General features: G+C 50.2%; 207 protein-coding genes, 4 tRNA genes and 2 pseudogenes (1 of these 213 cut by a window edge). 129 read left to right on the top strand and 84 right to left on the bottom strand.

Going from position 1 to position 230686, the window contains the following annotated elements:
- On the top strand, positions 1-373 hold the 3' portion of the coding sequence (locus CSR04_RS14585) for a patatin-like phospholipase family protein (RefSeq protein WP_102797033.1). Its footprint begins 1781 nt before the window's first position; only the last 373 of its 2154 coding nucleotides appear in the window; its start codon lies beyond the left edge, outside the window; its stop codon occupies positions 371-373.
- Here the strand turns inward: CSR04_RS14585 and CSR04_RS14580 are convergent.
- Positions 357-1157: an acyl-CoA thioesterase gene (locus tag CSR04_RS14580; protein WP_102797032.1), complete on the bottom strand. Its 801-nt coding sequence runs from the start codon at positions 1155-1157 to the stop codon at positions 357-359. The two genes, CSR04_RS14585 and CSR04_RS14580, sit on opposite strands and share 17 nt — an antisense overlap.
- A 230-nt stretch (positions 1158-1387) precedes the next feature.
- On the opposite strand from CSR04_RS14580, the gene CSR04_RS14575 reads away from it, so the two are divergent.
- Positions 1388-2383: a branched-chain amino acid aminotransferase gene (locus CSR04_RS14575; protein WP_102797031.1), complete on the top strand. Its 996-nt coding sequence runs from the start codon at positions 1388-1390 to the stop codon at positions 2381-2383.
- A gap of 45 nt (positions 2384-2428) precedes the next feature.
- Here the strand turns inward: CSR04_RS14575 and pyk are convergent, their stop codons facing one another.
- Complete coding sequence (pyk, locus tag CSR04_RS14570; protein WP_102797030.1) at positions 2429-3865, bottom strand: pyruvate kinase; 1437 nt, start codon at positions 3863-3865, stop codon at positions 2429-2431.
- A 264-nt stretch (positions 3866-4129) separates the two neighbouring features.
- Positions 4130-4984: a MurR/RpiR family transcriptional regulator gene (locus tag CSR04_RS14565; RefSeq protein WP_102797029.1), complete on the bottom strand. Its 855-nt coding sequence runs from the start codon at positions 4982-4984 to the stop codon at positions 4130-4132.
- 248 nt (positions 4985-5232) lie between these two features.
- Between CSR04_RS14565 and zwf the strand changes: the two genes are divergently transcribed.
- Genes zwf through CSR04_RS14540 form a run of 5 tightly spaced genes read left to right on the top strand, consistent with a single transcriptional unit; the run spans position 5233 to position 10870 of the window.
- Complete coding sequence (gene zwf, locus CSR04_RS14560; RefSeq protein WP_102797092.1) at positions 5233-6723, top strand: glucose-6-phosphate dehydrogenase; 1491 nt, start codon at positions 5233-5235, stop codon at positions 6721-6723.
- A gap of 3 nt (positions 6724-6726) precedes the next feature.
- Positions 6727-7413 carry a 6-phosphogluconolactonase gene (gene pgl / locus CSR04_RS14555; protein ID WP_102797028.1) on the top strand — a complete coding sequence of 229 codons (687 nt, stop codon included), beginning with the start codon at positions 6727-6729 and terminating at the stop codon, positions 7411-7413.
- 9 nt (positions 7414-7422) lie between these two features.
- A complete protein-coding gene (gene edd / locus CSR04_RS14550) occupies positions 7423-9252 on the top strand; it encodes a phosphogluconate dehydratase (RefSeq protein ID WP_102797027.1) in 1830 nt (609 codons plus the stop codon).
- Positions 9249-10202, top strand: coding sequence for a glucokinase (locus tag CSR04_RS14545; RefSeq protein WP_102797026.1), 954 nt, complete (start codon positions 9249-9251; stop codon positions 10200-10202). The genes edd and CSR04_RS14545 overlap by 4 nt, the downstream gene beginning before the upstream one ends.
- A gap of 5 nt (positions 10203-10207) precedes the next feature.
- Positions 10208-10870 carry a bifunctional 4-hydroxy-2-oxoglutarate aldolase/2-dehydro-3-deoxy-phosphogluconate aldolase gene (locus CSR04_RS14540; protein WP_102797025.1) on the top strand — a complete coding sequence of 221 codons (663 nt, stop codon included), beginning with the start codon at positions 10208-10210 and terminating at the stop codon, positions 10868-10870.
- Between the two features lie 51 nt (positions 10871-10921).
- Here CSR04_RS14540 and CSR04_RS14535 read toward each other — a convergent pair whose 3' ends face one another.
- Positions 10922-11761, bottom strand: coding sequence for a D-hexose-6-phosphate mutarotase (locus CSR04_RS14535; RefSeq protein WP_102797024.1), 840 nt, complete (start codon positions 11759-11761; stop codon positions 10922-10924).
- 107 nt (positions 11762-11868) lie between these two features.
- Positions 11869-12876: a type I glyceraldehyde-3-phosphate dehydrogenase gene (gap, locus tag CSR04_RS14530; protein WP_102797023.1), complete on the bottom strand. Its 1008-nt coding sequence runs from the start codon at positions 12874-12876 to the stop codon at positions 11869-11871.
- A 382-nt stretch (positions 12877-13258) separates the two neighbouring features.
- Here gap and malQ point away from each other — a divergent pair, with 382 nt between their 5' ends.
- From malQ to gndA, 4 genes are all read left to right on the top strand, one after another.
- On the top strand, positions 13259-15466 hold the full coding sequence (malQ, locus tag CSR04_RS14525) for a 4-alpha-glucanotransferase (RefSeq protein ID WP_102797022.1): 2208 nt from the start codon (positions 13259-13261) through the stop codon (positions 15464-15466).
- A gap of 22 nt (positions 15467-15488) precedes the next feature.
- Positions 15489-17678 (top strand): 1,4-alpha-glucan branching protein GlgB, encoded by a 2190-nt coding sequence (gene glgB / locus CSR04_RS14520; RefSeq protein WP_102797021.1) that lies wholly within the window; start codon positions 15489-15491, stop codon positions 17676-17678.
- On the top strand, positions 17662-19734 hold the full coding sequence (gene glgX / locus CSR04_RS14515) for a glycogen debranching protein GlgX (protein ID WP_102797020.1): 2073 nt from the start codon (positions 17662-17664) through the stop codon (positions 19732-19734). Before glgB ends, glgX begins: the two co-directional genes overlap by 17 nt.
- Before the next feature lie 103 nt (positions 19735-19837).
- Positions 19838-21370: an NADP-dependent phosphogluconate dehydrogenase gene (gene gndA, locus CSR04_RS14510; protein WP_102797019.1), complete on the top strand. Its 1533-nt coding sequence runs from the start codon at positions 19838-19840 to the stop codon at positions 21368-21370.
- A 91-nt stretch (positions 21371-21461) separates the two neighbouring features.
- Here the strand turns inward: gndA and CSR04_RS14505 are convergent, their stop codons facing one another.
- A complete protein-coding gene (locus tag CSR04_RS14505; protein ID WP_102797018.1) occupies positions 21462-22259 on the bottom strand; it encodes a DUF2989 domain-containing protein in 798 nt (265 codons plus the stop codon).
- A gap of 236 nt (positions 22260-22495) precedes the next feature.
- Here CSR04_RS14505 and CSR04_RS14500 point away from each other — a divergent pair, with 236 nt between their 5' ends.
- Positions 22496-23956, top strand: coding sequence for a glyceraldehyde-3-phosphate dehydrogenase (locus tag CSR04_RS14500; protein ID WP_102797017.1), 1461 nt, complete (start codon positions 22496-22498; stop codon positions 23954-23956).
- A gap of 427 nt (positions 23957-24383) precedes the next feature.
- Positions 24384-24788, top strand: coding sequence for an LIC_13387 family protein (locus CSR04_RS14490; RefSeq protein WP_102797015.1), 405 nt, complete (start codon positions 24384-24386; stop codon positions 24786-24788).
- Between the two features lie 39 nt (positions 24789-24827).
- Here CSR04_RS14490 and CSR04_RS14485 read toward each other — a convergent pair whose 3' ends face one another.
- The 3 genes from CSR04_RS14485 to CSR04_RS14470 all read right to left on the bottom strand — a co-directional run bounded on the left by CSR04_RS14485 (position 24828) and on the right by CSR04_RS14470 (position 27002).
- On the bottom strand, positions 24828-25277 hold the full coding sequence (locus tag CSR04_RS14485; protein WP_102797014.1) for a GNAT family N-acetyltransferase: 450 nt from the start codon (positions 25275-25277) through the stop codon (positions 24828-24830).
- A gap of 300 nt (positions 25278-25577) precedes the next feature.
- Positions 25578-26774 (bottom strand): retropepsin-like aspartic protease, encoded by a 1197-nt coding sequence (locus CSR04_RS14475; RefSeq protein WP_102797012.1) that lies wholly within the window; start codon positions 26772-26774, stop codon positions 25578-25580.
- Between the two features lie 27 nt (positions 26775-26801).
- Complete coding sequence (locus CSR04_RS14470) at positions 26802-27002, bottom strand: hypothetical protein (RefSeq protein WP_102797011.1); 201 nt, start codon at positions 27000-27002, stop codon at positions 26802-26804.
- 171 nt (positions 27003-27173) lie between these two features.
- Between CSR04_RS14470 and CSR04_RS14465 the strand changes: the two genes are divergently transcribed.
- The gene (locus CSR04_RS14465) at positions 27174-27557 is read left to right on the top strand and encodes a DUF6746 family protein (protein ID WP_102797010.1); all 384 of its coding nucleotides are present in this window, start codon (positions 27174-27176) and stop codon (positions 27555-27557) included.
- A gap of 60 nt (positions 27558-27617) precedes the next feature.
- Here the strand turns inward: CSR04_RS14465 and CSR04_RS14460 are convergent, their stop codons facing one another.
- Positions 27618-28019, bottom strand: a complete 402-nt coding sequence (locus CSR04_RS14460; RefSeq protein WP_342751396.1) for a VOC family protein — start codon at positions 28017-28019, stop codon at positions 27618-27620.
- 193 nt (positions 28020-28212) lie between these two features.
- Here CSR04_RS14460 and CSR04_RS14455 point away from each other — a divergent pair, with 193 nt between their 5' ends.
- Entirely contained in the window at positions 28213-29115 is a 903-nt protein-coding gene (locus CSR04_RS14455; RefSeq protein WP_102797008.1) for a hypothetical protein, read from the top strand.
- Positions 29116-29202: 87 nt separating this feature from the next.
- Here CSR04_RS14455 and CSR04_RS14450 read toward each other — a convergent pair whose 3' ends face one another.
- Positions 29203-29907 (bottom strand): PEP-CTERM sorting domain-containing protein, encoded by a 705-nt coding sequence (locus CSR04_RS14450; protein ID WP_102797007.1) that lies wholly within the window; start codon positions 29905-29907, stop codon positions 29203-29205.
- Positions 29908-30031: 124 nt separating this feature from the next.
- Positions 30032-30754, bottom strand: coding sequence for a hypothetical protein (locus tag CSR04_RS14445; protein WP_102797006.1), 723 nt, complete (start codon positions 30752-30754; stop codon positions 30032-30034).
- Positions 30755-30969: 215 nt separating this feature from the next.
- Here CSR04_RS14445 and CSR04_RS14440 point away from each other — a divergent pair, with 215 nt between their 5' ends.
- The gene (locus tag CSR04_RS14440) at positions 30970-32094 is read left to right on the top strand and encodes a beta-ketoacyl-ACP synthase III (protein ID WP_102797005.1); all 1125 of its coding nucleotides are present in this window, start codon (positions 30970-30972) and stop codon (positions 32092-32094) included.
- A 111-nt stretch (positions 32095-32205) separates the two neighbouring features.
- The gene (locus tag CSR04_RS14435; RefSeq protein WP_102797004.1) at positions 32206-35085 is read left to right on the top strand and encodes an ATP-binding protein; all 2880 of its coding nucleotides are present in this window, start codon (positions 32206-32208) and stop codon (positions 35083-35085) included.
- Between the two features lie 26 nt (positions 35086-35111).
- On the opposite strand, the gene CSR04_RS14430 is transcribed toward CSR04_RS14435, so the two are convergent.
- The 4 genes from CSR04_RS14430 to CSR04_RS14415 are packed head-to-tail and all read right to left on the bottom strand — an operon-like array spanning position 35112 to position 40047.
- Positions 35112-36335, bottom strand: a complete 1224-nt coding sequence (locus CSR04_RS14430; RefSeq protein WP_102797003.1) for a hypothetical protein — start codon at positions 36333-36335, stop codon at positions 35112-35114.
- A 1-nt stretch (position 36336) separates the two neighbouring features.
- Complete coding sequence (locus CSR04_RS14425; RefSeq protein ID WP_102797002.1) at positions 36337-37110, bottom strand: outer membrane lipoprotein-sorting protein; 774 nt, start codon at positions 37108-37110, stop codon at positions 36337-36339.
- A gap of 22 nt (positions 37111-37132) precedes the next feature.
- A complete protein-coding gene (locus CSR04_RS14420; RefSeq protein ID WP_102797001.1) occupies positions 37133-39451 on the bottom strand; it encodes an efflux RND transporter permease subunit in 2319 nt (772 codons plus the stop codon).
- Positions 39448-40047 carry a thioesterase family protein gene (locus CSR04_RS14415; protein WP_102797000.1) on the bottom strand — a complete coding sequence of 200 codons (600 nt, stop codon included), beginning with the start codon at positions 40045-40047 and terminating at the stop codon, positions 39448-39450. Before CSR04_RS14415 ends, CSR04_RS14420 begins: the two co-directional genes overlap by 4 nt.
- Positions 40048-40255: 208 nt before the next feature.
- Between CSR04_RS14415 and CSR04_RS14410 the strand changes: the two genes are divergently transcribed.
- The gene (locus CSR04_RS14410) at positions 40256-40837 is read left to right on the top strand and encodes a GNAT family N-acetyltransferase (protein ID WP_102796999.1); all 582 of its coding nucleotides are present in this window, start codon (positions 40256-40258) and stop codon (positions 40835-40837) included.
- Positions 40838-40853: 16 nt separating this feature from the next.
- A complete protein-coding gene (locus tag CSR04_RS14405; RefSeq protein ID WP_102796998.1) occupies positions 40854-41219 on the top strand; it encodes a cupin domain-containing protein in 366 nt (121 codons plus the stop codon).
- Between the two features lie 79 nt (positions 41220-41298).
- Here CSR04_RS14405 and CSR04_RS14400 read toward each other — a convergent pair whose 3' ends face one another.
- Positions 41299-41559 carry a hypothetical protein gene (locus CSR04_RS14400; protein WP_102796997.1) on the bottom strand — a complete coding sequence of 87 codons (261 nt, stop codon included), beginning with the start codon at positions 41557-41559 and terminating at the stop codon, positions 41299-41301.
- 261 nt (positions 41560-41820) lie between these two features.
- Between CSR04_RS14400 and CSR04_RS14395 the strand changes: the two genes are divergently transcribed.
- Entirely contained in the window at positions 41821-42798 is a 978-nt protein-coding gene (locus tag CSR04_RS14395) for a hypothetical protein (RefSeq protein WP_102796996.1), read from the top strand.
- Positions 42799-42849: 51 nt separating this feature from the next.
- On the opposite strand, the gene CSR04_RS14390 is transcribed toward CSR04_RS14395, so the two are convergent.
- Positions 42850-44616, bottom strand: a complete 1767-nt coding sequence (locus CSR04_RS14390; protein WP_172449365.1) for a serine hydrolase — start codon at positions 44614-44616, stop codon at positions 42850-42852.
- A 436-nt stretch (positions 44617-45052) separates the two neighbouring features.
- Between CSR04_RS14390 and CSR04_RS14385 the strand changes: the two genes are divergently transcribed.
- Positions 45053-45688 carry a YitT family protein gene (locus CSR04_RS14385; RefSeq protein ID WP_102796994.1) on the top strand — a complete coding sequence of 212 codons (636 nt, stop codon included), beginning with the start codon at positions 45053-45055 and terminating at the stop codon, positions 45686-45688.
- A 28-nt stretch (positions 45689-45716) separates the two neighbouring features.
- Here the strand turns inward: CSR04_RS14385 and CSR04_RS14380 are convergent, their stop codons facing one another.
- A complete protein-coding gene (locus CSR04_RS14380) occupies positions 45717-46265 on the bottom strand; it encodes a papain-like cysteine protease family protein (protein ID WP_172449364.1) in 549 nt (182 codons plus the stop codon).
- 210 nt (positions 46266-46475) lie between these two features.
- On the opposite strand from CSR04_RS14380, the gene gpmA reads away from it, so the two are divergent.
- The gene (gpmA, locus tag CSR04_RS14375) at positions 46476-47222 is read left to right on the top strand and encodes a 2,3-diphosphoglycerate-dependent phosphoglycerate mutase (protein ID WP_102796992.1); all 747 of its coding nucleotides are present in this window, start codon (positions 46476-46478) and stop codon (positions 47220-47222) included.
- A 73-nt stretch (positions 47223-47295) separates the two neighbouring features.
- Here gpmA and CSR04_RS14370 read toward each other — a convergent pair whose 3' ends face one another.
- The 10 genes from CSR04_RS14370 to CSR04_RS14320 all read right to left on the bottom strand — a co-directional run bounded on the left by CSR04_RS14370 (position 47296) and on the right by CSR04_RS14320 (position 56699).
- Positions 47296-48021, bottom strand: a complete 726-nt coding sequence (locus CSR04_RS14370) for a hypothetical protein (protein ID WP_102796991.1) — start codon at positions 48019-48021, stop codon at positions 47296-47298.
- Positions 48022-48537: 516 nt separating this feature from the next.
- Positions 48538-48951 (bottom strand): alternative ribosome rescue aminoacyl-tRNA hydrolase ArfB, encoded by a 414-nt coding sequence (gene arfB, locus CSR04_RS14360; protein ID WP_102797091.1) that lies wholly within the window; start codon positions 48949-48951, stop codon positions 48538-48540.
- A 72-nt stretch (positions 48952-49023) separates the two neighbouring features.
- Positions 49024-49323: a YciI family protein gene (locus tag CSR04_RS14355; protein ID WP_102796989.1), complete on the bottom strand. Its 300-nt coding sequence runs from the start codon at positions 49321-49323 to the stop codon at positions 49024-49026.
- 6 nt (positions 49324-49329) lie between these two features.
- Positions 49330-49896 carry a septation protein A gene (locus CSR04_RS14350; RefSeq protein WP_102796988.1) on the bottom strand — a complete coding sequence of 189 codons (567 nt, stop codon included), beginning with the start codon at positions 49894-49896 and terminating at the stop codon, positions 49330-49332.
- A gap of 239 nt (positions 49897-50135) precedes the next feature.
- Positions 50136-50942: a tryptophan synthase subunit alpha gene (gene trpA, locus CSR04_RS14345; RefSeq protein ID WP_102796987.1), complete on the bottom strand. Its 807-nt coding sequence runs from the start codon at positions 50940-50942 to the stop codon at positions 50136-50138.
- Entirely contained in the window at positions 50935-52128 is a 1194-nt protein-coding gene (gene trpB / locus CSR04_RS14340; protein ID WP_102796986.1) for a tryptophan synthase subunit beta, read from the bottom strand. Before trpB ends, trpA begins: the two co-directional genes overlap by 8 nt.
- The gene (gene trpCF / locus CSR04_RS14335; RefSeq protein ID WP_102796985.1) at positions 52128-53501 is read right to left on the bottom strand and encodes a bifunctional indole-3-glycerol-phosphate synthase TrpC/phosphoribosylanthranilate isomerase TrpF; all 1374 of its coding nucleotides are present in this window, start codon (positions 53499-53501) and stop codon (positions 52128-52130) included. The genes trpB and trpCF overlap by 1 nt, the downstream gene beginning before the upstream one ends.
- Before the next feature lie 3 nt (positions 53502-53504).
- Positions 53505-54512, bottom strand: coding sequence for an anthranilate phosphoribosyltransferase (trpD, locus tag CSR04_RS14330; protein ID WP_102796984.1), 1008 nt, complete (start codon positions 54510-54512; stop codon positions 53505-53507).
- A gap of 4 nt (positions 54513-54516) precedes the next feature.
- A complete protein-coding gene (locus CSR04_RS14325) occupies positions 54517-55113 on the bottom strand; it encodes an aminodeoxychorismate/anthranilate synthase component II (protein ID WP_102796983.1) in 597 nt (198 codons plus the stop codon).
- On the bottom strand, positions 55110-56699 hold the full coding sequence (locus tag CSR04_RS14320) for an anthranilate synthase component 1 (protein WP_102796982.1): 1590 nt from the start codon (positions 56697-56699) through the stop codon (positions 55110-55112). Before CSR04_RS14320 ends, CSR04_RS14325 begins: the two co-directional genes overlap by 4 nt.
- 247 nt (positions 56700-56946) lie before the next feature.
- Between CSR04_RS14320 and CSR04_RS14315 the strand changes: the two genes are divergently transcribed.
- From CSR04_RS14315 to CSR04_RS14280, 8 genes are all read left to right on the top strand, one after another.
- A complete protein-coding gene (locus tag CSR04_RS14315) occupies positions 56947-57789 on the top strand; it encodes a PHP domain-containing protein (RefSeq protein ID WP_102796981.1) in 843 nt (280 codons plus the stop codon).
- A gap of 88 nt (positions 57790-57877) precedes the next feature.
- On the top strand, positions 57878-58498 hold the full coding sequence (locus CSR04_RS14310; protein ID WP_102796980.1) for an L-threonylcarbamoyladenylate synthase: 621 nt from the start codon (positions 57878-57880) through the stop codon (positions 58496-58498).
- Positions 58491-59357: a segregation and condensation protein A gene (locus CSR04_RS14305; protein WP_245921625.1), complete on the top strand. Its 867-nt coding sequence runs from the start codon at positions 58491-58493 to the stop codon at positions 59355-59357. The genes CSR04_RS14310 and CSR04_RS14305 overlap by 8 nt, the downstream gene beginning before the upstream one ends.
- Complete coding sequence (gene scpB / locus CSR04_RS14300; protein ID WP_102796979.1) at positions 59338-59928, top strand: SMC-Scp complex subunit ScpB; 591 nt, start codon at positions 59338-59340, stop codon at positions 59926-59928. The genes CSR04_RS14305 and scpB overlap by 20 nt, the downstream gene beginning before the upstream one ends.
- 247 nt (positions 59929-60175) lie before the next feature.
- Positions 60176-61021 (top strand): 23S rRNA pseudouridine(2605) synthase RluB, encoded by an 846-nt coding sequence (rluB, locus tag CSR04_RS14295; RefSeq protein ID WP_102796978.1) that lies wholly within the window; start codon positions 60176-60178, stop codon positions 61019-61021.
- Positions 61022-61086: 65 nt separating this feature from the next.
- On the top strand, positions 61087-62016 hold the full coding sequence (locus CSR04_RS14290) for a DMT family transporter (protein WP_102796977.1): 930 nt from the start codon (positions 61087-61089) through the stop codon (positions 62014-62016).
- Positions 62016-62309: a DUF6122 family protein gene (locus CSR04_RS14285; RefSeq protein ID WP_102796976.1), complete on the top strand. Its 294-nt coding sequence runs from the start codon at positions 62016-62018 to the stop codon at positions 62307-62309. Before CSR04_RS14290 ends, CSR04_RS14285 begins: the two co-directional genes overlap by 1 nt.
- 17 nt (positions 62310-62326) lie before the next feature.
- A complete protein-coding gene (locus CSR04_RS14280) occupies positions 62327-62887 on the top strand; it encodes a VOC family protein (protein ID WP_245921623.1) in 561 nt (186 codons plus the stop codon).
- A gap of 94 nt (positions 62888-62981) precedes the next feature.
- On the opposite strand, the gene astB is transcribed toward CSR04_RS14280, so the two are convergent.
- Positions 62982-64319 (bottom strand): N-succinylarginine dihydrolase, encoded by a 1338-nt coding sequence (gene astB, locus CSR04_RS14275; RefSeq protein WP_102796974.1) that lies wholly within the window; start codon positions 64317-64319, stop codon positions 62982-62984.
- A gap of 559 nt (positions 64320-64878) precedes the next feature.
- Between astB and topA the strand changes: the two genes are divergently transcribed.
- Entirely contained in the window at positions 64879-67512 is a 2634-nt protein-coding gene (gene topA / locus CSR04_RS14265; protein WP_102797089.1) for a type I DNA topoisomerase, read from the top strand.
- Positions 67513-67800: 288 nt separating this feature from the next.
- The gene (locus CSR04_RS14260; protein ID WP_102796972.1) at positions 67801-68031 is read left to right on the top strand and encodes a hypothetical protein; all 231 of its coding nucleotides are present in this window, start codon (positions 67801-67803) and stop codon (positions 68029-68031) included.
- 44 nt (positions 68032-68075) lie between these two features.
- On the opposite strand, the gene CSR04_RS14255 is transcribed toward CSR04_RS14260, so the two are convergent.
- From CSR04_RS14255 to CSR04_RS14240, 4 genes are read right to left on the bottom strand one after another with little or no spacing between them, the layout of a single operon-like run.
- Positions 68076-68843, bottom strand: coding sequence for a 3-hydroxybutyrate dehydrogenase (locus CSR04_RS14255; protein WP_102796971.1), 768 nt, complete (start codon positions 68841-68843; stop codon positions 68076-68078).
- The gene (locus tag CSR04_RS14250; RefSeq protein ID WP_102796970.1) at positions 68843-69844 is read right to left on the bottom strand and encodes an extracellular catalytic domain type 2 short-chain-length polyhydroxyalkanoate depolymerase; all 1002 of its coding nucleotides are present in this window, start codon (positions 69842-69844) and stop codon (positions 68843-68845) included. Before CSR04_RS14250 ends, CSR04_RS14255 begins: the two co-directional genes overlap by 1 nt.
- Positions 69841-70992: an E22 family MetX-like putative esterase gene (locus CSR04_RS14245; RefSeq protein ID WP_245921641.1), complete on the bottom strand. Its 1152-nt coding sequence runs from the start codon at positions 70990-70992 to the stop codon at positions 69841-69843. Before CSR04_RS14245 ends, CSR04_RS14250 begins: the two co-directional genes overlap by 4 nt.
- Before the next feature lie 50 nt (positions 70993-71042).
- Positions 71043-72338: a GntP family permease gene (locus tag CSR04_RS14240; protein ID WP_102796968.1), complete on the bottom strand. Its 1296-nt coding sequence runs from the start codon at positions 72336-72338 to the stop codon at positions 71043-71045.
- Between the two features lie 250 nt (positions 72339-72588).
- Between CSR04_RS14240 and CSR04_RS14235 the strand changes: the two genes are divergently transcribed.
- The 6 genes from CSR04_RS14235 (at position 72589) to CSR04_RS14210 (ending at position 78610) form a co-directional block, all read left to right on the top strand.
- Complete coding sequence (locus tag CSR04_RS14235; protein ID WP_102796967.1) at positions 72589-74847, top strand: TonB-dependent receptor; 2259 nt, start codon at positions 72589-72591, stop codon at positions 74845-74847.
- Positions 74848-74943: 96 nt separating this feature from the next.
- Complete coding sequence (locus tag CSR04_RS14230) at positions 74944-75588, top strand: response regulator (protein WP_102797088.1); 645 nt, start codon at positions 74944-74946, stop codon at positions 75586-75588.
- Positions 75589-75613: 25 nt separating this feature from the next.
- Positions 75614-76132, top strand: coding sequence for a M23 family metallopeptidase (locus tag CSR04_RS14225; RefSeq protein ID WP_102796966.1), 519 nt, complete (start codon positions 75614-75616; stop codon positions 76130-76132).
- A 149-nt stretch (positions 76133-76281) separates the two neighbouring features.
- Positions 76282-76656: a DUF6713 family protein gene (locus tag CSR04_RS14220; protein WP_102796965.1), complete on the top strand. Its 375-nt coding sequence runs from the start codon at positions 76282-76284 to the stop codon at positions 76654-76656.
- Positions 76657-76668: 12 nt separating this feature from the next.
- A complete protein-coding gene (locus CSR04_RS14215) occupies positions 76669-77091 on the top strand; it encodes a MaoC family dehydratase (protein ID WP_172449363.1) in 423 nt (140 codons plus the stop codon).
- 103 nt (positions 77092-77194) lie between these two features.
- Positions 77195-78610 carry a GGDEF domain-containing protein gene (locus tag CSR04_RS14210; protein WP_102796963.1) on the top strand — a complete coding sequence of 472 codons (1416 nt, stop codon included), beginning with the start codon at positions 77195-77197 and terminating at the stop codon, positions 78608-78610.
- Positions 78611-78621: 11 nt separating this feature from the next.
- On the opposite strand, the gene CSR04_RS14205 is transcribed toward CSR04_RS14210, so the two are convergent.
- The 3 genes from CSR04_RS14205 to CSR04_RS14190 form a co-directional block, all read right to left on the bottom strand.
- Positions 78622-80829 carry a GGDEF domain-containing phosphodiesterase gene (locus CSR04_RS14205; RefSeq protein ID WP_102796962.1) on the bottom strand — a complete coding sequence of 736 codons (2208 nt, stop codon included), beginning with the start codon at positions 80827-80829 and terminating at the stop codon, positions 78622-78624.
- A 580-nt stretch (positions 80830-81409) separates the two neighbouring features.
- Positions 81410-82162, bottom strand: a complete 753-nt coding sequence (locus CSR04_RS14195) for a DUF3307 domain-containing protein (RefSeq protein ID WP_102796960.1) — start codon at positions 82160-82162, stop codon at positions 81410-81412.
- A complete protein-coding gene (locus tag CSR04_RS14190; protein ID WP_102796959.1) occupies positions 82155-82790 on the bottom strand; it encodes a hypothetical protein in 636 nt (211 codons plus the stop codon). The genes CSR04_RS14195 and CSR04_RS14190 overlap by 8 nt, the downstream gene beginning before the upstream one ends.
- Before the next feature lie 185 nt (positions 82791-82975).
- Here CSR04_RS14190 and glnS point away from each other — a divergent pair, with 185 nt between their 5' ends.
- Positions 82976-84640 (top strand): glutamine--tRNA ligase, encoded by a 1665-nt coding sequence (gene glnS / locus CSR04_RS14185; RefSeq protein ID WP_102796958.1) that lies wholly within the window; start codon positions 82976-82978, stop codon positions 84638-84640.
- Between the two features lie 295 nt (positions 84641-84935).
- Here the strand turns inward: glnS and CSR04_RS14180 are convergent, their stop codons facing one another.
- Entirely contained in the window at positions 84936-85682 is a 747-nt protein-coding gene (locus CSR04_RS14180; RefSeq protein WP_102797087.1) for a YciK family oxidoreductase, read from the bottom strand.
- 301 nt (positions 85683-85983) lie between these two features.
- Between CSR04_RS14180 and CSR04_RS14175 the strand changes: the two genes are divergently transcribed.
- Together CSR04_RS14175 and sohB are read left to right on the top strand one after the other, a co-directional pair.
- Positions 85984-88575: a VolA/Pla-1 family phospholipase gene (locus CSR04_RS14175; RefSeq protein WP_102796957.1), complete on the top strand. Its 2592-nt coding sequence runs from the start codon at positions 85984-85986 to the stop codon at positions 88573-88575.
- Positions 88576-88677: 102 nt separating this feature from the next.
- On the top strand, positions 88678-89706 hold the full coding sequence (sohB, locus tag CSR04_RS14170) for a protease SohB (protein ID WP_102797086.1): 1029 nt from the start codon (positions 88678-88680) through the stop codon (positions 89704-89706).
- A gap of 304 nt (positions 89707-90010) precedes the next feature.
- Here sohB and CSR04_RS14165 read toward each other — a convergent pair whose 3' ends face one another.
- Positions 90011-91357, bottom strand: coding sequence for a dicarboxylate/amino acid:cation symporter (locus tag CSR04_RS14165; protein WP_102796956.1), 1347 nt, complete (start codon positions 91355-91357; stop codon positions 90011-90013).
- 128 nt (positions 91358-91485) lie between these two features.
- Here CSR04_RS14165 and CSR04_RS14160 point away from each other — a divergent pair, with 128 nt between their 5' ends.
- Complete coding sequence (locus CSR04_RS14160; protein WP_102796955.1) at positions 91486-93714, top strand: Ig-like domain-containing protein; 2229 nt, start codon at positions 91486-91488, stop codon at positions 93712-93714.
- 56 nt (positions 93715-93770) lie between these two features.
- On the opposite strand, the gene CSR04_RS14155 is transcribed toward CSR04_RS14160, so the two are convergent.
- On the bottom strand, positions 93771-94325 hold the full coding sequence (locus tag CSR04_RS14155) for a M15 family metallopeptidase (protein ID WP_102796954.1): 555 nt from the start codon (positions 94323-94325) through the stop codon (positions 93771-93773).
- A 101-nt stretch (positions 94326-94426) separates the two neighbouring features.
- Here CSR04_RS14155 and CSR04_RS14150 point away from each other — a divergent pair, with 101 nt between their 5' ends.
- The 9 genes from CSR04_RS14150 to ybaK all read left to right on the top strand — a co-directional run bounded on the left by CSR04_RS14150 (position 94427) and on the right by ybaK (position 102907).
- A complete protein-coding gene (locus tag CSR04_RS14150; protein WP_102796953.1) occupies positions 94427-94771 on the top strand; it encodes a hypothetical protein in 345 nt (114 codons plus the stop codon).
- Positions 94772-94824: 53 nt separating this feature from the next.
- Positions 94825-95313: a TlpA family protein disulfide reductase gene (locus CSR04_RS14145; protein ID WP_102796952.1), complete on the top strand. Its 489-nt coding sequence runs from the start codon at positions 94825-94827 to the stop codon at positions 95311-95313.
- Positions 95314-95424: 111 nt separating this feature from the next.
- Positions 95425-96549 (top strand): M14 family metallopeptidase, encoded by a 1125-nt coding sequence (locus tag CSR04_RS14140; RefSeq protein ID WP_102796951.1) that lies wholly within the window; start codon positions 95425-95427, stop codon positions 96547-96549.
- 168 nt (positions 96550-96717) lie between these two features.
- Complete coding sequence (locus CSR04_RS14135) at positions 96718-98400, top strand: alanine/glycine:cation symporter family protein (RefSeq protein WP_102796950.1); 1683 nt, start codon at positions 96718-96720, stop codon at positions 98398-98400.
- A gap of 62 nt (positions 98401-98462) precedes the next feature.
- Complete coding sequence (locus tag CSR04_RS14130; RefSeq protein WP_102796949.1) at positions 98463-98855, top strand: zinc ribbon domain-containing protein; 393 nt, start codon at positions 98463-98465, stop codon at positions 98853-98855.
- Complete coding sequence (locus tag CSR04_RS14125; RefSeq protein ID WP_102796948.1) at positions 98855-99130, top strand: YeaC family protein; 276 nt, start codon at positions 98855-98857, stop codon at positions 99128-99130. Before CSR04_RS14130 ends, CSR04_RS14125 begins: the two co-directional genes overlap by 1 nt.
- Positions 99120-101897: a DUF349 domain-containing protein gene (locus CSR04_RS14120; protein ID WP_102796947.1), complete on the top strand. Its 2778-nt coding sequence runs from the start codon at positions 99120-99122 to the stop codon at positions 101895-101897. Before CSR04_RS14125 ends, CSR04_RS14120 begins: the two co-directional genes overlap by 11 nt.
- Positions 101898-101988: 91 nt before the next feature.
- Positions 101989-102402, top strand: a complete 414-nt coding sequence (rnk, locus tag CSR04_RS14115) for a nucleoside diphosphate kinase regulator (RefSeq protein WP_102796946.1) — start codon at positions 101989-101991, stop codon at positions 102400-102402.
- Positions 102403-102442: 40 nt separating this feature from the next.
- Positions 102443-102907: a Cys-tRNA(Pro) deacylase gene (ybaK, locus tag CSR04_RS14110; RefSeq protein WP_102796945.1), complete on the top strand. Its 465-nt coding sequence runs from the start codon at positions 102443-102445 to the stop codon at positions 102905-102907.
- 459 nt (positions 102908-103366) lie between these two features.
- On the opposite strand, the gene ansA is transcribed toward ybaK, so the two are convergent.
- The gene (ansA, locus tag CSR04_RS14100) at positions 103367-104374 is read right to left on the bottom strand and encodes an asparaginase (protein ID WP_102796943.1); all 1008 of its coding nucleotides are present in this window, start codon (positions 104372-104374) and stop codon (positions 103367-103369) included.
- A 170-nt stretch (positions 104375-104544) separates the two neighbouring features.
- Between ansA and CSR04_RS14095 the strand changes: the two genes are divergently transcribed.
- From CSR04_RS14095 to CSR04_RS14060, 8 genes are all read left to right on the top strand, one after another.
- Entirely contained in the window at positions 104545-106353 is a 1809-nt protein-coding gene (locus CSR04_RS14095) for a DUF885 domain-containing protein (protein WP_102796942.1), read from the top strand.
- 190 nt (positions 106354-106543) lie between these two features.
- Positions 106544-108808: a carbohydrate binding family 9 domain-containing protein gene (locus CSR04_RS14090; protein ID WP_172449362.1), complete on the top strand. Its 2265-nt coding sequence runs from the start codon at positions 106544-106546 to the stop codon at positions 108806-108808.
- Positions 108809-109270: 462 nt separating this feature from the next.
- Entirely contained in the window at positions 109271-109915 is a 645-nt protein-coding gene (gene uvrY / locus CSR04_RS14085) for a UvrY/SirA/GacA family response regulator transcription factor (RefSeq protein WP_102796940.1), read from the top strand.
- 88 nt (positions 109916-110003) lie between these two features.
- On the top strand, positions 110004-111824 hold the full coding sequence (uvrC, locus tag CSR04_RS14080; protein WP_102796939.1) for an excinuclease ABC subunit UvrC: 1821 nt from the start codon (positions 110004-110006) through the stop codon (positions 111822-111824).
- Between the two features lie 61 nt (positions 111825-111885).
- A complete protein-coding gene (gene pgsA, locus CSR04_RS14075) occupies positions 111886-112449 on the top strand; it encodes a CDP-diacylglycerol--glycerol-3-phosphate 3-phosphatidyltransferase (protein WP_102796938.1) in 564 nt (187 codons plus the stop codon).
- A gap of 153 nt (positions 112450-112602) precedes the next feature.
- Positions 112603-112678 (top strand) — tRNA-Gly (locus CSR04_RS14070).
- A 4-nt stretch (positions 112679-112682) separates the two neighbouring features.
- Positions 112683-112756: transfer RNA gene (locus tag CSR04_RS14065), tRNA-Cys, on the top strand.
- 213 nt (positions 112757-112969) lie between these two features.
- A tRNA-Leu gene (locus CSR04_RS14060) sits at positions 112970-113056 on the top strand.
- Positions 113057-113203: 147 nt separating this feature from the next.
- On the opposite strand, the gene CSR04_RS14055 is transcribed toward CSR04_RS14060, so the two are convergent.
- The 3 genes from CSR04_RS14055 to CSR04_RS24760 form a co-directional block, all read right to left on the bottom strand.
- Positions 113204-113515, bottom strand: coding sequence for a type II toxin-antitoxin system RelE/ParE family toxin (locus CSR04_RS14055; protein ID WP_102796937.1), 312 nt, complete (start codon positions 113513-113515; stop codon positions 113204-113206).
- Positions 113505-113759, bottom strand: a complete 255-nt coding sequence (locus tag CSR04_RS14050; RefSeq protein ID WP_102796936.1) for a type II toxin-antitoxin system ParD family antitoxin — start codon at positions 113757-113759, stop codon at positions 113505-113507. Before CSR04_RS14050 ends, CSR04_RS14055 begins: the two co-directional genes overlap by 11 nt.
- A gap of 420 nt (positions 113760-114179) precedes the next feature.
- A complete protein-coding gene (locus CSR04_RS24760) occupies positions 114180-114359 on the bottom strand; it encodes a hypothetical protein (RefSeq protein WP_146027178.1) in 180 nt (59 codons plus the stop codon).
- 162 nt (positions 114360-114521) lie between these two features.
- Here CSR04_RS24760 and CSR04_RS14045 point away from each other — a divergent pair, with 162 nt between their 5' ends.
- Positions 114522-116204 (top strand): AIPR family protein, encoded by a 1683-nt coding sequence (locus tag CSR04_RS14045; protein WP_102796935.1) that lies wholly within the window; start codon positions 114522-114524, stop codon positions 116202-116204.
- A gap of 555 nt (positions 116205-116759) precedes the next feature.
- Here CSR04_RS14045 and CSR04_RS14040 read toward each other — a convergent pair.
- A complete protein-coding gene (locus CSR04_RS14040; protein ID WP_102796934.1) occupies positions 116760-117923 on the bottom strand; it encodes a serine hydrolase domain-containing protein in 1164 nt (387 codons plus the stop codon).
- Positions 117924-118535: 612 nt separating this feature from the next.
- A complete protein-coding gene (locus CSR04_RS14035) occupies positions 118536-119849 on the bottom strand; it encodes an aminotransferase class V-fold PLP-dependent enzyme (RefSeq protein WP_102796933.1) in 1314 nt (437 codons plus the stop codon).
- A 294-nt stretch (positions 119850-120143) separates the two neighbouring features.
- On the opposite strand from CSR04_RS14035, the gene CSR04_RS25420 reads away from it, so the two are divergent.
- From CSR04_RS25420 to CSR04_RS14015, 4 genes are all read left to right on the top strand, one after another.
- Positions 120144-120278, top strand: a complete 135-nt coding sequence (locus CSR04_RS25420; protein ID WP_281259793.1) for a YciI family protein — start codon at positions 120144-120146, stop codon at positions 120276-120278.
- 48 nt (positions 120279-120326) lie between these two features.
- A complete protein-coding gene (locus CSR04_RS14025) occupies positions 120327-120878 on the top strand; it encodes a YdeI/OmpD-associated family protein (RefSeq protein WP_102796931.1) in 552 nt (183 codons plus the stop codon).
- Between the two features lie 61 nt (positions 120879-120939).
- Positions 120940-121497: a DUF4287 domain-containing protein gene (locus CSR04_RS14020; protein ID WP_102796930.1), complete on the top strand. Its 558-nt coding sequence runs from the start codon at positions 120940-120942 to the stop codon at positions 121495-121497.
- 59 nt (positions 121498-121556) lie between these two features.
- Positions 121557-121841 carry an Rdx family protein gene (locus CSR04_RS14015; RefSeq protein ID WP_102796929.1) on the top strand — a complete coding sequence of 95 codons (285 nt, stop codon included), beginning with the start codon at positions 121557-121559 and terminating at the stop codon, positions 121839-121841.
- A 25-nt stretch (positions 121842-121866) separates the two neighbouring features.
- On the opposite strand, the gene cmoB is transcribed toward CSR04_RS14015, so the two are convergent.
- Together cmoB and cmoA are read right to left on the bottom strand one after the other, a co-directional pair.
- Positions 121867-122835: a tRNA 5-methoxyuridine(34)/uridine 5-oxyacetic acid(34) synthase CmoB gene (gene cmoB, locus CSR04_RS14010; RefSeq protein ID WP_102796928.1), complete on the bottom strand. Its 969-nt coding sequence runs from the start codon at positions 122833-122835 to the stop codon at positions 121867-121869.
- 51 nt (positions 122836-122886) lie between these two features.
- The gene (gene cmoA, locus CSR04_RS14005) at positions 122887-123618 is read right to left on the bottom strand and encodes a carboxy-S-adenosyl-L-methionine synthase CmoA (RefSeq protein WP_102797085.1); all 732 of its coding nucleotides are present in this window, start codon (positions 123616-123618) and stop codon (positions 122887-122889) included.
- A 151-nt stretch (positions 123619-123769) separates the two neighbouring features.
- Here cmoA and CSR04_RS14000 point away from each other — a divergent pair, with 151 nt between their 5' ends.
- Positions 123770-124696, top strand: coding sequence for a M14 family metallopeptidase (locus CSR04_RS14000; RefSeq protein ID WP_102796927.1), 927 nt, complete (start codon positions 123770-123772; stop codon positions 124694-124696).
- A gap of 15 nt (positions 124697-124711) precedes the next feature.
- Here the strand turns inward: CSR04_RS14000 and CSR04_RS25525 are convergent.
- Positions 124712-125314: pseudogene (locus CSR04_RS25525) on the bottom strand (EAL and HDOD domain-containing protein); the annotation flags it as partial.
- A gap of 108 nt (positions 125315-125422) precedes the next feature.
- A pseudogene (locus CSR04_RS25520) lies at positions 125423-125935 on the bottom strand (EAL and HDOD domain-containing protein); the annotation flags it as partial.
- A 445-nt stretch (positions 125936-126380) separates the two neighbouring features.
- Between CSR04_RS25520 and pheS the strand changes: the two are divergent.
- The 6 genes from pheS to phrB all read left to right on the top strand — a co-directional run bounded on the left by pheS (position 126381) and on the right by phrB (position 132987).
- The gene (gene pheS, locus CSR04_RS13990) at positions 126381-127361 is read left to right on the top strand and encodes a phenylalanine--tRNA ligase subunit alpha (protein ID WP_102796925.1); all 981 of its coding nucleotides are present in this window, start codon (positions 126381-126383) and stop codon (positions 127359-127361) included.
- Between the two features lie 14 nt (positions 127362-127375).
- Positions 127376-129763, top strand: coding sequence for a phenylalanine--tRNA ligase subunit beta (gene pheT / locus CSR04_RS13985; RefSeq protein WP_102796924.1), 2388 nt, complete (start codon positions 127376-127378; stop codon positions 129761-129763).
- Positions 129764-129767: 4 nt separating this feature from the next.
- A complete protein-coding gene (locus tag CSR04_RS13980; protein WP_102796923.1) occupies positions 129768-130064 on the top strand; it encodes an integration host factor subunit alpha in 297 nt (98 codons plus the stop codon).
- Positions 130065-130314: 250 nt separating this feature from the next.
- Positions 130315-130548, top strand: coding sequence for a DUF3912 family protein (locus CSR04_RS13975; RefSeq protein WP_146027177.1), 234 nt, complete (start codon positions 130315-130317; stop codon positions 130546-130548).
- Between the two features lie 63 nt (positions 130549-130611).
- Complete coding sequence (locus tag CSR04_RS13970; RefSeq protein WP_102796921.1) at positions 130612-131544, top strand: YbgA family protein; 933 nt, start codon at positions 130612-130614, stop codon at positions 131542-131544.
- 3 nt (positions 131545-131547) lie between these two features.
- The gene (gene phrB, locus CSR04_RS13965; RefSeq protein WP_102796920.1) at positions 131548-132987 is read left to right on the top strand and encodes a deoxyribodipyrimidine photo-lyase; all 1440 of its coding nucleotides are present in this window, start codon (positions 131548-131550) and stop codon (positions 132985-132987) included.
- A 32-nt stretch (positions 132988-133019) separates the two neighbouring features.
- On the opposite strand, the gene CSR04_RS13960 is transcribed toward phrB, so the two are convergent.
- A complete protein-coding gene (locus CSR04_RS13960) occupies positions 133020-133361 on the bottom strand; it encodes a hypothetical protein (protein WP_102796919.1) in 342 nt (113 codons plus the stop codon).
- Positions 133362-133490: 129 nt separating this feature from the next.
- Between CSR04_RS13960 and CSR04_RS13955 the strand changes: the two genes are divergently transcribed.
- A complete protein-coding gene (locus CSR04_RS13955) occupies positions 133491-134249 on the top strand; it encodes a Nif3-like dinuclear metal center hexameric protein (RefSeq protein ID WP_102796918.1) in 759 nt (252 codons plus the stop codon).
- 10 nt (positions 134250-134259) lie between these two features.
- On the top strand, positions 134260-135024 hold the full coding sequence (locus tag CSR04_RS13950; protein WP_102796917.1) for a methyltransferase domain-containing protein: 765 nt from the start codon (positions 134260-134262) through the stop codon (positions 135022-135024).
- Here CSR04_RS13950 and CSR04_RS13945 read toward each other — a convergent pair.
- Positions 135008-135994, bottom strand: coding sequence for a 2-hydroxyacid dehydrogenase (locus tag CSR04_RS13945; RefSeq protein WP_102796916.1), 987 nt, complete (start codon positions 135992-135994; stop codon positions 135008-135010). The genes CSR04_RS13950 and CSR04_RS13945 overlap by 17 nt on opposite strands.
- Before the next feature lie 17 nt (positions 135995-136011).
- Positions 136012-136500, bottom strand: coding sequence for a glutathione peroxidase (locus tag CSR04_RS13940; protein ID WP_102796915.1), 489 nt, complete (start codon positions 136498-136500; stop codon positions 136012-136014).
- An 86-nt stretch (positions 136501-136586) separates the two neighbouring features.
- Between CSR04_RS13940 and CSR04_RS13935 the strand changes: the two genes are divergently transcribed.
- Positions 136587-137450: an NAD(P)-dependent oxidoreductase gene (locus tag CSR04_RS13935; RefSeq protein ID WP_245921619.1), complete on the top strand. Its 864-nt coding sequence runs from the start codon at positions 136587-136589 to the stop codon at positions 137448-137450.
- 3 nt (positions 137451-137453) lie between these two features.
- Here CSR04_RS13935 and CSR04_RS13930 read toward each other — a convergent pair whose 3' ends face one another.
- Together CSR04_RS13930 and sbcB are read right to left on the bottom strand one after the other, a co-directional pair.
- Positions 137454-139109, bottom strand: a complete 1656-nt coding sequence (locus CSR04_RS13930; RefSeq protein WP_102796913.1) for a flagellar assembly protein A — start codon at positions 139107-139109, stop codon at positions 137454-137456.
- Between the two features lie 89 nt (positions 139110-139198).
- Complete coding sequence (gene sbcB, locus CSR04_RS13925) at positions 139199-140629, bottom strand: exodeoxyribonuclease I (protein WP_102796912.1); 1431 nt, start codon at positions 140627-140629, stop codon at positions 139199-139201.
- Positions 140630-140955: 326 nt separating this feature from the next.
- Here sbcB and CSR04_RS13920 point away from each other — a divergent pair, with 326 nt between their 5' ends.
- The 4 genes from CSR04_RS13920 (at position 140956) to CSR04_RS13905 (ending at position 146940) form a co-directional block, all read left to right on the top strand.
- Positions 140956-141975, top strand: coding sequence for an isoaspartyl peptidase/L-asparaginase family protein (locus CSR04_RS13920; protein WP_102796911.1), 1020 nt, complete (start codon positions 140956-140958; stop codon positions 141973-141975).
- A gap of 228 nt (positions 141976-142203) precedes the next feature.
- The gene (locus CSR04_RS13915; protein WP_102796910.1) at positions 142204-142623 is read left to right on the top strand and encodes a CBS domain-containing protein; all 420 of its coding nucleotides are present in this window, start codon (positions 142204-142206) and stop codon (positions 142621-142623) included.
- Positions 142624-142701: 78 nt separating this feature from the next.
- Positions 142702-146562 (top strand): ATP-dependent RNA helicase HrpA, encoded by a 3861-nt coding sequence (gene hrpA, locus CSR04_RS13910; RefSeq protein ID WP_425427696.1) that lies wholly within the window; start codon positions 142702-142704, stop codon positions 146560-146562.
- Between the two features lie 78 nt (positions 146563-146640).
- Positions 146641-146940 (top strand): PilZ domain-containing protein, encoded by a 300-nt coding sequence (locus CSR04_RS13905; protein WP_102796908.1) that lies wholly within the window; start codon positions 146641-146643, stop codon positions 146938-146940.
- A gap of 29 nt (positions 146941-146969) precedes the next feature.
- Here the strand turns inward: CSR04_RS13905 and CSR04_RS13900 are convergent, their stop codons facing one another.
- A complete protein-coding gene (locus CSR04_RS13900) occupies positions 146970-148157 on the bottom strand; it encodes a class I SAM-dependent methyltransferase (RefSeq protein WP_102796907.1) in 1188 nt (395 codons plus the stop codon).
- Positions 148158-148199: 42 nt separating this feature from the next.
- Here CSR04_RS13900 and CSR04_RS13895 point away from each other — a divergent pair, with 42 nt between their 5' ends.
- Together CSR04_RS13895 and CSR04_RS13890 are read left to right on the top strand one after the other, a co-directional pair.
- On the top strand, positions 148200-148502 hold the full coding sequence (locus CSR04_RS13895; protein ID WP_342751384.1) for an acylphosphatase: 303 nt from the start codon (positions 148200-148202) through the stop codon (positions 148500-148502).
- Positions 148499-149473 (top strand): NAD(P)H-quinone oxidoreductase, encoded by a 975-nt coding sequence (locus CSR04_RS13890; protein WP_102796905.1) that lies wholly within the window; start codon positions 148499-148501, stop codon positions 149471-149473. Before CSR04_RS13895 ends, CSR04_RS13890 begins: the two co-directional genes overlap by 4 nt.
- Here CSR04_RS13890 and rnhA read toward each other — a convergent pair.
- Entirely contained in the window at positions 149461-149925 is a 465-nt protein-coding gene (rnhA, locus tag CSR04_RS13885; protein WP_102796904.1) for a ribonuclease HI, read from the bottom strand. The two genes, CSR04_RS13890 and rnhA, sit on opposite strands and share 13 nt — an antisense overlap.
- 113 nt (positions 149926-150038) lie before the next feature.
- Here rnhA and dnaQ point away from each other — a divergent pair, with 113 nt between their 5' ends.
- The 3 genes from dnaQ (at position 150039) to CSR04_RS13870 (ending at position 152383) form a co-directional block, all read left to right on the top strand.
- Positions 150039-150749, top strand: a complete 711-nt coding sequence (gene dnaQ, locus CSR04_RS13880; RefSeq protein WP_102796903.1) for a DNA polymerase III subunit epsilon — start codon at positions 150039-150041, stop codon at positions 150747-150749.
- A gap of 1 nt (position 150750) precedes the next feature.
- Entirely contained in the window at positions 150751-152115 is a 1365-nt protein-coding gene (locus CSR04_RS13875) for a TIGR03503 family protein (RefSeq protein WP_102796902.1), read from the top strand.
- Positions 152116-152306: 191 nt separating this feature from the next.
- Positions 152307-152383 (top strand) — tRNA-Asp (locus CSR04_RS13870).
- A gap of 247 nt (positions 152384-152630) precedes the next feature.
- Here the strand turns inward: CSR04_RS13870 and fadE are convergent.
- The 4 genes from fadE to purM form a co-directional block, all read right to left on the bottom strand.
- The gene (gene fadE / locus CSR04_RS13865) at positions 152631-155093 is read right to left on the bottom strand and encodes an acyl-CoA dehydrogenase FadE (protein ID WP_102796901.1); all 2463 of its coding nucleotides are present in this window, start codon (positions 155091-155093) and stop codon (positions 152631-152633) included.
- Between the two features lie 211 nt (positions 155094-155304).
- Complete coding sequence (locus tag CSR04_RS13860) at positions 155305-156015, bottom strand: DUF3108 domain-containing protein (protein ID WP_102796900.1); 711 nt, start codon at positions 156013-156015, stop codon at positions 155305-155307.
- On the bottom strand, positions 155975-156613 hold the full coding sequence (gene purN, locus CSR04_RS13855; RefSeq protein WP_102796899.1) for a phosphoribosylglycinamide formyltransferase: 639 nt from the start codon (positions 156611-156613) through the stop codon (positions 155975-155977). Before purN ends, CSR04_RS13860 begins: the two co-directional genes overlap by 41 nt.
- Positions 156614-156616: 3 nt before the next feature.
- Positions 156617-157654, bottom strand: a complete 1038-nt coding sequence (gene purM, locus CSR04_RS13850) for a phosphoribosylformylglycinamidine cyclo-ligase (RefSeq protein WP_102796898.1) — start codon at positions 157652-157654, stop codon at positions 156617-156619.
- A gap of 174 nt (positions 157655-157828) precedes the next feature.
- On the opposite strand from purM, the gene CSR04_RS13845 reads away from it, so the two are divergent.
- A complete protein-coding gene (locus CSR04_RS13845) occupies positions 157829-158932 on the top strand; it encodes a DUF2066 domain-containing protein (protein WP_172449361.1) in 1104 nt (367 codons plus the stop codon).
- Positions 158932-159633: a DnaA regulatory inactivator Hda gene (gene hda / locus CSR04_RS13840; protein WP_102796896.1), complete on the top strand. Its 702-nt coding sequence runs from the start codon at positions 158932-158934 to the stop codon at positions 159631-159633. Before CSR04_RS13845 ends, hda begins: the two co-directional genes overlap by 1 nt.
- Positions 159634-159647: 14 nt before the next feature.
- On the opposite strand, the gene CSR04_RS13835 is transcribed toward hda, so the two are convergent.
- From CSR04_RS13835 to arsC, 4 genes are read right to left on the bottom strand one after another with little or no spacing between them, the layout of a single operon-like run.
- Positions 159648-161498 carry a hypothetical protein gene (locus CSR04_RS13835; RefSeq protein ID WP_102796895.1) on the bottom strand — a complete coding sequence of 617 codons (1851 nt, stop codon included), beginning with the start codon at positions 161496-161498 and terminating at the stop codon, positions 159648-159650.
- A 2-nt stretch (positions 161499-161500) separates the two neighbouring features.
- On the bottom strand, positions 161501-161896 hold the full coding sequence (locus tag CSR04_RS13830; protein ID WP_102796894.1) for a DUF2069 domain-containing protein: 396 nt from the start codon (positions 161894-161896) through the stop codon (positions 161501-161503).
- Positions 161897-161898: 2 nt separating this feature from the next.
- Positions 161899-162495: an NAD(P)H:quinone oxidoreductase gene (gene wrbA, locus CSR04_RS13825; RefSeq protein WP_102796893.1), complete on the bottom strand. Its 597-nt coding sequence runs from the start codon at positions 162493-162495 to the stop codon at positions 161899-161901.
- Positions 162496-162499: 4 nt separating this feature from the next.
- Positions 162500-162853: an arsenate reductase (glutaredoxin) gene (gene arsC, locus CSR04_RS13820; RefSeq protein ID WP_102796892.1), complete on the bottom strand. Its 354-nt coding sequence runs from the start codon at positions 162851-162853 to the stop codon at positions 162500-162502.
- 66 nt (positions 162854-162919) lie between these two features.
- Between arsC and CSR04_RS13815 the strand changes: the two genes are divergently transcribed.
- The gene (locus CSR04_RS13815; protein ID WP_172449360.1) at positions 162920-163399 is read left to right on the top strand and encodes a TlpA family protein disulfide reductase; all 480 of its coding nucleotides are present in this window, start codon (positions 162920-162922) and stop codon (positions 163397-163399) included.
- Between the two features lie 40 nt (positions 163400-163439).
- Here CSR04_RS13815 and bepA read toward each other — a convergent pair whose 3' ends face one another.
- Positions 163440-164888: a beta-barrel assembly-enhancing protease gene (gene bepA / locus CSR04_RS13810; protein ID WP_102796891.1), complete on the bottom strand. Its 1449-nt coding sequence runs from the start codon at positions 164886-164888 to the stop codon at positions 163440-163442.
- A gap of 324 nt (positions 164889-165212) precedes the next feature.
- On the opposite strand from bepA, the gene CSR04_RS13805 reads away from it, so the two are divergent.
- Positions 165213-166292, top strand: coding sequence for an AI-2E family transporter (locus CSR04_RS13805; RefSeq protein WP_102796890.1), 1080 nt, complete (start codon positions 165213-165215; stop codon positions 166290-166292).
- An 82-nt stretch (positions 166293-166374) separates the two neighbouring features.
- Here the strand turns inward: CSR04_RS13805 and bcp are convergent, their stop codons facing one another.
- The gene (bcp, locus tag CSR04_RS13800; protein ID WP_102796889.1) at positions 166375-166836 is read right to left on the bottom strand and encodes a thioredoxin-dependent thiol peroxidase; all 462 of its coding nucleotides are present in this window, start codon (positions 166834-166836) and stop codon (positions 166375-166377) included.
- A 7-nt stretch (positions 166837-166843) separates the two neighbouring features.
- Positions 166844-167368 (bottom strand): glycine cleavage system transcriptional repressor, encoded by a 525-nt coding sequence (locus tag CSR04_RS13795; protein WP_102796888.1) that lies wholly within the window; start codon positions 167366-167368, stop codon positions 166844-166846.
- A gap of 154 nt (positions 167369-167522) precedes the next feature.
- On the opposite strand from CSR04_RS13795, the gene dapA reads away from it, so the two are divergent.
- Genes dapA through purC form a run of 3 tightly spaced genes read left to right on the top strand, consistent with a single transcriptional unit; the run spans position 167523 to position 170249 of the window.
- Positions 167523-168404, top strand: a complete 882-nt coding sequence (gene dapA / locus CSR04_RS13790) for a 4-hydroxy-tetrahydrodipicolinate synthase (RefSeq protein ID WP_102796887.1) — start codon at positions 167523-167525, stop codon at positions 168402-168404.
- Between the two features lie 9 nt (positions 168405-168413).
- The gene (gene bamC / locus CSR04_RS13785; RefSeq protein ID WP_102796886.1) at positions 168414-169520 is read left to right on the top strand and encodes an outer membrane protein assembly factor BamC; all 1107 of its coding nucleotides are present in this window, start codon (positions 168414-168416) and stop codon (positions 169518-169520) included.
- Between the two features lie 18 nt (positions 169521-169538).
- The gene (gene purC, locus CSR04_RS13780) at positions 169539-170249 is read left to right on the top strand and encodes a phosphoribosylaminoimidazolesuccinocarboxamide synthase (protein WP_102796885.1); all 711 of its coding nucleotides are present in this window, start codon (positions 169539-169541) and stop codon (positions 170247-170249) included.
- A gap of 97 nt (positions 170250-170346) precedes the next feature.
- Here the strand turns inward: purC and CSR04_RS25415 are convergent, their stop codons facing one another.
- Positions 170347-174126 carry a S8 family serine peptidase gene (locus tag CSR04_RS25415; RefSeq protein WP_172449359.1) on the bottom strand — a complete coding sequence of 1260 codons (3780 nt, stop codon included), beginning with the start codon at positions 174124-174126 and terminating at the stop codon, positions 170347-170349.
- Positions 174127-174494: 368 nt separating this feature from the next.
- Between CSR04_RS25415 and CSR04_RS13770 the strand changes: the two genes are divergently transcribed.
- The 3 genes from CSR04_RS13770 to CSR04_RS13760 are packed head-to-tail and all read left to right on the top strand — an operon-like array spanning position 174495 to position 178265.
- Positions 174495-175679: a thiamine pyrophosphate-dependent dehydrogenase E1 component subunit alpha gene (locus CSR04_RS13770; RefSeq protein WP_102796883.1), complete on the top strand. Its 1185-nt coding sequence runs from the start codon at positions 174495-174497 to the stop codon at positions 175677-175679.
- Positions 175680-175681: 2 nt separating this feature from the next.
- Positions 175682-176659: an alpha-ketoacid dehydrogenase subunit beta gene (locus CSR04_RS13765; RefSeq protein ID WP_102796882.1), complete on the top strand. Its 978-nt coding sequence runs from the start codon at positions 175682-175684 to the stop codon at positions 176657-176659.
- Positions 176660-176669: 10 nt separating this feature from the next.
- The gene (locus CSR04_RS13760; protein WP_102796881.1) at positions 176670-178265 is read left to right on the top strand and encodes a dihydrolipoyllysine-residue acetyltransferase; all 1596 of its coding nucleotides are present in this window, start codon (positions 176670-176672) and stop codon (positions 178263-178265) included.
- Positions 178266-178319: 54 nt separating this feature from the next.
- Here CSR04_RS13760 and CSR04_RS13755 read toward each other — a convergent pair whose 3' ends face one another.
- Positions 178320-179915 carry a putative bifunctional diguanylate cyclase/phosphodiesterase gene (locus tag CSR04_RS13755; RefSeq protein ID WP_102796880.1) on the bottom strand — a complete coding sequence of 532 codons (1596 nt, stop codon included), beginning with the start codon at positions 179913-179915 and terminating at the stop codon, positions 178320-178322.
- A 185-nt stretch (positions 179916-180100) separates the two neighbouring features.
- Between CSR04_RS13755 and CSR04_RS13750 the strand changes: the two genes are divergently transcribed.
- Complete coding sequence (locus CSR04_RS13750; RefSeq protein WP_102796879.1) at positions 180101-180571, top strand: hypothetical protein; 471 nt, start codon at positions 180101-180103, stop codon at positions 180569-180571.
- Between the two features lie 100 nt (positions 180572-180671).
- On the opposite strand, the gene CSR04_RS13745 is transcribed toward CSR04_RS13750, so the two are convergent.
- Complete coding sequence (locus CSR04_RS13745; protein WP_102796878.1) at positions 180672-181109, bottom strand: hypothetical protein; 438 nt, start codon at positions 181107-181109, stop codon at positions 180672-180674.
- 174 nt (positions 181110-181283) lie between these two features.
- Here CSR04_RS13745 and CSR04_RS13740 point away from each other — a divergent pair, with 174 nt between their 5' ends.
- The 4 genes from CSR04_RS13740 to CSR04_RS13725 are packed head-to-tail and all read left to right on the top strand — an operon-like array spanning position 181284 to position 185356.
- Positions 181284-182126: a 23S rRNA (adenine(2030)-N(6))-methyltransferase RlmJ gene (locus CSR04_RS13740; RefSeq protein WP_102796877.1), complete on the top strand. Its 843-nt coding sequence runs from the start codon at positions 181284-181286 to the stop codon at positions 182124-182126.
- Between the two features lie 9 nt (positions 182127-182135).
- Entirely contained in the window at positions 182136-183959 is a 1824-nt protein-coding gene (locus CSR04_RS13735) for a protein kinase domain-containing protein (RefSeq protein ID WP_425427695.1), read from the top strand.
- A gap of 10 nt (positions 183960-183969) precedes the next feature.
- Positions 183970-184830: an acyl-CoA thioesterase II gene (gene tesB / locus CSR04_RS13730; RefSeq protein WP_102796875.1), complete on the top strand. Its 861-nt coding sequence runs from the start codon at positions 183970-183972 to the stop codon at positions 184828-184830.
- A 1-nt stretch (position 184831) separates the two neighbouring features.
- Positions 184832-185356 carry a gamma carbonic anhydrase family protein gene (locus CSR04_RS13725; RefSeq protein ID WP_102796874.1) on the top strand — a complete coding sequence of 175 codons (525 nt, stop codon included), beginning with the start codon at positions 184832-184834 and terminating at the stop codon, positions 185354-185356.
- 314 nt (positions 185357-185670) lie between these two features.
- Here CSR04_RS13725 and rsmF read toward each other — a convergent pair whose 3' ends face one another.
- Positions 185671-187089, bottom strand: coding sequence for a 16S rRNA (cytosine(1407)-C(5))-methyltransferase RsmF (rsmF, locus tag CSR04_RS13720; RefSeq protein ID WP_102796873.1), 1419 nt, complete (start codon positions 187087-187089; stop codon positions 185671-185673).
- Positions 187090-187263: 174 nt separating this feature from the next.
- Here rsmF and add point away from each other — a divergent pair, with 174 nt between their 5' ends.
- Complete coding sequence (add, locus tag CSR04_RS13715) at positions 187264-188262, top strand: adenosine deaminase (protein ID WP_102797083.1); 999 nt, start codon at positions 187264-187266, stop codon at positions 188260-188262.
- Positions 188263-188275: 13 nt separating this feature from the next.
- On the opposite strand, the gene CSR04_RS13710 is transcribed toward add, so the two are convergent.
- Positions 188276-188470, bottom strand: coding sequence for a hypothetical protein (locus tag CSR04_RS13710; RefSeq protein WP_102796872.1), 195 nt, complete (start codon positions 188468-188470; stop codon positions 188276-188278).
- 60 nt (positions 188471-188530) lie between these two features.
- Here CSR04_RS13710 and CSR04_RS24965 point away from each other — a divergent pair, with 60 nt between their 5' ends.
- The 3 genes from CSR04_RS24965 to CSR04_RS13700 all read left to right on the top strand — a co-directional run bounded on the left by CSR04_RS24965 (position 188531) and on the right by CSR04_RS13700 (position 191629).
- Positions 188531-189019 carry a MarR family winged helix-turn-helix transcriptional regulator gene (locus CSR04_RS24965; RefSeq protein WP_172449358.1) on the top strand — a complete coding sequence of 163 codons (489 nt, stop codon included), beginning with the start codon at positions 188531-188533 and terminating at the stop codon, positions 189017-189019.
- Positions 189009-189491, top strand: coding sequence for a GNAT family N-acetyltransferase (locus CSR04_RS24960; protein ID WP_245921617.1), 483 nt, complete (start codon positions 189009-189011; stop codon positions 189489-189491). The genes CSR04_RS24965 and CSR04_RS24960 overlap by 11 nt, the downstream gene beginning before the upstream one ends.
- Positions 189492-190018: 527 nt before the next feature.
- Positions 190019-191629, top strand: a complete 1611-nt coding sequence (locus CSR04_RS13700; protein WP_102796871.1) for a methyl-accepting chemotaxis protein — start codon at positions 190019-190021, stop codon at positions 191627-191629.
- Between the two features lie 29 nt (positions 191630-191658).
- Here the strand turns inward: CSR04_RS13700 and CSR04_RS13695 are convergent, their stop codons facing one another.
- Positions 191659-193821 (bottom strand): S9 family peptidase, encoded by a 2163-nt coding sequence (locus CSR04_RS13695; RefSeq protein WP_102796870.1) that lies wholly within the window; start codon positions 193819-193821, stop codon positions 191659-191661.
- A 148-nt stretch (positions 193822-193969) separates the two neighbouring features.
- Here CSR04_RS13695 and CSR04_RS13690 point away from each other — a divergent pair, with 148 nt between their 5' ends.
- From CSR04_RS13690 to CSR04_RS13680, 3 genes are read left to right on the top strand one after another with little or no spacing between them, the layout of a single operon-like run.
- Positions 193970-194542: a DUF6151 family protein gene (locus CSR04_RS13690; protein ID WP_102796869.1), complete on the top strand. Its 573-nt coding sequence runs from the start codon at positions 193970-193972 to the stop codon at positions 194540-194542.
- Positions 194542-195042 carry an HAD family hydrolase gene (locus CSR04_RS13685; protein WP_102796868.1) on the top strand — a complete coding sequence of 167 codons (501 nt, stop codon included), beginning with the start codon at positions 194542-194544 and terminating at the stop codon, positions 195040-195042. The genes CSR04_RS13690 and CSR04_RS13685 overlap by 1 nt, the downstream gene beginning before the upstream one ends.
- Positions 195043-195074: 32 nt before the next feature.
- Entirely contained in the window at positions 195075-195941 is an 867-nt protein-coding gene (locus tag CSR04_RS13680; protein WP_102796867.1) for an alpha/beta hydrolase, read from the top strand.
- A gap of 6 nt (positions 195942-195947) precedes the next feature.
- Here CSR04_RS13680 and CSR04_RS13675 read toward each other — a convergent pair whose 3' ends face one another.
- Positions 195948-196841 (bottom strand): LysR family transcriptional regulator, encoded by an 894-nt coding sequence (locus CSR04_RS13675; RefSeq protein WP_102796866.1) that lies wholly within the window; start codon positions 196839-196841, stop codon positions 195948-195950.
- Between the two features lie 100 nt (positions 196842-196941).
- Here CSR04_RS13675 and CSR04_RS13670 point away from each other — a divergent pair, with 100 nt between their 5' ends.
- Positions 196942-197577: an NAD(P)-dependent oxidoreductase gene (locus tag CSR04_RS13670; protein WP_102796865.1), complete on the top strand. Its 636-nt coding sequence runs from the start codon at positions 196942-196944 to the stop codon at positions 197575-197577.
- Between the two features lie 44 nt (positions 197578-197621).
- On the opposite strand, the gene CSR04_RS13665 is transcribed toward CSR04_RS13670, so the two are convergent.
- Complete coding sequence (locus CSR04_RS13665; protein WP_102796864.1) at positions 197622-198845, bottom strand: MFS transporter; 1224 nt, start codon at positions 198843-198845, stop codon at positions 197622-197624.
- Between the two features lie 114 nt (positions 198846-198959).
- On the opposite strand from CSR04_RS13665, the gene CSR04_RS13660 reads away from it, so the two are divergent.
- The 5 genes from CSR04_RS13660 (at position 198960) to CSR04_RS13640 (ending at position 205445) form a co-directional block, all read left to right on the top strand.
- Positions 198960-199472, top strand: a complete 513-nt coding sequence (locus tag CSR04_RS13660; RefSeq protein WP_102796863.1) for a MarR family winged helix-turn-helix transcriptional regulator — start codon at positions 198960-198962, stop codon at positions 199470-199472.
- A gap of 99 nt (positions 199473-199571) precedes the next feature.
- Positions 199572-200123, top strand: a complete 552-nt coding sequence (locus CSR04_RS13655; protein WP_102796862.1) for an RNA polymerase sigma factor — start codon at positions 199572-199574, stop codon at positions 200121-200123.
- Positions 200120-201049, top strand: coding sequence for a FecR family protein (locus CSR04_RS13650; protein ID WP_102796861.1), 930 nt, complete (start codon positions 200120-200122; stop codon positions 201047-201049). Before CSR04_RS13655 ends, CSR04_RS13650 begins: the two co-directional genes overlap by 4 nt.
- 106 nt (positions 201050-201155) lie before the next feature.
- On the top strand, positions 201156-204419 hold the full coding sequence (locus tag CSR04_RS13645) for a TonB-dependent receptor (protein ID WP_102796860.1): 3264 nt from the start codon (positions 201156-201158) through the stop codon (positions 204417-204419).
- Between the two features lie 51 nt (positions 204420-204470).
- Complete coding sequence (locus CSR04_RS13640; protein WP_102796859.1) at positions 204471-205445, top strand: glycerophosphodiester phosphodiesterase family protein; 975 nt, start codon at positions 204471-204473, stop codon at positions 205443-205445.
- 31 nt (positions 205446-205476) lie between these two features.
- Here the strand turns inward: CSR04_RS13640 and CSR04_RS13635 are convergent, their stop codons facing one another.
- Positions 205477-205872 carry a hypothetical protein gene (locus tag CSR04_RS13635; RefSeq protein ID WP_102796858.1) on the bottom strand — a complete coding sequence of 132 codons (396 nt, stop codon included), beginning with the start codon at positions 205870-205872 and terminating at the stop codon, positions 205477-205479.
- A gap of 150 nt (positions 205873-206022) precedes the next feature.
- Here CSR04_RS13635 and CSR04_RS13630 point away from each other — a divergent pair, with 150 nt between their 5' ends.
- The 3 genes from CSR04_RS13630 (at position 206023) to CSR04_RS13620 (ending at position 207664) form a co-directional block, all read left to right on the top strand.
- Positions 206023-206580: a DUF2058 domain-containing protein gene (locus tag CSR04_RS13630; RefSeq protein WP_102796857.1), complete on the top strand. Its 558-nt coding sequence runs from the start codon at positions 206023-206025 to the stop codon at positions 206578-206580.
- Between the two features lie 150 nt (positions 206581-206730).
- On the top strand, positions 206731-207027 hold the full coding sequence (locus tag CSR04_RS13625) for a hypothetical protein (protein ID WP_146027175.1): 297 nt from the start codon (positions 206731-206733) through the stop codon (positions 207025-207027).
- 22 nt (positions 207028-207049) lie between these two features.
- Positions 207050-207664, top strand: a complete 615-nt coding sequence (locus CSR04_RS13620) for a LysE family translocator (RefSeq protein ID WP_102796855.1) — start codon at positions 207050-207052, stop codon at positions 207662-207664.
- A gap of 333 nt (positions 207665-207997) precedes the next feature.
- Here the strand turns inward: CSR04_RS13620 and sppA are convergent, their stop codons facing one another.
- Positions 207998-209857 (bottom strand): signal peptide peptidase SppA, encoded by a 1860-nt coding sequence (sppA, locus tag CSR04_RS13610; RefSeq protein WP_102796854.1) that lies wholly within the window; start codon positions 209855-209857, stop codon positions 207998-208000.
- 198 nt (positions 209858-210055) lie between these two features.
- Here sppA and CSR04_RS13605 point away from each other — a divergent pair, with 198 nt between their 5' ends.
- Positions 210056-212083 carry an NADPH-dependent 2,4-dienoyl-CoA reductase gene (locus CSR04_RS13605; RefSeq protein WP_102796853.1) on the top strand — a complete coding sequence of 676 codons (2028 nt, stop codon included), beginning with the start codon at positions 210056-210058 and terminating at the stop codon, positions 212081-212083.
- Between the two features lie 13 nt (positions 212084-212096).
- Here CSR04_RS13605 and CSR04_RS13600 read toward each other — a convergent pair whose 3' ends face one another.
- Positions 212097-212300 (bottom strand): hypothetical protein, encoded by a 204-nt coding sequence (locus tag CSR04_RS13600; RefSeq protein WP_102796852.1) that lies wholly within the window; start codon positions 212298-212300, stop codon positions 212097-212099.
- A 66-nt stretch (positions 212301-212366) separates the two neighbouring features.
- Between CSR04_RS13600 and CSR04_RS13595 the strand changes: the two genes are divergently transcribed.
- Entirely contained in the window at positions 212367-212921 is a 555-nt protein-coding gene (locus tag CSR04_RS13595) for an NAD(P)H nitroreductase (RefSeq protein WP_102796851.1), read from the top strand.
- A gap of 52 nt (positions 212922-212973) precedes the next feature.
- Here the strand turns inward: CSR04_RS13595 and asnS are convergent, their stop codons facing one another.
- Positions 212974-214371 carry an asparagine--tRNA ligase gene (gene asnS, locus CSR04_RS13590; protein WP_102796850.1) on the bottom strand — a complete coding sequence of 466 codons (1398 nt, stop codon included), beginning with the start codon at positions 214369-214371 and terminating at the stop codon, positions 212974-212976.
- A gap of 177 nt (positions 214372-214548) precedes the next feature.
- Between asnS and CSR04_RS13585 the strand changes: the two genes are divergently transcribed.
- Positions 214549-214935: a hypothetical protein gene (locus CSR04_RS13585; RefSeq protein WP_146027174.1), complete on the top strand. Its 387-nt coding sequence runs from the start codon at positions 214549-214551 to the stop codon at positions 214933-214935.
- Here CSR04_RS13585 and bioA read toward each other — a convergent pair.
- Positions 214932-216197: an adenosylmethionine--8-amino-7-oxononanoate transaminase gene (gene bioA / locus CSR04_RS13580; protein WP_102796848.1), complete on the bottom strand. Its 1266-nt coding sequence runs from the start codon at positions 216195-216197 to the stop codon at positions 214932-214934. The genes CSR04_RS13585 and bioA overlap by 4 nt on opposite strands.
- A 104-nt stretch (positions 216198-216301) precedes the next feature.
- Between bioA and bioB the strand changes: the two genes are divergently transcribed.
- The 5 genes from bioB to CSR04_RS13555 all read left to right on the top strand — a co-directional run bounded on the left by bioB (position 216302) and on the right by CSR04_RS13555 (position 220489).
- Entirely contained in the window at positions 216302-217351 is a 1050-nt protein-coding gene (gene bioB, locus CSR04_RS13575; RefSeq protein WP_102796847.1) for a biotin synthase BioB, read from the top strand.
- Between the two features lie 7 nt (positions 217352-217358).
- Positions 217359-218516, top strand: coding sequence for an aminotransferase class I/II-fold pyridoxal phosphate-dependent enzyme (locus tag CSR04_RS13570; protein ID WP_102796846.1), 1158 nt, complete (start codon positions 217359-217361; stop codon positions 218514-218516).
- A 1-nt stretch (position 218517) separates the two neighbouring features.
- Positions 218518-219276, top strand: a complete 759-nt coding sequence (locus CSR04_RS13565; protein WP_102796845.1) for a methyltransferase domain-containing protein — start codon at positions 218518-218520, stop codon at positions 219274-219276.
- Positions 219273-219944, top strand: a complete 672-nt coding sequence (gene bioD, locus CSR04_RS13560) for a dethiobiotin synthase (RefSeq protein ID WP_102796844.1) — start codon at positions 219273-219275, stop codon at positions 219942-219944. The genes CSR04_RS13565 and bioD overlap by 4 nt, the downstream gene beginning before the upstream one ends.
- Positions 219945-220012: 68 nt before the next feature.
- A complete protein-coding gene (locus tag CSR04_RS13555) occupies positions 220013-220489 on the top strand; it encodes a DUF4442 domain-containing protein (protein WP_102796843.1) in 477 nt (158 codons plus the stop codon).
- A gap of 23 nt (positions 220490-220512) precedes the next feature.
- Here CSR04_RS13555 and upp read toward each other — a convergent pair whose 3' ends face one another.
- Positions 220513-221139, bottom strand: a complete 627-nt coding sequence (upp, locus tag CSR04_RS13550) for a uracil phosphoribosyltransferase (protein WP_102796842.1) — start codon at positions 221137-221139, stop codon at positions 220513-220515.
- Positions 221136-221843 carry a dipeptidase PepE gene (pepE, locus tag CSR04_RS13545; RefSeq protein ID WP_102796841.1) on the bottom strand — a complete coding sequence of 236 codons (708 nt, stop codon included), beginning with the start codon at positions 221841-221843 and terminating at the stop codon, positions 221136-221138. The genes upp and pepE overlap by 4 nt, the downstream gene beginning before the upstream one ends.
- 154 nt (positions 221844-221997) lie before the next feature.
- Here pepE and htpX point away from each other — a divergent pair, with 154 nt between their 5' ends.
- The 5 genes from htpX to CSR04_RS13520 all read left to right on the top strand — a co-directional run bounded on the left by htpX (position 221998) and on the right by CSR04_RS13520 (position 226568).
- Entirely contained in the window at positions 221998-222870 is an 873-nt protein-coding gene (htpX, locus tag CSR04_RS13540; RefSeq protein WP_102796840.1) for a protease HtpX, read from the top strand.
- Positions 222871-222938: 68 nt separating this feature from the next.
- On the top strand, positions 222939-223406 hold the full coding sequence (locus CSR04_RS13535; RefSeq protein WP_102796839.1) for a low molecular weight protein-tyrosine-phosphatase: 468 nt from the start codon (positions 222939-222941) through the stop codon (positions 223404-223406).
- Between the two features lie 23 nt (positions 223407-223429).
- Entirely contained in the window at positions 223430-224368 is a 939-nt protein-coding gene (locus CSR04_RS13530) for a FecCD family ABC transporter permease (RefSeq protein WP_102796838.1), read from the top strand.
- Between the two features lies 1 nt (position 224369).
- Complete coding sequence (locus CSR04_RS13525; protein ID WP_102796837.1) at positions 224370-225107, top strand: ATP-binding cassette domain-containing protein; 738 nt, start codon at positions 224370-224372, stop codon at positions 225105-225107.
- Between the two features lie 114 nt (positions 225108-225221).
- Entirely contained in the window at positions 225222-226568 is a 1347-nt protein-coding gene (locus CSR04_RS13520) for a class II 3-deoxy-7-phosphoheptulonate synthase (RefSeq protein WP_102797082.1), read from the top strand.
- Between the two features lie 125 nt (positions 226569-226693).
- On the opposite strand, the gene ppsR is transcribed toward CSR04_RS13520, so the two are convergent.
- Positions 226694-227506: a posphoenolpyruvate synthetase regulatory kinase/phosphorylase PpsR gene (gene ppsR, locus CSR04_RS13515; protein WP_102796836.1), complete on the bottom strand. Its 813-nt coding sequence runs from the start codon at positions 227504-227506 to the stop codon at positions 226694-226696.
- Between the two features lie 160 nt (positions 227507-227666).
- Here ppsR and ppsA point away from each other — a divergent pair, with 160 nt between their 5' ends.
- On the top strand, positions 227667-230042 hold the full coding sequence (ppsA, locus tag CSR04_RS13510) for a phosphoenolpyruvate synthase (RefSeq protein WP_102797081.1): 2376 nt from the start codon (positions 227667-227669) through the stop codon (positions 230040-230042).
- Positions 230043-230330: 288 nt separating this feature from the next.
- On the top strand, positions 230331-230636 hold the full coding sequence (locus CSR04_RS13505) for a hypothetical protein (RefSeq protein ID WP_102796835.1): 306 nt from the start codon (positions 230331-230333) through the stop codon (positions 230634-230636).
- Positions 230637-230686: the final 50 nt, after the last annotated feature.

Genomic DNA, 230686 nt, shown 5'->3' with positions numbered 1-230686 from the left:
CTGTGACTTGATGCGTCAGCGCAACAGGGGGCCTGTCATTGCTATTGATGTCAGCCCGGATGAAGATTACCTGACCCAACTGGAGCAGGTCCCTTCGCCCTGGCAATTATTGGTGAACAAGGTCTTGGGGCGTGAGCAGCCCAAGGTGCCCTCTATTCTCTATACCTTGCTGCGTTCATCTATGTTAGCCAGTACCCATAAACAGCGGGCCAACCGGGAGATGGTGGATTTTTTCATTCAACCGAAAATCGATAATGTGGGGATGCTGGACTTTCGCCGCGCTGAGCAAATCATTGCAGTGGGATACCGGGAAGGTGTGGCTTATCTGCAAAAAGGCATGCTTGAGCAGATAGGCCCTAGTCAAACACGGTGATAATTTGCCGACTGATAGCCACCAGTTCGCCCTGGGTATCCCAGATACTGGCTTCGCTGTGACAGTATCCATCAGCTGCCTGACGGGTATCGGCCTGATAGGCAAACCAGTCTGTTGGGGCCACAGGCTGGTGTGGGTGCACAAACTCCAGATTCCAACTCATCGTACTGGCCGGTGCCGGCCAGCGCAGCATCTGCAATATGGTGGGGGGCCAGGCGTCAATCAGCGTAATCAGGTGGGCGTCGGTCATGTTCGCCGGAGGCTGACTAAAGCGCATCCAGCCGTAGGTATTGGATTGTTTTTTACCGGTAAATGGCATGCCACCGTCAATTAGTGCCAAATCAACATGCTGCAAGAATTTGGGGGTCACCTTGGGAATTTGCGGAATAAATTTGGGTTTGGTCGGCAGTGGCATATTGTGCTGCCTGGTATTCTCCACCTGAATCTTAGAGGCACGGGCGACGCCGAAGCAAACCTGACTAAACACTGCAACTTGCTGATTCTGAATGGCTTTAGCAATCACCTGCGTAACATTTTTGCCTTCTCTGAGTACCTCAGTTTCGATATAAAAGGGCGTATCTGGTAGCAGCGGGCCAATAAAATTAGTGGTCAGGGAGCGCAGAATACTGTCGCTGCGCACCTGTTGACGGGCAGCCGTATACAACAATGCCGCAGACAAGCCACCAAACAGCGTGCGTCCCTGTGTCCAGCTTTTGGCAACGGTGATGCTTGTGTTGTGCTGTTGTGAATCCTGGGCCTGTTGAATCAGTTCATCAATATGCATAGTCAGATTGGGTTATGAGCGCATGCAGGTAGCTTAACTGGTCGGATGACCATCGTAAAGCCTTTGAGCTTATCAGCAAGTAACCAACTCCTGGCTTTATTCCTGCCCCTGACGCTAGATGGGAGCGAAGGAGGGCTTATCACTGGACAGCTAAATTAACTGAAGTCAGACTGCTTCAATTTGGTACAATCCAATTTTTCAATCGACCCTTGCTAGGAGAATCAAGAAGTATGTCGGCATTTGGCACCGTCTTTAGCCCGGAGATGATTGTCTCCCGTTTCGAGAATAACCATTGGAGTACTCCACAATTTGTCGCCGCCGACAGCATCGTGATGCATCCTGGCGCTCATGTACTGCATTACTCAAGTACTTGTTTTGAGGGGCTGAAAGCCTTTCGGCATGCCGATGGCAGCATTCATGTATTTCGTATGGATAAGAACGTTGCCCGTATGGCACAAAGCAGTGAACTGCTGTCGCTGCCAAACGTTGATACCACCATGCTGGCGGCTATGATCACCAATATGGTGCGCCGTTTTGCCGCAGATGTACCCAATCCTCCGGGTTCAATGTATATCCGCCCAACCCATATCGGCACCGAAGCCTCCATTGGTAAAGCTGCCGCACCTAGTGTCAGTTCCATGTTGTATGTGCTGCTTTCACCGGTTGGCGATTATTTTGCCGGCGGTGCCAAACCCTTGCGCTTATTGCTGGAAGACAATGCCCGCTGTGCACCGCATATGGGCATGGTAAAAAGTGGCGGCAACTATGCCAGTGCTTTACAGCCGATTATGAAAGCCCGCGCAGCGGTACAGGCAGACCAGGTACTGTTTTGTCCAAATGGGGATGTGCAGGAAACCGGCGCAGCGAACTTTTTACTGATCGATGGCAATGAAATTATTACCAAGGCGTTGGATCCCAGTTTCCTGCATGGTGTCACCCGCGATTCCATTCTGACCCTGGCACGGGATCGTGGTATGAAAGTTTCTGAGCGCCAACTGACAGTGGACGAGCTGCTGGAGCGCGCAGCGAAACCTGATTGTGAAGCGGCACTTTCTGGTACAGCGGCAGTATTAACGCCGGTTGGTACCTTGATTCATGATGGTAAAGAGTATCAGGTAGGTACAGGTTTGGGCGGTAATACCACCAATGCCTTACGCCAGGCATTAAATGAGATTCAGTGGGGGCAGGCCAGTGACAGCCATGGCTGGCTAACCAAAGTCTGTTAAATCAAGCTGATAAAGGCAGGCAATCGCATTGCCTGCCTGCATGGCTCAGGGAACGACTACAATTTTGCAACCGTTGGTAGCCCCTTCGGTTTCCATTTCATCGCCGTAGGTCATAATAAACTGGTCGCCGGACTGCACCAGATTCAGCTCCTTAAGGCAATTGACAACGTCACTTTTTAGCTGACCAGGGACACTGCCGGTAGAGTCAAAAAACACGGGTTTAACGCCACGGTATAAGGCCATCACATTGAGCGATGCCTGATGGCGGGACAAACCATATATAGGCAGACTGCTGGTAATACGGGACATCAATCTGGCGGTACCGCCACTTTCTGTCAGTGCCACAATGGCTTTGATACTGGAAAGATGATTGGCCGCATAGACCGCAGATAACGCCGTTGTTTCGCTGATGGAACTGAAATGCTCATCAATACGGTGTTTGGAAATTTTAACGCTAGGGTGGGTTTCTGCTCCCTCGCATACCCTGGCCATGGCTTTAACGGTCTCAACCGGGAACTGGCCTGCAGCGGTTTCGGCTGAGAGCATAACGGCATCTGTACCGTCCAATACCGCATTGGCCACATCCATCACCTCGGCGCGAGTCGGCAGGGGGCTGGATATCATCGACTCCATCATTTGCGTGGCTGTGATCACCACTTTATTTAACTGACGGCTGCGCGAGATGAGTTTCTTCTGTACCCCCACCAGTTCGGCATCACCAATTTCCACCCCTAAATCGCCACGGGCTACCATGACTGCATCTGAGGCCAGGATCACATCATCGATGGCGTCGTCGGTGGCAACGGCTTCGGCACGCTCAACCTTGGCACAAATCTTCGCTTTACAGCCAGCTTGTTCTGCCAGTTGGCGGGCGTATCGCAGATCATCGCCATTTCTGGGGAAAGAGACCGCCAGATAATCCACTTCCATCAGGGCGGCAGTCTTAATGTCTTCCTTGTCTTTGTCGGTCAGGGCCTCTGCCGTTAATCCGCCTCCCTGGCGGTTAATACCTTTATTGTTGGACAGTTTGCCGCCTACGGTCACTTTGGTATGCACTTTGTTGCCGATGACTTCGGCAACCTGCAATTGAATTCGACCATCATCTAACAGCAGGATATCGCCTGCGCTGACATCCTGGGGCAGGGCTTTATAGTCAATGCCCACCTGCTGTTGATTACCTTCATCACGACCAAGATCGGCATCCAGAATAAAATCCGCACCTACGGCCAGTTCAACCGGACCATTGGCGAAACGGGACACACGAATTTTTGGCCCCTGCAGGTCGCCCAGAATGGCAACGTACTTACCCAAACGCTGGGCAGCGGCACGCACACGTTTGGCGCGGTTGATATGATCTTCTGCGGTACCATGAGAGAAATTCATTCTTACCACATTGGCACCGGCTGCCAGTACCGCCTCAATTCTTTCATCTGTGTCGGTGGCAGGGCCCAATGTCGCAACGATCTTGGTTCTTCTTAACATAGTTTGATTCGCTCGTATGGTGACAGGCCAGCAATGCTGGCCAGATTCGATTCTCAGATTCAGTCTACAGCATTTATTGCTGTAATTTTATTACAGAATTCTAGCTAAAAATACGTTACCTGTGAAACTTTTTAACGAATTAACTGGTAGGAACAGCGTAGCCAAATTAGCTTCATTACCTTTCCCGACAAGTTCTGATCGTATTATCAGGTCGTCAGCAGATAAAAATAAGGCCCACAAAGGGCCTCAACATCTATCCATCAGTCAGCCTTGCTGCTTTTTATCGTAACGGGATTCCCGCAGGGTATCCTTAACCCGTTTAAGATTTTCACGGAACTTCGTGCCGCGGCGCAGGGTAAAGCCAGTGGCCAGCACATCTATCAGGGTAAGCTGAGCAATGCGCGATGCCATGGGCATATACATATCGGTGTCTTCAGGTACATCCAGTGAAATAACCAGGCTGCATTCTTTAGCCAGCGGACTGTCTTTGGACGTAATACCAATAACGGTGGCATCATTGCCACGGGCTATTTGGGCTATTTCCACCAGGCTCTTGGTACGACCAGTGTGGGAAATTAACACCACCACATCTTCTTCGGAGCTGTTCATACAACTCATGCGCTGCATCAGAATATCGTCAAAGTAGACTACCGGCACGTTGAAACGAAAGAACTTGTTTAAAGCATCATGGGCGACAGATGCCGATGCACCCAAGCCAAAGAACGAGATTTTTTGCGCCTGGGTTAGCAAGTCCACCACCCGGTTTATAATATTGACGTCCAGGGATTGGCGGGCAACTTCCAGCGCTGCCATGGTAGACTCGAATATCTTCTTGGTATACTCATCAGGCCCATCCGATTCTTCCACATGGCGGTTCACATAAGGTGTACCATTTGCCAGACTTTGTGCCAGGTGCAGTTTGAAATCGGGGAAGCCTTTGGTGTCCAGACGGCGACAGAAGCGATTCACTGTCGGTTCGCTGACGTTGGACATTTTCGCCAGGGTGGCGATGCTGGAGTGAATGGCTGTTTGTGGATTAGCCATGATCACTTCGGCAACTTTGCGTTCAGACTTGCTGAACAGGGCGTGGCTTTGGCTGATTTTTTCAAGAATGTTCATAGGCGCTGCAGAATCTACTTATAATTGTATGGGTCTATTTTTGTAAGTTTTTAACAGATTTGCTAGCTTTTTCGCCGCATTTTGTCAGCGAAGCTGGGCGCTCTGGAGAAAAACTGACGAGTCAAGTTGTAATTTTACTACATTTGATGTTTACTAACGGGAAGTTTACCAAGTCATCCGAGCGTTATTTAGTAAATTTACCGCGTTTTGGTAATTTTTTTGATTTTATTCTATTCGGGTTGAAACTCATGGTGTTGGAAAATACTGTCGAACCTTGTGACTTTGTTATCTTTGGCAGCAAAGGTGACCTGGCACGTCGCAAACTCTTACCTTCGTTATATCAATTGGAGAAAGCCAATCTGGTTCACAGCGATACCAAAATAATTGGTGTTGCCCGTCACGAACACAGTGACGAAGAATTTGTGGCGCTGGTGAAGGAAAATATTGAGAAATTCAGCGGTGAAGCCTTATGTGCTGATACCTGGGCGCGTTTTTCCGCCAAGCTGGATTATGTTTGTCTGGATATGCAGGACAGCAGCAGTTACACCTCTTTTAAAGAGCATGTTGATGCGTCCCGTACTATGGTTTGCTATCTGGCCACGCCGCCATCCATTTACGGCGATATCTGCAAAGGGCTGCATGAAGCCGGTATTATCGACCCCAGTATGCGCGTAGTGCTGGAAAAACCTATCGGTCACGATCTGGCGTCATCCAAGATTATTAATAATCAGGTGGCCGAGTATTTTAATGAAAACCAGATTTATCGTATCGACCACTATCTGGGCAAAGAAACCGTTCTTAACCTGATAGCCCTGCGTTTTGCCAATAGCATCTTTGCTACCAACTGGGACCACAACTGTATCGATCATGTGCAGATTAGTGTCGCGGAATCCGTGGGCATTGAAGGCCGCTGGGGATATTTTGACGAAGCAGGTCAAATGCGCGATATGGTGCAAAACCATTTGCTGCAAATTCTCACGCTAATTGCCATGGAGCCCCCCACAACACTGGACGCTGACAGCATCCGTGATGAAAAGCTGAAGGTATTAAAGGCATTACGCCCTATTAACAGCTCCAATATTGCCGAGAAAACCGTACGTGGTCAGTACACTACGGGTTTTGTAAAAGGCAAAGAAGTACCTGGCTATCTGGAAGAGCCTGATGCCAACCAAAAGAGTGAAACCGAAACTTTCGTCGCTCTGAAAGTGGAAGTGGACAACTGGCGCTGGGCGGGCGTGCCTTTTTACCTGCGTACTGGTAAACGCATGCCGACTAAGGTTAGCGAAATTGCCATTTATTTTAAGCCGCAGCCGCATAACCTGTTTAAAGACAGCTTCGCCAAGCTGCCACCGAACAAACTGACCATTCGTCTGCAGCCTGACGAAGGCGTCGAAATCACGGTCATGAACAAAGTGCCAGGCTTAACCGGCTCCAGTTCGATGAACCTGCAAAAGTCCAAGCTTAATCTGAGTTTTTCTGAAACCTTTAAGGATGAGCGCATTGCTGATGCGTATGAAAAACTGTTGCTGGAAGTCATGATAGGTAATCAGGCACTGTTTGTACGGCGTGACGAAATTGAACAGGCCTGGACCTGGGTTGATAGCATCATCGGTGCATGGGAGAGCAGCAATGAGCCGGCAGAACCCTATCAGGCTGGTACCTGGGGACCCGTTGCCTCTATTGCGCTGATGGCTCGTGATGGCCGTGCCTGGTATGAAAGCAAACTGGGAAGGAAATAGTTGATGCGTACTAGCAACTTTGCTTCACCCCAGGAATTGAATCTGGCCTTTGCTGAACGAATTGCCCGGTTGCTGAGTGAAGGTATCGCCGCACGCGGTAAGGCGAGTCTGGTGGTGTCAGGTGGCCGTACCCCGCAAGGTATGTTCGCACAGCTTTCTCAGCAGGACCTGGACTGGTCCAAAGTCGTTGTCAGCCTGGCGGATGAACGCTGGGTGGATAGCTCGGATGAGTCCAGCAATGAAAAAATGGTCCGTGAGCATCTGCTGCAGAATAAGGCTCAGGCTGCTACCTTTATTGGTTTAAAGAACCCGGCACAGCAGGCTCAGGATGGTGTTGATGACTGCGTTGCGGCAATCGCACAGATGCCATTGCCTATTGATGTGCTGATCCTCGGCATGGGCGAAGACGGCCATACTGCATCATTGTTCCCTTGTTCGGCACAAATCAGTCAGGGCCTGGATCTAAACTATCCCAAACCTTATCTGGCGGTACAGCCAACAACCGCGCCGCATTGGCGTATGTCATTGTCTTTGGCTGCATTGCTGAATAGTCGTCATGTATTTTTACACCTGACCGGTGAAGGCAAAAAAGCCGTATTAGACAAGGCGCTGGCCGGTACCGATGAATTTGAGATGCCCATCCGTGCGGTACTGAACCGTGCCGACGTAGAATTAGTCTGGGCACCCTAGGAGAGATTTATGCATTCCACCATCCAGGAAGTTACCGAGCGCATTATTGAACGCAGTAAAGCAACACGCGCAGCGTATCTGGCTAAAATTGACAAAGCCAGAGGCCAGGGCCCGCATCGCGGCGTGTTGTCTTGCGGCAATCTGGCACATGGTTTTGCGGCGTGTAACCAGGACGACAAAGCCAGCCTGCGCAGCATGACCAAAGCTAATGTGGCGATTATTTCCTCGTACAACGATATGTTGTCTGCGCACCAGCCCTATGAAAGCTATCCGCAATTGATTAAACAGGCGGTGCATCAAGTGGGCAGTGTGGCCCAGTTTGCTGGCGGTGTACCCGCCATGTGTGACGGGGTGACACAGGGTAACCCTGGTATGGATCTCAGCTTGATGAGCCGCGATGTGATTGCTCAGTCGACGGCCGTAGCCTTGTCACACAATATGTTTGATGCGGCCCTGATGCTGGGGATTTGTGACAAAATTGTACCCGGATTGCTGATCGGCTCTCTGGCGTTTGGCCATTTGCCTACCGTATTTGTACCCGCCGGCCCCATGCCATCTGGTATTCCTAATAAGGAAAAGGCCCGTGTTCGACAGGCGTATGCCGAAGGCAAGGCTACCCGGGAAGAGCTGCTGGAAGCGGAGTCTAAGTCTTACCACAGTGCGGGTACTTGCACTTTCTATGGTACGGCCAACAGTAACCAGCTAGTGGTGGAAGTGATGGGTCTGCATTTGCCTGGCTCCTCGTTTGTTAATCCAGGTACACCACTGCGTGATGCCCTAACCCGTGCCGCCGCCGTACAGGCCACCAGACTGACTGATCTGGGTGACAACTATATGCCTATCGGCCATATCGTTGATGCGAAAAGCATTGTTAATGGTCTGGTCGCTCTGCTGGCAACAGGTGGGTCTACCAACCATACCATGCACTTGGTGGCGGTGGCCCGCGCTGCTGGTTATCTGATTAACTGGGATGACTTCTCGGATATTTCCAACGCAGTACCATTGTTGACCCGCATTTATCCTAACGGTTCGGCTGACATTAACCACTTTGTTGCCGCTGGCGGTATGGCACTGCTGTTCCGCGAGTTGCTGGATGCAGGCCTTCTGCACAACGACGTAAATACCATATGTGGTAAAGGGTTGGAACAATACACCAAAGAGCCGGTGCTGGAAAATGGTGAACTGGTGTGGAAAGACGGCCCTAAAACCTCGTTAGACACCTCGGTGTTTTCTTCGGTTAAAGCGCCCTTTAAACCCGATGGTGGCCTGGCGGTGCTAAACGGCAACCTGGGTCGTGGGGTGATTAAAACCTCGGCTCTGCGTGACGGTAAAACCCATATCAAGGCACCAGCCGTGGTATTTGAAGACCAGTTTGACCTGGACCGGGCGTTCAAGGCCGGAGAGCTGGATCGCGATTGTATTGTGGTGGTGCGCTTCCAGGGCCCTAAAGCCATTGGTATGCCGGAATTGCACCGTTTAACCCCACCACTTGGGGTACTGCAGGACAGAGGTTATCAGGTGGCGTTGGTTACTGACGGACGTATGTCGGGTGCCTCGGGCAAAGTGCCTGCTGCTATTCATGTTACACCGGAAGCTTATGACGGCGGTTTGCTGGCCAAAGTGCAAAACGGCGACATTATTGAGCTGAACGCCGAAAACGGCGAGCTGACATTGTTAGTGGATGAAGACGAACTGGCACGTCGTGAAAACAAGCTGGCTGATATCAATAATCACCTGCAGGGCATGGGGCGTGAGATGTTTGCTGGCATGCGGGCGACCCTGACTGGCGCTGAAGAGGGTGCCTGTTCTTTGTTTGCTACTCAGGTGCAGAATGTATGAAAGCCCAGTTTGTCGCTGATGTAGGCGGTACCAATATTCGTCTGGCCCAGGTGGTGGATGGGGGAATTAGCCAGGTACGCAAGTATCTGTGCAATGACTACCCCAGCATTGGCGATGCCATCCGCGCCTATACCCAGAGTTTTCCGCAGTTGCAGTTTAATGCCGGCTGCATTGCCATTGCTTGTCCGGTGGATAAAGACCTGATCAAGATGACTAACCATCATTGGCAGTTTTCAAAAGCAGCCTTAAAAGACGAGTTAGCCTTGGATTGTCTGGAGGTGATCAATGATTACACCGCAATCTCCATGTCGCTGCCGGTGTTAAGCGCTGAGCAAAAAGTGCAGATTGGCGGCGGGCAGGTGCAAGCTGGTCAGAATATTGCCGTGTTCGGCCCAGGCACAGGTCTGGGAGTGGGGCATCTCACGGCAGTTGATGATGGCTGGCAATGCCTGGACGGAGAGGGCGGCCATGTGGATTTCGCACCTATTGATGAACTGGATTTGGCCATATGGCGCTTTTTAAACAAAAAGCATGGCCATGCCTCTGCCGAGGAAGTCTTGTCTGGTCGCGGCCTGGTTCAAATCTATCAGGCCCTGGCTGAGCATTTCGACAAGTCAGCCGTACAGACTGAGCCTGCGGACATTACTGGTCTTGCTATACGTGGCGAATGTGAACTCTGCGAGGCAACGCTGCAGCAGTTTTGCCGGGTGATGGGGAGCTTTGGTGGCAACTTGGCCCTGAATCTGGCTACCTTTGGTGGGGTATACATTGCTGGCGGTATCGTACCGCGATTTGTTGAATTTTTGCAGCGCAGCGAATTCCGTCAGCGCTTTGAAGCTAAGGGACGTTTCCAACACTATGTGCAAGCGATCCCGACATTTGTAATTACCGAACCGGATCATGGCCTGATTGGCACAGCCGCGTATTTGACACAGCATTTTAAAGGTTAATCTCGATGACTAAAGATTGGATGATTTCTGCCGAGCAACTCTTCGCTCAAGGACCCGTGGTACCTGTGCTGGTGATTAAAGATGTGGCCCATGCCGTCCCTCTTGCCAAGGCATTAATTGAGGGCGGTATCCGGGTTCTGGAAGTCACGCTACGTACGCCTGCCGCACTCGATGTTATTCGCGAGATTGCTGACAAAGTACCTGATGCCATGATAGGTGCAGGCACGGTAACCAATGCGGCGCAGTTACAGCAAGTGGCTGAAGCCGGTGCTAAATTTGCCATCAGTCCGGGCCTGACGACTGAGTTGCTGGAAGCTGGTAACGCATCGAAAATTGCGTTGATACCAGGCATTTCGTCAATTTCAGAACTGATGAAAGGCCGTGATCTGGGTTATACCCACTTTAAGTTTTTCCCGGCGGAGGCCTCAGGGGGGATCAAAGCGCTGAAATCCATAGGTGGTCCATTCCCTGATGTGACCTTCTGTCCAACCGGTGGTATTGGGGCAAATAACTACCTGGATTATCTGGCATTGCCAAATGTGCGCTGTGTAGGTGGTTCCTGGCTGGCGCCTGATGACGTGGTTGCTGAAGGTAACTGGGCGAAAATTACTGAGCTGGCATCACAGGCTGTCAAAGGTGCCGCGGCAGTGGATAGCGCGACTGCCTGAGGGTGTAAAAGCGATTATAAAAGCCGACGTAAGTCGGCTTTTTTGTGGCCTTTAAGCGATAACCTGTTTGAGCGTATGGCTTTGTCCAGGCGCCAGCTCCAGGCCTTGTGTGATTGCGGCTTCAATGCAAAGCATCTGCTGATAGCCGTTGGCTGGCATATCTGCCATGTGCGCGGATTTTTCCTGCCAGGGATTCCATACCACCAGGCTGTCATGCCCTTGATTGTGGAGTTGGGTTGCACACTCAGCATCTACAATGCTGATATCCGCGCTCTGGGTTAGATGGATCCGGTCCGTTTCCGCTGCGATGCAGTAGGGGCTTGGCGAGGTGTCCATCAGGGTGTTCTGCACTTTATCCTGATAGGGGCCCTGTAAACCGGTGATTTTTACCTTGCCAATATCACTGACCCGGAAGTAGCTATGTAAGGCTCCGCCGAAGGTGAAAGCCTGCTGGCCGGTATTACGGGTAATCAGGCTGACACTAAGTTGATGGCCAATCAGCAGTTCCAGAGTCAGCTCGGCGCTGTGCACAAAGCCGGGGCCGCTGCATTGCTTGGGTTGCAGTTGCAGGCGGGTTTCATCCACATCATCATCTACCCTGATGACCTGCCACATCTGATTACGTACCAAGCCATGAGCGGGTAAATCGGCTTGTGAGGCCTGGCCGAACCAGGGCCAGCATAGGGGAATACCACCACGAATGGGTTTACTACCGTCCATTACGGCTTTGGGGCTTAGCCAAAGCCGTTGCCTGTTGTCACGTTTGGGCATAAAACTCAGCACATGGCCACCAAACAGCGACAACTCCAGACTGGCCACTGGATTATCGACACTGATGATTGGCATTCCCTGATCGGAAGTACGCTGAAATACATGGGTGGATAATTTCATGGCTATTCCCTTTAGCTAAACGGTATACCAACTATGCTGAAGAATGCTCCCGGCTGCGTCAATATAAAAAAAACGGCCTGTGCGGCCGTTTTCAGCAAATCTGACTGTTACAGACTTAGCCAGTATTGAGCGTTGTCCAGCATACGGTTGCTGAAGCCCCACTCATTGTCATACCAGGACATCACTTTTACCAGTTTGCCTTGTACTTTGGTTTGCGTGGCATCAAACACAGAGGAGTAAGGAATATGGTTAAAATCAACAGACACCAGGGGCTGTTCGTTAACATCCAGTACTTCACTCATGGGCGCGCTGGCTGCTGCTTTGGCGATAATCTCATTCACTTCCGCCACTGTGGTCTCACGACCGGCAACAAAACTTAAATCCACCAACGACACGTTGATAACAGGCACCCGCACTGACATACCGTCGAATTTGCCTTTCAGCTCTGGTACAACCAGGCCCACCGCAGCGGCGGCACCGGTTTTAGACGGGATCATAGACATAGCGGCGGCGCGGGCACGACGGACATCGGTGTGATATACATCACTTAAACGCTGATCATTGGTATAGGCATGAATGGTCGTCATCAGGCCGCTTTCGATACCGAGCGCGTCGTACAACGGCTTGGCAATAGGCGCAAGACAGTTAGTGGTACAGGATGCATTGGAAATAACTGTCATATCACCGGTCAGTACATCGTGGTTCACACCATAAACCACTGTCGCATCAACGTCAGTGCCTGGCGCGGAGATAATCACTTTGCGTGCACCGGCTTTGATGTGCGCTTCGGCATCGCTTTTTTTAGTGAACAGTCCGGTACATTCAAATACCACGTCAATACCCAGCTCGCCCCAGGGTAAATCCGCTGGGTTGCGCTCGGAATAAATATTGATCTTATCGTCGTTAACGTAAATGGCTTTGTCGTCGTGGCTGACTTTAGCGGCAAAACGGCCATGGGCTGTATCGTACTTGACCAGATGAGCATTGATGGAGGCATCGCCCAGATCATTGATAGCTACAATTTTCAGGTCATAGTGTTTTTCTGACTCGTACAGGGCGCGCAGTACGTTGCGACCTATACGTCCGAATCCATTAATGGCAACTTTGATGGTCATGACATTCCTCGACTTTTTGCACTTGTTGAAAATAAATTACAGAAATTATGGATCAAACTGCGAGCTAAGGCAAAGGCTCATCCCTGATTTGTTGTTTAATTACATAAAATATTTATGCAATCGTATTCTCATAGACTAGTCTGGCTTTCTTAACTAGCTTTTACCGATACCTGCAAGCATTGACACAACCATTGTGTAACAAGCAGGTAAGTACTGGTGTCTGCTGCAATACTGCTTTTTGACAGGGACAATAGGCAACAGTTCAGATAAACAGTTTGGCAATGCAACATCGGGGATGAGCAGTCTTTTAAATTGCAAATGCCTCTGTTAGCTTGGTCATCAACCGGATGGTTTCATCCACTTATATGGCGTTTTCATATCCATGAATCAATCCCTTATCGACAGACTGATAGAAGTCAGGGGCATAGAGTCCAATTACATCGACGCCTGGGGCAAACCAGCACAGATTGACCCGGCCAGTAAAAACAAGTTGCTGAAAGCCATGGGTTACCCGGTTGATGACGAACAAGGCCTGATGGAAAAGCTCGAACAGGAGCGTTTGCAGGCCTGGCTGAATCCACTGGATCCTGTGCAGGTAAACCGCCTTGGTGAACCCTTGATTGTTGCATTACGTTTGCCTATTGAATTAGTTAATGACCGTTATTCTTTGCGTCTGGTCAGCGAACAGGGACAGGTGACGGACCAGGCTGTGGTGCCAAGCGAAGGAGAGCTTATAAATGTCAGCCATATTCAGGATGTCGAATTTCAGGAGTATTTACTCGACATCCAGGCTGCGCCAGGGCTTGGATATCACCAATTAAAGCTGGTGGCCGAGGGTGAGGACGAACTGGCGGTCATGAAACTGATTATTGCGCCACAGGCTTGTTACACACCTGCCACAATTGAGCAGGGCGGAAAAATCTGGGGGTTAAGCGTACAACTGTATTGCCTGCGCAGTGAGCGAAATTGGGGAGTAGGAGACTTTACTGATTTGCGCTTGTTATTGGCCAAAGCTGCCGACAGTGGTGCTCATTTTGTCGGTTTAAACCCTATTCATGCGCTCTATCCTGCCAATCCTGACGCCTGCAGTCCGTATGGCCCTTCTTCCAGGCGCTGGCTGAATTTCATCTATCTGGATGTCAGTGCTATTGAAGGCTTTGACGAACAAGCCATTCAGACGCTTTATCAGGAGGCTAATTTTCAGCATGCACTGCAGCAGGTCAGGGACAATGAGCAGGTGGACTATCAGCAGGTTACCAGACTCAAACTGGCCATATTGAGTCCGCTGTTTGAACAATTTAATCAACGCTATCTTAAAGGCAATACCAGGCAAAACCGCGCATTTAAAGCTTTTGTCGCCCAAGGCGGGGAAAGCCTACAAATGCTGGCGACCTATGATGCCCTGCAAGAAACGCTTAAAGAGCAGGGCAAAGAATATTGGGGCTGGCCGGTGTTCCCCGCTGCGCTGGCAGAATTCCATCTGCCTGATGTGAAAGCCTTTCAAAAGAAATATGCACAGCGGATAAAATTCTATCAGTTTCTGCAATGGCAGGCGGCGTTACAGCTTGAGCAAGCCCATCAACTTGCCATAGAGAACAATATGGTCATCGGTATTTACCGCGATCTGGCCGTTGGAGTGAGTGAAGGCAGTGCCGAGATTTGGGGCAATAAATCCTTATATGCCATTAACGCCAGTGTGGGGGCGCCGCCAGATGTGCTTGGACCGCTTGGGCAGAACTGGGGCCTGCCGCCCATGGATCCACAAAAACTGTATCAACAAGCTTATCAGCCCATTATCGATTTGTTTAGCGCCAATATGCAGTCCTGTGGGGCGCTTCGAATTGACCATGTAATGGCTTTGTTAAGGCTGTGGTGGGTAGCCAGGGGCGATAGCGCCAAGCAAGGTGGTTATGTTTATTATCCGGTGGATGATCTGCTAGGAATTCTGGCTCTGGAAAGTCACCGTCACCAGGTTTTAGTTATAGGAGAGGACCTTGGCACCGTACCCGAAGAGATTCGTGACAAGCTGGCTGACAACGGCATTTATTCGTACCGGGTATTTTTCTTCGAACAGGCCGAAGATGGTGGTTTTTATTCGCCGGCCCATTACCCGGTGCAATCTATGTCCACTCTGACCACCCATGATATGCCAACCCTCAAGGGTTACTGGCATTGCCTGGATTTAGAACTGGGACAGCGTTTAGGTTTGTATCCAAGCGACGATATTGTCTCGTCTTTGTACCGCAGTCGACATGACAATAAACAACAGATCCTTAACTCTCTGCATGGTCATGGCAGTATTCCGGACTGGATAGATAGGCACGTGGACCAAGTTGGCATGACCTGGGAATTGAATCAGGGTATGCAAGTACATATGGCGGGTGGCTCCAGCGCATTGTTGAGCCTGCAATTGGAAGATTGGCTGCAAATGGACAAACCTGTTAACGTACCTGGTACCAGCCACGAATACCCCAACTGGCAGCGTAAGCTAAGCGTTAATCTGGAGCAGATCTTTGACGAACCGACATTGCAGTCGCTAAGCCGTCAATTAACCGAGGCAAGGAACCGGGCTACACAAGCCCAGGGTTAACAGAGTGATAAGCAGAGAATCCATGCAGTTAGATGTCCTACAAGCAGCGCGATGTGCAGAGCCTTTTAATTTACTCGGACCGGGGCAGGATCAGTCCGGAGGGTGGATAAGGGCCTGGTTACCTGGGGCCACAGATGTCAGTGTGCTCGAGCTGGCAAGTGGCAAACACCTTGGCCATATGCAGCAGCAAAGTGGTTCGGCGCTATTTGAACTTGTCTTACCTCAGTACCAGCAGGTTCCACTTTATGCGCTGGAGATCACTACGCTGGATGGCAAATTCGAACGTATTGATCCTTACCAGTTCAAAGAACAGGCCTACCATGCGGTACATTTTGTTGATCACGACCCGCAGAATGTTTACCAACAATTGGGGGCGCAACTGCTTGAACTGGATGTTGGCTTAGATAAGACGATTCGTGGCACCCGGTTTGCGGTGTATGCACCTAATGCCTTGGCGGTGTCTGTTATTGGTGATTTTAACTGGTGGAATGATACTGCCCATCCTATGCAGAAAACCAGCCTGGGGTACTGGGTCTTGTTTGTACCGGGAATCGCAGCCGGTACCCGCTATAAGTATGCGCTTAAGGACAGGCAAGGTAATTCGTTACCACATAAGGCTGACCCTGTTGGTTTTCAGGCTGAGCAGTATCCGTCCCATGCCTCTGTCGTGTATGAGCATGCAAAATACACATGGCAGGATGAGGCCTGGATGAGTCGCCAGGGCTGGGATCCGTACCATCAGCCTATGAGTATTTACGAGGTACACCTTGGCTCCTGGCGACGCAAGTTATCTGACAATGGCAGTGTGTTTTTAAGTTACCGGGAACTGGCCAGCGTTCTGCTGCCTTACGTTGTTGAAATGGGCTACACCCATCTGGAAATCCTACCTGTGTCGGAACACCCTTTTGATGGGTCCTGGGGTTATCAGCCGGTGGGATTGTTTGCCCCTACCAGTCGTTTTGGCAACCCGGATGATTTTAAATACTTTGTTGATCAATGCCATCAGCACGGTATTGGTGTCATTATCGACTGGGTGCCGGCCCATTTTCCCGAGGACGGTCACGGCTTAGCCAGATTCGACGGTACGCATGTGTATGAATACGAGGATCCGCGTAAGGGCTGGCATCCTGACTGGGACTCGTGCATTTATGATTTTGGTAAAAATGAGGTACGGCAGTTTCTGGTCGCCAGTGCCTTGTATTGGCTCGACAAGTTTCATATTGATGGCCTGCGCGTTGATGCGGTGGCCTCCATGTTGTATCTGGATTATTCCCGTAAGGACGGTGAGTGGATCCCCAATGTGGATGGCGGCAATCACAACTATGAGGCCATCAGCCTGTTACGTTGGATGAACGAAGAAGCCTACCGTCGTTTCCCTTTAGCCATGACCATTGCCGAGGAGTCCACTTCTTTTGCCAAAGTATCCCGGCCCGTGTTCGAAGGGGGCTTGGGGTTTGGCTTTAAGTGGAATATGGGCTGGATGCACGACTCTCTGCATTATATTGCCAAAGATCCGGCATATCGGCGTTATCACCATAATGAACTGACGTTTTCCATGGTGTATGCCTATGACGAAAGCTTCATTTTGCCGATATCCCATGACGAAGTCGTGCATGGTAAAGGTTCGCTGCTGCGAAAAATGCCGGGCGACGAGTGGCAGCAGGCAGCCAATCTGCGTTGTTACGCGGCCTTTATGTACGGGCATCCCGGCAAAAAACTGAATTTTATGGGCAATGAAATCGGCCAGAGCAGTGAATGGAATCATGACAGCTCGGTACAATGGCATTTGCTGGATTATGATAAACACCAGGGGATTCAGTTGTTGTATCAATCACTGAACCGATTGTACTGCCAGTATCCCGCGCTGCATCAGTGTGACCATGCCGCAACGGGTTTTGAGTGGGTTGATCATCAGAACAGTGAGCAAAGTATACTGGCCTTTGTACGCAAGAGTCTGGACAGCCGCCAGAAAATCTATGTGATATGTAATTTTACCCCGGTACCCCATCAGGGGTTTCGCATGGGTGTGACAGATGCAGGTCACTACAAGGTGTTATTAAACAGTGATGACGCCCAGTATTGGGGCAGTGGATACTCTGACAAGGTGGCCTATGTCAGCGAGCAACAAACCTGGCATGGCAAACCCCATTCTGTGCAAATTGATTTACCGCCTCTGGCAACACTCTACTTGATCTATGAGCAAATCGACTGAGATTTCTTCACAACTGGTAAGCTGCGGGCTGCCCAAACCTTTGGGCGCTGTGCCTACCGCAAGTGGCTGTAATTTTGCCGTACACGCGCCTAATGCCGAGCGTGTGGTACTTTGCCTGTTTCATGCTGATACCGAAGAGCCACTGCTGGAAATTGACCTGCCGGCTAAAACCGGCAAGATTTGGCATGGGCATATTGAAGGGATACAAGCCGGACAACTGTATGGCTACCGTGTGCATGGCCCATCCAGGGTCGACACCGGGCATTGCTTTACCCCCGAAAAACTCTTGATTGACCCTTATGCGCGTCGCCTCAATCGTCCGCTGGTATGGAATGCCCGGCAGTATCGGGATGACAGCCAGTTTATGATCCCCAAGGCCATTGTCTGTGATCCACTGCCGCCGTTAACTACCGACGAAAAGCCGGATTACAGCGATGCCGAAACCATTCTGTATGAGGTACATGTAAAAGGTCTGACGCAGCAACATCCGCAGGTGCCTAAGGCGAAACAGGGCAAGTTTCTGGGGGTGTGTGAACCCGTCATACTGGAACACCTTAATGCACTGGGCGTCACTGCCATCCAGTTGATGCCGGTCATGGCTTTTATGCCTGAGCCATTTATCACCAATAAGGGCCTGACCAACTACTGGGGCTATAACAGCATTAATTATTTTTGCCCGGACCCGCGTTACGCTATTGATGATCCTGTGCAAGAGTTTCGCACTATGGTGCATGAGCTGCACTGTGCCGGCATCGAAGTGATTCTGGATGTCGTATTTAACCACACCGCAGAAGGCGGCCTGGATGGCCCTATCTTGTCGTTTAAGGGCTTTGATAATCAGGCGTTTTATCTGTTTGAACACAACGAATTTGGCATTCCTGATTACCGGCGCTATCTGAATAATTCCGGCTGTGGCAATTCGGTCAATACTGCCCATCCTTTTGTCATGAAACTGGTGATGGATGCCCTACGTTACTGGGTGCAGGTGATGGGGGTGGACGGCTTTCGTTTTGACCTTGCTGCCAGTTTGGGACGGGATCCTTACGAGTTCAGTGGTCAGTCAGGATTTTTCCGCGCCTTACGTCAGGACCCGGTTTTGTCAAATGTGAAGCTGATTGCCGAGCCCTGGGATTTAGGTATTGGTGGTTATCGTCTGGGCCAGTTTCCGTCCCATTGGCATGAATGCAATGACAAGTACCGTGATCAGGTACGGGCGTTCTGGCGGGGTGATAAGGGCCTGACCAGCGATTTTGCCACCCGTTTGCTTGGCTCAAGGGACATTTTTCACAAAGACATCAGAGCGATTACCAGTTCGGTCAATATGCTTACCTACCATGACGGTTTTACCTTACAGGATCTGGTCAGCTACGCAGAACGGCACAATGACGCCAATCTGGAAAATAATCGCGATGGGCACGGCCATAACCTGTCTGCCAATTATGGCGTAGAAGGGCCCAGTCGTGACAAGCAGATTGTGGCCTTACGTGAGCGACAGAAGCGCAATTTATTTGCCACACTGATGCTGTCGCAGGGCATTCCACATATGTTGGGGGGCGATGAGCTAAGCCGCACCCAACAGGGCAACAACAATGCCTATTGCCAGGATAACGATATCAGTTGGTTTAACTGGGACCTGACCAGGCGTAAACAGGATTTTCTGGCGTTTTGTAAACATATGATAGCGGTGCGGAAAAACAGTGAATTGCTAAGTTATCTGAATTTGCACGATGACAATTACAGCTTGCAGTTCAATGTGGCTAAAGTGGGTTGGTACCGACCAGACGGTGCCCGTAAGGTGGAAGATGACTGGCATGACGCCAATAATCAGGCATTTGCCGTTGAGCTTAAAGGTGAAGGAGCTCAGGCGGAACACTGGCTGATTCTATTCAATGCCAGCGATCATGACATTACCTTTCAACTGCCGGGTTGCAAAGCCTGCTGGCGACTGCTGGTGGACACGCGTTATGACCATCCGGCACAGATGCCACCATTTAGTATGCTGAACAGCTTTGAGCTGGCGTATAAAAGTCTTTGTGTTTTATATGAGTGGCAATGACTATTCTTGCGGTGTGAAAGTTACAAGCTGAGCAGGACTGTGTATAATCGCCGCCAATTTTTCCGGGGCGCCAGCGCCCACCACTGACAACGGGACATGACACATGCAGCAAGACACCGCACTTTGCGACATTGGTTTTATCGGTTTGGGGGTGATGGGGAAAAACCTGACCCTGAATCTGGCCGACAATGACTACCGTATTGCCTGTTTCGACCTGGATCAGACCAAGATAGACGCTATTATCGCGCAAGACGAGAAAGAGCGTAATGGGCAAAGTCCCAGGGTCGTGGGCTGTCATTCTTACACCGAGCTGCTGGCCAAGTTAAAAAAGCCCTGTCTGATTGTTTTATCTGTTCCGGCCGGTGAACCCGTAGACCATGTTTGTCACCATTTAATCGACGCAGGTATTGGCGCCGATGATATTGTGGTGGATACTGGAAACAGTCTGTGGACAGACTCGGTCGAGCGGGAAAAGCACTATAAAGGCAAGTTTATTTTCTTTTCCACCGCCGTCTCCGGTGGCGAAGTCGGCGCCAGATTTGGGCCGTCATTGATGCCATCGGGCGATCCTTATGCCTGGACCAGAATCAAGCCGGTTTGGGAAGCCATTGCGGCTAAAGTCGATCCAGCGTCCGGCAAGCCCATTGAATCCCATATCCCCGGCCAGCCGGTCAAGCAAGGTGAACCGTGCGCGGCCTATATTGGGCCGGTAGGGGCCGGTCATTATGTGAAAATGGTGCATAACGGCATCGAATATGCCGATATGCAGCTTATCTGCGAAGCCTATCAGATTATGCGTGATGGACTGGGCATGCAGGCGGCAGAAATTGCCGATACCTTCCGTCAATGGAATGCCGGTTTGCTGAACAGTTATCTGATAGAAATCAGCGCCGAAGTACTGGACAAAGTCGACGAAGAAACCGGCCAGCCGCTGGTAGACATGATCCTCGACAAAGCCGGGCAAAAGGGCACGGGCTTATGGACAGCGGTCAGTGCCTTGCAAGTAGGCAGTCCGGCACAAACTATTACTCAGGCGGTGTTTGCCCGCAGTATCTCCAGCCTTAAAGGTGAGCGTACTAAAGCGGCAGAAGTGCTCAAAGGCCCTGCCCCTGTAACACTCAGTGCAGAGCAAAAGCAACGTGCTGTGCAAAACCTGCATGATGCGCTGTATTGTTCAAAGATTTGTGCCTATGCACAGGGCTTTCAGCTGATGGCGATGGCCAGCAAAGAGCAGAACTGGAAGCTGGATTTTGCCCAGATTGCCAAAATTTGGCGGGCCGGTTGCATCATTCGTGCGGTTTTCCTGCAATCTATTACCCAGGCCTACGAGCAGAACGACAATCTGGCCAATTTGTTGCTGGATCCGTTTTTTGCCAGCCAGATCCAGTCTTTCCAGGGCAATTGGCGTCAGGCTGTGGCGGACGCGACACTGATGGGGATCCCCTGTGCTGCCATGTCATCGGCATTAAACTATTATGATTCTTACCGTTGCGCGGTGTTACCAGCAAACCTGTTACAAGGGCAGCGTGATTACTTTGGTGCTCATACCTTTGAACGGGTAGATAAGCCGCAAGGTAAAAAATTCCATGTTGAATGGAGTATGCAAGGGCAACCTCAGGTGGCGATTAAGCGCTAATTTGGTAAAAAGTAGCAAAAAGCCAGCATCCGCTGGCTTTTTTTATGATTTTTTTCTGAAAGTGGCTTTCAGAAATCAGCGAGTTTTGCCGCTAAAGTGGTGCGACAAAGCGACCCTCTTCAATCATATCTACATAGGCATCGGCTTTTTCCCGAATCGGTTTGAGCTGTCTGGACTGCTTTTGTAACAGGGCCTCAAGACTGGTTAGGTCCAGGTCTTCAACGCCAAATTCGCGACCGGCATACCCCCACAAATATGCCCAGTCCAGTTGTTCTTCTTTCATAAACAGACTGGTGAGGCTGCGAAAAATTTCCGGGTCCACCTCATCGCCTTCTTTGTACAATTCCAGGGCATGGTAGAGCAACTGTATGGTTTTGGGACGATCAAACTTTATGTAATAGGTGGCCAGGGCAACCTGCATTTCGGGGTACTGCAGTTGGTTGGTTTTTTCGTATTCTAGGAAGTGTTTTAGCGCTTCATCGTTATGAAACCTCGACCAGTGGTAGTAAAGCAGGTGAGGGGACATAGAGTCGCGGGTATCTCTTGCCAAACGTTTTAACTCGCGTTCGGCGGTCAGTAGTCCTTTAACCCGCTCTGTTTTCTTTTCTTTGAGCTTGATGTGCTCGATTTGCGAGGCCTTGGCAATACACTTTTTGTAACGCTCAAAGTCCAGCAGCAAGTCGTAGTTTAACTTATCCGTTGGGCTGTGGCTTTGTTCAAAACGGTGTTTGATGATGTTGGCTTTTTCCGCCCGGCACCAACCGTCAGGATTTAAGTCGCTGCACATCTGCGGATGCTGGGCACAGATATCCTTTACGTTTATCTGATTGAACCTATCACAACCGGTCAATGCCAAGACGATCAGCAGCAAGGGCGTATATCTGCCCATATTCACTCCAGCAAAATGAAGAAAGTTTACCGATAATTTCCCAATAAATCAGCCGTTTTGCTTAAAGCTGAAACTTTAGCACAATTTGGCGACAGTCCTGTGTTTCTTTAAAATAGCGGCCGTTTTTGACATTGCCAAGTCGCAGGCCACCCAAGCCAATGGAATATTGAGCCGGAATACAAGAAGCCCTTGTCAAACACAACCCTACAACCCATTTAGTTGCAAAGGTCGAGTGCATGAATCACCAACATGAAGAAGCGTTACTCAATAGCTGGCAGGAACGGCAGGAATTCGCCGAGAAAATGCAGCCTTTACTGGGCAAACTGCATCGCGATAGCGCTGTTGAGATAACCCTGTATGGTCGCCCGCTGCTTGGCGCCAACAGCATTGATATCATAAAAGCCCATCGTAGCGTGCGTTTGCACACTGGTGAAAAGCTGCGTCTGCGTGAAAGCTGGCCACTGCTGGACGTTATGAGCCGGATGAAGCTGGCGCCAGCACAGATTGATTTAGGTAAACTGGCGTATAACTACCACTATGGTGATGCCGCTAAAGGCCGTGACGTGGAAACTTACCTGCGTGATGAGCTGGCTGACATACTCGACCGCGATGATGATCATGCTCCGCAGGATGTGGTGCTGTATGGTTTTGGCCGTATTGGTCGCTTGCTGGCCCGCCTGTTAATCGAGCGTCATGGCAAAAACAATAAACTACGCCTGCGTGCCATTGTTGTGCGCGGTGGCAAAGAGGGCGATTTGGAAAAACGTGCCAGCCTGTTACGCCGTGATTCCGTGCATGGGCCATTTAACGGCAGTATCACCATCGACCACGAGCGTAATGCGCTGAAAGCCAACGGTGCCTATATTCAGGTCATTTACGCCAACAGCCCGGCCGAAGTGGATTATCAACAGTACGGTATTAACAATGCCATTGTTATTGATAACACCGGTATGTGGCGTGATCGTGATGGTTTGTCTCAGCATCTGCAGTCCAAAGGGGCGAAAAAAGTGCTGCTGACGGCCCCAGGCAAAGGCGATATCAAAAATATTGTACATGGCGTAAACCATGCTGATATTGAAGCGACCGATTATATTTTGTCAGCGGCAAGCTGTACCACCAATGCTATTACCCCAGTGCTGAAAGCCCTGGATGAGCATTACGGCATTGAAAATGGTCATGTGGAAACCGTGCATTCCTATACCAATGACCAGAACCTGATCGATAACTTCCACAAGGCCGAACGCCGAGGTCGTGCTGCGCCACTGAATATGGTGATTACCGAAACCGGTGCGGCCAAAGCGGTCGCCAAGGCGTACCCTAAACTGGCAGGTAAACTCACGGGCAACGCCATTCGGGTACCCACGCCTAATGTTTCGCTGGCTATCTTGAATCTGAATCTGGGTAAGGGGACAGATCGGGACGAAATCAACGAGTTTCTGCGCAAAACGGCGCTGTTCTCCGATTTACAGCACCAGATTGACTACACCGCATCCACTGAGCTGGTGTCCAGCGATTTGGTCGGCTCGCGTTTTGCCTCTGTGGTGGACTCCCAAGCCACTATCGTTGCTGGCGACAGAGCGACCTTATACGTATGGTACGACAATGAATTTGGCTACAGTTGCCAGGTTATGCGTGTAGTGCAGGATATGGCCGGCCAGCCTGTACCGACTTTTCCTGCCAGCAAAAAGGTGGGCTAACTGCTTTTTTGCTGCCCGCAGTAGCGATAACAATAGGGTAAGTCCAGTGTGACTTGCCCTTTTTTGTTTGCAGACTCATTTTGATAACATTGTTTGGGAAATCAGTTTAGCTCATGGCGGTGTTACCGAGAATTTGAGAGGTCTGAGTTGACCCATTGTGCGGATGGTCGTGCTTATTTTTGAGACAACCAATAAGGAAAGCAAGCAGCGTGATTTCACATATAACGCTCGGCAGCAATGATATCCAGCAAGCTGAATCCTTCTATACAGCGATTCTGGCGTGTTGTGGCGCCAGTCTGATATATAAGTCTGAAATCGTCATTTTCTATGAGTTTTCGGACTCTCCAACAAAACTATCTATTACCAAACCCTTTAATGGTCTGGCTGCCAGTGTCAGGTAGATGTGTCGTATAAGGAAGCAAAACCAATGACTGTCGTTTTTATGTTGGCCAGCGCCAGCATCATGTTTTTACTAGGGGCCGTGCATTTGGCTTACACCTTTGTGGGGCCCAAACTGACTCCTCGTGACGATGAGTTGAAACACGCCATGGCCAGGGTTTCGCCGGTTATTACGCGGGAAACCACGATGTGGAATGCCTGGCTGGGTTTCAATGCAAGTCATAGCCTGGGCGCCATGCTATTTGGTCTGGTGTTTGGCTATCTTTCATTAAAGGGGCAACCCCTGTTGTTTCAGGCCGATTTTTTGCCCTGTGTTGGCCTGATTATGTTGTGTGGCTATGTTGTACTGGGCAAGCTGTATTGGTTCAGGATCCCTTTTATCGGTATTTTGTTAGCTCTGCTGTGTTTTATCGCCAGTATGTTGACCCGATAGCGGAAAAAGTGCTGTTGACTTCCTGATTGCAAATATGGCTTAAAGGGGCGCTCGCAACATCACTAAATCCAGGCAACGAATACCATTTTCATAAATAGGTTGCGGATAGGTCGAAAAGAAATCCTTTTTGATGCACTCCATACGAAATCCACATTTCTGGTAAAGGGCAAGCTGAGACAGACTGGAGTTACCTGTACCTACATGCAAGCTGCTATAGCCAAGTTGGCTGGCGGCTTGCTTTACCGTCACAATTAACTGCTTGGCCAAACCCTGACCACGGTGATGCTGGCAAACGGCAATATTTTTAAGTTCAGCCCTATCCTCGCTGGTTTGTAAAACGGCGATACCGACAGGCTCAGCCTGCTGAGATGCGACAAATACCCGGGCGTCTTTCAGATAGGCATCAACGGCCTTGCTATCAGGATCGGCTTCCAGCAGCAGTTTCATCAGCGTGCCAGTAATGGGATAAGAGTAAGGTTTAATCTGCATTTTTTTGTCGCAACCGATAATCAGGGATGAAGTGACGGGGCATTACGCAGCAGGCGTAAGCCTTTAACTAATATAAGCATTGTTTCTCTGGCTGAAGGTTTGGCAAAGGGCGGCCAACTGCTTTCCGCCGCCAGAAGGACTGTGGTCTTCGCATGGCCAAAGGGTGTGTTTAATAGCAGCCACGCCAACAGAATCACGCGCATAAAGTCCAACTGTGAGTACCTTTAATCAATCTAAACATAATAGCTTGAACCGCAGGACAAGACTTTGATTTACCTCAGACTTTGACTTCGAGAGTTATCACCGTGCTGCTTTTTGTAACTTTATCTCTTGCCGCTCCAGGGTCAATGTCAGTTGCTCGCTTTCTGACAGTAACTGCTGAGTTTGGCGCAGGTTGTCACAACTGCCATTTAATGCCATGCCATCTATAGCGCTAACCTTTTGCCCGACTTTCAAGCCGGCTTTAGCCGCAGGCGAGTCCTGCCAGACCAGCGAAATAGAAGGCTGGGGCGCATAGGATTGAGTATTCTGCGATAGCGATTCAAAGCTCAATGCAAAGCCGTATCCCTCTTTGCTGTAAGGACCTTGCTGATACTCTTTGAAATAGGCGGCTTGGTTTTTACTGTCCAGGGTAATGATAAAATGCCTGAGCAGCGCCGAGCCCAGTAAACTGGGCGCGTGTTCTCGCACGGGGGCCTGCAGGTTGTCGAGCACAAGTTCACCCAATTGCAAGGTTTTTACGCCGGCAAGACGCTGAGCATCAACCGCTGCTTGCCCGCCTAATGAGCCGCCCAAAGAACCATGGCCTGCCGTCACTTTGACGATGGCCTGATTGCGATTGGCCCCGTCGAAGTCCTGAGGGGAAAGGGTCAGGTATTCTGCCGAGCCGGTATCAAACATGGCTTTGCTGCTGGCATGCTTGCTAAACTGGATGTCCAGAATTGGCATATGCGGGTAACCAAAGTTATGCAGGGTTAGCTTCTGTGCCTTGTTAAGATGATTCAGGGTTTGAGGCTGACTGTGACAGCGTAGGGCCTTGCCTGGTGTATCGATTTGCCACAGGCAAAGTGGCAGCAATTCGGAGCCCAGTACGCCGTCAAACAAGCACTTTGCCGTATGGGGGAAGTCGGCGACATACACTGGCACTTTATTAAACGTTAGGTCCGCCAGTGTCAGGTCTGCCTGCATGATCTGGGTCTGCACCACTGTGCCGTGCGCATCTTTGCCCTGCCGTGTATCGACTACTGGTAGATTTAATTGCTCAGCCAGTTCACGACTTAGCATGGAAGGAGAGCCGGTATCAAATACAAAACGTTTATCCTGGCCGCCAATCTTTACGTTGACATAGAGCTTACCGGCAACCTCATCCAATGGCACTGAGATGGCAAAATTGTCACTGTCTACATAAGGGCCTTGTGTCAGCCACGCCGGTGGTGACGGATTGGCTAACGTTGATGCAGATAAGATAGAACTGATCAATAACAGTATGTTGCGCATAGGGCCGACTCCCTGGCAGTGTGGATGTTAAGGCTTTTCTAACGCTGCCTGGCGTTCTTGTTCGTATTGCTGGTAACTTTTGTCCATGCCTTCCATACATTTTTCATAGTCTGGTTGTGGCACCTTCAAGCAGGCATGGCGTTTATTGGTTTGCAGGTTTTCATAGACCGCTCTGTTACTGCAACCCGCCAGGCTCAGCAGTGCGAAAATAATTAGCAGGTATTTCATTTATCCCCCGATTGCGTTTAAGCCCCGAAACTTAGCCTAGGCAGTTGCTGAGTAGATTGCAGGTTAAATATTGTGGGTTTTTGTTACAGCTTGTAAGTCCCATAATTCAACTTGCAAATGATAATGGTTATTAATAGCATGGTTGGCCTTCAACTATAGAAAGGATTACCCATGCAATACAAAAGGTTAGCCGCTGGAATGGCGATGTTAATGTGTTCCACACTGGCAAGTGCAGAGACAAGACCTGATCATTATCACGGTCAAAGTGCCGAAAGTCTGGAACAGGCGCTGCAAAATCTTGATCTTTACAATGCCAAATTACAACAAGTGGTTAACAAGGCTGAGCTGACTATCGAGGATATGGTGTTGGTACATGAACTGACATACAGCCTGGAAAATGCCTTGCAGCGTCTGGATCTGGAGCTTGGCAACTTGGCTGAAACGCTGGAAGAAGTGCACGTTGGCTCAGAGCAGGCTAAAACGGAGTTGGTCAGAATCAAAGCCAGGGCATATTTGCAGCACTCTGCCAGATTGTTGCCAAAGAAGGCCGACTAAACAGAAGGATAGCCTTGCCATCCACCTTATCCGGTGGATGGCCAGTTTCGCTCAAGCTCGTTAACTCTGTGGCGGTATGGCCGCAGGATCCATCCATACAGCCTCCCACACATGGCCATCGAGGTCAGCCAGTGCCCGACTGTACATAAAGCCCAGTTCTTGTTTGGGATTAATATCGGCTGTACCGCCCTTTGTTGCTGCAACATGGTTCATGCTATCCACGGCGTCCTGGCTGTCACAGGACAGTGCCAGCATTACCTCACTTGAATCTTTGGATGGGATTGGCCGGGAGGTAAAATGCCGCCACTTATCATGTGTTAGCAGCATCACGTGAATAGATTCACTCCAGACCATGCAGGCTGCTGTTTCGTCAGTGAAATGCGGGTTATTGTCAAAGCCCAGCGCCTGATAGAAGGCCATGGATGCGTTAAGGTCGGAAACCGGCAGATTAACAAAGATCATTTTTGACACGAGACTCTCCATACATAAGGTTATTCAGACAACCAAAATGGCTGTTCTGCGAGCTAGTCGTTACAGGTATGTCCGATTCGACAGGGGCAAGAAATTTTTTTGTGTACGGCCTAAGGTGGTTTGGCTATACATGTCGGTGGTTTTTCAGCTAAGGTCATTGAATTGAAAGCGGTTGGAATTTGTGTTGCGTGGAGTACTGACCCTGGTGTTACTGGCCTGCACTGGCGTAACCTCTGTGCTGGCCGAGCCAAACACCCCACTTAACTGGTACAAGCTGGACTTCCCACCCTATACCATTGTTAACGGTCCCTTTAAAGGGCAGGGGCTGGGCGACGATATTCAACAGTTTATACAAGCGCGACTGTCTGGCTACCAGCACAAGTCTTTACTGGTCAATGCCGCACGTTTATATGCCGATCTTGAACAGGGCAAAGCCGTATGTACGGTAAATTCTGATTATGATGCACAGACTGACAGCCGTAACAGCATTAGTTTACCCACCAATATTTACTTCTCTTATAGTCTGGTCAGTGTCAGGTTGAGTAACCAAGTGGCACCGACAACCTTATCACTAGGCCAATTGTTAAGTGACCAACCCGGTGCATTGTTGCTTGCTGTCGGACGGCCTTATCAGCAGCTTGACAGAATATTGGCCAACTTTAAGCCTGGTGTGCACTACCAAACCCGGGCTGGGCAGTCCTTAAGTGAAGGTATATTGCATATGTTGGATAAAGGCCGGGCCGGCTACACCATTGAGCTTTGTTCCACGGTGCGTTATCTACAGCAAAATGGGCAATTTGAGCACGGCTTTGATTGTGCGCAAATTGAAGAACTGCCGTTTGCTATTGGTCGGGCTGCAGTTACCTGTGCAGATAATGCCTGGGGGCACAACGTGATTGCCCAGATCAACAACATATTGCTGGCGTCGCGCGACAGCCAGCCCTATCGGGCAATGATGCAGCGCTGGTATGTGCCAAAAGACCCCCAGCGCCGCAGCCGCTACTGGCAATACTATCAAGACTTTTTACTGGATGTGACCACCGACGATTATGTGCCGCTCAGGCCACTGATTGAATCTGAACATTGAATATGCTTCACGTTACCTGTTTGTCTGTATAGACGGATGTTCTCAACCGGTCCGGAGATTTCGTTCCGGACCGATAGCAAATCAGATTCAAGGTTTCTGTTTGTTTAGGCGAATGCGAGCTAAGCCCAACAGCCCCAGCCCGGCCAGCAATAAGGCGATTGGCGTGGGTTCAGGTACAGCCTGGCTGCGCGGTTCACCAAAATCGCCTTCAATACTGATACCGCTGATGCTGCCGGCAAATAGTTGGAATTTGAAACCCAATTGTGGCAGCGGTGGAATCAATTCACTCAGATAAACGCTAGTACGGGAGGCGATATCGACCACCGCCATACCGTTGCCCAATAAGGTTGGGTGGTACGAGGAATTGCCTACATGAAAGCCGTAAGGGTTTTCCCCATATTGGTGTTTAAAGCTGAAATCCATATCCTCTGAGCCAAAAATTCTTAGCCGGTAATTATTCATCTGCTCCATTACATCGCCCAATATATAGATTTCAGTAGGAATTGATGAATCACTCGATTGAATACCGGTATCGAATAACGGGTCGCTAAGATTGCTCTGAAATAAAGACGACGGACCACCACTTAAGTGCAGACCCAATTCATAAACAGAGCCATTCTCTGCCGTCAGACCATAACGACTTTGGTTAAAAGCAACGGCATTCCACATCTCAGCCGCACGGGTGGCTTCCTGGCCATTGGCGGTAAAATCAATATTAATAATGGCGGCGTGGGCGGCATTGGTAAGCAGTAAAGCACTCAGCCATCCTGCTTTATATAAGCGTTTAATCATCTTTGTCTCCTGAATGTGTGGTGTTAGGTAAAATGCAGCTAATGAAAAACGCCGACAAAGTAGCAACCCTTTCAACAGAAGGCTGACATACAACGGGCAATTTTTGTCAAGCGTGACTTACAAGTTAGCTCTCAGAGTATTTTGCTTTTCGCCTGGTTTTTGCTGTTGAAGCCATGGCCAGCAATGACAAAGCAAGCAGAGACCAGGTGGTAGGTTCATCAATCTGACCGATGACCATGGTACTGACTCTGAAATTGTCCAGTGCCGTAGTCGGGCGGCTATTGATATTCAGATTCACAAACTCGAAATAGCGGATATCGTTTTGTGCCCGTTGTATACCCAGAAATTCCCCGCCTGAGGGCATCAACGCATCAATACGGTAACTCTCCAGCAGGTTGGCATTTTGATCCAGAGCCCGAATTTCGAAAGCATTCACTTCGTCCCGTGCAGTAGTGATAAAATCCGCACCAACAAAGCTATGAAGGCCGCTAAGGGTAAAACGAGTTGCCTGGCTTTCGGGTCTTCGCATGGACTCATGACGAAACAAATAGCCCCCACGCTCAGGATCACTCCCATACCAGGTACCATTATTGCCAAAACCCATATTAGGCATACCGATACCAATAGTGCCTGTGCCTTTGGCACCTGCAGATGTTGGCATCAGGGCGATGTTCAACCAGTTGTTAAACTGCAGGCCCTCGTCTCTGATGGTTATGCTTGTATTTGGTGCTAAATCGAAGCTTTCTATTAAGCTATTGCCCTGCACCTGGGTGCTTGAATGAATAAGCGCTGCTTGAGTCAGGCTGCTAAAACTCAATAACAGGCATGTGCCGATCACTTTCCTCATCTGTCTCTCCTTTTGATTACTTCGACGGCAATATAAAACCTGTCTGCTGCTGTGTTCTTCTAGCTGACGGGCAAATCTTGTTGATTAACGCGCATATTGAGATGAGCGCTGATTCGCGCGTTGTAAAACACAGCACGCGCGATTGAAGGCATATCTCGTGCGAGCTCTGAGATAGCCTGACCCTCTTGATTTGAGCTGTGATATGCAGGGACAAGATGTATAAACACGTAACACTGCTAGGGTGGGGAAAGGCACTGCCCGCCAGTCGTCTGAGTAATGATGATTTGAGCCAGTTTCTGGATACCAATGATGAATGGATCTTTGCCCGGACCGGCATTAAAGAACGCCGAATATCGGCGTTTCCGGTGTCAGAGATGGCGGCGCTGGCCGCCAGTAATGCTTTAGCTTGCGCAGGTCTTGGGATTCATGAAGTGGATCTGTTGATACTTTGCACCACCACTCCGGATACTCTGGTTCCCAGTGCCGCCAGCCGTACGTTGGCCAAACTGGGGGGCGCGAATATCGCGTGCTTTGATCTTAATGCGGCGTGCGGCGGGTTCTTATATGCCATGCATCTGGCGGCCAGTCTGATTGAAAGTGGTGCACATAGAAGGATTCTGTTGGTGGGGGCAGAGCGACTAAGCTGGTTCCAGAATTGGTCGCAGCGTGCTACATCGATACTTTTTGGTGATGGTGCGGGGGCGCTGTTACTGTGTCGCGATGAACAAGCAGGGGGGGCGATTTGTACCCATATTGGCGGAGACTGTCGCGGCAACGAGGCCATTAAGGTGACAGACTATGGAGCCGGTCATAACCGTTATCTGAAAACCTCACCATCTCTGAACTTTTTATTTGATGGTAAAGATGTGTTCAAGCAAGCCGTAAGTTCAATGCTGCTTAGCGCTCGTCAGGTGATGGCGCAAGCCTGTGTGGATCAAACACAGCTGGCTCTTTATATTGGTCATCAGGCAAATGCGCGAATTTTACAAGCCGTGGCAGACAAGCTGGGGCTGGATGACGACAAAGTCTTCAGCAACATCCGCCATTATGGCAACACCTCTGCGGCCAGTATCCCTATTGCTGTTTGTGAAGCAATACAGCAGCAGCGGGTTAGGGCTGGGCAGCGCCTGCTGCTAACGGCTTTTGGTGCGGGTTATACCTTTGCAGCCGCCTACCTGAAATTACCCGAACGTTTACATGTAGTTGTGTCACCGCTATCGGAACAAATCCCGCAGATGCAATCAGGCTTAGAGCTGATTTGGCAGGCTGTCGAGCGTGACCAACGGCACGCCTGGTCCAGGCAACCGACGGTGCAGATGAATAAAGCCGTGTCAAACTAACCAGAGCGATAACTGATAAACAATGCGCGTTTGATGCAAAACTTAACGACACCGATCAGCTGCATTTAGTAGTATTCTGAACGGCTGTTTAGTTTGGGATTGTGCCGCAAAATGATTTGCAAACCTGCTTTGCCTGTTGCACTGCTTTTTATTATTCTGTTGTCAGGTTGCTATTCCTGTTTTGCCGCTCCTTCAACTGATAAACATGCACCTGGCTACGCGCTTGCCTCGCTGGGTGTCGATTCTGTGCAGCTCAGCCTGTTGGATATATTGGACAAGCCGCAGCAATATGCCTTTGCCGAACTTAAGTCCCATACTTCGTCGGGACGAAAGTTCGCCGCAACCTGGCTCAGATTTAAGCTGGCTGACACGGACTTTCAGGATCCTCTGGTTGTACAGTTTTATTACCCTGGCCTTTATCAGCTTTATTTCCAGGACAATCAGGGGGCCTGGCACACCAAGTCATTTGGCCGCGATATACCCGCCTGGCAATGGGATTATGCCGAGCTGCGCTCAGCTGCCTCCCTTGATCAGAATCTGGATGTCAGCCGCCCGTTTTACATCAAGATCTATCAACAAGGTATTCAACCCATTGGCCATCGGTTGTTACCTTTATGGCAGTTGCAACGTGTTAACCAACTTGAAAACTATTTCTGGGGCGCGGTACTGGGGCTGATGCTGTTGGCCACACTGATTGGTTTGTTGATCTTTGCCCTGGGGCGTGAGCCTGCCTATCTGTATTTTGCCGGCATTTGCCTGAGCTCTTTGGTCTGGAGTGTAATGTACCTGCAACTGGCTCATCTTATCGACAGTCGGCTGTATGCGCAGTCAACCCTGGATTTTGTATTCAACACGGTGATTGCTTCACTGGGCTTTTGTATCGTTCAGTTTATGCGTCACTTTGTGCAGTTCAGACGCTTCTCACTGCGCTTTGACCGCATCTTTGGCTGGGCTGCCAAGGGCTATGTGGCGAGCTATACACTGGTCATCTTTATGACCTATATGGCCCCCGGGCAGATATGGCCAATGCACATTTTTTCCCTGTTTATATTTATTTCCGGGGTGATGGCGATACTGGGGCTATTACTAGGACTGAAACGAAGAGATCGTACCGCTGCCATTATGGCGCTGGCCTGGATCCCGGGTAGCAGCGTGGCAACTGTCTCGGTCCCCACCTACTATGGGATCCTGCCTGGCACCTGGTTGACAGAAAATGTCGTAACGCTGGGGTTGGCGCTGGCAATTGTAATGTTTTCTGTGGCGATAGCCGATCAGGTGTTGCAATTGCGCCAGCAGCGCAACACGTTGTTAAAGAAGCGCAACGAAGAGCTGCAATTGCAAGTGGACAAGCAAACTGCACATCTGCGGCAAAAAAGTGACGAAATTGCGCATCAGCATCAGGTGCTGGCCACGACCCTCAGCTACAAAGAAGATCTGCTGGCCAACATAGCCCATGAACTGAAAACCCCGCTGACCTTGATGCTGGGGGTAATGCGCGGCAGCTATGGCGAAGGGGAACGACAGCAGAAGTTGCATCGTCTGATTTACCGCATCAGTCATTTGCTGGACAGCATGCTGGATTTATCGCAAGCCCGGGAGATGGGCAAGCGCGATAACGCCGCTCATTGTTACCGGGCCCATGAGTTTGTGGAGTTTTATCTGACCACCTACCGGGGTTTTGTGGCACAGGGCCGTCTGAATCTGGAGGATAATCCCCCGGCGGTGGTGTACTGCGCACCGGACACCCTGGATAAGGTCATCACCAACCTGGTAAATAACGCGATTAAGTATTCGCCGCCTGGCAGCGCCATCAGTATCCGGGCCTGGCTGGATGCCGAGCACTGGCAACTGGATGTGCAAAATGGCGGCGAAGGCATAGCCGAAGAGCAATTGCACAGTGTGTTTGAGCGCTACGTGCAGATAGGTGAAGGCAAGCAGTCCTATGGCCTGGGGCTGGGATTGCCGCTGGTGAAACAACTGGTTGAGGCGGCAGGTGGGGGTATCCAGATATGGTCACAACCGGGTGAATATACCCGGGTCAGTGTGCGTTTGCCGCTGGCCGCGGCCCATCAGCAGGCTCAGGAGCCGAGCCGGGGAGTGAGCCACGACGAGTTATCAGAAGAATATCGCCAGTGGCTGCATGCCGAATTAAGTGACATGCCGCCGCCGGTGTTTGCCTTACCGCAAGAAACGCAGGCGCCGGAAGAACAGGCCCTGGTGTATTGCATTGACGATAATCTGGAACTGCTGGGACAGTTACAGGAGCAGTTGGGCCAACGTTATCAGTTGCGCTGTTTTGATAATCCACAGACGGCACTGGCGGAGGCCAGCGCCAGTTTGCCGGATATTATTCTGAGCGATGTGATGATGCCGCAGATGAGTGGTTTTGAGGTAGTGAAACAGGTGCGCGAAGATGAGCTGTTGTCACATATTCCGGTGATACTGCTGACCGCCAGAGCGGATAAAGACAGTCGAAACAAAGGCCTGCTGGCGCTGGCCGATGATTATATTAACAAGCCGTATGAGCCGATGGGACTGGCCCTGAAGATAGATAACCTGCTGGCCATTCGGCGCTTGCTGAGAACCCGCTTTGCGGTGGAAGCCCCCTTGGACCAGGCATCCGACCCGCTCAAGGTGCTGTATCAGGACTGTGCGCCGGACCAGCGTAAGTTTATGGACAAAGTAATTGATTGCCTGAAAGGGCACTTGCAGGAGCCGGACTTTGGGATACGGGAGTTGTCGGAGGCCTTGTATCTGTCAGACTCGCAGGTCAGGCGTAAGGTGAAGGCCATCAGCGGTTATACCCCCCAGGAAGTGCTGCGGATAATTCGTCTGGAAGCGGCGGCGGCCATGATACGGGAAGGGGAGAGTCTCAAGGTGGTGGCCCATGAATGTGGTTTTTCCAGTCAGTCGCATATGGGCACGGCTTTTAAGGCTTATTTTGGTACCACGCCGAATCTGTATCGCCAGACTATGGACCAACAGCAATAAGGATGGCGGGGTCCCGCCATGTTTTTTTAAAAGTACCAATGGGCCTGCACATTGAGTTGATCCAACTCGCTGTATTGACCAAAGTAACCGTTGTTGGCACCGTAAAACCAATCAACCCCGGCTTTAAGTTCCAGATTATCACTGGCGATATACGTCAGTGCCAGGCGTATCAGACCATCACCGGCATTGCTGCCGTACCAGCGCATTTCTGACAGCCAGCGCTGGGCGGCAAAGTCACGGCGCAAGGTCAGTGACCAGATGCGATCCGTGGCGGGACGCACCAGGGTTTCTGCGGGCGACAGCACCTGATCCCACACTAGTTGCAAATTAACAAAGGTGTCCCACGGGCCATTGACATCGATGCCCAGTCCTGCCGCGAACTGATGATGTCGCGTGATACTAAGCTGGCCCTGTTCATGGGTATTAAAATAACGGGAAGGGCTGAGTAGCAGCTCGGCACGCAGCACCGCCTCGCCTAATTGACGACTGGCCGACGCGCCCACCGTGCCGCGCTTTTTGTAAAATGTATTCAACTGAGGTTGAGCATCGGGATTTTGTTGCCAACGGGCCAGTGGCTCAAAATCGTCGCCGTAGCGTGCCTGCACCGACCACTGCCATTCCTGGCTGTAACCTTCGTAACGCATGGCCACTAGGGGTGAACCCGCGGAGTTTGCCACTTTTGCTGTACTGGCGTTGGCCACATAAGGAAAGCCGAAACGCAACCTGGGCGCTTTAAACTCATACCTGTCACCCTGGTGGGGCAGCTTGTGAACCTGGGTTGTGGGTGCAACTAACCATTGCCATTGTCCCTGCTCGGTTGCTCTGGTGGCTGACAGCATCCACTGTCCCCTGGCACTGTCATCGAAGTTGCTCAGAATAAAACGGCTGAAATCCCGTGCAGTGACCTGCTCAAAGTTGACCAGATTATCCAGCTTACTCCAGCTATGTACTTGTTTACCCAATTGCCAGTCCAGACCTTGCCAGGTAAATGAGACAAAAGCTTCGCGTAAATAGGCCGCCTGATGTTCTCCGCTGAGATTAGCTTGACTGTCAGACCAAAGATAACCACTGAACCTCAGATCCAGACTGTCATCTAAGGAAATCACCGCTTTGCCGTCCCATTGCAACCGGCTTTCATACAAACTTCCGTCCGACATGCCGCTGTACAGGGATAAACGGTTATCGAACTGCACTGCTGATTCCTGAGCCTGCAATGCCAATGGCAGAAAACTGAGTAACAACAGGCGCATCTTATTGCCTCAAACTGGTGACATTGAAGCGCTTAGGATCCATGTCTTTGCGGTACTCAACAGTCAGATAGTCAAAGCGACTGGCATGGCCGCTTTGTACATTGCTGACTTCAATTTGCTTGGGAGTCCAGAATCCATCAATCAGTGCTCTGTCAGTGACTTTCACCGTTTTCAGCGGCCTGTCCTGACGATCCCAGAACTCGACTTGTATGGGCAACCAGCTCTGTTCGTCTACTTTGGCAACAAAGCGACTAAAGCCAAGGGAATCCGCCAGCTCAGGGCTGACCGGAATGCCCTGCAGCAACCAGTACCCCTGTTCTTGTCCCAGCAGGCTGAATTGGTAGTCATGCAGTGGAAACTTCAATTCACTTTTAACATCTTCGTAGCTGAATTCGCTGCCCATAAAGTGGTCACCGCGATCAGAGGCCGGAATGCGCCGCTCCCTGCGCAGCGCGGGTAAATACATCCATTGCTCGTCATCGTGATTTTCAAGTTGGTAGTCGAAGGTTAAAAATGCCGTGTCTTTTATTCTTTTGGGCCCGGTAAAGCGAATCAGGGTTTTACGAATCTGCTGATCCGTTGTTCGCCACACTTCCGCTTCGCGGCTCATCTTGTTGCCTGATGGGTCAATTAAGGTCATGCGCAGCTGGCGTTTTACGTGCTGGCCGTCCGGGCGCTGCATGATTTGCTTGGCAACCTCCTGTGCCGTCATAGTCTGTGCCTGAATCGAGCCGCTGATTGTCAGCAGTCCGAGCATAAAAATAGTCAGTTTCATAGGTGTTCCTGTGTTCTTGTTATTACCAATTGATGGATAAGCGGCGTGCGCGATTTGTCGAACGGCGCAGTCGCCATCGGTAGGCCAGGGGGATCATCACCAGAGCGGCAAAAAAGCTGGTCAGGCAGGCAAGGGTGATCATCAGGCCGAAGCGTTGCAGGGTAGGGAGTGATGACACAAACAAGGTAGCGAAACCGCAGGCCAGGGCAGCACCATTAAAGAAACAGGCTCTGGCAGCACTGGGAAACTTATGTTTGATGGCCTCGTCCAGCGACGGGGTGTGCTTGAGGGCGAGTTGCAAGCGTTCAATAAAGTGAATGGCAAAGTCAATTCCCACCCCAATAGCAATGGCGGCGAACATCGACGTAGCTGGTTCAAGGAAGATCCCCTGCCAGCCCATGACCCCATATACCACCAAAATGGCGAAGGCCACAGGCGCCACACAAATCAGTCCGTCAGACAGACTGCGGAACAGCAAACTGGAAAACACCAGAACCAGTAACATAGAAATGCCAATACTACGAAAGTGGCTATCGCCCAGGCGGGTCATCCAGTGGTAGTCGACGTTGACCCTGCCTGCCAGCTCTATGCTGACCCCTTGCTGAGTAAATAACCTTGGCAACTGGGCTTGCAGCGTTTCAACGATGCGTTTTTCTTCACTGAACAGATCGGTATTCAAGTAAGCCCGCACCAGCATCTGCTGATATTGGTTGTCTATCTTGTCAGCGTAATCAGTCGGCTTGGCTGAGGATTCAAACAGCAGCAGATATTGAGAAAAACTGTCTTCGTCGCCCTGAAAACGGGAGACCGATGCATTACCTTCCAGTTGTGCCTGCAGCACGCCCAGTGGATCTAAAATAGACTGGGTTTTGTTCACTCCTCGCATGCTTTGCAAATAGTCCTGAAGTGCTGCGACTTCTTCAAGTAGTGTGCTATTCACCAGTCCCTGCGCACTGTCTGTGCTGATCAGAATGTCCAGATACGCGCTTCCTGCATAGTAGTGGTTCAAGTGATCATGGGCGATGCGAATGGGTTCGCCGGCGGTAAAGTTCTCTACCTGGGCACGGTCAACACGCAGGTGCATGGCACCAGCAGCGGCAATGAGCATGATCAGCAGTAGTATCGTCATGCTGATGCCAGGAGATCGTACCGTCGCCAACGACAATCGGGTCAGTGCTTTGCCCACCAGGTTGGCCCGGTTATCCTGGCGTCTGGCGAAGATACTGGTTTCTGGCAATCTGAGCAGGATCAATAGTGCGGGCAGGACTAACATGGTGAACAGCCAGGCGATAAGCACGCCCAGGGCGGCAAACAAGCCAAAATACTTTACCGGAGGCATAATGGATGCCACAGACAGGCCAATAAACCCAGCCAGGGTGGTGAGGGTGGTCAGTGTGATAGGGCGGGCCATATCCAGCATGGCTGCACCCACCAGCCTGCGCTGTGACCAGTTACCATGTTGTGCTTTGAGCTCATAGTAGGCGGTGAGTACATGGATTGCATCGGCCACCGCAATGGCCGTGATAACCACTGGCAAGGCACTGGTAATGGCATAGTAAGGCACATTGAACCAGGCCATGGTACCTATGGCGCCAAGCGCGGAGGCCAGTATCACCACTAACGGACCGGTCAGAGCCTTAAATTGTCTGAAGGCCAGATACAGCAACAATAAGATGGTGCCGACCACGACCGGCTGCATACGCCGTGAATCCGTGTCAATGTACTTACTGAGATAGCCGCCAACCGCTCCCTGACCGGCCACATAAATATGCTGTGAAGTGGTTTCAAAAGGTGCGACCGTCTGCAATAGCAATTGATAGGTTTCATCGGCCTTGTCTTGCTCTGCCAGCTCAACCACCAAGGCCAGAGCACGTTGATCATAGGCAACCAGTGTGCCGATAAAAGGCGGCATCTGCATGGCCTTGCGGCCGATGTCCTCGGCTTGTCGAAGGGTGCTGATTTGCTCTGACAACAAAGGTGCAACCTGTAAACTGCTATCATCTGCCTGGATGTGTGCTTCACTGACCAGGCTTTTTACCTGTCTGACATTGGCAAGTGCAGCAAATTGATGATGCAGGTTTAACAGCAGATTCAGGCTTTGGGGGCTGAATATAGACCCATCTGCGCTGCTGATGGAGACCACCAGTGGGTCCTGCAGTCCGAACACTTGCCTGACTTTGTCGCGTGACAAAATAGATGGGTGATCGGCCGGAATAAAGGCGTCCACTGACGTGTTCTTGACCAATTTATGCAGACCCGCTGCGCAGATCAGGATAAACAACAACCCCAGCAATAAGCAGCGTTTGGGATGCTGGATGGCAACAGTTAAGAATCTGCTCATCTGGGTTGATTTCCGGTCAGATAGTCAAATGCTGCCGCCTGGCTATGACGCTCAGCCACATGACTGAAACTTTGCTGTCCTACCAATGTGTCATCAGCATTCAGCCAGGCAGACACTTTGGGACAGTGAGCGGGACTTTGTAAGCCTGGTACCACTTCATCAATTATCGGCTGCGTGCCAGCCCAGCCTTTTTTACTGCGCAGGGCGGCGCGTGTCAGGCAACATGCTACTTCTTTGCCACACATGGTTTCAAACCTGTGCTCAATAAAGAACCAGCGCTCATCCCAGGAGGTGACTCGGGTCACCACCCGGTATTTTTGCCATAGTTTCAGGGCACGGCTATAGCGTATTAAGCTGCCGCCAAGTAATGCTCCCCAGCGATTACGCAAAATGGCATTTAAGATCCTGGCCTGACTCATCCAGTCCATACGCGCTACATCAGAAATCTGCAGGTAGCGACCGTTATTCATATGGCCCAGCACATCGAGATCCCAGGGCATCACGCGGAAATAGCTGACGATGGGTTCAAGTGGGTGCTTTTGCTTGGTACGAAAACCTTTCAGCAGGGCCAGCAGCAGTCGTAAATACAGGTTCATTGGTTACTCCCTTGGTTCTACCCGCCTATGGTAATCAGGGTGGGAGCGGCCGGGATATCATTAATGGCGCATGATTTATCAGCCTGCTGACATTAATCAGATAAGTGAGCCTTTGGCTCTCTGACAATACATTTTGCGCGTATGTTGATAGGCCTGCTAATGCCATTTGATTAAGCTATTGATCAAAACAAACAGAGGAGCATCACTGATGCCAGACACTCCGCATTTGTATGGTGTGAAAGTGCGACTAAGGCCGATTGATGAGGCTGATGCAGATGCCATGTTTGCGTCATTGCACGATCCCTTGCTGCAAAAGCTAACCGGTACTGAACAAACCTTCAGTCTGCAGCAGGTCAGGGATTACTGCCGATGTGTGGCACAGGCCAGGGACAGATGGGACTTTATGATTGAATCCAGCGCACATCCGAATCAGTTGCTGGGTGAGGCCAGTCTCAATGAATATGACGCTGACGAGCAATCCGCCAATTTTCGTATTGCTTTATATGAATCCGGCCAATTTGGCCAGGGGCTGGGCGGCGAAGCGTCGCTGTTACTTATTCAGTTTGGTTTCACCCAACTGGGCCTGAAACGAATCAGCCTGGATGTATTGGCATTTAATCAGCGCGCCAGGCGCTTATATACAAAGTTGGGCTTTAAACAACGGGTAACAGCTTCACTACGCCCTGACGATGGCAAGGATTGGGTGGAGATGGACTTACTGGCAGAAGATTTTTTTGCTCAGGGAGCGCGTCATAGCGACCTTCCCTTATGGCGTTCAGTATTGGTTTAATCACAGGAACAATTGCATGTTGAATCAAGTCATCAATTTTGCTGAAAAACTGACCTTATTTAATGAACATTGGTCGCCCAAGGTGGTGACAGAGATGAATGACTATCAGTTTAAGCTGGTAAAAGTGCTGGGGGAATTTGTCTGGCATGAACACCCAGACACAGATGAAGTCTTTATTGTACTCAAAGGTTGTCTGGATATTGAACTGACAGACAGTCTGGTTCATTTGCAGCAAGGCGAGATGTTTGTGGTCAAACGCGGGGTGATGCACCGGCCAGTGGCCAGACAGGAATGTCATATCTTGTTGGTGGAGCCTAAAGGGGTAATAAATACCGGAGAGGCTGGCGGGCAACTGACGGCCGCCAATGATGTCTGGATCTGAGCTGTGTTGTCGCATCCGTCAAGCCGTTCCTGCTGACATTCCGGCTATGTCAGATATCCGGCTAATCTGCATACTATCTTCAGCAGTCATCAGGTCCGGTTGGTGGCCCGCCAGCCGGGCATACCCAGACCCACTCGGTTCGGCATGAACCTTCTACTACTTGCGTACGCTGCTCTGTGACGAAATATACCGACTGCGAAATCAGCGGTATTGCGCCATGAAATTGTACATATTCCCAGCGGCCTTCCTGGGTGCGTACTTTTTTGATTTTATGGGCTAAGGTTTGCAGCGGACAGACAGCTGGAGCAACCATGCTGGCAAATAAAATAACTTTGTGCATTTTTTGCTTCCTTCCATATGATTTTGCTTAGCGCTGGCCATCTGCCATCGCCTGGCTATTACAGCAAACTTGCGGGCATCTGTAGGCAAGAGGTAGGGAACATGCAGCTTAAGCGATACACTTTGCTCGATTGAGCATGGGGCCAGTCCGAATGCAGGGTGAGACTGATTGACGGATGACAAATATGTCCCGAAATTTGATAGAGAAGAGATAGGGACGCTGGGTAACATGGACCTTCAAACGCCTGCCGAAGGAAAAATAATGTACCGCCTAGGCCTACCCCCCATATTTTTGATCGCTTGTCTGATTTTCGAGGGCAGTGCAGATGCCGCAGATAAAAAACACGTCACCGATGCCGTGGTGGATCTGGACTACAAAGCCAGTTTTACAGCGCTTGCCTATGCCCATGATACTAAAGTGCTGATAGACAGGGTTCATCCAACCATATACCAAAATGAGGGTGATGAGCATGGTGCCCATGCTATGTTGGATATTTTGCTAAGAGATGGTTTTAGTTACGCCTATATAGACAAAGCCTTAGACGCTTCAGCCCTGATCGGAGATATTCTGATTATCCATGGGCTACCGGAAGTTAGTGAAACCTTGCCCAATGGCGCGACATTCTGGAAATCAGGACTGTCTGCTCAGGAACTACAGGATATCGTGCATTTTGTGGATGGCGGCGGCGGACTCTTTCTAGTGCTGAGCCATCACCCTGGAGGCAGTGGCGCTAAGGCACTGCTGGATGCGTTGGGGGTGGAGTTTCGGGATGGCTATCTGTTTACATCGCTATTTCCCAGCTTTGTTTCTGCAGATGACCGATGTTCGCATTTTTTCGGTATGTCCGAAAAGGATGGACTGCTGAATACCGCCCACCCGCTGTTAGCCATGGGAGAAACGGTGCGAAAAGTGGACTTTCTGTGTGGCGCAGCAGTGTTTCGCCAGCCCCAGGATGCAGTGCTGCGATTCCCGCCCGGCTCGGCCAATTTCAATCAGGACAATAGTTTTCATGAAAGCTCAGATTATTATGCTGGAATGCTGGCATTTGAATATGGCCGGGGCAGGGTGGTGATTACCACAGACCAGGGCATGTTCCGCAATTTTATTTTTACCTTTGATCACAAAGAAAAAGTCCATGTGACGATCAGCAGCCCGGATAATGATAACGCCAAGTTGTTTGTAAACACTATGCGTTGGCTGTCATCCAGGATTTCTGCTACTATGCAAGCAAGCCCTTAGCTCTGACCTGGTTCGCTGCTTTAATCAGCGTGGATGCACCAAGTAACAGGCTTATGGACATATGGCCTGCAGGTCATCCGCCAGTTTCAGCATTGACAGTTTGTCATTATTAAAACTGTCCTGATAGCGATACAGCACTATGTCGTTGCCGGGGAACATCACGTAGTTGTTCCCGTACCCCAGCATAAAAGGCACCATGGGGGCGCAAGTTGCAGATAACGGCATAGGCTGAGCCCAGAAACTATGATGATAACGGCGTCCCAGCGATGGCGTTGCATCGGCAGGCAAACCGGTATCCTGGTTAAAACTAAGGATCTCTTCTATCAGTGCAGATGACAGCAGTTGTTCGCCCTGCCAAATACCTTTTTGCTGTAACAATAAAGCCAGTTTGGCGGTGTCCTGCTCGGTGGGATAAATGCCGACGCCCATGATGGGTATCGCTGTCTGTGCATCCGCTTCTGTGGTGTGCATCATCGCAAAGTGTGACATGCCGAGCCTGGCATAGACATCCTCCTGCATCATTTGCCATAACGGCCGTGTGTCTCCCTGGCTGGCAAGATAGTGCTGCATCGCCACCGCCAGAACAAAAGTCACAGACGTGTTATAGCGCACTATTTCTCCCGGCCCCCAGGGATAATCGCCAAAGGCCAGGGCATGTCTAAGTTTGTCATTGCTGCTGCGAGCCAGACTGAACAATGTCATGCGGCTGTCGGGTTCGAAGTGTTCGTCTGCAAAAGTGGCAAGGATATCTGCATCTGGGTAGGCATCACCGGTGCCCGTAGCCATAGACAAGGCCTGAGAAAAGGTTACCTGCTGCCAACCATGGTGTAATCCCCCTTGTGGAATGTGCGCGATGATTTTTTCGTGCAACACTTCTGCGCCATATACCTGTGCGAGCCTGAACAAGGTGAGGGCGGCTGCCATGGACTTGGAAACGGAATAGACACCATGGCGCATGGCCTCAGGATAAGGAAACGGGCCGTATCGGGTATTTAGCGGCTTAGCGTAAAGCCGCCCCTGATAGATCAATCCGGTGGCAGACAGATTGTGCTCGGCAATGCTGCTTGTATACGCGGATAAAGACGCATCTGTGGCAATTTCTGCCAGTGATTGCCAGGCCCCCCGCGGCAAGTTCATTTGTTGTTCCCATTGCCAGTGTGTCTTGGCACTTTGCATATCCAACTCTGTCTTGTCGGTCAGCGCCAGCGGCACGGTGCCCCAGAAATCCTGTTTTAACCAGTCCACATTTTCCTGAAAAATCTGCAGCCAGCCCTGACTGATCTGGCCGTCTTTATACAAAAAGGTCAGCACGCCATTGTGCGCATTGGCGTAGTAAGGATTGACCAGGGTCACGACTAACTGGCCGCGGCTCATACCCTGATCATCACGTTGCTGCCAGATACGTCCAGGGGAAAAAATGAGTTGCCAGAACTGTGCATTCTGATGTGTTGCCAAAATACCGCGCTGCACCGGTATCAACATGTCGCCCTGGCTGAATATATCCAGTTCAAAAGGCGGCAGTGCGCGATAACTCAGCGAGCCGTTAAACATTTCAGCGCCATTGGTAGCCAGTACCGTGCCCGGTGACGACAGCCTGGCAATCAAGGGCTGGCCATCTGTGGCATCAGATGGGGCTGATAAAAGCCTGGTCTGTACTGGGGCGGCGGGTAGCATCTCTGTACGCATCAGGCCCGCAAAGGTCAGTTGCGTCGGGACCGAAGTGCCGGCAGTCGGTGCAGGCGTGTCACTTGCGCCTCCACAACCCACCAACAAACGAACGGTAATCAGAATACCGACAATCAAATGTACCTGGTGCACAACATTCTCCTTATGCAGGCTTGGCGGACAGGGAAAAGCCATTTTAGGTATGGGTGGCCTCAGTCCGTAGTGTGCAACAAAGTGTTTGTGGCGAGAACAAGGTTGGCTTGTTTGCAGCATCCTATGCATGAATTCTGTTAAATCATGCGCGCTTGATGCCAGGGGCATGATGGTTAAAATAAGTCACTTATTGCGTCACGCTGCGATAGCTCATTTATCTTCCTGCCAGGTAAAAATAAGCAGCAACCTACCTGCGTTTTTTCATTCTGGCTACACGCTGCTTACCAACAGTTAAAGAGTCGTAAAGTCCACCTTACTTTTTACACTTTGCCGGGCTGTATGATGTGTTTATTGATACTCATCAAAGCGAAGTTGGGCAGGTAAAATACAATGCCAGCTTGTTTTTGCTATTTGTTCTAAAAGCCAAGGAAATACCATGCCCCTGCCGTCACATAAAATCTATGAAGATGCCATTGCCCTGATGGTGGCGGCACTGTTTGTGGCGATTGGCTTACTTTTTTTTAAAACTGTAGGACTGGTAACAGGAGGCACATCAGGTCTGGCCCTGATCGGCGCATACCTGGGGCCTGTCGGTTTTGGTGTGTGTTTTTTCCTGTTGAATCTGCCGTTTTATTATCTGGCCTGGCGGCAACTGGGCTGGCGATTCACTTTTAATACCTTTTTAGCGGTGTCACTGGTTTCAGTTTTTACTGATTATCTGCACCTGGCCTTAAGTATTGAACAGGTGCATCCGGTCTTTGCGGCGGTGGCTGGTGGTGGGCTGATTGGTACAGGTTTGTTAATTCTGTTTCGTCATCAGGCCAGTTTAGGTGGATTGGGGATCCTGGCTTACTACCTGCAACAAAAATACAAGCTGCGGGCTGGTACATTTCAATTAGTGGTGGATTGCCTGATTCTTTCATTGGCGGCACTTTGCTTTGATCTTCAGGCGGTGATTTACTCGGTATTGGGTGCCGTGGTGGTCAATTTGCTGTTGACCATCAACCACAGACCTGGTCGCTACCAGGCCGTGGTAGAAATGGCGCAGCAGGCCAAGTTAAGTCAGGCTTAGTAAGGTTCGGCTGCCCAGCATGGATTGTTCACTGCCTGAATACTGTTAATACCACATTGCCTGTAACGCCCACTGCCGGGTGATATGAACCGTCGCTTTCGATAAAACGTACACCATAGCCCGGATCTGCGACGATAATCCGCCCTGAAGTGGCGTCACGGTCAACCCCGACCACCACATGTCCGCCGCCGCCAGCCCAGTAGACGCCGATAATCATTTCATTTTTAGGCCTTACTTCGGCCATTTTATCTTTTAGCGCCTGTGTGGTATTGGCTTCCCAGATATAGCTGGTATTTATCCCTGGCCTCAGACTTTTTAAGGCCTGAACCATAGGAGCTGGTGCCGTTGGTGTAGTAGTGAAATTATGCCCTGTCTGGGTCACGACGCCGCCGCCGCCCAGCGAACTGGTGCCACCTTCGGCCAATGACACATAGGCTCTGGTTGTACCTTCACCTGGGTCAACGCCATTGACATAAATACCCATCATTCTGATACAGGCCGGGGCACAGGAGTTACCCAACTGTTGGCGTAATATCTGATACCACTTACCTGTTACTGCCGATCTTTCGTTAGCCATATCCATTCTTCCTTATACTAGATAAACCTTACGTACCAATTGTTCGCGATAAAGCTTGGCAGACAGATGCCAGAATGGCAAAAATGCCAGGCCCTTTACTCTGGATTTTTAGGTCCGAATCAAAGAAGATAGCAGGCCTTGTTTGAGGCAGTGAGGCCTGCGGGTAAAGCTGACCTTTTCCATTAGTCACCAAGGGTTGAATCTATTCCTATGTATAAACTAGTTCTTATTCGTCATGGCGAGAGTCAGTGGAACCTGGAAAACCGCTTTACCGGCTGGCATGATGTGGACCTGACCGAAACCGGTGTGGCCCAAGCTGTCAATGCAGGTAAACTTCTGAAAGACGGCGGCTTTGAGTTTGATATTGCCTACACCTCTGTGTTACTGCGTGCTATTAAAACCCTGAATCTGGCACTGGAAGAAATGGGCCAGCACTATCTGGCGGTTGAGCGGCATTGGCGCTTAAATGAACGTCACTATGGTGCCCTGACTGGGCTGGATAAGGCCGAGACTGCCGCCAGACATGGTGAAGACCAGGTGAAAATCTGGCGTCGTAGTTTTGATGTTCCACCACCTGCGGTTGAGTTGGATAGTGAGCATTTTCCAGGTCATGATCGTCGTTACAGCCATGTGGATCCTGCTATCCTGCCGCGTGCTGAAAGCCTGAAGCTGACCATAGAGCGGGTATTACCCTACTGGCATGATGTGATTCGCCCCAGTATCCAAAGTGGTAAGCGAGTGATCATTGCTGCGCACGGCAATAGCCTGCGTGCCTTGGTTAAGTATCTGGACAATATGTCTGATGAAGCGGTGCTGGAACTGAATATTCCTACCGGTGTGCCGTTGGTATATGAACTGGATGCAGAGTTTAACCCTGTTTCCAAGCAGTACCTGGGCGATCCTGAAGCGATTAAAGCCATGATGGACGCCGTGGCCAAGCAAGGCAAAGCCAAATAACCAACACAACCTTTAATGCCCAGTCGCTAAGTAATGGCTGGGCATTAACAACTTTGTTGAGTGCCTCAACTGTTTAGTGCGGCTTAAATGCCGGCAATTTGCGGCGGATGGTGCTCTGCAAAGCAGGGAGTAGCTTGGCATGCTTGTTATGAATGACATGATGCATGCTCAGCTTTTTCACCTCAATCAGGTTAAACTCTGCCTTCAACTGCCTGACTTCTGCTTTCGTTGTTCCATACAGCAGAAAATCTACCCGGCCATTTCTCAACATGCTGAGTGAATCGGTCAGGCTGCTCTCAAAGAACAATTGTGACTTCACGCCCATTGTCTGAATCGTTGCTATATCACCAAGGTTGGTGAAAATGGCGTTATCTTGACTCTGTAGCACCGACAAATCACAAGTGTCTTTGCGTTTACAAAGCAGCACCAGGTCGGCCTCATAAATGGCGGGCTCAACAATGACGAGGTTCTTGTGGGCCATGGCATTCTCTTTTACTAGTAGTACCGCAGCGTCGGTTTCTCCTCGTTCCAGTAAGGTAAATTCATCAACACTGGGTACGGCTTGAGTAGTAACGTCAATGCCAAGATCCTGATACACGGTGGTAATAAAGTCGATAAAAGGCTGCTTCTGGGAATGCTGAATATGTGTCAGCAGCATTTTTTGTGACGCTGGCGTCAGCTCTGTAGCGATGGACATATAAGGGATCAGCAAAGCCAGGCCGATTATCCACTGCCAGCGGTTAAATGCTGAATGTAGCCCAGTGTGCCAAGACCAATCTTTGCGTTGTAACGCACTCATTTTTATCCATCCTGCCTTAGGGGCTGCTTATACTTTCAAGTATAGATTTTGTTCAAACCCAGCCCCTTCTGACCACGACGCCGGGCTGCTGGTCTAGTGGGCGCAAAGCGCAATGCATTGCTGACAGAAGGCATGGCGGATGCGCCTGTGCAGCAACGACTCTCCTGGTGGAGTGAATGCGTGGCAGGTTCATTGCCTCAAATATGAATGTCAATTTCAAAACGCGGATGTTTGGCTAGGTGCCAAAATTGGCGATAAGTATAAAGATAACTGGTCCGATCACAATGCTCTGCAGGGGCTGACTCTGGTCAAATCGCACAGATATACAGCCTGATACTTTTAGCATCTGAATCCATGCTTAGCTACTGGATTAACCGCCTGTTTTGTCGGCATTTATATGCTAAGAATTCAAAACAGGTATCAGACTGTTGCAGATTGCCCCAATATTGGGCATGAAATCCAATACGAATTTTCTGCCTATACAGCTGGCACTAATTAGTGGTAGAGGTATGCGGATTAGTAATCCACTTTCCCTCGTAAGCTTTTTTTCGCCCCAGCTTTCTTTTTGCCTTCCACGCGGCGTTTTTGCGAAGCCTTGGTTGGCTTGGTGGCGCGGCGTGCCTTTTGGGTTTTTCCAGCACTTTGAATAATCTCAGTCAGTCGATTCAGGGCGTCCTCACGATTTTGTTCCTGGGTACGATAATTCTGCGCCTTGAGAATGAGGATGCCGTCATTGCTGATACGGCTGTCAGACAGTGTCAGCAGGCGTTCCTTGTAGAAGTCGGGCAGCGAAGAGGCGCGGATATCAAAGCGTAAATGAATGGCGCTGGACACCTTATTGACATTCTGGCCACCGCTACCCTGAGCACGGATGGCGGTCAGTTCCACCTCGGCAGGATCTAATTGTACGTTTCGACTGATTTGTAGCATGTCATTGGTTTTCAACTGAAAGTGATCAGATGGCGTCATACGCTGACGACGGCCATCTGTAAACCGGCAGCTTTAAGGCAGTACCTTCTTATAAGGTTTAACGATAGTACGCTGATAGACACCGGCAGCCATATAAGGATCGGCATCCGCCCAGGCTTGGGCTTCCTGCAGGCTGGCAAACTCCGCAATCACCACTGAGCCACTGAAACCGGCTTCGCCAGGGTCCTCGCAATCAATGGCCGGACAGGGGCCCGCTACCAATAACCGCCCCAGGTCTTTAAGCGCCTGTAAACGGGCCAGATGATCTGGCCTGGCGGCTTTGCGCTTTTCCAGGCTGTTGGCCACATCTTCGGAGAAAAATACATACCACATGACCACTTATCCTTGCTTGTTATCGTCAATTTGCTCGTCTTGTTTTTGCTCTTCCGGCATATAACGGTAAGCATACATAATGGTCAGAATAGTGAACACCAAGGTTACACCGGTCATACCAAATACTTTAAAACTCACCCAGGTGTCCTGACTGAATTCATAGGCCACGTAAATATTCAGCACGGCACTGGCGACAAAAAATACCGCCCATCCGGTGTTGATACGCTTCCAGATCGTTTCGGGTAGTTCCATGGCGCTGCCGAGCAGCTCTTTTAGGGCGGGGCGCTTCATGATTTGGCTACCAATCAGAATGGCCGCAAAAATCAGATAAACAATGGTGGGTTTCCACATAATAAAATGTTCGTCATGCAGGGCGATGGTCAAGCCGCCAAACACCACAATCATGGCAAAAAACACCCACTGCTTTTTGGGGATTTCTTTGGTCCGTAGGTAGGTCACCAGCATTTGCACTGCAGTGGCGGCCATCAGCGCGCCTGTGGCCCAGAAAATATCGACAAACTTATAAACCAGGAAGAACACCAGCAGGGGCAGAAATTCCATCAGAAATTGCATAGTCGCGTATACCTCTTTATCGCAATGCTGGGATAGTACCGATTTTTACTGTGGCTGGACAGGGCTAGGTGGTGACTTTTGCCGTTGATTGCAACGTGCTTTGTTGGAAATGTGCCGCTCAGTCTTAGTTTACTGACTCGGAAACACGAAATTTTCACCGCAGAGGCGCAAAGAACACCGAGATTTTAATAGTTTAAACTGTATTCTCGGCGGCTCTGCGGTGAATCTATCTTCGGTTATTAGCGGTTGGTAGCGGCTTTCATGCCAGCCACAAATTCGGTTAAACGGGTGAGCATCATGGCTTTATTTTCCAGGTGCTGTTCAATAATTTTCACCGTGGCTGAACCGGCAATCGCACCTGCCGCGCCAGCTTCAATGGCGGCTTTAACCTGTTCCGGTTTGGAGATACCAAAGCCCAGAATCGGCCGGGCCGCACCTACCTCATGAAGCTTGCTTATCAGGTTGGATGCTGGCATATCGGCGGCTGTTTCTGTTCCGGTGACACCAGCACGGCCTAACAGATAGGTGTAACCGCTTGAAAGTTCACCAATTTGTTGCAGGGTCTGCTCTGATGCATTGGGGGGGGCGATCAGTATCTGGTGAATACCCTGTGCTTTGGCAGCGGCCATAAACGGCTCACCTTCACGAATGGGCACATCCGCGACCAAAATGGAATCCACCCCAGCTTCGGCACACTGACGATAAAACTCATCAATTCCAGGCGCCAGTACCAGATTGCTGTAGAGCAACAAGCCGATGGGGATCTCGCGGTGGCGCTCCCGAATGCGGCGGATAATGGCCAGGCAATCCTTGGGGCTGACACCTTTATCCAGAGCACGAATGGCGGATTTTTGAATTGTGGGGCCGTCGGCAATAGGGTCAGAAAAAGGGATACCCAGTTCCAGTGCATCGGCGCCACCTGCTATCAGGGCTTCAATCACCTCCAGACTGGTTTCCATATCCGGATCGCCCAGAGTCACGAAGGGCACAAATGCGCCTTGCTTGTCGTTGTCCAGGCGCTGGAACATCTGTGCATATCTATCCATTGTGGGAATCCCCTTTTAAAAACTGCTGTACATGGGCCAGGTCTTTATCACCGCGGCCTGACAGGTTAACGACAATTAAGGTTTCTTGTTCTGCCGCGTCGGCCATATTCAGCGCATGGGCCAGCGCATGGGACGATTCCAAAGCAGGAATAATGCCCTCTTTGCGGGCCAAGATCTGAAAGGCGTTCAGCGCTTCTTCGTCGGTGACTGACTCGTAGGTAGCGCGGCCAATATCATGCAAGTAAGCGTGTTGGGGGCCTACTGCCGGGTAATCCAAACCAGCAGAAACGGAGTAAGATTCTTCAATCTGCCCTTCCGGTGTTTGCATAATGTAGCTGTAGGCACCGTGCAATATCCCCTTGGTGCCTTTGGCAATCGCCGCACCATGTTCGTGGGTATGCAGGCCTTTGCCGGCAGGCTCAACACCGATTAACTGCACCTCTGGGGTGTCAATAAAATCCGCGAAGGCGCCAATGGCGTTGGAGCCGCCGCCAACACAAGCTACGACTGCATCGGGCAAGCGACCTTCTTTTTCCAGGATCTGGGCGCGGATTTCTTCGCTGATCATCTTGTGGAATTCCCGCACTATGGTGGGGAAGGGGTGCGGGCCGGCAGCCGTGCCAAGCAAATAGTGCGCATCCTGATAACTGGCAGACCAGTCGCGCAGGGCCTCGTTGACCGCGTCTTTCAATGTCCCGGAGCCGGCATTGACCGGAATAACCTCAGCGCCCATTAAGCGCATACGAAATACATTAGGTGCCTGGCGTTCAACATCTTTGGCGCCCATATAAATACGCGCCTTCAAGCCAAGCAATGCGCAGGCAAGGGCGGTGGCCACACCGTGCTGACCCGCACCGGTTTCGGCGATCACCTGGGTTTTACCCATGCGCTTGGTTAGCAGCGCCTGCCCCAGCACCTGGTTGGTTTTATGGGCGCCGCCGTGTAACAGATCTTCACGCTTCAGATACAGGGTGACCTTGGGATTGCTGACCAGATTGCGGGTTCTGGTCAATGGTGTGGGGCGGCCGGCATAGTCATTCAGCAGGCTTTTGAATTCCTGTTGAAACTCCGGGTCCTGCTGGGCGTCAATAAATGCCTGTTCCAACTGGTCGAGGGCCGGGATCAGCAGCTCTGGAACATACATGCCGCCATAGTCACCAAATTTGGTGGATAAATGTTTGCTCATTAGTAGTCTCTTAATTGTGCGAATAGTTGCTGTAATTTGTGTGGATCTTTTACCCCAGGGCGACTTTCTATACCGGAGTTCACATCCAGTAGCCCAACACCTGTGGCAGCGGCCTGACGGATATTGTCTGGGTTGAGCCCGCCAGCCAGGGCAATGTGGGACTTATCTTTAACGTCGCTTAGTATGGTCCAGTCAAACTGTTGACCTGTGCCACCAAAGTCATTGCCGACCTGACAGTCGAGCAGATATTTATCTACATTAGGGTTGTGCATGGCGGGCAGCATATCCGTTACGCCCAGTGCTTTCCATAATTGGCAAGCATGGGGCAAGATGCTTTTCAGGGCGGCAATATAGTCATCGCTTTCCTGACCATGCACTTGCACGGCGCTTAAGCTCAGACTGTCGGCAAGCCTTGCCACCTCCTCTAAGGGCGAGTTAACAAATACGCCGACATAATCAAGTGGCACCTGTTCCACCAACTGCCTGGCCTGGGTTTCGCTGATACGACGCTTAGATTGTTCGGCAAATATCAGCCCGCCGTAACTGGCGCCACTGCGTTTTACCGCCTGAGCGTCCTGGATATTGGTCAGGCCACAGATTTTTATGTTGCCAAACAGCAGTTGGTGCACTGCCAGGGGCAGATTCTGCTGCGCCATTAATGAGCTGCCCACCAAAAAGCCATCCGCCAAAGGGGCCAGGCGTAATACATCCTGGTGAGTATAAATGCCGGACTCAGAGATAATCAGGGCATCTGCAGGCAGTAGCGGGGCCAGTGCCTCGGTGGTCGCAAGGTCGGTGGTTAAATCACGCAGGTTGCGATTGTTAATGCCAATGATCTTGGCACCCAGATTGGTGGCGCGATGTGCCTCTTCCTGATTAGACACCTCGGTCAGCACATCCAACTGATAGTGGGCGGCGAGTTCCGCCAGTTCCAGATAACTGGCATCATCCAGTACCGACAACATCAGCAGAATCGCATCGGCATGATAATAGCGAGCCAGGTGTACCTGATAAGGGTCGATAAAGAAATCCTTATTCAGCACGGGCTGGCTGACCCGCTCGGTCACATAGCTTAGATAGTCGTAGCTACCCTGAAAGTATTTTTCATCCGTCAGCACTGAAATAGCGGCGGCATGGGGTTGGTAGGCGGTTAAGATCTCATCCAGGTCAAACACCGCTCTGATTAATCCCTTTGAAGGCGACGCCTTTTTACATTCGAAAATAAACCCTGCCTGCGGCTGGTTTAAAGCCTCATACAGGCTTTTGTCTGACGGGGTCAGGTTGTTGACAAAGCTTTCCAGTGGCAGGACCTGCTTGCGGGCAATCAGCTCCTGACGCTTATCTGCAACAATTTTTTCCAATACGTTGGCCATCTGTTACTCCTGGCTGATTGTTGCGCTGCGCTGAATCAGATCGAGCGCCTGGCGACCTTGCATCATATCCATGGCCATCTCTGCTCCCTGGGCAAAGCTATCCACTTTACCCATCAACATCAACAGCGCACCGGTATTGATAGCCACAGCCTGACAATGGGCGGGCTGCCCGTTGCCGCTCAGTAGCGCTTCAATCATGTTTTTATTTTCTTGTGGTTCACCGCCGGTAATGGCACTGATAGGCTGCTCGGGCAGGCCGAAATCGGCCGGAGTCAGCATTAATTCCTGGATCTCGCCATGTTCCAGCCTGGCAACCTGACTGGGTCCATGCAGGGCAAATTCATCCAGCCCGCTGCCATGCACCACCAGGGCCTTTTGATAACCCAGCAATTTTAAGGTTTCGGCAAAGGGGCGTACCAGCTCGGGCAGATACACACCAATTAGCATATGACTGGGCTTGGCCGGGTTGGCCAGCGGGCCAAGCAAATTGAACAGAGTGCGGGTTTTTAGCGCGGTTCTGACCGGCATGGCATGGCGAATGCCGGCATGATAGTTAGGTGCGAATAAAAAGCACAGACCCGATTCATCCAGGCAGCGACGCGCTGTATGCGCACTCATGGTCAGATTCAGACCAAACTCTCGAAACAGATCCGCTGAACCGGATTTACTCGACACACTGCGATTGCCGTGCTTGGCCACTTTAACACCACAGGCCGCTCCCACAATGGCACTGGAGGACGAGATGTTCAGGGTGTTAAAACCGTCGCCTCCGGTCCCTACAATATCGGCAAATGCATAGTCGGGACGGGGAAAATCCGCCGCATGACTGACCAGGGCTGACGCTGCTCCGGCTATTTCTGGTGGAGTTTCACCGCGCACTTTCAGCGCGGTCAGCACCGAAGACAAAACGATCGGGTCCATATTGCCCTGCATCACCTGGCTGAACAGGCCGAAGCTCTGTTCCTGGCTGAGTGGCTGCAATGCGTATAATTTTTCCAGCAGTTCCTGCATCTTGTTATCCTTTTGCTTGGCACAGATAGTCAATGCTCTGGGTCAGCAATTGGCTACCTTGCGAGGTGAGAATGGACTCAGGGTGAAACTGAAAACCCAGCATATTATCTTGTGCCTGATACACCGCCATAGGCACTTGGTTGTAGCTGGCCAGGACATCCAATCCATCTGCCAGTTGGGTGGCCATCAGTGAATGGTAACGGGCCACAGGTAACGGGTGGGGCAGATTGGCAAACATTTTGTCCCGGCAATGCTCGATGGCTGAGGATTTACCATGCATTACTTCTGCGGCCCGGCCCACCTTGCCACCATAATGTTCAACAATGGCCTGGTGACCCAGGCAGATGCCCAATACCGGAAAGCGCCCTTGTACCCGTTTTAGTAGCGCCGGCATACAGCCTGCCTCGGCCGGCGTTCCCGGGCCAGGCGATAACATCAGCAGCGCATCGCCAGCACAGGCCAGCATCTGCTCATACACAAAGTCGGCCTGCAAATGGTTGCGATAGACGGTCAGTTCAAAGCCTAGGCAACGCATTTCATCCACCAGGTTGTAGGTAAAGGAATCAAAGTTATCGAGCAAAAATACATGAGGCTTGTTCATGCCAGCTTCTCCTGATGGGCGTCCACAATCGCACGCAATACCGCCTGGGCTTTACTGCGGGTTTCATTTGCTTCACTTACAGGGTCTGAGTCGTACACCACTCCGGCACCAGCCTGCACATAGGCGGTGCCACCCCTGACAAAGGCAGAGCGAATGACAATACAAGTGTCCATATCGCCCTGACTGTTAACATACCCCACCGCGCCGCCATAACTGCCGCGCCGCTGCTTTTCAACCCTGCGGATCAGCCTGGCGGCCGACACTTTAGGCGCGCCCACTAAGGTACCCATATTCATACAGGCCTGATAGGCATGCAGGGCATCCAAATCGGGGCGTAACTGGCCTACCACCCGGGAAACCAGGTGCATCACCTGGGAGTAGCGGTCTACTTTCAGCAAGTCTTTAACAAAGCGGCTGCCGGGCACTGATACCCGGGCGATGTCGTTACGGGCCAGGTCGACCAGCATCAGGTGCTCGGCCTTCTCTTTTTCGTCTTCACGCAAGTTCAGCTCAATGCGGCTGTCCAGATCCCTATTAATCGTACCGTTGGGGTTAAAGCCCCTGGGACGGGTGCCTGCAATGGGGTAGACCTCGACCTGTTTGCTTTGGCTGCAATACTTCAGCGCTGATTCAGGGGAAGCACCAAAAATACAAAATGCCTCATCCTGCAGGAAGAACATATAAGGGCTGGGGTTTTGTTGTTTAAGCTTGGCGTAGGCAAGATGCGGGTCAGGGCAGGGCAGACTGAATGTTCTTGAGGGCACAACCTGAAAGATATCGCCAGCCAGAATATGTTCCTTCAGTGCCAGCACATCCTGTTGGTAGGCTTCATCACTCTTGTCTACCGCCAACTGCTCGCGGCTGACCCTGGGCACGGCCTGCTGCTGATACTGCTGGCCTTGTTGCAACTGCTGATGAAGGTGTTCCAGACGCTGGCTGACAGCAAAATAGTTTTGCGCCACGTTTTGACCAGAGAATACACTGCCAATGATCTCAGTGTTTTGCGTTTGATGGTCAATCAGGATCAGGGTTTCAGCCAGGTAGAACACAAAATCCGGACAGCTATTGGCCCCTTCAGGCACCTCTGGCAGATTTTCAAAACCGCCCAGCAAATCGTAGGCAAACGCGCCGCCTAAAAATACCGCATGAGGGTGCTGACGCAGCGGTTGTACCCGATTAAGCAGGGTACGTAAGCTGTCAAATACCGATTTGGCTTTCAGGCGGCTGTCTTCATCCAAGTGCTCATCGGCGGCTGCGAAAACCAGGGTCAGAACATTGTCACTGGATTGTTGCACCTTAGTGGCCTGACTGTGGCTGACCAGCAGCGGCAATAAGGCCTTGCCGTTATCGGTGAGGGCTTCGATAGTGACCGATTGCCCGTTACAGGTTAGTTTTAATGCGGCGTCTACCAGTAGCAGGCTTTTCAAATCGTCCTTACTGTCGATTTCAGCGGATTCCAGCAATAGGCTGTTAGCCTTGTTGTGGCACAGAATCTGATAAAGATTCAGTGGATCAGCCTGATATCGGCTCTGAACAATCAGGGTCTCGACTTTCCCTGGCTGGTCACTTAGTTGCGCTAAACTCATGTTGCCATTCCAATAGTATAAAAACAAAAAAGGCCCGCAGATGCGGGCCTTCAGAATGCTTTTCCAAGCACAAACGCACACAGCCCGCTAGTTCGGGTTGTGCCACCACCAAATGATGTTGATTGCGTTAATGTTCATGGAATCTTTGCCTGAATTAAGTACGCTGTGCGTACCAAATTGTTATAATCTCGATGCTTTATAGAAGAAAACAAAATAGATGTCCTGTCAATAGCTAATGCGGGAAAAGATGAAAATAGATTTGCACAGCCACACACACCATTCGGACGGTGCCTTGTCACCCAAAGAACTGGTGGACCGGGCGCACAATATGCAACTGGATGCGCTGGCCATTACCGACCATGATACGGTGGCGGCCATTGATGAAGCTCGCAGTTATCAGCAAAGTCAGAAACGGCCGTTGTGGATTATTGCCGGCGTAGAGATATCCACCCGTTGGCACGGCTTTGATATTCATGTGCTCGGCCTCAATCTGAATCACCAGGATACAGGCTTACTTGCCCGTCTTGCCGCACAAAGTCAGGCCAGGGAACAGCGGGCACAGGAAATGTCAGCTAAGTTGGCAAAAGCCGGTATTGAGGGCATTTATGCTGACGCAAAAGCCTTGGCTGGAGTGGGACAACTGACCCGCTCTCATTTTGCCAGGGCACTGGTTAAGCGTGGCGCGGTAAAAGACCATGAAGAGGCCTTTAAAAAATACTTAGGCAAAGATAAGCGGGCTTTTGTTAAACCGCAGTGGCCGGAAATTCCCGAGGCCATCAGTTGGATACGTCAAGCGGGCGGCAAGGCGGTGTTGGCTCACCCGGCCCGCTACGATCTGTCGGCCAAATGGCTGCGCCGGTTGCTGGTGTTTTTTGCTGAGTCCGGTGGCCAGGGGATGGAAGTAACCCATCCGCAGCTGGCCCCGGATTTAAAACGACAACTGGCCAGCTATGCTATGGAATACGGCCTTGAAGCCTCGGCAGGCTCGGATTTTCATTTCCCTGGCCGCTGGACGGAGCTGGGCCGTAATCTGCAATTTGACTCACAACTCACGCCGGTTTGGGACGACTGGCAATGTCCTGCGGCTTGAGCAAGTGGCTGTTTAAATGCGAAAAACCATTTGCCATGCCAGGCACTTATGCCACCATTAGGGAATAAAGTCCTTACTGAGCTGGTAAATGAGTCAGTTTTTCTATGTCCATCCGGATAACCCCCAACAGCGTCTGATGAAACAGGCTGCAGATATGGTTAAAAACGGCGCGGTGGTGGTGTATCCCACCGACTCTGGCTATGCCATAGGTTGTCACCTGGATGATAAGCAAGCCCTGGAGCGTATTATCCGCATTCGGGAGTTGGGTAAAGAGCATAATTTTACCCTGATGTGCCGGGATATGTCGGAGCTGTCAGTGTATGCCAGGGTCGACAATCAGGCATTCCGCCAGATTAAAAACAATACGCCGGGTGCCTATACTTTTATCCTAAAAGCCACCAAAGAAGTACCTAAGCGCCTGCATCATCCCAAACGTAAAACCATCGGTATTCGGGTGCCGGACAATCGCATTGCCCTTGCGCTCTTAGAAGAGCTGGGCGAACCCCTGATGTCCACGTCGTTGATTCTGCCAGGTAATCAGCTCGCAGAGTCCGATCCGGAAACGATCCGCGATATGCTGGAAAAACAGGTGGATTTGATCATCAATGGCGGCCATCTTGGCGAACATCCCACCACGGTCCTGGATCTTTCCGAAGGGGAATGCATTGTGATCCGTGAAGGTGAAGGGGACGTGTCAGCCTTTGTCTGAAGCTCTTGATAATCAGGCCGAGCCAATAGGAAAAACGCCGGTGCAGCAGCCGCTGCCACTGGCGTTTGTGCATGGCGAGGCGATGATTGAGCGCCCGGAAGATTTGTATATTCCCCCTGATGCGCTGGAAGTCATTCTGGAGAGCTTTGAAGGCCCGCTGGATTTATTGCTGTATCTGATCCGCAAGCAAAAATTTGATATTGCCAGTCTGCCCATATTGCAGATCACCCGCCAGTATATGGAATACGTGGATCTCATGACCGATCTCAAGCTGGAACTGGCCGGTGAATACTTGTTAATGGCGGCGATACTGGCCGAGATTAAATCCAGGGTGTTGCTGCCTAAACGCGAAGATGCAGCAGATGACGAACAAGACCCGCGTGCCGAGCTGATCCGCCGTTTACGCGAATATGAAGCCATCAAGCAGGCGGCTCAGGAACTGGATGGGTTACCCAGGCAGGAGCGGGATTTTTATCTGGCTGAGGCCAGGCCCAGTGATAACTGTCAGCCCATTCGAATTCTGCCTACGGTGACCTTGCAAGAACTGGTACTGAGCTTTCAGGATGTACTTAAGCGTGCCGCCGCCTTTGAACATCATCAGATTCAACGCGAGGCGTTGTCAACCCGTGAACGGATGAGTGCGATTCTGGCCAGGCTGGATGGTGAGCAGCAGTTTGTGCCCTTTCAGGCACTGTTTAGGCTGGAAGAAGGCCGTGCTGGCGTGGTGGTTACCTTTTTGGCGGTGCTGGAACTGGTTAAAGAGTCACTGATCGAATTGGTTCAGGCCGCTCCTTATGCACAGATTCATGTAAAAGGCAGGCCAATGCAGGAGGATGCCTATGGCGCGGATATCGGATGAGCAGTTAAAACAACTGGTGGAAGCGGCCATTTTTGTGGCCGACGAGCCACTGAGTCTCCAGCGCTTGCAGGAAACCGTACTGCTGGATATTAAGGTCAGCCAAAAGCGCCTCAAAGCCATTTTGGATGAACTGCAACTGGATTATCGTCCGCGCGGGGTACAACTGGTAAAAGTCGCCAGTGGCTACCGTTTTCAATCCATGGATAGTCTGGCCCCCTGGTTGTCTAAACTCTGGCAGGAGCAGGCGCCGCGCTATTCAAGGGCCTTGTTGGAGACCCTGGCGTTGATTGCTTATCGTCAGCCCATTACCCGCGGTGAGATTGAAGATGTGCGCGGGGTATCGGTCAGTACCCATATCGTTAAAACCTTGACCGAACGCGGCTGGATTAAAACCGTCGGCCACAAAGAAGTGCCGGGCAGGCCTGCCTTATATGCCACCACCAAAGCCTTTTTGGACTACTTTTCTCTGGGCGGGCTGGATGAATTGCCATCCGAGATAGATTTTGCCGCCCTGGCGCAACTGCCCATCGATGAGCTACCTTCGCCTGATGAGAGTGAGCAGCATGCATAAACAGCCAATACCATTATGTATAGAGATTTTTACCGCAGAGACGCCGAGAACCCAGAGGGAACAGGGTTCAATCTAATGAAATATCTGCGTTCTCAGCGTCTCTACGATGAATAATACAGTAGGTCTTTGCCATCGGGCGATATCAGGCTATAGCAAGTTTAACGCTGGTGCCAGAAACGGGACGCGAGTAGAATAGCGGCCTTTTTCAGACTAATGTTGAAACAGGCATAATAAGGGCAAAACGCACGTGAGCGAAAAACTGCAAAAGGTACTGGCCAACGCCGGTATCGGTTCCCGTCGGGAGATGGAAAAGTGGATCACTGAAGGACGGATTTCCGTCAACGGCCAACTGGCTACCCTGGGACAAAGGGTGAGTGCAGAGGACAAGGTTCGGGTGGACGGTAAGCTGGTGGATATCCAGACCGAAAAACCCATCTGTCGGGTGTTGATGTATAACAAGCCGGAAGGTGAGCTTTGCAGTCGTAGTGACCCTCAGGGGCGTGCTACCGTATTTGACCGTCTGCCAAGAATAAAACAGGGTCGCTGGATTGCCGTTGGCCGTCTGGATATCAACACCAGTGGCTTGTTGTTGTTTACCAATGACGGTGAACTGGCCAACCGGTTGATGCATCCCAGTCACGAAGTAGAACGCGAATACGCGGTAAGGGTGTTTGGCGAAGTGACCGACGATATTATCCGGCGCCTGAAAAACGGCATCAAGCTGGAAGATGGCGATGCCAAGTTTACCAGTATTCGTCGTCATCAGGGCGATGAGGAAAGCATGAACCAGTGGTTCAACGTAACCTTAAGTGAAGGACGCAACCGCGAAGTGCGGCGCATGTGGGAGTCTCAGGACGTTAAGGTCAGCCGCCTGATCAGGGTGCGCTATGGTGATATTGAGCTGGCCAAGCGTTTACCTCAGGGTGCCTGGGTGGAGCTGCAACTGAAAGATGTTAATGCGCTTCGTAAGCTGGCGAAGTTGCCCGCCGAAAAAGAGAGCCTGCTGGCGGTGGATGATAAAAAACGCCTGGATCATGTGCGGATTTCCCGCATGCGCCGCGCGGTACGCAAGCACCAGATTAATAAAAAATAATAAGCCACGGGCTTTATCCTTGAGGCCGCGCTTCAGCGGCCTGTCTAATCCCTGTTGGAGCTGTGATGCAAACAGTTGTTGTCAGACATTGGTATGGGTTTGGATTGTCCTTGCTGACCGCCGTGCTGTGGGGAATGCTGCCGGTGGCGTTAAAGCTGTGCCTGGAAGTGATGGATGCCATCAGTATTACCTGGTATCGCTTCAGTGCCGCCGCCCTGGTGGTCGGGCTGATGTTGTATAAAAGCAAAGCTTTGCCACCGCTGCGGGCCATCAGTCGCAGCAATAATCTGCTGATTGCGGCAGCAGCCATCGGCCTGATTGCCAACTATGTGTTGTATTTACAGGGCTTGGATTATCTGAACCCGGAAACCGCTCAGGTTGTGATCCAACTTGCACCATTTTTACTGATGGTGGGGGGGATCCTGCTATACAAAGAGCGCTTTAACCGTCTGGAAACCCTGGGTGCGTTGATTTTGCTATCCGGCTTGATGCTGTTTTTTAATGATCGTCTGCCGGTGCTGTTCAGTTCGCTTGGCCAGTATACTCTGGGGGTGATTCTGGTGGTGATTGCTGCTATCACCTGGGCCTGGTATGCCCTGTCGCAAAAAGTGCTGCTTAAAGCGGTCACAGCCAAACAACTGACCCTGATTTTATACTGTGCAGGCAGCCTGGTATTACTGCCTTTCGCTGATTTAAGCTCAGTAATGCAGCTGAACAGCTTGCAGGTCTTTGCATTACTGTTTTGCTGTGCCAATACCGTGGTGGCCTACGGGGCGTTTACCGAAGCATTGAATATCTGGCATGCCTCTAAGGTCAGTGCTGTTATTGCCCTGGCACCGCTATTTACCTTTACCAGCATGGAAATGGCGGTATGGGTATGGCCGGCGCATTTTTCCGCCAGTGATCTGGATAAATGGGCTTATATCGGCGCTGGTATGGTGATGCTTGGCTCGATGCTGGCCGCAGCCGGAAAAGCCAAGGCACAGCAAGCCTGATGCTGCATATTCTGCTGCATTTTGCCATTCCATTGGCGCTGGCATTGAGTCTGGCCGGTAAGGCCTGGCAACGTGCCTTTATATTGATGGCGTTGACGATGCTGGTGGACCTGGATCATCTGCTGGCCACGCCCATTTATGACCCGGATCGTTGCAGTATCGGCTTCCATCCCTTACATCAATGGCCCTGGTTTATTCTTTATGCGGCATTGCTGTGGTTGCCCAAGACTCGCTGGATTGGCGTTGGTCTGGCGGTGCATATGTTGCTGGATTGGCAGGACTGCTATTTCTAAAAAATCACTGTCTCATTATGTCGAAATGGTCGCTCTTCATTCGTTTAACAGATGACAAAGTTTACAAGCTGTTATCAACAGGAGAAAACATTATGACCATGACGGCCAGAAATACAGTATGCCTTTGGTATAACCACAATGCCGAGGAAGCAGCCCGATTTTATGCTGACACCTTTCCTGATTCATCGGTTGTCGCCGTGCATTACGCTCCAGGGGATTATCCATCAGGTCAGAAAGGGGAGGTCCTGACCGTAGAGTTCACCGTGCTGGGTATTCCCTGTTTAGGGTTAAATGGCGGTCCGGGAATGATTCACAACGAATCTTTTTCCTTCCAAATAGCTACCCAAGATCAGGCAGAAACGGACCGCTACTGGCAGGCGATTATCAGCAATGGTGGGCAGGAGAGTATGTGTGGCTGGTGTAAAGACAAGTGGGGAATTTCCTGGCAGATCACCCCTGTGGCGCTGACCAAGGCTTACACCAGTCCAGACCGCAAGGCCGCCAAGCGAGCGTTCGATGCCATGATGACCATGAAGAAAATTGATATTGCTACTATTGAGGCGGCTTTTCGCGGCTAACTAAGAAGCAGAAAAATTAATCGGTAATTGAGTGTTCGAATAACCGACGATGCAGTAAAACAAGGGGGCGTTTGGTGCCCCCTGGTCTATCTAACTAGCGCTGGAAGGGGTAAACCGAGCCCAGTTTCATAATTTGGGTGAGTTCGTCGAGCGCACTTCGGGATTCTGTCAATAGTTGCGGGTCACGCAAATCATCGAAGGTCAGCTCGTCCCGGTAATGCTTGTCTACCCATTGGTTGAGGCGGCTAAACAGGCTGTCATTCATCAGCGTATTGGGGTTAACTGCATCTACTTCCTGGTCAGTCAGGGCAACACGTAACCTTAAACAGGCCGGACCGCCGCCGTTACGCATGCTTTGTTTCACATCGAAGAAGTGCACTTGCTTAATTGGTGTGCCGAGGGTCAGCAACTTATCCAGATATCTGGATACCGCAGGGTTCTCCTGACACTCTGTCGGTGCGATGATAGCCATTTCATCATTTGGCAGGCTGATTATCTGTGTATTGAACAGGTAAGTTTTTACAGCATCTTCAACACTGACATCCTGAGTGTCTACCTGAATAAAATGCAGTTTCTCGTCACCATACTTGCGCTGAATCTCGTCAAGGGCCGACTGGGTATTGAAAAAGGCCTGCTCGTGATAAAACAGCACGTTGCGGTTGCCCACGGCAATCACATCATTGTGGAATACACCCTGGTCAATCACATGCGGATTTTGTTGCACATACACCACGCCTTCATCACTCAGGCCGTGCAGTCTGGCAATGGCCTGACAGGCCTCTAATGTCTGACGGGCCGGAAACCGTTTAGGGGCAGGTTTGCTGGCATCAAAGGCATAACGGCCAAATACAAACATTTCCACCCCCGCATGGCCATAATCGCTGCATAAACGCGTATGGTTAGCGGCACCTTCATCACCAAAATGTTCATTGTCCGGCAGGTGACTATGATGTTGAAAATAACGCTCATCCGCGAAAGTTGCCTTAAGAATGCGCCCTGTGACTTCGGGTTCTAGCGAGCGGTGGAACTTATTGGTTAAATTGGCCGGGGTGAAATGTACGCGGCCATCAGCAGTATCGGCACTGGGTGATACCGTTGCGGCATTGGCGGTCCACATGCTGGAGGCCGAACAACAGGCCAGGAAGATGGCCGGAGCCTGCTTAGCCGCTTTTTCCAATACCTGCGCGTCGGTACCAGTAAAACCCAACCTGCGCAGGGTCAGAATGTCAGGACGCTCCTGTGGCGCCAGAACACCTTGTTGCATGCCCATGTCGGCCAGCGCTTTCATTTTTTTCAGGCCTTGTTTGGCGGCTTGTTTGGGGCTGCTGTTGGACTTGGCATTGTTCAATGAGGCCACGTTACCGAAGGACAGGCCAGCGTAATTATGTGTAGGACCCACCAGTCCATCGAAGTTTACTTCAAACTGTTTCATGGTCTTTTCGATTCCAAAAGAGGGTTATGTTTTCCTGCTTTGATTTCGCTTCGGCAGAATGCTGGCAGGAGACCGGGGCCACTATACGGCTTTCTCCGGTGACTGCCAAATCAGCCAGGGCGCCAGTCTGCCGCGGCTGCCTTAAGAGTTGCATAAAGCCACTGTCATCGCGCATAACTAACATTGCATCTTCTGACTATTCAATAGTTTAGACCTTAGATGACGAATAACTCTGCAGAGTAAAAAAATTTAAAAATAATTCTGAAACCTGGTTATTTTGGGCAGAAATCAACAGGTGATTGGCAATTTCCTGTAACCAGCACTTGCGTTATGGTCCCGGGTTAACGAGAATCGCCCCCATTGATAAAACATGCCTGACGAATGCTAGCCCCTTGAATAACACTCAGTTGGCTACATAGTGACAAACGTGCGGAAAGGAACTAAATCTTGTTTTCCGCCAATATTGTGGATATATGTAAAAAACATTCCGCGTTGCGCAGGCGCACCCATTGCTTCCTTTGGATAGGAAGCCAGCATGAAAATAAAGAGCAAAGGTTATATGGCAAAGTCCCTGGTAATAGTCGAGTCCCCTGCAAAAGCCAAAACAATCAATAAGTACCTGGGTAATGATTTTATTGTTAAGTCCAGCGTCGGGCATATTCGAGATCTGCCCACCAAGGCGTTGGGTAAGGTGCCGGCTAAGAAATCCAGCAAAGAACTGAAGGCCATGTCCGATTCCAAGCGTGAGGCTTACTTGCGCCATCACGAGTACCTGAAGCTGGTGGACAGAATGGGAGTGGATCCGGAAAGTGACTGGGAAGCTCATTATGAGACGCTGGCGGGTAAGGAAAAAGTGGTCAGCGAATTGAAGAAGCTGGCAAAAAATGCCGACACTATCTATCTGGCAACAGACTTGGACAGAGAAGGAGAGGCCATCGCCTGGCATTTACGTGAGCTGATTGGCGAAAAAGACAAAACCTTTAAACGGGTGGTGTTTAACGAAATCACCAAAAATGCCATTAAAGATGCGTTTTCACATCCTGGTGAAGTGAATATGGACAGGGTTAATGCCCAGCAGGCTCGTCGTTTCCTCGACCGCGTGGTGGGTTTTATGGTATCGCCGCTGCTGTGGAAGAAAATTGCCCGGGGCTTGTCGGCGGGTCGCGTGCAATCGGTGGCCGTGCGTTTGGTGGTGGAACGCGAACGCGAAATTAAAGCCTTTGTGCCGGAAGAATACTGGGACGTGCATGCTGATTTGCACAGCACCGCTAAGCAGGCGCTGCGTATGCAAGTGGTTAAACAGGCTGGCAATGCCTTTAAACCGGTTAATAAAGCACAAACCGAAGCAGCGATTGGACTGCTGGAGAAAGCCCGCTACGAGGTCATCAGTCGCGAGTCCAAGCCGACGCAAAGCCGTCCGTCAGCCCCATTTATTACCTCGACGCTGCAGCAGGCCGCCAGCACGCGCCTGGGCTTTGGCGTGAAAAAGACCATGATGATGGCGCAGCGGCTGTATGAAGCTGGCCATATCACCTACATGCGTACCGACTCCACCAACCTAAGTGGTGAAGCGGTCAATGCCTGTCGGGATTATATAGAAGATAACTTTGGCAAGGCCTACTTACCCGATTCCGCCCTTCGTTATGGCAGCAAGGAAGGTGCCCAGGAAGCCCACGAAGCTATTCGTCCTTCCAATGTGCAGGTCAAGTCAGATTCCCTGTCAGATATGGAGCGTGATGCGCAGCGTTTGTACGAGCTGATTTGGCGCCAGTTTGTCGCCTGTCAGATGACACCGGCTAAATACGATGCCACCACCATTCGGGTACAGGCAGGCGAATTTGAACTTAATGCCAAAGGTCGGGTATTGAAATTTGACGGTTGGACACGCGTACAACCCCAGGTCAGGGGCAAGGGCGATGACGACCTGACTTTGCCAGATGTTAAAGAAGGCGAAGTTCTGGCATTGGATAAACTTGACCCAAGACAGCATTTTACCAAGCCACCAGCGCGCTTTAGCGAAGCTTCCCTGGTTAAAGAACTGGAGAAGCGTGGGATTGGCCGACCTTCCACCTACGCTAGCATTATTTCTACTATTCAGGATCGTGGCTATGTGCGTCAGGACAACAAGCGTTTCTATGCTGAGAAAATGGGGGAAATTGTTAATGACAGGCTACTGGAAAACTTCCAGGACCTGATCAGCTATGACTTCACTGCCAATATGGAACAGCATCTGGATGAAATTGCCGAAGGCAAGCTGTTCTGGAAACAAGTTCTGAATGAATTCTATGGGGATTTTTATCAGAAGCTGCTTCAAGCTGAAAAGCCCAGCGAAGAAGGCGGAATGCGCGCCAACGAAGCGGTACTGACCGATATTGCCTGTGCTAAATGTGGCCGGCCAATGACTATTCGTACCGCCAGCACAGGTGTGTTTCTTGGCTGTTCCGGCTATGCTTTGCCGCCCAAAGAACGCTGCACCCATACCATGAACCTGACCTCTGGTGATGAAGTGGTCAAGGTGGACGACGATGAAGAACTGGAAACCGAAGCGTTACGGGCCAAACGTCGTTGTGATCTGTGCGGTACCGCCATGGACAGCTATCTGATTGATGAAAGCCGCAAGCTGCATGTTTGTGGCAATACCCCATTATGTAAGGGCTTTGCCGTAGAGCAGGGTACTTTCAAGGTGAAAGGCTATGATGGCCCGCTGATTGAATGTGACCGCTGCGGTGCCAATATGGAACTGAAGAATGGCCGGTTCGGTAAATACTTCGGTTGTACCAACGAGGCCTGCAAAAATACCCGTAAACTGCTGCGTAATGGCGAAGTGGCACCGCCGAAAGAAGACCCAGTGGATTTACCGGAGCTGCCCTGTACTAAGTCGGATGCCCATTTTGTGCTACGTGACGGTGCGTCAGGAATTTTCCTGGCCGCGCATAATTTCCCTAAATCCCGCGAAACCCGGGCACCCTTGGTGGAAGAGTTGGCCAGATTCCGGGACAGACTGCCGGAGAAGTTTTTCTATCTGGCTGATGCACCTAAGCAAGATCCGGATGGCAATAAGGCGCTGGTGCGTTTTTCACGTAAAACCAAGCAGCAGTATGTGATGACAGAGACATCTGATGGCAAAGCCACCGGTTGGAGTGCCTGGTATAAAAATGGCATGTGGTCTGCTGAAGATAAGCGCAAGAAGTAATGTAAGTATAAACTGGTCAGCTGGCAGGCCCTTTACCGCCAGCTGACTATTGGTTTTTGTCGCTGTTTTCCCCTGATACCTTTATTCTCCCTTTAATTGTATCCGCCCCGTCTGTAAGTTGTTCAGTTATCACGCAATTGTGGTTTATCTGTGTATTTTTTATATAAGTCAAAATGATTGATGTATTAACTGAAGGTGGTTAGTATAATTTTTAGCCCAAAGAGGCTAAGTAACAGGCAAGAAACTGAACTTCCTGTTAATGTTTTACAATCGTTTTAGGGAACAAAAATGAAATTTAAATACTTTGGTAAATCATCTGTCATTGCTGCCTTAGTCATTTTCTCAGCAAGCTCTGGTGCAAAAGCAGCGGAAGGGTATTTTTGGTCAGGTTCTGCGTGGAACGAACTTGATGCCCAGTATAAAGCTATTCAAGCAGCCCCCCGTCCTTTGCAAAACGGGGTGTATTGTTGGCAGATGTTCACTAGTACATGGTATTGTGCTGGCACTTTTGCAGAATAAAAGTCTAAGCGAACCAGGACAGCGTTTTGCTGTACCTGGTTTAACTACCTGGCCGTCCAGCCGCCATCCAAAACCAGTGTTTGACCACAGATATTGCGCGCTGCATCAGACAGCAGAAATTCAGCGCAGCCAGCTAATTCACCAATGCCAATAAAGGCCTTTTTGGGCATGGGTTCAAGCATGATTTTATTTACCACATCGGCTTCGCTCATTTGGTTTTCCCTGGCCTGGGCAGCAATCTGTTGCTCCACCAGCGGCGTTTTGACATAAGAAGGGCAGAGGGTGTTAATGGTAATGTTCTGCTCCCCCAATTCCAGCGCCATGGTTTTGGCAAAACCAAGCAAGCCATGTTTGGCTGCCACATAAGCGGATTTAAAAGGCGAGGCCACCAAGGAGTGAATTGAGCCGACATTGATAATCCGGCCAAAGTTTTGCTCCCGCATGGCAGGCAGAAAGGCCTGGGTGAGTAGTGCCGGGCCCACTAGCATCACGTTGATCAACTGCTGCCATTTGGCGGCAGGAAAATCTTCCAGGCGCGATACATGCTGAATGCCGGCATTGTTGATAAGTACATCCACTTTTAACGGCGCAAGACGTGCCGTCAGCGCCGCAATCTGCCCGGCATCTGCTACATCCAGGGCAATGGCGCGGGCGCTGATACCTTGCTCTGCAAGCTGTTGACAGGCATGCTCAGCGGCCTGCAACTGTATATCGGCAATAATGAGCTGGTGCCCCATGGCACCCAAATGCTGGGCAATGCCCAGCCCTATGCCACTGGCTCCACCGGTAATAAAGATATTTCGTTGTTGCATTATTGTTCTCCGGCCAGTTGCTTCACCATCTGGGCGACGGCCTGAATTTGTTGGCCTGCTTTGGTGGCGTATTTGTCATCGGTGTAGCCCCACCAATCCCAGCAAGCTTGCGGATTTAATGGCATTAAGGTGGATTTTCTGGTTTGCGGGTAAAGCACAACAGTATGATGGGTGTCGGCCCATTGATTGATACCGGTGAGTCTGGCGTAGTCATTCCCCACCGCCTCAACGTTCTGATTACAGCCATGAAAACTGATATGCAGTTGGCATATTGCCCCTGCTGCACAACTTGATGGTACGTACAGGAAAGCTTGGTCTGCCAGACCTGAAGCTGCTTCACCACCTAACTGCTGCTGATTGATGGCCAGTAACTGACCCGGCTTTGCATCACCGCCCTCTCTGGTTTGTGCAGCGATGTAATTCAGCATCTCTGCTGCGGCGTTATAGCCACAATTACCAATAAAAGGCGATTCAGATTTGTCGCAGGCCGTGCCCTGTGCCTGGGTGGGGAAATGATGGGCAAAGGCTTTGTCCTGAACAATCTGCATATTTTGTTCACCTACCCAGTCCTGGTACTGTTTAGCCAATGCATCTGCAACGGGTTGGATGATTTTTTCGTCCAGCGTACCGCGTAGCAACCAGACTTTGTCACCTTCAAGCCCTTGCGCATCATCCACCAAGTTGTCGGCCCGCCAGCCATTCAGCGTTTTTTCGATCTCGGCCAGTGGAATATCGCCATCCTGTTTATTAACGCATTGGCCTAGAGCGGTGAGTATGCTGTTTCTTGCACAATAATAGGGCCCCGCCGCAATGATGCCGACGCCAGATACCCAGTTGCTGTGGGCGATATGAAACTGATTAGCCATATAGCCACCGCTGGAAAGCCCGGACAGCGTTAGTTGTGTGGTATCCAGGTTCAGCTTGGGCATGTCGGCCACTGCGTGGGTGCTGGCTAACAGCAACGTGGCCAGGCCCAGCGAATTAAGTAGGGTTTTGTTCATAATGCTTCCTGAGTTAAAAAGGCCTGAATGTCTTCAGCGGCCTGGCTGATATTGGTGACACCGTCCAGATGCCCCATTGGTCCGACAATCAATCCTAGGTTTGATGTCTTGCCCGCCTTAAGTAAGGCCTGATGCGCCTGTTTGGCAAGATAGGGCATCAGCAGCAGATCGTGGCTGGCAGGAATAAACAGGGTCTTTGCTTTTACCTGCTGCATGGCCTGGGCAAGAGGCTTATCCTGTCCGGCCAGAAACAACTGACTGGCGCGGATCAGATACAACATGTGGTTGGCATCGGTGACGGTGGCACGTGTGGCAGCCATATCCCGCAGCCAGTTCACCACCTGATGGGACTGACGGATATCGTTAAGCGGTGCTGCTTCTAATGGGTTGTGATCAGGGTTACTTTGATTGAAAAAATCAGGGTAGAGCGCCTGCTGGGTCAGCAGCATCAGCGCGGCAGTCAGTCCGGCCATGGGTGGTTCACCGGCGTAGTAATTGCCCTGTTGCCAGTTGGGATCGAGTTTAATCGGTTGTGCCCAATGCTCCAGAGCGGCAACTGTCCATGCATCTGACTGACCAGCGCCTATCACCGAGATCATTCTTGGTACCCAGTCTGGGTAGGCGGTTGCCCATTCCAGTGCTTGCATGGAGCCCATGGATGCCCCGGCTACGGCATACAGGGATTGAATTCCCAATGATTCCAGTAAGGCTTTTTGCACATTGACAAAATCCCTGATGGTGACTACCGGAAAGTCCAGTCCCCAGGGTTTTCCGGTGTCTGGATTTATGCTGGCAGGCCCGGTGGTAATCACCTTGGGATCATGCACATTGAAGTTCACCAGAGTATCTACACTTAAGACAAAAAATCGATGGGTATCGATAGCTTTGCCCGGCCCTATGATGGCGTCCCAGTAACCAACGGCTTCATCGGATGGCGCATATTTACCGGCGGCATGCGAACTGCCCGAGAAGAAATGGGTAATCAAAATGACATTAGATTTGTCGGCGTTAAGCTCTCCATAGCTTTCCCAGCCAACTTGCAGCTGTTTAATGGTTTTACCGCCAAAGGTGGTAAATTCCGGTATTTCAAATCGTTGCTTGTGGGTTATCAGGTCAGATGCCTGAACCTGCGGTATGATTAAAAACATCAGGGCTATCCAGTATTTTCCTTGGGGCAGTATGTTTTTCATGATGCGTCCTACAGCCAGTTAAATAGGGCCACAGCCATCGCCAGACCTATTAGTGGCACCACCACCGTAAGGGCACCTACCGCCCAGTAAGCGCGCTGATGGGTTTCATTACAAATGGCGCGGATGGTGGTAACGACATAACCGTTATGGGGCAGGGAGTCGAGTGCACCGGACGAAATCGACACAATGCGATGTAATTGTTCCGGGTTAACACCCTGATCAAGATAGTGCGGTGCTATCAGCGGCAGCGCGATGGCCTGTCCGCCGGAGGCCGAACCGGTCAGGCCAGCCACTACACTCACCGCCACGGCAGCACCGAACAGCTCATTACCTGGCAGACTGGTCATCACCTCAACCGCCGATTGAAATGCCTGGGTGGACTTGGCAATAGTGCCGAACCCCACGACGGCTGCGGTGTTGCCTATGGCCACCAATGCACCGGTTGTTCCCACACTGATGGCGGCGCCAAGATTATGAAAATGTTTGAAATTTATCGCCATCAGGCTTAACACGCCGCCACCAAGGGCCACAATCAGCGCCATCTGCTGCAGGCTTTCATGCAGGGTAAAAGACAGAACCAATACAACAACTAGCGGCACGACGCCTGTTAATGGATGGGGATAATCACGCTCAGCAATTTCAGGATCGCCCGCATGGCTTTCAAAATGTTCCCCGCGGCTGACGGCCTTGGCAATCATATGTTTTAGCCAGTAAAAGCCCATGGTGGCCATAAACAGGGCAACTATCAGACTGACTTCCCAGGCCGCAAAAGGGGAGGTACCCAGATATTTGATTGGGATCCAGTTTTGAATTTCCGGTGAACCTGCCGAGGTCATGGTGAAGGTCACAGAACCAAAGGCCAAAGCGGCGGGAATAAAACGCCGCGGTAAGTTAGCATCTTTAAACAGACTCAGTGCCATAGGGTAGACAGAAAAGGCCACCACAAAGACACTGACACCGCCATAGGTCAGAATGGCACAGGCCAGCACCACCGCGACCACCGCATGTTGCTTGCCCAATTTGTTGATTATCCAGCGTGCGACGGCATCGGCTGCGCCGGTATCTTCCATAAACTTGCCGAACAATGAACCCAGCAGGAACATAAAAAACCAGGCAGCAATAAAACCAGAAAAGCCATTCATATAGGTAACCACAAAATTACCCTCGCCGATAAACACCGGCAGGCCGCTGGTCAGCGCCACAATAAGGGCGCATAAGGGGGCGGCAATAAACAAATTCATCCCGCGAATGGTCAGGATAATCAGCAGCACTAAGCCGCCCACCAGACCTGTCAAACTCAACATAAGCTGTCCTTTAATGTACTCCGGGCCTTAGCCCGGTTTGTTAACGCTGGAGTGCGCCGGTTGACGCCAGACTCCTGTGACCTTTGTTAAGCAAATACAGGACCTCTGCATTGTGAGCCAGCAGAGCGGATGCGCCCATAGTACTATGGTACAGAATACCTTTTGGTCACTTTGTTCTAGAGTACCCATGACCTTGTTAACAAATGCAACAAAAAATAAACAACTCTGTATTGCTCAAGCACGAGAAGGTATGAATATGAAACGCCCGAATAAAACAGCCTGTACCCTGGCAGTGGCTGCTGCACTAGCCAATTTACCCACTTATGCGCAGGAACCGGACAAGGCGGCTAAAGGACTGGAACGCATTGAGGTAACGGCCCGTAAAACCGTTGAGAGTCTGCAGGAAGTGCCTGTTGCGGTCACCTCTATTGGTGCCACGGAGTTGGCGGAAAAAGGTATTTCAGTGCTGACTGAAGTGCAGCAGTTTTCTCCTAACACCACATTGCAAACCAGCCGCGGCACGAACTCAACCCTAACAGCCTTTATTCGTGGGGTGGGGCAGCAAGACCCTTTATGGGGGTACGAACCAGGTGTTGGCATTTATGTGGACGATGTGTATATGGCCCGTCCACAAGGCGCGGTACTGGACTTGTTAGATGTACAACGAATAGAGGTACTGCGGGGACCGCAAGGTACGCTGTATGGTAAAAACACCGTGGGCGGTGCGGTTAAGTATGTGACCAAAGAAATGTCCGGTGGTGCTGAATTCAATGCGCAGGCGACATTGGGCAGCTATAGCCAGCGAGACATCAAACTGACGGGCCAGATACCCCTGGTAGAAGACAAACTGTTTCTGGGTTTTGGCTATGGCAACCTGAATCGGGATGGTTATGGCAATTTTTTGGTGGCACCGAATGGCCAAGACCAGGAAAACTACAACAAAGACATCAAGGCAGCCCGGTTGACATTAGAGTTTCATCCTGCTGATAACTGGTTTATGCGTTTGAATTGGGACAAAACCACCGACGATTCCAACGCCAAAGGCGGTTATCGTTTGGTACCCAGCCTGTTGACCGACGCCCCCATTCCAGACAGCAAATATGATTCTTACACCAGCTTGCCGACCTGGAACAAGGTTGAACTGGAAGGCCTCAGCTTGACGGTAAACTGGGATGTCAGTGATGCGTTATCGGTTAAATACATCGGAGCCTCAAGAAAGAGTGACTCACCGACCAACATCGACTTTGACAATACTGGTATCAACCTATTTGATGTGCCAGCGGTGTATGATGATGAGAATACCAGTCACGAGTTGCAGGCAAATTATCAGGGAGAGAGCTTTACCCTGGTGAGTGGCTTGTATGCCTATGATAGTGAATCCTGTGGCTTGTTTGATGCGATTCTTGGCGGGTTAGGTGTCACCCTGGAAACATCGGGTTGCAATAACAGCGAAGCATATGCCGCTTACGTGCAAAGCAGTATTGATATGACCGACAAGCTGTCGTTGACACTGGGCGCCCGTTATACCCGTGAAGAGAAGCAAGCCACTGTGTTTTATGGCTTCCTACCCGGTGCCGCCTACCCTTACAGTGGTTGGGTCGATGGCTATACCAGAGCCGATGGTACTGGGGTACCCATGAGTCTGGGTGTGGATACCGATGGTGACGGCGTGTTAGATGCACCGAAAAAGGCCAGTTGGAATCGGTTTACCCCGCGCGTGGGGCTGGAATACCAACTGGACCGTGACACCATGTTTTACGCCAGCTACGCGCAGGGTTTTAAGTCCGGTACCTTTAACCCCAGAGCCAGCACCAACGAACGAGCCGCTGACCCGGAAATTGCCGATTCTATTGAGTTGGGTATGAAGAAAGACTGGAATCAGCAGTGGCGAACCAACATTACTCTGTTTTGGTTGGATCACAAAGACCGACAATACATAGTGGTGGAAGCAGACCCTAATGACCCTACCATATTGGGGCAGAACCTGGGCAATGCGGCAAAATCCAAAGTCCAGGGCCTGGAAGCAGAAGTCACCTATGTTGCCACTGATAATCTGACGTTTGACCTGGCGCTTGGTTATCTGGATGCCGACCTTGAACAGGATGAAAGCATAGGAACACCATTGGTTGGGCTGTCAAATACACCAGATTATACCCTTGCCTTGTCAGCTAAATACGTTATGGATACAGACTTTGGACCGGTTATGTTTAACGGTGGTTATTACTACCGCGATGAGTATATCCTGTTTGAAGACAATGCCATCCTCAAACAGGACGGGTACGGTATGGTTAACCTCAGTGTCAGTTGGGAAAGCCTGGAAGGCAATTGGTATGCAGGCTTGCATGCTAAAAATCTGACCGATGAGGAATACATGGTGGGTGGCTATTCTTTTGTTGGCGGCATAAATCCGGATGGTAGCTACTTACCCGGTTTTGGTGGCGATACCACATTGGCAGCATACTACGGTGATCCCAGAACGGTCAGCCTGACCGTTGGTTACCGATTCTAAACAGGCGCAGGATATCAGGGGCGGGGAACCGCCCCTTCTTGATCTGACTGACAACCTGAAAGATAGTAAAGGTCTATGGAGCCAGGTATTACCAATATGACCCAACCAATCAGAGCGGTTATTGCCGACGATCACCCGTTATTTCGCAGTGCCATGAAGCAGGCGTTATTAAATAGCCTGGGTGGTGACATTCTGGAAGCCGACAGTCTGGACAGCACCCTGACATTATTGGCCCGCTACCATGATGTAGAACTGGTGCTGTTGGATTTGAATATGCCTGGTAATCAGGGCTTAACAGGCCTAACCAGCTTGCGAAATGGTTACCCGGGAGTGCAGGTGCTGATTGTGTCCGCGGAAGAAAACCCGGACACCATTCGTCGCGCCCTGGATTTTGGTGCCAGTGGCTATCTGCCAAAGTCTGCGCCGCTTGAATGCATTGAGCAAGCGGTGGCATCGGTACTGGACGGTGAACAATGGGTGCCGGAAAACCTAAAAACTGTGCTGACCCAAAATTCAGCCAGTGCGGAGCGGGATTTTGCCGATCAACTTAGTCAACTTACCCCACATCAGTTTAAAGTACTGAAAATGGTGGCGGACGGTCTGTTAAATAAACAAATTGCCTGGGAGCTACAGGTTCAGGAAACCACTATTAAGCAGCATGTTTCTGCTATTTTGCGTAAGTTGAACGTAATTAATCGTACTCAGGCGGGGGTATTGTTTAAGCAGTTTATGCAGCAATAACACTATTCGGGAAGGGAATGTCAGGATGTTAAAGGTTAAAAAAAGTGTTTTGTTGCTGTTATTGCTTCTGGGGGCAGGCTTTTTTATACCTGAGCCGGTGAAAATTCCGGTCAAGGGCGCAAGCAAAGCAGACTGGCATCCACAGTCGTTCTGGTATGAGCCTTGGGGGTTATCCGGCGTACACAAAGGTATTGATATCTTTGCCGAAACTGGCCGTGCTGTAATCAGCAGCACAAATGGCATTGTGTTATACACAGGTACTGTCAGCCGGGGTGGCAACGTCGTGGTGGTATTGGGGCCCAAATGGCGTTTTCACTATTTTGCGCATTTAAGCAGTATAGAGACAGCGCCGTTGCGTTTTGTCGGTGTGGGTGACCTGATAGGCAAAGTGGGGGATAGCGGCAATGCTAAGGGTAAAGCGCCGCACCTGCATTATTCTATTTTGCGTCTGCTCCCAGTGCCCTGGGCCATTGACGGTGCAACTCAGGGATATAAAAAGGCGTTTTTTGTTGACCCGCATACTTATTTGTCCGGCGCTGACTAAGAGCGGCTGGTATCGTTGTTTATTCCGCTTATCTATGTTTCGGGGCTTGGAATGTTGAAACTGCGGTTGGCGTCGTGACTGTTTCTTACCAAAAGAGATATAGTTAAACGAATGATAAGAATGATAGAAACCAGCAACGGAAATGTGGGATGCGCTTAGATAATGTTTATTTAATGACCCTGAGCCTGCTAATTTTTCACCAAATAGATGCGGCTTATTGGCAGGAATGGCAGATGTTTCATCTCCCTGGCGGTATTCAGGGCTATCTGGTATTTAACATTGCGGTGTTACCCTTTTTGCTAATTGGGTATGCCAATGTTATCAAGGGACATAAATCAGGTTTTTTATGTTCTTATATCTGTGCTGGTCTTGGTGTGCTGACCGGGTTGATTCATGCCACTTTTGCCCTGTTTGAATCGCAAAGATTTAACCTGCCATTGTCTATGTTGATTATAATGCTGTGCCTGGTGTCGGGAATGATTCAACTGGCTGTGACCTGGCGTCATGCTGGTTCAAAAACATAGGATATGGCCATCATGGATACGGTACTTTACCCAGGTTATCGCTTTTTTAAGACGTTGACCTTAGCAGAAGAAGATATCCGCCAAGGGGCATTGGCCTGTGGAGATATGAACTATATTCACCATGATGCCGAGCGAGCTGCAAAAACGCGCTTTGGCGGGCTGATTGCCAGCGGTAGTGCGATATCTGCTTTGTTTTCAGCTATGCTCCCCAGCCATTTCTCTGTATTCAGCCCCATGCTGGGTTTAGAAATGAACTTTAAATTCTCCGCACCTATTCTTGCCGGTCAGACAATCACGATGGAATGGCAGATTGAGCAGATTAATCCAAAGGCAGGCGGCAAGAAAACGCTGACGTTAACAGGCAAGATCGTTGATATAGAAGGCAATGTTTTGGTTTTGGCCGGTGCTGTAATAATGTTGCTACCTGCGCTGTAATTAGCATGTTGCTCTCTCTCAAGTTTCTGTGAGTCAATAGAAATAGTCAGGATAACGACGTATGCTTATTCTATTATTTGCCGATGTTATATAGCATTTAAGAGTGATCTGGCCAAAATCACATACCCTACCTCATCGTGTTCAGGTACACGCTGCTTTATTTGTACTGGTTCTTTTAGGCTGTTTGCTGGGGATCTGGACCCGCCCGATAGGTTTGCTTGCCAGTATCTGGCCAGCCAATGCATTGATGCTTGGTTTTATGCTCAGGGTGCCCCAGTCGGCCTCAGTCAGTGGCTGGTTAACCGGCGCGGCGGCATTTTTGACCGCGGATTTACTTACCGGGTCTGGCCTGTTGCAGACCAGCATTCTTAGCAGTGCCAATTTAATCAGCATCTGGGCTGCTTATCTGATTTTGTCACGCGCATCTGACAATGTGCTGGGCTTGCGTCATCCCATCTCTATGTTGTATTTGCTTTTGGCATCGGCGATTGGTGGTGCGGCGGCGGGGCTGGTTGGTATGCTGGCTAATCCCTATTTGTTTGGCGGCAGTATGCTCCGTGGGTTTACCTTTTGGTGGATAACCGAAGTGGTTAATTATGTTGCGATATTACCTATCTTCCTGACGGCACCTGTGCAACGGGCTGAATCAACCGGACATAAGTGGCAGTTCAGAAAGCAAGACATTTTACCAACGCTAGCCGTGTTGCTGTCATGTCTGGCGATGCTGCTAATTGGTGGGCCAGGCGCGGTTGCGTTTCCGGTCCTGGCTTTGCTTTGGTGTGCGTTGGTTTATCCTGTTTTTCCAACCGCCATTCTAACGCTGTTGTGTAGCCTGCTGGCACTACTGACATTATCTGATAGTGGTTTTCATCATAATGTGACCGGTATTGACGATGCGGCGCTGTTTTCTATCCGACTGGGGGCGGCGGTGGTGGCCATTGCCCCCGTTATGTTGTCTATTGTGACCAACCACCGCAACGAACTGATGGCGCAGTTACGATATGTGAGTATGCATGATGCATTAACAGGTGCAGGTAATAGAGCTGCATTTTGCCAGGAAGCGGAGCGGATTCTACAACAAAAGCAACATCCTCATGCTGTTTTGATGATAGATCTGGATCATTTTAAGCAGGTGAATGACAAGTACGGTCATGCCGGTGGTGACAGGGTGCTTTGTGAGGTTGCCCGGCGTATTCAGTCTTGTTTGCGGCCTGATGATCAACTGGGCAGGATTGGCGGTGAAGAATTTGCTGTGGTGCTTTATGCTTGTCATCCTGACGATGCAAAAGACATTGCCGAGCGCATCCGTTTTGCTATTGCTGCGCAACCCGTCACGCTTAGTGATAATAAACTGATTACGGTAACCACCAGTATTGGCGTCAGCTTTGTTGAAAATGGTGCAAGCAAAAGCCTGGAATCCTTGCTGGCAGAGGCTGACGGCGCACTTTATCAAAGTAAAGAAAGTGGGCGAAACTGTGTGCGCTGGTGGTCCCTTGCTAATGTATCCACTCAGGGTTGAGGTGATTTCAATCAGGCCTGTTGTGTTTGTTCGGCCTGGGATGTCCAGTATGCCAATGGCATCGGCTTACCCAGCAGATAACCCTGAAACCTGTCACAGCCCATAGATATCAGTAAATCCAACTGTTCGTTTGTTTCTACTCCTTCGGCTATGGCTTGCAAATTAAGTTTTGTTGCAAGTTCCAGAGTGGCTTGGACTAATTTCAGGTGTCGCTGAGAATGAGGGATACCATTAATAAATTCACGATCTATTTTCAGCGTCGAAGCTGAAATATCAATGAGTTGCGACAACGAAGCATGACCAGTGCCAAAGTCATCGATAATCACACACACACCTAGCTGAGCCAGACACGTCAGGCGTTTGCGGGTTTCATCATGACTGGCCATGGCTGAGGTTTCGGTAATCTCCAGTTCCAGGCGCTGGCGTAGCATACTGCTTTCGGTATAGTAGCGAAGTAGCCTGGCATAAAAGTTGTCATCCAGAATTTCTGGTCCTGCCAGATTGATCGCCAAAGGAACGGTCTTTAACTGGGGTGGCCAGTGACTTAGCATTTCAATGGCTTTGCTCAGGACCTGACTGGAAAATTGTACATGCCAGTCATGTTGGTCAATCTGCGGCAGAAATTGCTGTGGGGTCAGTACCGTTTGATTCCCTTGCTGGCGGATCCTGGCCAACGCCTCATAACCAATGACCTCACGTTGTACGTTAAACTGCGGTTGTAACCAGAGCTCCAGGGCGCGTTCATCCAGATATTGTTTCACTTTGTCGCGAAGCAAACTGTTCTTATGAATAGAGCGGCTGTAGATCTGTTCGTATTCCACCACCGGATGCTTACTGTCTGTGCGACTCAGTGCGATAGCGCACTCTTCCATCAGCAGGTTTGCAGGGCTGCCCTGGCGGTGTTGACTGATACCGGCACGCCAGTCCAGTAGCAAGTCAAGGTAACCCTCGTTGATCGACAGGCTGATAAAGCCGGGTAATTGCTGGGTCAGCCAACTCGAAGGCGCAACATGGTGAAATAGTTCAGACGGCACCGCCAACATCAGTTTTGCGCCGGGGAAGCGGTAAAAATGGACTTGCTGGGGGAGTTTGCGGCGTAATTGCCGGGTGAGTTCAATCAGTAACTGATCGCCAATATCCAGGCCATGTTGAATATTGACTTCCCTGAGGTTTGTCAGTTTCAGCAAAAAGAGCGCTTTTGGCCGCTTTAAGCGTAAGAAGGCCCGTTCATACCAGAAGTTATGATTGCGCAGCCCAGTCAGGCTGTCGAGAAAGTACAAGCGTTTGAAGCTATCCTGCTGCGAGATGTTATGGCAGTGGATGAGTTGCTTCTTATGATGGACGAGACTGGCTGGTTGCAACTCATAATGATCATGGGGAGGCACCTTGAGTTTACCGCGGATTTTCTTGTTGGCACTTAAGGGCTCGTCAAACTGAAATAGTTGTTGCAGTGAGTTTCGCTGACCACCGGCTTGTTTAATCAGATCACGGGCCGCCTGATTAGCCTGTAGTATTGTGCCATGCTGATCGCAAAAAAAAGACGCCGTGCCACCATTGTCAAAAATCTCCTGATAGCGATTAACCACAGCGGCAAGCTTGCTGCTTTGTCGAGCCAGTACCTCGGATTGCTTATCCAGGGTGGTCAAAAAGCGCATCAACGCAAGAGGTAAGCAAAAATTGAAAAACAGAAACACCAGTGAGCTGAGATAGGTATGAGTTTGCGGCAGACTGATATCTATGTCGAATAGTTGTGGCAGTGGTGCGTTGCGTATTAGTAGGGCATAAGGGATCAGGTTCAGCATCATGGCGACAAGTGCCGCTTTGTTGCTGAAAAACAAACGCACGAATAACGGTAAAGTGAAAAGAAACAGTATTCCGAATTTTGCTGCTTCAAAGTCAGGGACAAACAACAAGATTGAGATACAAGCCAGCACCACCATCAACAGCAGACCCGCTGCGGCCAGATGGGTTAGTGATTTTCCCATGCATAGGATGGCAACGAGCAGCACGAAAAAAGTCGAGGTAATGGCCAGCACAAAGGGCATGTCCAGTGAGTAGGCTACGTAGGATGAATGGGTTAGTATCAGCAGGGTCAGTATCGTGCCGCTAAGCAAAATGACTCTGAGGGCACTGAGCTTCCATGTTCTGTTGTCGGAGTCGGTAAAATGTCCCTTTTCCAATAACAAATAGTGCTTTATTTGTTGATACAAGAAGTTCAAATTTGTAATTCCAACCTGTCATGACGACTAAACAGACAGAGCTGTAAACGATTACACAAGCAATGCATCTGTGCAACAGTTTAATAAGGTACTAGCCCGACTTTGGTTACTTTTCTGTTAGTCTTTTTTCGTAGGCTTTTCTTTGTTTTGTCTTACTTTTAATCTTCGCTAAATACAAAAGTAACTAAAAGTAACCTGAGAAGCTTAGGTGTGAGGTCAGGCGCTATAGTGCTGAGTGTATGTTGCCGGTTGTCTATGCTGAAAACCTTATCATTGGCAGTTGGCAGTTGGCAGTTGGCAGTTGGCAGTTGGCAGTTGGCAGTTGGCAGTTGGCAGTTGGCAGTTGGCAGTTTAGTCTGCCTCGCGCTCATGCTCTGTCAACGGATTTCTGCCATCTGACCACTTAATTCAGCTAACTGCCGACTGATTTACTGACCACTTCCCCCTGTCGGAATCAATTCCGACCCACTGTGGGTTGGGCTTCAGCCCAACAACAATAAAGCATGATTGCTCTTTTCTTATCACAAAGAAGGTGAAAATATCTATATATCAACAGGTTATTCTGATATCTTTTCGCACCTCACACCAAGCCTTTAACCAGGCGCAAAGTCAGTATACCCAGCAACAAACTGATAGTGACACTGAGTAAGGTGCCGAGCATCACATACTCAGTCAGGCGACGGTCTTTCTGGTGAGTCAGATCACCGAAACGGAAGACAGATTTGGCCGCCAGCAGAAAGCCGACGCCAGCAAATTGCTCTAACAGCGTAAAGGTCAGAATCAGTATGCGCTCAAGCAAACCTATGGCGTGTCCGGCTTTAGGCAGGCTGCCTTCGGTGACATCCAGTGTCCAGTTGCGTAATAACAGCGCAATAAGTACTGAACTGGGACGTAATATCAGCAGGTAGGCTATCAGCACGATCAGATGTGTTGGCGTGAGCAGCCAATCCCAGCAGCATTTAAGCCAATGCCAGCTTTGTGATAATTGCATGGCAATCAACAATATGATGGTCAGGTGTAAGCACTGATCCAGCAGGAAGTAACGGGTATGGACAGGACAATAGGATTTTGCTAAATCAATAACATAGTGACTACATCCGAGTAATAAGGCGAGCCACAGCGGCTGCCAGAAAGCCGGTCCCCAGCCAAAAGTCCATTCCCAGATAAACAACACCAGCCAGCTTAACAGGGTATGCACTAAGGCATGCCAGATAAGCTTAGATGAACGATAGTGGCGGTTTAGCCTGTCATTAATCCAACTGAGTGGATGCAAAAAGAAGTCACCAAGCAGGTGGGCGCTTAGCAGGCCGAGAAGGAGTAACAGTTCATCCATGAAAATACCTGTCTGTCAGTTGTTCACAGTAGCGGATCGCGTCTGTCAGTAGATCATAGTGTGCCTGGTTTAGCAACTTGGTGGCATTCACCCGGGAAGTATGCAGGCGCTTGGCAACGGCCAGGTGATTCTTGTCTTCCAGGGTCAGGTATTCAAACAGTGCCTGGGCTTGGCGGGCTGTCATTTGCTGAAGCAGGGCGTCTGTCAGCCTCAGATGAATTCCGGCATGCCAGTTAAATCGCTCATTTGTGCTGCCGATGCCTAACAGTTGCCCCTGTGGAAGACTATCCAGTTTGGTGCCAGAAAGGGTAAAGGCTTCACCTGTGGCACTTTTTATGTCGGGTCTGGGGTTACTGACAGAGCCAATACCTATACCTAAGCGACAATCCTGCTGGCGGCTTTTCATGGCGAGTCTTAGCAGCAACATTGCATTTGCCCAGTCTCTGGGTGTGTGCAACTGTAATTGGAAGGCATCCCCCCGATAGATGTTGTATTGGCCCGCGTATACTTCATTGAGATATCGCAGAGTCTGGTCGAGGTGGTAGAGCAGGGCATCGTATTGATCACTGGGTACCTGGCCTGAGGCGACCAAATCCCCGGTGAGTACGGCATTGGCTGATATTTTCATGTAACCCCCTGTGGTTACTTTTCTTTATGTAACCAAATTTAGTTACTTTTGGCTAAGTAATCAATAGGGGTTACATAGATGCCAGTTAGAATCCATCAACCTACTCAACACAAGGCTGCTGTAATCCCTCCATAAACTGGTATAATGCCAGCCTTTTAAATAAACCTATAACGACAGGGGTGGTAATGGCCGAGACAGACATTCGTCCGACCAATTTTATTCGTCAAATCATTGATAAGGATCTGGCAGAAGGTGTACATGATCATGTGCATACCCGTTTCCCACCAGAGCCTAATGGCTATCTGCATATTGGTCATGCCAAGTCCATTTGCCTCAATTTCGGTCTGGCTCAGGATTATCAGGGTCAGTGCAATCTGAGATTTGACGACACCAACCCCGAGAAAGAAAACATTGATTACGTTAACTCTATTCAAAGTGACGTTAAATGGTTGGGTTTTTCCTGGGACGGTGAGATTTGCTATTCCTCTGATTACTTTGAGCGCCTGCACGGTTACGCCGTGGAACTAATCGAAAAGGGGCTGGCGTATGTGGATTTTTCCAGTCAGGAAGCCATGCGTGAGCTGCGCGGCACCCTGAAAGAGCCTGGTAAAAACAGCCCTTATCGCGATACATCCGTGGCAGAAAATTTGGCCCACTTTGCCAAAATGACAGCAGGGGAATATGCCGAGGGGCATTGTGTACTGCGCGCCAAAATTGATATGGCCTCGCCCTTTATGTGTATGCGCGATCCGGTTATCTACCGGGTCAAGTTTGCCCATCACCATCAGACCGGTGACAAGTGGTGCGTATATCCAATGTACGACTTTACCCACTGTATCTCCGATGCTATCGAAGGGATTACCCATTCACTTTGCACCCTGGAATTTCAGGACAACCGCCGTTTATACGACTGGGTTCTGGACAATATCAGCATTGAGTGCCGGCCGCGTCAGTATGAGTTTTCCCGGTTAAACCTGGAATATACCGTATTATCTAAGCGTAAACTGATTCAGTTGGTCGACGAAAAGCATGTGGATGGCTGGGACGATCCGCGTATGCCGACTATTGCAGGCCTGCGTCGCCGTGGTTATACCCCGGCTTCCGTGCGGGAATTCTGTAAGCGTATTGGCGTGACCAAGATGGACAACATGGTGGAAATGGGCATGCTGGAAGCCTGTATCCGTGATGATCTGAACCAGAATGCTGCACGGGCCATGGCGGTGCTGGATCCCCTTAAAGTGGTGATCGAAAACTATCCGGCCGATCAGGTTGAAACTCTAAGTGCCCCTAATCATCCCTCTGATGAGAGTATGGGCAGCCGTGACATACCCTTTACCCGTGAGATTTACATTGAGCGTGAAGACTTCCGTGAGGAAGCCAATAAGAAGTTCAAGCGCTTGGTATTGGGCAAGGAAGTGCGTTTACGCAATGCTTATTTCCTTAAAGCTGAGCGGGTTGAAAAAGACGCAGAGGGTAATATTACCACCTTATACTGTACGTACGACCCGGATACCTTGGGTAAAGATCCTGCTGATGGACGTAAGGCCAAAGGGGTTATTCATTGGGTCTCTGCCAGTCATGGGGTACCGGCCGAAGTACGTTTGTATGACAGACTATTCAAAGTGCCAAACCCGGCCGGTGAAGAAAACTTTACCGACAGTATTAATGCTGAATCACTGACTGTGGTACAGGGGATATTGGAGCCGAGTCTGGTCAGCGCTGAGCCTGGTAAGGCCCTACAGTTTGAGCGTCTGGGCTACTTCTGTAAGGACAAGCAGGCCGATAAACTGGTATTTAACCGCACTGTTGGTCTGCGTGATACCTGGGCCAAAATAGAAGGTCAGGAATAAGGTTTAGCCTTTTAACAAGATTATTCTGCTGTATGGCGGAATAATCTTGTCTTGCCTGACAGATTGCTGGCTGGTCTTGATTACCTTTGTCGGACCCCGCGAGCTTAAGTTGTTGGACATCCAACCCACAGTGGGTCGGGATGTATTCCAACTGTAAAACACCGATAAACACTGTGGGTCGGACTTGAGTCCGACGGGGTTGATGTCGTCAGCTTTAAGTGAGCAGTCGGCAGATAGCAGAGGTTAGTTGTCAGAGCGCGAGTGCAAATCATCAAGCTGCCTCACACCTCACACATCACACCTTAGGCTGAGCGTCGATGGTCTGACCATTCATGTCTTTGCTGTTATCTGCCATCAGGTAAAGATACAAGGGCATAATATCTTCTGCTGTTTTCAGCGTTTCCGGATTTTCGCCAGGATAAGCTTTCGCTCGCATTTTTGTGCGTGTGGCGCCAGGATTAATGCAATTAAAACGGATAGGCGAATTGGCGTACTCGTCGGCTAATACCTGCATCATGCCTTCAGTGGCGAACTTAGAGACGGCATAGGCGCCCCAGTAAGCGCGACCGTTTCTTCCCACACCAGATGAGGTAAAAATCACCGATGCACTCGGTGCCAGCTTCAATACCGGCAGCAATGCCTGCGTTAACAGAAACTGACTGGTCAGATTGACCTGCAATATTTCCTGCCATTCCTTTTCTTCGATTTGCGCAAAAGGACGCAAATAACCCAGTAGGCTGGCATTGTGCAGTACGCCATCCAATTTACCGAATTGTTCACTAATGGTTTGGGCAAACTGCTGGTAATGACTGGACGTTGCGCCGTTCAGATCGAGTGGAACTATGGCGGGTTCAGGGCCACCAGCTTGCACAATCTGATCATAAACCGCTTCGAGCTTACTCACTGTGCGGCCCAGCAGGATAACCGTAGCGCCTGCCTTGGCATAATTCAGAGCGGCGGCCTGACCAATGCCATCGCCAGCCCCTGTCACCAGTATGACTTTGCCCGCCAGGGCATTTTCCGGAATTTGATATTGCTGCATGAATAACCATCCAAATGCATGAAAACCGGCGGATTTTAGCACTTAATTAGCATCCTGTGCGGGAAAAATACCGCCCAACAAGGCTGTCACAAACAGTTAACAAAACTTTGCAAATCACTAGCAAAGTCCATAATATTGCATTAACTTTAACTGGTCATACTTGTTGGGATATCCCAGTGAAATCCCTGCTTTGACTGGCTAAAACGCAAGCAAGATGGTGCGTTTTTACCCAGGTGCCGACAAGGAAAGGTCCAGTCGGGCTGGTGCAACAAGAACAAAAAACAGGTTTTGGGGAGACACAATGAGAAAATTAGTAATCAGCGCTGCAGTAGCTTCGGTATTGGGGCTGACTGGTTGCGGCGGCGGTGAGTCGTTAAGCGACATCCAGTCCGATGCAGACAACACACCGGCCAAACCTTATGCCAGAATCGTGTTCGATCCTGGTGCCAGTACACCAAGGCTGAATGTACCAAACGATTTGTTGATGGCGTCTAACCGCAGTCCGAACTTTTTTGACTTTACCATCAATACCGCCCTGGACTCAGGTTTTAATGCCGGGGATCCACAATCTGCGTTAACTGCACTGGACGGCTGGTCCACCCAGCATCCGTTTAAAATTGATATCGATGTGCCTAGTGGCGTGAGCCTGGATGGCGCTTCGGTCAGTGCCAGTTCCATTCGTTTGTTTGAGTCTACTCAGGCACTGGAAGGCCAGGAGCCCTTGTGCCAGGCCATTGCTGCTGAAGCGGGTGCTCCAGGATTGCCATGTGTTCTGGGGGATGAACTGCAATGGGGAGTCGATTATATTGCCCAATTGCCAACCGGCCAAAGTGGTGCGGTGCAATCCATTCAGGTTATTCCGCTTAAGCCTTTCAAACCCGCGCAGGGCTATATGCTGGTGGTGACCGATGACCTGAAAGATACCGATGGCAGACCGGTAAAAGGCTCAACCAGTTGGGAACTCGCCTCGCAGGACCCAGAAACGCATCCTTTAAGCTCTGCTGCGCAAAAGCAGTTACAGAATATACTGAACTTCTTTATGACCTTGCTCGGCGGTGAGGGGTTTGAACGGACCGATATCTCTTATGCGGCATATTTTTCAACCCAATCTGCAGGTAAGGTCCTTTCAACAGTAAAATCCATGCAGGTTGCTCAGTTTGCTCAGGCAGTCGGTGCAGGTATGGACCCGCAAACCGCAGCAGCTCAGTATTTGCCTGTTATTCAGATTGGTAGTGCGGCTGCCCCGGATGTGTATTCAGCCTTGGCCCCAAGGGCACTGGGCGAAACTATGTGGACACAAATATCCGCCCTTGGCCTGAATACCTGTGCTGGTTTGGTCTCAGGCTTACAAAGTGCCATTCCGCAAATTGCCGGTACGGCCACGCAAGTATTTAATCAGTTGGGTATGTACTGCGCAGCAGGCATGCGTCAGGGCAGTATGCAACTGGATTATTATCTGAGTAAAACCGCACCTACCAGTGATTGGTGGCGCGCCGCCTGTACTAACGGCGCCATGCTTAAAAGCATGGGCGCAGAAGCCATCGGGACTATTGTGGCAGCGGGCCTGACCGGCCCTTACAACGCGCAGTGTCAGGCCTTATCTGAAGGACAGTTGTTTGACTTGGATTTAAAAACGGCGGGTGTGATTGATTTTGACGACCCACGTCACCTGACCAAATTCAGCCCGATTCCTAAGAGCCGTGGAAAAGAATCCCTAACCGTTCAGATTACCGTGCCTGATCCTAATTACGCCAATATTATCAACGCGCAATTGGGGCAACCGGCCATCAGTAAACCTGCAGCAGGCTGGCCCGTGGTGATCATGCAACATGGTATTACCTCAAGGAAAGAGGACATGCTGGCCGCCACCGGGGTACTCTCGCTGGCAGGTTTTGCCACCGTGGCTATCGACCATCCTTTGCATGGTAGCCGTGGTTTTACCATTGACGGCAAAGTGGTTAACGCCACAAGCGGTACCGGTGGTGCGCCCACTGATTATCTGAATCTGAGCAGTCTGCTGACCGCCAGGGATAACCTGCGTCAGAGCATAGCCGATATTCTGGGTTTACGTTTGGGGCTAAATGCTGATGTAGACTTGTCTAATGGCAGCCCTGCCTTGCTGGATGGCACCAATGTGTCCTTCCTTGGGCATTCGCTGGGGGCCATTACCGGTACCAGTGCAGTTGCCTTAGCCAACACCAGTCTGGGGGGGCAGTTGGTTCCCTTTGATGGTATGTATAAAATGCAGGCTGCCACATTGGCCATGCCCGGTGGTGGTGTAGGGGGCTTCCTGCTTGAGTCACCTTCATTTGGTCCTTTAATCAAAGGCTCACTGATGGCGCAGGCTTCACCAGAGTTTCAGGCGGCGCTGCAGCAATATATGCAGGCCAATGGCATTCCTGCCGTGACGCCAGCATTACTTTCTGCCTTCTATCCACTGTTTGAAGCGCAGCTCAGCCCGCCTCAACTAGCCACTGCTAATGCCACCTTCTCTAGTTTTGCCTTTGCCGCGCAAACCCTGATTGATGCAGGCGATCCTACCAACTATGCCATGTCAGTTGGGGCCAGCACCCCGGTGCATATGATTGAAGTGGTGGGTGGCAATCAGGTTAATGGCGAAGTGAGTCTGCCTGACCAGGTCATTCCAAACAAAACCAGCCTGCCGCTGGCCGGAACTGAGCCGCTGGCTAAGCTGATGGGATTGTGGCCGCCTGTTGTGTCTGATACTCAGGGTAGTGGTCTGGTGCAATTTGCCGAAGGTACGCATAGCTCCATATTAGACCCTGGCCCAAGCGCCGCCGCGACAACAGAAATGCAGCGTCAGTTGGCTACCTTTATGGCGTCTAAAGGTATGCTGATTAAAATCAATAACACTGATGTGATTGCCCAGTAATCAACCAAAGTGTAGAAACATAAAGCCAGGTCCTTGACCTGGCTTTATTTTTTCTGCCATCGTCCCCACATTCAACAGCATGACCAATTTGGAGAATCAAGCTTGGAATTTCTATACGAATACGGACTATTTACGGCCAAGGCCGCCACCCTGGTTGTTGCCCTGCTATTAGCGGTGGGGGGCATTATTGGTTTGGCCAGCCGGCAGAAAGCCGACAAAGGTGAGCTGGAAATCCATTCTGTTTCTGAACGTCTTGATGAGCTGACTCAACATGCTAAGCAGATGATTCTGAGTAAGGATGAATGGAAACAGCAAGAAAAGGCACTGAAGAAACAAAAGAAGCAGGAGCAAAAAAAGAACAAATCTGACCCCGACGAGCCAAAACCTAACTTATTTGTGGTGGACTTTAAGGGCTCTATGGATGCCCACGAAGTGGACTCACTAAGAGAGGAAGTTACTGCGATTCTATGTATCGCCAAACCCCAGGACGAGGTTTTAGTACGTCTGGAGAGCGGTGGTGGTGTGGTACATGGTTATGGTCTGGCCGCGTCACAATTGCAGCGTTTACGCGACGCCGACATTAAGCTAACCGTTGCGGTGGACAAAGTGGCGGCCAGCGGTGGCTATATGATGGCTTGTGTGGCGGATACGGTTATTGCATCCAAGTTTGCCATTATTGGCTCCATAGGCGTGATTGCCCAGCTTCCCAACTTTAATAAGTTGCTGAAGAAGCACGATATTGATTGGGAGCAGCATACTGCCGGCGAGTTTAAACGTACCCTGACTGTATTTGGTGAAAACAACGAGGCGGGCCGTCAGAAGTTTCGTGAAGAGCTGGAAGAAGTGCATAAGCTGTTTAAAGGGTTTGTGCAGCAGCATCGCAGTGAACTGGAACTGGACAAAGTTGCCACTGGCGAGTACTGGTACGGAGTGCAGGCACTGGAACTAAAACTGGTGGATGCACTGCAGACCTCAGATGACTTTTTGCTTAAAGCCAATCAGGACAAAAAAATCTTCCAGGTTAAATACAGCCGTAAGAAAAACCTGATGGAAAAACTGGGCAAAGCAGCCAGTCTGGCCATCGAGTCCAGCATCGGCCGCTGGTGGCAGAAATCACAGCATCCGCTGTAAGAGCTGTGTCGGCGAACGTTCTTACAGCGCCGACCTGTGACCTTCTCTGGAAATTGTCGGTGAGTGTTCCATGCCACACCGGAATACGACCACCATGGACGGTGGAAGTGCAGAAAACGCAGGAGCGGCTTTTCTGTCCATCCATCCTTGGATATCGTCGGTGAGTGCTCCGTGCTACACCGACATACCATCCCTGGATATCGTCGGTGAATGCTCCATGCTACACCGACATACCATCCATCCCTGGATATAAAAAACCGCAATGACTTGCGGTTTTTTTGTGTTGCTAGAAGGGCGGTGAGCTTTATCGATTTTTCTCGAAGTGCTCGAAATCCACATTTTCCTCACGGGCACCGGCATTGGGGTTGTTGTAGGTGTCCAGGTCCAGTTCCCCTTCGCTTTTGGCCACAATACAGGCCACGGTGCAGTCTCCGGTGACATTGACGGCGGTGCGGGTCATATCCAGCAACCGATCAACCCCAATAATCAGGGCAATCCCTTCCACCGGTAAACCAACCTGCTGCAATACCATGGCCAGCATAATCAGGCCTACACCAGGTACACCCGCCGTGCCAATGGATGCCAGGGTTGCGGTCAGGATCACCATCAGATAGTCTGAAACCGACAAATCCACCCCATAAACCTGAGCAATAAATACCGTGGCTACGCCCTGCATAATGGCGGTGCCATCCATATTGATGGTGGCGCCCAAAGGTACGGTAAAAGAGGCCACGGTATTTTTAACGCCTAACTTATTGCGTGCGGTTTCCAGAGTAACCGGCAGGGTAGCGCTGCTGCTGGACGTACTAAAGGCAAACAGTGCCGCGTCGCGCATCTTTTTAATCAGTTGCACAGGATTGAGGCCGGACAACAGTTTAAGCAACAGCGGGTAAGATACAAAGGCGTGTACCAGCAGCACAAAGAGGACCAGGAAGAAGTACTTCAGTAAGCTGGTAAAGGTGTCAAAGCCAATGGTGGCAAACAGCTTGGCCATCAGGGCGAATACCCCATATGGTGCCAGGTTCATCAGAATCGTTACCAGGCGCATCACCACCTTGTTTAAATCTTCAAATAAGTCGCCCAAACGTTTGCCTGCACTGCCAGACATGGCCATCGCCACACCGAACAAAACTGAGAAAACAATAATCTGCAGCATGTTTCCTTCGGCCATGGCATTGATGGGATTGGTGGGGAACATATTAATGATCACCTCAGACAGGGAAGGGGCTTCCTTGGCACTGAAGGTGGTGTTGGTATCCAGGTTTATACCTTCACCCGGGGCGACCAGCAGCGCGAACGACACCGCCAAACTGATGGCCAGCGCAGTGGTAAATAAGTAGAGCAAAATTGACTTGCCTCCCAGACGCCCCAATTTACTTGGGTCTGACAGGTTACAGGTGCCACAGACCAGCGACACAAAAACCAGCGGCACCACCAACATTTGCAGGCTGGCGATAAAAATTTTACCTATGATATTAAATATACCTTCTACCAGAAGCGTATACGTAGAAACCTCCAGGCCTAATACCCGGAAGGCAAAATCTCCGCTATCATCAAACAGGGCTCGAAGAAGGGTTCCTAACAGAATGCCGGCCAGCATGCCGAAGAAAATTCTGGTGGTAAGACTGTACTTGGTTGCAGTGTGGGCCATAGATGTCCAGGTCGTTATAGTTATAAGCGGCTAAGACTAACAATTTTGCCGGATAAGCTGAAATTAAAAAATACCCAATTCAGACAAACGGCTTATCCATAAGACAATCAGAGGTTAGGGAGATAAGAATGAAGTCAACCTTTAAAGTCGTAGCTGTTTATTTATTGAGCCTGCTGCTCGTTGCCTGTGGCGGCGGTGGCTCACTTAGCACCGATGGTGGGGGTAATCCCACTACACCGGTTGAGGAAGTCACAATCGGCTTTACTGTTGTGGATGCCCAGGGTAACGAAGTGAATCCCAGCAATAGCACGCTGAGCGCTGCCACGCCGTGGCGTATCAGAGCCAAAACTCAGGTAAATGGTGCCAATGCTGCCAATAAACTCGTCACCTTTGTTATGCCTGCCGATGGCTATGCGACATTTGATCCTGCCAGCGGCACAGCCACGTCAAATTCTGATGGCATTGCTGAAATTGGCATTAAAGCTGGTGAAGTTGCAGGTGGCTTTAGTGTGGTTGCCCGCAGCGGTGAATCTGATGACTTTACCCTGAATCTCACGTCAGCCGGAGACGGTAATCAGACTTCAGTAGATATTGCCAAACTGAGCTTGTTTGCCAAAGGCCAGAATACTATTTTACCTTCATCAGGTGCTGACGGCATTGAGTTGATTGCCCTTGTGCAGAATTCATCTAATGCAGTGGTTGAAGATGTTGATGTGCGCTTTAGTGCCAGTTCAGGGCAGCTCACTAGCAGCCTGGTGACCTCCGATGCTGAAGGTTTGGCCAACAATGTACTGAGTACCCGCAATGAACCGGAAAACCGGGATATTACCGTTACTGCAACGGCTGGGAATCAGACAGCACAGCTTACTATTCGGGTGGTTGGAACCACAGTGAAAATAAATGGTCCGTCTTCTGTCATCATCAATGATGAGGCGGAATTTGCTATTACTGTAGCGGATTCTGACGGAAATGGTCTGGTTGAGCGGGCAGTGCAGCTCACCAGTCAAAGTGGTGAATTTCCAGATTTAAGCAGTGATACGGTATTAACCGGTGCCAATGGGCAGATTCTGGTGAAGTACCGGGCCACCAGCGCAGGGCAAGATGCTATTACCGCACGGGCACTTAATGCGCAGGCCAGCTTTACGGTTACCATTCAGCAGGATGACTTTAGTTTTCAGGGCTTACCTGCTTCCACAACTAAACAGATCCCAATTAATACCTCCAGTTCAATCAGTGTGCGCTGGTTTAAAAATGGTGTGGCTTACTCAGGTGGCACGGTGGCTTTTAATACCTCACGCGGGGAATTTGTTTCCTCCCATACCGCCACAACCAATGCCAGTGGTATAGCGGCAGTCAATATCCGCTCCAACAATGCCGGACTGGCCGCAATTTCTGCCGAAGGTACGGACGCTAATGGCAATATTGTCACTGCCCGCGCTCAGGTTGAGTTTGTGGCCACGCAGGCGGATCGCATTATTGTGGATGCCACGCCGGATACCGTCGGTCCTAATGGTCAAACTGCGACTATTACCGCATTGGTGTTGGATCCTGATGGTAACCTGGTTAAAAACAAACAGGTGGAATTTACCGTAGATGACACCAGCGCTGGCTCTATTTCTGCGCCAACCGCTATTACTGATAATCGCGGGGTTGCTACAGTGGTCTTTACGTCTAATGCCGTTACCGGTGCCGAATCTGTCAATATTAAGGCTGTGGTGGCAGACAATCGTAGCGTGGAAGGCTCAACATTGTTAACTGTGGCCAACCGTCCGTTTGATATTACGCTTGGCTCGGGCAACGTTGTTGTGGTACCCGAGGATAACACCACCTATATCAAAGAGTTTGCCGTTTTCGTTACCGGCTCCGATGGTGCGCCTATAGCGAACGAAGACTTACGTGCCGTGCTGGAGCCTCTGCCATACAGCCAAGGCGGCTATTACCGTAAAGGGACCTGGCAATGGGACAGTATTAGGGAAGTATGGGTACCGGTTGTCACCGCCACTTGTGTCAGCGAGGACGTCAATGATAACGGTTTACTGGATCAAAGCGCTACGGTTGACGAAGATACTAATGGTGACACCTTCCTGACGCCGGGTATTGTTGGCAGCCTCAGATTCAAAGACAGTGATTCGATCACCGATGAGAACGGACGGGTTACCTTACAGTACGAATATCCAAAAGACCGAGCGCCCTGGACCAGTGTGATTATTAAAGTGCTGGGTCGTTCTGAGCGTACAGAAGATGCAGAAGGCCAAGTCTATATTCTTGACTATGCTGGTGCTGATGCCGCAGACGAAAAGTCATCTCCACCCAATAGCTGGTATGGTACCGGGGCTAATTGTACTGATGTACTCTAATCGTCTTCTCTGAAGAGCAAAATACCGGGCTTGTCCCGGTATTTTGCATTTAGGGGTTAAACCAACATCCCCTCAGCAAGCAAACCATTACCGCGTAAAATGGCCAGCAGTTCATCTGGCTGTTGCGTTTTTAATGGGTTGCCACCCGGGCGCAACTGGGCGTGGGGGAATTCACGAAAGCTTTGCCAGTCCCCGGCCCAGTGCATACCGACTTCACGTACTCCCTGACCATAAATGTCCCAGTGTTCTTTGGCATCCACATAGCTCCATTCCGGTTTGCCACCCAGCAATGGTACCGCGTCCCAGGCCTCACCATAGTTATGCCAGGACTCGCCCGGCGCGGCATTAGTGACATGACGGCCATAACAAGGGCCAACCTGGTGAATAATATCAGCCAGAAAGCCAAAGCCACGTTGGCGAAACTTGTTTTGTTTGTCCTCTATTTCCGCTCTGGCCCTGGACTGCCGGTAAAGCCTGGCCTGCTCTTGCAATGGCCTTAACGTGCAGTAAATTAACAAGTCAAAGCCACCAACATCACGACAAAACTGTATTACTTGTTGCGCTTTGACTTTTACTTCAGGCACCAGGTCATTTAGGTCCCGTGACGCCATAGTGATTCTCCAGCAAAGGGGATAAAGTGACTCTAGTCGGTGAATAAAAATTCGCCAATTCGAACAAAAAAAGTAAACTCAGATTTTTAAGGAGAATAACGATGCAGATTCTGGGATTACGTTTTTGCCGCATTACTGACCATGCGGATGAGGTGATCGCGTTTTTTGACAAGTTGGGGTTACCTCGTCTTGATGGCTGTGATTTTGGTGACAGTGGCGCGATTTTCCCGGCCGGAAGCAGTTGGGTAGAAATCTGGCAGCAATCCGAGCATATGCCGGCCGGTTTTATGTTGCAGATCCTGGTGGACGATGCCGATGCCTTTGCGGCCCAGGCCAAAGAACAGGGATTGTCACCGCAGGGGCCCATGGATGAACATGGTGAACGTATCTACTTTTTACAGCCACCTGGCGGATTTGCCTTGTCTTTTCAGTCAAAGTTGCAATAAGTTTCGCCTTTTACGGTCTGTTTAAAGACTTTTTCAGGGTGAATACTTATTTAATGCGTAAAAGACTCTTATCCTCCCTGCAGTGGCTGCTGTTATTACTGGCTCTGGGGGCCATTTATCAGTGGCAGAAACGCCATTTGCTGGACACCGGCAGTGAGGTTTCAGTGACCGCCTTGCCACTGCTACAGGGCGGTACTGCTGAACTGGCAGAGCCAGGTAAGCCAACGCTGATTTACTTTTTTGCCCCCTGGTGCAATATCTGTGCAGTCAGCATAGGTAATTTGGACGGGCTGGATCACGAGCAGCTTAATATCAAACGCGTGGCGATGGATTATGCCTCGCTCAATGATGTGGCTGAATTTGTTGAGGATAACCAGGTGAAAGGCGATATTCTGCTGGGCCACGAAGGGCTAAAGCAGCACTTCCGGGTATTGGGATACCCCACCTATTATTTGCTTGACGCAGACAATCGCATCGTTGCCAGCGATATGGGCTATAGCTCAACTATCGGCCTGAAAGTGCGCCAGGCTCTGGCGCTTTAGGTTTCACGCGCTGATTGGGGGCTAAGCGGCTGGTTCGACCCTTTTAGCTTGTGAGAAATGATGCACTTTATGTTAGATTAGCGCGGTCATTCACCTAACGTCATATTTACAATGAGAATAAGCTGCAATTTTGATAGCGGTAATATTCAGGTGGTGCGGGCTGAGCGCCCCGACGATATCCATCTGACCATCAAAAAAGACAACCAATCTGACTTTTATCAATGGTTCCATTTCAGGCTGGAGAGTCAGCCTATGGTTAACCACAAACTACGTATTGGCGATTTAGCCAAATCAGCATACCCAGACGGCTGGCAGGGTTATCAGGCGGTTGCGTCTTATGACCGTCAGGAGTGGTTCCGGGTGGACTGCGAGTTTGACGGTGATACCCTGACGATCGACCACACCCCCGAATATGCCACCACCTATTACGCCTACTTTGCCCCGTATTCATATGAACGTCATTTGGATTTACTGGCCTGGGCGCAGACGTCTTTTGACTGCGAACTAAGTCATTTGGGCGAAACACTGGACGGTCGCGATATGTCATTACTGACCATCGGCCATGCTGAACCCGGCAAAAAGGCCGTGTGGATTGTCGCGCGTCAGCATCCGGGTGAAACCATGGCCGAGTGGTTGATCGAAGGCCTGCTGGAAAGGCTGCTGAATGAAGACGACGGTCTTTCCAGACAACTGCTGGAACAGGCGGTGTTCTATGTGGTGCCTAATATGAACCCAGACGGCTCGGTCCGCGGCCATTTACGCACCAATGCCAAAGGGGTGAACCTCAACCGTGAGTGGGCGCATCCCTCTTTGGAAAACAGCCCCGAGGTTTATCATGTGCGGCAAAAAATGCAGCAAACAGGCGTTGATATGTTCCTGGATGTGCATGGTGATGAAGCTTTACCCTACAACTTTGTCGCCGGTGGTGAAGGTACGCCCAATTACAACGATAAGCTCGCTCATCTGGAAAGTACCTTTAAGCAGGCATTAATGTTAGCCACGCCGGAATTTCAGGATACCTACGGTTATCCCAAAGATAAGCCAGGTGAAGCTAACCTGACCGTGGGCTCCAATGCCATTGGCAATGACTACCAATGTCTGGCTTATACCCTGGAAATGCCGTTTAAAGATAATGCTGAGTTGCCCTGTGCAGCCTATGGCTGGTCACCTCAGCGAAGCAGAAAACTGGGCGAGGATGTACTGGTTGCCATTCGCGCCGCACTCAGCCAGCTTTAATGACTCTATAGGGTAGGGAAGCCCGAATAAGCAAAAGGGAAAGTCTGACTTTCCCACTATAACAATAAGCGGTATTGCCGCAGTGCCTGGCACGCTGGACGCGCGCCGGGCAGATTTTAGCAACAGATGGTCATCTGAACCTGAATAACGATAACAAAGGGGAACGCGTTGGAATCCTTCAATCAGTTTTTACTCAGCCTGGACGGCATGTTGGGAAGTGCCGCCTGGTTTCCTTATGTGCTGCTGGGCGTTGGTTTGTTTTTTACTCTGTATCTGGGCTTTCCCCAGATCCGCTACTTTAAGCATGCCTGGCTGGTCGTCAGCGGCAAGCTGGATAAGAAAGGTGCCCCTGGTGATACCACACACTTTCAGGCCCTGACCACAGCCTTGTCCGGTACGGTAGGGACAGGCAATATTGGTGGTGTTGCCTTCGCCATTTTTCTGGGCGGGCCGGCTGCATTGTTCTGGATGTGGGCCACCGCCTTTTTGGGCATGACAACAAAGTTTGTAGAAGTCACACTTTCGCACAAATACCGGGTGAAAACCGAAGATGGCACCATGGCCGGTGGCCCCATGTACTATATGGATCGTCGACTGAATATGAAATGGCTGGCGGTCGCCTTTGCCATTGCTACGGTCATCAGTTCATTCGGTACCGGTAACCTGCCGCAAATCAACAATATCGCGCAGGGTATGCAGGCAACCTTTGGCCTGGAACCGATGCTGACCGGTGGTGTACTGGCGGTATTGCTTGGTCTGGTCATCCTGGGGGGGATTCACCGCATTGCTAAAGTTACGTCCAAAATTGTACCTTTTATGTCGGTGCTGTATGTCATTGGTGCGCTGGCCGTTATTTTGTACAACGTCGAGAACATAGGCCCGGCCTTTGCGTCCGTTATCTCTGACGCCTTTACCGGCTCAGCCGCGGCAGGCGGCTTTTTGGGCGCTACTATTGCATATGCCTTTAACCGTGGGGTAAACCGTGGTCTGTTCTCTAACGAAGCGGGACAAGGCTCTGCGCCTATTGCTCACGCTGCTGCCAAGGCCGACGAACCCGTATCAGAAGGTATGGTGTCCATCCTTGAGCCGTTTATCGATACCATTATTATCTGTACCCTGACAGGCTTGGTGATTTTGTCTTCTGGTGTCTGGAAAGAAAAATTCGACAACGAATTTGAACGCGCCGATATGATGATTCTGGCCGGACAGTACGAAGAGCAACGGGACGAAGACCGTCATCAGTTATTCCTCTACCTCAACAAAGAAGAGGGGCACAGTGTTGAAACATTCAACGGTAAAATTGAAGTGGTGGCAGGTAAAGCGGTAAGTCGCGGTTTCACTATTATCAATGCCCGCTCCATTGCCGAAGAGGTGGTATTTAGTGTTGATGCCAAAGAAGACCTTTACACCGGTACCCTGAATGTTGTGGACGGTCGCCTGCAAAAAGACAATATTCTGGTGTCGGGCAAATCGCTGGTGCATTCGGCGCAGCTTACTACGCTGGCCTTTACGCGCGGATTTTTTGGCGACTACGGTCAGTACATCGTATCTATCGGCTTGCTATTGTTTGCGTTCTCCACCGCCATTGCCTGGTCTTATTACGGTGACAGGGCCATGACCTATCTGCTTGGCCCCCGTTCGGTGATGCCATATCGGGTGTTTTACGTCGCGGGCTTCTTCTGGGCGTCTTTCTCTGATACCACCCTGGTATGGAACCTGGCGGCCGTGGCCATTGTAGTGATGACCCTGCCTAACCTGTTCGGTATTATGGTGCTGCATAAGGAAATGAAAGAAACGGTCAACGAGTACTGGCGTGATTTCAAGGACAAACAGGCTAAAGACAAAGCCTGATTGGAATAAAACAAGCGCGGCCCAGGCCGCGCTTATGTTATGTCATTAAAGAAGGGGGAACCATGGCCCTGACTAATTGCCCATCGTGCAATAAGAAGATTTCCGACAAGGCCAAGTCTTGCCCACATTGTGGTTTTGCTGCCGGGGCGGCAAGTGAAGACGATATTCTGCGTAAGCAGCGCTTTAATAAATTTAAAAAGGCCCAGTCCATTCAAACCCAGTCTATGGTTGCCATGCTGATGTTTATTGCTGGCTTTGCCATTTTGTATTGGGGAGACGGCCCGTCTACCGAGTTTGCCTGTAAGTTGTCATTTAATCTGGTGAATAACAGCAGTCCCATCTGCCTTTGGCATGGGCAGTTGCAGTACAATATTGCCATGAGTTGTTCGGTGATTGGCTTTGTCTGGTACGTGGTCAATCGCATTCGTTTGATTTTTATGAAGAAGTTCGATTAATGAGTATTCAGCAGATGGTCAATGCCATGACCCCGCAGGTTTACCAGCGCTTGCTACAAGCGGTGGAAACCGGCAAATGGCCTGATGGTTCTACCTTAAGTGAAGCACAGCGTGACAGCAGTATGCAGGCGGTGATGCTTTATCAGGCTCAGGTCCTGAAGTCCGATGAGCATATGACCATTGGTGCAGATGGCAGCATAGTGCATAAGTCTAAACAAGAATTGAAACAGCAGTTCCAACCCTCTATTGCCAGGTTTAAAGCGGATGATATTTAAAAGTTTGTTTCGTCCCAAGTATCAGCATCCTGATCCTAAGGTCAGGCAGGCGGCCATTGCGGACTTAGACCCAGCCCAGCCAGAGCACAAGACGCAGTTACATGAAATGGCGTTCAACGATGAAAATCTTAACGTCAGGCTGGCCGCCCTGGATCGGCTGGACAGTTTTGCCCTGTGGTGGAAACTGGCGCAGACCGAAAAGCAGGAACGCATTCATAAAAGGGCGCAGCAGCGGGTGGAAGCCACCTTACTGGAAGGTCAGGGGGAAAGTCTGAGCGATAAACAACGTCAGACCTTTGTGCAGGAATGCACCAATCATGGCTTGCTGGAAAAACTGTTACTGCAAAAATGGCAACATGACGAGCCAGCGCTCAGTCAGGCAATTCTGGCTAAGCTTAACAAGGCATCCCTGCGGCAACGGGTGATGTTTGAAAGCCACAACGCAGATCTGCCGCTGCGACTGGCTGAACTGGAACAGGACGAAGACTGCCTGCAACGTATGCTGCGCAAGCATAAAGATAGCCGCGTGGTAGCGCTGGCCAGACAAAAGCTTGAAAAGTTAAGCCAGGATAAAATCGACAAGCAACAACTGGAAAAAACCTTGCGCCTGATCCTGGCTAAGTTATTGGCCCTTAAAGATAACCAGGATTATCCGTTATTGTGCCAACAACTGGATGAGCTCAAAGCACAGTTTTCTGCTTATCAGCAGCAGTTGTCTGAGCTGCCACAGGCAATCAACGAGGAGATCAGTCAGAAGTATCAGGATTTGTGTCAGAAGGCCGAGCGGCGTGCCGAGTCTGTCAAACAGGCCTGGCAACAAGCTGAAGCTGAGCGTGAAGCGGCTGAACTCGAGCAACAGTTGATAGCAAAGACCCGCAGTTTGCTTGAGACATTGAGCAGTCAGGATACTGCGCTGCAAATGACTGACCCACAAAGGCTGGATTTCATCCAGCGTATTGGCCAATGCCGGGCTGAGCTGAGTCATATCAGCAACAGTCGCGACACAGAGTCATTGCAAAATCGTCTTAATCAGGCCGAAATGGATCTGCAAAAACTCCCGGCCCTGCAACAGGCAGTGCAAGGGGCGAAGGCACTGCTGAGCACCTTGCAGGATGTTGCCGTGCCAGCCAATTTGGCTGAATTGAATGAGGCGCAAAAAGCCTGGCAGGAAGCACGCGGTGCTTACCGTGCACTGAAACGTCAGTTTGATGCCTTATGGCCGCAGTCGGTGCAAAAAGACTGGCAGACGTTGGACAAGGCCTGGCAAAACGCTATTCATACCCTGAATCAGGAAGCCAAAGCACAACTGAATAAGGTCAGAGGCAGTCTGCGCAAAGTTCAGGAGTTGGTGCAAACCGGTAAGTTCCACGCTGCGATGTCCATGTATCAGCGAGTACAGAAATGGCATCAGGCCCTGCCTGAAACAGAGCAGGACAAAGTACAGCGCTTGTTCGAACAGGTCCGCGAACATATTGAAAACCTGAAAGAATGGCAGGCCTATATCGCCCAGCCGCGCAAACCTGCGCTGCTGGAAGAAATTCAGGCATTGGCTGATAAGCCGCTGGATGCTAAAGCGCAGGCAGACAAGGTTAAACAACTGCGCAGCCAATGGAATACCTTAGGCAAGCTCGACACCGAGGAAGATCTGCAATTGAATCAGGCCTTTGACTTGGCTTGTGAACTGGCGTTTGCGCCAGTCAGGGAACAATATGCGCTGGAACAACAACGCCGTGAAGCCAACTTGCTGGCCAAGCAGGGGCTGCTTGAACAGCTTCGGCAATTGCAGGCGCAGACAATGGACATGGACCAACTGGCCAAGTCTTTGCAAAGTCTGCAACAACAATGGCGTGATGTGGGCGACGTGGATTATCGCCAGTTACAAAATTTGAATCAGCAGTACCGAGAGCTATGTGCACCGGTTAAAGCCAAACTGCAAAGCTGGTATCAGGACAATGAAGCGCAAAAACAGCGCCTTATCGATAAAGTGCAGGAGTTGTTGGCACTGGATGATATCAATGAAGCCACCCATCAGGCCAAACAGTTACAGGAAAGCTGGAAGCAGGTTGGTCGTGTACGGGCTAAACAGGAAAGGTTGTTGTGGGACGCATTTCGTAGCGCCAATGACGCACTGTTTGCTAAGCGCAATCAGGAGTTTGACAACCGCCGTCAGGCCAATCAAACCCTGCTCAGCGAAGTACAAGACCTTCTTAAGCAAACTGAGTTGGCACTTGTTTCGCTGCAAAATCATGCAGAGTTGCTAACCTTGCAAGAGCAAACCAGTGAAAAGCTGCAAAGGCTTTTGGCACAACTGGATGATAAAGCTGCGCAGCAGGTGCAACGTGACTGGCAGAAAGTGCAGGACAAGTTTGCGGCTAAGGCTGATACCCTGCGCCAGCAGCAGCAACTGGCTAAGTATGAGCTGCTGTTCGATGTGTTGGGTGGTTGGTCACAAAATCCGCCGCCAGAGCAGATTGAACGTTTGCCTGGCAGTTGGCGTCAGGCATTTTTGCAACCTGGCGGCGAGCAGAGTCGCCTGCAGTTGCTGATTAAAATGGAATTACTACGTGGCCAGGCGTCAGCTACAGAAGACACTGAGCTTAGACGTGAAGTTCAGCTACAGATGATGACCGACAAACTTGAGCAGGGTGAAACACCGGATATGGACCAATTGTTATGTCAGTGGATTAATCAGGGGCCGTTAAGTGTTGAAGAACAGGAGCAATTGCCGCGCCTGACACGACTTTTTGCCCCCCCAGGTGGCATTTGACCCGCAAGCAATAACGCTGGCCCCGTCAAATGACGGGGCTTTTTTTTATGTACTGTCCATTTCCTGAATACGGAAGGACTAAAGAGGAAAAATGACAACGCAACCCAGAATACTCATTTCCAACCAGGACGCTGATCGGCTGGAAGCCATGCTGGATTCATTATCGGACAAAGCCTTTCCCGGTAAAACGGAATTGCTGAGGGAACTGGACCGGGCCGAGAATGTTGACAGCAGCGACATTCCGCCCGGCGTGGTTACCATGAATTCCACGGTGCGATTTAAGGTCGCGTCCAGCGGTGAATCATTCTGTAAAACCCTGGTGTTTCCCAAAGATATGGATGACACAGGCGACAAGATTTCTATATTGGCTCCGATTGGCAGCGCCCTGATCGGCCTCTCACAGGGGGATGATATGCAATGGCCGGCGCCGGGTGGTAAAACATTGACCGTGCATATTGATGAGGTACTCTACCAACCAGAGCACGCAGGCCAACTGCACCGATAACCAGACGCCCAGCAATGGGCGTCATCTATTCAGGATAAGCATGACACCGGCAATCAACAGTCTGCAAAAGGCCAGGGCCGAGTTTAGATTGCATCAGTATCAGCATGATGCGGGTCACCCCTCTTTTGGTCTGGAAGCGGCCGAAAAGCTGGCGGTGACACCAGAGCGCGTGTTTAAGACGTTGGTTGCTGAAACAGAAAAAGGGCAACTGGTGGTGGCCGTTGTGCCGGTAGATCAGCAGTTAAATCTTAAACAGCTGGCCAAAGCGGCTACATGCAAAAAGGCCGAAATGGCAAAACCTGACAAAGTGCAGCGCACTACCGGCTATGTTTTAGGTGGGGTCAGCCCGATTGGGCAGAAGAAAATGCTGGCTACCTTTGTACATGTGTCCGCCAGAGAATATACCAGTATCTTTGTTAGCGGTGGACGTCGGGGCCTGGAAATTGAACTAAACCCGGATACCTTACTGAGTGCCACTGGCGGCTGCTTTGCCGAGCTGGTTTAGGGCATATTTGCCACTAAAACCACTAAAACCACTAAAAGCCGAAAGTTATTCACCGCCGAGTCGCTGAGAGCGCTGAGAAAAGCAAGAGGTGCTTCAGTCGTAAGTTGGCAGTTAGCAGTAGTCAGTGAGCCGTAAACAGCATTGCGCTGACAGAATGATGGAAACCAGGGCAGCCATTGAATTTTGTTGGGCTTAAGCCCAACCTACAGTGGGTCGGAATTTATTCCGACAGCAAAGCTAATTCTAAGCGCCGTGGGTCGGACTTGAGTCCGACAGGGGGGAAGTAATCAGTCGGCAGTTAGCTGAATTAAGTGGTCAGATGGCAGAAATCCGTTGACAGAGCATGAGGGCGAGTCACAGATCAAACTGCAAACTGCAAACTGCAAACTGCAAACTGCAAACTGCAAACTGCAAACTGCAAACTGCAAACTGCAAACTGCCAACTGCAAACTGCCAACATCAAACGCTTAATTCACCACGCAGATTTTCCATCAGTAAACGGCGGGTGTCGTCTACCGGCAGCTTTTTGCTGAGCAGATAATGCAGCTTAGCCAGAGCGGCTTCCAGGGTCATATCGCCACCAGAGACAACGCCTACTTGTGCCAGCGCATTACCGGTGGCATAGCCTGCCATATTAACCTTGCCGCGCAGACACTGAGTACAGTTAAGCACGATAATGCCTTTTTGCCTGGCTTGCTCAAGTTGTTCCAGTAACGCCTGATTTTGCGGTGCATTACCTACGCCATAGCTTAGTAAGATCAGAGCATTTACCGGCTGTTGCAGGGTATTTCTGATCACTTCGCTGCTGATCCCCGGATACAGGGTTACCACCCCTATGGGCTGGGCGGTGACCGGGCTAACCTGCAGTGGCTGCTGCACCACAGGTTTGACTTGCCCTTCCAGTACCTGAATGTTGATGCCGGCTTCCATCAGTGCCGGAAAGTTCGGCGAAGCGAAGGCATTAAAACCATCAGCGTGGATCTTGCGACTGCGGTTACCGCGCAGTAATTGGTTGTTAAAAAATAAACATACCTCATGGACCGGATAATTGGCCGCCAGATACAGCGCATTGAGCAGATTAACCTGTCCGTCACTGCGGATCTCGGCCAGTGGAATTTGTGAGCCGGTGACGATCACAGGCTTGGTCAGGTTTTCCAGCATAAATGACAGTGCCGAGGCGGTGTAGGCCATAGTGTCGGTGCCATGCAGAATAATGAAACCGTCGTAGCTGTCGTAATTGGCCTGAATATCATCGGCGATATGTTGCCAGTCCAGCGACGACATATCTGAGGAGTCCATGAGCTGGTCATATTCATGAATAGTGAACTGCGGCATTTCATCCCGGTGAAACTCGGGCATCTTGCTTAAGGTTTTCGACAGGAAACCAGGTACACAGACATAGCCCTTGCTGGAAGGACGCATGCCGATAGTGCCGCCGGTATAGGCCACATAGATATGTTTTTTCATAGGGTAGGGCTATTGGTATTTTTGCAGTTATTCTAGCGGGTTGCGCTATTGGGCTCAAACCGCACAGCCACAATCTTTGGTCGTCTTTTGCTGCAAGTGGTGGAATTTCATAGTGCAAATACGCAAAGCTGTGCTTGAATACCGCAAAAATACAATCAAACAGGAACCCTATGCGTGTACATATTCTTGCCGCCAGCCTGGCACTGGTATTGGCCGGTTGTCAAAGCAACCCACCGATGACAGAGGTTCAAAGCGCCGTTAGCAGCCAACCGACAGAGAGCGAAGCGACTAAATTACGTGAACTGGTAGATAACTACTTTAATGAAAACCTGGCGATGAACCCGCTGTCCGCCACCATGGTGGGGGTGATGGATTACAACCACCTGTTTAGCGCGCCTATCAGTGCTGAAAGTCTGGCGAAAACAGCCGCCTTTGAACGTAAATATCTGGCTCTGGCCAAGCAGATCGATGCCAGTCAGTTGCAAGGACAGGATCGCCTAAGCCATGAGATTTTCCTGTATGCCCGCCAGCAGGCGGTGGACGGTCTGCGGTTTCCCAGCCATCTGATGCCCTTTAACCAGATGTGGGGAGTACAGAATTTTTACCCAATGCTGGGCTCTGGCAGCAGTGCCCAACCATTTAACAGCGAAGCCGATTACAACAACTTTATTCAGCGTAGCCAGGGCTTTGCGACTTATATGGACAGTGCCATTGCGGCCATGCGTGAAGGGATACAAAAGCAGGTTGTGTTACCTAAAAGCCTGATCGTCAAGGTGCTGCCGCAGTTGCAGGCGCATATTGTCAGCAACCCCCAGGACAGCGTGTTTTATGGCCCGGTTAAGATGCTGGACAGCAATGCCCAGCTCAGTCCGGCGCAAAAAGCCAGTATCAGTGAAGCTTACAATAAGATGATCATGCAGGTCATTGTGCCTGCTTATCAGCGTACTTATGATTTTATGTTGAACGAGTACCTGCCTGCGGGGCGTGAATCCGTTGGATTGTCAGCCCTGGCGGATGGAAAGGCCTGGTACGAACATATGATAGCGGTGAACACCACGTTACCATTAAGTGCGGATGAGATTCACCAATACGGCTTAAACGAAGTGGCCAGAATTCGCAGCGAAATGAATAAAGTGCGCCAACAGGTAGGCTTTAGTGGTGATTTGCAGGCATTTTTTACACACCTTAAAACCGACCCGCAATTTTTCTTTAGCAGTGAAGAACAGGTGATCCAGGCTTATGAGCAGGTCAAAGCCGATATCAATAGTCGTTTGCCAGCCCTGTTTGAGGTATTTCCCAAGGCCGACTACGAGGTGAAAGCGGTGGAAGCTTACCGGGCCGCGTCATCGGCTGGTGCCAGTTATCAGCAGCCCGCACCAGATGGCTCCAGACCGGGGATTTTTTATATTAATACCCATGATTTAAAGTCGCAGCCCAAATACCTGGTGGAGACCTTAAGTATTCACGAAGCGGCGCCGGGCCATCATTTCCAGATCGCCATACAGCAGGAAGTGGACGCGCTTCCGGATTTTCGTAAATACGAGTTTTATACCGTGTTTGCCGAAGGCTGGGCACTCTATGCGGAAAGTCTGGGTAAAGAGCTGGGCCTGTTTACTGATCCCTACATGTGGTACGGCAGGTTGTCAGATGAACAGCTACGCGCCATGCGCCTGGTGGTAGATACCGGCCTGCATGCCAAGGGCTGGACCCGTGAACAGGCCATCGACTTTATGCGCCAGAATTCTTCCATGGGCGAGGCAGATATCGAGGCCGAAGTGGAGCGCTATATCGCCATACCCGGTCAGGCCCTGTCCTACAAAATTGGTCAGCGTAAAATCCGCGAGTTGCGGGAACAACTGGCTGCCCAGCTTGGCGATACATTTGATGTGCGGAAGTTCCATACCCAGGTGCTGATTGACGGTGCCATGCCGATGCCGGTACTGGAAGCCAAACTCAAGCGTTGGGCCGCAGGGCTATAAGCTGAATATAGCCGACCTGCTGGTCGGCTTTTTTATACAGACTTGTTGTTTATGTACTGTCGTCGCGGCAGCAGAGACTTGCCTGGCATCACAAAATAGTTGAAGATCAGCGCCTTAATTTTCAGGGGAAGGGCACTCAGCCCAACGACGAGCCTGCCACAGAATGCATGGCCGTAAGGACAAATTCACAATGCAACAAGCCAGACTAACCGTCATGCTTGGGCTACTTAGCCTGAGTGTGCTGGCCGACGAGACCATTCCGCATCTAAATCAGCCCATTGAACTGGATGGCTGGTTTGACGAAGCCATCTGGCAACAGGCCAAAACTATTGCTATCTACCACATTACTGAGCCGTCCGATCAGGGCGAAGCAGAGGTGCAAACCAGCGTCAGGGTATTTGAAAATGGTGAGTATTTATATCTTGCCTTTGACGCCAAGGACCCAAACCCACAGCACATCAGAGCGGCCTATCGAAAGCGCGACAATATCTGGGGCGACGACATCGTCGGGGTGAAAATTGATACCTATGGTAACCACAGGCTGGCCTATCAGTTTTTTGCCAATGCTTTGGGCAGCCAGGCTGATGTGATTGAGAATGCTGTAACCGGCGATGAATCATCCGGTTGGGATGGCCACTGGCAGGCGGTCGGTCATATTACCGAGCAGGGTTATCAGGTGGAAGTGGCGATCCCCTTGCATATTATGAATTTCCCTAATATTCAGGGGCCGAAGCAATGGGCCATGGAATTTGTGCGGTTCTGGCCCAGAGATCAGGAACAACGTATTTCCAGCGTGGATATCAGCCATGCCAACGAATGCTGGGTATGCCAGATGCCTTTGTATACCGGCTTTGCCGATATTCGTTCAACGCAAAGCCTGGTGCTGGCCCCGGCCTTGGTCAGCAGCATTGAAGACAGCCGGGACCGCAGCACAAATTCAGCCTGGCAACGTCAACGGCAACAGCAGTTAGGGCTGGACCTGAAATGGAGTATCAGCGAAGACGTGACGCTGAACGCTACCCTGAATCCCGACTTTTCGCAGGTTGAGGCGGATTCGGCACAATTGGCGGTAAACGAGTCATTTAACTTATTTTTCGACGAGAAACGCCCATTTTTTACCGAAAATGCTGACTATTTCACATCCCCCTGGGATTTAGTCCACACCCGTAACCTGTTAGCTCCTTCGTTGGGGGTAAAAGTAACCGGGCGGGTGGCAGAGCATACCTTTGGCTTGTTTGTCGCCGATGATGACAGCACGTCATTTATTGTGCCCGGCAACCTGGGCTCTGCGTCTGCCACGTTAGCCGAAAAAAGTAAAAACCTGGCAGCCCGCTATGCGCACAATCTGACCAAACAGCTAACACTGGGCGCAATGACCACTTATCGTCAGGCCGATGACTATGCGAATCGTCTGGGGGCACTGGATCTGAACTATCGTTTCACCGAACAGGACACGCTGACCTTGCTAGTGGCGCATTCAGAAACGGATAACCCGGCACAGTTATCGTCCTTACTCTGGGATGAAACCGTCGTTCGCGCCAGTCAACCGGCCCAGTCAGACCATGCCTGGTATTTGCATTACGAGCATAGTTTCCAAAATGGCAATGTGTTTATTGAACATGAAAATATTGGCGAGGATTTTCGCGCTGATTTGGGCTTTATGCCTCAAGCTGACTGGAAACGCAGCGTGGTAGGGGGCGGGCATAGCCTGTATCCGCAGCAGCCAAGTTGGTGGAGTGCACTGCACTTCTATCTGGATTGGGACATTACCCATAATCAGGCCAATGAACTGCTGGAGCGGGAATGGGAAGGTAGTATCGGCCTGGACAGTCTGTGGGACAGCGCGATTGAATTGGGCTTCTTCCGCCGTGAGCGAGCCGGACCGCGTACCAATCACAACCTGTTGACGATAACGGGTAATGCCGGGCGATTCGACGAAAAAGGCCTTACATTTTTTATCGAAGCCAGCCCGTTATCCAGTACTTACCTGAGTGTGTATGTGGAGAAGGGCGACGAACTGGACCTGTACAACAACAGGTTGTCTGATTTGTTGTATATGGAGTCTGAGGCCAAAGTCGCCTTTAACCGCAACCTGCAATTGCAGGTACGCAATGAATACACGCGGCTGAAAGACCAGGGCAATGACGTGTTGGACGCCAATCTTACCGACTTGCGCCTGACTTACCAGTTTTCCAGCCATTCGGCGTTGCGCCTGACCATGATATTGGATGACACCCATCTGGGCCTGGCGCATTTTAACCCGGTAGCCAGAGAAGGTTTGTACCGCCGTGAACAAGGGTTGTCCTCGCAGTTGCTGTACTCATATGAGGTGAATCCACAAACGGTGTTTTTCCTCGGCTATTCAGAATATGCCAGTCAGAACGACGAGCTGCTCAGCCTGCGTGCAGATCGACGAACCGCTTTTATGAAGATGTCCTACGCCTGGTTTATTTAGCATATCGGTTTGGCTGGCAAATATGGTAAAACAAAGCCACACAGTTAAAACACAGGGGGCAGGGTGGATATACGGGCGCAGAAGTGTCGATGCGGCGGTCAACCAGGCCCTTTAGTTGCCGTACCTGGCTGTAAAGATCGCTGGACGATTGCATGCCAGATTAAGGTTTGCCAGGCACGTAATACCGGGCAGGGCCGCGTGCATGTGATACAAGGCTGGAACCGTCTTGCCAGCCATTTCTATCGGTAGCGGACAAATGCTGAGCAGCGATGGCTTCAGCCGCTAACAGCCCTTTTGCTAAGGCGCTATTTTACTGATGTGTATAGCCAATGATTGGAGTATGATAGCTGGCACTAGATGGTAAAAAAAAACGACACTCGAAGCGGAACTCGAAGTGCGAGGATTTCAGGTAACGGAACACTTTAAGCTCACAACAACAAAAAAACGCCTGGAGCTATTCCTTTGATTAAGATTTTTCTGGTTGACGACCATGATCTGGTACGAACCGGTATCAGGTTGATTTTGGACTCCGAGAAGTCCTTTGAAGTAATTGGTGAAGCCGACAGCGGTGAGGAAGCGGTAAAGTTTTGCCGTACCCAGCACCCTGATATCGTGATGATGGATATGAACATGCCAGGCATCGGCGGCCTGGAAGCAACCAAAAAAATTCTGCGCCATAACCCTCAGGTTAAGGTGATATTTCTCTCTATGCACAAAGAAAACCCTATTCCGGCCAAAGTGATGCAGGTGGGTGCCTGGGGTTTTGTCACTAAAGACGCTGAGCCGCGGGAGATGATCCGGGCGATTTTCCAGGTTTGTTCCGGGCAGAAATATATAGCTCCGGATGTGGCCCAACAGATTGCCCTGGGTAAAATTGATGGTAACCAGACCGATCCGTTCAGGGAGCTGTCTGAACGTGAACTGCAAATTATGATTATGCTCACTAAAGGTGAGAAAGTGCCGGATATCGCCACCCGTTTAAGTATCAGCGCTAAAACCGTCAACACCTACCGTTATCGTATGTTTGAAAAGCTTGGCGTTACCGGGGATGTGGAACTGACGCATCTGGCCTTACGCCACAAGTTAATCAGCCCGGAACAAATCTGAGGTATTGCCAACCTGCCGGTAGTTTTGCCAGAGTGTAAAGCTGCCGCAATGCGATTGATTCATATAAACAGAGACCCACTGCCAACGCATGACCAGCGCCTTTGATCACAAAGCCTTTTTGAAAAACCTGACGGGACAACCCGGGGTTTATCGTATGTACAATCAAAAAGACGAGGTGATCTATGTCGGTAAGGCTAAGAATTTAAAAAAGCGTGTATCCAGTTATTTTCGCAGCAATCTGGACAGTGTAAAAACCCAGTCTCTGGTCCGGCAAATCCAGCATATGGATGTGACGGTTACCCATACCGAAACCGAAGCCTTTATTCTTGAAAACAACTACATAAAAAAGTACCGACCACGCTACAACGTGCTGCTGCGGGATGACAAAAGCTACCCTTTTATTTTGCTAACCGACCATCAGCATCCACGTCTGACGCTGCATCGGGGCGGCAGAAAGCCCAAAGGCGAGTATTTTGGCCCTTACCCCAGTGCCTGGGCTGTGCGGGAAAGCCTGCGCACCATGCAAAAGCTATTTCCGGTGCGCCAATGCGAAGACAGTTACTACAAAGCGCGCACCCGCCCTTGTCTGCAATACCAGCTTAAACGCTGTGCCGGCCCTTGTGTTGAAGGGCTGGTTAGCGACCAGGAATACGACCAGCAGGTGCAACTGGCACGGCTGTTCCTCAAAGGCAAGAATGCCGAAGTGATCGATGCACTGGTTAAAAAGATGGAGCAGGCCAGTATCGACCTGAAGTTTGAAGCGGCCGCCCGCTACCGGGATCAGATCTCGGCGCTCAGAAAAGTACAGGAACAGCAGTGGGTCAGTGGCGACCAGCCGGAAATGGATGTGTTTGGTTTTGCCTACCGTAACGGCATTGCCAGTATTCAGGGCTTCTTTATTCGCGATAACAAACTACTGGGCAGCAAGAGTTATTTCCCCAAGGTACCGGCTGATATCGGCCCGCAGGAAGTGTTTCAGTCGTTTCTGCTGCAATATTATCTGGCGGGTAATAAATCGGTGCCCCGGCAAATTGTTGTGCCGATGGTGCTGGAAGACAGTCAGGCCATTGAGGAGCTGTTGAGTCGTCAGGCCGGACATAAAGTGCAGTTTTTCCAGGGGGCCAGAGACGAAAAGCGCCGCTATTTAAAACTGGCCAATACCAATGCCGAAGCCGCGCTGGAGGCTCAGCAGAGCAGCCAGAAATCGGTGTTTGCCCGCTATCTTGAACTGGAACAGGTGTTGGAGCTGGACAGCCCGGTGCAACGTATGGAATGTTTTGATATCAGCCATACATCCGGGCAGCAGACGGTGGCATCCTGCGTGGTGTTTAATCGTGAAGGGCCATTTAAAAGTGATTACCGGCGCTACAACATTGAAGGGATTACTCCAGGGGATGATTATGCGGCGATGGATCAGGCCTTGCGCCGCCGTTACAGCAAAATAACCGATGAAAACAAGATACCGGATATTCTGTTTATCGACGGGGGCAAAGGGCAACTGGCGCAGGCCGAAGCCTGCTTTGAAAACTGGCCACATAGCAAGATGCCGATGCTGATTGGTGTCGCTAAAGGCACCAGTCGTAAACCCGGCCTGGAAACCCTGATTCTGGCTGGTAGCCATGCCACTATTCCGATGCAGGCCGATTCTGCGGCGCTGCATCTGATTCAGCATATCCGCGACGAAGCGCACCGTTTTGCTATTACCGGCCATCGGGCCAGACGACAAAAAGTCAAAACCCAGTCCAAACTGGAAAACATTCCCGGCGTGGGGGCCAAACGTCGGCAAAGCCTGCTTAAATATATGGGGGGCATGCAGGAAGTGTTAAGTGCCAGTGCTGAAGAAATAGCCAAAGTGCCAGGGATTAGTGAAGAACTGGCATTGATTATCCATGAACACCTGCATTTATAAGGGCAAATTGGTGTAAGATGACGCGCAGAAAAACAGAACCGGTATGAATGTGACAAGCAGTATGTGGACCATCCCCAATATCCTCACCTCCCTTCGAGTGTTGTTAATTCCGGTTTTTGTGATTGTGTATTTTCTTGATTGGCAGTGGGCGCACCAAACGGCGGCCTTTATCTTCTGGTTTGCCGCGATTACCGATTGGTTCGACGGCTATCTGGCCCGCAAACTGGGGCAATCTACCGCCTTTGGCGCCTTTCTCGACCCGGTGGCCGACAAGCTGATAGTGGGGGCTGCGCTGATTATGATTGCGCATAGCTACGACAGTGCCTGGATCACCATCTCGGCGGTGCTGTTAATGTCACGGGAAATCTTTGTCTCAGCGCTGCGGGAATGGATGGCCGAGTCAGGCAAGCGCGATACCGTGCAGGTGTCTTTTATTGGTAAAGCCAAAACTATGGCACAAATGCTGGCATTGATCGGCCTGTTATCGGAACTGGAATACTTTATGGGCTTTCCCATTTATTGGGTGACGCTGGGCAAAATCCTGCTGATTATCGCCACTGTGTTGTCGGTATGGTCAATGTGTATTTATCTGAAGGCGGCCTGGAAGCATCTGACAGCGGCCTGACTGTTGGAAAATAGGGCGTTTGAGTCAAAATTTCGGCAGTCGACACGAAAATGACACTTTTGTGGTTGACAGCCAAGGCGGTGACGGTAGAATTCAGCCCACGTTTAGGGAGGCAGCCCAGTAAGGCAAGACTTTCCTAACCGATAGAAAAATGCGGGAATAGCTCAGTTGGTAGAGCACAACCTTGCCAAGGTTGGGGTCGCGAGTTCGAGTCTCGTTTCCCGCTCCAAATTGGCGGAATGGCAGAATGGCTATGCAGCGGATTGCAAATCCGTGTATCTCGGTTCGACTCCGGGTTCCGCCTCCATCTCTCAACGCAATGCGTTGATTTCTCGAAAGCAAGTCGCTTAATAATCTGACGGCTGAGAGAAACCCCGATGCCCGGGTGGTGAAACAGGTAGACGATGTGCAGGAAGTACAAGTGTCGCGAGAGGCGGGAAGCCGGTAGCGACCACAAGGAAACTGCCCAAAGGCAGTTAAGAATGCTGGTAGCAGCAATAACAGCTACATATCCCCCGATGCCCGGGTGGTGAAATTGGTAGACACAAGGGATTTAAAATCCCTCGGCGGTAACGCCGTGCCGGTTCAAGTCCGGCCCCGGGCACCATTTAAAATCTTGCACTTAGCTGCATCTCTTAATCTGAATTCTGTCTTCAGTTATCCTCATTTGACTGCATTTTGGCTACACTCAAAAAAATTATGCTGTTTGCCAAGGTGAGGCTGCAACGAAAGACAATTTAGCCTGATAGTTATCCTATAACCCTAATGGCCTATCAAAGTAATGTTCTATATCCATTGATTGATGCGGTACGCCGATAATGGCGATATCGGTTTGCAGAATCTGATAAAACACCAGATGCTGGCCTTGAGCGAAACAATAGTATCCTTTCGCAATATCTGTTCTGTGTCGACCTGCCGAAGGTTGTTCAGCCAGCCAGGCAAAGCGTGAGAATAAGGCTTGTATATAAGTATCGGCCTGATGCTCCCCCCAGGTTTCAAGGGTATAAAGCCAGGCATCGTATAAATCACCTTTTGCTCTGGGGGTAATTTGAAAGCTATTTGCCATTGCGCTGTGCTTTAAACTCGCTAAGCATCTCCTGTTCAGATTGATTAACAAACTCGCCACGTTGTGCCTGTACAGCGCCTTCATCCAAATGAACTCGCAGCGCAGCAAGCTTAATTTTCTTCTCTTCCAGGGTACGCAAAGCGTCGCGCACTACTTCGCTGGCGGTACCATAACGGCCACTGGTTATTTCTGCTTTGATAAAGCCTTCCCAGTGTTCACCAAGAGTCAGGCTGGTATTGGCCATAGTCACCTCTGCTGTATTCAAATTGGCTATTAAAGAATATAGCATCGACGTACTGAATGACCAATTGAAAAGCGCAGCGACGCCGGATGCCAAGCAGATATCCATAGCGGTCAATCTGGTGGTTTAGTGTTATGCATATTTGACCAGCGGAAGCATCAGGGACATTAAGGCCACTGCGGCACCGCTGAGCCAAACAGATAACCTAACGGTCTGAAGTAATAGGGAAATTTAGGTATCAATCAGCCAAACCATCTGCTAGATTTTTGTAAAGATGTGAGCGGCAAGTTCACCTGGCGACCTGGTCAGATTAAACATGCGCACAGATAAGCGGAATTAACAATATAAGTGTCAGGAAAGCCCTTGATCAGACACTTTATACCCAGACGCATTTTCAGATTCGAGAATTAGAAGGGCAGGGCGCTAAGTTGGACGCAGAGAAGCAACAGAAAGGTTCGGCGTAATGGCCGTCAGGCGTTTTCGCATTTCCCGTTCCCACACATCCAAAGCGCATAGCTGCTGATAACCCCTTAGGTTATCTTTGATATGGAAGTATCGAATCAAGTCACTGTTGGTAAAGCAAAAGGTTCTGTTTTGATACATCGTTGCTCCTTGCAAATTCATGACAGCGAGCATATATAAATTACATTTAAACTGGATTAGGTAGAGTTCAAGTTAAATATAACTATATGTATCAAAGCAAGATGTAATCAGTTTTATGTAGATGTTGATATTTTATTTGCAATTTCATGTTGAGTGAATGGGATGAATATTAGGCAGCAAATAGTTCAGAGTAATATTGAGAAAACTGCAATTCATTTGGAAATTGAGGAGGATGCTGCTTTTACAAGACTGGCTCATTCTCTGGTAACAGACCAAAGTCTTCATTCATTTGAAGAGCGAGAATTGGTTGATGGTGGTCAAGATAAACAAATAGATGTAATTTCAATTTTTGATGAAAACGATGAAGCTTACGTTTATATCTTACAAGTTAAAAATACACAATCATTTTCTTCAAATATACTTGTTCAGCTAAGAAATGGGTTGCAATGGGTTTTTAATAAATCTAGAGCGGATATTTCTGCATTATCAAATACAAATCTTAAAGATCAAATATTGAGTTATAGAGCTTTGCAGTCTTCAATAGGTCCATCAAATATCCATGTTAAAGTGGCCTATATAACAAATGCACCAAGAAAAGTCATTTCCAATGAATGTATTGAAGAAGAAAAAAGCATAACGGATGAATATGATAATGAAGTCTTTGCTTCATTTAAATTTGAGTATTGGAGTGCAGAGGAAATAGTCGATCGCATTAACGCACTTGAAAAAAAGAATAAGAAAATTAGCGCTGATATTAAGATGAGATACGATGCTAACGCACCATCATTGATAAAATATCAAACGCAAGGTTTGACAGGTATTGTATGTTCTGTTCCGGCTACCGAAATTTCTAGGATAGTTAATGAAGATGTAAATGGCTATGTATTTGATCTAAATATAAGAAAATATCTAGGCAATAGAGGTAGCGTTAATCCAGAAATATTGTCTACATGTTCAAATGCGGAAACTAGCTATCTTTTTTGGTTTTTAAACAATGGAATTACGATAGTTTGTGATAAAGTCGACCCAGTTACTGACCCCGATGATCCCCATGTGAAACTTACAAATATGCAAATTGTGAATGGCTGTCAGACAGCATCTTCTTTGGCTAGAGCAGGTACCAATGGAGAGCTACAGAAAGATGCAAGGGTTATTGTAAGGATATATCAGACAGAAGACATTGATCTTGTTGATCGCATAGTTTTAACTACAAATAATCAAAATAAAATATCAGGCCGAAATCTAAGGTCAAATGATTTGGTTCAAGTTGACATTGAAAGAGGCTTTGAATTCTATAATTTGTACTATGAAAGAAAGCCAAGGCAGTATGATAGTATTGAAGGCATTCAAAAGGCAAGCGTGATATCAAATGACATAGCCGCGACTTCATACCTAGCAGTTGTACTTAAAAGATGCAGTGATGCAAGAAGCCGCAAGTATAAAGTCTGGAGTGAGTTCTATGATAAAATATTCACTGGTGATATTGTACAGCCGTTTGTACTGTCTTCGTTGATTTATTCCAATGTGAAAGATTCACTGAAGCATGAATCGTACGTAAAGGATTCAAATGAAAAGCGCCGTTACATTGCTAAAAATGCCTCATTTCATATATCTAGAATAGCCTCATTTTTATTTAGAGGATCTGATTCATGGATAGATACTAATAAAATGGACAGTGAAATTTCAAAGATACAAGATGGAATGGTTAACTTTGACGACTTTACTAGAAAATCATTTGATATTCTGCTAAACGTTGTCAGTGATGAGAAAGACTTGAATGCGGAGTTAAAATCATCCCATTTGGACTCTAAAATTAGTAAAGAGCTAAATATTAAATTCAGATAGAAAGTACGTCTAATAATCACATGTAAATAAGTGGAATAGATAGCCACATTGTAACCACGCTAATATAGCTGGTGGTCTTATGTTCGTTAAACTTCTTTATGAGACAGTAAGTTACTGTTTTTATTGTTACTTTGGCAGGATTTAAAATCCCTCGGCGGTAACGCCGTGCCGGTTCAAGTCTGACCCAGGTAACCATTTAAAATCAAATTCTTAGCTATAAATTATTGCCCATCCTGTAGTTTTACTATCTACCATTGGAACCTATGCTGAATTGCTCAGGTCAAAATGTAGTCAGTTGAGTGAAGTGTTATCTATACAGGAGAATGCCCGTGAAACTCGATTTGCAATATAAAAGCTTTAGATTAAGAGTTTCTTTAGCTTAGGCCTGGGTCACGGCCGTGGCCGTGACCCAGCGAGCACCAGAAGCCGCGGCTGCGGCTTTATTATTGTTAAGACGGCAAAATCGTTTAACCAACAAATACCCCATTACTGCGTACTTGTTCTTTCTTCTCTTCTTTTCCGTGTTCTCTGTGCCTCTGTGGTGAATCCAAGCTTTTAGTCCAAAGTCTCAGCAAACTTAACCAACCGCTCACCAATCATAGCGGTACGCAAAAAATAGCCTGAATTACTCAGCACAACCACCACGGTGTTATGCTGTAAGTCGCGCCAGTAAAAATTATTAAACGCCTGCCACACCCCATAACTACTAACCCGCGGAAAATCCTGAACATTCCAGCCAAGTCCCGGCACAATAACTTGACCTGCGACTTTTTCCTCCACCCATAAACCATTGTCTAGCCGGGTAGGTTGATAGGCCTGCTGATAAATCTCTTTGGGCAACAGAGTACCGTCCCGCAGGGCCTGATCCCAGATAACCAAGTCGTGCGCACTAGCATAAATATTGCCGTCACCGGCCACGCCATCGAAATGATTTAGATCCTGTTCCACGGCGAGACCAAAGTAGAAAAACTGTTTGCTAAAACCATAGGCCCGGTCTTTTAACTTGTCTGTATTAACGCATTTATTGACCACCGCGGTGCTATTCATACCCAGCGGCGCAAAAATGTCAGACTGTAAATAATCAGAAAAAGACTGACCCGTAACCCGGCTGATAACTTCGGCCAACAATACATAGTTGCTGTTGGAGTAGTCGTCCTGTTGCCCTGGTGTGAATTTAAGCTTTTGTGCCGGCGCGGCCAGCCAGCTAATCAGGTGCTGCGGGGTGAACACTGTTCTTTGCTTCTTTAATAACGCTGCTAAGGTGCGGCTGCGGGCATAGTCTGGTATGCCAGATATATTTTTCAGCAGATGATCTAAGGAGACATGCTGATAGTGGCTAAGCTCCGCAATATGTTGGCTAACAAGATCCTGGCGTGACAGCCGTCCTTGATGTTCGAGCATTAAAACGGCAAAGGCGGTGATATGCTTGGATACCGAGGCGAGATTAAAGGCCGTAGTGTCACTGATAGGCTGCCCATGAATATTGGTGTTGCCGATATTGCGCTGAAACAGAATATTGCCGTTTTGCGCAATTACTATACTGCCATTGAATTTGCGCTGATGGGCCAGGGCATCTAACCACTGTGACAAGGCCTGGTGCTTTGTGTTTGGCGTGGCTTGTTCCACCGCACTAAAATCGGGCAGGCTTAGTACCCGGTATTCAAAAAAGATAAACAGACCCACTACCAGCGCGACGACTGCCCCGGCAATTAGCAGCATAAAACCCTTCCCTGTATCTGATGTTTAAGCAGACAGTCTACTATTTAGGCAATTGCGATGATGTAAGTCTTTGTGCAGATGTATGTTGTTGGCGAGCTTGGAAATATTGCCCAGGTGGTAATTAAAAAGGCTTCTCGCAAAGACGCGGAGGCGCCAAGAACAGCACGCTGAGGGTTAACACTTCAAACTCCGTGTTCTCTGTGCCTCTGTGGTGAAACATGATTATCCAGTTGCAATAAAGCAACAAAGGGCAGAAGCAGGATATTTGTCACCGCAGAGTCGCCGAGTTCACAGAGAAAATCAGGAGTGAAATCAAATGATTTTTTAAAAATTCTGCGCTCTCTGCGCCTCGGCGGTAATCAAAAAGTCTTCTCGCATAAACGAGGAGGTGTGAAAACCGCTCGCTAAGGGGTAACACTTCAAACTCCGTGTTCTCTGTGCCTCTGTGGTGAAATATGATCATCCAGATGCAATAAAACAACTAACGGCAGAAGCAGGATATTTGTCACCGCAGAGTCGCCGAGTTCACAGAGAAAATCAGGAGTGAATTCAAATGATTTTTTAAAAACTCTGCGCTCTCTGCGCCTCGGCGGTGAACAAGCCATTAACACCTCAAGCCAGTGCAGCAATTGCAGCCAAAGCCCGCTCTATTTCCTGTTCATTATTAATCAGACTGGGAGCAAAGCGCGCATAAGATTGTCGGTAAGGGGTTGCGCTCATAATAATCCCCTTACTGTGCAAGGCCTTTACTACATCATCTGCTGACATACCTTTTACATCAAAACAAACCAGGCCGCTGGAAAGCCCGGGATCCATCGGGGTATAAAGTGTCACATGCGGCATCTTGGCCAGACCCTGTTTGGTCTGACTATTAAGTTGATGAATGCGTTTTTGCACATTGGCCTTGCCCAGTTGCAGATGCAAAGCAAAGGCCTGGGGTAAGGCCCAGCGATGCTCAAACGAATGAAAACCACCAGGTGACATATGTTCACCAATCGGCACCTGGTCCTGGCTGCTGTTGCCCAACCACACATCGTATGACTGACTAAAGCTGGGGATAACCGCATTACTGCTTTGCCAGGCCCGTCCGTTGCCCCAAATCACGCCGGTGCCACGAGGGCCAAAGATCCATTTATGGGTACCAGCAATAAAAAAGTCACAGCCCAGTTGGCTGATATCCTGATCTTCAATACCAAAACCATGTACGCCGTCCACTAAAAACAGAATCTGTTGTGATTCACTGCGTTTGGCATTGATTTTTGCTATGGCATCGGCCATGGCACGAACAGGTAATTTAACTCCGGTAGAGGAGTGTACCCAGGTGACTGCCACGACACGGGTCCTGTCTGAAATACCGGCTTTTAAATTTGCCAGCACTTCTGGTTCGCTAACCGCTGCGGGGTGTTTATACAGTGCAATACGTTTGACCTTGGCACCGGTGCGGTCGGCGCGCAGTTGCAACGACAAATCGGTAGAGTAATGGTCATGTACGCTTTGCAGAATTTCGTCATCGGCGGCCAGTTTCAGGCCGCTGTATACCAGTGCCAGCCCCATAGTGGTGCTGTCGGTCAGGGCGATTTGTTCAGCCCGAACCCCCATATAGCCGGCGGCACTTGCACATATTTGCCCGTCTATAGTCATAAAATGAGCGTGCCAGTAATCTGCCGGGTTACTGTCAAAGGCACGCCGGTGTGCCTCAATGGCATCGGCCACGGGTTTGGGGTGTGACGCCAGTAGAAAAGTGGCCAGATGAATATAGTCATAGGTGAGCGGAAACAGCTTTCTCAGCCCCTGCCAATCTGCCGGGGCAATAGGGGGAGTCACACCGCTCTGCGGTGGCTGCGTATTGTCTGCCAGGGTCAGCTGACTCAGGCTGGTGGCGGCAACGGCCAGGCCTGCTCCAGTCAGAAAAGTGCGGCGATGCATCATAGGCTCCAACAGGAATAACCTATCCAGTATAGGAGAACCAGGCGAACATGATGTGTTTTAAGGCGTGGCACTGGTTTGTACAAAGGATGGGCCCAAGATACAGTTAACGGCATAGTCTGCGCAGCGGTTTGTATAGCGTCGCAGCTATTGCACTTCTCAACCGGAGCCTGAACATGAACAGGGTTTATCTGTTGCTGATAATATTGTTAAGCTGGCCGGCCCTGGCGGGTGAACAACCGCCATCGCCGTTATTTGTGGTGCATATTGAAACCGGCCCAGCCTGGCGCAGTTATGTGCCGCCTGGTATTTCGTGTGGCCTCAGAGCAAGAAGCGAAAGCGATCATGGATGCCGATCCTGGGGTGAGTGGCGGAATTTTTAACTATCGTGTCGCGCCACTTAGTGTTTTCTACCCCTGGCAACAGTGAGTTAATATGGGCTGTGCAACAAGAGGGTGAACAAGAATGGAGGTAAAGATGGAACAACAAAATAGCCTGGCAAAATTTCAGGCCAAATTGCGACAAGCCAATACGTCAGATAACGAGCCCTGGGCTTTTGTGGTATTGCCGATGGCGGTGAGTGACATTCTGCCCAGGCGGGGCCGTACCAGCATAGAAGGCACAGTGAATAACGCGCCTTTTACCGCACTATTGGAGCCGGATGGTAAGAAAAGCCACTGGCTGCGTATTGATCAAAAACTGATGCAGGCTGCCGGTGTCACCATGGGCGATGAAGCTGAGTTTAAAGTCAAACCCGTGGAGATTGAACCAGAACCAGAACTTCCAGCTGACTTACAGGCCGCGCTGATATCGGCGCCCGAGGCGATGGCCACCTGGCAGGCCACCACCACATTGGCTCGCGTGGATTGGATCCACTGGATCACCACGGCTAAACAGGCCAAAACCCGTGCAAAGCGCATCAGTGATGCCTGCGATATGCTGGCCAGTGGTAAAAAACGTGTCTGCTGTTTTGATCCTTCCGGGTTTTACAGTAAAGCCTTGTCTGCACCCGAGGCCATCCCGGACTGATAAACCATAACAACAATGGCGAGCTCTTTTCTATACTGCATATAAACAACAGGAGCGAATAATGGCCGATATGCAAAAGGCGCTGGCAACCCAGCTTAACAATATTGAAGAACTTACAGGAAAGTCGCTGGATGAACTTAAGGCCATTATTAAACAGAGCAACCTGACCAAGCATACCGAGATTGTTAAAATGCTAAAGGATGTGTTCGCTCTGGGCCATGGACACGCCAATACCCTGGCGCATTTTGCCAAGGAAAGTACGACAACAGCCGCAAGTGAATCCAACCCACTGGATGCCTTGTACACCGGACCTAAGGCGGCCCTGCGTGATATTCACGACAGCCTTTTGCAGCATATGAATCAGTTTGGCCCGTTTGACACGGCAGCAAAACAAAAATATGTCAGCTATCGTCGCAACAAGCAATTTGCCATGATTGGACCTGCCACCAATACCCGGGTAGAACTGGGGTTGAATATAAAGGCCTTGCCAGAATCCCCACGTCTTGAAAAGCTACCTGCCGGGCAGATGTGCCAGTATCGGGTTAAGCTTAGCCATCCAGAACAAGTGGACGATGAAGTGATTGCCTGGATAAAAGCTGCATACGACAATGCGGGCTAAGAGTGCGGTCCGCATCCCGGCTATTGAATACGCCAGATCACCGTCCATAAAGAGAAAATATGGCAAAAGTTGAAATCAAATATTGTACCCAGTGCCGCTGGTTGCTGCGTTCTGCCTGGATGGCGCAGGAACTGTTAAGCACGTTCGAACAGGAAATCACCGAGCTGTCACTGCTTCCTGCCAGCGGCGGTATTTTTGAGGTAAGCGCCAATGGGCAATTGGTATGGAGCCGAAAACAGCAGGGCAGATTTCCGGAGATTACCGAACTAAAGCAGGCCGTGCGTGACGCCATTGCACCGGATAAGTCACTGGGCCATGCCGATAAAAAGCCGTCAGCTGTATAGAAATTAGTCAAGCAGCAATGAGTGTCTAGGCTGTGGCAATAGTGACAGCGCGCACCGGTGCGGGGTAGCCTTCAATGGTCTTGCTGGGATCTTCAGGGTCGAGAAAGTCTTTGAGTGAATGGGTGGTCATCCACTGGGTACTGCGCTGTTCATCGACGCTGGTGGTGGACACATCCACGGTGCGAATATGTTTAAAACCCAGGCGTTGCAACCAGCTTTCCAGCGCCTTTACGCTGGGAATAAACCAGACATTACGCATTTGCGCATAGCGCTCGCCGGGCAGAAAAACCTGGTGCTCGTCACCCTCTACTACCAGGGTTTCCAGCACCAGCTCACCGCCTTTTCTGAGCAGACTCTTAAGCTGCTGCAAAAAATCCAGCGGGCTTTTACGGTGATAAAGTACGCCCATGGAAAAAACCGTATCAAAACTGTTAAGGGCCGGTAAGGCTTCGATACCCAGGGGTAACTGGAAGACCTGCTGATCCTGAATAAAGTGCTGCATGATCAGAAACTGCATCAGAAACAACGGGTAGGGGTCCACCCCCACCACCAACTCAGCACCCTGACCGCGCATACGCCACAGGTGATAGCCACTGCCACAGCCCACATCCAGCACACTTCGACCGGCAAGGGGGCTTAGATGCGGTAACACGCGATCCCATTTCCAGTCAGAGCGCCACTCGGTATCCAGGTGAATACCATGCAGGTGAAAGGGGCCTTTGCGCCAGGGTTTGAATTGCTGCAACAAGCCAATTATCTGTTTCTGGGTGTAGTCATTGATATCCGCCGCACTGCCAATACGTACCTGACTGAGCAAGTCTACGTCTGCAGGGGAGGTGGCAGGGAGTTTTGCCAGCAGTTTTTGCCATTTGTCCAGGTCGGCTTTGTTTTGCCCTTGCCAGTCTGCCAGTTGGGCGGGCAGCACTTCCAGCCAGTGACTGTGTGATGTACCGGCAATGCGGCGGTAAAACTCCTGAAACTGTTGCATGCTCAACCTTCTGACTTACTGCTGTTGATACGACTTAGAAACCAAGCTGTTGCACCATTATTTAATGGCCACCAGTGACGCAAAATTAAAGCACTTAAACCACAGCAGCACATCACTGAAACCTGCCTGCTTAAGGCGTTGTTCGTGCTGGCTGAAACTGTCGGTGAGCATCACATTTTCCAGCGCTGTACGCTTCTGGCTGATTTCCAGTTCGCTGTAACCATTGCGGCGCTTAAACTCGTGATGCAGCTCAATCAGAAGCTCATTGCCAGCTTCGCTGGGGTGACGGATCTTTTCCGACAAGACCAGAATGCCACCAGGATTCAGCCCCTGATAAATACCTTGCAAGATATCCAGGCGCTGTGGTGGTGCAATAAACTGCAGGGTGAAATTCATCACTACCATAGCGGCATTGGTAATGCGGATATTCTGTAAATCATCACATACCAGTTGAATCGGCACGTCGGACTTAAACGCCTGAATATGTCGCTGGCAACGTTCGATCATGGCCTGGGAGTTATCCACGCCGATAATCTGACATCCCGGGGCCTGAATATAGCGACTGGCGGCCAGACTCACCGCGCCAAGGGAACAACCTAAATCATAAAGTTGTGCGCCGGCCTGCATATATTTGCCAGCCATCTGACCAATCGCATCCACTATGGTGCTGTAACCCGGTACCGAACGCTGGATCATATCCGGGAACACCTCGGCCACATTTTCGTCAAAGCGAAAATCAGAAACTTGTGCCAGCGGGCTGGAATAGATGGCGTCTTTACCTGATGAGATCATGCTGTAAGGGGCTGATTTAAAAAGGGCGCTTATTCTAGCCTAAGGCGTGTGTAATAGCCATGTTATGACAGGGCGGAGGATGACACTGTGTGCGTATTTGCTACCATAGGCGACCATAAATATATGGCTAACTTGGTAATCAATAAAAATGAATGCAGCAGCACACCCTTACCCTATAGGTACACCAGGCACGCCCTGGAATAACAGTGACAAACAGCAATGGCTGGCGCTCCAGTCGGTAAAGCGCAGTTACCAGACTGATGTTGTTCAGCCGCTAGAGACCATGCAGTCGAGGTTAGCACTGCTGCAATATGGACAATTGCAATACGGTGCTGCGACCTACCCGCTATTTGCGCTCAAGTCCGCTCAGTGGCAAAGCAACAAGCCGGTGGCGCTGATTACCGGTGGTGTACATGGCTATGAAACCAGCGGTGTACATGGTGCTCTGCGTTTTGCACAAGCGCATGCCGATGACTATGCCGGACAAATGAATCTGCTGATTGTGCCTTGCATCAGCCCCTGGGGATACGAAACCATTAACCGCTGGAACCCATCAGCTATTGACCCTAACCGCTCTTTTTATGCCGAGAGCCCGGCGGGAGAGTCGGCTGCGCTAATCAAACTGCTGGGCACGATCGCTGAGCCGATCCTGTTGCATATTGATTTGCACGAAACCACCGATACCGATAATTCTGAATTCAGACCGGCATTGGCGGCTCGTGACGGCACTTGCCATGACAACTGGAATATTCCGGATGGCTTTTATCTGGTAGGAGACAGCCACAAAGCGGAAGCGGATTTCCAGCGCGCCGTGCTGGATGCGGTTGAAAAGGTTACCCATATTGCCGATGCAGATGAAAACAATCGGTTGATTGGCTCACCACTGGTGCAGCATGGGGTGGTGAATTATGACACCAAAAAGCTCGGGCTGTGCGCCGGTGTCACCGATGCCAGATGGGTAACCACGACTGAAGTTTATCCTGACAGCGACAACGCCACCCCTGAGCAATGTATTGTGGCACAGGTGGCGGCAATACAGGGGGCGCTGGGATATATGCTTAGGCAGATGGCGTAACGCTGTGCGACAGGGTCAGACGGTATTGGTTTCAAAATCCTCTGACCATTTTATCGCTCTGGTGTAGAGGTCGGGTAACGGCTCTTCTTTGATATTCAGAGCCGAACAGCCTTTTTGTGTCCAGAACCAACTGCCGCTTTCGTACGCTTTTACCAGTTCAAGAATGGAACCAAGCATACCAGGCTCTGCCAACAGGGCCTGTTTAACGTCTGCTTCCAACGGCAGTCTTTCCAGCACTTTGTCCATTGGCGAGCCGAGCAGGGCGTCCACCAAAGAAAACAGGCCGGTTAGAAATGCCATACCAGATAAGCCTGGTGCGGTTTTTTCACAGACCAGCTCACAGAATCGGGCGCGTAGAATGGACATTCGGATCAGTTCCAGTGGCTTGTTATTGCCACCCAGATGCGCCGTGGCAATTAAGCAGATAAACTTTCTGGCTTGCTCTTCACCCAAATAAATCAACGCCTGCTTAATCGAACTAATTGGCTCGCGTACGTCAAACAGCCCTGAATTAATAAAACGCAATAACTTGTATGACAGAGACAAATCGCGTTCAAAATACATGGCCAGCTTGCTGTAACTGAAATTGGGTTTAAGTACTTCCAGATAAATCGCCAGGATCATATGGTGCTGAGCTTCGATGTCCTGATGCTCCAGCATTTCCGGTACGCAAAAAAAGTAGCCCTGGAAAAAGTCAAAGCCGAGATCCTTGGCTTGTTCAAACTCTTCGTGGCTTTCAATTTTTTCCGCCAGGAAACGCACGCCTTTGCGACGGCGCAGGGTTGGCAAAATATTAGCGATTTCAGCAAAGCTGGTGCGACGAATATCGAATTTGATCAGCTTGGCGAAATTAAGAAAACGCTCCCAGTCCGGATGATAAACAAAATCATCCAGTGCAAACCGGTAACCCGCATGGAAGAGGTTCCGGCAGGCCTGGTAGATCTCATCACTGGGTTCCACATCCTCCAGTACCTCAATCACAATATCACCCGGGGGTAACAGTGCCGGCGTCTGATCCAGCAGGCTTTGCTGGGAAAAGTTAATTAAGGCCTTTTTATTGCGGCTTAATGTCTTAAAGCCCAGATTCAGGTGCTGATTCAAAACCAGCCGACTGGTGGCGACGTCAGGTTTGACATGGCGGGGAAAGACATTTTCAATGCCGTCGCGGAAAAACAACTCATAGGCCACGGTTTGTTGCCGTCGGTTAAGAATTGCCTGCCGTGCTGTGTAGACTTTCATACTGATAACTGATCTTCCTGTTACCGGGACTCATACCGCAAGAATGGAAGGCTTCCTGCAGGCAACAAACTACCCGGTTTAGCGCCCATGAGGCGCTTATTGCGAACAACACAGAACAAACCTAAGGGTGCTCTGATCACAAACGGGCCGGATTGTACATGAATATACCTGGCTATCAGGTCCGTCCTGGTTAAAAAACCTCCAGCCTGGTTGAAGCTCTCGCTAAACCTATCATAGCCGCTATATTTGCCTATCTGTGCCTGTTTACATTCTAAATGAATCGACTCAAGCTTTGATTCAGAGCTTAACCTACTTATTTTTAGCCCTTTTTAGGGCATTTACCTAGCAGTAAAAATACACTTTCGTGTAGAATTCGGGGTTTTATTCTCTTGTACACAGCACATTGCTGTGGTGCAAAGCCAGATGCATTGAAATTGAGGAAAACATGGATCTTGAAGCCATAAGCAAAGAGGCTGCAGCATTGGTGGCAAATGCCACCGATATGGTCGAGCTGGATAAGGTCAGGGTCGAATTCCTGGGTAAGAAAGGCAAATTGACCGAGCTGCTGAAAGGCCTGGGTAAATTGTCTGCCGAGGAACGTCCTGCTGCCGGTGAACAAATCAACAAAGCCAAACAACAGATTCAGCAGATGATCCATGCGCGTTCTGAATTACTGCGCCGTCAGGAATTGGATGCGAAATTGGCTCAGGAGCGTGTGGATGTGACCCTGCCTGGTCGCGGCAAGGCCAGCGGTGGATTGCATCCGGTCAGCCGCACCATCGAACGTATCGAGAGCTTTTTTACTGAGTTGGGTTTCTCGGTTAAGTCCGGTCCGGAAATTGAAGATGGCTTTCATAATTTTGATGCCCTGAATATTCCTGCGGATCATCCGGCCAGGGCTAATCATGACACTTTTTACTTCAATCCTGATTTGATGCTGCGTACTCAGACGTCCGGCGTGCAAATACGCACCATGGAAGCGCAAAAGCCACCACTTAGGATCATTTCGCCAGGACGGGTCTATCGTAATGACTACGACCAAACCCATACCCCGATGTTCCATCAGGTTGAAGGGCTGATGGTGGATAAAAATGTCAGTTTTGCCGACTTAAAAGGCATCCTCAGTGATTTTGTGCGTAACTTCTTCGAAGCCGATCTGGAAGTCCGTTTCCGTCCGTCTTATTTTCCCTTTACTGAGCCGTCGGCTGAAATGGACGTGAGAACCAGCAGTGGCAAATGGCTGGAAGTTCTCGGCTGCGGTATGGTGCATCCTAATGTACTGCGCGCTGTCAATATTGACCCTGAAGAATATACAGGTTTTGCCTTTGGTATGGGGATTGAGCGCCTGACTATGCGTCGCTATGAGGTCAATGACCTGCGCGCTTTCTTCGAAAACGACCTGCGTTTCTTGAAACAGTTTAACTAGGAATAAATAGCAGCATGAAATTCAGTGAAAAGTGGTTAAGAGAATGGGTTAACCCTGCTATTTCCACCGAGGCGTTGTCTGAGCAGTTATCCATGGCCGGCCTGGAAGTCGATGGTGTGGAAGCCGTAGCACCAGACTTCAGTGGTGTACTGGTGGGGGAAGTGGTGGAATGTGGCCAGCATCCTGATGCCGACAAGTTACGCGTAACTAAAGTTAGCGTAGGTGGTGATGAATTATTAGACATCGTTTGCGGTGCCCCCAACTGCCGTCTTGGCTTAAAGGTAGCGGTAGCTGTGGTTGGTGCAGTACTGCCGGGCGATTTTAAGATTAAGAAAGCCAAACTGCGTGGTCAACCGTCTCATGGCATGCTGTGTTCTGCGTCAGAGCTGGGTTTATCAGAAGACCACGATGGCATTATTGAGCTGCCACTCGATGCACCAATCGGCCAGGATATTCGTGATTATCTGCAGCTTGACGATGTCACTGTCGAAGTGGATTTAACCCCGAATCGTGCCGACTGCCTGGGCATCAAAGGCCTGGCCCGTGAAGTGGGGGTGTTAAACCAACTGGCGGTAAACAGCCTCGCCATCAACCCGGTTGAAGCAACGACTGATGTTAGTCGCAATATCGTGCTGGACGCACCGCAGGCCTGTCCTCGCTATCTTGGCCGGGTGATTGAAAACGTCAACATGCAGGCCAAAACCCCAACCTGGATGAAAGAGCGTTTACGCCGTAGCGGTGTGCGCAGCATTGACCCGGTGGTGGATGTGACCAACTATGTATTGTTGGAACTGGGCCACCCAATGCACGCTTTTGACAATGATGTTCTGCAAGGTGACGTGCATGTCAGGCTGGCCGACGATAAAGAAAAGCTGGTATTACTGGATGGCGAAGAAGTTGAACTGGCGTCAAACACATTATTGATTGCCGATGAACAAAAAGCCCTGGCCATGGGCGGTATTTTTGGTGGTAAAGCCTCTGGCGTTACCGCTTCGACCAAGCATATCTTTTTGGAAAGTGCGTTTTTTACCCCGGAAGCCATCAAAGGGCGGGCTCGCCAGTATGGTCTGCACACTGATGCGTCGCACCGTTATGAGCGTGGGGTGGATTATAAGTTGCAGCGTGATGCGATGGAGCGGGCCACGGCACTCCTTTTGTCTATCGTCGGCGGTCAACCTGGCCCCGTGGTCGAAGCGGTCAGTCAGGCAGACTTGCCCACCGATAAGCGCGTTGAACTGCATCGGAACCGATTGGATCGCTTGATTGGTATTCATATCGATAGCGATAAAGTCACAGATATTTTCCAGCGACTGGGTCTTGATGTCACTTATGCTAACGATACCTGGACAGTGGATGTGCCCAGCTACCGCTTTGATATCGCTATTGCCGAGGATTTAATTGAAGAAGTGGCCAGGGTTTATGGCTATCACAATATTCCTTCGGCGTCGCCCATCGGGCGGTTGGAAATGTCCAGTCATCGTGAACAATCCACGCCACTGATGTTGATGAAGCAGCGTTTGGTCAGCCTGGGTTTCCAGGAAGCCATTACTTATTCGTTTGTTGACCCGAAGGTACAAAAAAGTCTGTTCCCTGACTTTGATGCCTTGGAACTGCCGCATCCCATCTCGGTTGAGATGTCATCCATGCGGCTAAGCCTGTGGCCAGGCTTGCTGCAGGCGGTTTCTTATAACCAGAAACGTCAGCAAAGCCAGATTGCGCTGTTTGAAACCGGTTTGCGTTTTTTGCCTGATGCCAGCGAAGCGGCTGGTGTGTCACAACAGCCGGTAATAGGTGGTGTACTGGCAGGCCAGCGACAGGCAGAACATTGGGATATGGAGACTACCGCGGTTGACTTCTTCGATGCCAAGGCCGCAGTGGAAGCCTTGATCGCCACCACTGCAGCGCCACAGGAATTTAGCTTCCAGGCTATTGAACACAGCGCTTTGCACCCTGGTCAGGCTGCAGCCGTTTTGCGCAATGGCAAGCAAGTGGGACTGCTTGGGGCGGTGCATCCACAGTTTGAAAAAGAGCTTAAACTGAATGGCCGTACCTATGTGTTTGAGCTTGAATTAGACGCGCTGAGTGAGCGTCGTTTACCCCAGGCCAGGGAGATTTCCCGCTATCCTGCCAATCGCAGGGATATTGCATTGCTGGTGAAGGACAGCCATACTGTCGCTGACATACTTGCTTGCATAGAAAAATTTGGTGGAAATCAGCTAGTTGGCCTAAACTTGTTTGACCTCTACAGAGGAAAGGGCATTGCGGATGGGTATAAGAGCCTGGCGATTTCCTTAATACTGCAGGACCCAGCGAGAACCCTTGAAGAGCACGAGATTCAAGCTGTGGTAGAGAAAATTCTGGCCGCGTTGTCAGAGCAATTTGAGGCATCTCTGAGGGATTGAGTTTATGGCGCTGACCAAAGCCGATATGGCTGAACATTTGTTCGAAAAGCTGGGCATCAATAAACGCGACGCAAAAGATATGGTGGAAGCCTTCTTCGAAGAGGTCAGGGAAGCTCTCGAATCAGGTGAACAGGTGAAGTTGTCCGGTTTCGGCAACTTTGATCTGCGCCAGAAAAATGAGCGTCCCGGGCGAAACCCCAAGACTGGTGAAGATATTCCGATCAAAGCCAGGCGTGTAGTGACTTTCAGACCCGGGCAGAAGCTTAAAAGTCGGGTTGAGCATTCCAAACCGCTGGACTGATGACAGGAAGAACGCAGGGTAACTCCTGCGTTTTTTTATGCCGTCATAGGTATGGATTGATATATCAGGATATGTGAATGCATATCCAATTGGCCTGTGGTTTTTGTCGGTTTAGATTAAAATTAATCGCAGTGCAGCCACTCCTTTTTGTCTGGTCCCAGACAAATGCGAATTGCAATTTGAACTGGATGTTGTTGAACCTGAGTTGTCAGGGGCGGCATCCGAATAGTGATTTTTGTATGAGGTTCGCATGCCACTACCTAAAGCTCAGGTCGATTTACCCAGCCCGCCAGCCAGTTTACTTGGACGCTGTGTGTATATTAAACGCGGCCCCTATCAGGGACGCAAAGCCAAAGTATTGCGCCAGATTAACCCTGACAGTTATCAGATTGGGGGAGAAGATCTGGGGGAACATCTGATTATGGTTAACCGGGATCAAATCATTGCCGGGCGGCGCAGTAACAGGAAAAAACGCGCTAAATAGCCATTGATCCCAAACCGCTAATCTAGCGTAGTACTAGGGGTATGTAATCAACGAGGTTAAACCATGCCCCGAATTGGCGTAAGCGCATGTGTGATGGGTGACAAAGTGAGGTATGACGGTGGTCATAAGCAAAGTACCTTTGTAACCCGTCAGCTACATGCTCATGTCATCTTTCAACCAATTTGCCCCGAAGTCGGCATTGGTCTGCCAGTACCAAGGCCGACTATACATTTGCGCGAGATGGCGGATGGCCTGCATCTTACCGATTCCCGCAATGGCATGCTTGATCATACCGAGGCACTGCAATCTTTCTTTATTCAGCAATTACCTAAGCTGGAAAAATTGGATGGCTATATTCTGGCGGCCAAAAGCCCCAGTTGTGGTATGGAACGCATTAAAGTCTACGATGAGAACGGCCAGTTATTGCACCGCCAGGGGCAGGGATTGTTCGTGCAGCTACTGCACAAGCATTTTCCGCATCTGCCCATGGAAGAGGATGGGCGACTGAATGATGCAGGTTTAAGGGAAAGTTTCATCACCCGGGTCTTTGTGTATCAGGAATTTCGCGATAAGGTGATGAACAATCCCAGTGTGCATGGACTGGTGACCTTTCACAGTCGGCATAAACTATTGGTGATGGCCTATAATCCGCAGCTTTATCAAGCATTAGGCAGATTAGTGGCCAAGGCAAAAGGCGCTGAGCATACAACGGCAGAAGCCTACCTGGCGCTGATTATGAAAGCCTTGTCCAAACCAACCAACCGGCGCAAACATACCAATGTACTGATGCATATGCAGGGGTACTTTAAACGTCATCTCAAACCGGCTGACAAGCGGGAACTCACCGAGCAAATTGAACACTTCAGGTTAGGCCAACTGCCGTTGATGGCCCCCATTACCTTGCTTAAGCATCATTTACGTCACTTTCCTAACGACTATTTAGCGCAGCAATCGTATTTTTCTCCCTATCCGCAGGAATTGGGATTGAGGGCCTGATTTTTGAGTGCATTAGTATGGTTTCGCAGTGATCTACGCGGCGTCTGGCATAGTCCTTTAACTTACGCAGTGGCTAATCACCAGACAGTGACGGCGGTATTTTTTATCACGCCACAGCAGTGGCAACACTACGGTTTGGCACCGATAAAGCTTGACTTGTTAGTACGTAGGCTGTTGCAGCTAAAGCAGGAACTGGCCGATAAAGGTGTGTGTCTTAATATCATGCAGGTCGCTGATTTTGCAGCGATTCCTGAAAAATTAAAGGCTATATGCACCGAGCAGCGTATAACACATCTGTATCTCAATGCTGAATATGAACTGGATGAACGGCGCCGTGACCAGAAAGTTAAAGCCTTACTGGCTGAGCAGGGGATTGTTACCGGCATTTTTCATGACACCTGCATGGTGCGGCCCGATCAACTGTTGAATAAAGAAGGTAAACCCTACAAGGTTTTTACCCCTTATTTTAATCAATGGCTGGCACACCTAAGAGACGGTCTGCCGCACAGCCAGCCCTGGCAAGCTGTGCAGCTTACCCTCTCGTTGCCCGATGCACTTCTTGACTCAGACAACAGTATCCAGCGCTATATGCAAAATGCGGATGAGTCGGGATGGCCCGCTGCATCAAGTGCACTTGATGAAAAAATAGATGATTTTCTGACCGACGCTGTCAGCAGTTATGCGCAAAGCCGGGATTTCCCCGCACAGCATGGCACTAGTGGCTTGTCGCCCTATTTAAGTATCGGGGCGGTGGCACCAAGACAACTGGCGCACAGCATGCTGATTCGGTTTGGCGAGACCATGCTGGATGGTTCGGGGGGCGCACATGTATGGTTGCGTGAACTGGCCTGGCGTGATTTTTACCGCTATGTGATGTTTCATTTTCCACATCTGTGCATGCATCGCTGCTTTATCGAAAAGTATGATGCCTTCAATTGGTGTGATGACCGGAATTTATTTGACGCCTGGTGTCAGGGGCAAACCGGTTACCCCATAGTGGATGCGGCCATGCGCTGTTTAAATACCACAGGCTGGATGCACAACAGGTTACGTATGATTGTGGCAAGCTTTCTATGTAAACATCTGCTGCTGCCATGGCGCTGGGGTGAGGAGTATTTTATGTCGAGGTTAATCGACGGAGATTTTGCCTCAAATAACGGTGGGTGGCAGTGGAGTGCTTCAGTGGGCACTGATGCAGCCCCTTATTTCAGGATCTTTAATCCCACCACCCAGGGACAACGCTATGATCCGGACGGCGAGTTTCTGCTGCAGTGGTTGCCAGAACTCAAGACGGTACCTAAGAGATATCTGCATGAGCCACAGAAATGGCAAGCTGCATCGTCTCTCAACTATCCACCCCCCATAGTGGAGCATAAACAAGCGGTAAGCAGCACTAAGGAAAGGTTCGGACAATTTTTAGATATGCACAAAAAAGCGACCTGATGGTCGCTTTTTTAAACCTTGGCTTTGGCCAATTAACGTGGTTCGCGGCACAAATGGTCTTTGGCCGCCAGTTGCTCTGCCCAATAGGCCTTAACGTTAAAAGAGGATTGTTTGGCCTTGGCTTTGGTCGCTGCAGGCTTTTTGGCGGCAGGCTTGGCTGTGGAAGTGGCCTTTTTCTCGGTCTTGGCTGCGGGGGCTGCCTTGGCACCACCTAATTCGCCGATCATTTCTTCCAGTTGTGCCAGGCGCAGGTTCTTACCACCATCAACGGAGTACCACCCACCTTTGGCCTCAATTACCGGAGCCTTGCCATGGGCGGCCTGGTAGGCTTCAGTGAATTTGGCGATAATCTCGTCTTTATCCAACTTACTCATACTCGGGGACTCTCCCAATACATTAAACTTAGTGCTTTTGGGCACTTAAAACAGCAGAATGCATTGTTATACCTTCTTTGCTATTTAATGTCTAATTTTCAACCCTTTTGTTACAAAAACAGGCGATTCATGACTATCAGCAGACAACAGCTCATCGATTATCTTGACCAATTGCTCAGCCCGGCGCGAATTAAGGATTACTGCCCGAATGGATTGCAGGTTGAGGGTTGCGAACAGATAACCCGGGTGGTCACTGGTGTGACGGCCAGTCAGGCCCTGCTGGATGCCGCCGTTGAAGAGAATGCCGATGCGATTATTGTGCATCATGGCTATTTCTGGCGCGGTGAAGATGCCACCATTCGTGGCATGCGAAGGCAGCGTCTGGCAACCTTACTAAAAGCCGATATCAACCTGCTTGCCTATCATCTGCCATTGGATATTCATCCTGAACTGGGCAACAACGCGCAGCTTGCACAATTGCTGGAGATTCAGGTGGAAGGTGCTTTAGAGATAAATAATCCTCAGTCTGTTGCGATGCGGGGCCGTTTTGCGCAAGCGTTGGATGCACAAACATTAGCCAGCCGGATTGAAGAGAGGCTGGGCCGAAAACCCCTGGTAGAAGCCAGCAACAAGCCCATTAACACCGTGGCCTGGTGTACTGGTGGCGGACAGAGCTTTATTGATATGGCAGCAGAGCAGGGCATCGACGCATTTATCACCGGTGAGGTGTCTGAGCAGACCATTCACGTGGCACGGGAGTGTGGAATCGCCTTTTTTGCTGCCGGTCACCACGCCACGGAACGATATGGTGCCAAAGCGCTGGGAGAGCATCTGGCGGCTGAACTGGGTTTGCAGGTGCGCTTTATTGATATAGCCAATCCGGCCTGAGGTAAGACGGATGCATAAACAGTACAGCCAGGATCAAAGTTTTGATCGCATCGCCGAAAAGTTTGAGAAAAATATCTATGGCACCACCAAAGGTCGGTTGCGCCATGAATTGCTAGAGCATTATCTGCACCAACATTTGCCAAAAACACCGGTGCGGGTGCTGGATGCCGGTGGCGGTACCGGGGTCATGACCCAGACTCTGGCTGAGCTAGGCCATCAGGTAACACTGAATGACGTCTCAGAAGATGCCCTGGCTATTGCCAGGCAAAAGCTGGCCAATTACCCGCAGGTTTCCTACCACTGCGGGCCGTTGCAGGCACTAACAGAACTGGGCGAGTTTGAGTTAGTGCTTTGTCATGCGGTTCTGGAATGGCTGAGTCGTCCTTTGGATGCATTGGATTCGCTGCTGCAAAATCTGGCTCCGGGCGGCCAATTGTCTCTGAGCTTTTTTAATCGCGACGCGCACGTATTCAGTAATCTGATTTATGGCAACTTTGACTATATTGATAAGGATTTTGTTGTACCTAACCGTGTGCGCCTGAATCCCAATAATGCGGTGTGCCCCAGCCAGGTGCTGGACTTCCTGCAAGCCAGCGGCTTGCAGGTGGTGCACAAAGCCGGGATTCGTTGTTTCCACGACTATGTGCGGGATAAAAGCATTCAAACCAGTCACTATGAGCAGATTAAAGCCAAAGAACTGGAATACGGCACCCGTCATCCGTATTTATGGCTTGGTCGTTACTTCCATTTGATAGCCATCAAGCCAGGCGGGTAAGATCGTCACTTTTACCTTGCCCGGCCAGGCGCAAATTGTTCAGTGTCACCGCGGCAATCTGACACAAGGCTTCCTGGGTAAAAAAGCCCTGATGACCAGTGATCAGCACATTGGGAAAGGTGCACAAGCGCTGGAAGACGTCATCCTGAATAATCTGATTAGACAGATCTTCAAAGAACAAATCCCCCTCCATTTCATACACGTCCAGGCCCAGAAAACCAATTTTCTGGCTTTTCAGCGCCTGGATCACCGCCTGCGTGTCCACTAAGGCGCCTCTGGATGTGTTGATCAGCATCACACCGTTTTTCATTTTGGCCAGCCGCTTGGCATCTATCAGGTGACGGGTATCCGGGGTCAGCGGACAATGCAGGCTGATAATATCTGCTCGCTCACATAATTCATCCATAGCAACATATTGCCCGCCAAGCTGTATAACTTCCGCACTGGGGTAAGGGTCGTGGCATAGCAACTGGCAGCCAAACCCATGAAACAGTCTGGCAGTAGCGATACCTATACGCCCTGTGCCGATCAGGCCAATCGTTTTGCCATGCAGATTAAAGCCCAATAGGCCGTCCAAAGAGAAATTGCCTTCTTTGATACGGTTATAGGCCTTGTGTAACTTACGGTTAAGGGTAAGGACCAGGGCCAGGGTATGTTCTGCTACTGCTTCCGGGGAGTAGGCCGGAACTCTGGAAACCCCAATTCCCAGCGCCTTAGCACTGTCTAAATCGACATTATTAAAACCAGCACAGCGCAGGGCAATATGCCGTACACCTTGTGAATGCAGGGCGCTCAGAACCTCTTTATCCAACTGATCATTAACAAACACACAGACCGCGTCAAAGCCCTTTGCCAGACTGACGGTTTGCTTATTCAACCGGGATTCGATAAAGGTTAGTGATATGTCGCCTCTGGCCTGGTTTAAGTACTGTTCGTCATAGGCCTTGGCACTAAACACGGCAACTTGCATAAAATCTCCTTATTTATTCACTTTGATAGCAGCGCTTGAATATCAGCCCGCATGGCGTCTGGTTTAGTGGTACTGGCGTAGCGTTTTACTACCTTGCCCTGCTTATCCACCAGAAACTTAGTGAAATTCCACTTAATACTTTTACTACCTAAGATCCCCGGAGCCTGGTCTTTTAAATATTGATACAGCGGAGCGGCATGCTGACCATTGACCTCCACTTTAGCAAACAGGGGAAAACTGACATTAAACTTCAGGTCACAGAATTGTTGAATATCCGTATTAGAGCCTGGCTCCTGCTGTCCAAACTGGTTGCATGGAAACGCCAGGATCTCAAAACCCTCAGGTCCAAGTTGCTGGTAAAGGTGTTGTAATCCGGCATACTGCGGGGTGAATCCACATTGGCTGGCAGTATTAACGATAAGTAGCACCTTACCGCGATAATCGGACAGCTTTTGCGTTTGGCCGTTGCTTAGTTGCATGTCAAAATCATGCACTGACGTTGTCATGAGTTCTCCTGAGGATAATCTGCCATGGGCCTGAGCTATGTCAGCATAAAATGTTAGTTTCGCCAAGCAACAAAAGGGCTGTTTTCATGAAGGTGAGTTTTATCGGATTGGGGGTGATGGGCTATCCCATGGCCGGACATTTGCAAAAGGCAGGTTTCGATGTCTGTGTATACAACCGAACCCGGCAAAAAGCCGGGGAATGGGTAAAGCAATATCAGGGCACCCTGGCCGACACCCCTAAACAAGCTGCTTCTGATGCGCAACTGGTGTTTGTTTGTGTGGGGAATGATGATGATCTGCGCAGCGTGGTGCTGGGTGAACATGGTGCGTTGGCTGGCATGCAGGCTAATACAGTATTGGTAGATCACACCACCGCATCAGCCAGCGTGGCGCGCGAACTGGAAGCTCTATGTGCCGAAAAGCAGGTGGGCTTTTTAGATGCACCAGTATCTGGCGGGCAGGCCGGTGCTGAAAATGGTCAGTTAACTATTATGGTCGGGGGCAAGCAAGCGGCCTACCAAAAAGCCGAGCCGGTGATGCAAAGCTATGCGCGTTTTTGTCGGTTGCTGGGCGATTGCGGAACCGGACAACTGGCGAAAATGATGAACCAAATCTGTATCGCTGGTGTGGTCCAAGGACTGGCAGAAGCCATGAATTTTGGGCAGCAGGCCGGACTGGATTGTGAGGCCGTGGTTGAGGTGATCAGCAAAGGTGCCGCGCAGTCCTGGCAAATGGAAAACCGCCATAAGACCATGCTGGCAGGTGAATACGATTTTGGTTTTGCTGTGGATTGGATGCGTAAGGACTTAGGCATTGCCCTGCAACAAGGCCGGGAGCTTGGCGTGACCTTGCCGGTTACCGCGCTGGTTGATCAGTTCTATGCCGACGTGCAGGCCATGGGCGGTAATCGCTGGGATACATCCAGTTTATTGGCCAGGTTAAAACGCTAATCGTTATTTGGGCTCAAAATGCCATTGGTGCTCAAAATAATGCACCCGACCGCGTGAATAATCGCGGTCGGCCTTCCAGGTGCGGTTATTCAGTTTGACGATAACCCCTGCGTGCAGCTTTTTGCTGGCGGACATACCAATAATATTTTGATATTGCTCTTTTGCCTTGCGCAATTCTTCCACTTTCTTGGTGACCCAAGCCAGTAACTGCTCTTCACTTTTATACAGTTTTACCGCCATATTGACTTTCCTGGCGAGATCACTGGGCAAGCGCTTCTTTTTTATTATCTCCATCCGGCCTTTATGACGATAGTAATTGTCTTGTATCTGTTTAAGCATCTCATCCATTACATCGATGCGTTCAACCAGAAAATTAAAACCCTCGCTGTAATCCACAAACAGATTAGAGCCGGAGACCGCGCCAATAGTACCTGCCTGGATTGGTCCCTGACACTGGATTTCGCAGCCAAACAGATTGCCGTTGGGATTATCAATAGGGCCTACCGTAACACTGCCCCGACAGACGATCAGGCTGTGGGCCAACTGTTTACCCACCGTCACATTGCCGTTACAGGTAATATCTAAACCCTGGCCGTGTTGCACATGAATACTGCCTTGCGCAGAGAGCTTGGTGCTGTATTCATTTCTGCCATTTTCACTCTGCTTGCCCATCGCACCTTGTGTGATAATGATATCGCCGCCAGCCTGGATAATGGCGGACTCAACAAAGCCGTTAATGGTGACATCACCGGCAGCGGTAATGATCATCTTTTCGGTAACATCCCCGTTGACGATGACTGCGCCGTCATAATTGACATTACCAGTGCCGACGTTTACACCCTTGCACACAAAGGTTTCATCTACCCACATATCACCCTGGTTAAACTTGGGCATGCCAGCGATTTCAGCCAGCAACAGATTTTCATCGTCCGGGCTGACCATAGTGCCGCTGCCAGGCTTTAGGGGTTGCCATTCACCTGGCGTCGGCTGCAAACTCTCGCCCCTGACCGTAAAGCCAGTGCGGCCCTGGCTTGGCGGAGTGCGGCGCAACAACGGCGTACCGGCTTTTACACAGATAACATCGCCCAAATCGCGCATATCCACTCTGGATACACTGATTTCCTGTGGACGTAAAATGCGTTCAAGGGCATTCGGAACCAGGGGTAACATTCTGGAATTGCGGCCAGGTCGCATGGGTAAACCTTTGGCGACCACTTCTTTTATTTGTGTGCCAGGGGGCTCTGTGGCGGCTAACTGCAAGGCTATTTTCAGGCGTTTTCTCGACAGGCCGCGTTTAATATCGGCGTTACGGGCCATCTTCAATAACTGCGGGTAATTAGGGTTGGCACCGCCGCAGGCGCTGGTCAGGCTGAGCTCAGCCAGCATATCAGAATCAAGGAGTTTGAATTTTACTTCGGCATCGCGACGCTCGGCCACTCGCTCATTGATTTCCCGGTGGCTGTTGTTTTCTTTAGCTTTGTGGATATCCTGCTGAATCTTAACCAGGGTATCTTCCAGTACAAACAACTTGCCATGCTCACTGTCTTTAATCAGTTGAATCAACTGCTTGGCGTCGGGACTACTGTCCACTTGTTCGGTGTGAACATTCAGCCTGAGAAATTTGCCACTGTCTTCCAGGACTAGGGTTATACCCTTCATACTTCCACCCTGTTAATGCCATTGCCTTGTTATCGACAACAATAAATTAACATTTACCATATCTTACTGGCGCTGTCTGCTACTGGATGCTAAATGCTCTGCGCATATTGATACAGGGCGCGTAAAATTGCCAGCTTGTTACTGTCCTGTTGATATTGTTGCCCTAATTTTTCCAGCTCCTGCAGGTATTCTTCCATATGGATACTGGCTTGTGCTGCGTTATCCAGTAATTTTGTGCGGCGATGCTCCTGCCATTTTTGTACTTCATCGGCACTCAGACTGGCCGGAAAGTTTCTTGCCCGGTAGCGAAACAGCAATGTTTTAAGCCTTGGGTCATCAAACTGCCAGTCCAGCGCGGCCAACTGATCGGCGTTGGCTTGCCTGACCTGATCGCAACGGGCGCGATCTGCATCTGATAAAAAGCCCCCGCTATACAGCGCGTAATCTGGATCCTGTGCATCCTGTGGGCTTGAAGTGTCAAACAATTCCTGGAGTTTTTGTACCAGGTTGGGAATAGCGCGAATACGCTCCAGGTTTTGCAGGCACGCGTCACGGTCAATACCCAGGCGTTCGGCGTTTTCCGGGCTCAGGGTTTTAGCCGGTGCCACCACCGGGCACTTGTTTAGGTGAATCAGCTTTATCGGCAGGCGCTGTTCGCCTTCTTCCAGCATACTCGAGCTTTGATAAAGTTTTTCACGCAGTTGCTCACTGTTCAGCTCGGCCAGAGGGGTTGGGTCGAGTGCCAGATTCAATACCACCACTGCATTGCGATTAACCGGATGCTGACAAACTGGTGCCACCCAAGTGCAGCAACCCTGATGCGCCGGGAGCTTGGAAGAGATATGCACTACCGGGGTCATACGATAGCAGTCTAGGTGTGCCTGGACTTTCTTCTTGTTACGCAAATCAAACAGATAATTATAAAGTTTGGGCTGCTTTTCTTTTACCAGTTTTGCCAGCGCAATAGTCGCATATACATCGGACATGGCATCGTGGGCGGATTCATGGCTGATACCGTTTGCCTGGGTCAGATCCTCGAGCCGGAAACTTGGCGTGCCATCCTCTTTTTCCGGCCAATTGATACCATCCGGGCGCAGGGCGTAGCAGGCCCGAACCATATCGATAATGTCCCAGCGACTATTACCCTGTTGCCATTCTCGCGCATAGGGATCGTAAAAATTACGGTACAGGCTGTAACGGGTGACTTCGTCGTCAAAGCGAATGCTGTTATAGCCTGCCACACAAGTGTTCGGCTGACTGAATTCCTGATGGATCCGGGCCATAAACTGGGATTCCGGTAAACCATCGCGCAGTGTGAGCTGCGGTGTAATCCCGGTAATCAGGCAGGCCTGTGGATGGGGCAGGTAATCACTGGGGATCTGACAGTACAGTTTGACTGGCTTGCCTATGGGGTTTAACTCCAGATCCGTGCGTATTCCGGCAAACTGAGCGGGATGATCTTTCTGTGGGTTGGCACCCCAGGTCTCGTAGTCGTGCCAAAAAATAGTCGAACCGGACAAACAATAACCTTCCAATAGCCAGTTGAGTAGATGGCATGAATCTCAGCAGATTATTAGCCGAAACTCAACTGATTAGCCGTTTATACTGGATAGATATCGGCGTACTGATACTAATGAAGGAACGGCTATCCACAACCATTTATTGACTATAAATGGGTGCCTGAAAATTTGAGAGCTTACAAGGTTTAAGTTATTGCCCCTGGCATGGCATTCGTTAAAGACTGCTATTGTAGGGACGGCCGACAAGCCTATCGGAAAAAATTCTGTTAGGCTCGCTGCTCCAACAAACTGTTTGGTCAATATACAATAACGACAGGACACCCTATATGAAGCGCAATCTCGCCATCTTGCTGAGTTTAACCGCCATGACATTATCTACCCAGGCCCAGGACCATTCTCCCATAGCTATTGCCATTCATGGTGGTGCAGGCACCATCAGTAAAGCCCAATTAACCCCAGAACGTGAACAACAGTATCGGGCGAAGCTGGAAGAGGCGGTGACGGCTGGTTATGCACTCTTGCAAAATGGCGCGTCCAGCCTGGATGCCGTGGTGGCATCTGTGCAGATACTGGAAGACTCACCGCTATTTAATGCCGGCCGGGGATCGGTGTATACCTATAACGGTGAGCACGAACTGGATGCCTCGATTATGGAAGGGAAAACCCGTGCTGCTGGTGCAGTGGCTGGGGTGAAAACCGTTAAGAGCCCTATTGCTCTGGCTCGGGCGGTGATGGAAAAATCCCATCATGTCATTTTAAGTGGCCAGGGAGCAGAAGATTTCGCTGACACCCAGGGATTGGAGAAAGTGGAAAATAGCTATTTCGACTCCGATGCCAGGCGCCAGCAACTGGACAAAGCCAAAGAAACCCTGAAACAGGATAAGACTGCTTTTTCCCGCCCGGATATGCTGGATTACAAGTTTGGTACGGTGGGTGCGGTGGCATTGGATAAACAAGGCAACCTGGCGGCAGCCACGTCCACCGGCGGCATGACCGCGAAACGCTGGGGAAGAATTGGAGATTCTCCTATTATTGGGGCCGGAACCTTTGCTGACAATCAAAGCTGCGCCGTATCCTCCACCGGTCATGGCGAATATTTTATCCGTTACAATGTGGCTGCAGATATTTGTGCCAGAAGCCAGTATTTGAATATTCCCGCCAAAGTGGCGGCGCAGTCTGTTATCCACAATGTGCTGAAAAATGCCGGCGGCAGCGGTGGCGTTATCCTGGTGGATAATCAGGGCGAAATCAGTATGCCGTTTAACACGCAGGGAATGTACCGGGCCAGTGTGGATGTAAATGGTAAGGTACAAGTCGCTATTTTTGCTGATGAGTCAGCACAGTAACTACTCTTTCGTTTGGCGTTACCGACAGGCTGAATAACGGCGACCTGTCGGTTTCATCAATTTTTTAGCCCGCCACTGTGAATAACCTGATTTGTGGGTCTACTCTTAACTTATACCAACTTATTTCAGCGACTTAGCTGGGTTGGCTTTGCTGCGTGATAGTCGTTCAGTTGGCGGCTACTCTACCAGTTGCTAGGCACTGTGCTTCAAAACAAAAGGGGAGGCTTTATGGAGTCCTTGCAAGTCAGTGATTATATGAATCGTCGGCCAGTGACCTTTGCCCCGCATATGACGGTGGCAGAGGCGGTGGAAAGGTTGTTGCACAGTCGCCAAACAGGTGGCCCCGTGGTGGATGCAGAGCGCCGGCTGGTGGGTTTTCTGTCTGAGCAGGATTGTCTGGCCAGAATGCTTGAATCGAGTTTTTATCGTGAACAAGTAGCCAGAGTGTCAGACATTATGCGCCAAGAAGTATTGTCTATTAAGCCCTATATGTCGATTATCGAACTTGCACAAAAAATGCTGGGTGAAAAGCCCAAGGTTTACCCGGTGGTGGATGATGATGGGCTTCTGATGGGAGCCATTACCCGCGCCGATGTGTTGCATGCCATAGATATACAACTGCAGGCCGGTTATAAACGGGCGGTGTAGCAGGAATTACACGACTGACCTGCATAAGGTCTGGAAATCTATGCGTCCTTCTTCTAGGATCTGCGCCCACTGTTGCACGTGCGGATCCCTTTACCTTTGTCTATTGCCAATCTAAAAGCGCTAATTAATCAATCCATGCAAGTGGACAGGCACCGATTCTGGCGACGCCTGCAGAAACTGTCTTCTGAATCTCAGGTGTTAGCGGCATTCACCGATGAGGTGTTGCAATCGGTACAACGCAGTCAGCTACGCAAAGACGGTGTGCCGAAGATTGATTATCCTGATCTGCCGGTCAGTGAGCACCGGGATGAAATTGCTAAAGCCATTGCCGAACATCAGGTGGTTATTGTGGCCGGTGAAACCGGCTCTGGGAAAACCACTCAATTACCAAAAATTTGTCTGGAACTGGGCCGGGGTGTGCGCGGCCTGATCGGACATACCCAGCCCAGGCGGCTGGCCGCTCGTAGTGTGGCGAACCGTATTGCAGAGGAACTGCAAAGCCAAATGGGGCAGGCGGTAGGCTATAAAGTGCGGTTTACCGATCAGGTGAGTGAGCAAACCTACGTTAAACTGATGACCGACGGTATTTTGCTGGCCGAGATGCAGCAGGACAGGTTTTTAAATCAGTATGACACCATTATTATTGACGAGGCCCACGAGCGAAGCCTGAATATTGATTTTATTCTGGGCTATCTGAAACAACTGTTGCCGCGGCGCCCCGATCTTAAACTGATTATTACCAGTGCCACTATCGATCCGGAACGTTTTTCCCGTCACTTTAATCATGCCCCGGTAATACAGGTCAGCGGTCGCACCTACCCGGTAGAAGTGCGCTACCGGCCGCTGGATGAGGGTGAGGAAGACCGCGATCAAATTCAGGGTATATTGGATGCCGTGAACGAATTGGGCCGGGAAAGCAGCGGCGATATATTGGTATTTTTAAGTGGTGAACGGGAAATTCGCGATACCGCAGACGCATTGCAAAAAGCCCAGTTACGCGCCACTGAAATCTTGCCGTTGTATGCCAGATTGTCGGCGGCTGAGCAGAATCGTATTTTTGCGCCCCATGGCGGCAGACGTATTGTGCTGGCCACCAATGTGGCAGAAACCTCACTGACGGTGCCAGGAATTAAGTATGTCATTGACCCTGGCTTTGCCCGTTTGTCACGTTACAGTGCCCGCAGTAAAGTGCAGCGGCTGCCCATTGAAGCCATATCTCAGGCTTCAGCGAACCAGCGTGCCGGGCGCTGTGGCCGGGTCAGTGAAGGGATTTGCATTCGACTATACAGCGAGCAGGACTATCTGGGCCGTCCTGAATTTACCGATCCTGAGATTCTGCGCACCAACCTGGCTTCAGTAATCCTGCAAATGTTGGCGTTGGGCCTTGGCAATATCGACGCCTTTCCCTTTGTTCAGGCGCCGGATTCACGCAATGTGAATGACGGTTTCAGGCTGTTACAGGAACTGGGAGCCATTCAGGATGCCAAGGGTGAGCAACGGGCCAGACTGACGGAATTGGGGCGACAGATAGCCAGGCTGCCGGTGGATCCCCGTTACGCCCGCATGTTGGTGGAGGCGGCAAGCTTAGGGGCGTTACAGGAAGTGATGGTGATTGCCGCCGCCCTGAGCATTCAGGATCCCAGGGAACGCCCTCAGGATAAACGTCAAGCTGCCGATCAGGCGCACAGCGTGTTTCACAACAAAGAGTCGGATTTTCTCTCTTATTACCAATTGTGGCAGGCATTTCGCCAGCAGCAAAAAGCGCTAACCAACAATCAGTTGCGCAAATGGTGTCGCGAACACTTTCTGAATTATCTGCGCATGCGGGAATGGCAGGATATTGTCAGTCAGCTTAAGCAGGCGATTGTCGACCTGGGCTTTCGCCTTAACAGTCAGGCGGCTGAATATGAACCTATCCATCAGGCTATCGCCAGTGGACTGCTTTCGCATATCGGCTTTAAAGATAAGGAGCGGGAATATCTGGGGGCCAGAAGCAGCCGTTTTATGATTTTTCCTGGCTCTGGTGTGGCTAAGGCGGCGCCTAAGTGGGTAATGGCTGCCGAGCTGGTTGAAACGTCACGTTTGTTTGCCCGCGATGTGGCTAAAATTGATCCTGCCTGGCTGGAGTCACTGTCCGGTCATTTGGCCAAATCCCATTATAGTGAACCTTACTGGTCGAAGAAGCAGGGCGCGGTGATGGCGTCATTGCGTATCAGTTTATTTGGCCTGGATATTGTGCGTGACAGGCGGGTAAATTACAGCAAGATTGACCCTGCTGCCTGCCGCGAGCTTTTTATTCGCGAAGCTCTGGTTAATCTGGATACCAAACTGGATTACGCCTTTCTTAAGCATAATCAGGCGCTGGTGGAACAAATCGAAGAATTGGAAGCCAAGTCCCGTCGCCGCGACATATTGGTGGATGAAGAAGATCTAGTCGCTTTTTATCAGCGTTTACTGCCAGCGACTATCTGCACCGAAGCACAGTTACGTAAATGGTGGGGCAAACAGCAGGATAAAACACTGCTGAATTTTGATATTGAGCAGTTAATGCGCCAGGACGCCAGCCATGTCAGCGAGCTGGATTACCCGGCTAATTGGCATCAGGGTAACCTTAGCCTGGCCCTTGATTACCACTTTGAGCCAAAAGATATTGATGATGGTGTCAGCGTGCTAATCCCTCTGCCGTTATTGAATCAAGTCCAACCAACAGGGTTTGACTGGTTGGTACCTGGTCTTCGTGAAGAGCTGGTGGTGAGCCTGATCAAATCCTTGCCTAAGCGCCTGAGACGCAATTTTGTGCCGGCCCCTGATTATGCCAGGGCTTGTGTGGCCGATTTAAGCCAGAATGAGCAGCCTTTTCTGCAGGCCTTATCAAACAAGCTACGCAAGATGACCGGGGTCGAGGTGGATGAAGAAGAATGGCAACTGCAGGAACTGCCGAATCACCTTCGCATCAATTTTAAGGTACTGGACCCAGATGGAAAGTTGATTGCACAAGGGCGGGATTTGCCGGAATTGCAGGCAAAACTGCAGGGTAAGCTGAGCAAAACATTGCAAAAAGCGGCCACCCCTGAAGTGGAACAGCAGGACCTGACCAACTGGTCCTTTGGCAAATTAAGTGAAGTGTTTGTCAATAAGCAAGCCAGTTTTCAGGTTAAGGCTTACCCGGCGCTGGTGGACAATAAACAAAGTGTGGCGATTAAACTCTTTGATCAGCCGCATGTGGCGAATGACGCGCACAGAAGCGGATTAAGGCGGTTGTTGCTATTAAACTTACCATCGCCGATCAAGTACCTGCAGGATAAGTTACCCAACAAGGCCAAACTGGGTTTGTATTTTAACCCATTCGGGCAGATTAAGGCGCTGATTGACGACTGCATCAGTGCTGCCATTGACCAGTTGATGGGGAATAACCCTGAGCAAATCCGGGAGCCGCAGCAATTTGAGCAGTTGCATGAAATTATACGCGGGGAACTGAACGACACTGTGCTGGCCATTGCCATCAAAGTGGAGAAAGGCCTGACTCTGGCGCATGAAATACATAAGAAGCTCAAGGGCAATGTGCCCCTGAATATGATCAACGCCGTGGGGGATATCAAAGCGAATCTGGATGCATTGGTGTATGCTGGCTTTGTTACCGACATAGGCACTGCCAGGCTGGATGACTGGAACCGTTATTTGCAAGCGATTGCTAAACGTCTGGAGAAATTGCCGGTAGATCCCAGTCGTGACCGACAGCAGCAGCTTATCGTGAGCAGGGTGGAGGAGCAATGGCAGGCTAAGTTGAACAAGCTTCCCAAGGGGCAACCAGCGAGCCAGGGGCTGCTTGAGGTGAAATGGATGATCCAGGAATTGCGGGTATCACTGTTTGCTCAACAATTGGGTACTGCGTATCCAATATCGGAAAAACGCATCCTCAATCATTTGGATCAGCTATAGTTTTGTCAGCCGAGATTGACAAGGCTCAAACGGCACAATATAAAGAATTGAGTTAATTTATAACCTGAGGGGATGGTGATGCTGGGCTACGACGATAAGCGCGATTTCTTTCGTATGATGGTCAATACCGCCTGCGAATTAAAACTGACGGACGATGAGTCCAGTCGTTCTTTATCTGCGATTTGCAAGGATCTCAGTGCAACAGGTATGTCGTTCGAGGTGGAAGAGTCCATTGAGCCCGGCACTATGGTGCAGGCGTTACTGGAATCAAGTAACAGCCAGATCCCCTCCCTGAATGCCAAAGCCAGAGTGGTGCGCTGTACCGCCAGTTCTGACAGCAGCTATATGGTGGGTGTAGAGATTATTGAGATGAGCTGATAAGGGGCGGTTTAAACACCCCTTCGCGGTCAGATAACCCGGCAAACCAGGCCTTTTAGGTAGAATCCTTCGGGATAGGTGCTGGCAACCGGGTGGTCGGCGGCCTGTCCCAGCCTCTCCAGAAATTGTACCTGTCTGCCCGCGTCCAGCGCGGCATCTGCCACCACCTTATGGAACAAGTCCGTAGGCATCAGGCCTGAACAGGAAAATGTGCAAAGGATACCGCCCGGTCGGATAATCTGCATAGCATGCATATTGATGTCCTTGTAGCCACGACAGGCCCGATTCAGGCTGGCTTTGCTGTCAACAAACTTGGGGGGATCCAGAATAATCTGGTCAAACTGCTTTCCCTGTTGTACGTAGTCCCGCAGCGCCTGAAATACATCGACCTGAATAAAGTCGCATTTGGCTAGATCCAGGTCGTTGATTTGGACATTGCGCCGGGCCAGGGCCAGGGCCGGTTCAGAGACATCCAGATTGGTGACATGTCTGGCTCCGGCGGCTAGCGCATAGCTGCCGAAAGTTCCGGTATAACTAAAGCAGTTCAGTACGTCCTTATCTTTGGCATAGCGTCCTGCAATGGCGCGGTTGTCACGTTGATCCAGATAAAAACCGGTTTTGTGTCCGGTAAAGGGATTGACCAGAATCTTGACGCCATTTTCTTCAATCACGACTTCCTCTGGTACCTCACCGGACAGCACCTGAACCAGCGGCTCCAGTCCTTCTTTGTTTCTGACCGCCACATCAGAGCGCTCCAAGATGGCGCATTCGGGAAAACACTTCTGTAATGCCCAGACAATCTTGTCCCGATGTTTATCAGCACCTGCGCTAAGGAGTTGGCAAACCAGCACATGGTCGTACTTATCTATGGTAACGCCGGGCAGACCGTCTGACTCGGCGGCAATCAGACGAAATCCGCTGAGTCCCTGACGGCCGATCAGTTCCTGACGCCCCTGCAGGGCAGTTTGAATGCGGCGCAGAAAAAATGCGTTATCAATAACTTCATGCTGGTCAAAAGTCCAGACCCTGGCCTGGATCTGAGATTGTGGTGACCAGGCAGCGCGGGCCAGCCACTTGCCATCATGGTTGAGCACATCAACGGTATCGCCTGGACGCATGCGACCTCTTTGTGACTTGATAGCACTGGCGAAAATCCAGGGGTGGCGTCTGAGCAGGGATTTGTCCCGCTCCGGATGCAAAATTAAAGTGGATGACATAGCATAATCCATAAATTCAACGGCGGCGGGTTACCGCCAATTTTGCCGGCATTGTACAGAAGGAATCCGCACTTGGCGAAGCTATGCATAAGAATACAAGTTGAGGGCAAAGTTCAGGGGGTATTTTTTCGTAAAAATACCCAGAAGCGGGCGCTTGAACTGGGACTGACGGGTTTTGCCAGGAATCTACCCGACGGTTCTGTGGAAGTGCTGGCTTGTGGCGAGCCTAAAGCCGTTATGTCTCTATGTGATTTTGTGCAAGGTGGGCCTCCCGGCAGTGAGGTAACCCACACAAATCAAACTGAGGTGGCGTGCCAATCTCTGACAGGATTTGAGGTTCTATGATGCTGCAGATTACGCACGAGACTCCGGATCACACCTTGTGTATTGAATCGGCTGAGTTTCCACAGATAGCCCCCCATCAGGTGCTGGTTAAAGTGCATGCCTTTGGCCTTAACCGGGCCGATACCCTGCAGCGACAAGGCAAATATCCACCTCCCAAGGGAGAAAGCCTGGTATTAGGCCTGGAAATCTCAGGCGAGGTGGTTAAATCGGGCGGTGCGACAAGTAGATGGCAACCTGGTGATAAGGTCTTTGGTTTGGTGGCAGGTGGTGGCTATGCCCAATATGTGGCAGTGCATGCCGAACATTTGATGGCTGTGCCAGCGACAATGGATATGTATCAGGCTGCCGGCTGTGCTGAGGTGTTTTTGACAGCCTACCAGGCTCTGTTCACATTAGGCCGATTAAAGGCCGGAGAAAAGGTACTGATTCATGCCGGCGCCAGTGGCGTGGGCAGTGCCGCCATTCAGCTTGCCAGCCATTCAGGCGCAAGAGTGGCTGTCACTGCATCCGATGAAAAAAAGCTTAGTTTTTGCCAGGGACTGGGCGCGGAGCTGTTAGTCAATTACCGCACTGAAGTGTTTACTGATACTGTAAAGGCAAGCTGGCAAGGCGTGGATCTGATTGTCGATGTCGTGGCTGGCGATTACCTGAATGCCAATGTTAGGTGTCTGAATATGGATGGGCGTATCGTGCAGCTTGCCCTGCTGGGGGGACGCTACACGGAAAAGTTCGATATGGCGATGATGCTGGCGAAACGAGCGAGTTTGATGGCATCAACGCTGCGCAATCGCAGCGATGCTTATAAGTCTGAGTTAATCCAGAGCTTCTGGAACGCGTTTTCAGATGCTTTGGCAACAGGGCAACTTAAGGTCTGCGTAGACACTGTGTATGCCGCTCCTGAGCTCAATACTGCCCACCAACGACTGGAGCAGAATCTGAATATGGGAAAACTCATCGGCTACTGGGACTGAAACCCCTTGTCTTCCTGCAGCTTTTTGCCTTGCGCGGCATGACGGGCCAGTTCATCACAGCGTTCATTTTCCGGGTGACCGGCATGGCCTTTAACCCAATGCCATTGGATCTTGTGCTTGCTGGCCTGTTCATCCAGCGCCTGCCACAGGTCGACATTTTTGACCGGCTTCTTGTCAGCGGTACGCCAGCCGTTTTTTTTCCAGTTTTTTATCCATTGCGTGATGCCCTGACGCAGATATTGGCTATCTGTGGTCAGCTCTACCTCACAACGCTCCTTAAGAATACGCAGGGCAGCAACCGCGGCCAGCATTTCCATTCTGTTGTTGGTCGTGAGCTGGTAACCGGCACTGAGCTCTTTTAAATGGCTGCCATAGCGCATAACCGCGCCATAGCCGCCCGGGCCTGGGTTACCCAGGCATGAACCGTCGGTAAAAATCTGTACTTTCTTCATGTTCGTCCATCCGCCCATGGGAAGATGTCTTCAGCAAGATTTGCCGAGACAGGGCAAAAGGGAGCAGTATAATAAGCCCAATCTGTAATGCATAGTGTTAACGGCCATCGCCCATGAGACAAATAGTACTGGATACGGAAACTACCGGCATCGATCCCAAGCAGGGACATCGAATCATTGAAATTGGCTGTGTAGAAGTGATCAATAGACGCCTGACCGGCAATCACTTCCATGTGTATATCAATCCGCAGCGTGAAGTGGAGCAGGAAGCCATTGAGGTCCACGGCATTACCAATGAAATGCTGGCAGACAAGCCGCTGTACCGGGACATTGCTCAGGAATTTGAAGACTTTATTCGTGGTGCTCAGTTGGTGATTCACAATGCCGCGTTTGACGTAGGCTTTATGGATCACGAATATGCCATGCTGGGCAAACCCGCTGGTTTTACCCACAGCATCTGCTCAGTGCTGGATACGCTGCAACTGGCCAGGCAATTACACCCCGGGCAGAAAAACAACCTGGACGCCCTGTGCCGCCGCTACGGCATAGACAACTCCCATCGAACCCTGCACGGCGCTTTGTTGGATGCGGAGATTCTGGCCGACGTCTATTTGCTAATGACAGGTGGGCAAACAAATTTAAATCTTAGTGGTAATAGCGGAGGCAGTGACAACCAGGGAGAAGTGATGCGCTTGTTAAGTGCAGATAGAAAGCCGCTAAAGGTTCTGCGCGCTTCGGCCGATGAACTGGAAGAACACGAGCGCCGTTTGGATCTGATTGAAGCCAAGGGCGGCGCTTGCTTGTGGCGTCAACCTGCGGACTAATATGCTAAAAAACAGTATTCTGCTGCTCTGTCTGGCCTGTGCACCTGTATGGGCCCAACAATCCCCGGCTATTGAGCCCGCTAAACCTTCCCCGCTGACGATGTTGGGGAATGAGTATCTTAATAGTATCCAGTTGCTGCAAAACCGCTTTCGCATTGACTATCAGGTGGATGAAATCACCATGATCTTCTTCCGCGAATACGGTACTGCACCTATCGTGCTGGTCAGGCCGGATGGCAGCAAAATATTCCAGGGTGATGAACATCCCGACAGTATTGAGTGGTATGACGATGCCACCTATGACATGGTCAGGATCAAGCAGCCGATGCCCGGCCCCTGGCAGGCCGTTGGACAGATGTTGCCAGACAGTCGCGTAATGGTTGTCAGTGATATTCAGCTTCAGGCAGATCCTTTACCCAGCCTGTTGTTTTCCGGCGAAATCATCAAACTCAAAGCGCATCTAACCAATGGCGGTAAGCCCATTGAGTACAAAGAGTTTCGTGATGTGGTGGAATTAACAGTGGAGTTTATTAGTACCAATAACCCCAATTTCACCAACTTTGGTGCCGACGCCCAGTTGGTGGCCCGCTACGAAGATAATGGCATGGGCATGGATGAATACCCTATGGATGGCATATTCACGGGGCAATTTAATCTGAATATTACCGAAGGGCAGTGGAAGCCCATTTATCGGGTCAGCACGCCAATGTTTACCCGCGAAGAGGTCAAAGAGCCACTGGTTTTGCATCCTAATCCTGTCAGGATGGCAGTGGAGAAAGATCAAGGGGATGGGCGACACCGACTGTCAATTGACGTTGACCGGGAATTGGTGGACATCCGAAGTTTGCTGGTGGATGGTAAGATTCGTTATCCAAATGGTGACGTGCAGAGTTTTTCTATTACTGATAGCTCTGAACAGGCCAGAATGCATGAAATTCTGAATATCGAATATGGTGTATTCAGGGTCAAAATTACAGCCTACGGTAATACCACCGATGGGCGCGACTTTATTCTGGATGTACCTGAGTTCAGTTTCTTGTCTGAAGAACCCGAATTAGCTGCCCTGGATACGAGTGTTGTGCCGGGAGAGGGGGCGGCAGAGTTACAACCTGTGCCGGCTGACGAACAACCTATTACAAATACACCCATTGATGATCTGGGTGTCGACCAACAAAGTCAAAGTAATATATGGGCAACCATCATCGTGGCTAATGTGCTGTTGCTGATAGTTGGTGGTCTGGCAATTTGGCTGACTCTGGGGCGAAAAAAAGGCGGTTCTAAATCGCCGGTAAAGTTTAAGCTCAGAATGCCGTCGGTAAAGCTTCCAAAACGCAAACCCAAAGCGGAAACGCCACCTAAAGCCTGAAATCTGCACGCTGCTGTTGGCTATTTATGCAGTTTGCTTAAATAAGCTGCAAACGGCATGGGGAAAGGCTTTTTTGTCATAAAAAGTGCGAAAAAGCGGTTGACTCACCCAAGGGGAACCCGTAATATCTGCGCCCAGTTGAGCACGGGAGCAAACGCCAGTGTTTAACTGATTGATTTTAAAAAGGAAGTGGAGCGGTAGTTCAGTTGGTTAGAATACCGGCCTGTCACGCCGGGGGTCGCGGGTTCGAGTCCCGTCCGCTCCGCCACTTTCCTGTTATTCCTCTCAAACTAAATTCTTAAGTACTGGTAGTTATACAGCCGGGTTCGTGGTCATAATCTGATTGCTGCGTCATGCAGATGGCGTGTGTAAACAGACGAGCTGTCGTGAATGGTCTGTACGGCCATTTGACTTATCGCGCTTGTCACAGAATGCAGCGCGCTTTGCATCTTATTCTTATAGCGATTGCAAAAAAAGCCCCGCATCAAAGCGGGGCCTGGCAATGCTTGTGCAGTTTACGCTGCTCTGGACGATTTCTTTTTGTCGGTTTGCAGCAGACTTTTATCTGCCATTAGTTCAACACTGTCAAAATCATCTACATTGATAGTGCGCAGACGCTCTGCTTCAGCACGTTTTAACAGCTCAGCTTCCTGCTCGGTCAATACACCCAGTTCCAGACCTCGTTCAGCCACTTTATCTAGCTGCATAAAGGGCAGACGCTCCTTGGCCGCTTTACACACTTTATCGTAAAGCGGTTCAGACGCCAGGATGTCATCCAGGGCTTGCTCCAGCAGGCCCGCAGGGTTTCCTTCCTCGCGACTCAAGAACTGGCCTTTGCCTAACCGGTCACGGCTGTCACAGGGGGTTTGCAGGATCTGGGCAATCTGATGATCCAGCTTGTCAGATGGTCTGGCGTATTTCTTACCAAATGGCATCACCACCAGTCGCAGAGCCTTGCCTAGCCATTTGGACGGGAAGTTATCCAGTAATTCATCAATGGCCACTTCGGTCTGATACAGACTGTCCTGCATCGCCCAATGTACCAGTGGCAAATCCGCCTTCTGACGGCCCTCATCGTCGTAACGTTTGAGTACCGCGGTGGCCAGATATAAGTAGCTGAGTATATCGCCTAAGCGCGCTGACAGGCGCTCACGGCGTTTTAACTCACCACCCAAGACTCCCATGGCAACATCTGACAAAAACGCCAGGTTAGTGGCATAACGTTCAATGGATTGGTAGTAACCCTTGGTTTCATCGCTGAAAGGTGCACTGGCCAATCTGGCCCCCGTCAGAGCAAACCAAAAGCTGCGCACTTTGTTGCTGATGGTAAAGCCGATATGACCGAACAGAGCTTCGTCAAACTCTTCCAAAGCCTGTTGTTGATCATCATTGGCAGCAGCGTACAATTCCTTCAGCACGTAAGGATGACAGCGCATTGCGCCCTGACCAAAGATCATCATGTTGCGGGTCAGGATATTGGCACCTTCTACCGTAATAGCAATGGGAGCACCCTGATAACCGCGACCAATATAGTTGTTGGGGCCAAGAATAATGCCTTTGCCACCATGTACGTCCATAGCGTCGTTCACTACCTGACGCATTTTCTCGGTCAGGTGATACTTACAGATAGCGGAGATAACCGAAGGTTTCTCACCCATATCCAATGCTTTTGTGGTCATGCTGGTGACGGCATCCATCAGATAGGCATTACCACCAATGCGACCAAGCATTTCTTCAACGCCTTCCATTTTACCCACCGGCAGTTTGAACTGACGGCGAATGCGCGCATAGGCTCCGGTGGCCAGTGCCACAGATTTGGTGCCGCCTGCCGAGTTTGAGGGCAGGGTGATACAACGACCAACCGACAAGCATTCCACCAGCATGCGCCAGCCCTGGCCAGCCATTTTTGGCCCACCGATTATGAAATCCAGTGGCACAAACAAGTCTTTGCCGCGCACCGGTCCGTTCTGAAACGGAATATTCAATGGGAAATGACGACGACCAATATCCAAGCCTTCCAGATCCGAAGGGATCAGCGCACAGGTGATACCCAAATCTTTTTCTTTACCCAGTAAACCTTCAGGGTCCTGCAGTTTGAATGCCAGGCCGACAATAGTCGCAACAGGTGCCAGGGTGATATAGCGCTTATTGAAGGTGAGCTTCATGCCCAGTACTTCTTCACCTTCCCATATACCTTTACAAACGATACCCACATCTGGAATAGCACCTGCGTCAGAGCCGGCTTCCGGGCTGGTCAGGGCAAAGCAGGGAATGTCCTCACCTTTGGCCAGGCGAGGCAGATAGTGGTCTTTCTGTTCCTGTGTACCATAGTGTTGCAGCAGTTCACCCGGGCCTAAAGAATTAGGCACGCCTACTGTTGAGGCCAATACGATGCCGGAACCAGACAGTTTCTGCAGTACCCTGGACTGGGCATAGGCTGAAAATTGCAGACCACCGTATTCCTTTTTGATGATCATGGCGAAAAACTTATTGTCTTTCAGGAACTGCCAGAGCTCCGGCGGCAGGTCGGCTCGTTTATGGTTAATTTCCCACTCATCGGCCATTCGGCAGGCTTCTTCCACCGGACCATCCAAAAAGGCCTGTTCCTCGGCTGACAATCTGGCGGCCGGAATGGCATGTAGTTTTTGCCAGTCAGGTTTGCCACTGAATATTTCACCATCCCACCATACCGTACCAGCATCAATGGCCTCCTGCTCAGTACGTGACATCTCAGGCATAATCTTACGGTAGATCTTTAAAAATGGGGCGCTGATATATTGCTTACGTACGGTACTGATATTCAATGGCAGGGCGATCAGTAAAAACAGGATCCAGCTAAGCTGACCAACCTGGCCGGCGATACTGCCTGCCGCCAGCACAGCCGCCACCAATAAGGTGGCAATATTGAGTTTTAATCGCCAGTAGCTGGCTGCGCCCAGGGCCGCAATCACCAGCACCAGCCAGAATAGACTTTGCATGATAACTCCAAATGTAAGAGGTCTGACCAGATGTAACGAGAAAATAGGCTCAATAGCGCAAAAAATCAAGTGGGATTAGGCTGATTTTAGAACATGCCGATCTTTTGAGTCTGATTTTTCAACAGTTTGTCGGCCCTTTATACAGGGCTGAGGGAAGGTTTGTGCAAAGTCCGAATTGAGCGGGGAAGGGCTGACAAATCTACACCACTGGCTAACGGCTGAATTTCGTCAACTGTATATCAGCTTGTTCATCGCCCTCTTTAAATTGCTGCAGACGTACCATCTGGTAATCGAGACTGGGAGCGAACCAAATAAAGGTTTCCCTGGGACTGTCTTCGCGGACTTTTTCCAGCTTGATACAAGCCAGTTCACCATAGGGCAACTTTAACGTTTCTTTACCAACCACCCGGAATTTCTGTTGACGCAGCTCGCCCCGATCATTGATGGTCTGGTAGGCAAATTCTTGTTCGCCTTTGGCCAGTCCGCTGCGCACATCCAACTGATATAGCTGGTTATCTATTTCACCTTGCCAGGGTAAAGTGTTGTCAGCATTGACCTGAATCTGCTGACGACGTGCATCAAATACCAGACTGATGGCTTTATCTTTACCTGTGCCGGAGCGACTGAAATGGTACTTGTAGGGCACCAGTTTGCCATCCACCAGGCTAAATAAGCTTTCTTCTGTACGCTTATCACTTAAAAACAGAAAAGAGGCTTCGGAATGATAAGCAAATTTATACTGATTACGTCCCAGATGGGTAAGGGTTTGACTGGCTTTACCCAGGTTCATGCCACTGCGGCTTGCCTGGTAATGCGCCTCAAAAGGGGTTAGCTCGAGCGCCAACAGGGACTGCGGAATCAGCAGTCCCAACAGTAAAACATTAATCCGCAGCGTAGCCTTCGGCAGGTACAGGTTTATCATCGAGCAGAACTTGACCATCATTCATCCTTAATCTGTCCTGACAGAACCACTTTACGACCAGTGGATAGAGCTGGAGTTCCTGTTCCCGCACCCGAAGTGACAGCTCTTCCTCACTATCTGTGGCAAAAACCGGCACTTTGGACTGAATAATCACCGGGCCACCATCCAGTTCAGGCGTCACAAAATGCACTGTGGCACCATGCTCAGTATCGTTGGCTTCAATAGCGCGCCTATGTGTATGTAAGCCTTTGTATTTAGGCAGCAAAGAGGGGTGTATGTTTAGCATGCGGCCCAGATAATGCTGCACAAAGTGTTCACTGAGAATGCGCATAAAGCCAGCTAATACCACCAGATCAGGTTGATACTGGTCAATCTGGGCCATCAGAGCCTGATCATAGCTTTCTCTGTCTGCGTAATCTTTATGGCTCAACACTAAAGCCGGTACATCTGCCTGACGAGCACGCTCCAGTCCATAAGCGTCTGCCTGGTTGGAAATGACCGCTGTGACGCGGCCGTGAATACGGCCGGCCTCTATGTTGTCCAAAATAGCTTGCAGGTTAGTACCGCTGCCGGAAATCAATACAACAATGGATTTCATGGCTTAGCGGATCTCAACCTGATTGGCATCCTGAGTGTTTTCTACCTTACCCAGTAACCAGGCATTTTCACCCTCTGCGTTTAACAGCGAGACCGCTTCTGCGGCTTTGTCAGCAGGTACCGCGATGACCAGACCTACGCCGCAGTTGAAGGTACGGTACATCTCATGCTGGGTGACATTGCCTTGCTCTTGCAGCCAACTAAAAATAACCGGCCATTGCCAGCTGCTGCCGTCAATAACCGCTTTGGTGTTTTCTGGCAATACGCGCGGAATGTTCTCCCAGAAACCACCACCAGTGATATGTGAAATAGCATGCACAGGAAGTGCGTCAATCAGTTTCAGCACAGGCTTGACATAAATGCGGGTTGGCTCAAGCAAATGATCTATAATGGCTTTGCCTTGCAGATCATCTGCAGGATTAGCCTGGCTGACTTCCAGGATTTTCCGTACCAGGGAGAACCCATTGGAATGCGGGCCAGATGATGCGACGGCAATCAGGGCATCGCCTGCCTGCACTTTGCTGCCATCAATCAGGTTTTCTTCCTCAACCACGCCAACACAGAATCCGGCGATATCATAGTCATCGCCATGGTACATACCCGGCATTTCTGCGGTTTCACCACCAATCAGCGCACAACCAGACAGCTCGCAGCCCTTACCAATGCCCGTGACCACGTCTGCGGCGGTATCGACATTGAGTTTGCCTGTTGCATAGTAGTCAAGGAAAAACAGGGGTTCAGCACCTTGTACTATCAGGTCGTTGACGCACATGGCGACCAGGTCAATTCCCACTCCGTCATGACGGTTATGGTCCATGGCCAGACGCAGCTTAGTGCCGACACCGTCAGTACCTGATACCAGCAGGGGCTTTTTGTATTTTTGCGGAATTGCGCAAAGTGCGCCGAATCCACCTAGTCCACCGCGCACTTCAGGACGCTGGGTTTTCTTGGTAACGCTTTTGATGCGTTCTACCAATTGGTTACCAGCATCAATATCTACACCAGCGTCTTTATAACTCAGGGAGGGTTTGGACTCGCTCACAATGGACCTCAAAATAGTTGGCGGGAAAAATTTGCAGCGGATTTTAGCAGTTTAGCAACGCTTTGGGTATCGGCTTTGTGGTATGAACAGCCAGCACAGCTATGGCAAAGAAAAGATGAAATTTGTTGCTTTTTCAATGACAATAGCGCCTTTATGGAATGGAGACATCAAGGCATGAAGAAGGTTTGGTTGCTTTGCATTGGTTGTTTGTACTGGGTGGCGTTGACGGTCCAGGCGGCCATGGTGCCAAATCTGTATGATGCCAGGGTGCCAATAGCTCAACAATCCCCCAAAGCCCAGCAACAGGCCAGTCGTGATGCGATGCGGCAGGTGCTGGTTAAAGTGCGCGGCAATCGCGATATTCTTGACAGTCAAATCATCCGCAACAAAGTGGATGATGCGCAGAGTTTTATCCGTCAATATCGTTTTGATAACCGTGAAGGGCAAAGTTACTTCGTGGCAACCTTTGATAACGAACGTATCGATGAACTCGTGCGTTCTGCTGGATTTCCGGTATGGGGCAGTCGCCGCCCCTCCAGTTTGCTGTGGCTGGCGGTGGAAAATCCTCAGAATGGGGAGCGCAGTTTGTTGTCTGAACAATCCAGCTCTGACCATCGTAAGCAAATTCTTGATACAGTGCAGATGCGCGGCATTGCGGTTCACTTACCTATTCTTGACCTTGACGATCTTTCAAAGATTGGTGTGTACGATGTCTGGGGGCGATTTATAGACTCAGTGGTAGATGCCAGCAGCAGATATCAGGTTGAAGCTGTTTTGTTGGCCCGTTTGTATGTCAACAGGGGCAATCCTGAGGCCGAGAATGCGCAAGTGGACTCTGTAGTGAATAGCGGACAGACAATGACCTGGCAACTGGATTGGAATTTTGCGCTTGGTCAGGACAGGGATGCAGGGAGCTTAACCGCTGATAATCCGGAGCAACTGTTGACTGCGTTAATGGACTTGCATGCAGATAAGCTTGCTTTGCGTTATGCCATTAACAACGAGGGAGCCGTGCAAGGCAATGTCGTCCTTCTGCAGTTTAACAACATTAACGATCTGAGCTTGTACGTTGAGGTCAGCAAATTGTTATCCAGTTTATCTGTGGTATCGCAGGTTAATCTGGTTAAGCAGCAAGATGCTATCAGCACATTTGCCGTGCGGTTACTTGGCAGTGAACAGGATTTGCTTAACGCCATTAGTCTGGAACGGCACTTCCAGCGGCAAACCGACCAATTCGGTCAACCCGTTGATACTTTGCAATATAATTGGGTTCCCTGATGAACAAGCAGTTGTTTCTGCCATTGCAGTTACCCGATGATGAAACCTTGGATAGTTTTATTGCCGGTGATAATCAACAGGTGGTGAGTCACCTGCAACAATGGTTAGAGCAACCGCAGCCCACTCCTTTTATCACTTATATCAGCGGTGACTCAGGTACAGGTAAAAGCCACCTGCATTACAGTGTTTGCAGTATTGCCGCAAGTAACAACCTGTCTTGTGCCTACATTGGTTTTAAAAATCTGGCTGAGCTGCACCCGGATTTACTGGCCGATTTGGAAAATGTGGCGCTGATTTGTCTGGATGATATTCACCTGCTTAACGCACAATCCGCCTGGCAAGCGGCGGTATTTGACCTGATCAATAGGGTACGGGAGCGGGGCGACGGGCGCATTCTGGTAAGTGGCCTGCAAGGGCCCACCCACTTGCCTCTGGCACTGGCTGATTTGCGTTCTCGTTTAAGTTGGGGACTGAGTTTTCATTTGCGCCCGCTTGATGATGAATCGCGAATGGAGGCACTGCGCAGCCGGGCGCATCGGCGTGGCATGACGATGCCCAAAGAGGTGGCACGATTTCTGTTAACGCATTGTCATCGTGATATGCCGGCATTGTTAGCGGTATTGGACAAGTTAGATGCCACCAGCCTGCAGGAAAAACACAGACTGACCATACCTTTTGTAAAAAAAGTACTGGGACTGTAACGCTCCCTGACCACCTAATGTTGATAAGGGACGGGGCGGTCGGCTGGTGTCCTGACAGTTTTCTTGATATGCCCATTTAGCCCAGATACGTTCTCGGCGCTGCCATCCAGATCAACCGTCTCTCTCCAGGCTACGCCCTCTGGCAGCAGTCTTGCCGCTGGCATATTTTGCCGTGCCTGGGCGATATTCAGCTGTGGCAGAATGTTTTGCACGGAAAAATCGACTCTGGGCTGAATGGCGGGAAGATTCTGACGATTACGCTGACCCCAGCTAACCAGATCCTGTGGATTATCCTTTGTACCTACCACCCCGGTATCTGCTTGTACGCCCAAGCGATAAGACATCATAAACATCTCAAATGCATTGGCGAAATCTTCCCGTTCTGTGGAGTAGCTGTAGTAGGCAACCGCCCGATCCGGGGCGAAGAAACTGGCCACATCGTCTGGTAAATAAGCCCTTTGGGTGGCATTGGCTGTCTGCCCAGCAAAACTGACTTGTGCCAATCCTTTCATCTGTGCCGACAGCAGGGGATAGCGTTGGCTGAAGGTTGCGGAGGAGGGGCCGTGTTCATTGCTATAGGCAAGAGGACTCTCACCCGCTGCCAGGGCACTCCAGCTATGATAAGGGAAAAAGTCATTGGCATGGGCCAATTCATGGTAAAGCAACCAGGTTAGGCTGGCCTGCATATCGGCAAAGCGCCGATGCTGGCGTGGTGATTTGGCATAACTGCTCAGATAATACTGATTGTCCTTAACGTAGCGCCACGGCATATAGAAGCGCAGATCATTGCCAAAATCACTGCGATAATCAGGCTGATCGTTGAGGCTGTCGCGTTGTTCTGGGCTAAGCCATAAATTGGCTGCATCCAGATAAATCGCCCCCGTTGCCGTCCAATAGAAGGAGGGGCGGATATCATAACCTATGACCACGGCGGTGGTGGCGCGCAGCAGTTTAAGCATATCTGCTGTGACTTCAGGATCCGACTCTTCCAGGTAGTGCTTAAAGTTATCCCCCATCCAGTCATGGGTGACCACAAGACGTTCAAGCACCTGCTGAATCGCTGGAGCCTGATGTTCTGTGCCCAGCATGGGCAGGCGTGAAAATTGGCATGAACTGGCAATCTGGTTGTTATAAGTACAATCCACCAAATGGTCTGCGTAGGGCGAATCAGGCAGGTAGGCATGGGCTTCGCTACTGACGGTATTTCTGTAGTTTGGGAAGAACCCTTGGGAATTGGCGTTAACGTTTTTAACCATTACCCAGGCATCATCCGTATCAGTGCTACCATCGACTAATGTGACGGTAGCCTGCCAGTGCATCAGTGTATCCTGGTTAACTTGTGGCGCAGAATAGAACAGGTACTGACCATTCGTACTCAGCTCTGTTGTTACATTGGGACCGGACAACAGCTGCCAGGTAACCGATTTTACCTCCTGACTGGCGTCAGCATGCAGAGATACATTGGCGCCTTCTGCGGCCAGATGATCCAATCTTACATTGGTTTTAACCTCATCAGAGGGAGCGGCACTGAATTGCCAGTCAAGAGAGCGGCGGCCCTGATTGGTATCAAAACTGACCGTGAATGCAAAATCGCCCGCTTCAGGCACGTCAAAAGCCAGCACCTGACTCTGACCTGAGACAAGGGACACATCCGGACCGGCCGTTTGCTGCCAACTAACTCGGCCCGGCATCCCCTCGGCTAATAACAGAAGGGCCACCGACTCACCCGCGCGGGCGCTTTGTGGTCCATTAATACTGGCGCTGTTATTGTCAACTGGCGGCGGAGCAGGCGGTGCCGAGTTATTACTGCCACCACCGCAAGCCGTCAATATCCCTATGCAAGACAAACACAGCCTGTATTTCATCCTCATTCCTTACTGTTGTTTTCCTTTAGCTTTTTCAAGCCAAGGCCAAGCTCCCGTCCCCGTAATCTGGCAAAGAAGCTACAGCCAATAAATGCCAGTGATGCCAATAAGACTTCGATGGCGGCGTACCAATACTCCTGCTGCAAAGCATATATGCCCGTCAGGCCATGCAGAAGATAAAACATCAAAATAAAGTTAGCCCAGGCATGAGTATAAGGTTTGCCTTGCAAAATACCACGCAGTGGCAAAAGCAAGGGAAGTACCCACATTAAAAACAAAAATAGCAGGGAATATTGTCCTTCAGTGGTAAGAACAAAATGCCACAATATGCTAAATAGCAATAAACTTATGTAAGAACTCAGGGCAAGAATACGGAAAAAGCGGGTTTTCGGGTTCAATCTTAATCTCTCAATTTCAGTGCCAGTGCAGCCAGACGATTGCCCTGGGCTACGCAAATAGCCTGTTCTTGGGGCGTTAAATCAATGCTGTTATTTAAACCTGCATAATGACTGGGTCCGTAAGGTGTTCCGCCACTTTGGGTGCTGTTTAATTCTGACACGGAGTAGGGCGTGCCCATTATAAACATACCGTGATGCAGCAGTGGTAACATCATCGTCAGTAAGGTGGACTCCTGTCCGCCATGCAGGCTGCCACTGGAGGTAAATACACAGGCAGGTTTATCAGCCAGCTCAGCACTCAGCCATAAGCTGGATGTGCTGTCCCAAAAATACTTCATGGCGCTGGCCATATTGCCAAACCGGGTGGGGCTGCCTAGCGCCAAAGCGCTGCATTGGCGTAAATCCTCAATACTGACATAGGGGTCGCCGCTGCTGGGTACGCTGTCTCTTTTTTCCAGACCGTTACTTACCGGGGCCACCGTGCGAAGCCGTGCCTCCAGTCCCATCTGTTCTATGCCCTGGGCAATTTTATACGCCAGATTTCTGGTACTGCCGCCAACACTGTAATAAAGCACTAACGCGTAATGATCGTCGGCCATTGGCTTATATTAATTCCAGTACGAGTTCAGGTGGACGACCAATACGCGCCTGATTACCCAAAATGGCGATAGGGCGCTCCAGTAATATTGGATGCTCAGCAATAGCGGCGTGCAATTGCTCACTGGTCATGGCTGAATCGTTTAAACCCAGTTCCTTATATATATCTTCTTTGCTGCGCATCATGTCCCTGACATCCTGCAGCCCAAGCTTTTTTTGTAATTCGGCTAGTTGTGCTAGAGACAAAGGGGTCTTCAGGTATTCAACGACGTCGACCTGCAGATTGTTATCCTGGAGTAGTTGCAGTGCCTGGCGGCTTTTAGAGCATCTTGGGTTATGTAATAGTGTAATTTTTGACATCTGACTTGACGGATTAGCAATGAATATCGGACATTCTACCCAGACAACTTCGAGGAGGACAGCCGTTTGCCGCAAAAAGCCCTGATCCTGGTCCTGGCAGTGCTTGCCATGCTGACAGGCTTCTCCAGCTATATCTGGTTAAAGCCGGATTTTTATACTCTGGATGGTGAGGCACATCAATGGCGGGAGCTTCGTGGACAATATGTTGTAATCAACTATTTTGCCGAATGGTGCGCACCTTGCTTAAGAGAAATGCCTGAGCTGAACCGCTTCAATGAGTTGGTCAACAACCAGCAAATCCAGTTGTTTGGGGTAAGTTTTGATCAATTAGAGCAAAGTGAGCTTGCCAGCCTTAAAGACAAATACGCCATAGCCTTCCCTCTGATACAAACAGAGCCGACTCCCTCACTGCCACTTCAGCGCCCACAAAGTTTGCCTGCCACTTATATTATCGGGCCTGACGGCAAACTGATAAAGCAGTTAATGGGGGAGCAACATGCAGATACCCTATTGGCGTTAATCCAGGCTCTGCAATCCCGCAGCTAATATCCACTGTGCAACTGGGGGTAAGCCGGTTGATATGTGATTACAAATTGCGCAGTCGGGTGTCGGCATCGCGCATCTGCTCAATTCTGGCTCGGATGCGCTGCTTCTCCAGCGTTGAGTCCGCGGTAAAGTTGTACGCAGTTTGCAACTCGTCAATGGCCCTGGGGTAGGCCGCAATTAATGCATAGACCTCGGCTTTGGCCTGATGCATCTCCAGCATCTGTCGGTTTTCACCATAGGCCTCACTGAGGAGCTGATAGGAAAGCAGATGTTCAGGGTTAACCAGTAGATAATCTTTGATGATTCTTACCGCTTCTTTGTTCTGTCCACTTTTGATCATGGCATTGGCCAGATTCAAAGCCAGTACGCGGTTTCTGGGTTGTTTGCGGCTATGCTCTGACAGCAGTGCGACAGCGTCTTGTGGGCGCTTTTGTGCCAGGGCAATGTCGGTATAAGTGTCCAGATAAAACAGATTCTCGGGGTCATCTTTGAGCAAGTCTGAAATAATCGGCTCTGCTTTGTCTGCTTCATCGTTGTCAAGCAAGGTCAGGGCCAAACCGTAGCGTGCGGCTTTTTTCAGTACAGGGTGGTTGGTGTTATCCAGCATGGCCTGAAAGTAACTGGCGTCATAAGTGCGGATGCCGGTATATCTTGCCTGAATCCTGGCTTTAATCAGATGAAAGTGCAGGCTAGGTGGCAAATTGATATCAGGGTAGGCAGCTTGTCTGGCTCTGGCATCTGCAATACGGCTTTCGGGTAATGGGTGAGTAAGTAAAAATGCCGGAGGCTTGGATTGATGACGGTATTTGGCGGCCAGCTTGCCGAAAAAAGCGGCGGCGGCCCCGGCATCATAACCGGCGCGGGAAAGCACCTCGATGCCCACCCTGTCTGCTTCTTTTTCGTTACTACGGGTGTAGTTAATCGAGGCTTGCGCACCCGCAGCCTGGCTGGCGCTAATGGCGGCAATCCCCGCTTCGGGATCGGCCATCGCTAAAAGCACGCCTCCCAGCATCGACACTAACTGCAAAGGCGAGGTTTTCTGTCTGGCTTCGATGCTACGGGCCAAATGACGTTGTGTCACGTGTGCAATCTCGTGGGCCATTACAGAGGCGAGTTCACTTTCACTGTCTGCTTCAACAATCAGCCCGGTATGAATACCAATGTGCCCGCCATAAAAGGCAAAGGCGTTAATGTCATTGTTACCAATAGGGAAAAACTTAAACGGGAATTTTGCATTGTCTGCTTGGGCCACCAGACGGTTACCCAGATCTTGCACGTATTCTTCCAGTAAAGGATCATTGATGATGGGCGCACGGCCACGTAGCTGACGCATCAATGCCTCACCCACCAACAGCTCTTTGTCGATACTGATGGCGTTGGAGGCTACCACACCTATTTCGGGCAACTCATTCTTGTCGTTGTTGAGTCGGACCTGGGCAGACAACAAAACAGGTAACAGACTCAGACACAGAACGATACTTCTTCGCATAGTTTCCAATACTCTCAGGAACCGGGATGGATTCGATTAGGGATACCTTACTTTAGTTCCCCACCTCGGGCGTCATTGCCCAATACCTAACTATAACCGTATTCTTAAGTATCTGACCATGGATATCGGTTGATGTTACATAAACAAGGGATAAAGATTGGTCCATGGTCGCATGGCCGCCAACGTGATAACAGGTTAGCATCAAACGCTGATTAACAGATAAATACCGGGTTAGCCCATTGATCCTTTCACCCTATGCAGAGGATAATTGGCCGGGTATACACCAATCTCATTTCCAGCGTCATTTCCCTGCAAGGATTTTGCATGTTAGAGCAGTTAAACCTCTGGTATAAAAGAAAATTCTCTGACCCGGCCAGCGCCACGTTGTTGGTGATGGTTGTGCTGGCCTTTGCCGTACTGATTTTTTGGGGGGCTATGCTGGCCCCGGTACTGGTTGCTGTGGTGGTTGCCTATTTGCTTGAGTGGCCGGTAAACAAGCTGGATAAACTAGGCATGGGCAGGACATGGGCGGTAAGTTTGGTACTGACATTGTTTATCAGCCTGAGCGTGCTGTTCATGGTGGCCCTGGTGCCAGTAATTTGGCAACAGGGGGTAAATTTATTAACGGAAATGCCATTGTTCTGGTCTAAAACCCAGACATGGTTGCTGACACTGCCCGATGCCTACCCTGGCTTGTTGTCCAAGCAGGATATAGATATGGCACTGGTAGGGGTGAATGAGAGGGTTGTGAGCCTGGGCAAGGATATTCTTTCTGCTTCTTTAAGCTCTATTGTCAGCCTGGTGGCACTGATGATCTACTTTATTCTGGTGCCTTTGATGGTGTTTTTTATCCTTAAAGATCGGGGTGAGTTACTCAACAATCTTGCCGGTATTATGCCCAAAGACCGACGTTTGCTGAAGCAAGTGGGGCGGGAGATGAATACACAGATCGTCAACTATATTCGTGGCAAAGTCATCGAAATTCTGATTGTGGGCACAGTATCGGCCATCACTTTTGCCCTGATGGACTTGCGTTACTCCCTGCTGCTTGGTGTGTTGGTCGGTTTTTCAGTGCTGATTCCCTATATTGGCGCAGCGGTGGTCACTTTTCCGGTGGCCATTGTAGCCTTGTTCCAATGGGGATTAACCGCCGATTTTTGGTATCTGATGATTGCATACGGGATTATTCAGGCGTTGGACGGCAACCTGTTGGTGCCGTTGCTGTTCTCTGAAGCAGTCAGCCTGCACCCGGTTTATATTATTATCGCTGTCCTGTTTTTTGGTGGGTTATGGGGATTCTGGGGTGTGTTCTTCGCCATCCCCTTAGCTACCTTAGTCAAAGCCGTGTTTAACGCCTGGTCGGAAAACAGTTTACCGCGACAATCGGAAGGGCAGGTCACTTAGCTCAGATTTAATAAGTCTATATTCAAGCGATAAACAGCACAGATAGCAAAGGCCGCTTCAGCGGCCTTTGTTAGGTTTCAGTTCAAGCAAGATAATCCATTACCACCTGATGGTGGTCTTTGGTTTTAAACTTATCAAAAACTTTCTCAATTTTGCCTTGTTCATCAATCAGAAAGCTGATTCTGTGAATACCATCAAACTCTCGGCCCATAAACTTTTTCGGGCCCCATACCCCAAAGGCGTCTGCAACCGCATGATCTTCATCAGACAACAGGGTGAAATTCAGCCCTTCTTTTTCAATAAATTTAGGTAAACGTTTAACCGGATCCGGGCTGATGCCTAGTACCACAACATTGTGTTTATCCAACTCAGCTTTGCTGTCCCGCAGACATTGTGCCTGAACGGTGCAACCTGGGGTCATGGCTTTAGGGTAGAAATACACCAGCACTTTACGGCCACTAAAATCAGCCAGATTGACCAATTCGTTGTTTTGATCAGGTAAAGTGAATCGGGGCGCGCTCTGGCCTTCGGTCATCCTGTTCATAAGCTCCTCAGTGTTTTTTGATGGTTCCCTGCAGATTTAACTCATCCAGTTTAGTGTTAAACGCAGCTTGCACGTCATCCAGTTTGGTTTCATTGGGCATGCTTACCACCATCTTACATTGCACCATTTCCACACCACTTTCTGCATCTGTATAGGTATGCTGACGAAAGGCGGTAACGGTAATATCAAAGTTGGCAAAGAATGCGGTGATTTCGCGAATCACGCCAAGAAAGTCCACACCAGACACCTCCACATCGGCCAGATACGCCAGATCCTGCCGATTATGCTGCTTAGTACGTTTCATCATGGACAGTAGATCATGCTGCTGACAAACCTGGGGAATTTGCAGCTCCGCCTTTATTATCGCGCTCTGTACACCTTCGAGGATCATAGTAAGGGAAAAGTCTTGACCATAAACCGCCTGGCGGCTGTCCAGAATGTTACAGTTGCAGGCGCCCACAGTGGCAGCCAGAGTACTCAGTATGCCTATCTTGTCCGTTCCCAGAATGGTCACGATAAGTTGCTGTTTCATATGAGTCGTTACAGGGTTTAAAGGCCCGGAAGTCTACCACAAACCCCTAAGGATTAAATATCCAATCTGACAGGGCTTGAATGGTATGAAATGGCGCTTGTGTTTGCCTGGCTACCTCTTTACCATTAGGCGCTTAATTTTCCGGGGAGCAAGAATGTTCACAGGCAGTATTGTAGCGCTGGTCACGCCGATGACCGAGACGGGCGAAATCCATTATCCCTCCTTACAGCAACTGGTCGAATTCCATATCAAAGCTGGCACTGCCGGCATCGTTGCTGTGGGCACCACGGGAGAGTCAGCCACACTGCCAATAGATGAACATATTCATGTGGTTAAGAAAATAGTGGAGTACGCTGCGGGTCGCATTCCGGTTATTTCAGGTAGCGGAGCCAACTCCACAGACGAAGCCATCGAGTTAAGTCAGGCTTCTGCTGAAGTGGGTGCCGATGGGCTATTAAGCGTTGTCCCTTATTATAATAAACCACAACAGCGCGGACTTATTGCCCACTTTGAAAAGGTCGCAGACGCCTGTGGACTGCCGTTGCTGCTGTATAATGTGCCAGGACGCACCGTTACCGATATGCAAGCGGAGACTGTAGCTGTATTGGCTAAGCATCCACGTATTGTCGGTCTTAAAGATGCGACCGGCGACCTGAATCGGTTGCGTGAAATGCAGGCTTTACTGCCAACTGATTTCGTATTGCTTAGCGGCGATGATGCCACCGGCTGTGAATTTATGCTGGCGGGTGGCCATGGCGTGATTTCTGTTACCGCCAACCTTGCCCCTGAGGCGATGGCCAGACTTTGTGCTGCTGCGACAAGCGGCCAAGCCGAGTTGGCAAGAGAGATTGATGCGGGGCTCGCTGCACTGCATGAAGGGCTGTTTATAGAGCCCAACCCTGTTATTCCTAAATGGGCCCTGTACCGCATGGGGTTGATTCCAAGCCCGGCCTTGAGATTACCTATGGTGGAAGCGGAACTCATCCATCAAAAAGCTATCGAACAAGTCATGCACAATGCTGGCCTGTTATCCTAAGGAGTGCCGATGATTCGATATTCTCTGCTGACGATTGTTCTTGCAGCAAGTTTGGGCGGTTGTACCTCGTCCCAGGAAAGGCGTGTCGCCAATGGTAATTTTGACTATCTGCAGGAACAGCAGAGAGTGGATCTTAAGATTCCCGAAGGGTTGAACCAGCCCAATCGCGGCAGAGATTATGAGATCCCAAAACTGGGTGAGCAGGCGCCACGTAACCTGGTTGGCAATAAGCTGGACGTATTATCCCCGTCATTGGTGCTACCACTGGTAACCGGGTCGCACGTTGAGGAAGGGCAGCGCAATGCCACTGTCTATTTTGATCAGATAGATGACTCTGAAGCACTGGACACCTCTATTTGGAACAGTCTGATAAGCTTCCTTGAAGAACAGGGAATCGCCGTCGACTATTTCAATAAAGAAGAGGGACGCCTTGATACTGACTGGATGTTGATGAACGAGGAAATGGACACCGGTTGGTTTGACTGGACCAGCACTGAGCGTAGCGTGGGTCGTCGATTTGAATTTACATTGGATGTAAAACCCCATGGCCGTACGGCTGCGCTGAATGTCGCTCTGAAAGACTACATGGAGACAATTGGTGACAATGTTCGCTCTGCAGCGGATTTAGATGCTGAGGCGAAGCGTCGTAATGAAGTGGATGTGCTGAACCGGGTTATCAATCACTACGAAACGCAATTGAAAGTGGCCGATGTCAGACGTATTCGTCAGATCCGTCAGGGCATGGAAATGGAGCTTGGCTTTAATGCCGATGGTGAGCCGGCCTTTGTGGTGGATGGCGACTATGATATGACATGGACCCGTCTGCAACTGGTGCTGCGTAAACTCGGCTTTGACGTTAAGGATTTGGACAAATCCAATGGCTTGTTATTTGTGTCTTACCAGGGGCCTGAAGAAGGTTGGTGGGACAGGCTGTGGAGCAGTGACGATGGGTTGCCTCTGGATCGTGAGGACTATCGTTTCAAGGTGGCGCAAATGGGTGGTAAAACCTCCATTACCCTGATGGATGATCAAAGCAAAGCACTAAGCGCCGATTTGCTTACAAATATCTATGCCTCTTTCTCACAAACCATGTCTGCCAGTAATCTGGATATTTAACTTAAGAGATTTAAAACGATGGAAAAGCGCGCTGAACTATATCGCGGTAAAGCCAAAACAGTATATGCCACTAACGATGCAGATCGTTTGGTTCTGCATTTTCGTAACGACACTTCGGCATTCGATGGTGAGAAGATTGAACAACTTGATCGCAAAGGCATGATCAATAACAAGTTCAACCATTTTATTATGTCTAAGCTGGAAGCGGCTGGTGTGCCTACTCAGGTTGAAGCGTTGCTGTCTGATACCGAGTCTCTGGTTAAGAAACTGGATATGGTGCCAGTGGAATGCGTAGTACGTAACCTGGCCGCCGGCTCGCTGTGCCGCCGTCTGGGGATTGAAGAAGGTAAGGAGTTAAATCCGCCTACTTTTGAATTCTTCCTGAAAAACGATTCATTGCATGACCCCATGGTTAATGAATCCCATATCCGCACCTTTGGTTGGGCTGACGATGCCACCGTAGCGCGCATGAAAGAGCTGACCTTTAAAGTAAACGATGTGCTCAAAGCCTTGTTCGATGAAGCAGGTCTGCTGTTGGTGGATTACAAATTGGAATTTGGTTTGTTCAATGGCGACGTGGTACTAGGGGACGAAATTACCCCGGATGGCTGCCGCTTGTGGGATAAAGAAACCCGTAAAAAACTGGATAAAGACCGCTTCCGTCAGGGATTGGGCGGAGTTGTGGAAGCCTATGAAGAAGTTGCCCAGCGTTTGGGTATGCAGCTTTAAGCAATGCAGTAAAGAAAAACCTGCCAGCTGGCAGGTTTTTTTATGGAATGTTTTTAATCAATCTATTGAATATCCGTTGGCGACTTAGCCTTACTTGTCAGCGCAGGGGGCGCCTACGGACTCCCAATGCCAACAATAACAGCCACCACCAGGATAAGCTGCCGCCACCGCCGCCACCATTATTCACCGGCGTACTGGTCGTTTGATTCAAAACGGTTACGGTCACCGTGGCACTATCGCTGAGGTCGGCGGTGTCGGTGGCGGTTAGTCGGAATGACAAGTCAGTATCTGCGGTGACTGAGGGCAGAGTAATGCTGGGTCTGGCACTTTGTGTATCACTGAGACTGACGGTAGGGCCTGCGGTTTGTTGCCACACCAATTGCAAGTTGTCGTTATTTGGATCACTGACTTCGCCGGGCAAAGTTAATCGGCTGCCCTCGGTGCCTGATAAGGTGGCTTGCTTGCTACCATTTATAAAGACCTCTGGTGCGCCTTCTACCTGTAAGTCAGTTTGCAACTGCGATACTTCTTCCCCGGTAAACGGATTATCGGTGATACTGGACGAAAGCGTCACCTGCAGAGGCCCGGCTGACAAACTCTCATCTGCCACAGCACTAAGGGTAAATTGTGCGTTGCTGCTGTCGTTGGCACGTTGTAACAGGCTCCACTTAATTTGTTGTCCATCGACAATCGAACCTGGGCTGGCACTATCTGCCACCAGTGATAATCCCTGCGGCAGGGTCACAACCAATTCATATTGCCTGTTCTGGTGGCTGTTGTTTGCATCGACATTAACGAAAAAGCGAGCTTGCTCTCCGGCCGCTATCCGACCGGTTTTGTCACTACTTAGCCTGACATCATTTTCAACCCGGACTAAATCTACTTTAATCTGACCGAAACGGCTTTGATTGTCTGTCAGTTCAAGCACGGCATAGCGTACGTCTCCAAAACTCAGGGCCTGATCCCAATGCATCAACACATCAAATGGTTGGTGGTGGCTGACCTGACTTGGGCCTTGTGCAGCCATGTTTTGGCTGCGACTGTTTACTAAGGTTCTGGCCAGGGTGTAGCTGTCTGAACCACTGTTGCCTGCCTGCCAGTTTTGAACCAGCAGCCAGTAGCTGCCAGCTTGCGGTGCCAACAGGTCTATTTTCTCAAACGCAGTGGATTCGGCGCTACTGGCCAATAACTCATTTTCCTGGGCTATGCCATCACCATTACTGTCACGGCCCAGCCAGATATCCAGATCGGTGGAAGTGGTCTCGGTTATCTCGGTAATCAGTCGTTTGCTGCCAGCCGGTACAGTGAATAAATGGGTAGCGACGCCATCGTTCAGATCGTCAAATACATCGTCGCCACTACTGTCTTCGGCCAGTTCACCTGTTTCGTTTATCGACGCACCTAAGCCAAACACCTCAAGTTCAAGGTTATCGGTAGATAGGGTCTGCAAACCTTGAATCTGGTAACTGTCTGCGTTGCGCTTGGCCTCAATAACAACTTGTTGTGGCAGTTTGCCGCCAGTTGGAATAACGGCCACAGGCATATTCAATGTTTGTGAGGCACCGCTAAGGCGTATATTGGCAAAATGCCATTGATCCGGCGTTGCATTATTGGTATCCAGACTGATGGTGACAGTTTGTTGCTGGCCGACAGACAGATTAAAGCTACTGGGGCTGATATTGAAATCCAGCCCTGAGTCATTTTGAGCACTAAGTTGCCAGTTGCCGCTTTGAGTGGCCTTGAAGGTGCGGGTCCAACGGCAAGTCCCAAAACACTGACTTTGCGCAATAGAAGGCATATTCAGTGCACTGGGGTCGCCACCCGTGGCGGGGTTGGCGGCGCGATACTGTGCCATACTGATGTTCATCACCAGGCCACTTTGCACCGCCTTACCCACGTCCACCATTCCTGATCCCATGTCAAAGTAGTCGGATGCAGTACTGCCATCTTCCTTAAAAGTTTGTTGATTGGCAGTGAGCATCAGGGCTGATTGTATCTCTGCTATTGTCCAGTTTGGTCTGGCCTGTTTTAGCAGCGCTGCCGCACCAGCGACATGGGGAGATGCCATGGATGTACCGTCCAAAAAGGCAAAGTCGGCCGGGTCAGACACTTCCTTAAAGCCCTCTGGCTGGTCATCGGCGTAGGCTGCCCAAATCTCCACACCTGGTGCGGCGATACTTGGGGAAATAACATCCAGTAAATCAAAGTTAGGGCCGCGGGAACTGAAACCCGCCGTAATATTGGCCAGCTCAGGATTGGACTGGACCTGACTGGCGCTGATCGTGGCGCGGTGGTCGCTGCCGCTGGCAAGCCAGCTCTTAAGGGCATTTCCATCCTGGGCACTGATTTGAATGGCGGGCAATACATGGTTGTCAGCCACCAGATTACTGTCACCGCCGGATATATTGGTCAGCACAAAACCACCGGCGCCGCCTGCTTTAACATGTCGACCTTTGTCTACTCTGGCAATATCGCCACGGTCACACACCACAATCTGACCATTGAAGGTACCGGCCGGAAAAGGTTGGATACACTGGCCGCTGTCGCCTGTTGGGTCATTGGGGTTGGCAAAATCTCCGGCGTAAACGATATCCGCCGTAATGGCGCCGGTTTTTGACTCGCCGGTGATGGTCTGAGGTGGATTCACACCGCCGCTGAAACTACCAATTGTTTTACTGCTGTAACTGCGATCATGGCTGTAAGCGGCCACCGTCATTACCCAGGGCGCAGCCGCATTAGACGACAAGGTGCCCGCATCCGGACCATCATTACCAGCAGAATTGGCAACCATAATGCCGGCTTCCCTTGCGCTTAAAAATGCCACCCCCTTAGCGCCTGTCCAGGGCGATTCACTGCCGGCACCGATGCTGTGATTAATCACATCCACCTGGTCCTGAATAGCCTGGTCAATGGCACGGATGACCAGGTCTGTGGGGCAACCGGAAAAGCCTACTGCATCATCCTCACCCGGGTAGCACACCTGATAACTGATGATATTGGCATGCGGGGCCACCCCTGACATGTGGGGGAAAACAAAGCCCGGCGTTGGATTACCTTCTACATCCAGAAGTGGGGTGTTGTTCAATACATTGCCCGCAGCCGTTGCTGCCACATGAGAACCGTGCCCGTTATGGTCTTCGCCATCGCGCGGTGTACCGGGGGCATAGTCGTCATATTGTCCGGTAATAGCCGGGTAACTATAGACGCCAACTAGTTTGTCATTACAAAGGCCTGGCTTGGTGCGACAGTCGCCTTTATAAACACCACTGCCATATGGATTGATATGGTTGTAACCGTCTGCGCCTATATCGGCAAAGGATGGATGATCAGTGTTAATCCCGGTATCCAAAATACCTATGACTATGCCTTCACCTTGATAAGGAGATTCTCCCAACGGCCCATTCCAGAGTGTTTCGGCACCTATCCATCTGGGGCCTGAGTCGGTGTGCAGAGGGTCCAGTGTGACCTGTTCAATTGACTTAATACCAGGCTCTTTGCCCAAGGCGGCAAGCTGTTTGGCATTTAATGTCAGCACCAGGGCGTTGATAGCATGCTGGAACTGTGCATGTGGTTCGTCGACGCCTAAAGACGCTGCTTTTTGCTGAATCTGTGCCTGGCGCTGCTTCAAATAGCCCTGGTATTTCTTTACTGCCTCACTGCCCATATCCTGCCGCTTGAGTGCCTTGGCGGAAGTGGCTGGAAAACCGGACAGTGCCCCCTGATACAAGGCAACCGGCGCATCTTGTAATTGCACTATATAGCGATTCAGGCCTTTTTTATGAGCGGTGTTATGCTTTGGGGTTTGTGCAGCCATGAGTGACGCACTGGCCAGCAGGGCGGTAAGCAGTGTGGCTATTTGGGTCATTTTAAAAGGCATATGACGCTCCAATCTTCCATTGATGTGACATGACATAAAAGCCTGACTATCGGCGTAAGCGTTAAATCATGCAACTGCAAATTTAATATTATGCGAGTTGATACGTGGAATGGTTGAAAATCGTTCAATAGTATTTGGGGTGATAGAGCAAGTTTTGTATTCAGCATGTACCATATGTGTAGATGCTTTGTAAAAATTAGATAGTTTATCCTCCTCTATCTGGTAGGTTTGGGATGTTTGTTCCGGTCTTTCGTTTAGCGCTTAGTGAAAAAGCAACGCCTTGCTGCTGATCCTCTACTAGTATATTGCCAACTTTATAATAAAACCGGGTACTTACCCCGGCTAACGACAGAACCCTAAGGCAGATTATGAAAGACAGAAATCATCTTTCTGATGTCGGTTTCACCCATCAGGTCCGTATTATTGATAAGGGCTTGGTAGACATCCCCATGCTGCAAATTTTGCAGCCTGATGGTACCCCACACAAAGACGCAGAACTTCCTGAACTGGATAAAGACGCGGTAGTTAAAATTTACCGGACTATGCGTTTTACCCGCGTTTTAGACGAGCGTATGGTGGCCGCGCAGCGTCAAGGCCGTATCAGCTTTTACCTGGCCAGCACAGGTGAGGAAGCAGCCAGTGTGGCCAGTGCGGCTGCCTTAGAGCCGCAAGACATGATTATGTCTCAGTATCGCGAGCAGGGCGCATTGGCCTATCGTGGCTATAGCACCGAAGCCTTTATGAACCAAATGTTCAGCAATGAAAAAGAGCCAAACAAAGGCCGCCAGATGCCGATTCATTATGGGGCCAAAGAGCTGAACTTTATGACCATTTCTTCGCCGCTGGGCACTCAAATCCCACAGGCATCAGGTTATGCCTATGGTCAGAAAATGGCTGGTGAGTCGGCCGTGACCATCTGTTACTTTGGTGAAGGTGCGGCATCAGAAGGGGACTTCCACGCAGGTTTGAATATGGCGGCGGTGCTGCATTGTCCGGCTATCTTTTTCTGTCGCAACAATGGCTATGCCATTTCTACCCCGGCAGAAGAACAGTTCGCTGGTGACGGTATCGCCTCCCGAGGGCTGGGCTACGGTATTAAAACCATACGTGTAGATGGTAACGATGCCTTTGCTGTTTATGCTGCCACCAAGCAAGCGAGGGAAATCGCCCTGGCAGAGAACTGCCCGATATTGATCGAAGCCATGTCTTATCGCCTGGCCGCTCATTCCACCTCGGATGATCCTACCGGCTATCGGTCCAAGGATGAAGAGGCCCGCTGGCAGGCTAAAGATCCAATTGTGCGTCTTGGCAATTGGCTGAAGGCTAAAGGTTGGCTGGACGAAGAACAAGACAACAAAGATGTGGAAAAAATGCGGCAGGAAGTGCTGGAAGAATTAAAGCGGGTGGAAAAAGTACCCATTTGCCGCATCGATGAAATTATTGAGGATGTTTACGATACGCCCCCCTGGCATCTGCAAGAGCAGCTTGAAGCGCTAAAACAACATATCAGTAAATACCCGGATGCCTATCCGAAGACGTCAGGGAGGCTATAAACATGGCTAAAATGAATTTATTGCAAGCTATCAATAATGCTCTGATCCTGGCCATGACCGAAAACGAAAAAGTCATGGTGTTCGGTGAAGATGTCGGCCATTTCGGTGGTGTTTTCCGCGCGACCAGCAATTTGCAGGAAAAGTTCGGTAGGGCCCGCTGTTTCAATACGCCATTGACAGAACAGGGAATCATTGGCTTTGCCAATGGCCTGGCTTCGCAAGGGTCGGTACCGGTGGCGGAAATTCAGTTCGGAGATTACATCTTCCCGGCCTTTGACCAGATCGTCAATGAAACCGCCAAGTGGCGTTATCGTTCCGGTGGGCAATTCAGCTGCGGTACCCTGACAATTCGTACCCCTTATGGCGGTGGCATAGCCGGTGGTCATTATCATTCCCAATCACCTGAAGCCTATTTTGCCCATACCCCAGGGCTTAAAATCGTTATGCCACGTAACCCCTACCAGGCGAAAGGCCTGCTGTTGGCATCCATTCGGGACGATAATCCGGTGTTATTTATGGAGCCTAAGCGTTTATACAGAGCGTCGGTAGGCGAAGTTCCTGAAGAAGATTACGAACTGCCGCTTGGTAAGGCTGACCTGGTTCGCCAAGGCAATGACATCAGTTTGCTGGCCTGGGGGGCCCAGATTGAAGTGATGGAAAAAGCGGCAGATATGGCAGAAAAGGACGGCATCAGTTGTGAAATTATCGATCTTCGCAGTATTTTGCCTTGGGATGTGGATGCGGTGTGCCAGTCAGTGGTTAAAACCGGGCGACTATTAATTTCCCATGAAGCACCGCTGACCGGTGGGTTTGCCAGTGAGGTGGCGGCGACAATTCAGGAGCGTTGTTTCCTTAATCTGGAATCCCCTATTGCCAGGGTATGCGGTCTGGATACGCCTTATCCTCTGGCCCATGAAAAAGAATATATGCCGGATCACCTTAAGGTGTACGAAGCCATTAAACGCACAGTGAACTACTAAGGGGTAGCGTATGAAAGATTTTATTCTGCCCGATATTGGTGAGGGCATTGTTGAATGTGAATTGGTGGAATGGCTGGTGGCAGAAGGGGATCGTATTGAAGAAGACCAGGCAGTGGCCGATGTGATGACAGACAAAGCCCTGGTGCAGATCCCTGCTATGCACAGTGGCGTGGTGAAAAAGCTGTATTACCAAAAAGGCGAAATCGCCAAGGTACATTCGCCGCTCTTTGCGATGGAAGTGGATGGCGAAGCGTCACAAACGGCGCAAGCTGAAGCGCAACAAGCTGCAGCCACAAGCCAGCAACTTGAAATCGCCACTGGCGGTGCAGTTGAAGACTTTATTCTACCGGATATTGGTGAAGGCATTGTGGAATGTGAACTGGTGGAATGGCTGGTATCGGAAGGTGATGATATCAGTGAAGACCAGCCGGTTGCGGATGTGATGACAGACAAGGCGTTAGTACAGATCCCCTCTAAGTTCAGCGGCAAAGTGGTGAAGCTGTATTATCAAAAAGGTGAGATTGCTAAGGTACATACGCCACTTTTTGCCATTCAGTTGGCAGAAGGTGAAGCCGCCGCACCGGCAGTATCAGGTTCTGCGCCCGCCAAGGCGGAGGTGATACAACCTGGGGCTGCACAAACCACCGTAGCCGCGAATACCAGTGGCAAATTTAGTGGCGGCGAATTCGAGCCACAATGGGTGAATCCGGCCAAGGCGCTGGCCAGCCCGGCGGTAAGGCGGCTAGCCCGTGAAATGGAGATTAATCTCAATCAGGTTCAGGGCAGCGGCAAAAAGGGCAGGGTGATGAAGCAGGATGTGTTGTCCATGGGGCAAACTGCTTCTCAGGCAGTCAGCCAGTCTGATATGACAGGTAAAAAGGCCGCCCAGTCTGTTGGCGGCGGCACCCGTACTGAGCCTATCCGCGGTATCAAGGCGGCGATGGCCAAACAGATGAGTGCATCGGTATTCAGTATTCCGCACTTCTCTGTGAGTGACGAGATTGAGATGGATGCCCTGATGGCTGCCAGATCCGCATTAAAGCCTGAGTTCGAAAAACAGGGCGTCAAACTGAGCTTTATGCCTTTTATCATCAAGGCTATGTCGCTGGCCCTTAAGCAGTTCCCTATTATAAACAGTCAAGTCAATGACGAATGCACGGAGCTGACCTATTTTGATGACCACAATATCGGTATGGCAGTGGACTCGAAAATTGGCCTGCTGGTACCGAATATTAAAGGCGTGCAGAACCTGTCGCTGTTTGAGGTGGCAAAAGAAGCAAACCGTCTGGTTGATCTGGCTCGCGAAGGTAAGTTGGGTAGCAGCGACCTTAAGGGTGGCACTATCAGCATCTCTAATGTTGGCGTGATTGGTGGCACCACTGCAACGCCGGTCATTAATAAACCCGAGTCTGCCATTGTGGCACTGGGTAAAATTCAGCGTTTGCCACGCTTTGATGAACAGGACAATGTCAAAGCCGTAAATATTATGCATATCAGTTGGTCCGGCGATCACCGGATTATTGATGGTGCGACTATGGTACGTTTCTCCAACTTGTGGAAGTCCTACCTGGAAAACCCGCTGAGTATGTTGTCTGAGATGAAATAGCGTTAAGCCCGCCTGCAGGCGGGTTTTCTTTTAAATCGTCCGGATTAAAATCGGCTAGCTTCTGGCTGCTGATTTTGTTACCGAAACATCAGTGTAATACCTGGTTTTTAAAGCATTTAATTTAGCTGCGGGTACAGGGCGACTGAAGAAGTAACCCTGTATCAAGTTGCATCCTAATGTTCTTAGCAGGTCAGATTGTTCCGCTGTTTCAACCCCTTCAGCAATAACATCCATGCCAAGATTGTCGGCAAGGGCAATCATGGCCTTAACCATGTTCTGGTCGATATCGCTTTCACAAAGGGTATTGATAAACAGTCTGTCTATTTTAATACGCGTGACCGCCAGGTAGCGTAACCGTCCCAGGGAGGAGTAGCCGGTACCAAAGTCATCGATGGCAACCTGGACACCGAGTTTTCGCAGTTCCATGAGTCTGGCCATGGCCTGGCTTTCATCCTGGACAAGGGCTGATTCAGTGATTTCCAACTCAAGCATGTCTGGCGGAAAATCACTTTGTGTCAGTCGTTTCAGTATATTGTTAACAAAACCCGGTTGGCTAAATTGGCAAGGCGAGACGTTGATAGCCAAAATTTGCCCTTCCTCAACAAAGGTCTTTGCTTCTTCCAATGCTTGGGTAAAAATCCAATCACCAATACTTTGGATCAGACCTGTTTCCTCTGCAACCTGAATAAACGACAGCGGGGGAATCGTGATGCCATTGCGCCGCCACCTTACCAGTGCTTCGTAGCCTGTAATCCTTTGACTTTCGGTGCAAAGCTGGGGTTGATATTCCAGAAACAATTCCTGGTTGTGGCAGGCTGTTTTTAATCCGGCTTCCAGCTCGTAACGCTCCATCAATTTTTCACCCATGCTTTGAGTATAAAATTGCAGTTGTCCTTTGCCCGCTTGTTTGGCTTTGTACATGGCGATATCAGAAGCTTTCAGTAACTCTGAGGGGTTATTGCCATCTTTAGGATAAACGGCAATACCGACACTAAATGCAATATTGAGTTCATGGGAGTCTAGTTTAATGGCTTCGGTTTGCAGCGTTTGAATTCGATTTATCGCCTTCAGTAGCTCTTGCTCATCAAGATATTCGACTACCAGTACAAATTCGTCTCCCCCTAACCGGCCCACTGTGTCACCTTTACGCAGAATCGTCCGCAGACGCTGGCCGACTACCCGAATCAGGTTGTCGCCTTCTATATGCCCATAGGTGTCATTAATAAACTTAAAATTGTCAAAATCCAGGAACATGACGGCGACCTGACTTTGCATACGCTCCGCTCTGGCGAGTATTTGCGAGAGTCGCTCCAGCGCCAAAATCCGATTTGGCAGATGGGTAACAGGATCGATAAATGCAAGTGACGCAATTTCCTGATTAAGATGCCAAATATCCTGCATTCTACGGATGGCATAGATGCAGCCAGCCATCCCGGACCACAGAATAAACATAAAAATCTCATCAAGTTCCCAGTCCTCGTGGGCCAGGGTAAAGGTGGCTATGTTGCCCAGCAGTTCAAAATCCAACACGATCCCTGTCAGGGTAAGCACAATGACCATGGCACTGAGACAAAGTAGTTCAAGCCTGGCACGTTTTTTAAGCTTCAGGGATAAGCTGGACTGAACAAGTTCCTGGTCGATAAATTCCATAGATAAAGGCTCTGCACTGTTGCTGTATTTTTGCAAGACACTGATATGGCAGTTGTTATCAATGGTAGCTCACATTGGGGTAGTTGCATCCCAAGCAGGCTTGTTCTGGTCAAGGCTGTATTTGCAAGGAAGTGACTTAACGCCTATATGTTGTTGGGCTTGAAAGAGAATTTAAGGGAACCAGTATGTTTAAGCGGAGCAGAGTTTTTCAGTTAATCCTACCCATTTTGGCCTGTCAGCTTGGCAGCTCTTTGCAGGCTGCTGAGGCAAAACATTACCCAGGGATCTTTATTGGTGTCCTGAATGCAGCCGGAGAAACAGACTTATCCTTAGGCTTGGAGTATGAATTTCGGTTTAGCAAACAATGGGGAGCGGGTCTGGTTTATGAGAAGGCCAGCGATACCCATCATGGTGATGGGGTCTCTGCAACTATTGCTGCGCTTTACTACCATCCCTATGCGGGGTGGCGTGTGGGGGCGGGAGTCGGCAGGGAAAAAATACATGGTCATCATGGGCACAGTGAAGACCTGTATCGCTTAAATCTGGCTTACGACTTTCATTTTGGCGGTTTTGGCGTGGCACCGACGTTCAGCATCGACAGGGTCGATGGACATCATAGCCGGGTTTACGGGATAAGTATCACGAAGGCCTTTTAAGTAAAAAGTGAGCATCGAACTTAGCCGTAACAGGTGCACTTGTCAGTGACACAAGCACATCATCCTGTCAGTCCTGTTGCAAAGCCGTGCTGACATGGTTTTAAGGCTTTCTGCTGTTTGCTAACGCCTGCAATACATCAATGGCGCCTTGATAATGCTTTTGTGCCTCGGCTGGCATGCCATTGCTAAAGCGGCTCAGGCTTTGTTGCATTTCACCGAGAAAATTATGCCGTGGATTCGCATCAGCGTTCATCGACCTTGGCGCCCCAAGTACCAGAAGTTCACCCCGGCCAATGAAACCGCCCTGATACAGCGCGTCAGACAGGGCGTGCATTTCACGTTGCGAAATATTGGTAACGTCATAGTTGTCGGCAAGAGATTGCCAGTTTTCCTGCAACTGCTTGCCCTGCTGGCTGAGACTCACCTTATCTTCGCTAGCAGAGGCATTAGTCTGCGCCGAGGCATAGTGTGTGTTTCTTCCTGCAGTTTCATGCGTTGCGGTAATGTAGTGGGAATACCCAGTCTGACTAACCTGCATACCCATCTCCTTATCTTTGTCTGCGTGGCACTAAGACGTGCACATGGTTTGCGTTCATCGCATTTCTGTTCACTTGCAGAACCTTATGTAAGCAAGTGGCTTGCCAGATTACTTTGCCGCTTGCCCCTCAAATCCCTTACACTTATGTCAGTCTGTTTTTTCAGGAAAATTCCGTTGTTCAGTTACCGCCACGGCTATCACGCCGGAAATCATGCCGATGTGCTTAAACACCTTTGTCAGATGTTGCTGTTAAACAAACTGGCCGAGAAGGACAAAGCCTTTGTTTATCTCGACACCCATAGCGGGGCAGGAATCTATGATTTAACCAGTGCTCAGGCGCAAAAAACCGGTGAATACAAGGATGGCATTGACCGCTTGCTGGATGCGGACTGCCAGGATCCGAATATCCGAACCTATCTGAAATTGGTGGAAGACTATCGCAAATTCAACCGTTATCCCGGTTCGCCTGAACTGGCCAGAACACTGACCCGCAGTCAGGACAGCCTGCAACTGATGGAATGGCACAATAATGAAGTGCAAAACCTGCGCGGTAATTTCAAAGGTGTGGACAACGCACACATCCACCATCGTAATGGCTTTGAAGGACTGGTGGCCATGAGCCCGCCTAAGCCGGCGAGGGGACTGGTATTAATCGACCCCTCTTATGAAGTAGAGTCCGACTATCAGGATGTAGTGACATCGGTTACCCAAGCGCATAAGCGTTGGAAAACCGGTGTTTTTGCCATTTGGTACCCGTTATTGGCTAAACGTCGCGATCGCAGTGAGCGGATGTTGAAGGCGCTGAGCAGTATCAGCGCGACAGACGTGGTGGATATTCAACTTAAGCTGCTTCCACAGGACCAGGAAGTGGGGATGTATGGTTCCGGTATGGTGGTGATTAATCCGCCCTGGCAGTTTGACCAACAGCTTAATGCGTTACTGCCGGAACTGGTCACCGCCCTTAAAGACTGGCCCGGCGCCAGTCACAGCCTGACTTGGCTGGCAAGAAGCGAGTAAGCCGTGTCATTGCTGGACTCGAAGCTTAAACATTTCTATATCCCGGATGAACAGTCTATTTATTTACTGTCTCATCAGGATGCACAAAAGCTGAAGGACTGGATAGCGCTGTGCACAGAACAACTTGAGCTGTTGGGTTACCGGAATATTGAGCTAATCGGCAAAGGCGCCTTTGGCTTTGCGTTTGCTGGTGTGAATGAACAACACCAGCAGCTGGTGTTTAAATTCTCCCGTATTAACTTACCCCAACATGTGCAGGATCGTCTCGAAGAAGAAGCTTTTATGCTAAGCCAGGTGGAACATCCCAGCGTGCCGCAACTGGAAGAGTTCCAGCGCATTAAAAAACAGGCCATTCTGGTTATGGAAAGGGCGAAGGGGTTGGATCTGGAACAGGTGTCACTTAAACAGGGGCCCTTATCTCCCCGCCTGGTAACGCGTATTGCGGCGCAACTGGCTGAGATCCTGCTGGCGCTGCGCAATCATGGTAATCCGCAGCAGCCCAGACCTATAGTGCATGGCGACATCAAACCGTCCAACCTGGTGTTTGATGCTGATTCAGAAAACGTGGCGCTGATTGACTGGGGATCGTCGGTTTTTGCTCAGTTGGATGCAACAGGCAACTTTGTTGGCAACAATGTGATGGATCTGATGTCCAGCGACTTACAGCAAACTAATGCCAGATTGGGGGATGTGTATTTTATTGGCGATGAACAACTGGACGGAGCCCTGTCCAGCCCCAGATTCGATGAACAAGGGGTGGCCAGCACACTGTATGCCTTGGCGTCGGGCCAATCCAGTCGCTTTGGCCGTAAGGTTATTTCACCCAACTCACTGGGGTTACCGCGCGAGCTGGCGCAGACTCTGACCGCGATGATGAGTGATGATGCAACTGAGAGACGCCATGGCGGCGACTATTTTTTAAAGAATATGCGTCATATGCGTCATCTGGTGTTCAGTGCAGACGACGACATGGAATATCAGCCGGTCATTCCCTGCTGGACGCATAAGCGCAGTAAAGCGATTGATACGGTGGTGTACAGTTCAAGAAAATCTTTTCTGCGCGCTGAGTCGATTGAGGATGAGCTGCGATACCTCAACGATGAGCAATTTGAACGTTATTATAAAAACTATATGCAGGGAATGGGGGAAACGGAAAAAGCCTTTATTGCTGCAGTCAGCCGTTTGGGGCGCTATCCCGTAGTGGGCGGGCTGGCGGTGCGCTGGCATCCGGAAGGGATTTACATTGATTCAAGTCTGAATCTGTATGACCCATCGATGAAACGTTCCTTTGAAATATCTGTGAATAATGTGGTTACCCTGGCGCGGGCTATCCACCGGGTAGGAGTATTTAAAAGTTGTATGTTTAATGCCAGGGACACCTTGCACCTTGAGCGCACCAGCGAAAATGAGCCATTTCAGCCCATCGCGGGCATGCAGATACCCTTTGAAACCAGCAAAATTTCAGTGACCGAAGCACAAAGTCGTATGCATTCTTATTTTGAGGATGGCGAAGACCCGGATGAGCTGCTTAAACTACCGGCCAGTATCCGTGCCATTATTGAAAAACTTAACGACATCCATCATACCGGTTGTATTATTTTTGAAGCCCTGCCCACACATCTGAAGATTCACAGTTACTACACCTTGCTGGACCATGATAAAGAAGCGGAATTTAAGGAATTGCTGGCCAGGCTATTGGTGCATATTCCCGAGATAGAAGGACTGGGTATCTCCGGGTTTATGAAGCTACCCTATAAAGATACGCGATTTTTTGATCATATTGTCGCGGCGCCAGATAAGTTTTACCCTCGTAACCCCTTGCTGAAGAATTGAAGTAACAGGCATGAATGATATTAAACTGACGGAATTACTGACCCTGGAAAAGCTAGAAGAAGGCCTTTATCGGGGGGTAAGTTGGGATCTGGGCTTTCGCGCATTATTTGGAGGCCAGGTGATGGGCCAGGCACTGGCTGCAGCGCAGCAGACTGTTGAGCCAGAGCGAGTGGCGCATTCTTATCATTGCTATTTTTTGCTGCCTGGCGATGCCCATAAGCCAGTGGTCTATGACGTGGAAAATATGCGCGACGGGCGCAGTTTCTGTACCCGCAGGGTCAAGGCGATTCAGGGCGGGAGAACCATCTTTTTTATGACGGTGTCGTTCCAGTCACCGGAGGATGGTCTGACCCATCAGCATGGCGATATGCCTGATGTGCCAGCGCCGGAAAGCTTGCAGCCGGACATTCGTTATTATGAAAATGTACTGGATAAACTGCCGGCGGTAATGGTGGAAAAGCTCGCTTATCACCGGCCTATAGATATGCGCACGGTACAGGCGATTAATCCGATGGCCCCCAAGGTGATGGAGCCAATGCGCTATGTTTGGATGAAAACCAGCAGTGTACTGGCCGATGATTTAAACCAGCACCAAACCACGCTGGCGTATGCGTCTGACTATTATTTTCTGGTGACCGCATTGCAGCCCCATGGTATGTCGATTATGAATCGCAGCGTTCGAATGGCCACTATTGATCACGCCATGTGGTTCCACAGACCATTTCGTTTTGACGATTGGCTGCTTTACTGTATGGAGAGTCCGTTTTCAGGCAATGCCAGAGGGCTGGTCAGGGGACAAATATTTAACCGGGCAGGCCAATTGGTGGCATCCACCATGCAGGAAGGCCTGATGCGAAAGATCGGGGATTGATATGAGATATAGAATTGGCGGTAAAGCACCCAGGATCGGGCGCGATGTGTTTATTGCACCAGATGCGCAAATTATTGGTGATGTCGCGCTCGAAGAGCAGGCATCGGTTTGGTTTAACGTGGTGATGCGGGGCGATAATGAACTGATTCAGGTTGGGGCCGATACCAATGTTCAGGATGGCAGTGTTTTGCACACCGATATAGGCTATCCGTTGACTCTGGGTAAAGGCGTGACAGTGGGCCATAAGGTAACGCTACATGGCTGTGATGTCGGTGATTACAGCCTGATTGGCATTAATGCTGTGGTACTAAATGGCGCTAAAATTGGCCGCTACTGCCTGATAGGGGCTAACACCTTAATTACCGAAAATATGCAGATACCGGATCGCAGTCTGGTGCTGGGCAGTCCTGGCAAAGTGGTACGTAGCCTGACCGATGAACAATGTAACATGCTGGAGGCATCAGCCGCTCACTACGTGCAAAACGGCAAACGCTATTTGATGGAACTGGCAGCGCTGGAAGAATAATAAAAAAGACCCAGAGACCCGGGGAGGGCTCTGGGCTTAGGGGAATGGCTCTATTCAGAGCCGTGCGCTAACTCAAAGCTTGGAAAATGGAGAAGTGTCATACAAAATTTTTCAAGCCGGACGATAATTGTAGAACAGCCTTGCTGAATTTATAAACAATTTTTTCCATCATTTATTTTGTCTATTTAAATCAAAATTTTAGATAATATTTATGGCAACGTTGTCATCAGCTTGATAACAGGTTGTGCAGGGCTTATCCACAGTATTTCCAGCGTGCTATGACGGCCGTTTTTTGACTTTGAATAGCATGCTTTTTACAAACTGAGCCCGTCTCTGACCAGGTCGCGGGGCAGCGAATTTTTCAGCTTTTGACCAATCCCCTTTCCTAAGCCGACCACAAAGCCGTCAAGGCAAACCAGTAGTTCTCCCTGTGGTATTTGTTCGAGGAAAAGATCTCTGCCCTGATAAAACTCAGACAGTTGCGCCAGGTTCAGATTTACCCTGGGGCTGTTATCTGTGAGAGTCAGGGCCAAAGCCGCTTCATGGCTCAGGCGAAAACCCTGCTTATGGGCTGTCGCCAGTTTTACACCGATGCGATCAAAACGAAAACGGCCAATAAGCTCTGTAAAGGCGTCAGGGAACAGCCAATAGTCCTTGTCCCTGACATACAGGCGGAAACCATCTGGTAGAGTAACGGCAAATTGTTGGTACAGATAGTCGCAAAGTAACGCTTGTTGTTTAGCGGATACTGGCTGGTATGGAAAATTTCCGGCTTTCTTGTGGTTTATGCTTTCGCCTGCAGAATGATTTTTTCTCAGCCGCGCCACAAAAAAACCTTCGCTGTCAAAACGTTGCGGCCAGACGTGCAGGTAACCTTCAGCGGTTACTACCTGTTCTGCGCCAGCAAACAAATCAGCCAGCGATTCTACACTGACGGCATCGCCGTATTGTTCCAGTAGCCACTGTACCACCTGCTGATTTTCCTCAGGACTCAGAGTACAAGTGGAATACACCAGGGTGCCACCGGGTTTGAGCGCTTGGAATGCACTGTCAATCAGTCGCTTTTGTATGGCTGAGATGTCCTGCAATGCTTGCTCTGACCAATTTTGCATGGCCTGCGGATCTTTACGTACGGTACCTTCACCGCCACAAGGTGCATCCAACAAAATGGCATCAAAGGTGTCAGGCAGCCACTGACCAAATACTTCACCATCAAAATGGCTCATGGCGATATTGGCCGCACCCAATCGCTGGATTGTGGCAGACAGCACTTTCAGGCGACTGGAGGACAGTTCATTGGCCACCAGTATGCCTTGATTATTCATCAACGCACTGATTTGTGTGGTTTTGGAGCCTGGCGCAGCGGCCATATCCAAAACCCTTTCGGGAGCATCCAACTGAGCAAACAGGGCCACTGGTGGCAACATTGAACTGGCTTCCTGTATATAAAATAGTCCGGCCAGATGCTCGGCCGTATTGCCAAGCGGTGTGTTTTCCTGTTCAGGTGGGCGACTCAGCCAAAAGCCTGCGTCACACCAGGGAATGGGGGTGAGTTGCCAACCTTGCGCCTGCATTCTGTCGCAAAAGGCGCTGACGCTGATCTTGAGCTGATTGACCCGAATACTCTTACGCAGACTCTGATGGCAAATGCTGACAAACGCATGCAATTCTTGTTCAGATGGCAGCAGTTTGGCCACTTTGTCTATAAAAGCTTGAGGAAGCAATGTGTTCATGGTTAACGCCAGCAGGGTTCGAAGGCGGCATTATACGGATTTATGCGGTCGCTGCGCAGTCTAAGTATTGAGCGTTTAGTTAAAGTGTATTCGGTTATCCTGCTCATTGGCGTTTATACTCAACAGGTCAACACGCTCTAGTGCCACAGTAAATGCTAAAGGGAAGCAAAGATGATAATAAACCCCCACCTGCCTCTGGTTGATTTACACCGCCATCTGGATGGTAATATCCGTCCCCGTACTATCTGGGAACTGGCCCAGCAACATCAGATAAAGTTGCCGGTCAACAGCTTTGACGCTTTGCTACCCCTGACCCAAGTCCAGGATCAAACCAGTGATTTGCTCGCCTTTCTGGAAAAACTGGATTACGGCGTATCGGTTTTAGCCAACTTAGATGCTTGCTACCGGGTAGCCATGGAAAACATGGAAGACGCCCATGAGTCAGGGCTGGACTATGTTGAGTTGCGATTTTCCCCTTACTATATGGCGATGAATCACAATCTGCCTATGCCTGACGTAGTGGAAGCAGTCATCGATGGGGTCAGGGCTGGCAGCGAAAAATTCGGCATTAAAGCCAATCTAATCGGTATCTTAAGTCGCACATTTGGTGCGCAAACCTGTATGGGCGAGCTGCAGGCACTTCTGGCCCATAAAGATAAAATTTGTGCCTTGGATTTAGCCGGTGACGAGCTGGGTTTTCCTGCCAGCTTGTTTCTGGAGCATTTTCATCTGGGTCGCGATGCCGGCTGGCAGATCACCGTGCATGCAGGAGAAGCAGACGGGCCACAAAGTATCTGGAATGCCATAGAACAGTTAGGCGCAACTCGCATTGGTCATGGTGTGGCGGCAACACAGGATGAGCGTTTGATGGATTATATGGCTGAAAACGCTATTGCGGTGGAATCGTGTCCCACCTCCAACTATCAAACGGCCACCATTAAGGCCATTAAAGACTCGCCTATGCCGACGTTTTTGCACAAAGGGATTTGCGTTACTTTAAATACTGATGATCCGGCTGTTTCCAATATCAATCTCGAAAACGAATACAGGGTGGCTAGCGAGATTATTGGTTTAAGCCCGGAGCAACTGGAGCAGGTACAGCGCAATGGGGTGCAGGCGGCGTTTTTATCTGATGCAGATAAACGAGCCTTGTTTGCCAGTAAGGCCAGTTAGTTTGGCCTTTTGGTTAAAAGGCCAGGGTAGGCAGCAGTAACTGCTCTTTGATAAATTTCCCCGGTGCATACTGATTGTGTGTTGACGCAGGTATTGATACTGGGGTGCCGTTTTTCAGCCAATGCAGAATGGGTTGCCAAAGATCCTGCAGAAATTTCTTAAATCTTAGTTTGGCCAGATAACGACGTCCCGGTTGATCATCTGGCAAATTTTTCTTGCCAATAACTATAAGTAATTATATAAATAGTTATGGATATTGGGAGGATACATGCAGCAAGACTTCTTAGATGAGCTGGCAGAATTGGCGCTAGGCAGTCGCTTAAAGCGCTTGAGTGAGCGTATGCTCGCCGATGCGTCGGCCGTATACAAAGCTTATGGTGTGGAAGCGCAGCCCCGTTGGTTTACTCTGTTGGCGCTAATTTATCACCAGGGACCAACGAGTGTAGTGGATGCGGCCAACGCCCTTGGACTAAGCCAGCCGGCGATCAGCCAGTTTTGCCGACAGCTCACCGCACAAGGTTATGTTGCACTGACCAGTTGCGAGCAGGATTCCAGACGTAAGGTCATCGGTCTTACCGAGGAGGGACTTGCGCAGGTTGAGTACATGCAGCCAATGTGGCGAGATGTGGATGCTGCGGCGAAATCTCTTTGTACCGATTTTGAGAATAACTTCTATCAGGCCTTGCAAACGCTGGAGCAGGCCATGCAGAGCAAATCTTTATATCAACGGGTAATGGAGCGAAAAGATGCCAACTGAAATCGACTTTCTACCTTATAGCGATGAATTGGCTAAGTATTTTCTGAGTATTAACCAGCAATGGATTGAGGACATGTTCAGTATGGAAGCAGCCGATACCGCTATGCTGACTGACCCATATCATTATGTGATTGAGCCCGGTGGGAAAATCTGGTTTGCCCGTCATCCTGAACTGGGCATAGTGGGTACCTGCGCTTTACTTAACAAGGGGGACGGCATATTTGAGCTAACCAAGATGGGGGTGATTGCCAAAGCGCGCGGCATAAAAGTAGGGGAACCCTTGCTGCAATATGTCATCCGCCAGGCACAGGTAATGCCTGTTTCCTGTTTGTTTTTGCTGACCAATAAAAAGTGCGAGGCAGCCATCCACTTGTATGAGAAGAACGGCTTTGTGCATAGCGATGAAATCATGCGGCGTTTTGGTGCAGCTTATGCGCGCTGTGATGTGGCCATGCAATATATGGGGGTTTGACGTTTACGGTGTGCCAAGTGCGAGCCAAAATCAGACCGTGACGGGTCTGTTGTCATGCACTCTTTTTTACATTGAAACAGGCTCGCAGCATATTAGCTCTGTCAGCCTGTATCATATTTTCTGTATAGACCATAACCCGGCTTCAGAGTGGTAAGAACGAATAGCTTTTGCTCTGACCTTTGAGTCAGGTAAAAGTAAAAGGTTGTCCTCAACATTGCTAAGTCCACCCAGGGTTTTAATGGTGGATGACAGTCCATCGAACTCAATTCAATTTGTGCCGCCATTTAATATATCCCTTGGGCAGCGTCTGACCTGCCAGTCACCAGCCATAAAGTCAAAGTCTCTAGGGGCAGTAGGTTCTGAATCTAATAGCATGTTTAGTTCCTGTTTTTTAATCAGATTTAAATCAAACTAACATAGATGCTGTGTGTATATACAGTTTTCGTGTTGATAAATGCTATCGCTGGTTTACTAACTTAGATGCTGAGGGCTAGGATAGTTTGATTACGGATAAATGGAGTTGGGTAATGACCTTAAAAAAACAGTTGTTGAGTGCGTTCACTATTATTCTGGTGTTGATGGTAACGTCCAGTCTGGTGCTATGGGGAGCTGTAAACAGGCAAACTCAGATTGCCGAAGAAGTGGCTGGAGATGATGTGCCTGGCGCCATGTTGTACTTAACCATGATAGATGAAATGCGCGATATGCATGCTGCTGCATTAACATTTCTGCACGGTGAGAGCGGACAAAAGGACATCTTCAACAGCAACTATCGACAATTTATGGATGCACACCAGCAACTTGTGCCTCTTGAGTCGCGTTCAAGTCAGGATCGAGAGAAAATGTCCCGTTTGGCGGATTGGATGAAAGCCTATCACCAGGGGGTCAATAGCCAGATTTTCGCCGTTTTTGATACCAATCGGCACCGTGAATTTTTGCAATTGCACAGGAAATTTGAAGATCAATATCTGGAACCATTGGAAGACATTTTGGAGACCTCCGCCAGCGAAGAAGAATCTGACGCAAGAGCTGCATTAAATACTTTGGTTGCTGACCTGAAAATGAGCCTGACCATTCTGCTGGTTTGTACGTTGATTGCTATTGTGATTGGCGTGTTTGTGGCGTTGTATTTGTCTAACCGGATTACCAGTAAAGTGCAAAAAGTGCTGAGTGCCGCCGAGAAAATTGCCCAGGGCGATCTCAGCCAGGGCCGTGTGCCGCATAACGGACAAGATGAGCTGGACAGCTTGGCGGCTGCCAGTAATCAGATGTCAGATGCGCTCACCAGTCTGCTGCGGCACATTCGTGAGCTGTCACATAGTGTGCAAGATGGTTCTTCGCAGATCGACGCTATTAGCGGCAGCATAGCAACGCAGTCCAAAGCGAGTTCCTCGCAGTCTGCACAGGTGGCGACTGCCATTGAGGAGATGAGTGCAACCATAGGGGAAGTTGCCCAGCAAAGTCAGATCGCAGCATCCAGCTCCGATGAAGCGAAGAATATGGCGCTGACCGGTGGAAAGGTGGTCAGTGAAACCGTCTCGCAAATTAAATCGGCCTCAACAATGGTACAAACCTCTGCCGAAGATGTGGCTGAGCTGGGCAGGCTAAGTACTCAGATTGAGAACATTATCGGTGTGATAGGCTCCATTGCTGAACAAACTAACTTGCTCGCCCTAAATGCGGCGATTGAGTCAGCCCGCGCAGGTGAACAGGGGCGCGGTTTTGCCGTCGTTGCAGACGAAGTCAGAACCCTGGCTGCCAGAACCACACAGGCAACCGAAGAAGTGGCGCAAAGTATTCGTGCCATTCAGGGCCGAACGCAACAGGCTGTGGGTTCAATGAATCAGTGTGTACAGCAGGTCAATCGCAGTGTAGAGCTGGCCGAAGAGGCTGGTCGCTCGCTGGAAGGCATTGTTCTTGGTGCGGAACAAATTGCTGCCATGGTTCAGTCCATTGCCACTGCAACCGAAGAGCAATCTGCGGTGGCCCAGGAAATGGCCAGGGACATTGCAAAGATTGATGATTACAGTAAACAGTCTTTGCAGGATACCCAAGGGGCAGCGCAATCTGCCAAAGATCTGATGGGTAAGAGTCAAAATCTGACAGAGTCCATTGCCAGATTTAAGCTACCAGCATAAAAAAGCGGCCTGAGCCGCTTTTTTCATTGTTATTTACTCAACCTGTCCAGGAAAAAGGCATATTCCAGCGCTGTGTCGTGCAGGCGCTTAAAGCGTCCTGACGCACCGCCGTGGCCAGCTTCCATATCGGTTTTAAACACCAGCATATTGCTGTCGGTTTTCATTTCGCGCAGCTTGGCCACCCATTTGGCGGGTTCAAAGTACTGCACCTGTGAGTCGTGCAAGCCAGTGGTAACCAGCAGGTGAGGATAGGCCTGGGCCTTGACCTGGTCGTAGGGGGAGTAGGACAGCATGTAATCGTAATAGGTCTTGTCGTTGGGGTTACCCCATTCATCATACTCATTGGTGGTGAGTGGAATACTTTCGTCCAACATGGTGGTGACCACATCCACAAAGGGCACATGAGCCGCGACCGCTAAGTAATGCTCGGGCGCCTGATTGATCACCGCACCCATTAATAAACCGCCAGCACTGCCGCCAGCAGCCACCACTTTATCTTTATGGCCGTAGCCTTGCGCTACCAGGGCTTTGGTCACGTCGATAAAATCGTTAAAGGTATTTTTCTTGGTCAGCTTCTTACCATCTTCATACCAGGGGCGGCCAAGCATTTCAGAACCGCGGATATGGGCAATGGCGTAGACGATACCGCGATCCAACAGACTCAGTCGGTTGCTGGAAAAACCTGGATCCATGGTGGCACCATAAGAACCATAGCCATATTGGTAAAGCGGGTTAGTGCCGTCTTTTTTGAATTTGTCTTTGCGGTAAACCAGGGTAACAGGTACCTTCGCGCCGTCACGGGCCTCGACAAATAATCGCTCAGAGGCGTAATTGGCGCTGTCAAAATCGCCAAGTACAGGTTGTTGTTTTAGCTGATTTAAGGCGAAACTATTCAGATCCACATCATAATGGGTACCAGGAGTGGTCATACTGGTGTAGTAAACCCGTAGTGCCGGATTATCCAGTTCATTATTGCCATACAAGTGCACCATATAGGCATTGTCGTTGAAGCTTAGCTTGTGTGCCGGGCCCCCAGACAACTTTTGTACAAACAGCTCTGACTGACCGTTATGTCGCTGTTGATACACCAGGTGCTGGTTAAATAGTTCGAAGCCCTGTAGTTGCACATCCGGGCGGTGGGCAATGACTTCCTGCCAGTGACTTTTATCCCCTAATTTATCCGCCGCGACTTTCATCAGGCGAAAGTTTTGTGCATCCAGGTTGGTCAGCACATAAAAGGTGTCGCCAAGCTTGGCCACTTCGTATTCCAGACCGGTTTCACGGGGGACAAAGGCCTGCGGCTGAGCATTGGGATTGTTAGCATCGATCAGAGACACACCGGAGGTTTCGGTGGACGAGTGGTGTATATAGATAAGGCTGTCATCTTTGCTTTTACTGATACCGGTGTAGAAGGTATTGTCGGATTCTTCATACACTAATTCATCCTGTTCCTGAGGGGTTCCCAGGGTATGGCGGAACACCTGATAACCCAGCAAGGTTTGTGGGTCTTTTTTAATGTAATACACCGTTTTATTGTCATTAGCCCATAGGGTCGTGCCGGAGGTACCCTGCAGCTCATCGCCGAGTAATTCGCCACTTTGCAGATCTTTAAACTTTATGTTGTATATGCGACGACTTAGTGTGTCTTCAGCGTATGCCAGCAGCTTATCGTCGGGGCTGGCGCTTAGACCACCGAGGTTATAGTACTCATGCCCTTCTGCCAGCTTATTGGCATCCAATAACACCTGTTTGTCGGTACCGGCAAAATCGCTGCTGCGCACATATACCGGGTACTCATTGTCGCCGCGCATTTCCGAAGAGTAGTAAAAACTGCCGGAACGGGTGGGAACGGAGTCATCATCTTTTTTTATGCGGCTCTTCATTTCTTCAAAAAGCTCGGTCTGCAGGGGTTTTGTACCAGCCAGCATGGCATCTGCGTAGTGGTTCTCCGCTTCCAGGTGGGCCAAAACTTTTGGGTCTTCACGCTTGTCGTCACGCATCCAATAATAGTTATCTATCCGAGTGTCGCCGTGCATCACCATTTCATAGGGGATTTTCTCAGCCAGCGGGGCACTGGCCACAACGCTGACAGCTTCATTGTTGTTAGCTTGTTTTGTGGGTGTAGCCGGACTACAGGCAACCAATAAAGTGGCAGCGACTATTGAAAGACAGAAGGGCAGGTTTTTTTTCATTTTCGTTCCCTGACGCAGGTAAAAGGTTGGTTAATATACCTTTGTGATTGCATTAATGCGATATTGTTATGATGGATTGTCCAATAAGCTATTCTGCGCTGTGGACTTGTCCGAACACTTGAGTGAAAGCCCTGATAAGGAGAACAGCATGCATATTTTAGGATTAAGTTGTGATTGCGGTCAGCTACAAGGCCGGGCACTGAACGTTGGGGCCAGGACGGGGACCCGTTTGGTCTGCTATTGCGACGATTGTCAGGCGTTTGTCCGGGAATTGGGGCGCGCCGATGTGCTGGATAGTTTTGGTGGTACGGAAATCTATCAGCTGTCGCCGGCGCAATTGCAATTCAGTCAGGGCCAGCAACAATTGCGCTGTCTGAAGCTCAGTGAAAAAGGCCTGTTACGCTGGTATGCGGGTTGCTGTAATACCCCTATTGGAAATACCGTGTCGGCGTCTATGCCGCTGGTCGGTTTAATTCATAGCGTTATTCAGGAGGGGCAGGACAAAGAAGCGTTACTGGGGCCGGTGCAAGGCTATGTGCATGGCAAATTTGCCACAGCTAAGCCGCCGGCAGAAAAAAACAGTAAAGGTACACCCTGGCGCTTGCTCTTGCGCATAGTGCGCCGTTTGCTGGCAGATAAACTCTCAGGGCGAGGCAAGCCTCATCCTTTATTTGATGTGGCAGGAAAACCCGTCAGTGAACCCAGAGTACTGGATAAATAATGGTGTCTTCAGGGTATCGACATTTGTTGTTCGACTGGGGCGACACGCTGATGCGGGATATACCCGGCCAAAGCGGCCCAATGGTGAATTGGCCTGTTGTACAGGCCATGCCCGGGGCTGCAGCGGCGCTGCAACTTTTGTCCCAACGTTTTACCTGTCACCTTGCGACCAACGCCAGAGACTCCGATGAAGCTGAGATACGACAGGCACTGGTGAGGGGGGGACTGGATCAATATCTGACGCGTATCTTTTGCTTTGAACAATTAAAAGCAGAAAAACCCGCAAAGGCCTATTATCAACAAATTTGTGTGCAGTTAGACTGCCCCGGAGCGCAGATCCTAATGATAGGAGATAACCTGCATAACGATGTGCTGGGCGCACTGGATGCTGGTTTAAATGCCTGTTGGCTAAATCTACACCACGGAGAAAATACCCATGGAGTTCAGCAAGTTGAGAACTTCGACATGCTGACTTCCTGGTTGTTATCTGGTCTAGAATAAACACAAAAGATAAGAATAGGGAATGGGCGTTAATGAACAACAATAAAACCCCGGTATGGTTGATAGCCGTTTTAACCCTGTTAACCTGCTTTCGGCTGCAAGGGGGGGAATATCGTATTGCCAGCACTGAGGTACAGACCCTTGATGATAGGGGGCGCTATTACGATATCGTCGTCAAGCTTCCAGCCAGCTACTATCAGCCAAAACAGTTTACTCACCGTTACCCGGTTATTTATATGATGGACGCTGCCTATAGCTTTCCCTTGATAGCCGGTGCAACACAGTTTCCGATGAATAGTAAGTCGATGGAAGAAGCCATTTTGGTAGGTATCGACTGGCAACAAGGCCTGTCAGGAAATACCAGTCGGGTTCGGGATTTCACTCCCAGCAAAGCAGCCGACTGGCGGTTGGAAACCGGCGGTGCCCAGCGCCATCTGCACTTTCTGGCTGAGCGGGTTATACCATTTGTCGAGTCAAGATACAGAACAACCCAAGCGCAGCGTACATTTGTGGGAAATTCGCTGGGTGGTTTGTTTGGTTTGTATGCACTGCTCAACAGACCCACTTTATTTGAACACTATGTGCTCGGCAGCCCGTCATTGTGGTACGACAATAAAGCGTTGTTGAGCCAGGTGTCAGCCTGGGCTGATGGCCAAGTTGCCCCCAAAGGTAAAGTTTTCATTGGTGTCGGAGAGCTGGAAACGCCACTTGGCAGCAACATATCCCATGATTTGGTTGGCGATGCCATCAGTTTAAAAAGTCAACTTGCCCCCTGGCGCTTCGAGGATTTTGACGTGCAACTTTATCTGGTCCCAGATGCCCGGCATGAAACGGCTTTTCCTACTGTGGCCATACGCGGATTAAGCTGGTTGTTTGGCTCTTCGCAAACTACTCCTTAACGGTACCTATATCGGGGGCAATGCTGCCGCCTCGATATCGCTGCGCCAATGCGCCACCAGAAAATCAATAAAGGCACGAACAAGTGGTGATTGGTGTATTCTGGATAAGTATACCGCCCAAAGGGCCAATGAAGGGCCGGGGAAATGGCTTAATAGGGCAAGTAACTGGCCATTTTCCAGGTAAGTATTGGCCAAATCGCAAGGTAAACGCACAATGCCGCGATGACGCAAGGCGGCTTTGAGTAAAACGCCTAGATCATTGGCCTGCAGGTTACCTTTGACATCCACTAACTCTTCACCAAACTGCCAACTATGTTGTTCAAGATGCACCAGGCAATTGTGGTGGGGGAGATCCTGCGGCGTGACAGGCATGCCTGCCTGCTGCACATAGATTGGACTGGCGCAAAGCACAGTATCAATGTTGAATATTGACCTGGCTATCCATTGTTCATCCGGTTGATGGCTGAACCTTAAGGCAATATCGACTCGCTCGTCCACCAGATGAGCATAGCTGTCGGAAACCAACAAATGAATGCGGGTCTGAGGGTGCGTTGCAAGAAACGCATCCACCAGTTCGAATAACAGATTCTGGGCCAGACCAATGGGGCTTGCCACCCGGATACTGCCCCGCAATTCGGTACGCTGTTGCTGAGCCAGGGATGTCATCTGCTGCGTTTCTTCAATAATACGGCGGCAATGCTGTAATGCATGCTGACCATTATCGGTCAGGCTGACTTTACGTGTAGTGCGGTGTAACAGCCGCTGGCCCAGCCAGTCTTCTATCTCGCGCACATGTCTGGATACCTGCAGGCGGCTCAGGTTTAGTCGCTCAGCGGCCAGGGTAAAACTGCCACAAGATGCCACCTCGACAAAACTTCGTATGGCGGTGAGCTTATCCATTAGTAACCTCTACTGACACAATCATGTTCATAATGCGATGTTTATTCAAAATATATGCACCAGTAGACTGCACGCCGTCAACCACAAATTGGAGTAAAACATGAAAGTAGCGCTTTTAGGTGCCAGCGGCTGGATCGGCAGTCAGTTAGCGATTGAAGCAAAAGCTCGCGGGCATCAAGTACGTGCCCTGGTACGTAACCCACAGCGCCTCAAAGCTGAAGTCGATGAGGTACAGCAATTTGATCTGGAAAATCCGCAAAACCTGGCACAGGCAATAGGGGATGCTGAAGTGTTGCTGGTGTCGGTCGGAGGCAGAGCGACAGGTAAGCACCAAATGGTACCGGCAACCGCCAGATTGTTGCTGGAACAGTTGCCTGGCACCAATATAAAACGTCTGTTATGGGTTGGTGGAGCGGGTAGTCTGGAAGTTGCTCCGGGGGTATCTTTGCTCTCCACTGAAGGCTTTCCTGTTGCATACCAGGACGAGGCGCAGGCACAAGGTGAGGCTCTGGCGATATTTCGCAGCATGCCTCAGGCGCTGGAGTGGACCTATATCAGTCCGGCAGCAGATATTTTCCCAGGGGAGCGCCTTGGCGAATATCGAGTTGGCAAGGATAATCTGCTAACTGACGAACAGGGTAACAGCAGAATTTCGGTGCAGGATTATGCCAAGGCAATGCTTGATGAAGTTGAGCAAAAACGCTTCCCAAATCAGCGCATTGGTGTGGCTTATTAAGCCACTTAGTTTGCGGGGAGAGCTGTTCTCCCCGTCCACACTACTCAAACGGATTCACAAGGCTGTAAGGCTGAGGGAAAAGCGCGGGCATAGCTGCCAGGTGTCAGACTCAGTGACAGCAATAACAATACAAAGGCCCCTAGGGCCAGCATCAACCAGGCCATATCAAAACTGGCTAACTGGTCACGAATAATACCGGCTACCCAGGGCGCGATACTGGCGACAAGATAACCAATACCTTGAACGAAGGCAGCCAGTTTGCCGGCCATCACCGGGTCATCCTGATGATCCATAGTGACAATCATCACCATAGGAAACATGCCACCTACCCCTAAGCCTAGCAAGGTGGCCCAGAGCCATAAGCTGATATGGGGCGCCAACATCAGACCCAAAAAACCTGTTGCTTGCAATAAACACAGCGTTATCAGCACCATACGACGGTCATTTTGACGATTGGCCCAAGCCGGAAAAAACAGACCCGCCACGACTTCCATCAGGGTCAGATAGCCCATCAGCAAACCTGCCTGCTGGGCACTCATGCCGTTTTCCATGGCATAGGGCGCAAGCCAGGCCAGCACACACACAAATGCGGCGGTTCCCAGACCAAACATCATGGCAAGTTGCCAGGCCCGGCTATGTTGCCAGAAACGGGTCTTGCTGGCGGTAGCAGCGGGTTGGCTGGGTAAGTACCAGCGATGACTGCATAATAACCACAGTGCTAAGGCCACAATAGCCAACCACACCCAGTTACCTAAGCCCCCGCGCCAGGCACTGAAACTGGCAAACCAGGGGGATACCGCCGAGCCCAGACTGGCACCCGCCATAATCGCAGTAATATAAAAACCCATCATGGCGGCTATCTTGCCTGGATAGTTGGCCTTAATAATGGCTGGTACCAGACATTGGATCAGGGCAATACCCAAACCTGCAGCCAGTGCAGAAAGGATCAGGCTAAATGCTGAGTCGACAAAAAAACGCAACCCTGTGGCCAGGGCCAGAACAGCCAAAGATAAACTGATGGTACGCCCCATACCAAAACGTGAGGCGATGGTAAAGCCGAAGAAACAGGCAGCTCCCATAGCGGCAACAGGCAAGGTGGTCAGCATCGATGCAGTGGCATAACTGATGCTCAGATCCTGCTGCATGGCATCCAGCAAAGGACCGATAGAGGCTAGTACCGGGCGCAGATTCAGCGCGATCAACACGATGGTGATAAACAGCAAGGCCGGCGGTGCAGGGCGTGACGCTGTTGCTTGGTTGGTATGCATGGTAAATATATCTCTAACTGAAGTATCTTTATGTGAAGATAAAAGGAGTTTACTGAGTTAGTCGGTCTGGGTAAAGTATCTTTATATAAAGATAAAAACAGATGAGTGCCTTCCATGCCTATCACAGTCAAACAAGAAGATGACGACGACCTTGATGTATTTGCCCACCAGTGGCGAACCGAAGGTGTTGAAGGTGATCTGCTGCCGATGAAGGTGATTGGTCGTATGTTTCGTCTGATGAAAACCATTGAAGCGGAAGTAGGGCGATGTCATGAGGCATTTGATCTGAAATACGGCGAATTTGATGTGCTGGCTACCCTGAGGCGAACGGGGGCCCCGCATTGCCTTACGCCCTCGCAGTTACATCAGTCGATGCTGCTTAGCTCAGGCGCTATGACTAACCGCTTGGACAAACTCGAACAAAAAGGCCTTATTGCCAGGGCCCATAGTCAGGAAGACCGGCGCAGCGTGAAAGTACAACTTACCGATAAAGGGATGCAAACCATAGAGGCTGTGTTCCCGTGCCATCTGAAAACTCTACGTCAATTGCTTGGTAATCTGGACGATGCCAGTAGAGAGCGACTGGCAGGATCGCTAAAACAATGGCTTGCGGCTATTCAGGACTAACTCGGCGCTAAAATCCTGTTGTTGAGCTAACTGTAACAAAACTGTCATTGCCAGCCCCTATGATGCCAATCCCAGGTCGGGATGTAGCGATCATTCGGGATGAAACAGGCATTTTTAACTAAATTTTATCGAAGTTATTGGCAGGAGCTGTGTGGTTTGCTCCGGGCTAAATTCGGTAATGGCCCGCCGGATCCTGAAGATATCGCCCAACAAGCCTTTATGCGATATGCCGAAACGCAGCTTACTCAACCGCCGGATAATCCCAAAGCCTTTGTTTACACTATCGCCCGTAACCTGATTATTGATGCACACCGTCTGCAAACCCGTCAGGAGCAGCTAATTGACGAAATTTTTGTCGAAGTAGGCTTGGCGCCGCTGAATGAAAGTTGTGTTGAATCCAGTTTTTTACAGGGCGAGAAGATGCTGGTGATTGAACGGGCCGTTGCCAGTTTACCGGCTAAGCAACGGGACCTTATTGTGGCAAGCCGTTTGCGCGGTGAAACCTATCAGCAGATTGCCGCTCGTACGGGCTATTCCATGGCGGATATCAGCCGCAATATCGAACGCGCGCACACCACAATACAGACCATACTGCAGGCGTGGGAAGAGGGTCGTCAGCAATATGAACTGCAGCAAAGAGAGTATTTGTGAAAACCCAGCACCCTATCAAGCAACAAGCGCGGCACTGGTTGGTATTGCTGCATTCAGGTCAGGCCAGCGAGCAGCAGTGGCAGGAATTTAAAGCCTGGCTGCAGCAGGATAGCCGCCATCAGCAGCACTACCGGGAAGCTGAATTGCTGTGGCGCCAAACTACGTACACGGAAACTGTTGCCGATGCACTTAGTGTCAGACTTCAGGCTCGTAAGCCCAGGTATGCAAGGTATGCATGGCTGGCGGCCTGCATGGCCTTATTGGCAGTTCTGCTGGTCCCGGTTTGGCAGGTTGAGCCAGACATCCTTCAACTACACACAGAAAAAGGTCAAATCCAGACATTCAGGCTGGACGACGGATCTTCGCTGACCTTAGGCGGCGACAGTCTGGCTCAGGTGAATCTGTCCGATACCGACCGCCAGGTCTGGCTGCAAAAAGGAGATGCGGAATTTGATGTCAGTCCTGATGAGACAAGACCTTTTATAGTGACAGTAAAAAATAGCCACATTCGCGTACTTGGGACTTTGTTTGATGTGCAGCAAAGGGCTGAGCAAATCACAGTAGGTGTTGCCCATGGGCGAGTGGAAGTTAGCCAGAATCATCAGGTTCAGCTACTTACCAACAACCAGGCAGTGATGTTGGATAAGCAGGGAATGTCACCCGTGCAGTTTCTGCCTGACAGCCAGTTTGCCAATTGGCGTCAGCAAAGATTCAATTTCCAAGATAGTACGCTGGAGGATGTAATCAGTGTACTAAACCGTTATAGCAATGTGACCTTGAAACTCAGTCATCCCACCTTGGCTTCACAGCGCCTGACGGCAGCTTTTCGCCTTGACCAACTGGAGCAGATGCTCGACGCCCTGCAACTAAGCCATAACATTCATTGGCACAAAGATGCCCAGGGTGTGATTTGGCTGAGTATATGAAACTTTTGTGAAACTTAAGCTGCTGCTGGAAAACCGCCGCGGGTTATTCGTCATCCCCATGAACGCCGCAAAAAACTCGGCGAAAAACTAACTTAAAGGGGAATCCATGCGCTTTCGTATTAAACCTGCTTTGTTGGCCGTCAGTCTGGCCCTGAGCACGTCCACACAGGCTCAGCAAGCGACTACGGCTATCAGTTTTGAGGCTCAAAGCCTGGAGTCGGTTATTGCCACCTTGTCCAGACAGTTTGATCTGGTGATTATTGCCCCGGCAGATCAGACAAAGCAGATTCAGGTACAAGCTGTGCGTGAACAGACTTCTGTACTGGCCGCGCTGAAAAAGGCCTTGGCGCACACTTCTTTGCAGGCCGTGGAAGATAACAACGGCGCCATCGTAATTATGCAAAAGCCTCAGAAAACCAGCCGTAAATCAACAAATAAGCCAGTACAAGATGACAGCCTGGAAGAAGTTGTTGCCTTGGGCTCGCATATTAAAGGCGCGCGGATGGCTGACACGTTGCCGATGACGCTACTCGGTCGTGACGAATTGGACATTGCAGGGGTACAGGATGGCATGGATTTACTTCGCATGCTGCCGCAAAACGGCGATGTCAATTTTAATGAATCTGCCACTGCTGGTGGTGTCAATACCGCCAGGGGCGATGTTGCTTCGCTGAACCTGCGCTCGGTGGGCACTGGCAACACCCTGATGCTGATCAATGGCCGTCGTATGGTAATGCATCCGGGCTTTCAGACCGAGAACCTGGTGCCAGCCGTCACACCGAATATGAACGCCATACCCACTGCCGGTGTGCGAGCCGTGGAAGTAATGCGTGACGGCGCGTCGGCTTTATACGGCGCTGATGCGGTAGCCGGGGTGGTCAATACCCTGATGGTGGATGATTTTGATGGGTTAAAAGTGACCGCCCGCTACGGTGAAGCGCCCGATTTGGAACGTCGTGACAGTACGTTTCGCATCAATGCCGGTAGCGATTTTAGCCAAGGGCGCGGGCATTTTTCTGTGTTTGCCGACTATGACCATCGCAATGCCGTGCCTGCGACTAACCTGCCACAAGGCGCCTCTTCTAACCGTGAGCCGCTGTTAGCGGGAACCGACTTTGCAGGCAACACGTCCTTCGATAACCGCTCTTCTATTGGTGGCTTTGCTTACTTTGACATGTTGAAGCCGGGCAAGATCCTGCTTGATGATGGCACGGCTATCACCAACTCGTCAGGACGTTTCCATGTGCAGCCTGTTGGCAACAAGGGCTGTTTACTGGCGCTGGGGGACGGTCTGTGTGTAGACGATGGTTTTCTGTCTTCCACCGACGATCGCAACCTTTACTACGATATCGACGCCAACCGCCAGCTGTACTCGGATCGTGAGCGGGCTAATCTGTTTTCTGTGTTCAGCTATGACCTAAGCGATAAACAGGAGCTTTTTGGCGAGCTTGGGGTGTATTACGGTAAAACTGACCGCCTCAGTGAATCGTCGCGGGTACTCAGTACGGCCCGTATGGTGATCCCGGCACACAACTACTGGAACCCATTTGGTCCCAAGTACTTCGCCGATGGCAGATTAAATCCGAATCGGGTTGAGGGAGTACAGCTACCTGATGAGGGCTTGGATCTTATCCTGCGTGATTATCGCATTCTGGATGCCGGTCAGCGTCGTGGCATAGTGAAGAACCTCACATATAGAGCCTTACTCGGCACCCGGGGTAACTGGGATAACTGGGATTACGACTCGGCGATTCTATATTCACGCGCGGTTAGCGACGATCTGACTAAAAACGGCGTGTCCAGCACCAAGTTCCAGCAAGCTTTATCACTGGATACCGAAGATGCCTACAACCCTTTTAACGGTGCAGGTAATGGGGAAGGTGTATCAGTAAGCGATTTGACCCCTAACCCTGAGCATGTGATCAGAAGTATTCAGGCCGACGTGCGTAAAAAAGGCACCACCAGCCTGGCCCTTGCTGACTTTCGTTTATCCAACAACCAGCTGTATTCGTTGCCGGCCGGACCGCTGGGGTTTGCCACCGGCGTTGAATGGCGCCGCGAGGCCTTTAAAGATGACCGTGATGACAGTTTGGATGGCACATCACCTTTTATTGATGCGATCACCGGCGAGTACTCCCAAAGTGATTCACTAGGTAACAGCCCTACCAATGACACTTCGGGTGATCGCGATGTGTGGTCGGCGTTTGTGGAAATGCATTTACCGCTGGTTTCGCCCAATATGCAGTTCCCGCTGATGCAGGACATTCAACTGCAATTAGCTGCCCGCTACGAGAACCTGTCTGATGTGGGCAGTGCCCTGACACCCAGGGTCGCGGCATCCTGGGCGCTAAATGACAGCCTGATGTTGAGAGGTGCCTGGTCTGAAGGCTTTCGCGCACCAAACCTGGTACAGGTTAACGACTCCGGGGTGGCTCGCATCAACAGCACCGTTGACTACGTAAAATGTGCCTCAGAGCTGGAAAAAGGCATTATTCAAGGCGATTTTTCCAACTGCGGCGGCAGTAACGTTGAGAACGTCCGTACCGCGTCTGATCTTAAACCTGAGGACTCCACCAGCGTCAGCTATGGTCTGGTACTCACCCCATTGGATGGGCTGGTTATCACGGCAGACTACTGGAAAATCAAGCAGGAAGGTGTGGTAGGAGTGCTAAGTGGCAGTAACCAGGTAGCGCTGGATTTGTTCTATCGCCAGCAAGGTAGCAGCAATCCCAATGTGGAGCGTGAAGCACCCAGCGAAGAATTGCTGGAGTTGTATGCTGGCACTTCTATTACCCCGGCTGGGGCGATTATTCGCGTTTATGATCCTTATCAGAATTTGGATACCCGCACTATTAGCGGCATGGACTTTGCCCTGAACTACGATTGGCAGACCTCTCTGGGTTCTTTTGGCTACAGCTTGAATGCAGCCCGTCTGATCAGTTTTGAGCAACTACCGGGCAGCGAAGCCCAGCAACTCTTTACTATGGGACTACCGGTGGACAATCTGGGTGAGCTAGCAGGCATCGATGGCAAACCGCAATGGAAGGTTAACTCCACCTTGAAATGGAAGCAGGGCAACTGGCGCGCGGGGGCGACTCTGGAGTATGTCTCAGCCTTTGATGAAACCAGCGCGTCTATCACGGTGGACGATGAGATCCGCTATTGGCGAATCGAAGACTGGTATCGCGTCAACCTGTTTTCCAGTGTGCAACTGCGCGAGTTTGGTCTGGATGGCAGTAGTTTATCTGTTGGGGTGAAAAACCTGTTTGACCGTGAAGCGCCGTTGGCGGACGAGGCCTATGGTCACTTTGGGGCCGTACACAGTCCCATTGGTCGTTACTACTACCTGCAATACAGCCATAGTTTCTAACCTGAGTGGCGGCCTTGGCCGCCCAATTCGTCTTCTTAAAGGAACAGACAAATGCGTTATTTTATTACGCTGTGCTTTTTATTTTGCACTTCGGTGCAGGCCGCCGCGCCGCTGGCTATTGCCCATCGCGGCGTACCGGGCTATCTGCCGGAGCACAGCAAAGCATCACTGGCTTATGCCCATGCGCTGGGCGCCGACATGATTGAGTTTGATGTGAATATGTCGGCCGATGGGGTGCCAGTGGTCTTACACGACCTTATTCTCGATGAGGTGTCTGATGTGGCAGCGCGATTTGCCCATAAACGCGGTGCTGAAGGGAAATTCTGGGTTAAGGATTTTACCCTGGCAGAGCTACGTAGTTTGCGATTTCATGAGCGTAGAAAACCCACTGACGGGCCGCTGGTTTACCCTTCGCGTTTTAACGCCAAATTAGCCTTTGAGCTGGTCACTCTGGACGAGGCACTGGCGATGCTGGCTGAATTGAATCGGCTACAAAAACGTCGTACGGGCTGGTTAATTGAGCTGAAAAAACCAGGTTGGTATCAAAGTCAGGGGCTGGATATGGGAAAAGCGCTACTGGATGCGCTCAGACCCTATCAGCAAAGCGCAGCGCCTATGGTGTTGCAGTCTTTTGATGTTGAGTTTATGCAACAGTTGCGCGGGCAAACCCGCTTGCCGCTGAACGTGCTATTGGGGCGCAATAAGTGGGATCCCAACGGTAGTGATTTTGACAACCTCTGGACGACACCGGCCGGACTTAAAACTATCGCCGGTTTTGCCACTGGTGTGGGGGTACAGATAGGTATGCTGTTGGACGACAATGGTGCCACTAAGCTGGCCAAGGACATCCATGACGCAGGCTTAACGCTGAATGCTTACACTGTGCGGCTGGATAAACTGCCGAAAGGCATAATAAGCGCCGATGCGCTCTATGCGTTATTAATGGATAAGGTAAAAGTGCAGGGGATTATCAGCGATCAGGTTGATGATGTTCTTCGCTATCGAAGCCTGCCTGCCGGGCAATGATTCAGGTGGCCGGTTATCCGGCCGCCAGTGTCTAGTGGAAGTACTGTATAAGTACAGCAGCGATCAATAGCGGATAAGGAAAAGCAACCGTGGGTCGCAGCGCAGCGCGCAGATACTCGCTAATTAAACCAAGCGCAGAGGGGCGGTTTTGCTGCCAGTCGGAATAAAGCTGAGGCGTCGCATTGGCATCAGCTTGTTCGATTTTCAATAGCTCTTTTTCCAGTCTGCCCTGAAAGGTTTTGTAAATGGCATCCAATAACCATAGCAGCGGTAAGATTGCCATCGCCACCCAGGTTTGATGGTACAGCATAGCCAGCGTACATAGAGCAAATGCTGCTAACTTAATCATCAATGCCCAGCCTTCATAACTTTCTACTTGTTGATGCAAAGTTAGCCATAAGGCCTGTTGAGTGGATTGCGTTTGCATGGACTTCCTTGATTATTAAATAACAGCCGGGTGATTAGCCTACCGCAGTTTCTTGAAGAAGCAATAGGTCGCAGTTGCACAGAGGACAGCAGCCGGATTGCCATGTAAACTGTCGCCCTGAATTTTTCATCGCAGTCGGGAATTACTACCATGGCGCTCTCTCTTCAGGAACAACTGCTTAAAGCGGGGCTGGCAGACAAACAAAAGGCCCAAAAAGTAAATGCGGAAAAACGCAAGCAAACTAAAGCGCAGAAGAAGCACAAACTGGATATGGTCAACGAAGATAAAGTGGCCGCAGAACAGGCGCGTCAGGCCAAAATTGCCAAAGACAAAGAGCTGAATGAACAGCTTAAGCTGGAAGCAGAAAAGAAGGCCATTGCTGCGCAAATCAAGCAACTGATTGAAGTCAATCGTCAGCCTAAGAATAATGGTGATGTGGCCTGTAATTTCACCGATGGCGCTAAAATCAAAACCTTATACGTGGATAAACTGACCCACAAACGCATTACGCAAGGCAAACTGGCCATTGTTAAACTGGGCGAAAGCTACGAAATCGTCCCCACGCCAGTAGCGGATAAGATTGCCCAGCGTAATGACGAGCTGGTGTTGCACCGCGCAGATAAAACGGCTGAGCCAGCGCAAGCTGAAAAGAGCGAAGAAGACGATTGGTACGCTGAATACGAAATTCCAGACGATCTGATGTGGTAACGCCGAATGCGGGCTAAATGGAATAGCTTAAGCACAAAGCAAAAATGCGTTGTCTTGTCGCTCAGCTTGCCACTAGGTGCAGCTGGGCTTATCAGCCTGACTGATTGGTCATCACAGTGGTGGCACGCATTCTTTCTGATACAGTTGGCCATGCTGCCATGGCAATGGTCGCGCCAGCAACATCATCTGCCAATGGGGCTGGTGGTGAACAATCCTTTCGAGGTGCTGCGTTTTGATGCCGACAATCTGTACCTGGGGGAAGAGGTGTTTCCCCGTGCTAAGATAAAACGCCTGGTATTGGATAATGTTGATGGCAAGGGCCTGTTGCAATTGCCTTTTAATCAACGCCAGGCCAAAGTGCCGCAAGTGATGTTCGACCAAGAACATTTGCCAAAACTGCGTCAGATGCTGACCGAGCAGTTGCCTGGTGTTGAGGTCATTACGTAAGTTTTTTCAGATGGTAGGAAGTATGGACAGTTATCTGATTTTTATTCTGGTGGCGTGTGCGGCCATTGCTACGCCGGGCCCGGCCGTTTTACTGACCCTGAGCAATAGTTTAAAACACGGCGGTAGAAGGGCGGTTTGGGGCATAATGGGAGTGGCCAGTGGTATTTTACTGGTATCCGCTTTATCGGCTACAAGCATTGGGGTGATACTGGCTACCTCGGCACTGGCCTTTACTATTTTGAAATATGTCGGCGCCGCTTACCTGATTTATATGGGTATTAAAATGTGGCGAAGTCCGCCTGGCTTTCACTCTTTGGAGCAACCCCTCAAACAATCCCGTCGCCATCGTTTATATTTGCAAGGATTGTCTATCAGTCTGATGAACCCAAAAGCCATTTTTTTCTTTATGACGTTGTTTCCGCAATTTGTTGATATTGATGCTCCCTATGCCGGACAATTTGTGCTTCTGACCCTGACATTCTGTGCTTGTTTGCTGATCATCCACAGCCTGTATGCGCTAGCGGCCAGCCGTGCGCGGATAAAGCTTAGCAGCCCTGCTGTCGGGAAAAAGGTTAATCGCCTGAGTGGTAGCTTGTTTATGCTGTTTGGATTTGGTCTGGCAGCTTCGGGCAGATAGCATGGATGTTTCTATTCTGGAAGCTGGCAACAGACCCTACCTCTTCGCCACTAGGTACTGTGACCTGACAAACCCATGATATATTGTCGGATTGACGACGATGAACAGGGTACGCACCTCGGTGCTTTTATGCAGGCACAGTTAGTCTGCCAGAGGGCTTTACGAACGTTTTGGATTAAAGCCCGTTGGGGACATCTTCTACAAAGGGCCGATACCTTATCAACGCATGTGGTTGCAGCTTCGAGCAGATTAGGCAATCATATCCGCCTTGAAAAAACAAACAGCTGAAGACAAAAAAGCCGACAAATGTCGGCTTTTTTAATAACGTTCAGCTTATATCTCACACGGCAGGCAGAGTGCGTAAGCGCCACGGGGATCATTGAGTTTGGCAAACGTGTCAAATTCGGCCACCAGTTGCTTGACCAGCCCCATTAACTGACCATCGCTCTGGCTCTTAAGGGCGCCACCAAACCAGGTGGAGGCAACACCAAAGAACTCATTCCAGAACTGCTCTTTGGGGCTTAAGTCCCGCTCAACATATTTGGTGTCGTACTGTTCCAATCCGGCCAGTTCAGCCGCCGCACTGACGGCATCATCCAGATAACCCAGTTTATCCACCAACCCTAACTCAAGGGCGGTCTGACCAATCCAGACACGGCCTTGCGCAATACTGTCGACCTTGCCTTTGTCCATGTCACGTTCATTCGCCACCAGGGTAATAAACTGATCATAACCATGTTCAATATTACGCTGAATGACCTCACCGATTCGGGGATCCAGCGCCCGAACCGCACTCATACCAGCAAATTCTGTGGTACCTACGCCATCGGCATGAATTCCCAGGTAATCCAGGCTGTTTTCATAGGTCATAAACATGCCAAAGATACCGATAGAGCCAGTAATCGTACTGGGTGCTGCCCAAATCTCATCAGCGCCGGCGGAGATCCAATAGCCACCAGATGCTGCATAGGTGCTCATGGACACAACCAGAGGCTTGCCTGCGGCTTTGATATTTTCCACTTCCTGACGAATCACTTCCGAGGCAAAAGCACTGCCCCCGGGAGAGTCTACGTACAGCACAACAGCTTTGACGCTATCGTCCAAACGAGCTTTGCGTAGCAGTGCTGCAGTACTGTCTCCACCTATGGTGCCAGCCTTTTGTGTGCCGTTCAGAATGGTTCCCTTGGCCACCACCACACCAACGTTATTGGTGTCTTTGGGCATGGGCAGATAAGGGCCGTTAATCACCTGCAGATATTGTTTAAAGCCGATATGCCGATATCCACGCGCTGATTTATCTTCACCCACCACAGCAACCAGCTCATTACGTATCTCTTCGCGGTTACGCAGCCCATCCACCCACTTATTTTCAAGGGCGTACTGGGCAAAATCGCCGCCAACCTGTTCGAACTTGGCCAGGAAGTCATCCAGTTTTTCGTCAAAATTGCTCACGTCCATACCGCGGGCTTGAGCCACATCAGCTTTGTATTGGCTCCACAGTGCATCCAGCCAGGCCTGGTTAGCCTGTTTGGCAGCGTCTGACATATCATCGCGGATAAAAGGTTCAATGGCGGACTTGAAGGTACCCACCCTAAATACGTGAGTAGTGGCTTTAAGCTTTTCCAGCATGGATTTAAAGTACAGGCGGTAACGGCCATAGCCATCCAGAATCATCCAGCCCATGGGGTTCATGTACAGGTGGTTGGCGTGTGCGGCCAGATAATACTGTTCCTGGCTGAAGTAATCACCTATGGCATAGATGGGTTTGCCGCTCTCTTTAAAGCTGTCCAGGGCATCGCCGATCTGCTGTAATTTATCCAGTCCGCCATGTTGCAAGCCGTGCAGGTCCAGTACCATGGCTTTAATGCGCTTATCGTGTTTGGCATTGTCGATGGTAAAGAGCACATCACGCAGCAGGACTTCAGGATTCTCATCTTTTTCTTCGAACGCTTCCTGCATAAACTGGGCAAATGGATCAACTGCGGTCTTTTCTATCACCAACTCGCCATTCAGGTTCAGGATCAGGGCTGAGTCTTTGGGAACCTCGATTTTTCCTTCCTCTGACGCAATACCTATAATGATTGCCACAACAATCAGAATGAAAATAAGGTTGAAGAACAACTTACGGGAGAAGTTCAACACCGACCAGATCCCGCCAAACAAGGTTCGGACCATACTTTTTTGTGCTGCCATAATTACTGCAAGTTTACATTGATAATGTGCATATCCTATCCAAAGTCGGCGCCAACAAGAAACAGCAAATGTAATTTTTTATGACCACAGGCAAAAAAGCCTGATTGGTTGGGGTGAACAGCTGTACGCCCAATAGCAGGTGAAATCTTTGTTAATTTTAGGGTAGACTCAAAACAGATTGGACCAGTTGAGAAGAACATGACTAAGCACGCATTATATCCGCACTTGCTAAGCCCCCTGGATTTGGGCTTCACCCAGCTTAAGAATCGCGTATTGATGGGCTCTATGCATTTAGGCCTGGAAGAAGAAAAGCAGGGTATCGAAAAATTGGCGGCCTTTTATGCCGAGCGTGCGGCAGGCGGGGTAGGTTTGATTGTCACCGGGGGGATCAGTCCGAATCGACAGGGCTGGGTGTTTCCTTTTGCCTCCAGAATGACGCGTAAGTCCCACGCGAAAAAGCACCAGCTTATAACGGATGCCGTTCACCAACATGACGGCAAAATTTGTATGCAAATTCTGCATACCGGGCGCTACGGCTATCATCCCATTAATGTGGCACCATCCGCTGTTCAGGCCCCGATTAATCCGTTTAAGCCCAGACAACTCTCCGTCCGGGGCATTAAAAGTACCATTAAGGATTATGCTAATTGTGCCGCCATGGCCAAATTAGCCGGTTACGACGGTGTAGAAATCATGGGTTCGGAAGGCTATCTGATAAACCAGTTCCTATGCCCTCGCACCAATCTGCGCGAAGACGAATGGGGTGGCAGTTTTGAAAACCGCGCCAGGTTTGCCCTGGAAGTGGTCAAAGCGGTGCGGGCCAAGGTCGGTGAGGCATTTATTATTATTTTCCGATTGTCCATGCTGGATTTGGTGGAAGGTGGCAGCGAATGGCAGGAAGTGGTCAGCCTTGGCAAGCAATTGCAACAGGCTGGTGTGACCATTATCAACACCGGCATCGGCTGGCATGAGGCCAGGGTACCAACGATTGGTACTATGGTGCCGCGTGCGGCTTTCACCTGGATCACGCAGCGGATGAAGCAAGAATTATCTGTTCCTCTGATCACCAGCAATCGCATTAATGCACCGGATGTGGCTGAGCGGGTATTGGCCGATGGGCATGCTGATATGGTCTCGATGGCCAGACCCTTTTTGGCTGATGCTGAGTTTGTTAATAAAGCGCAGCAGCAACGTGCAGATGAAATCAACACTTGTATTGCCTGTAACCAGGCCTGCCTTGACCATGTATTTAAGAAAAAGCGTGCCACTTGTCTGGTCAATCCCCGCGCCGGTTATGAAACAGAACTGAATTTTCCGCTGACCCATCATAAGCAGAAGCTTGCTGTCGTGGGGGCAGGACCTGCTGGGCTGGCTTTTAGCTGTTATGCGGCAGAGCGTGGGCACGAAGTGCACTTATTTGACAAGGGCAGAGAGATTGGCGGGCAGTTTAACTACGCCAAGCAGATCCCCGGTAAGGAAGAGTTTCATGAGACATTACGTTATTTCGATGTACGGCTGAAAAAAGCCGGTGTCAATGTGCACCTTGAGCAGGAACAGTCGGTACAAAGTCTCAGTCAGGGAGGTTTTGACCAGGTGGTGCTGGCAACGGGCATTGTGCCGAGAAAGTTGGCTATTCCAGGTTTGGAGCACGGCAAAGTCATGAGCTACCTGGATGTGCTCAGAGATCACAAACCTGTGGGTAAGAAAGTGGCAATCATTGGTGCTGGGGGCATTGGCTTCGATGTGGCAGAATTTTTGTTGGAACAACCATCCCTGACCACCCAGCCAGAAAACTGGCTAAAGAGCTGGGGTATAGACAAACACTATGCGGGGCGCGGGGCGCTGACCCAACCAGAGCAACACGCGCCACAGCGCGAAGTGTATTTACTGCAGCGCAAAACCACTAAGGTAGGCAAGGGATTAGGGCCGACTACAGGTTGGATCCATCGTGCATCATTACAGAATAAACAGGTGCAGATGATCCCCGGCGTCAATTACAAGCTAATCGACGATAAAGGTTTGCATATTGAGGTTAACGGCCAGACGCGCTGTCTGGAAGTTGACAATGTGATTATCTGTGCTGGCCAGGAGCCGCTGCGCGCGTTACAACAGGGGTTACTGGATGCCGGCATGACCGTGCATCTGATTGGCGGCGCCGATGTGGCAGCAGAACTGGATGCAAAGCGTGCCATTCGCCAGGGGGCCGAGCTGGCATCGGTTATTTGAGCCAGAATCGTCATCAATTGTGCTTGTCAGACTCATCCAGCCATTTTTGGATCAGTCTGGCAATGCGACGATAATCCTCCTCAGCAAAAGACTTTAACAATCTGCCGGTGGCAGGTTTTGCACCAATCTTGGGCTGCTGCCGGCTGAAAAGCTTGTGCAGCGCGCCTTTTTGCTCAGTTTTTGACGGTTCAGACTGGGCAGCAGACTTTTTTACCATAGGGACTCTTGTAAATTCGCGTATCCTTTTCTAATTTAGCGGCAGAATCCACCGAGTTAAACCGTTATGCAAGCACTTGAGTTGTTATTAAATCGTAGTTCCCAGCCCAGATTACAAGAGCCGGCCCCCGCCGGTGAAGCCCTGAGTAATATTATGCGCTCAGCCCTGCGCGCCCCGGATCACGCCAATCTTAGTCCTTGGCGATTTGTTGTCTGCCAGGGACAAGGGCTGGTAAAACTGGGGAACATCTTCGAACAGGCAGCCATTGCGGCCGATATGTCGCAAAAAGACGTTGAGCGGGCACCACAGCTTCCTTTGCGTGCTCCTATGGTGGTGGTGGCGATCACCCGCTATCAGGACAATCCCAAGGTGCCTTGGGTGGAACAGGTGGCGTCCACCGCGTGTGCCGTGCATGCTATGCAAATGGCAGCTTTGGCGCAGGGCTTTAACGGCATTTGGCGGACCGGCAGCTATGCACAGAATGACGAGGTGAAAGCAGCGTTTAACCTGCAGGAGCAGGATGAAATTGTGGGCTTCTTGTATTTAGGTACACCTCTTTCTGACGCCCTGCCAAGAGCCGCAAAAGATGTGTCAGATTATTTTGAATTCTGGGGTGATTAATCAAACCGCAAGATAGAGCGGACCGGTAGATGTCGGTCCGCGTTTCATATGGTTAGTAGTTGGCATTACCTGGTGTACGCGGGAAGGGGATCACGTCACGAACGTTCTGCATGCCGGTCACATAGGCAACCAGACGCTCAAAACCTAAACCGAAGCCCGAATGGGGCACTGAGCCATAACGGCGCAGATCGCGATACCAACTGTAATCTTCCTTGTTCAGGCCCATTTCTTCCAGACGCTGATCAAACACATCCAGGCGCTCCTCACGTTGTGAACCGCCGATAATCTCACCGATACCAGGGGCTAAAACGTCCATTGCGGCAACGGTTTTACCATCGTCGTTGGCACGCATATAGAAGGCCTTAATGTCTTTCGGGTAGTTCTGCATGATGATCGGCGCACCCACATGTTCTTCAGCCAGATAGCGCTCATGCTCAGAAGACAGGTCTACTCCCCAATCCACCGGGAACTCGAAGTTTCTGCCGGAGTTTTTCAGGATCTCAATGGCGTCGGTGTAATCCATGCGCACAAAATCCTGATGAATCACTTTTTCCAGACGGCTGATGGCATCCTTATTGATGCGATCGGCAAAAAAGGCCATATCGTCGGCACGTTCTTCCAGCACTGCTTTAAACACATACTTCAGCAGGTCTTCGGCCAACTGGGCGATATCGCTTAAGTCGGCAAAGGCTACTTCCGGTTCTATCATCCAGAATTCTGCCAGGTGGCGACTGGTATTGGAGTTTTCTGCCCGGAAAGTGGGGCCGAAGGTGTAAATATTGGACAAGGCGCAGGCATAGGTTTCACCGTTGAGCTGCCCGGATACGGTCAGAAACGCCTCTTTGCCAAAGAAGTCCTGACTGAAGTCCACATCGCCTTTATCATTCTTTGGAATGTTGAGCATATCCAGAGTGGAGACACGGAACATCTCGCCTGCGCCTTCAGTATCGCTGGCGGTAATGATTGGGGTGCTGACCCAAAAGTAGCCACGCTCATGGAAAAAACGATGTATCGCTTGCGACAGACAGTTACGCACCCGGGCCACGGCACCAATCACATTGGTACGTGGGCGCAAATGTGCATGCTCACGCAGAAACTCTATGCTGTGACGTTTGGCGGCCATGGGATAAGAGTCCGGGTTTTCGACCCAGCCAAGTACTTCTACCTTGGAAGCATCAATTTCCAGGGCCTGGCCCTGACCTTCAGAGGCCTTAAGGGTGCCGGTAACGGCCAATGAACAGCCAGCTGTCAGCTTTTGCACATCATTGTAATTCTCAAGGTTATTCAGAGCGATGACCTGAATAGGATCAAAGCAACTGCCATCATGCAGGGCAATGAATGACAAGCCGGCTTTTGAATCACGGCGGGTACGAACCCAACCCTTTACAACAACTTCAGCACCAACCTGATGCTGACCTTTGAGAATTTCTACCACGGGGGTATGTGCCATCTGACCTCTCCAGACGATCCATGCACGGATCTGATTTTATGCTCTACAGTAATAAACGGGGCATGCCCGCGGCACGAGGTGCCGAAAATACGTCCTGAATTCAACGAAATGTTAGTGTCCGCAGGACGGGGTGTGTAATCTTACTTGGCTGACAGCCAGACTCAAGAAAAATCCGCTATGTCACCAAAGCAGCGTCAATGGCAAGGCCAAAACCGGCGTCAGACCGCGCCACAAAATGATCGGTTATACCGGCTGCTTATCGCCCTCAGCCTAAGCGCCTGGGCATTGTTTGTGGTTGCGATGCTGCTGTTTCACTATGCCAGGCCTGAATTGCAAACCGGTTTTATGCAAGCTTTAGGCATGCAATCTGAACAGGACTGGCACAGGGGGCTGAGCGGGTGGCTGTTACTGACACTGAGCTGCTCGGTGTTTTTCAGTATTGTGGCGCTGATTATTCGTAAACGACGTGCCAGACGACGCCAGGACGGTCTGTGGCTAAATCTGATTATCCTGGCGTTGCTGTCGTTGCTCAGCCTTGGCTGGTTGCTGTTATTTGCAGATTAATCTGCCAAAGCACTGGCAATGGCTCGAATGATCTGGCTAAGGTCATCCTGATTAATGATATAGGGCGGCATAATATACACCAGCTTACCAAAGGGACGGATCCACACGCCCTGACTAACAAACTTGCGTTGTAACCGGGCGACATCCACTGCGGTTTTACATTCCACCACGCCGATGGCACCCAGTACACGGGTATCTGCAACGGCGCTTAAATTGCTCAGAGGTAACAACTCGGCACGTAGTTGCCGTTCTATCTGGCTAACCTGGGTTTGCCAGTGCCCTTGTTGCAGTATCTCCAGGCTGGCATTGGCCACTGCACAAGCTAATGGATTCCCCATGTAGGTCGGACCATGCATAAAAACACCGGGCTGGCCCTGACAAACGCCTACCGCAACGTCTTCGCTGCACAAGGTTGCTGCCAGCGTCATATAACCTCCGGTCAGGGCTTTGCCCAAACACAGAATATCCGGGCTGATACCGGCGTGCTCGCAGGCAAACAGTTTACCCGTGCGGCCAAACCCGGTGGCAATTTCATCGGCAATCAGTAGCACATTGAACTCATCACACAATTGACGGGCTCGTTTTAAGTACTCCGGGTGGTAAATACGCATGCCACCCGCGCCTTGTACTATTGGCTCCAGGATGAGGGCTGCAACTTCATGATGGTGACGCTGCAACAGCTCGTTTAAAGGCTGAATGTCGTCTTCATTCCACACCTGACCAAAGCGGGTTTGCGGGGCAGGGGTGAAAATCTGTTTGGATAGCACGTCGTTGAATAAACTATGCATGCCATTGACCGGGTCACAAACAGACATGGCAGCAAAGGTATCGCCATGGTAGCCATTTCGGGGGCTGATGAATTTATGCTTTCCCGGATTGCCCTGACAGGCCCAATATTGCAGGGCCATTTTCATCGCCACTTCAACAGCGACCGAACCTGAATCAGCCAGAAAGACCCGGTTCAGACCTTGTGGCACCATATCTAACAGTGTTTGACACAGACTAATGGCGGGTTCATGGGTCAGGCCACCGAACATCACATGTGCCATTTTGTCAATCTGGCGGTGTGCTGCCTGGTTCAGGTGAGGGTGGTTGTAACCATGCACTGCTGCCCACCATGAGGACATAGCATCGATCAGAACTTCACCTGTTTGCAGGTAGATCCGCACACCATCGGCTTTTTCCACCGGATAACAAGGCAAAGGAGACACAGCTGAGGTATAAGGATGCCAGATATGTTGCTGATCAAAATCCAGGTTCATGGTTATTATTTGTCCGGTTGTAAATTTTGGATTTGCATTTAAGTTGACAAGTTAATTGCCGCGCATAGACTACTCAAGCAAAATCCCAGTGTAAAGGAATCCCCATGCAGGCCTCTGCTGCCATCCGTCACGATTGGACGGTTCAACAAGTTCGTGATTTATTCGCTTTGCCTTTTAATGACCTGTTGTTCCAGGCACAGGTTGCCCATCGACAACATTTCAATCCGAATGAAGTGCAGGTCAGTACTCTGTTGTCGATCAAAACCGGGGCCTGCCCAGAGGACTGCAAATACTGTCCACAAAGTGCCCGCTATGACACCGGCCTTGAAAAAGAGCGGCTGATGGAAGTGGAGAAGGTCTTGCAGCGTGCCCGCGAGGCGAAAGCCGTGGGTTCCACCCGTTTCTGCATGGGAGCAGCCTGGCGTAACCCCAAAGACAAAGACATGCCCTATGTGATTGAAATGGTTAAAGGGGTAAAAAAACTGGGCATGGAAACCTGTATGACGCTGGGTATGCTGAGTCGCGAGCAAGCGATGATGCTTAAAGATGCCGGTCTGGACTACTACAACCACAATCTGGATACGTCGCCTGAATTCTATGGCGAAATAATCAGCACCAGAACCTATCAGGACCGCCTTAACACCCTGGATAACGTCAGGGCCGCTGGTATGAATGTGTGTTCGGGCGGAATTGTTGGTATGGGAGAGAGCGCCAATGACAGAGCCGGGTTGCTGGTGCAGCTTGCCAATTTGCCACAGCACCCTGAGAGCGTACCGATTAATATGTTGGTAAAAGTCAAAGGTACGCCACTGGATGAAGTGGAAGACCTGGACCAGTTTGAGTTTATCCGCACTATCGCGGTAGCCAGAATCATGATGCCTAAGAGCCATGTGCGCTTGTCGGCAGGTCGAGAAGCCATGAATGAGCAGATGCAAGCCTTGTGTTTTATGGCTGGTGCCAATTCTATCTTTTACGGCTGCAAACTCCTGACTACCTCTAATCCAGAAACCCATGCCGACGTGAAGTTGTTCCGCAAGCTGGGCATTAATACTGAGCGCGGCCGTCAGTATTCTGATGAGGCGCATGAAGCAGTGTTGATGGATGCGGTAAAAGCACAGAAAAGTGAAGAGTTGTTTTACGACGCCAGTCTCTGAAGCTGCTATGGCATTTGAATTTATTGCTGCCGAGCTGGCCAGGCGGCAGGAAGATAGTCTGCTGCGGCGCCGCCAGTTAATTGAGCATGCAGATGGTCGTTGCCTGGAGGTGGCGGGGCGCCGCTATCTGAATTTTTCCAGCAATGACTATTTGGGGCTGGCTCACAGTGACGAACTTAAAGCCATTGCGACCCGCTGCGCATTAGACTGGTCGGCTGGTAGTGGTGCTTCGCCTTTAGTGACCGGTCATTCTTTGGCTCATGCCAGGCTGGAAGATTATCTGGCCGACTTAACAGGCCGCGATAAGGTACTGTTATTTAACAGTGGCTTTGCAGCTAATCAGGCCCTGATTCAAAGCTTGATGGCAAAAGGCGGTCATATACTGGCCGATAAGCTCAGCCATGCCTCTATGCTGGACGGTGCCCTGGCGACCCAAGCGCGTTTGCAGCGCTATCGCCACAATGATATGCAGCACCTTAGCGAACTTGTACTAAAAGTCGACGGTGACACCCTGATAATGACGGAAGGGGTGTTTAGCATGGACGGCGATAAAGCGCCGATAAGCCGTTTATGTGACATCGCTGCGTCATGTCAGGCCCTGTGTTATCTGGACGATGCCCATGGCTTTGGCGTGTTGGGGCCGCAAGGGATAGGCAGCGCCGAAGGTATCTCGCAACATGCCTTGCCGCTGCTGATGGCCACCTTTGGCAAGGCTATAGGTACATCTGGGGCATTTCTGGCAATTCCGGCTACTGTGCATGACTATCTGGTTAATTTTGCCCGTCACTACATATACAGCACGGCGATGTCGCCACTGCTTGCTGCGATTACCCTGGAAAGCTTAAAGCTGGTTAAAGGGCAGGCATGGCGTAGAGAAAAACTCAGCGAAAATATTCACTGTTTTCGTCATTTATGTCAGTCCGCTGGTGTTCCTTTGATGGCATCAGATACGGCAATTCAACCGGTTTTAATGGGGGATGCAGAGCGGACATTAACCCTCTGCCAAATAATGAAAAATAACGGATTGTGGTTGACGGCCATTCGGCCGCCTACCGTACCACCGGGTAGCGCCAGGTTACGCATAACCCTGACGACCGCTCATTCCAGGGACGATATTTGCGAATTGGTCAAGGTGTTAGCACAAGGGCTGAACGGTGATAAGTAGTATGCAGACCAAAGTCCGGATTGCCCGGCAGTTCAGCCAGGCAGCCCATTGCTACGATCAGTTAGCCGAAGTGCAGTGGCAAATCGGTGTTGATGCCGTTAGCCAGGTAACGCCAACAAGTGGCATGCTATTGGATATTGGTAGTGGCACCGGGCGCATTAGTGCATTGTTGGCAGACAAGTCCGGGCAGGTGATTGGACTGGATTTGGCTGAGGGTATGGCAAGGTTTGCCAGCCGCACTCAGCCTAATAAAGCTGGCTTTCTGGTAGGGGATGCAGACAATCTCCCCTTTGCCGATAATGTCTTTGACTATGTGTTTTCCTGCATGGCGTTACAATGGTGCCAGCCCATTTCTCAGGCTTTTTCTGAAGTGGCAAGAGTCATGAAGCCTGGCGCTAAAGGGTTGTTAGCGATGATGGTGCAAGGATCGTTACAGGAGCTGCACCGCTGCTGGCAGGCGGTCGGGCAACCAGCCCATGTTAATCATTTCCTTAGTCTGGAGACGCTGGAGCAGGCTGCAAAGCAGGTGGGGCTGACCTGGCAGGTACAAACCAGGCTTTATCAGACCTGGCATACCAGCCTAAGAGATGCCTTACATTCGATTAAGGATATTGGTGCTGGGGTGGTGCTCAATCCAACTCGCAGTCCTTTGAGCAAAGCAGTTATTCAGGCAGTTGAACGACGATACTTTGAAAATTATCAACAACAAGGGCTTGTACCTGTAAGCTACCAAGTGGCTTTTATGGAGATACAAAAATGAGACGTTTTTTTGTCACGGGTACGGATACCGAGGTCGGCAAAACCTTTGTTTCCCAGGCGATATTACATCAGCTAAAAGATCGCAGGCTGCAGACCGTGGCGTTTAAGCCGGTGGCATCAGGTTGCGAATTTACTGCCGATGGCTTGAGAAACAGCGACGCTATTGCCCTGCAACAGGCTGCGTCTATTGCCGTCCCTTATGAACTGGTAAACCCAGTTGCGTTTGCGGAGCCTGTGGCCCCGCATATTGCAGCGCATCATGCCGGGACCCCGATTGACTTCGCACAGTTGGAGCAAGCCTTGGTGGGGTTGTCGTCATTCAATCCGGACATTCTACTGGTTGAAGGAGCCGGTGGATGGCGCTTGCCTCTGGGGCAGGGGCGCTTCTTATCTGAGTTTGTGGTTGCTCAGCAAATGCAGGTGATTCTGGTGGTGGGAATGCGGCTTGGTTGTTTAAATCATGCCCTGCTGACCGCCGAAGCCATCAGACGCGACGGCTTACAACTGGTCGGCTGGGTTGCTAATCAAGTGGAAGTGGATATGCCATATCAGGCTGAAAATCTGAGCTTGCTTGAGCAGCAGTTAAACGCGCCATTGCTAGGCCATATTCCCAGACTATCCGCAGCTAAAACGGCCCATCAATATCTGGATCTCACCCCACTGATATAGTGGCTATTGGCCTGTGGTCCAACCAGTGTTAATCTGCATAAACATCAACAACATTGTGATGATCTGCAATGAAAGCACTGACTAAGGCTAATTGGGCGCTGAAGGTATTTGCCTGGCGCTACATACCACTCATCGGATTTTGTTCGCCCCGCATTGAAATCATGGACGAGCACAGACTGCAGGTCAGCATTCCCAATACCTGGCGCACCAAAAATCACCTTGGCAGTGTCTATTTTGGTGCACTGGCTATTGGCGCTGATCTGGCCGGCGCTTTTCTGGTATTTCAAAAAGCAAAACGGCGTGGGATTAATGCCAATTTTGCGTTTAAAGACGTACAAGGTGAGTTTTTAATGCGGCCAGAGGCCAGGGTGCATTTTACCAGTCAGGATGGTGCCATTATTGACGAGATGCTGGATGACTCGATAAATAGTGGCCAACGGGTAAACCGTCCGGTGTCGGTGCTGGTGACTTGCCCGGACCTGCATGGCGATAAGCCAATGGCAATATTTAAACTGACCCTGTCGGTAAAAGCCAGGGCCCGTTAAGGCCCTGCTGACTGGCTCTAGGCTTACTTTGTACCAAACAACTTGTCACCCGCATCGCCCAAACCTGGCAATATGTAGCCTTTTTCATTCAGGCCCTGATCAATGGCGGCGGTGTATAATTCAACATCCGGGTGGGCTTTTTCCAGGGCGACGATCCCCTCGGGCGCGGCTACCAATACCAGTGCCTTGATGTGTTTACAGCCACTTTGTTTTAAAAGGTCGATGGTGGCAATCATAGAACCGCCGGTGGCCAGCATAGGATCAACAATAATGGCCAGTCGTTGGTCCAAGTCTGCGGTCAGTTTCTGAAAATACGGCACGGGCTGTAAGGTTTCCTCATTGCGGTAGATACCCACCACACTGATTCTGGCATTTGGAATAAGCTCTAGTACGCCATCCATCATACCCAGGCCTGCCCGCAGAATTGGCACTATGGTGACTTTTTTGCCCTGGATTTGGTCAATCTCGATATCGCCACTCCAACACTGCAAGCGGGTTTTTTCGGTGGGTAAGTCGGCGGTGGCTTCATAAGTCAATAAACTGCCTATTTCCCGCGCCAGGGTGCGGAATTCCCTGGTGCTGATACCGGCATCCCGTAGCAAACCTATTTTATGTTTCACCAGAGGATGGCGTATTTCTACGACTTTCATTGGTCTGAACTCCTTAGAAAAGCGGAAAGATCATCTGCAGGCTGAATATCCTGTTGCTTACCGCCTAAGAATACTATGCCAGGATGCGGACCTTGCAAGGTCAGCTTGTCACCCAATCGCACTAATGCACTGCCTTCACGGATGGCAATAACCGGCATCTGCGGATTGAGTGCCATAAACTCAGCCAGACGCTGGGCCCGGGTTTCACCATTGTGACCAGGGGGTTGGTAGTCTGTATAGTGCGGATTAATCTGAAAGGGCACCAGCTTTAAGGCAGAAAAGGAAGGCGGCTCAATAATGGGCATATCGTTGGTGGTGCGAATGCTGTCACCACAAATATTCGAGCCTGCGCTCCAGCCAATATAAGGCATACCAGCGGCTACTTTGTCGCGAATAACATCAAGCAGTTCTAAACGGTACAGTTGATTCAGCAGATTAAAGGTATTACCACCACCTACGGCAATCGCTTTAGCTTGTTCCACAGCCTGCTTAGCATCGGCATATCGATGAATACCTTGCACCCTGATGTCGGGCAGGGCCTGCTGAACTTTTTGTACATAGTCGTCCCAGTTCAGCGTGACACCGGCGAAGGGTACAAACAACAGGTCCTGAATGCCGTTCAGGTGCGACATGATCGTTGCCCGGGCAGTCTGCAAATAGTCGTGCTGACCTTCCCTTGAGCTACTTAACATCAATAGTTTCATAGGCTTTTTTTAATTTAGTGCGGTAGGGGCCGGTAGTATAAAAGCTCAATCCAGCCAGGTCATGGGAAGTTGACATAAATATTCACACTTTGGCAGATTGAAAAAGTCCGGGATGCCCACAGAATAAGGGCGATCAAATCTTTCTGGAGACTTTATGAAACGTGTACTGTTGTTTGTCGCAACCAACCTGGCCGTTGTGCTGGTGCTGGGCATAGTGATGAACCTGGTGTTCAGTTTCCTCAATATTGACCCGCGAGGCATGGGCGGACTGCTGGTGTTTGCCAGCGTGTTTGGCTTTGGTGGTGCGTTTATCTCATTGCTAATGTCAAAATGGATTGCCAAACGCTCAGTGGGTGCACATGTTATCGACAGCCCAGCCACCCATACAGAGCAGTGGTTGGTGAATACCATTAGTCGTCTGGCAAAACAGTCCGGTATTGGTATGCCTGAAGTGGCTATTTATCATTCACCGGATATGAATGCCTTTGCCACAGGGGCTAACCGCAACAACGCGCTGGTCGCTGTATCAACCGGTTTGCTGGAAAACATGCAACAGGATGAAGTGGAAGCGGTGCTGGCTCATGAAGTGGCGCACATTGCCAATGGTGATATGGTTACCATGACGTTGCTGCAAGGCGTGTTGAATACCTTTGTGATATTCCTGGCCAGGGTGATTGCCAATGTGATTGATAATGCCACACGCAGCAATAACAGTGGCGGAGGACTGGGCGGTCTGGCCTACTTTGCCGTGGTGTTTGTGCTGGAGATTGTCTTTGGAATTTTGGCCAGCATTATTGTTATGGGCTTTAGCCGTTATCGTGAATACAGGGCTGATGCCGGCTCAGCGTCCCTGGTCGGGCGTAATAAAATGATCGCCGCGCTGCAGCGCCTGAAGCTCAGTCAGGAATCGCGCCTGGATGGTAATCTGATGGCCTTTGGTATTCGGGGTAAATCGGCCATGGCAGAGCTGTTTCTGAGTCACCCACCTCTTGAGAAGCGTATTCAGGCGCTTCAACAAGGACGTTAAGTTCTGGCGGTTGACTGAAAATACAAATCTGACAGACTAATGGCCACCGCAAGTGGCCATTATTTTTTATGCACGCACCTATCAGCTCCGTTCTTTTTGTCTGTCTTGGCAATTTGTGTCGTTCGCCTACTGCGCATGCCGTGCTGACGGGCATGGCCCGGCAACAGCAATGCAATATACGGATAGACTCTGCCGGTACCTCACCTTATCACAAAGGCAGTTTACCTGATGCACGTACGCGCGAGGCTGGACAGGCACGCGGTTACAGTTTTAAAGGGCAGCGCTCCCGGCCGGTGCTGGATGAGGATTTTGCCCGTTTTGACCTGGTGCTGGCCATGGACAAGCACAACCTGCGTGACCTGCAGGAACGTTGTCCGGCGGAATATCAGCATAAGGTAAAGTTGTTTCTTGAATATACCGAACAGGAAGAACTGGAAGTACCTGATCCTTACTATGGTGGCCGTCAGGGCTTTGAACTGGTGCTTGACCTGATTGAGCAAGGCTGTGAAGTTTTGTTAAGCAAAGCGAAACGTTAGCCTTGTTAACACCAGATCGCAGGATGTTAGTCGCGCTACTGTTGGTAATGATAGCGCTGTCCGTCGGTATCGCTGTGAATGGCCTGCAGCTTGATGCACAGATTGATCAGCAGATCCTCTGGCAGTTGCGGCTCCCTTTGGTTGGCAGTGCAATCTTGGTGGGAGCCAGTCTGGCCGTCAGTTCGGCGCTCTTGCAGGTAATGCTTAGAAATCCCCTGGCGGATCCTGGTCTGATTGGTATTACCAGTGGGGCCAGTCTATTCGCGGCCATTTACTTATTGCTGGGCGGAGCGTCACTGGCCGGTTTTGCCAGTTATGGGCTGCCGTTGTTCAGCTTTCTGGGCGCTTTGCAGTCGACTTTTTTAATTCATGCCATTGCCCGGCGTTTAGGGCTGGACTCCGGTGCCGGCGTTATTCTGGCCGGTATTGCGATTTCCACGCTAGGGGGGGGAGTGATTGCCTGGTTGTATTTTCTGGCGGATGCACAGTCACTCCGAAACCTGACTTTTTGGTTGCTGGGCAGTCTGCATCAGGCAGATCTGCTTTTGGTCAGCTTGACCCTGCTGCCGGTATGCGGACTGATTGGCTATGCGATGATGCAAGGACAGGCACTGAACTGGCTGTATTTTGGCGGGCAGGCCGCGCAAGTGGCCGGGTTGGATGTGAAAGCCTTTTACCCCCGCATGTTACTGATTAGTGCGTTACTGGTGGGAATAGCGGTATCACTGGCCGGTTCGATAGCTTTTATCGGTTTATTGGTACCCCATTTATTGAGGAATCTGTTTGGTCATGACAATCGCTTTATTTTGCCGGCATCGGCCATGACCGGAGCCATTCTGTTGCTGATGGTAGTGTGGGTATCCGGCGCATTTGGCGGTGTGGCGGTGCCAGTATCGATGCTGACTGCCACCTTAGGTGGTCCGGTGTTTCTTTATTCTGTAATCAGACTGGCGAAACACTGAGATGCTGGAAGCCACACAACTGCAGTTGTCGAAGCGTCTTAAGGACATTGAACTGGTACTGCCAGCGGGGCGGTTTGTTCATCTGCTGGGGCCGAATGGCGCTGGGAAGTCCACGCTGCTGATGGTTCTGGCCGGTATTCTGCAACCACAGGTTGGTCAGGTACGGTTAAATGGTCGATACCTTGGCGACTACTCGCCGCCAGCGCTGGCCGGTGTGCGTACTCTGATGGAACAAAATCTGCAAACCGCTTTTGCGCTGTCGGTTAAAGAGTGTCTGACTTTTTATGCACCGCAGCTTGGCATTCCTGAGCTGTTGGAACAAGCGCTTGAAATCCGGCAGTTTTTATCGAGGCCACTGAATACCCTCTCTGGCGGGGAACAGCGCCGGGTGCAGATCTGTCGCACCTTGATGCAACTCTGGCCGGCCATCACATCCGGACGGGCGCTGATACTGATGGATGAACCCGTGCAGGGCTTGGATTTTGCACACCAACACCGGCTTTGCCAACTGCTGGTGACACTGGCTGACATGGGCAATATGCTGGTTGTTAGCCATCATCAGTTAAATCTGGCGCAGATGTACGGCCATCGCATTTGGCTGATGTCTGAAGGGCGGCTGGTTGCCGATGGTAGTCAGCAAGATGTCTTGAATGAAACCACACTGACACAGATTTTTCAGTGCGGTATACGAATCTGTACAGACTCAGAACAAAATAGACTAATACAAACCTACCTGTAATCGCTTTTATAGTCTAATTGGTCATTGAAATTTTCTTTCATAACTCGTAAGTTTCAGGGTTGCGAAATGGGCGCAATTCCGCGCCACATGGTGCAAAGCAAAAAAGGAAACTCAGTGACACAATGGCAACCCGATAGTTGGCGCCAGCTGCCGATTCTGCAGCAGCCCACCTATGAAAATAAACAACAGCTAGAAGATGCAGAGAAACGCCTGGCCAAATACCCGCCGCTGGTATTTGCAGCCGAGACGCGTGAGTTGTTTAGACAGTTGGGAGAGGTTGCCCAAGGTAAAGGTTTTTTACTGCAAGGTGGCGATTGCGCGGAATCTTTTGATGAATTCAACGCACCCAAAATACGTGATACCTTCAAAGTCATCTTGCAGATGGCCATTGTCCTGACCTTTGCAGGACGCTGTCCGGTCACTAAAGTGGCACGCATGGCGGGTCAATATGCCAAACCGCGTTCTGATAATTTTGAGACCATTGATGGCGTATCTCTGCCGAGTTACCGTGGCGACATTATCAACAGTTTTGAGTTTACCGAAGCATCGCGCCAGCCCAATCCAGAGCGCATGATTGAAGCGTACCATCGCTCTGCTGCGACATTAAACTTGCTGCGTGCATTTGCCCAGGGTGGTCTGGCTGATCTGCATCAGATTCAGCGTTGGAATATGGCATTTCTGGAAAACAATCCGCAAAAAGAACGTTACCAGGAGATGACCCGACGCATTCAGGATGCCTTGTCCTTTATGGAAGTCATCGGCATCAATTCGGCTAATCATCGTGAATTACACGAAACCTCATTGTTTACCTCACATGAGGCACTGCTGCTTAACTATGAGCAGGCCCTGACCCGCAATGATACTCTGACCGGCAAGTGGTATAACTGCTCTGCACACATGCTATGGATAGGTGAGCGCACCCGCCAGTTGGATCACGCTCATGTTGAGTTCTTCCGCGGTATTCATAATCCCATCGGCGTGAAGATCGGGCCTTCCATGCAGGACGATGAGCTGATTCGTTTAATTGACGCATTAAACCCGAAAAATGAAGCCGGGCGTTTAACCCTGATTACCCGTATGGGGGCCAATAATCTGGGTGATAAACTGCCAGCGTTGCTGCGCAGGGTCAAACAGGAAGGCCGTCATGTGGTATGGAGCTCAGATCCTATGCATGGTAACACCGTTAAGGCTTCCAGCGGTTATAAGACCCGTAACTTTGACGATATCTTCAGGGAGATTCAACACTTCTTCCAGGCACACCGTGCCGAAGGAACGCATGCCGGTGGCATCCACCTGGAAATGACCGGCCAGCATGTTACCGAATGCGTAGGTGGTGCTTATGGTATTGGCGAGGCCGACTTAGGACAGTGTTATCAGACTCAGTGCGACCCGCGTTTGAATGCCGACCAGGTGCTTGAACTGGCATTTTTAGTGGCAGATCACCTGAAAAAAGATGTGTGACGAGATAGGTGCTGCACAGTTTAACAATTGGCGACCAGCCATCTGTTGTTAGCTTGCATTACCGCCTGTGGAGGGTCGGACTTAAGTCCGGCACCTCCAGCACCAAAGTTCACTCATCACATGCTTTAGTATTTCTTACGCTGTAAGCCCGTTTCGGCCAGAATTTTGGCCGAAATTTCCTCCACCGAAAACTTGGTACTGTTCAGAAACGGAATCGACTCCCGGCGATACAGGTTTTCTACTTCCCTTAATTCCATTCTGCATTGGCGCATAGACGCATAGCGGCTATTGGCACGGCGCTCAGAGCGAATCTGATGCAAGCGTTCTGGCGCAATGGTCAGCCCAAACAATTTACTCTTAAAATGCCTGAGCCTGGCCGGCAGTTTAAGCATGTCGCCCATATCATCTTCAGTAAATGGATAGTTAGCAGCTTTAATGCCGTATTGCAGCGCCAGATATAGGCTGGTGGGTGTCTTACCCGAACGGGATACCCCGACCAGGATGATATCCGCTTCTCCATAGTTATCCAGATTCGCGCCGTCGTCATTTGCCAGCGCGTAGTTAACCGCTTCAATACGAATATCGTAGGTTTTTTCATGGATACTGTGAGTACGGTGTTTTTCTGGCTTAGCCGGAATACCCAACACTTTCTCCAAAGGGGCGACAAATTGGTCGAGAAAGTTGTAATTAATCCCGACCGAATTGGAAATGATTTCCCGCACATCGAGATTGACGATGGTATAAAACACCAAAGGTCTTTCACCTGTTTCCTTGAAAATCTTGGCAATCTTGCTATTTACTTTCTCTGCCTGCTCAGAAGTTTCCACGAAAGGTATGGTGATATGGTTGAATTCTACAGGGAACAGCGAGAGTAAGGCGTGGCCGAACACCTCAGAGGTAATGGCAGTGCCATCGGAAATATAAAATGCGGTGCGCACAACAACTCCTTAACAATGTCGTAAATTTATTACGAAAATAAATAAAGTTTTACTTTTTTATTACCGACATTCTAAAATCCTCTGCGAAAAAAGCCAGCAGCCCAAATTACTTAAGGGATTGGGGCGATTTGAAAAACATGCTAATTCGGAGGCATTCGCGGTGCAGAAATACGTTTTGTGGTATCAGCAGTTAGGCATGCATGATGTGGAACGGGTAGGGGGCAAAAATGCCTCTTTAGGAGAAATGATTTCCAACCTGGCCAATGCCGGTGTGATGGTCCCAGGGGGCTTTGCGACAACAGCAGACGCCTTTAACGAATTTCTGGAACAAAGTGGGCTGAATCAACGCATTCACGACGTTCTGGATGCCTTGGATGTGGATGATGTTAACGCACTGGCCAGAACTGGTAGTGAAATCCGTCAGTGGATTATTGACACGCCGTTCCAGTCAGAGTTGGAAGACGCCATCAAGGCCGCGTTTGAACAACTTGAGCAGGAGGCCGGTGGTGAAGCGTCGTTTGCGGTGCGCTCTTCCGCTACCGCCGAAGATATGCCCGATGCGTCTTTCGCCGGTCAGCAAGAAACCTTCCTGAACGTTAAAGGGCTGGATGCCGTGATGACGGCTATCAAGCATGTGTTTGCGTCATTGTTTAATGACCGTGCCATTTCCTACCGGGTGCATCAGGGCTATGACCACAAAGGCGTGGCGTTGTCTGCAGGTATTCAGCGCATGGTACGCTCTGACTGTGCCTCCTCTGGCGTGATGTTCACCATTGATACTGAATCCGGCTTTGAAGATGTGGTATTTATCACCTCCTCCTATGGCTTGGGTGAGATGGTGGTGCAGGGGGCTGTCAACCCGGACGAATTCTATGTGCACAAACCAACTCTGGATAAAGGCAAGCCTGCCGTGGTGCGTCGTAACCTGGGTAGCAAGCTTAAGAAGATGATCTATTCCACTGACGTGGGCCACGGCAAGCAAGTCGAGATTGTCGATGTGGAGCACAATGACAGTCATCGTTTCTCCTTGTCTGACACCGAAGTTATGGAACTGGCGAAACAAGCCCAGATTATCGAACAGCATTACAAGCGCCCCATGGATATTGAATGGGCCAAAGATGGCGTGGATGGCAAGCTCTATATCGTTCAGGCCCGTCCTGAGACGGTACGTAGCCGTGAAGATGCACAAACCATTGAACGCTTCCACCTTAAAGGCAAGGCCAATGTGGTGTGTGAAGGCCGCGCCATTGGTCATAAGATAGGTAGCGGTGTGGCTAAAGTACTGGCATCCATTGAAGAAATGGACAAGATCCAGCCAGGAGACGTGTTGGTGACGGATATGACCGATCCAGACTGGGAGCCGATTATGAAAAAGGCCTCCGCCATTGTCACCAACCGTGGCGGTCGTACCTGTCATGCAGCCATCATTGCCCGTGAACTGGGTATTCCGGCCGTGGTCGGCTGTGGTAATGCCACCGACAGCATTCAAACCGGTGATAAGGTCACAGTGTCCTGCGCCGAAGGCGATACCGGCTACATCTATGGCGATGTGCTGGAGTTTGATGTGGTGACCTCCCGTATCGATGCTATGCCCGATTTGCCGCTGAAAATCATGATGAACGTAGGCAACCCGGATCGGGCTTTCGACTTTGGCCGTTTGCCGCACGCCGGTGTCGGGCTGGCCAGGCTGGAATTTATCATTAACCGCATGATCGGTGTGCACCCTAAAGCGTTGCTTAACTATGCATCCCAGCCCGATGAGGTCAAAACCGAAATCGATGAAATGATGGCGGGTTACGAGTCACCCCGTGAATTCTACATTCAGAAGTTGGTTGAAGGTATTTCCACTATTGCTGCGGCCTTCTCGCCAGAGAAAGTGATTGTACGTATGTCAGACTTTAAGTCTAACGAGTACTTTAACCTGGTGGGCGGTTATCAGTATGAGCCGCACGAAGAGAACCCTATGCTGGGCTTCCGTGGTGCCAGCCGTTATGTATCTGAAGATTTCCGTGAATGTTTCGCACTGGAATGTGAAGCCATTAAACGGGTACGCAATCAGATGGACCTGACCAATGTGGAAGTGATGATTCCGTTTGTCCGTACCCTGGAAGAAGGCCGTAAGGTGATTGAACTTCTGGCGGAGCAGGGTCTGAAGCAAGGGGAAAATGGCCTGCGGGTGATTATGATGTGTGAACTGCCATCCAATGCCCTGCTGGCAGACAAGTTCCTGGATATCTTTGATGGCTTCTCTATCGGCTCCAACGACCTGACTCAGTTAACCCTGGGATTGGATCGCGACTCCGGTCTGATTGCACATTTGTTCGATGAACGTAATGAAGCGGTGAAAGCCTTGCTGGCGATGGCCATAAAGGCGGCAAAGGCCCGTGGCAAGTACGTGGGTATTTGTGGCCAGGGGCCGTCTGATCATGAAGACCTGGCTGCCTGGTTGGTTGAACAAGGTATTGACAGCGTGTCATTGAATCCGGATACCGTGGTGGACACCTGGTTGTACCTGGGTGAGAAGCACGGAATATAATCCTCACTGTTCTGCTGATATTCTGGAAAAGCCGCAATCTGACGATTGCGGTTTTTTTTTGACATTTAAAAATAACATGCCACAGTTACATTTCCTCAGTAATGGAAGTAGAGGAATGGAATTAAACATCAACAAGGAAGGTTTTATGCAACCTGTATTTAAGTTTGTCACCCCGCTTTCGTTCATATTCAGCTCATTAGCTGAAAGTTGCTCAAACCCACAGTTAAGTAAAGGTCGCGGAATTTTTTACCTCGCTGCCGTCATTGGTTAAGTGTCAAGGATTGGCTTTTGAAAACATTATTTATTGGACTTTTGATTGTTGCTGGGGTTGCTAGTGCATCAGAACATTTTACCTGTGGTCAGACTTTAGACATCCATAAGCTTAGTGAAGCCAGGGCTGAAATTGAAAAACTAAGTTACTTGGATACTGAGTATTACTATTCCGAAAATGGCAATCATTTTATTGGCGATAAGCGCAGTGAAATCTACAAGAATTTTCTGGAAGAATGTCTGAATAAACAATTGGTTAGTTACGATCTTGAGGCATTATCCTCAGCAGACTTACATCAGGGTGAGATCACGAACATTATTTGAGCAACCTCGACTTGATTTGTCAGACCAATTGACGAGCTGATCATGCTGTG

It is taken from the genome of Bowmanella denitrificans (genome assembly GCF_002887595.1).
In the GTDB taxonomy this organism is placed as follows: domain Bacteria; phylum Pseudomonadota; class Gammaproteobacteria; order Enterobacterales; family Alteromonadaceae; genus Bowmanella; species Bowmanella denitrificans.
The sequence above is the reverse complement of the archived record's forward strand: the minus strand, read 5'-3'. Positions and strand labels throughout refer to the sequence as shown.

What these genes read in the sequence shown, in the direction of transcription:
- CSR04_RS13975 (WP_146027177.1), top strand. Translation starts at nt 130,315, where the DNA reads ATGCCACTACCTAAAGCTCAGGTCGATTTACCCAGCCCGCCAGCCAGT.
- CSR04_RS13920 (WP_102796911.1), top strand. Translation starts at nt 140,956, where the DNA reads ATGAAGCGCAATCTCGCCATCTTGCTGAGTTTAACCGCCATGACATTA.
- CSR04_RS13700 (WP_102796871.1), top strand. Translation starts at nt 190,019, where the DNA reads ATGACCTTAAAAAAACAGTTGTTGAGTGCGTTCACTATTATTCTGGTG.
- CSR04_RS13655 (WP_102796862.1), top strand. Translation starts at nt 199,572, where the DNA reads ATGAAACAGGCATTTTTAACTAAATTTTATCGAAGTTATTGGCAGGAG.
- trpA (WP_102796987.1), bottom strand. Translation starts at nt 50,942, where the DNA reads ATGGATAGATATGCACAGATGTTCCAGCGCCTGGACAACGACAAGCAA.
- CSR04_RS13770 (WP_102796883.1), top strand. Translation starts at nt 174,495, where the DNA reads ATGAAAGACAGAAATCATCTTTCTGATGTCGGTTTCACCCATCAGGTC.
- bioB (WP_102796847.1), top strand. Translation starts at nt 216,302, where the DNA reads ATGCAGGCCTCTGCTGCCATCCGTCACGATTGGACGGTTCAACAAGTT.
- CSR04_RS13755 (WP_102796880.1), bottom strand. Translation starts at nt 179,915, where the DNA reads ATGGAATTTATCGACCAGGAACTTGTTCAGTCCAGCTTATCCCTGAAG.
- CSR04_RS13760 (WP_102796881.1), top strand. Translation starts at nt 176,670, where the DNA reads ATGAAAGATTTTATTCTGCCCGATATTGGTGAGGGCATTGTTGAATGT.
- CSR04_RS14090 (WP_172449362.1), top strand. Translation starts at nt 106,544, where the DNA reads ATGCAACAAGCCAGACTAACCGTCATGCTTGGGCTACTTAGCCTGAGT.
- CSR04_RS14280 (WP_245921623.1), top strand. Translation starts at nt 62,327, where the DNA reads ATGTCGAAATGGTCGCTCTTCATTCGTTTAACAGATGACAAAGTTTAC.
- CSR04_RS13525 (WP_102796837.1), top strand. Translation starts at nt 224,370, where the DNA reads ATGCTGGAAGCCACACAACTGCAGTTGTCGAAGCGTCTTAAGGACATT.
- CSR04_RS14190 (WP_102796959.1), bottom strand. Translation starts at nt 82,790, where the DNA reads ATGAAAATATCAGCCAATGCCGTACTCACCGGGGATTTGGTCGCCTCA.
- CSR04_RS14015 (WP_102796929.1), top strand. Translation starts at nt 121,557, where the DNA reads ATGGCAAAAGTTGAAATCAAATATTGTACCCAGTGCCGCTGGTTGCTG.
- hda (WP_102796896.1), top strand. Translation starts at nt 158,932, where the DNA reads ATGAACAAGCAGTTGTTTCTGCCATTGCAGTTACCCGATGATGAAACC.
- CSR04_RS14500 (WP_102797017.1), top strand. Translation starts at nt 22,496, where the DNA reads ATGAATCACCAACATGAAGAAGCGTTACTCAATAGCTGGCAGGAACGG.
- CSR04_RS14410 (WP_102796999.1), top strand. Translation starts at nt 40,256, where the DNA reads ATGCCAGACACTCCGCATTTGTATGGTGTGAAAGTGCGACTAAGGCCG.
- CSR04_RS14485 (WP_102797014.1), bottom strand. Translation starts at nt 25,277, where the DNA reads ATGCAGATTAAACCTTACTCTTATCCCATTACTGGCACGCTGATGAAA.
- CSR04_RS25420 (WP_281259793.1), top strand. Translation starts at nt 120,144, where the DNA reads ATGTGCCGCCTGGTATTTCGTGTGGCCTCAGAGCAAGAAGCGAAAGCG.
- trpCF (WP_102796985.1), bottom strand. Translation starts at nt 53,501, where the DNA reads ATGGCCAACGTATTGGAAAAAATTGTTGCAGATAAGCGTCAGGAGCTG.
- CSR04_RS14165 (WP_102796956.1), bottom strand. Translation starts at nt 91,357, where the DNA reads ATGGCCCACACTGCAACCAAGTACAGTCTTACCACCAGAATTTTCTTC.
- CSR04_RS13685 (WP_102796868.1), top strand. Translation starts at nt 194,542, where the DNA reads ATGGTGTCTTCAGGGTATCGACATTTGTTGTTCGACTGGGGCGACACG.
- CSR04_RS14225 (WP_102796966.1), top strand. Translation starts at nt 75,614, where the DNA reads ATGTTAAAGGTTAAAAAAAGTGTTTTGTTGCTGTTATTGCTTCTGGGG.
- ybaK (WP_102796945.1), top strand. Translation starts at nt 102,443, where the DNA reads ATGACACCGGCAATCAACAGTCTGCAAAAGGCCAGGGCCGAGTTTAGA.
- CSR04_RS14050 (WP_102796936.1), bottom strand. Translation starts at nt 113,759, where the DNA reads ATGGCCAATACCAGCCTGACTCTTGGTGAACACTGGGAAGGCTTTATC.
- zwf (WP_102797092.1), top strand. Translation starts at nt 5,233, where the DNA reads ATGGTGTTGGAAAATACTGTCGAACCTTGTGACTTTGTTATCTTTGGC.
- CSR04_RS13950 (WP_102796917.1), top strand. Translation starts at nt 134,260, where the DNA reads ATGCATAAACAGTACAGCCAGGATCAAAGTTTTGATCGCATCGCCGAA.
- CSR04_RS13670 (WP_102796865.1), top strand. Translation starts at nt 196,942, where the DNA reads ATGAAAGTAGCGCTTTTAGGTGCCAGCGGCTGGATCGGCAGTCAGTTA.
- pgsA (WP_102796938.1), top strand. Translation starts at nt 111,886, where the DNA reads ATGTGGACCATCCCCAATATCCTCACCTCCCTTCGAGTGTTGTTAATT.
- CSR04_RS13640 (WP_102796859.1), top strand. Translation starts at nt 204,471, where the DNA reads ATGCGTTATTTTATTACGCTGTGCTTTTTATTTTGCACTTCGGTGCAG.
- CSR04_RS14250 (WP_102796970.1), bottom strand. Translation starts at nt 69,844, where the DNA reads ATGAACAAAACCCTACTTAATTCGCTGGGCCTGGCCACGTTGCTGTTA.
- CSR04_RS14430 (WP_102797003.1), bottom strand. Translation starts at nt 36,335, where the DNA reads ATGCGCCTGTTGTTACTCAGTTTTCTGCCATTGGCATTGCAGGCTCAG.
- CSR04_RS14130 (WP_102796949.1), top strand. Translation starts at nt 98,463, where the DNA reads ATGGCCCTGACTAATTGCCCATCGTGCAATAAGAAGATTTCCGACAAG.
- CSR04_RS14440 (WP_102797005.1), top strand. Translation starts at nt 30,970, where the DNA reads ATGTATAAACACGTAACACTGCTAGGGTGGGGAAAGGCACTGCCCGCC.
- CSR04_RS13680 (WP_102796867.1), top strand. Translation starts at nt 195,075, where the DNA reads ATGAACAACAATAAAACCCCGGTATGGTTGATAGCCGTTTTAACCCTG.
- CSR04_RS13860 (WP_102796900.1), bottom strand. Translation starts at nt 156,015, where the DNA reads ATGATAAACCTGTACCTGCCGAAGGCTACGCTGCGGATTAATGTTTTA.
- CSR04_RS14315 (WP_102796981.1), top strand. Translation starts at nt 56,947, where the DNA reads ATGAAAATAGATTTGCACAGCCACACACACCATTCGGACGGTGCCTTG.
- CSR04_RS13665 (WP_102796864.1), bottom strand. Translation starts at nt 198,845, where the DNA reads ATGCATACCAACCAAGCAACAGCGTCACGCCCTGCACCGCCGGCCTTG.
- CSR04_RS13645 (WP_102796860.1), top strand. Translation starts at nt 201,156, where the DNA reads ATGCGCTTTCGTATTAAACCTGCTTTGTTGGCCGTCAGTCTGGCCCTG.
- bepA (WP_102796891.1), bottom strand. Translation starts at nt 164,888, where the DNA reads ATGCGAAGAAGTATCGTTCTGTGTCTGAGTCTGTTACCTGTTTTGTTG.
- asnS (WP_102796850.1), bottom strand. Translation starts at nt 214,371, where the DNA reads ATGGCACATACCCCCGTGGTAGAAATTCTCAAAGGTCAGCATCAGGTT.
- upp (WP_102796842.1), bottom strand. Translation starts at nt 221,139, where the DNA reads ATGAAAGTCGTAGAAATACGCCATCCTCTGGTGAAACATAAAATAGGT.
- CSR04_RS14095 (WP_102796942.1), top strand. Translation starts at nt 104,545, where the DNA reads ATGCGTGTACATATTCTTGCCGCCAGCCTGGCACTGGTATTGGCCGGT.
- fadE (WP_102796901.1), bottom strand. Translation starts at nt 155,093, where the DNA reads ATGCAAAGTCTATTCTGGCTGGTGCTGGTGATTGCGGCCCTGGGCGCA.
- CSR04_RS14580 (WP_102797032.1), bottom strand. Translation starts at nt 1,157, where the DNA reads ATGCATATTGATGAACTGATTCAACAGGCCCAGGATTCACAACAGCAC.
- CSR04_RS14260 (WP_102796972.1), top strand. Translation starts at nt 67,801, where the DNA reads ATGAAATTTAAATACTTTGGTAAATCATCTGTCATTGCTGCCTTAGTC.
- rsmF (WP_102796873.1), bottom strand. Translation starts at nt 187,089, where the DNA reads ATGAACACATTGCTTCCTCAAGCTTTTATAGACAAAGTGGCCAAACTG.
- trpB (WP_102796986.1), bottom strand. Translation starts at nt 52,128, where the DNA reads ATGAGCAAACATTTATCCACCAAATTTGGTGACTATGGCGGCATGTAT.
- CSR04_RS13675 (WP_102796866.1), bottom strand. Translation starts at nt 196,841, where the DNA reads ATGGATAAGCTCACCGCCATACGAAGTTTTGTCGAGGTGGCATCTTGT.
- CSR04_RS13630 (WP_102796857.1), top strand. Translation starts at nt 206,023, where the DNA reads ATGGCGCTCTCTCTTCAGGAACAACTGCTTAAAGCGGGGCTGGCAGAC.
- CSR04_RS13915 (WP_102796910.1), top strand. Translation starts at nt 142,204, where the DNA reads ATGGAGTCCTTGCAAGTCAGTGATTATATGAATCGTCGGCCAGTGACC.
- dapA (WP_102796887.1), top strand. Translation starts at nt 167,523, where the DNA reads ATGTTCACAGGCAGTATTGTAGCGCTGGTCACGCCGATGACCGAGACG.
- CSR04_RS13940 (WP_102796915.1), bottom strand. Translation starts at nt 136,500, where the DNA reads ATGACAACGTCAGTGCATGATTTTGACATGCAACTAAGCAACGGCCAA.
- CSR04_RS24960 (WP_245921617.1), top strand. Translation starts at nt 189,009, where the DNA reads ATGCCAACTGAAATCGACTTTCTACCTTATAGCGATGAATTGGCTAAG.
- CSR04_RS14175 (WP_102796957.1), top strand. Translation starts at nt 85,984, where the DNA reads ATGAGAAAATTAGTAATCAGCGCTGCAGTAGCTTCGGTATTGGGGCTG.
- CSR04_RS13955 (WP_102796918.1), top strand. Translation starts at nt 133,491, where the DNA reads ATGACTATCAGCAGACAACAGCTCATCGATTATCTTGACCAATTGCTC.
- CSR04_RS13805 (WP_102796890.1), top strand. Translation starts at nt 165,213, where the DNA reads ATGTTAGAGCAGTTAAACCTCTGGTATAAAAGAAAATTCTCTGACCCG.
- CSR04_RS14290 (WP_102796977.1), top strand. Translation starts at nt 61,087, where the DNA reads ATGCAAACAGTTGTTGTCAGACATTGGTATGGGTTTGGATTGTCCTTG.
- bamC (WP_102796886.1), top strand. Translation starts at nt 168,414, where the DNA reads ATGATTCGATATTCTCTGCTGACGATTGTTCTTGCAGCAAGTTTGGGC.
- CSR04_RS14535 (WP_102797024.1), bottom strand. Translation starts at nt 11,761, where the DNA reads ATGAAATTATCCACCCATGTATTTCAGCGTACTTCCGATCAGGGAATG.
- pyk (WP_102797030.1), bottom strand. Translation starts at nt 3,865, where the DNA reads ATGTTAAGAAGAACCAAGATCGTTGCGACATTGGGCCCTGCCACCGAC.
- CSR04_RS13845 (WP_172449361.1), top strand. Translation starts at nt 157,829, where the DNA reads ATGAAGAAGGTTTGGTTGCTTTGCATTGGTTGTTTGTACTGGGTGGCG.
- gndA (WP_102797019.1), top strand. Translation starts at nt 19,838, where the DNA reads ATGCAGCAAGACACCGCACTTTGCGACATTGGTTTTATCGGTTTGGGG.
- htpX (WP_102796840.1), top strand. Translation starts at nt 221,998, where the DNA reads ATGAAACGTGTACTGTTGTTTGTCGCAACCAACCTGGCCGTTGTGCTG.
- arsC (WP_102796892.1), bottom strand. Translation starts at nt 162,853, where the DNA reads ATGTCAAAAATTACACTATTACATAACCCAAGATGCTCTAAAAGCCGC.
- pgl (WP_102797028.1), top strand. Translation starts at nt 6,727, where the DNA reads ATGCGTACTAGCAACTTTGCTTCACCCCAGGAATTGAATCTGGCCTTT.
- CSR04_RS14425 (WP_102797002.1), bottom strand. Translation starts at nt 37,110, where the DNA reads ATGAAACTGACTATTTTTATGCTCGGACTGCTGACAATCAGCGGCTCG.
- tesB (WP_102796875.1), top strand. Translation starts at nt 183,970, where the DNA reads ATGAATGATATTAAACTGACGGAATTACTGACCCTGGAAAAGCTAGAA.
- CSR04_RS14235 (WP_102796967.1), top strand. Translation starts at nt 72,589, where the DNA reads ATGAATATGAAACGCCCGAATAAAACAGCCTGTACCCTGGCAGTGGCT.
- pepE (WP_102796841.1), bottom strand. Translation starts at nt 221,843, where the DNA reads ATGAAACTATTGATGTTAAGTAGCTCAAGGGAAGGTCAGCACGACTAT.
- rnhA (WP_102796904.1), bottom strand. Translation starts at nt 149,925, where the DNA reads ATGAAGAAAGTACAGATTTTTACCGACGGTTCATGCCTGGGTAACCCA.
- pheS (WP_102796925.1), top strand. Translation starts at nt 126,381, where the DNA reads ATGGATCTTGAAGCCATAAGCAAAGAGGCTGCAGCATTGGTGGCAAAT.
- CSR04_RS14140 (WP_102796951.1), top strand. Translation starts at nt 95,425, where the DNA reads ATGAGAATAAGCTGCAATTTTGATAGCGGTAATATTCAGGTGGTGCGG.
- CSR04_RS14055 (WP_102796937.1), bottom strand. Translation starts at nt 113,515, where the DNA reads ATGGCAAATAGCTTTCAAATTACCCCCAGAGCAAAAGGTGATTTATAC.
- CSR04_RS14180 (WP_102797087.1), bottom strand. Translation starts at nt 85,682, where the DNA reads ATGCAGCAATATCAAATTCCGGAAAATGCCCTGGCGGGCAAAGTCATA.
- CSR04_RS14240 (WP_102796968.1), bottom strand. Translation starts at nt 72,338, where the DNA reads ATGTTGAGTTTGACAGGTCTGGTGGGCGGCTTAGTGCTGCTGATTATC.
- astB (WP_102796974.1), bottom strand. Translation starts at nt 64,319, where the DNA reads ATGAAACAGTTTGAAGTAAACTTCGATGGACTGGTGGGTCCTACACAT.
- purC (WP_102796885.1), top strand. Translation starts at nt 169,539, where the DNA reads ATGGAAAAGCGCGCTGAACTATATCGCGGTAAAGCCAAAACAGTATAT.
- CSR04_RS14445 (WP_102797006.1), bottom strand. Translation starts at nt 30,754, where the DNA reads ATGAGGAAAGTGATCGGCACATGCCTGTTATTGAGTTTTAGCAGCCTG.
- sppA (WP_102796854.1), bottom strand. Translation starts at nt 209,857, where the DNA reads ATGGCAGCACAAAAAAGTATGGTCCGAACCTTGTTTGGCGGGATCTGG.
- CSR04_RS14435 (WP_102797004.1), top strand. Translation starts at nt 32,206, where the DNA reads ATGATTTGCAAACCTGCTTTGCCTGTTGCACTGCTTTTTATTATTCTG.
- CSR04_RS13535 (WP_102796839.1), top strand. Translation starts at nt 222,939, where the DNA reads ATGCACGCACCTATCAGCTCCGTTCTTTTTGTCTGTCTTGGCAATTTG.
- bioA (WP_102796848.1), bottom strand. Translation starts at nt 216,197, where the DNA reads ATGAACCTGGATTTTGATCAGCAACATATCTGGCATCCTTATACCTCA.
- pheT (WP_102796924.1), top strand. Translation starts at nt 127,376, where the DNA reads ATGAAATTCAGTGAAAAGTGGTTAAGAGAATGGGTTAACCCTGCTATT.
- topA (WP_102797089.1), top strand. Translation starts at nt 64,879, where the DNA reads ATGGCAAAGTCCCTGGTAATAGTCGAGTCCCCTGCAAAAGCCAAAACA.
- CSR04_RS13530 (WP_102796838.1), top strand. Translation starts at nt 223,430, where the DNA reads ATGTTAGTCGCGCTACTGTTGGTAATGATAGCGCTGTCCGTCGGTATC.
- CSR04_RS13905 (WP_102796908.1), top strand. Translation starts at nt 146,641, where the DNA reads ATGCTGGGCTACGACGATAAGCGCGATTTCTTTCGTATGATGGTCAAT.
- ansA (WP_102796943.1), bottom strand. Translation starts at nt 104,374, where the DNA reads ATGAAAAAACATATCTATGTGGCCTATACCGGCGGCACTATCGGCATG.
- CSR04_RS13875 (WP_102796902.1), top strand. Translation starts at nt 150,751, where the DNA reads ATGCTAAAAAACAGTATTCTGCTGCTCTGTCTGGCCTGTGCACCTGTA.
- CSR04_RS14490 (WP_102797015.1), top strand. Translation starts at nt 24,384, where the DNA reads ATGACTGTCGTTTTTATGTTGGCCAGCGCCAGCATCATGTTTTTACTA.
- CSR04_RS13945 (WP_102796916.1), bottom strand. Translation starts at nt 135,994, where the DNA reads ATGCAAGTTGCCGTGTTTAGTGCCAAGGCCTATGACGAACAGTACTTA.
- CSR04_RS13570 (WP_102796846.1), top strand. Translation starts at nt 217,359, where the DNA reads ATGGCATTTGAATTTATTGCTGCCGAGCTGGCCAGGCGGCAGGAAGAT.
- CSR04_RS14545 (WP_102797026.1), top strand. Translation starts at nt 9,249, where the DNA reads ATGAAAGCCCAGTTTGTCGCTGATGTAGGCGGTACCAATATTCGTCTG.
- CSR04_RS24760 (WP_146027178.1), bottom strand. Translation starts at nt 114,359, where the DNA reads ATGTATCAAAACAGAACCTTTTGCTTTACCAACAGTGACTTGATTCGA.
- CSR04_RS13900 (WP_102796907.1), bottom strand. Translation starts at nt 148,157, where the DNA reads ATGTCATCCACTTTAATTTTGCATCCGGAGCGGGACAAATCCCTGCTC.
- CSR04_RS13600 (WP_102796852.1), bottom strand. Translation starts at nt 212,300, where the DNA reads ATGGTAAAAAAGTCTGCTGCCCAGTCTGAACCGTCAAAAACTGAGCAA.
- edd (WP_102797027.1), top strand. Translation starts at nt 7,423, where the DNA reads ATGCATTCCACCATCCAGGAAGTTACCGAGCGCATTATTGAACGCAGT.
- CSR04_RS14565 (WP_102797029.1), bottom strand. Translation starts at nt 4,984, where the DNA reads ATGAACATTCTTGAAAAAATCAGCCAAAGCCACGCCCTGTTCAGCAAG.
- glgB (WP_102797021.1), top strand. Translation starts at nt 15,489, where the DNA reads ATGCAGTTAGATGTCCTACAAGCAGCGCGATGTGCAGAGCCTTTTAAT.
- CSR04_RS14450 (WP_102797007.1), bottom strand. Translation starts at nt 29,907, where the DNA reads ATGATTAAACGCTTATATAAAGCAGGATGGCTGAGTGCTTTACTGCTT.
- CSR04_RS14000 (WP_102796927.1), top strand. Translation starts at nt 123,770, where the DNA reads ATGAATGCAGCAGCACACCCTTACCCTATAGGTACACCAGGCACGCCC.
- CSR04_RS14125 (WP_102796948.1), top strand. Translation starts at nt 98,855, where the DNA reads ATGAGTATTCAGCAGATGGTCAATGCCATGACCCCGCAGGTTTACCAG.
- CSR04_RS14145 (WP_102796952.1), top strand. Translation starts at nt 94,825, where the DNA reads ATGCGTAAAAGACTCTTATCCTCCCTGCAGTGGCTGCTGTTATTACTG.
- CSR04_RS14415 (WP_102797000.1), bottom strand. Translation starts at nt 40,047, where the DNA reads ATGAACCTGTATTTACGACTGCTGCTGGCCCTGCTGAAAGGTTTTCGT.
- trpD (WP_102796984.1), bottom strand. Translation starts at nt 54,512, where the DNA reads ATGCAGGAACTGCTGGAAAAATTATACGCATTGCAGCCACTCAGCCAG.
- CSR04_RS14255 (WP_102796971.1), bottom strand. Translation starts at nt 68,843, where the DNA reads ATGCAACAACGAAATATCTTTATTACCGGTGGAGCCAGTGGCATAGGG.
- CSR04_RS13795 (WP_102796888.1), bottom strand. Translation starts at nt 167,368, where the DNA reads ATGAAACAGCAACTTATCGTGACCATTCTGGGAACGGACAAGATAGGC.
- scpB (WP_102796979.1), top strand. Translation starts at nt 59,338, where the DNA reads ATGGCGCGGATATCGGATGAGCAGTTAAAACAACTGGTGGAAGCGGCC.
- CSR04_RS14505 (WP_102797018.1), bottom strand. Translation starts at nt 22,259, where the DNA reads ATGGGCAGATATACGCCCTTGCTGCTGATCGTCTTGGCATTGACCGGT.
- CSR04_RS14245 (WP_245921641.1), bottom strand. Translation starts at nt 70,992, where the DNA reads ATGTTTTTAATCATACCGCAGGTTCAGGCATCTGACCTGATAACCCAC.
- malQ (WP_102797022.1), top strand. Translation starts at nt 13,259, where the DNA reads ATGAATCAATCCCTTATCGACAGACTGATAGAAGTCAGGGGCATAGAG.
- wrbA (WP_102796893.1), bottom strand. Translation starts at nt 162,495, where the DNA reads ATGGCCGACGATCATTACGCGTTAGTGCTTTATTACAGTGTTGGCGGC.
- CSR04_RS13980 (WP_102796923.1), top strand. Translation starts at nt 129,768, where the DNA reads ATGGCGCTGACCAAAGCCGATATGGCTGAACATTTGTTCGAAAAGCTG.
- bcp (WP_102796889.1), bottom strand. Translation starts at nt 166,836, where the DNA reads ATGAACAGGATGACCGAAGGCCAGAGCGCGCCCCGATTCACTTTACCT.
- purN (WP_102796899.1), bottom strand. Translation starts at nt 156,613, where the DNA reads ATGAAATCCATTGTTGTATTGATTTCCGGCAGCGGTACTAACCTGCAA.
- CSR04_RS13935 (WP_245921619.1), top strand. Translation starts at nt 136,587, where the DNA reads ATGAAGGTGAGTTTTATCGGATTGGGGGTGATGGGCTATCCCATGGCC.
- CSR04_RS14040 (WP_102796934.1), bottom strand. Translation starts at nt 117,923, where the DNA reads ATGCTGCTAATTGCCGGGGCAGTCGTCGCGCTGGTAGTGGGTCTGTTT.
- CSR04_RS14475 (WP_102797012.1), bottom strand. Translation starts at nt 26,774, where the DNA reads ATGCGCAACATACTGTTATTGATCAGTTCTATCTTATCTGCATCAACG.
- CSR04_RS14575 (WP_102797031.1), top strand. Translation starts at nt 1,388, where the DNA reads ATGTCGGCATTTGGCACCGTCTTTAGCCCGGAGATGATTGTCTCCCGT.
- CSR04_RS14470 (WP_102797011.1), bottom strand. Translation starts at nt 27,002, where the DNA reads ATGAAATACCTGCTAATTATTTTCGCACTGCTGAGCCTGGCGGGTTGC.
- gap (WP_102797023.1), bottom strand. Translation starts at nt 12,876, where the DNA reads ATGACCATCAAAGTTGCCATTAATGGATTCGGACGTATAGGTCGCAAC.
- CSR04_RS14215 (WP_172449363.1), top strand. Translation starts at nt 76,669, where the DNA reads ATGGATACGGTACTTTACCCAGGTTATCGCTTTTTTAAGACGTTGACC.
- CSR04_RS14350 (WP_102796988.1), bottom strand. Translation starts at nt 49,896, where the DNA reads ATGCAATTTCTGATGGAATTTCTGCCCCTGCTGGTGTTCTTCCTGGTT.
- CSR04_RS14035 (WP_102796933.1), bottom strand. Translation starts at nt 119,849, where the DNA reads ATGCATCGCCGCACTTTTCTGACTGGAGCAGGCCTGGCCGTTGCCGCC.
- CSR04_RS14230 (WP_102797088.1), top strand. Translation starts at nt 74,944, where the DNA reads ATGACCCAACCAATCAGAGCGGTTATTGCCGACGATCACCCGTTATTT.
- CSR04_RS14325 (WP_102796983.1), bottom strand. Translation starts at nt 55,113, where the DNA reads ATGAACAAGCCTCATGTATTTTTGCTCGATAACTTTGATTCCTTTACC.
- CSR04_RS13750 (WP_102796879.1), top strand. Translation starts at nt 180,101, where the DNA reads ATGTTTAAGCGGAGCAGAGTTTTTCAGTTAATCCTACCCATTTTGGCC.
- CSR04_RS14465 (WP_102797010.1), top strand. Translation starts at nt 27,174, where the DNA reads ATGCAATACAAAAGGTTAGCCGCTGGAATGGCGATGTTAATGTGTTCC.
- CSR04_RS14120 (WP_102796947.1), top strand. Translation starts at nt 99,120, where the DNA reads ATGATATTTAAAAGTTTGTTTCGTCCCAAGTATCAGCATCCTGATCCT.
- CSR04_RS14405 (WP_102796998.1), top strand. Translation starts at nt 40,854, where the DNA reads ATGTTGAATCAAGTCATCAATTTTGCTGAAAAACTGACCTTATTTAAT.
- CSR04_RS13605 (WP_102796853.1), top strand. Translation starts at nt 210,056, where the DNA reads ATGACTAAGCACGCATTATATCCGCACTTGCTAAGCCCCCTGGATTTG.
- CSR04_RS14045 (WP_102796935.1), top strand. Translation starts at nt 114,522, where the DNA reads ATGAATATTAGGCAGCAAATAGTTCAGAGTAATATTGAGAAAACTGCA.
- CSR04_RS14020 (WP_102796930.1), top strand. Translation starts at nt 120,940, where the DNA reads ATGGCCGATATGCAAAAGGCGCTGGCAACCCAGCTTAACAATATTGAA.
- CSR04_RS14460 (WP_342751396.1), bottom strand. Translation starts at nt 28,019, where the DNA reads ATGATCTTTGTTAATCTGCCGGTTTCCGACCTTAACGCATCCATGGCC.
- CSR04_RS13620 (WP_102796855.1), top strand. Translation starts at nt 207,050, where the DNA reads ATGGACAGTTATCTGATTTTTATTCTGGTGGCGTGTGCGGCCATTGCT.
- CSR04_RS13625 (WP_146027175.1), top strand. Translation starts at nt 206,731, where the DNA reads ATGCTGCCATGGCAATGGTCGCGCCAGCAACATCATCTGCCAATGGGG.
- CSR04_RS13635 (WP_102796858.1), bottom strand. Translation starts at nt 205,872, where the DNA reads ATGCAAACGCAATCCACTCAACAGGCCTTATGGCTAACTTTGCATCAA.
- CSR04_RS14370 (WP_102796991.1), bottom strand. Translation starts at nt 48,021, where the DNA reads ATGAGTGCGTTACAACGCAAAGATTGGTCTTGGCACACTGGGCTACAT.
- rnk (WP_102796946.1), top strand. Translation starts at nt 101,989, where the DNA reads ATGACAACGCAACCCAGAATACTCATTTCCAACCAGGACGCTGATCGG.
- CSR04_RS13930 (WP_102796913.1), bottom strand. Translation starts at nt 139,109, where the DNA reads ATGAAGGGTATAACCCTAGTCCTGGAAGACAGTGGCAAATTTCTCAGG.
- arfB (WP_102797091.1), bottom strand. Translation starts at nt 48,951, where the DNA reads ATGCTACAAATCAGTCGAAACGTACAATTAGATCCTGCCGAGGTGGAA.
- bioD (WP_102796844.1), top strand. Translation starts at nt 219,273, where the DNA reads ATGAGACGTTTTTTTGTCACGGGTACGGATACCGAGGTCGGCAAAACC.
- CSR04_RS14150 (WP_102796953.1), top strand. Translation starts at nt 94,427, where the DNA reads ATGCAGATTCTGGGATTACGTTTTTGCCGCATTACTGACCATGCGGAT.
- CSR04_RS14540 (WP_102797025.1), top strand. Translation starts at nt 10,208, where the DNA reads ATGACTAAAGATTGGATGATTTCTGCCGAGCAACTCTTCGCTCAAGGA.
- CSR04_RS14355 (WP_102796989.1), bottom strand. Translation starts at nt 49,323, where the DNA reads ATGTGGTATGTATTTTTCTCCGAAGATGTGGCCAACAGCCTGGAAAAG.
- glgX (WP_102797020.1), top strand. Translation starts at nt 17,662, where the DNA reads ATGAGCAAATCGACTGAGATTTCTTCACAACTGGTAAGCTGCGGGCTG.
- CSR04_RS14155 (WP_102796954.1), bottom strand. Translation starts at nt 94,325, where the DNA reads ATGGCGTCACGGGACCTAAATGACCTGGTGCCTGAAGTAAAAGTCAAA.
- CSR04_RS13555 (WP_102796843.1), top strand. Translation starts at nt 220,013, where the DNA reads ATGAAAGCACTGACTAAGGCTAATTGGGCGCTGAAGGTATTTGCCTGG.
- CSR04_RS14320 (WP_102796982.1), bottom strand. Translation starts at nt 56,699, where the DNA reads ATGAGTTTAGCGCAACTAAGTGACCAGCCAGGGAAAGTCGAGACCCTG.
- CSR04_RS13695 (WP_102796870.1), bottom strand. Translation starts at nt 193,821, where the DNA reads ATGAAAAAAAACCTGCCCTTCTGTCTTTCAATAGTCGCTGCCACTTTA.
- CSR04_RS13970 (WP_102796921.1), top strand. Translation starts at nt 130,612, where the DNA reads ATGCCCCGAATTGGCGTAAGCGCATGTGTGATGGGTGACAAAGTGAGG.
- CSR04_RS13690 (WP_102796869.1), top strand. Translation starts at nt 193,970, where the DNA reads ATGCATATTTTAGGATTAAGTTGTGATTGCGGTCAGCTACAAGGCCGG.
- CSR04_RS14380 (WP_172449364.1), bottom strand. Translation starts at nt 46,265, where the DNA reads ATGGCTAACGAAAGATCGGCAGTAACAGGTAAGTGGTATCAGATATTA.
- CSR04_RS13890 (WP_102796905.1), top strand. Translation starts at nt 148,499, where the DNA reads ATGATGCTGCAGATTACGCACGAGACTCCGGATCACACCTTGTGTATT.
- CSR04_RS14385 (WP_102796994.1), top strand. Translation starts at nt 45,053, where the DNA reads ATGCCCCTGCCGTCACATAAAATCTATGAAGATGCCATTGCCCTGATG.
- CSR04_RS14420 (WP_102797001.1), bottom strand. Translation starts at nt 39,451, where the DNA reads ATGAGCAGATTCTTAACTGTTGCCATCCAGCATCCCAAACGCTGCTTA.
- CSR04_RS13745 (WP_102796878.1), bottom strand. Translation starts at nt 181,109, where the DNA reads ATGCAGGTTAGTCAGACTGGGTATTCCCACTACATTACCGCAACGCAT.
- CSR04_RS13595 (WP_102796851.1), top strand. Translation starts at nt 212,367, where the DNA reads ATGCAAGCACTTGAGTTGTTATTAAATCGTAGTTCCCAGCCCAGATTA.
- gpmA (WP_102796992.1), top strand. Translation starts at nt 46,476, where the DNA reads ATGTATAAACTAGTTCTTATTCGTCATGGCGAGAGTCAGTGGAACCTG.
- CSR04_RS13960 (WP_102796919.1), bottom strand. Translation starts at nt 133,361, where the DNA reads ATGAGTAAGTTGGATAAAGACGAGATTATCGCCAAATTCACTGAAGCC.
- CSR04_RS13660 (WP_102796863.1), top strand. Translation starts at nt 198,960, where the DNA reads ATGCCTATCACAGTCAAACAAGAAGATGACGACGACCTTGATGTATTT.
- CSR04_RS24965 (WP_172449358.1), top strand. Translation starts at nt 188,531, where the DNA reads ATGCAGCAAGACTTCTTAGATGAGCTGGCAGAATTGGCGCTAGGCAGT.
- CSR04_RS14400 (WP_102796997.1), bottom strand. Translation starts at nt 41,559, where the DNA reads ATGCACAAAGTTATTTTATTTGCCAGCATGGTTGCTCCAGCTGTCTGT.
- CSR04_RS13565 (WP_102796845.1), top strand. Translation starts at nt 218,518, where the DNA reads ATGCAGACCAAAGTCCGGATTGCCCGGCAGTTCAGCCAGGCAGCCCAT.
- CSR04_RS13835 (WP_102796895.1), bottom strand. Translation starts at nt 161,498, where the DNA reads ATGAAATACAGGCTGTGTTTGTCTTGCATAGGGATATTGACGGCTTGC.
- CSR04_RS14285 (WP_102796976.1), top strand. Translation starts at nt 62,016, where the DNA reads ATGCTGCATATTCTGCTGCATTTTGCCATTCCATTGGCGCTGGCATTG.
- CSR04_RS14310 (WP_102796980.1), top strand. Translation starts at nt 57,878, where the DNA reads ATGAGTCAGTTTTTCTATGTCCATCCGGATAACCCCCAACAGCGTCTG.
- CSR04_RS13725 (WP_102796874.1), top strand. Translation starts at nt 184,832, where the DNA reads ATGAGATATAGAATTGGCGGTAAAGCACCCAGGATCGGGCGCGATGTG.
- uvrC (WP_102796939.1), top strand. Translation starts at nt 110,004, where the DNA reads ATGACCAGCGCCTTTGATCACAAAGCCTTTTTGAAAAACCTGACGGGA.
- CSR04_RS14025 (WP_102796931.1), top strand. Translation starts at nt 120,327, where the DNA reads ATGGAACAACAAAATAGCCTGGCAAAATTTCAGGCCAAATTGCGACAA.
- CSR04_RS14195 (WP_102796960.1), bottom strand. Translation starts at nt 82,162, where the DNA reads ATGGATGAACTGTTACTCCTTCTCGGCCTGCTAAGCGCCCACCTGCTT.
- CSR04_RS14395 (WP_102796996.1), top strand. Translation starts at nt 41,821, where the DNA reads ATGTACCGCCTAGGCCTACCCCCCATATTTTTGATCGCTTGTCTGATT.
- dnaQ (WP_102796903.1), top strand. Translation starts at nt 150,039, where the DNA reads ATGAGACAAATAGTACTGGATACGGAAACTACCGGCATCGATCCCAAG.
- glnS (WP_102796958.1), top strand. Translation starts at nt 82,976, where the DNA reads ATGGCCGAGACAGACATTCGTCCGACCAATTTTATTCGTCAAATCATT.
- CSR04_RS13585 (WP_146027174.1), top strand. Translation starts at nt 214,549, where the DNA reads ATGTCACCAAAGCAGCGTCAATGGCAAGGCCAAAACCGGCGTCAGACC.
- CSR04_RS14160 (WP_102796955.1), top strand. Translation starts at nt 91,486, where the DNA reads ATGAAGTCAACCTTTAAAGTCGTAGCTGTTTATTTATTGAGCCTGCTG.
- CSR04_RS13765 (WP_102796882.1), top strand. Translation starts at nt 175,682, where the DNA reads ATGGCTAAAATGAATTTATTGCAAGCTATCAATAATGCTCTGATCCTG.
- CSR04_RS14220 (WP_102796965.1), top strand. Translation starts at nt 76,282, where the DNA reads ATGCGCTTAGATAATGTTTATTTAATGACCCTGAGCCTGCTAATTTTT.
- CSR04_RS25415 (WP_172449359.1), bottom strand. Translation starts at nt 174,126, where the DNA reads ATGCCTTTTAAAATGACCCAAATAGCCACACTGCTTACCGCCCTGCTG.